Here is a 230,686-nt window from a genome sequence, read left to right on the forward strand (position 1 = left end):
TCCTGGCTATTCCCAGGTCACGTGTCGGCGCCGCTACTCGCGCCGCACAGGGCAACGTGTTTGGATCTGCTCATGAGTGCGACCTTGGAGCCGACCGCCCCCGACATCCTGGGAGAGCCGTGGGTGGCCCGCCGTATCCCGGTGACCGAGTCACCCACGAAGGCGCCCGGCGCCGACCACGCCGTGCTCGTCTTCCAGCGTGAGGCGGCCGGCCGGGCCAGCCGGCCCCGGCACTCGCGCGCGGTCCTCTACCTGCACGGCCGCAGCGACTACTTCTTCCAGACCCACCTGGCCCAGGCCTACCTCGACGCCGGCTTCGAGTTCTACGCGCTGGACCTGCGGGCCTGCGGGCGGGCCGGTGTCGGACACCCCTCCCCGCACGACGTGCGCGACCTGCGCGTCCATGACGAGGAGATCGCCGAGGCCCTGCGCATCATCCGCTCCGAGCACGGGCACGACGTCGTCGTCCTCAACGGGCACTCGACCGGCGGGCTGCAGGCGGTCATCTGGGCGGCCGACCACCCCGGGACCGTGGATGCGCTCGTCCTCAACTCCCCGTGGCTGGACCTGCGCGGGTCGGCGCTGGTGCGCTCCTACGGCTCGGCCTTCGTGGACCTCCTCTCGCGCCGGGACCCCGAGCGCATCATCGGTGAGCCGGGCAGCGGCGATGAGGACAACTACGTGGCGGCCCTGCACCGGCGCTGGCGCGGCGAGTGGGACTGGGACCTGGCGCTCAAGCCGGCGCCGTCCTTCCCGGTGCGGGCCGGGTTCCTGGCGGGGATCCGGCGTCTGCAGCGCGAGGTCCACCACGGGCTAGGGATCCGGGTGCCAATCCTCGTGTGCTGCTCAACGGCCAGTGGCGGCGTCAAGGCGAGCCTGGAGGAGGCGCAGCGCTCCGACGTCGTCCTCGACGTGGAGCAGATCATCGACCGCTCCCAGTACCTGGGCGACGACGTGACCGTCCGCCAGATCCCCGAGGGCGTCCACGACCTGGCCCTGTCCGGGCCGCTGGCGCGCGCCGAGTACCTTCAGGCCGTCATGCGCTGGCTGGACAACCGCCTGCACTGAGCGCCTGCGCTGAGTCGCTGAGCCTCAGTCGCGGCGCCCTAGTCGCGGAGCGCGGTGAGATGCTCGGCGAACTCGTCGCTGACCCGTTCGACGACCTCGAGGGTGTCGAGGAAGTCGGCCATGGTGCCGTACCAGGGGTCGGGCACGTTGAGGACGCTGCGGGAGGACCCGCCTGCGGCGACCGCCTCGACCTGCTGGGTGGAGGCCGGGTCGAGCTCGCGGTACATGCGGATGCGGTCGGGCTCGGCCCCCAGGCTTGCGGCGCGGCGCTGGAGGACGTTCCAGTGGGAGTCGGTCATGGCCAGCAGGAGGTCGGCCTCGGTGATCTCGGCGTCAGTGACGCGGTGGGCGGTGTGGGAGGCGATGGCGATGCCCGTGGCGCGCGAGACGTCGTCGGCGCCGACGCCGTAGCCGGCTTCGGTCAGGACGCGGCGGGCCCGGGAGTCGATGGGGTTGCCGCGCTCCTCGTCGGAGACGCCGGCGGAGGTGACGGTCACGCCGCCCGGCCCGGAGTCGGGGATGCCGGCGGCGGCGAGGCGGTCGCGCAGGACGATCTCGGCCATGGCGGAGCGGCAGATGTTGCCGGTGCACACCATGACGACCCGGTAGGGGCCGGCGCCGCGGCGGCCGGGCAGCGAGGCGGGCGCCGGGGCGGCTGAACCGGCGGACGCAGTGGAGGAGGCTGAGGTGGCGGAGGCACGGGCGGTCGTTTCGGTGCTGGCGTCGGAGGAGCTCACGTCCCGAGCCTTACGCACACCGAGCTCGCCTGTCCACTGACCTGTCCACTGACGCAGCCTCCGGCGTCAGGAACGGGCGCTCGCCGACGGGGACATCTCACGCGTGCGGGGACACTCTCTCCCAGCCGGGGACACCCTGCGCGTGCGGGGACCGGATTCCTGTCCCCGACGGCGTCGAATGCCCCCGTCCGGAAGGACACGCACCCGGCCGCGCAGAATGTCCCCGCAGGCACAAGGTGAAGCGTGCGCGCGGTCGTAGGGTAGGTCGCGAGGTCGTGCCTTCAACCCTCGACAGCGCGGCATAAGGCTCGACCGCGACGGCGAGGCCTGCGCGCCGGTGTTGTACAGGCGGACTGCTCGGCCGGGCAACTGCTCGGGCCCCGGCTAGAGCGCGCGGCCGTCGAGGACGTCGGCGACCCAGGAGCGGGCCACGACGAAGTCCTTGTCGCTGGTGCCGGCCAGGACCGCCGTCGGGCGGGCGTCCAGCCGCGGGTAGGAGCCCAGGAACCGCACCACCGGGCAGGTGCGGTGCAGCCCGATGAGGGCGGCCTGGACCCGCTCCTCGCGCACGTGCCCCTCGACGTCGATGGAGAAGCGGTAGCGCCCCAGGGAGTCGCCCACGGGCCGGGACTCGATGCGCGAGAGGTTGACGCCGCGGGCGCTGAACTGCTCGAGCATATCCAGCAGGGCGCCGGAGCGGTCGTGCGGGAGGTGGACGAGCAGGGTGGTCTTGTCGGCGCCGGTGGGCTCGCCGACGCGGCCGGGCCGGGTCACCTTGACGAAGCGGGTGACGGCGTCGGGGTTGTCCGCCACGCCCCCGGCGATGACCTCCAGCCCGTACTGCTTGGCGGCCAGCGGGTTGCACAGGACGGCCTGGAAGCCGGTGTCCCCCTCGGTGGTGGCCAGCGCGCGGGCGGGCGCCGAGGTGGAGGTCCCGGCCACGTAGACGGCCTCGGGCAGGTTCTGGTGGACCCAGCCGCGGCACTGGGCCCAGGCGTGCGGGTGGGTGGAGATGGCGCGCACGTCCTCCAGGCGGGTACCGGGGCGGCCCGCCAGGACGAAGGTGATCGGCACGGCCATCTCGGCGGCGATGACCAGGGGCGTGGAGGCCACGAGGTTGTCCAACGTGGCGTTGACCCCGCCCTCGACGGAGTTCTCAATGGGCACGACGGCGGCCTCCACCGTGCGCTCGCGCAGGTGGTCCAGGGCGGTGGGCACGTCCGGGCAGGGGTCGAGCTCGACGTCGACGGGGGCGACCTGGCGCAGCGCCATCTCGGTGAAGGTGCCGGCCGGCCCCAGGAAGGACCAGAGCGGAGCGGGAGCAGTCATGGGCACAGGGTAGCCAGTCCGGGCGGTCGGGCCGGGGGCGGCTTGCTCCGTGGAACGCGGGGCCCTCCCGCGACGGCGCCGGTCCCGCCGCTTGGCCTGGTCAGGAGGGAACAGCCCAGGTCCGGCCAGAGCCGGGCTCCCCCAGACTCCCCCGCCGGGATGCCGCCTCCTGACACCCTCCCGCGACGGCGGCGGGCCTGGCAGGCTGGAGCCATGAGTGTCTTCCGCAAGCACGACGACGGCCCGGTCTCCACCGCCCTGGAGGCTCAGGGCCTGACCTGGCTCGCCGAGGCGATGGCCGACGGCGGGGCACACGTGGTGCCGGTGACCAGCGGCCCGGGCTGGCTGGAGGAGCCACGCCTGACGACGACCAGCGTGACGCCGACCGGGGCGGAGGCCTTCGGTCGGGCGCTGGCCGTTACCCACGCGGCGGGCGCTCCGGCCTTCGGGGCGGCGCCTCCCGGCTGGGACGGCCGGGCGCAGATGGGCCGCTCGGACATCCGGTTGCGGCCGCACGCCGTCGAGGAGGGCGAGCCGCGCCGCTGGGGCGAGTTCTACGCCGAGGACCGGATCCTGCCCTACCTGCAGCCCAGTCGGGACAACGGCTCGATCAGCGTGGGCGGGGCCCGTATCGTCGAGCGGCTGTGCGAGCGCCTGCGCGACGGCGACTTCGACACCGACCAGCCGGCCCTCGTGCGCGCCGGCGCCCGCGAGCGCGGCGCCCGGGTCGCGGTGGCCCGCACGCACGGGGACCTGTGGTGCGGCAATGTCCTGTGGACCCCGGCCGATGAGGCCGCCCAGTGGGCGCCGCCGCGGGCCGGGCTCGGACCGCAGGAGCCCGACCCCGGGCAGACACCCGCGGGCGGGGCGGCTGACGGGGCAGCCGGGCCAGCCGGCGGGCCGACGGTGGTCGGCGTGCTCATTGACCCGATGGCGCAGGGCGCGCACGCCGAGACCGACCTGGCGGCCCTGGGCGTGTTCGGGCAGCGCTACCTTGATCGCATCTACGCGGCCTACCACGAGGTCTCGCCGCTGGCGGAGGGCTGGCGCGAGCGGGTGGGCCTGCACTCCTGGCACATCCTCATGATTCACGCCTTCCTCTTCGGCGGGGGCTATGGCGGGGAGGCGGTCGCCGTGGCCCGCCAGTACCTGTGAGCCGCCAGGCACCGTAGGCTGGTCGGGTGAGACCTCGACGACGTCAACAGCGCCTGGTGCGCGGGGTCGTGTACGCCCTCGTGCTGCTGGTGGTCATCGGCATGATCCTGGCGGTGGTGGGGCCGACCCTCGCCGCCGCGGCTCCAACGGCGCCGGAATCCGAGGCAGCGCCGGCGTCTCAGGGGACATCGGCACCTACGACTGATGCCGCCTCGTCTTCGCGGCCGGCGCCGGTCGTCGTCCTGGCGACGAACAATCTCACCTGGGCGGACCTGCAAGCACAGGCCTCCCGCGAGGGCACCGGTGAGAGTTCCGCTTCTTCCGGTGCCGGCTCGGCGGCCGACCACCTGCTGACCTTCGCCTGGCGGGGCGAGCCGATGAACCTGTCCGTGCGCACCCCGGCGGACCGCACCTGCCCGGCCGACGCCTGGCTCACCCTGGGCCGGGGCAAGCGCGCGAGCGCCATCGAACCGGCCGCTTCCTGTGTCGGCTCCACCGCCGCGATCCCTCGCGACACCCCCCTGGTCGGGGCGCTCGGGCAGGACGTCTCGATCCGGGCCGTCGGCCCCGGCACACAGCTGGCCACAGGAGCACCTGGGGGCTCAACGACCAGGCCCGCCCCCGTGGCGCCCTCGGTGGCCCAGGCCCTGACCGCCGACGCGGACCTCACCATCATCGACACCGCGAGCGCTGCCACCACCGACGCCGAGCGGATCGCCTCCCTCGACGCGGCCCTGCGCACGGTCCAGGAGCAGTCGCGCCCCGGCACCCGCATCATCGTCGCCTCCCTGGCCGACGACGATGCCCCCGGCCCCCAGATGGCGGTCCTGCCCGCGGGCACGAGGAGCGCGCGCGGCGCCTCCGACGGTCTTGTCGTCGGCGACTCCACGCATCAGGCGGGCCTGGTCCAGCTGACCGACCTCACCCCGACTCTCGTCTCCGCCCTGGCCGGCCGCCGCGACCCGGCCTTCGACGGCCACGCGCTCACGCTGCCCGAGACCGGCCGCGCGGGCGTATCAACAGCCGGCGCAGGCGCCGCCACCGGGGACGCCCGCATCTCGCGGCTCGCCGACGACGCCCTGCACGCTCGCGCCTCCCAGGCCACGGTCATGCGGGCCGGTGCCCTGCTCATGGGCCTGGCCGTGGCGCTCCTGGTCTGGGCGGCCGTCGCGCTGCGCGACCCGAAGGCGAGCCGGCGCGAGGCTCTCCGCCGCCTGGTCACGTGGGTGGCCGTCTACCTCAGCGCCCTGCCGACGGCCTTGCTGCTGGTCAATGCCGCCCCGTGGTGGCGCGTGGGGGCCCGGGCAGGCTCCCCCTCGGGGTGGGCCTCACTCGTCGCCGTGGCCGCGGCCGCCCTGGTCGCGGCCGGAATCGTGGGACTGGCCGCCGGGATCGTGGCGCTGGTACGGCGGCACCGGCGGCCCCACCCTGCTGCCTCACCGAATCCTTCACCTTCAGCGCTCGGCGCCACGGCTGCCACTGAGCCGGCCGGATCCGCCAGCGCCCTCGGCACCCAGGGGGAGACCGCGGCCGAGCCGCAGCCAGACGAGGCCGACGGCCCCGCACCCGCCTCGTCGTCTCCGTCCCCCAACGGGGCGAGCCTGACGGCGCTGCTGGTCGCGGCGGCGATCCCGCTGGCCTGGCTGGTCGACGCCGCCGCGGGCGCACCCCTGGCCTTCAACAACCCTCTGGGCATGAACGCGGTGGTGGCGGGCCGTTTCTACGGGGTGTCGAACACGGCTTTCGCGCTAGTGGCCGGTGCACTCGTCGTCGTCATCGCCGGCGCCTGGGTGACGCTGGGCGGCGGGCGGCGAAGCGCACTGCTGGTGACGGCCCTGCTGGGCGGGGCGGCGCTGCTCGTTGATGGGGCCCCGCAGCTGGGCGCGGACGTGGGCGGTGCCCTGACGCTGGTGCCGACGCTGGCCTTCCTCGCTGCGGGCCTGGCGGGCCTGCACCTGAGCTGGCGGCGCTGGCTGGCCATCGGTGCCGCAACGGTCCTGGTGGTGGGCGGGTTCGCCGTCGTCGACCTCCTCCGGCCCGGTGGACCCACGCATCTGGGGCGCTTCGCCCGTCAGGTGGCCGACGGCTCGGCCGCCGGCGTGCTGGGACGAAAGGCCTACGCACTGGTCGGTCCCTTCGTCACGAAGCCGGTCATGGCGGCAGCCCTGGCCTGCGCCGTGGTCATCGTGGCCGCGGCCCTGTGGTGGGGGCGCCGGCAGGTGCGGGCCTGGCGCAACAGCACTAGCCCCTACGCCTGGCTCGCCCCCAACGCCCACAGGGACATTCCGCGCGTGGGGGGACCGGATTCCTGTCCCCAACCGCGTGGAATGTCCCCGTCCGGGCGATGGGTGACGACGGCGCTGAAGGCGCTGGGGGTGCTGACGCTCGTGGCCGTCCTGGTCAACGACTCCGGCGTCACGATGGCCGGCTTCATCCTGGCGGCCGCCGCCCCCGCCCTGCTGGCGCTGACGCTGGCCGGGAGCGAGTCGGCGCGCTAGCTCTCGGCCGTCTCCGAGGTGGCCTGTGGGCTGTCGCCGTCGTGCGGCTTCTGGGCGGACCGGGCGACGTCGTCAGCCTTGGGCGGCTGCGGCACGGCGCGGTAGGCGATGAAGTGGTCCTGCTCGGCGGCCGCCCTCTCGAAGGAGGCGCGCGGCACCCGGTGGCGGCGCAGCTTGCGCCGGGTCACGGCCCGCAGGACGTCCTTGTACTGGGAGGCGCGGTGCATCGTTCCGGCCCGGTCGTTACCGGTGACGCGGTGGGTGATGTCGCAGGGGACCTCGATGACGGCGAGCCCGGCCACGAGGACGTCGATGGTCAGGCCGACCTCCACCCCCCAGCCGTCGGCCAGGGGCACCGCCTTCTCATAGGCCTCACGGCTCAGGCATCGCTGACCGGACAGCGGCGCCACGGGCAGCCACCCGGTGGACAGCGAGATGGCCCGCCTGGCGGCGCGCACGACCCGGCCGCGGCCGCCGGCCCCGGACTGCTTGGGGGGAACTGCGATGGACATGTCGGCCACGCCGTCGACGACCGGGGGCACCAGCTCGGCGCAGGAGGCGGCTGAGTCCCCCAGGTCGGCGTCGATGAACAGCAGCAGCCGGGCGGGACCGTCGGAGTAGTCGCGCATGGCGACGACGGAGGCACCGGTCTCCATCGCGGAGGCCTTCCCGCGTGAGACGGAGTGGCGGACCGTCACGGCGCCGGCGGCGCGGGCGTGGTCCTGGGTTCCGTCGGTCGATCCGTCGTCGACGACGATGACGAGGTCCACTCGCGGGATGGAGCGGCAGGCCCGGACGGTGGTGGCGATGCGCTCAGCCTCATCCTTGGCAGGGATGACCACGGCAACGCGCTGGTCGGGCCGCTTGGTGGAACTCACTCCCCCAGGGTATCCAGACTCCCGGCCTCCAGCCGATACCTGAGCACCTCGTTATCGCGCGCCTTTTTTGTGAGGCCCGTCAAGTTCTGCGATCTCGTGCCATGCGGCGCGGAATCCTCGGGCTCCGCGCACAGCACAGGCACGCCGGCCACGCCCCGCGCGCATCGCGCCGGTCACTGCGACACGCCGATGAACCACGAGGTGGGCACCCTTCGCCGCTTTCAGACTTTCCTGAGTGATTTTGTGTCAAACCTTCAGCATGGGACCACGGTCCCCGGAGAAACTGAGAAATCTTGCAGCAATGAATCACGTTTCCTCATTCGGGCGCTAGAGTCACGTGTTTCGGCATGTCACACCCGGTTCTCATGGCACAGTGGAGACAAGGAGCCCGTCAACGGAGCCGGGTTCCGCCGGCGCATCTCGCGTCCTTCCGTGTGTCGGGGCGACTCCCCTGCCGCCCCGGCACACCTTGGTCCTCACCAGCCCTGCACCCTTTGTGCAGGTCAGTGCAAGGCGCTTGCGAGCAGATCGAGCCCCACGCTGCCCAGATCGATGCCCCGGTTGTGGAAGGCACGCAGGTCCAGCTCACCACCCTCGGTGCGGGCCTGCGCCTGGGCACTGCACCGACCGGCCTGCCAGACCCGCTCCCCCACCGCGTAGGCCAGCGGCTGAGCCGGCCACCCCAGGTGCCGGGAGACCTCGAAGCGCAGGCGCCCCTCGGAGATCACGGTGTGGTGGCGCAGCACGGCGGTGACGGTCGCCCGGTTCCACTCGCGGCAGGCCCCCGGGAGGGCGGCGACGTCGTCGGGCACGGGGAGCCGGGAGTGGACGCCCAGGTCCACGAGGACCCGGGCCAGGCGCCAGCGGCGCGCCGCCAGGCGGCCGAAGCGGTCCTCGGGCGTGGGCATGAGCCCGAGCTCGTCGGCGAGGGACTCGGCGTACAGGCCCCAGCCCTCGTCGCAGCCGGGCACGAAGCCCAGGTAGCGCTGCCAGGCGGTCAGGCGCGTGCTGGTGGCGTGGGCGCCGACGTGGACGTGGTGGCCCGGGACCGACTCGTGCAGGACCGTGGTCCGCTCCATCCACGGCCACACCAGCTGCTCGCCGTCGGCCAGGGAGCGCATGACGATGCCGGGCCGACGCTCCCCGCCGGTACCGCGCGGCTCCTCGTAGTGGACGGCGCCGTCGCCGGGCTCCCCGAGGCGCACCCGGGGGCGGCCCAGGCCGTCGGGCGGATCGAGGATCCGGCCGACGACGGCGTCCCAGGCCTCGTCGGCGACCTCCTGCGCCCAGATCGTGTAGTCCTGCGCGCGCACAGCGCGGGTGGGGTCGGCGCGCAGGTGCCGGTTGAGGCTGCCGGCATCGGCGCCGGGGCCCAGGACGTCGGCGGCGATGGCGTCCTGCTCGGCGATGACCCGCTCCAGCTCCTCGGTGGCCCAGGCGTAGGTCTCCTCGGGGTCCACCCGGGTGCCCAGGACGCGCCGCATCCACAGGGCGTGGCGCTGCGGGCCGACCCCCTCGGCCTGGGGCGCCCGCGGTGAGAGCGTCGTGCGCAGGTGGGAGGCGAAGTCCAGTGCGGCGCGGCGAGCGACGATGTCCGCCTCCTGGAGCTGGACGTGCAGGGTGGCCGGCAGGTCCTCGGGCAGTCCCAGGGTCCGGCGTCGGGCGAGGTCGCGCGCCTGCCCGGCGACGACGTCGACCTGACTGAGCGGGGCGATCGCACCAGCCTCGGCGGAGGCGGACAGGGAGGCAGCCAGCCCCTCCAGGGCAGTGGGCAGCGCCTCCAGTCGGGTGCGGTGCAGGTTCCAGGCGTCCTCCCACTTGGCCTCGGCCTCGGCGAGGTCCGCCTCCTCGGAGCCGGCGCGGTCGGGGGCCTCGGGGGGCCGGTGCAGCTGACGAGCGATCTGCTGGAAGGGCGAGGAGAGGAAACCGAGATTGCCGCCCTCCTCCCCGGCGGAGATGAACTGGATGGAGGTCTCCAGACGCTCCAGGAGGTGGCGGCGCAGGAGCTCGTCGGAGCCGGTCGAGTGCTCGACGGCGGCCACGCGGTGACGCAGGGAGCGCTCGGCACTGAGACGCTCGACCAGCCCCGCGGGCGAGTAGTCGGGAAGGATGGTTCCGCCGGGCAGGCCGGTGCGGGCGGCCGCCTCGGGGTCGTGGGCGCACAGGAGCAGGGCGTACTCGTCGGCAAGGTCGCGCAGGACGACGCCGGCCGCCGCAGTCTCGGAAGGCGAGTGGACCGAGGAGCGGGTGGCGGACTGGGCGGAGGTGTGGGCGGCGGGCGCCGCGGAGGCTGCCGCCTCGACCTCGCGCACACTCAAGGGGGCGCCGGCCGTGCGGACGGCCCGCCAGGTTCCTGAGCTCGGGTGCTGTGGATGGACCGGTGGCCGCTCGGGCGGCCCGGTGCTCACTGGGCTGGTGGCGGGGGCGGGCGTGACGTCCGCCGTGCCGGCAGGGGCGTCCTGCGCGTGGGAGCCGCCGGGAGGTGCAGCGGGTCCGGTTGGAGAGTGCTTCGAGGAGTGATCGGTCATAACAAGCAGGCCTTTCGCTTCACTCGCCGCATGGCGGGCGGGCCCGGCGGCGACATTGCCGTCTCACCAGGGTGCCAGGAAGCGGAACAAAGGTCCATAGGCGTCGCAGATCTGACGGCGAAGAAGATTGGATGAATTGGTGGGCGCTCCACCCTGTTCGAGGGCGGCGGGCGCGGCTGGGAACTGGTGCTGGTGCTGGTCCGGTCCCGAGGCGCTTGACTCAACGACGAGCCCGAGCCGGGACCTCGGTAGCGGATGCGGGGAGTCGGGACTCCCCGCCCCCTCCTGCCAGCACGGACACCCAAGGGGCCGGCCGGCGATCGCGGGTGGCTACCGGGTAGCGGTCGCGGGGCATCGATGGCGGCCGGCCGATGAGCAGGAGCGAAGCAGGCTGACGCGCATGGCCGTCGACCGCGGCGCGAAGCCGCAAACGGGACGGGTCATCAGTGCTCCTCTCATCCTGGACGGGCCGGGACGCCCCGGCTCGGGGCGCTCGCCGTGCTGTTGTTGTGCCGTGATGGGCGTGACACGATTCAAGGACGCCGCGGCAGCGGTGTCAAGGATCTGCGGCCGCGGTTCACCCATACCGATATCCGCGCAGGTCAGAGGCCTCTTAGTGATCGTCATGCATCGCTGCGCTGCCGCCGTTGGCAGCGCTCACAGGAGGGTGTTCCCCGCCGTCGAGTCGCATCCACCAGACCCGGACCGACCGCATGGTGGTCACTCGTCATTGACAGCGCGTGCCAGGTGTGCGCAACGCGGCCCCACCCCCATCCTCCCCGTCGCCTCCCGGACCGGCGCCAGTACGGCCGGGGACATTCCGCGCGGCCGGGTGCGTGTCCTTCCGGGCGGGGGCATTCGACGCCGTCGGGGACAGCAATCCCGTCCCCACACGCGCGAGACGTCCCCGGCCGGAAGATAGTGTCCCCGCACGCGCAGGATGCCCCCACATGCCAGCGAGCTCTCGGAGACACGGCGTACGTTGGTCGTACCCAATGCCGCGCGCCTTCCGCTGAGTCGGTGGCACCAGCGCCCGCGGATGGCGCCCGACAGCACCACCGCCGACACCACCTTCATCCGCGCAGCCCTGCGCGCCATCGTCACGATTGGAGACAGCTGATGACAGCCAAGAAGCCCCTCAAGAAGACGGGCGACCGCACCCTCATCGTCTACGCCCACCCCTACGACGGCTCCTTCAACCACGCCGTACTCGAGGCCGCCACCTCCGCCCTGGACAAGGCGGGAAGGCCCTACGACGTCGTCGACCTCTACGCCGACGGCTTCGACCCGCGCTACACCGCCGAGGAGCTGGCCCTGTTCAGCGAGGGCGGCACGCTGGACCCGCTGGTGAGTCACTACCAGAAGCTCATCGAGGGGGCCTCGCGCATCATTGTCATCTGCCCGATCTGGTGGAGTGACGTGCCGGCCATCGTCAAGGGCTTCGTGGACAAGGTCATGAAGCAGAACTGGGCCTACCACCCGACGGCCTCCGGGGTGAAGGGGCACCTCACCCACATCCAGCAGGTGCTGGTGCTCACCACCTCAACCGCCCCGACCTGGTTCCTGCGCCGGTTCTGCGGCAACTACGTCGGCTCGGTGTTCCTGGGAGCCGTCCTCAAGCAGCTGGGCATGGGCGGGCGAAGCTGGGTCAACTTCGGCAAGGTCGGCAAGACCGGCCGACGCCAGCACAAGAAGCACCTCAAGCGCGTGGCCCGGCTCGTGGTGAAGTGACGCATGAGCCCCGGTGTGACCGCGGCGCGCCAAGCCGAGCTGAACTCGGGACGAGACGAGTCCCGAACACTGGCGGAGATCCTGGCCATCACCCATTCCGCACTTCTGACGCAGGTGGTGCCGGAGGCGCCCGAGGGGCTGGTTGAGGCGGCCAAGCGCGCCGACTCGCTCGGCATCCTGGCCCGTATGCAGACCATGGGCGAAGCGCTGTATACGCACCTGGGTCACTCCGCCTGCCTGGATCTCGCTGACCACCCGGTCGACACGGTCCGGGGCTGGGCGGTCTTCGCCCTGGTCTCCCAGGAGAAGGACGCCGACGTCGACACGCTGTTGGCCCTGGTGCGACCGGCCGCGGACGACCCGCATTTCGGAGTGCGCGAGTGGGCATGGATGGCGGTGCGTCCGCACTTGGTGCCCCGGCTCGACGAGGCGATCCTCGCGCTGCGACCATGGACCTCGGATCCCTCGGAGCGCATTCGGCGCTTCGCCAGCGAGTCGCTGCGTCCACGGGGCGTGTGGGCGCGGCACATTCCCGCGCTCAAGAAGGAGCCCGAGCGGGGCCTTCCGCTGCTCGAGCCGCTGCGTGCCGACTCCTCCCGCTATGTGCAGGACTCCGTGGCGAACTGGATCAACGACGCCGCCAAGACCCAGCCCGCCTGGGCCAGGGAGCTCTGCGAGCGCTGGCAGGAGGAGTCGCCCACCCCCGCCACTGAACGGATCATCAAGAGAGCGCTGCGCTCGATCCGGTGATGGTGTCGGCCAGCTGGTGGCCGAACCCGGACGGGCTGTCCTCTCAGTAGTGACGCGCCCCTCGACGGGGACATTCCACGCGGCCGGGTGCGTGTCCTTCCGGACGGGGGCATTCGACGCCGTCGGGGACAGCAAACCCGTCCCCGAACGCGCGAGACGTCCCCGGCCGGAAGAAAGTGTCCCCGCATGCGCAGGATGTCCCCGGCCGAGAGAGAATGTCCCCGTCAGCGGGGCGGCGTTACGGCGCTGGCATACTTCGGTCGTGCCCGATACCGCTCGCCTCCCCCTGAGTCGGTGGCGCCTGCTCCCCCGCCGCCTGGTCCAGTTCGCCCTCCTGGAGCTGGCCTGCTGCGCCTTCGCCATCGCCATCTTCGTCGGACTCGCGGCCAGCGTCCTGATCTGGAAGTACACGAATCCGCCGATCGCCCGCTACGACGCCCTGCTGATCTACGTCGTCGTGGTGCAGATCGCCTTCGTGGCCCTCAAGCAGGAGACCTGGCGCGAGCTCGGCGTCATCTGCGCCTTCCACCTCATCGGGCTGGCGCTGGAGGTGTTCAAGGTCCGCACCGGTTCCTGGGCCTATCCGGACGCGGGAGTGGTACGCGTCGGCGGGGTGCCGGTCTTCTCTGGATTCATGTACGCCTCCGTCGGTTCCTACATCTGTCAGGCCTTCCGGCGCCTCGACCTGCACGTGGGCGGTTTTCGGTGGTGGCCGGTGAGTCTGTTGGCCGTGGCCGCCTACCTCAACTTCTTCACCCATCACGTCATCGTCGACCTGCGCTGGGTGATCGCGGCCGGTTTCCTCATCGCCCTGTGGGGAAGCGCCGTCCACTTCACTGTCGGCGGTGACCGCTACTGGATGCCGACGACGGTGGCCTTCATCCTCATCGGGGGCTTCCTCTGGCTGGCGGAGAACCTGGCCACGGCGCTGAGCGCCTGGCGCTACCCCAACCAGGCCGACGGCTGGCACCTGGTGCATGCCGGCAAGTTCGGCAGCTGGGCGCTGCTCATCTCACTGAGCTTCGTGCTTGTGGCCGCCGTCAAGGCCAAGGAGGGCACCCTCTACGGACGCGGCCTGCCGCGCGTGACGCGCCGGCGCCTGCGCATCGCCGAGACCTGAGCCGCGCGCTGCGGCCCCGGGTTCGTCGTCCGCCCAATCGACCTGCACGTCTTCACGTAAGGCTGAGCACTGCGCACACCGACCCGCCGCCACGTCCTCGTCAGGTCGCCAGCGCGCACCGGCCCGCCACCACCCCCAGCACCAACACCGACGGGGGCATTCCGCGCGGCCGGGTGCGTGTCGTTCCAGGCGGGGGCATTCGACGCCGTCGGGGACAGTAATCCCGTACCCCAACGCGCAGGATGTCCCCGGCCAGAAGAGGGTGTCCCCACAGGCGTGGAATGTCCCCGTCAGCGAGGGGCCGGTCAGGCCAGAAGAAGGACTCGCCCGCCCCAGCCAGCACCGAGCCGGGCATTCTTCGCGGTGCCCCACAGAAACTCCGGGGGCTACGCAAAGAATGCCCGGCTCGACGAGAGAAAGAGTCAGAGGTTGACCTGGCGGGAGATGATGCCGGCCTTGGCACGGCGGACCTCGGGGCTCAGGGGGCTGGTGTCGGCCAGTGCGGCCTCCAGGCGCTTGCCCATGGCCTGCAGCGGCTTGGTGAGCTCCTCGGCCTCCGTGCCGGGGACGAGCTCCCACACCGGGATGGCCAGGCCGTTGGCCCGGAAGGCGCCGACGAAGCGCGCCCCCTCCTCCAGGTCGGACTCTCGTGCGGCGTAGATGCGGGCGAAGGCGTTGAAGAACTCGTCCTCGTCCTCCCCGCGCGCCCAGCGCACGAACTCCTTGGCGCCCAGTCGGCACCAGTAGGCGTGCTCGACGCCGGGAACAGGCCGGGTCGGGGCGATCTCCTCCTTGGCGCGCTCGATGGCCTCCTCGATGACCTGGCGGGCCTGCTCGTTCTCGCCGGCGGCCTGCGGGTCGATCCAGAAGTCGAAGGTCTCGCGCACAGAGACCACCGGCGGCTCAGTGGTATCAAGAATGTCCTGGAGGCGCGGGCCGGGCTCGGGCAGGCCGTCGGTACGCAGGGCCTGACCCTCGGGCAGCTCGAGGGTGGCCAGGACGGCGGCGGCGACGTCGCGGGAGGCGTCCCCGGAGTGCATGGAGGTCTGCATAGCCACGAGGACCTCGCCGTCGGAGCGCTTGAGCCCCTGGACGAACTCGGGAAGGAGCGTGACGAGCTGAACCTGCTTGCCCCCGTACTCCTTGGTCAGGCGCACGGTGGCCGTGGCGGCCGGGATGATCTGAGCCATCGCCACGAGGTCCTCCTCGGCCGGCAGACCGGCGAAGGGACGGGCGACGAACTCGATGCTCTGCTTGCGGGGCTTGGCCGACGCGGCGGCCGGACGGCGCCCGTGGCGCTTCTTCTTCGACATGCCCGTCAGCCTACCGGCCACGTGGCGCCCCACCGGGGTCGACGACGGCCCGTCGCCGCCCCATGACGCGCCTCACGGCAGTTCTCCCCAGTGGTTTCCCCCGACGTCACAGGGAGAACAGTCCCGCCGCCGCATGGAGTGGGGAATGCTAGTCCCATGCGATTCAGTGCGGTGGGCCTTCGGCACCTGGGGATCCGTGTTGCTCGAATGGCCTGGAGCAGCCGCCTGTTCAAGACTGCGCTGGTGTTCGTCGTCATCACCGTGTTCCTCACGCTCGCACAGGCGTGGGCTCAGCAGCGACCGGTCATGGCGTCCTCACTCACTCAGCCGGAGGCGCCGGCGTACTCGACCTGGCAGGCCTCGGCCGAGGCGAATGAGACGACGTCATGCGACACCTCCACCGACACGAGCCCCGCACCGGGAACCCAGTGGAGTGAGGCCTGGCGCTTCGACAGCGGAACCGACCCATCCGCGACTCTGAGCTCCCCCGTGATCCACCGATGCGGGAACTACCTTGTTGTGGAATCCCGCGAAGAGAAGGACGCCCTGCGCGGTTACCTCCTTGACAAGGCAGGCCCAAAGAAACTGTGGGAGCTGACGAACAAGAGTATCAACCTATGGGGATCCCCTTGGTGGGGCGGACACTTGGTTCTGAACCACGAGATTCTCGATCCGGCCACCGGGCGCACAGAAACAGCCCCGTGGTCCTCAGACAACTGGCCGTACATCATCTCCCCTCATCTCATCATCACCTGCGACTCCTACTGGAACACCAACCGGTGCAGCGCCTGGGACTGGAGCGGCGGGCGCCCCACTCGGCGCTGGGAGCGCAGGTACGACACCCAAACCAACCCTCAGCCGTCAGGAATCGCTGGAGATGACGCCACTGGAAGCATCCTGGTGTCGACTGCCTCGGCTGACAACAGCCAAGCGGCAAGGACTGGTCTCATGAACCTCGCTGACGGGAGTGTTCGCAACGACTGGGCGGGCGAGGAACTGGGGAGGGAATCGACATACATCCCCGCGCAGGACGGGTGGATCCACATCCCGCGGGACTCCGAGACCGCTGAGGCCTACTCCCTTCAAGGAGAGCCGAGGGGGACATTCCCCCTCTCCGGGAGCAATGCAGCGCTGCTCCTGTCGGAGTCGGGAACCCCCACCGTGGAGCAGTTCCAGCGAGCCTACGAATCGGGCGACCTCTCCTGGGCCGCGTACACCGTCGAGTGCACGTCCACCAGCGCCTGCACCTTCAACGGCACCCCCGTGACGCTGCCCCTCGAGAAGGCCCTCGACCGGACTCCGGGACGAGGCACGCTGCAGCTCGGCTGGCATCTCACCGATGACCGGCACATCCTGGCGGCCCCGTTCGCATTCGGCCGCCAGTGGAGCCAGTCGACAAACGATGAAACGTCCCTCGTCATCGACACCCGCACGTCGCAGGTCATCGCCCCTCCGGGGAGGTTGGCGCATATTCAGGCCAATCTCACCGACTCGCACCTGATGATCGGCATCCACGGGACCGAGATCGTCGGCTACATGCCCACCGCGTGACGGTCCGCCTACACCCGCACCGCGGTTGCCGTCGACGTCGCGGCAGCGGCATTGGCGACCGCATCACGACGTCGTGCCACCGCCGTTTCCACGGCGGCCACGAGGCGAGAGATCCGATCCAGCTCAGCCAGCGCGGCAGCCGGAGAAATCTCGCCTTGATCCAGGCTGTTGGTCAGCTCTCCCAGCCTCCGATTCTGGTGGCCGACCCAGTTCTGGACAGCCTCGACCTGGAGCCCGGACCGGCGGCGGCTTGCGGATCGCACCATCCGGGTGACTGATCTCAGGCGCTCAAGAACCGGTTCCTGCAGCTTGCCCCAGACCTGCTCCCAGGTCGGGGACATCGTCAGCATGGACACGGTGTCCACGATGACATCGTCGCCGTCATCAAGGGCTGCGGAGCGCCGCTCGAGCTCCAGGGCCTCGTGTTGAACGCTCTTGCTGAACCAGTCGATGCCTCGAGGTTCACCGAATCTGTTCCAGGCGCGTGCGACGTCGTCATACTCGGCCTCGAAGCGCTGGTAGCGCTGTGTGAGCTGACGTGACTCCGGTGAACCGGGCTCCAGCGTTCCCACTCGCAGGGCGGTTGAGTCGTAGTCGTAGGTCACCTGTGCGTAGGAACGGGTGGCTGCTCGTGCTCGACGACGGGCATTGAGCCCTCGCCGACAGTAGATGACGAGCCTGACCACGCCTCCCGCGCACAGCAGCCCTGCACCGATAACGCCGATGCCCGAGACTGTCATGCCGTAGGGACCCAGGTAGGTCTCGGCTTGACGTCCCATCGCCACGACACCGCCGTTCCAGTCCTGAGCGGCGAAACGAGAGGCCGCCGCGTCCTGGATGGCGACCTGCTCGGATCGCTCCGGTGACACGTCTGCGCCGGGGTAGAAGGCCATCTGGTGCGCATGAGGGGCCACCGCGATGACAACCACTCCTTCTTTCCAGCGACCTCCGCCCGAGGATCGGAAGTCCTGCCGGTAGTCGAAGATGTTCTCGGCGTAGTTCGCGGTAGCCGCATCCAGGTTGTTGATACCCCAGCCCGTCAGCGACACGACCTCGAAACGAATGTCTTGCCGGAATCTCAGACTCTGCAGATCACGCTGAAGAGCCTGGGAATCGAAGATGCCGGCTTCGTCGCGAACATTGACGGTGGGGGCATGGCCTTGCCGAAACGGACCGAGAATCGCGATGGGAAGCGCAAAGATCATCAGCGCACATACGGCAATATTCGCAACAAATTTGACGACATCAGAGGTGTTGCGCCGCTGACGCTCCGGAACAGTTCTCCCTAAGACCATCGTATTGCCCACTTCCGCTTCTTGCTGGGTTCACGTTTCCACCAGGGATCCCTGTACAACAAAGCGTACCGGTAGGCGTTATACACATCCATCACTGGTGCACTGACGGATAGTGCGCCCACCCCCTCACTCGTTACCGCGACCTCGTCAACCGCAGGCGACCTCGTGAGCATGCGCACTGTGCTTGACATTCGCGGCACTTCTCCCCACCGCTCAGCGGACTTCAGCCCCTCGCCGCCAGGAGCCTTTTGCCCGCCACGCCCGATTTGAGCACCACCCAGCATCATGGAGATCTTCGAGCGCGAGCTGCTGCTCCACGAATTCATGTACTTCTTGTACCGGCGACGACACCTCCTCCTCTCACCCCTCGACATTCCGGCAAACACCCCATCGACAAAGCATTCCGCGATCTGCCTCAGTTCCGAGGCGACGCGACCCAGAACATCGAGCCCCTCCACAGGCCTCATCTGCCTTTGAGATAGCCTGCCTTCAAGGCCGTCGACCATCGAACGCAGGGAGGCCACCTGCTGCATCGCACTCGTGAACTTTGAGTCATACGCGCGCCCGCCTGATGCGCCGAACCGCTTGACTGCCTGCATATCTGCGAACACCGCATCGCACTCGTTCTGCCACGCGTCCCGCCAGAACTCGGTCAGAGACAACAGTCGGGCACAGTTGATGACCGCCTGCTGAACGGCATCCAATTGCATTGAGTAGGCTTTGACATAGGCTGCTTTATTCCCCACTCTCAGTCCGTACCACTGAAGTCCTACAGGAGTCCCCAACGCACTCCATGATCGCTCAAGTCGACGATAGTGCTTCTGAAGCACCATATACCTGGCAAGAACCTGAACCCCGTACGGCTCGTCAACAGGAATGAGCGACATGAACGCACCCATATCGGCACGCCGGCCAACGAGCCGCTCGTAGGCCTGCCGAGCCTCCTCAATGCCCGAGCGCGCCATTCTTCCTCTCGTCAGATAGTATCGAAACCAGAGGTTGGCAGCAGCCATGAAGATCAAGAACAGTGCGGTGACCCTGAACATCCTGGTAAAACCCAGGTGCCAGCCGATATAGGAGGAGGCAGTTCTCACGGCAGTGACCACGAGCGCATCCTCGTCACGGTCACTCTGGGTCAGATACTTTTGAATCGAGTACCACACCTCACTTTGGCCGTCCGAGTCGATATCAAGCTTCGGCCCGTAAAAGAATTTCATCCCCTGCCCTGCCAGCACATCATCATAGTCAGTATGTGGCGCTTGGGCGACGATCATCACGTTATCGGCCCAGCGCCCCGAGTCCTCCCACGAGATCCATGGGACATCCGTGGGATGAGTGCGAGCATAGTTCCGCACCTCGTCTTGGAGGCTTTCGACTTTGGAATTCGGGAGGTTCACGACCACCACATGGGTCGGCTGCCGGAAGGTGAGCTTCTCAAGCTGCGACTTGACGTGGTCCCAGTGGAGAATTCCGGCCTCGTCATGGATCTCCACTGTCGGATGAAACTGCTTCGTGGGATAGAAGGGTGATTGTCCGCCGTTGATGATGAATGGCGCGACCACAAGTGCGACACCAATGAGGAGATTGCCTAGATACCCGAGGATCGCTCGTAACCCACCGAGCTCAGAGACTGTTGGCGGCTTCTTCACAGAGCAGTACCCCCAGGATTCTGGATCGTGTCCGCCCGAGTCGCGGCGCCGGCGTTCACAGCGGCGTCGAGCTCGACCAAACTGGCCGTCCTCTCGGCGAGACGAGCGGTCTGAGCACGAACACCGCGACCGAACCATTGAGCACCCCGCGGCTCCCCGAAGTCCTTCCACGCCCTACTGACGACGTCATACTCCGCGAGGAATCTCCTGTAGTCCGAACCGACGTCACGACTCTGAGAGGACTGCGCCGGAAGAGTTTCCGCCTTGAGCTCGGTGAGATCATAGTCGTAGACGACCTGCATCATCTTCTTGTGAGCAGCCCTGCCAAGGCGCCGGGCGGTGACGCCCCGCCATATGTAGAAGGCGAGCCATCCGCTTCCCGCCATGAAGGCGAGGGCCGCACCGACCACCCACATCATCGTGCTGTTCCCACTGCCTGAACCGATGTATGTCGCCAGCTGCTGCCCCATCGCCACGGCTCCGCCATCCCAATCGTCCTGAGCGTAGTGGCTTCCCGCCGCGTTCTCGATCGCCTCCCGCTTGTCGGCAGACAGCCGCAAGTCCTTCGCCGCGTAGCAACGCACCCAATGAGACTCAGGCGCCACCACGAAGAGGATCGTTCCATTCACCGGACTACCGACGTCGGAGCTCTTGAACCACGACGAACCTTGTGCGCCGTCGGCTGCGTACTTGACGGTCTCCTCATCAAGGTTGCCGATACCGGCTCCGGGAATCGAGAGCACCACGATACGAACCTCACGATCGTAGTGCTGCTCCTCCAGGCCGCGGCGAAGAGTCTGCTCGTGATAGATGCCGGCCTCATCACGAACGACCACATCGGGGCGATGCCCAGATGTGGAGGGGTACAGGAGCACCGCCGGCAGAAGCAGGATCGCGATCAACGCTCCGGCAATATTCATCACGAACATTGCGACCGCTCGAAGACCTCCAAGGCGGATGATCGCAGATTGCTTCATGTGACATTCCTTGTTAATAACCGAGCCAACCTCGAAGGCTGTACCGTCCCCGTTCTCAGCGGATCGAGGTTAGCAGCATCAATTGTCCAATCTCATCCACATGCATGTAGTTCCTCGTCGAGAACCGGCGAACGAGCACGGCCCGGCTCAGAAGCTCGATGAGGAGCCCGCCCCGGAGAAGCCACCGCCACCCCCGGAGAAGCCACCCCCTCCCGAGGATCCGCCGCCCGGGGTGAAGGTTGACGCCGCGCTGTAGCCCATCACTAGCGACGAGACCGGGACGAAGGAACGGAAGGCCACGTTGTCGAAGCCAGCGAGGCCGGCGATCGCCGGCGACGCCGAGTTGACGCGGATCGTGGCATGGGGGTCGTACTTGCCGTAGCCACCGCCCAGGGACCAGGCGCCGCTGTAGGCGGCGTACCGACCGGAGCCGCGGTAGCTGTTGAAACGGCGACGGCGCTCGTCGGCGTACCGCGAGGTATCGACGTCGATGGCGTAGCGAGCCAGGCCGTCGGCCTCCCTATGGGTGGCGTCGGCGATCCGGTCGAGCTCGTCGAGGGCCTGAGACGGCTGGAGCCTGCCCGCCGAGAGATCCAAAGTCATGTGGTAGAGGCGCTCATGAAACCAGCGAACCTTCTCCCGCGTACCCATCGTATTGACCGGCAGCCTGCCGGAGGAGTCGATCTTGTGGCACAGGGTGAGGAGCGCCTGGAGGTCCTCCAGGGCCGGCCCCTGCTCGTTGTACCAGGCCTGCTCCCAGCCACGGTCCTGGTTGAGGAAGGTTGCGGTGTTGGCGACGACGTCGTCGAGCGTGTCGAGCGCGGCCGAACGTCTTCGCAAGTCGGTCGCCCTGCGGAGCATGGAAAGACCGAACCACTGGGTGCCTCGGGGGCTGCCGAAGTCCTGCCAGGACCGGGCCAGGTTCTCGTACTCGTCGCGGAACCAGCGGTAGCGGGCCATGACCTGCGCCCCGTGGGGCTCCTCAGTGGGGATTCGCTGGGCGTGCCGTTCAGTGGCTCGGTAGTCATGGGCGACCTGCGTGTAGTGGCGCAGCGCCTCACCGGCCCGACGGCGGGCCATGAGTCCTCGCCACAGGTAGACACCGATACCGGTGGCACCGAACCCGGCGACCGGGAAGGACACCTGCAGGAAGAAGGCTCGCAGGGCGCTGCGAGGCTTACCGACGTACTTCGTGGACTTCTTCCCCATGGAGACCAGACCCCCGTCCCAGTCCTTCTCCCGGAACTGGGATTTAGCGGCATCCTGGATGGCGTCCTCCTGGCTGCTCATCACCTTGACGTCCTCACCGAAGTAGCAGCCCACCTTGCGCGAGTCGGGGGCGACCGCCAGGATCACCAGGCCGTCACTCCAGTACTTGGGGTTCGACGTCGAGACCCACGGAACATCAGTGTCGCTCGCATGCGAACGGGCATACTCCAGCACAGCGTCGTTGAGGTTGGAGACGTCCTCACCCGGCACCGTCAGGACAGCCAGGTGGACCTGCTTGCGGAACTCCAGATTCTTGAGCTTGTCGCTCAGCGCTGTGCTGTCAAGCACGCCGGCCTCGTCCTGGACCTCGACCGTGGGCCGGTAGGTGACCACCGCCTCCTGCTTCGATGGCCAGAGCCATACGATCAGCGGCGAGAGGACCAGGGTCAGGCCCAGGACCATGATGGCGGTGAAGGCCACCACTGAACGGGTTCCGCCCGAGCGTGTGGCAGGGTTCTGCCCCAGCTGCTCCATCCGAGCCCCACTTCCCTACTGACTGGACGTTTTCAGTGCCGATCCTAGCGGGGGCCGGGCGGCCCCAGAGGCGGGCAGAGGCAGTATCGACAGGACCCGCCCGCACCGGCTCAGAAGCTCGAGGAGGAGCCGGACCCGGAGAAGCCGCCACCACCGCTGTAGCCGCCGGAGAAGCTGCTTCCCGAGAAGCTGGACCCGGAGCCGGAGCTGCTCGACGGCGTGTAGGAGGAGGCCGAGCTGTATCCCACCACCAGGTCGGAGACCGGGGTGAAGGAGCTGAAGGACCCGCCCGCGCCGACGCCCGAGCTGGACGAACCGGACGAGCCCACGGCAGAGATGGCCGGAGACGAGGGGTTGAGGCGGATCGTCGAGTGCGGGTTGTAGCTGCCGTGTCCCCCGCCCAGGTACCAGTAGCCGGCGTAGGCGGCATCCGTGGACGAGACCGAGTCGTCGTAGCGACGACGGCGCTCGTCGGCGTAGCTGGAGGTGTCGGCGTCAATGGCCTCGCGGGCGAGCCGGGAGGCCTTCGTCTTCGTCTCACTGGCGATCTCGTCGAGCTCGTCCAGCGCAGCCGAGGGCTGGAGCGAACCGTCCTCCAGCCCGGCGGTCATGTCGTCCAAGCGCTGCTTACGGGAGCGGACCCAGTCCCGCTCCTGCTTGGCGCGCTCAGCGATCGAACCGTTCTCGGCGGCGTCGGAGCTGTCGACCTGGTGGCACAGTCTCCGCAACGACTGCAGGTCCTCCAGGACCGGCCCCTGCTCGTTGCTCCAGACGCGGTCCCAGCCGGGCGACAGGCTCAGGAAGGTGGCAGTGTTGGCGATGACGTCGTCGAGGGAGTCCAGGAGCTCGGAACGCTTTTCCAGCTCGGTGGCCCGTCTCAGCACCGACATGCCGAACCACTGGGTGCGGTAGGGGTTGCCGAAGTCCTGCCAGGAGCGGGTGACCTTCTCATACTCCTCACGGAACCACCGGTAACGGGCCATGACCTGGGCGCCATGCGGCTCATCCTCGGGAATCGTCCCGGCCAGGAGCTCGGTGGTCTCGTAGTCGTGAGTGACCTGCGAGTAGTGGCGCAGCGCCTCGCGCGCCCGGCGTCGCGCCGCGAAACCGCGCCACAGGTACCACGAGAGCCAGACGAGGCCCACAAGCGCCGAGATTCCGGGCAGGACGTAGGTCGTGCCCACATCACCGCCTCCGGGCCGACCGATGACGTCGGCGGTCTTGGCCGCCATGGAGACGGTGCCCCCGTACCAGTCGGCCCGGCGGTACTGGTTCTTGGCGGCGTTCTGGATGGCGGCCTGCTGCTCCAGGGGGACCGCGACGTCCTCACCGAAGTAGCAGCCGACCTTGCGCGCCTCCGGGGCGACCGCCAGGATCACCAGGCCGTCGCTCCAGTAGTTGGGATTCGACGTCGAGATCCACGGGACATCAGTGTCGCCCTGGTGCGAGCGGGCGTACTCCAGCACAGCGTCGTTGAGGTTGTCGACGTCCCAGCCCGGGACTGTGAGCACGGCGACGTGGACGTCCTGACGGAAGCCCATCGCCCGAATCTCCTTGGCCAGTGGCTCGCTCTGGAGCACCCCGGCCTCATCGTGGACCTCCACGCTGGGGTGATGGCTCTCCCCGAAGGGCCAGATGACCATGATCGGCAGCACGGCGATGAGGGCCAGGCTCACCACCACATTGGCGACGAAGGCCGTCACCGACCAGATTCCACCGAGCCCGACGATGCCGGACCGTTTCATGTGCCTCATCAGAACTTCCTTCCTCTGACGTGAGCCTGGCGTGTGAGGTGTGCCGACATCAGCATCCCGGGAAGGTCCCGTCCCCGAGATATCCGGTACCGGCATTCAGGAGCCGTCGCGGGCCCGCGTGGCCAACAGGCACGACGGCTCTCCCCCCGGCACCAGGGCCGACCGGGTTCCAGTAGCCGGCGTTCCTTCCGGGGCCGACGACGTCCAGCAGAGCGTGAGGACCCGGGCGGGCGGAGGCTTCGCCGTCGAGAGAACCGAGAGAGCTGCTGAGAGCAGGCTCCGCACCGGCCGCACTGAGCGACAGGCCGTGCCCCGCCCGGCGAGCATCGGCCGCCATCCAGGCAAGCTCGTCAAGCGCCGCCGAGGGCTGCAGCAAGCCGGCCGACAGCTCCGCGGTCATCTCGCTGAGGCGCTGGTGGTGTGCCCGCACCAGCTCGCGCACCTCCACCGTGCCGCGGGGAGTGAACGCGTAGGAGTCGATCCACTGGCACTGGCTCAGGAGCAGGTTGAGCTCATGAAGAACCGGTTGCTGCTCCTCGTGCCAGAGCCTCTCCCAGTTGGAGGACAGGCTCAGGAACGCGGCGTTGCTGGCGATGATGTCGTCGGTCGAGTCCAGTGCGGACGAGCGCCGCTTGATCTCGGAGACCCGCTGGAACACTCCCGGTTCGAACCACTGGGAGCCCCGAGGGCTGCCGAGGTCCTGCAACGTCCGGGTCAGGCTCTCGTACTCGTCGCGGAACCAGCGGTAGTGGGCCATGACACGGGCGCCGCGGGTCTCGCCTTCAGGGATGAGGCGGGCATGGAGCTCAGTGGCCTCGTAGTCGTAGGTGACCCTCCCGTAGTGCCGCAGCGCCTGCTCGAACATGCGCCGTGCGGACAAACCGCGCCACAGGTAGTAGCCGACACCGATGGCGCCCAGCAGGGCCGGCAGGAGCGTGAGGGCGGCGAGCGAGGGCTCCCACACCGCTACGGCCACCGGTGAGAGCGCGGCCGCCAGGCCCGCCGTCATGATGGCGCAGAAGGACAGCAGCGAGCGGATCCCTCCGAGGCGGATGACGAGGGGAAGGCGCGTGGGCGGCATCGTCTTCCTCTCATGAAACCTCGACGTGGGTCCTGGCCGGCTGGTGACTCTGCGGCCGCCGGCCGTGCCTCATCCTTACCCGCGGTTACGCCGTCTGCCATGGGGAGAGCAACACGGGGCGCCCTCGACGAGAGGACACCCCGTGGACGTGGAACCGGGAAAGAGCCTAGTGAACGGGTCGCCCCACCGGCAGGGTCAGACACCCCGTGCCGGTGGGGGCGGCGTCCCAGAGGCAGGGCGGCCGCCCCCAAAAATCTACGGCAATACATAGGCCACCATATTCAAGCACACTAAAATACTTGAAATACAGAATTATTCAAGACTCCACTAAATTCACAACTTATTTCCTTCAGTATGATGCGATACACTCGTTCACGAGCAAAAATCACTTCACCTCAAAGGAGAGGCATATGACCAGAAGCAAGGCAAGTCGCCGCAACCAGGAAGATTCAACCAAGGAAAATAGTAAACCCACCGATACACCAAGCCCCGGTGAGGCCAACCCCAAAATCCGCAGCGACCGAAAATACGACGCCGCCCTTCTTTTCGTTCACGGCATTGGTAACCAGAAAGAAGGGGATGTTCTGAAGAACATGGCGAACCCTGTAGCCAAGCACATAATACACGTGGCAGAAAAGTATGACTGGCAGACAGAAGTAGAACAAGAAACCCCATCATCGCCAATTATTATCACAGCCCGCAAAATGAATCACAGCAAGACAACATATCTTGACGAATGCATATGGGCCAATTCATTCCCAAGAATAACGTTCTGGGAGTTTACGAAGTGGCTTGCAGTAAGAATTTCTTCGCCAATAGTTTTGCTCATTCCAGACAAAGACGACATTCAAGTTATTCGCAGAGAGTTTGAACTTCATAACTATTTTAGCGTGAAGGCATACCTGAAACTGAGTGGCGTCATGCTTCGAGTTCTTTTTCGTCTGTTTTTACTTTTTGGCGTATCATTACTTGTTTCTACAGCCCCATTACTGTTGTTTCAGTTCCTACTAAACTCCTCGACAGGACTGCGTGTGGCTGTGATAATGCTCATTCTTATTGCGATGAGTTGCTTAGTTTCCCTTCACAAGAAAGCGAACTATTTTGCGCACGTCCCCGCAGCTATTATGCCCTCTCATGGAGAGTATATGCTCGACACGGTGAAGGACGCCATAAGAAGGACCTACAGACTGACGAAACGTCCAACACTGATAGCGCACTCACAGGGCGGTTTTCTAGCCTACCATGCACTCAAGGATTTGTCGACAAAAAAGAGGCCAAAATGGCGCCTTTTCGGAGTTGGCTCAGGTTTACGACCGATCACATTTCTTGATCGACTCAACAATAGGTGGACCCTTTCCTTGTGGTGGGCGACTTCATTGTATGCATTCTTAGCAATCGGCTCATTTCTAGCCCTTCTAAATCATGCCGATTTCGGGGAGAATCTTAGGTTTACAGGAATTCACCTATACTTCATATCTCGAGCGATACTGGGGTTACCATTATCCTCTGCCGAGATTAACTACTTGTCCGAACCTTTACGTCAGCAGAGTCACACATTCTTGTCTCAAGTGTTTTATTTGCTGCAAGACACTATACCGCTGCCTTTGGCGACGATCCTTCTTGGCATTTTTTGGATCATCGCAAATCGAAGCTCCAACAGCCCTTTCTTATTTGATAGAATTCCTCCCCTAAAATGCGTCTCAAATTGGACAGAAGTGACAACAAGCCACGACCTAGTCGGTCGTCTGAGCCTCGCTCCACTACCGCTACAAGTAAGACAGCAGGACACATCAGGGGCATCCAATGTGATCTTGGATCACATCAGCTATTTTAAGACGAGCATACTTCCGCTTCAGATCGCTATCGAAGCGCTCGGAGATGCACAGATATTAACAAAAAGTGAACTCGATAGAGAGCGAGATGACATCAATACGCTCAATACTCAGCTTAATGCGCTTTCACAACGCCGATGGCACCTCACGAGCTTCATTATTTCGGCGCTTAGCGCCACCCTGTTCATAATATACACATTTATTAATGGGTATATGTCATGGGCTTTTACAATTATATATCTGTCTTTAGCTGTGACAATAGTCAGCATTCCTTGCAGGTTGATTGAAATTGCGCTTAGCAGGTCAGGCCCCTTGAAGCCCCCATCGGAAACAAATATAATGAAGCAAAGACAGCGCATATCGGCACATTACAACAGAATGATTCTAGTAGGTTACGCAGAAAGATGCCTTGGAGTCATTCTTGCCATCACAGGGATGGGGTCAATTCTTGCAACGCATATCGCTGAAGCTGTAGTCGCACCTCCAAAAACTGGAGTCATCATCGACCCTCAATCTATGTCAAGTTTATGGAAACTGGGGACGCTGGCGCTATTTAGTGGGATAGCCGTCATGTTCAAGTACAGACTGCATCATTTCCTATTACTGGGCTTCGAGCTCTACCTGAGCTTTTGGATAGTGACAGCACATTCTGTCAGTTTCTTCGTTATCAAGCCGGGCCTGCCTGCAGTTATACTTATTGTAATCACAACCAGCCTTATTATTGCCATTCAGCGCAGCCGATCCGTTACGCAGCAAAACTCGACAAGACCGCGAGGCTGAGTGCTCTATATGAAAGCGTTTTTCAATCGGGCCGGCTCAGGACCGGGCGGCGATGGCCTCGATCTCGACGCCGGCCCCCAGCGGCAGGGCGGCCACCCCGAAGGCGGCCCGGGCCGGGAGGGTCTCGCCGGTGAAGTAGCGGGCGTAGACCTCGTTGACGGCGGCGAAGTCGGCGATGTCGGCGAGCAGGACCGTGGTCTTGACGACGTCGTCGTATCCGAGCCCGGCCTCGGCCAGGATGGCGCCCACGTTCTTGAGGACCTGCTCGGCCTGGGCCTGGATGTCTCCCTCGACGAGCACGCCGGTGGCCGGGTCGAGCGGCACCTGCCCGGAGACGAAGACGAGCGAGCCGGCCCCCTGACCGGTGGAGACGCCCTGGGAGTAGGGGCCGACGGCGGCGGGGGCGTTGGTCGTGGCGATACGGCTGACGGTCATGGGTTCCTCGTTCCTGCTGGACGCTGGGGTTCGGCCGCGTTCCCGGCGGGCGGAGTGGCGGCCCGGGTGGCAGCGCAGTGGCGCCGACGCCCGGGCCAGACTACCCATCCCTTTCGCATCGCCCGCTTCCTAGACTCGGGGTGGTCGACCGCATCGGGGTCGGCGCACCCCGCTTCGCTCCTATCGAAGGACTGCCGTGAAGCTGCCCTCCATCCCCTCACGCGACGACCTGGCCGCCCGGGCCCGCGGCCTCGCCGGACAGGCCGCTTCCGGCGCCGCCAAGGCCGCGGACACGGTGTCCCAGGCCGCGGCCGGCGCGGCCGCCCAGACCTCCCAGCACCTCGGCGTCGACCGGCTTCCAGGCCTGCCCGGCCTGTCCCGGCCGGCGAAGGATGACGGAGCCCCGATCGACGTCGACGCCGGGCCACAGATCACGGGCACCGCCTTCGCCCGGACCCTCGCCACCGCCTTCGCCGCCCGTCCTCACACGCGCAGCGCCAGGAGCCTCCTCATGGGCGCCGACTTCCTGCGCACCGGCCTTCGACTGGGAGGCCGCGAGCGCAAGCAGCTCAAGAGCCGCGGATTCGCAGCCGAGACCACTGGCGCCACCGGCGCGCCCGACCTTGATGTCGCCGAGCTCATCCACGTCCACGGCCGCCGCCTCCCCAATCTCATGCGCAACGCCTCCTACCGGGTCATCAAGCGTGACGTGCGCGCCGTCACCGACCACGGATCGGCTACCGGCTCACTGCACTGGATCGGCGTCTCGGAGCAGGAGCATGCCCGGGGCGCCATGGGGTGGACCCGCCTGTGCGTGGACACCGATCAGACGGACCGGCTGCCCGTGCTCTCCGGGGACCATCACCTCGACATCGTCATCGCTCCGGTGGGTCAGGAGCCCGCCGAGTACGCCAGTGACATGGCCGGCCTCCTGCCGCAGGGGATACCGGCTGAGGCGTGGCAGGCGCTGACCACCGACCCGACCCGCCCGGTCATGCGCCTGCACCTGCTGGGCCAGGACCGTATCGGGGTCGACGCCGGCGGAGACACCTACACGTTGTTCAGGAACGTGCCGCACACGGTGCGCGGCTCGCTGCTCATCATGGGCAACCGGATCAGGCGGGCCGAGCTGTGGCTAGCGGATCGTGCGAACATCGACATCCTGGAGTGGCTGCCGGTGTAGGGGCACCGGGTCTCACCCATCGGGCCTCGCGCCCACCGCTGGCCACCTGCCTCCAACCCACCACCTCCAGCCCGCCGGTCGGCGGCACGGGCAGCCGACATGGCCCCGACTGGCCGCGCCCGCCCCGCCGCCCGGGACCTACGGCACTTCCACGGCGGCCCTCGCGGCGAAGCCTCCCACAACGCCGTCGTCGTCGGACATGGAGCCCCGCCGATCACCGCGTCCCGGCCTCGGAACAGCCAGTGTTTCGCACAGCGAAACGGGCTGATCCAGCCAGTGGCACGTGACACACTGTGCCCATGCACGCACGCGCAGGACAGCCAGCACAGCCCGAAGACCTCATCGACGTCGACGAGGTCGTCTCCGCCTACTACGACCTCGTCCCCGACCCCGCCGTCCCGGCTCAGAAGGTCGTCTTCGGTACCTCCGGGCACCGCGGCTCCTCTCTGGACACCGCCTTCAACGAGGCCCACATCGTGGCCACGACCGCCGCCATCGTGGAGTACCGCCGCTCCCAGGGCACCGACGGCACCCTCTACCTGGGCCGCGACACCCACGCCCTGTCCGAGCCCGCCTGGCGCACCGCCGTCGAGGTGCTCGCCGGGGCCGGGGTGACCACCGCCGTCGACGCCCGGGGTGCCTACACGCCCACCCCGGCCGTCTCACACTCCATCCTCCTGGCCAACGGCGCCGGGACCGAGGCGGGGGTGCGCACGAGCGGCCCCGGCCTGGCCGACGGCATCGTGGTGACCCCCTCCCACAACCCGCCACGCGACGGCGGCTTCAAGTACAACCCGCCCACCGGCGGCCCGGCCGGCTCCGAGGCCACGACGTGGATCGCCAACCGCGCCAACGAACTGCTCGCCTCGGGGTGGCAGGACGTCCCGCGGGTCCCGGTCGCTGAGGCCCTCGACGGCCCCCACATCATCAAGCACGACTACCTGGAGACCTACGTCACCGACCTGGAGAGCGTCATCGACCTCGAGGCGATCCGCAAGGCCGGCGTGCGCATCGGGGCCGACCCGCTGGGCGGCGCCTCGGTGGACTACTGGGGTGCGATCGGTGAGCGTTACGGCCTGGAGCTCACGGTGGTCAACCCCGAGGTGGACCCGGCCTGGCACTTCATGACCCTGGACTGGGACGGCAAGATCCGCATGGACTGCTCCTCCCCCAACGCCATGGCCTCGCTGCGCTCGACGATGACGCCCGACGCCGAGGGCAAGACCCCCTACGACGTCGCCACCGGGAACGACGCCGACTCCGACCGCCACGGCATCGTCACCCCCGACGGCGGGCTGATGAATCCCAACCACTTCCTGGCCGTGGCCATCGAGTACCTCTTCACCCACCGGCCCGGCTGGCCCGCCGACGCCGCCGTCGGCAAGACCCTGGTCTCCTCCAGCCTCATCGACCGGGTGGCGGCCGCGATCGGCCGCACCCTCATCGAGGTGCCGGTGGGCTTCAAGCACTTCGTGCCCGGGCTGCTCGACGGCTCCATCGGCTTCGGCGGCGAGGAGAGCGCGGGGGCCTCCTTCCTGCGCAAGGACGGCACCGTGTGGACCACGGACAAGGACGGCATCATCCTGGCCCTCCTGGCCAGCGAGATCATCGCCGTCACCGGCAAGTCCCCCTCCCAGTTGCACGAGGAGCAGGTGGAGCGCTTCGGCGCCAGCGCCTACGCACGCATTGACGCCGCCGCCTCCAAGGAGGAGAAGGCCAAGCTCGCCGCCCTGGCCGCCGAGGACGTGACCGCCACCGAGCTGGCCGGCGAGGAGATCACCGCCCGCCTGGTCGACGCACCCGGCAACGGGGCCCCCATCGGCGGGCTCAAGGTCACCACCGAGGACGCCTGGTTCGCCGCGCGCCCCTCGGGCACGGAGGACGTCTACAAGATCTACGCCGAGTCCTTCAAGGGTGCCGAGCACCTGGCCCAGGTGCAGGAGGAGGCCAAGAAGGTGGTCGCCGCGGCCCTGGGCGACTGACCTCGCGCTGACATTCCCTCCCCACCGAGCCGGGCATTTCTCAAGGCCCCGACAGTATTTCTGTCGGGCTACGCGAGAAGTGCCCGGCTCAGCACCTGCCCGCCTCCTGCCCTGCCTCACACCACCCTGTCTCTCGCCGCCCTGCCCACGGGGACATTCCACGCGGCCGGGTGCGTGTCCTTCCGGCCGGGGGCATTCGACGCCGTCGGGGACAGCAATCCCGTCCCCCAACGCGCAGGATGCCCCCGACCGGAAGAAAGTGTCCCCGCACGCGCAAGACGTCCCCGATCATGACCGCATCATCCGGAACTTCACCGTCGTACCCCACCCGCACCACCCACGGGGACATTCTGCGCGGCCGGGTGCGTGTCGTTGCGGCCGGGGGCATTCGACGCCGTCGGGGACAGCAATCCCGTCCCCCAACGCGCAGGACGTCCCCGGCCGGAAGAAAGTGTCCCCGCACGCGCAAGACGTCCCCGACTGTGACGGCGGGACGCGCGGAGACACTGGTGAATGCTCGACGTCGATCTACCGACTGGTGAAAATATGGCCATGGGTACCTCCGACTCCCCCGTCCTCCACATCCGCACGGCCCGGACAGCCCGGGCGGAGCAGGCGCAGGACGCGGCCATGGCCGCTGCCCTGGAGGCCATCTGCTTCCCACCCGAGCAGGCCGCCAGCCCGACAACGATCGCCGAGCGGATGGCTACCTACGCCGACCACTTCTGGCTCATCGAGGACGAGGGCGGCATGCTGCTGACGCTGGTCAACGGACCGTGCACCCACGCGCGCGATCTGAGCGACGAGATGTACGAGGCGCCCACGATGCACGACCCCGACGGGGCCTGGCAGATGATCCTCGGCGTCGCTACGGCTCCCGCGGCTCAAGGGCAGGGGCTGGCCACCCGACTGCTGCGCACCGTCATTGAGACAACGCGCGTCCACGGCCGCCAGGGCCTGGTGCTCACCTGCCTCGACGACCTCGTGGGCTTCTACGCGCGCCTGGGTTTTGTCGACGAGGGCCTGTCCGCCTCCCACCACGGCGGCGTGCCCTGGCACCAGATGCGGCTCACCCTGGCCTGAGCATCGCGAAGCGCACCACCCACGGGGACATTCCGCGCGGCCGGGTGCGTCTCGCTGCGGCCGGGGGCATTCGACGCCCACCCGACCAGCACCGCAGCACCTGGACGTCTCCACGGCGGCGCCTTCCTGCCTCGCACCGACCTAGCCACGGGGACATTCCACGCAGCCGGGTGCGTCTCGCTGCGGCCGGGGGCATTCGACGCCGTCGGGGACAGCAATCCCGTCCCCCAACGCGCAACACGTCCCCGGCCGGAAGAAAATGTCCCCACACGCGCAGGATATCCCCGCACGCGCCGGATGTCCCCGGCCACCGCCACTACCACCGCCGCCACCTGGCCCTACCGTCCCCACACGCGCGGAAAGTCCCCGCAGATGGCGACTCTCCGGGTGCCACAGGTCGCCGGGTGCAAGCCCCCTCCACAGGGCTGACGCCGTCGGGCTCCTCCTCCCGCGCGTCGCCCCACGATGGGAGGCATGAGTACCACCATCCTCGAACGCACCGACCTCGCACACAGTCCCAGCCCAGCACCATCGCTACCGCTGCTCCTCACCTCCGACCCGGTCATGACCGGGGCATCCCGTCTGTTCGCGGGCCCGGGACTCACCCGCATCGCTCCGGGGACCTACGTGCCCTCCCAGGAGTGGGCGGAGGCCAGGCCGGACCTGAGGCACATGACCCTCATCCGGGCCGCGATGGCCAAGACCCGCGGCGACGTCGTCCTGCTCGGCCCATCGGCCGCCGTGTGGCTCGGGCTGCCCCTGGTGGGCCGCCTCCCCGGGCGAGTGCAGTGCCTCCGCCTCAGTGAGGCCCGGGCGCGCACGGCGCTGCTTCAACGCCATCGCCGCCCCGGCCTGGGCGACCTGCTCAACACATCCGGCGCCCACACCTCGTCCATCGCCGACACGGTCGTTGACCTGGCCCGGTGGGGCGGGCTCACCCAGGGCGTCTGCGCCATGGACGCCGCCCTGGCCTCCCACCTGTGCACCCGCGCCGAGCTGAACGACGCCGTCGACCACCTGGCCACCGGCGCCCGCGGCATTCGCAGTGCCCGCACCGCCATCCACCTGACCGACGCCCGCTCCGAATCTCCCGGCGAGTCCCTCTCCCGTGTGCGCATGTGGCAGGCCACCCTGCCCCGCCCCGACCTCCAGCACGAGGTCCACATCGACAGCCACACCTACCGCCTCGACTTCCTGTGGCCCCGCACCAAGGTGGTCGGCGAGTTCGACGGCCGCATCAAGTACCGCAAGAACAGCGTCGGCAAGGACGCCGAAGACACCGTCCTCAACGAGCGCCGCCGCGAGCTCGCCCTGACCCGCGCCGGTTACGACGTCGCCCGCTGGACCTGGGAGGAGGTCTGGCCAACCGACGCCCCCGCCATGCTGCGCGAACTCGCCCGCCACGGCATCCACCCCACCGGGGTGCGCTGGTAAGGCGCCACCGATCCCGGCGCCGCCCTGCCCGCGGGGACATTCCACGCGGCCGGGTGCGCGCCGCCCCAGACGGGGCCATTCGACGCCGTCGGGGACAGCAATCCCGTCCCCGAACGCGCAGGACGTCCCCGACCGGAAGAAAGTGTCCCCGCACGCGCAAGATGTCCCCGGCTGGAAGAGAACGTCCCCAGCCAGCTCTGGGGGCAAGCGATTAGGGTGAGGGCGTGAGCCAGTCACGCCCGTCGAGGCCGTCCAAGCACCACGTCGAGCACCCCTCCGCGCACACCGATCCCCCGCGCCCGACGCCGGCCGCCGGATCGGCGGACTCCCCCGCGCCTTCCACATCCTCCGCGCCCGCCGGCTCCCCGACGAGCCCGGAGGCCGCGTCGACCGACCAGGCCCTGACTCCGCCGGGAGCCTCCACGGCGCCCTCCGGCACCACGGCGCTGCGCCGAGCCCCCTCTCAGCAGTCCCGCCCCGGCCCGCAGGACGACATCATGCTGGCCACCGGCAAGCCCCGGCAGACCGAGCGCCCCAAGCCCCCCACCCAGGAGCAGATCCGCCGTCAGCCCGGCCGTAAGGCCTGGGTCCCCAACCAGCACGGGGCCTGGTCGATGCTGGTGCTGCCGCCGATCGTCGGCTGGGTCGTGGGCGGCTTCAGCTGGGTGAACCTCCTGTTCCTTCCCGCCTGGTGGGGCGGCTACCTCACCTACTGGTCCTGGTCGCAGTGGCTGCGCACCCGCTCGGCCCGCAAGCGCGCCCTCATCATGCTGCCGCTCCTGGTCTACACCGGCTGGACGGCCTCCCTGGCCCTCATCACTCTGCTGGTGGCGCCCTACCTCATCCAGTGGGCGGTGCCTCTGGCGCCACTGTTCGCCATCGCGTTGCACCAGGTGTGGCGCGGTCACGAGCGCTCACTGCTCTCGGGGCTGTCGACGACGACGGCCGCCTCCCTCATGGCGGCCGTCACCTACAGCCTGGCGGTGCGCGGCGACGGCGGCTTCCTGGGCCTGGGGACACCGAGCTCCCCCCTGCCCGGGGCCTCCCCCAGCGGCGCCCTGACGGGCTGGTCCTGGATGTGGCTGGTCACGGCGCTGACGGCCGCCTACTTCGGCGGGACGGTCCCCTACATCAAGTCGATGATCCGCGAGCGCTTCAACTACACGCTGCTGGCCGGCACGGTGGCGGCGCACGCGGTGGTGGCGGCGGTGACGTGGTGGCTGGCGTCGTCGGGGATGCTGCCGTGGGGGCACGCCGTCCTGTGGGCGGTGCTGACGGTGCGGTCGCTGGTCATGCCGCTGTGGCAGTGGCAGCTGGTGCGCGCGCGCCACCGCCCGCTGCGCCCGGGGACGATGGGCATCGTCGAGGTCTTCATGTGCGTGGCCTTCCTGGTGACGATCTCAGTGTGACCAGGCCTGCGACGACGCCGTCACCCGCCCCGCCCTGTCGGCGGACCCGCTCCGGCGGGCCTCAGTGCTCGGCGCGCCAGGCGGCCGCGGCGGCCAGGACCCTCTCGTTGTCCGACGTCGTCCCCACCGAGACCCGCACGCCCTCACCGGCGAAGGGCCGCACGAGGATGCCGGCGCCGCGGAAGTGCTCGGCCAGCGCCGTCGTCTGCTCACCCACGCCGAGCCAGAAGAAGTTGCCCTGAGCCTCGGGCACCTGCCAGCCCTGGGTGCGCAGGGCCTCCACGACCCGGTCCCGCTCGGCGGCGACGGCGGCCGAGCGCTCGGCGGTGCGGGCCAGCTCTCCCTCCCCCAGGGCCGCGGTCGCGGCGGCCTGCGCAGGCAGGTTGACCCCGAAGGGTGTGGTCACCGAACGGATGGCGGCGGCCAGGCCCGGCTCGCACACGAGGTAGCCCACGCGCATCCCGGCCAGGGCATGGGCCTTGGAGAAGGTCCGTGAGACCACGAGGTTGGGGGCCCCGGCCAGGAGGGTGAGGGCGTCGCCGGCCCGCGGGTCGGTGACGAAGTCGAGGTAGGCCTCGTCGATGAGGACGACGACGTCGCGCGGCACCCCGGCCACGAGCTCGGCCAGCTCCTCGGCGGTCAGGATCGTCCCGGTGGGGTTGTTGGGGGTGCAGGCCATGACCACGCGGGTGCGGGGGGTGATGGCCGCCAGCATGGCAGGCACGTCGTGGCGGGCGTCGGGGGTCAGCGGGACGCGCACGGCCCGGGCCCCGGCGACGGCCACGCAGATCGGGTAGGCCTCGAAGGATCGCCAGGGGATGACGACCTCGTCGCCGGGCTCGCAGACGGCGTCGAGCAGGTGCTGGATGAGGGCGACCGAGCCGTTGCCGACGACGACCTGATCGGCCTCCACGCCCCAGCGGCGGGCGAGGGCCTGCGTGAGGCTCTCCCCAGTCATCTCCGGGTAGCGGTTGACCCCGGTGGCAGCGCGGGTGATGGCCTCGACGACCGCGTCCTGCGGCGGATAGGGCAGCTCATTGGAGGAGAGCTTGGCGATCTGCGCCGCCGTGGCGGCGTCGGGGCGGGCCCCGGGCACGTAGGCGGGCAGGGCGGCGACGTCGGGGCGGATGCGCACCGTCGTCGAGGGGGCGCTCTCCGATCCCCCGGCGGGGGACGCGGGACTGGGACCGCCGGGAACTGGGGTCGCTGCAGGATTCATACCCCCATCTTGGCACCGGCACAGGTTGCCCGGGCACAATGGGCCCATGGAGATCGTGGCACGAACCGTCGGAAACGCGGCCGGCCTGTGGCTGGCCACGCGCCTGCTGTCCGGGCTGAGTGTGCCCGAGGGTGTGGGTGCCTCCCACATGTGGCTGAACCTGCTGGTCCTGGGCCTGGTGCTGGCGCTGGTGAACTCGCTCATCAAACCGGTGGCGAAGTTCCTGACCTTCCCGCTCTACATCATCACCTTCGGGCTGTTCGCCCTGGTGGTCAACGGCGCGATGCTCTCGCTGACGGGCTGGCTCACCGACCACATCGCGGCACTGGGCGCCGGCGGCTCGGTGCCGCTGGGGCTGGAGGTCGCCTCCTTCGGCTCGGCGGTGGCCGGCTCGATCATCGTCTCGGTGATCTCCTCGATCATCGCCGCGATGCTCGTGCGCCGCGAGGACTGAGGTCGACGACGTCGGAGGTGCGCCGGACGGCTCAGCTGATGCAGGCCGGCGTCGCCCAGCGTCACCTGGCGGCTCCCCGTGCTTCGCGGAGCAGGCCGGCACCTGCGTCCCAGCACACGTCACCACCGTCATGACCTCACACCTAGTGCTCGCCCGTCGACTGCGGGCTCGGGGTGGGCCGGGGATAGGAGGGTTGCGCCGAGGGCACCTTGCCCCGGTAGGTGGCGCCGCCCTTGTAGATCCCGTTGGGGTCGGTGTTGCGCTGGACCGCGAAGGTGTACTCGGTGGTGGTCGTCCCCTGCTCGCCGGCGCCCGAAGCCCGCGAGAAGGACTTGTTCCAGTCGGCCAGCTCGGGCGCCTTGTCCTCCAGCCCCTCAGCGGCCTGGGCGTAGGCGGAGGAGGCGTGCGGGTAGCCGTTCGTGCTCGTCTGGTGGGTGTCGAGCATGGCGACCTGCCGGTGGGGGCCTGTGGGTGTGGGGGCGGCGTCGAGCCCGGGGACGGCGTCACCGGTGTTCTCCAGGTGCAGGGCGTGGACGTCGTCGGGGATGTCGGCTCCCGCGGTGGGCGAGCCGGCGGTGAGGACCGTGGTGATGTTGTAACGCCCCTGGATCGCTGGGTCGGCGGCGATGTTGGAGACCGTGATCCCACCCTGGGAGTGGCCGTAGAGGGCGACCTCCTCCCCCGGTTGGATACCGGCCTGGCGCATGGCGGTGACGACGCCGCTCTCCATGGCCGTGGGCGTGCCACCCACGGCCTCGAGGTTGGTGAGCAGGTCCTGCGGCTCGCCGTCGCCGGAGGTCCAGTCCGTGGTGCCGGGGACATAGACGACCCAGGAGACTCGGCCGTCGGCGTGCTCGACCCGTTGGATGGAGATGACCCCGGCCTCCTCGTAGCCCTGCCCCAGGGAGTTCCTGGAGGACTGCACCTCCTGGCAGTGGGTGATGGTCTCGGAGATGCTCTGCGGGGACTTGGCCTCCTTGCCCTTGCCGGTCATACCGGGATTCACGGCGCTGGCGAGCCCGAAGGGGTCTTTGGCGGCGGGCGGCAGCACGGTGGATCCGGTACCGCCGACGGGGGTGACCGTAACGCCGCTCTGGGTGCCGTAGACCCCGGCCCCTATCGCGGCGGCGTTCGCGCCCAGGACCATGGCGACGCGTTGCATGGACGTGAGGCTCGTGGTGTCGACGGTCTGCGTCCCGACGGCAACCTGCCCGGGCAGGCGCTGCTTCGCCCAGGGGTCGAGACGCTGGGAGACCTGCTGGAGGTAGGCCTGGACCGTGGCGGCCTCCCGCCCGGTCTTGGCATTCTTCAGCCAGCGCGTCAGCAGGACGATCCTGACGAGGTCCTCCTTGACCCACTGCTCGGTGGTCGGGTCACTGAGCAGGAGTTGGAGGACCTCGACGGCGGCCTGCCCGTCCTCGTTGTCCTTCACCAGCTCATAGAGCAGCCAGCTCGTCGCCGGTGAGGACGCCAGCAGAGTTGCGATCGTGGGGAACTGAGAGGCGATTGCGACGGACCCCAGCGCCATCTTGAGGAGACCGGAGTCGAAGGCCCGCACGTCCACGGGTCCCACCAGACCATTGACGGGAGTGGCCTTCCCGTCGGCCAGGGTGTGGGCCTGGGAGCAGGCGGTGACGTCGGAGGCAATGCCGCGCAGCGTACCGGCGACGGCCTCGAGCGACCCCGGCCCGGTGGTCAACGCATCCAGGGCCTGAAGAGCGACGGACTTCTCCAGATCGAGGCCCGCCAGGATCGGGTAAGGGATGCTGGGTGGGGATACCGGTGGAGGCGGCGCCTCATTCACTTCAGTGACCACATTGGCTATGAGGGTTCGCGCGTCATCCAAGGAGCCTGCCGCCGAGTTGAGGCTGCTGGCCAGGGAGTCGAGATCACTCGTGTTCACGGAGACGGTTCCGCCCGACACCACCACCGCAGGGCCACCACTCCATATGGTCCAGCTGTGGCCGCTATCCTCCGGGGCGGCCGAGGCGGGAGGAGTCTTGGGTTTCGGGGGCGGCTGGTTGGCATAAGGCGGATCCGTCGCGTGGGGGTTCTGCTTCCAGGCGGGGTACTGACTGTCTCCGTCCATGGCAACTGGACTCATGATCAGCTCGTTCCATCCGGTGAGTTGCGTGACTCGATGACACCGACCTTGGAGGAGGCCGTGTCGTAGCGCGTCGCCAACGCGGTCAGGAGCCCGGAGGCATTCGTGAGCGCCGTCTGGCAGGCGGTGGAGTCCGCCCCCACCCAGCTGGCGGGGACCGAGGTGGGGAACTGAGTGACAGCGGCGTCGTAGTCCGCCCTGGAGCGTGACAGTGAGAAAGACATGACTCGACGGTAGGGCGACCTGAAGGCGGCCGCAGCGCCGGCTTGCAGCCCTGTGGATCAGCCCTGCACTCCGGCACCTGTGGCCCCCGGTGAACCGCACGTCCTCGCGCCGGGAGACGGGGAGGGGCTCGCCGCACTGACCGGTGGCCGGGCCTCGGCCTCGCACCCACTCGATAAAGGACTCGGCCCGCGGTCCGGTTTCCCGGACCGCGGGCCCAAGCCTCGCGAGGTCCTCCTGCTACCCGGCTTCCCATAAGGCCGGGGAGGCAGGACCTCCTTCACCAGAACGTCCGGTCCGGGCTCCCTAAGACCCGTTCCAGACTCGGAGACCTGCCAGTCATCGGGCTCCCCAACCCTCGTGACCGGTTCCGTCCGGCGGCAGTAACTATGTAACCCACCGATCCTGAGCGGACCCCCCGAATTCCCCTATGAACACGCTGAGAAATAGGCGCCATTCCGCCATTTCTACGTAGTGTGCACCACATCCCGGCGATTACCCAGAATATTCCGGCACTTCTTCAGGGCCTTTCCCACGGCTTGTCCATCAAACCGAGGCCGGCGGCCTGCGCAGGCACACGACGGCGTCGGCCCGGTACCCCTCCTGACCGTCGGGCCCCGTGGCCTGCCGGTCCCGCTCCTCGCCGACGACGACCTCCCAGCCGGCCGTCGCCTCGGCCAGGCCCTCGAGGAGCTCGGCGGCCGTGTAGGTGCGGGCGTGGTGGGTGTGCCAGGGCGGGTTGACGGCGTGCACCGCGGTGAGCAGGTGCCCGCCGGGGGCGACGCGGGCGGCGGCGTCGGACAGGAGGGCCATGAGGTCCAGAGAGCCCGGCTCGTGACCGCCGTGGACGTAGAAGCTCGTCACCAGGTCGAAGGGGCCGACCGGCAGGCCGTCTCCGGCGTCGTGCACGCGGCCGGTCACGCGCGAGGCGACCCCGAGTCGCTCGGCCTGCCCGGTCAGGCGCCCGATGGCGGTGGCGGACAGGTCCAGCCCGACCACCTGCCAGCCGCGCTCGGCCAGCCACAGGACGTCGGCGCCCTCGCCGCAGCCGATCTCCAGGGCGGTCCCGGGGCTCCAGTCGGTGGCGAGCTCCGGCAGCCAGTCGTTGGGGCGACCTGACCAGAGCTGCTCGACCGAGGCGTAGCGCTCCTCCCAGCGGGAGGCGGAGTGAGCGGCGTCGGACTGCGGATCGGAATGCTGCTGGCAGGGCTGCGTCATGCCGCGATCCTACCGACGCCGGGTCACCCGGCAGGCGGTTCAGCGACGGCGCCCGGCGGCCCGGCGGGGACGCGAGCGCTCCGCCCGATCTATCCTCTGCCCATGACAATCGACACCTCCTGGGTCGCCCAGCGCAATGCCGCCTTCCTCGCCGACCCCGCCGCCCGCCTGGCCGGCAACGCCGTCGCCACCACGGACGTGGAGCAGGTCTCCCTGGACCGGACCGCGGTGACCGCCATCGACACCTCCGTGTCCGACCTTGTCCCGGACGCCTCGATCACCGACCAGAAGCAGTCGGGACGCTGCTGGGCCTTCGCAGGCCTCAACGTGCTGCGCGCCTCCATGCTCAAGGAGCTCGAGCTCGACTCCCTGGAGCTGAGCCAGGCCTTCCCCTTCTTCTACGACAAGCTGGAGAAGGCCAACGCCTTCCTCACGCGCGTCATCGCCGAGGCGGACCGCCCCCTGGATGACCGCGAGGTCGTCGACTCCCTGTACTCCCCCATTCCCGACGGCGGCTGGTGGCCGGAGTTCGCGCGTCTGGTGGCCAAGTACGGGATCGTCCCGGCCTACGCCATGCCGGACACGGTCTCGGCCGGCAACTCCGAGGCGATGAACGAGCACCTGGCCACGCTGCTGCGGCGCACGGCCCTGCGACTGCGGGCCGCAGTGGCCGACGGCGTCGACCCTGAGCCGCTGCGGCTCACGGCCCTGGAGCAGGTTCACCGGATGCTGTGCATCCATCTGGGGACCCCGCCCGAGGAGTTCGTGTGGCAGTACCGCGATAAGAACAAGGAATTTCACCGGGTCGGGACGCTCACGCCGCGACAGTTCGCGCAGCGCTATGTCACCGGGGTGGAGGAGTTCGTGGTCGTGGCCCACGACCCGCGCCCGGAGATCGCGGTCAACACACGCTACGGCATGGGCCGCAGCGACGTCATGGTGGGCGAACCGGTCCAGGACCACGTCACCGCCGAGCTGGAGGTGCTCAAGGCCGCCGCAATCGCCGCGATCCAGGACGGCGAACCGGTGTGGTTCGCCTGCGACGTCGCCAAGCAGCGGGACAAGAAGGCCGGGATCTGGGACGCCGCCCTGCACGACTACGAGGGCCTGTACGGGGTGGACCTGTCGATGACGAAGGCCGAGCGGCTGGTGGCGCGCGAGTCGGCGCTCACCCACGCCATGTGCCTGACCGGCGTCGACCTGGTGGACGGCGTCCCGCGGCGCTGGCGGGTGGAGAATTCCTGGGGTGACAAGTTCGGGGACAAGGGCTTCCACACAATGAGCGACTCCTGGTTCGACGAGTACGTCTTCGAGGTCGTGGTGCGCGCGAGCCGCCTGCCCGAGGAGGTCCGCGCCACCCTGAAGACCGAGCCCGTCATGCTGCCCAGCTGGGACCCAATGGCCTGAGGCGGGTGGGGCAGGCCCTGGCCGGCGCAGGCAGCTCGACGACGCCCCGCTCCCGGCAGCCCGGGCCACCGCGGCCGCCCGGGCCCGCCGGGCACTACCCCGTCCAGCACCCACCCATCGCCGGAATTCTTTCGGCATTTTCTCCTGTGTTCTCAGCAGCAGGTCCTAAGCAAGCCTTCAACCATTCCGGTTATGGTTCGCCTGAGCGCGAGATCAGACGACCGGGAGGCGGACACGCAGATGGCACGTGGTGGGAGGGGATTCCAAGGCACAGTGCTCAAGGCGCTGCGGGCGCCGGAGCACAAGCTCACGATTACCGCAGTGCGCGAGCTGGCGCCCTACACGGAGTTGACTGTTCACTGCCCGAGCCTGCTGGGCACCAGCGCCGCCATGCTGCCGCCCACCGCCTGGGTGCGCATGTGGATCCCGCAGGGCGGCCGCCAGCACCAGCGCGCCTACACCATCACCCGCATCAACCGCGAGCAGGCCACCGCCATCATCCTGGTCCTGCACCATGAGCCCGCCGGCCCGGCGTCGCGGTGGTCGAAGCGCGTCAAGCCGGGAGCCACCGTGTCCGTCCAGGTCATGGGCGGCACCGGCTACCGCATGCCGTCCCCCGGCGACCGGATGCTGCTGGTGGGCGACCAGGCCTCCGCGCCCGCACTCGCCGACGCCGTCGCCGCCTCCCCGCCGAGCAGCCTGGCCACCGTCGTCATGCTGGCGCCCGAGGCCGGCTTTCTGCCGCTGGCCGCGCGCGACCATCGGCTCATCCGCGTCAATCCCGGGATCTCCGAGGAGAAGCTGCTGGCCGCCGTCGACCGCACCCTGTGGGCGGACACCGGGGACCTAGCCCTGGACTGGGTGTTCATCGCCTTGGCGAGCAGCGCCACCAAGGCGGTACGACGCCACCTGATCGCCTCCGGTCTGAGCCGGCGCAGCATCCAGCACCAGGGCTACTGGACCCGCGACGGCGCCATGGGCGCACCCTCCGAGGCCTGAGGCCCGAGCCCTGAGCCCGGCCGGCGTCGACCCGCCCTTGCCACCGGCCGGCCTCCGACCAAGGCACCGGCTTAGACTGAGGACGCTTGCTACCGCAACCCGTTCGCCGAGGTGCTCGCCATGCGACTCATCAAGCCCGCCATTCTTGTCCTTGCCCTGACCGTCCTGGTCACCTCGATCGGGAGCCTGTTTCTCGGGTGGCAGTTCAGCAGCCTCAACACATCGCTGTGCATGCTCCTGCTCGGCCTGGTTCTGCTGCAGGCCCAGACCTCAGATCCGGGCGAACGCAACCTGTCGCCGTCGGGAATCCGGTTGCTGGGGATCGCCGGACTCGTCCTCTCCGGACTCGTTCTCGCGCGAGGCCTCTACCGGTCCGACGTCGTCGCGCTCCTCATCCTGCCCGAACTGGTTCTACTGGGTTACGTCCTGGTGCGCAGCCTGAGGGACCGGCGGACCCGCGAGGTCACCGCACACACGACCTCGGCCCGATAGGGTCCGTCACCCGCGGGCATGGATCCGGTCCAAGATCTCGGGAACACGCCGAGTGATTGCCATCCAGAAAAGACTGTCATCCATCGATCGATAGCCTGCGTGTGCCGCAATATTGCGTGTGGTTCGAATGGCCCGGCGTTCGTCCTCAGAGATCGCCACCAGGTAAGGCAAGAACTCAGGTCGCTCCAGCAGAGCGGCAAGTCGGATGATCACCATGCAGGCAACGTCATAGGCTTGAGCACCGTCGTAAAACTCTTCTCGTCCGTGCGCGATGACGACGTCGATCCGGTCACGAATCAGCGCAAGCTCGGCGTCCAGATTCTCACGATCATGGAGCCTCACCCCATCCTGCCTGGTACGCGGAGTAAAGCGAGCCCGTTGACGCTCCTCGTTCACAGCGGCACCGCCTCTCGTGCAGCGGCAGTCAACTGAACAGGTAGGGGGGAGTCGGAAACGACGTCGGTCGGGAACCCAGTGAGTCTCTCAACATCATCAACGAACAGGGCCAGGTCGAACAGGTCGGTACTGGTCGACGGCGTGACCAGAAGGTCGATGTCAGAGTCGAAGTCATCCTCCCCCCTGACTGACGATCCGAAAACGCGGAGGTTGCTGAGGCCATGAGACTCGGCGCAGGCGAGGATTTTATCAGCCTGCATAGCAAGTGGGAGTGACGGTCGGTAACCGGCTGCGCGCAGCACCGCCTCGAGCAGCTCGTCGGACACCGCACGCGCCCCGGACTCCACCTGCATCAAGACCGACTCGTTCAAGCCAACACGCTGGGCCAACTGCACCCGTGAGAGCCCTGCATCCAGACGCGCAGCACTAATGAGTGCTGGTGCGTCATCAGTACGGAAGCGACCCATGAGGTCAGCATATGGCACAACCAGCCGCCCGGGACCTTCGACGACGTCGATCGAGGACGTACTTTCGCGCCGAGGGCTGCGCTGTCCCCCAGATGACTGGGGGTGGGACCGCGTCGTTTGGAGGAGAAGCACGTCCTCGGCGCGAAACGCAGTCCTCGGCTCGGGGAGCGGCCCCGAAGCCGAGCGCGAGGCGGCAGTCGACGACGTTCGACGGCGACGACATCGGTGGCGCCGTCGGACCCAGCCGCATCGGGCTTCCTTCCATCGACTCATGGTGTCCAAGCGGGCCCGACCTCCTATGGCATCACAGAGGCATCACATTCTCCCTGGTCGGAACTTACTTCACGGGTCCGGGGTCGGCGTGCCGTATAGGCTGGCGGCGACCGGGGAGTGCTCCCCGCCAACGACGACGGACCACTTGTTGAAAACGACACAAGGATCCGGCAGGATTTTGCCCGGTCATACCATTCCCCACCATGCCCGCCCTAGAAGGTCATCTACCATGCGACTCCTCCCTCCAGTCGTCTTCACACTTGCCACGACCGTCCTGGCCCTGACGGTCGGCGGCGGCCTGTTCGGCTGGGAAACCTCCCTCCTGACGCCGCTGAGCCTGCTCACGGTCAGTCTCATCCTCTTCCAGGCCCAGCACGTTCAGCGCGCCGAGCCGTCCCAGCGGATCCCGGGCCCCTCGATCCTCGCGCTGGCCGTCATCGGCCTGGGGCTGGCGGCCGCCCTGCTCGGCCACGGCCTCTACAGCCATGAGCCCGCCGCCGCCATCAACCTGCCGTCGGCCGGCATCCTGCTGTTCGTCGTCGTGACCGCCTACCGCCGACGCCGCCCCGAGGCCCAGCCCGTCCTCGTCACGACCCAGGAGGCCCCGCTCGCAGAGATCGGTGCCAACCTGCCACAATGAGCGGCATGGTCGATCTCTCCGCAGTCTCCCCCGCCATCGCCCTGGGCCCCCTGGACGGCCGCTACCGCGCCGTCGCCGCCCCGCTGGTCAACCACCTCTCCGAGGCCGCGCTCAACCGGGCCCGCCTGCAGGTCGAGGTCGAGTGGCTCATCCACCTCACCGACGGCGGCGTCCTGCCCGGCGCCCCCCGCCTGAGCGAGACGGAGAAGAGCTACCTGCGCGGCGTCGTCGAGGACTTCGGGGCCGAGGAGATCGCCGAGCTCGGCGCCATCGAGGCCGAGACCCGCCACGACGTCAAGGCCGTCGAGTACCTCCTCAAGCGGCGCCTGGTCGCGGCCGCCCAGGCCCCCGGCGTCGTCGGCGCCGACGGCGGCCCCACCGTGCTGCCCACGGTCGGCGAGATCGTCCACATCTTCTGCACCAGCGAGGACATCAACAACCTCTCCTACGCCCTGACGATCCGGGGTGCCGTCGAGCAGGTGTGGCTGCCGGCCGCCCGCGGGCTGGTCGAGGACCTGGCCGCCATGGCCCACGAGCACGCCGACGCCGCCATGCTGGCCCGCACGCACGGCCAGCCGGCCACCCCCACGACGCTCGGCAAGGAGATGGCGGTCCTGGCCCACCGGCTGCGCCGCCAGGTGCGCCGCGTCGAGGCCACCGAGTACCTGGGCAAGATCAACGGCGCCACCGGCACCTTCGGTGCGCACGTCGTCTCCGTGCCCGGCGCCGACTGGCAGGCGGTGGGTCGCGGCTTCGTGGAGCACCTGGGCCTGACCTGGAACCCGCTGACCACGCAGATCGAGTCCCACGACTGGCAGGCCGAGCTCTACTCCGACGTCGCCCGCTTCAACCGGATCGCCCACAACCTGGCCACGGACGTGTGGACCTACATCTCCCTGGGCTACTTCCACCAGCGCCTGAGCGCGCAGGGCTCCACCGGCTCGTCGACCATGCCGCACAAGGTCAACCCGATCCGCTTCGAGAACGGCGAGGCCAACCTGGAGATCTCCTGCTCGCTGCTGGACACGCTGGCCGCCACTCTCGTCACCTCCCGCCTCCAGCGCGACCTCACCGACTCCACCACGCAGCGCAACGTGGGCGTGGCCCTGGGGCACTCGCTGCTGGCCGTGGACAACATCCGGCGGGGCCTGGCCGGGCTCGACGTCGACCGCGCCCGCCTGGAGGAGGACCTCGAGGCGACCTGGGAGGTGCTCGGCGAGCCCGTCCAGCAGGCGATGCGGGCGGCCGCCGTCGCCGGGGCAACCGGCATGGCCGACCCCTACGAGCGCCTCAAGGAACTGACCCGCGGCAAGAAGGTCACGCCCGAGGGCATGCGCGAGTTCATCTCCGGGCTCGGCATGCCCGACGACGTCGAGGCGCGGCTGCTCGCCCTGACGCCCGCCACCTACACGGGCCTGGCCGCCGAGCTCGTCTCCCACCTGGACGACTGAAGGCACACAAGCAGATCAGACCGGGAACCGCCGGCCGGGCGGCGCCGGCTGGACGACGCTACCCAGGAGTCGCTGGCAGAGAGGCACTGGCTGGGAGACGCCGACCGGGGACCGGCGACTAAGGACTGTTGCGACAGTGGGGTGAAGCGTCCGCGTGTTCGTACCTTAGGGCGCGCGTTCGTACCCTCTACCCCTCGAACGCGAGACCTAAGGTACGACCGCGACGTCGGCCACTAGCGAGAACCGGCCTCCGCCCGGACATACGCAACAGGACCTAGGAGTCACAGGCCGGCCCAGGCGCTGCGCCCGCACTGCACGAGGGTCGGGTCCTACCGGCCAGAGGTTGTGCGTACTCCACGAAGGTCCCGACCTCGTGGAGTACCCCCGAACCTCCCCTAGTAGCGCCCGACCCTCGTGGAGTACCCCAGGCCCAGCCTGACGGCAGCTCCTTCATGGACACATGACGCCCTTCATCGACAATCATGGTCGCTCATCGACACTTTCAGGCCTTCATCGACACTCCACGGCCCTTCATGAACACCTCATCGACACTTCATGCGCACTCTGGCGCCCTTCATCGACAATCAGGGGCCTTCTCATGGACACTTCGCGCGGTTCTGGGTTCCCGGGCGCCGCGGCGCCCGGCTACCCGACGGCGGCTGAGGGCTGGGCCGGGGGCACGGCGCCCCCGGTCAGGAGCTGGCGGGCGCACAGCCCGGCGATGCACTCCTCGGCCGGGTTGAGGCCGAGCCGGTTGACGTCGATGTGCAGCAGGTCCAGGGCCCGGCGCCCGCCGGTGCCCGCCCCCATGACGCCGATGGCGCGCCCGGCGTCGTCGGCCAGCTCACCCACGGCCGCCGCTGCCTGGCTCCAGGACGGGATCTCGTCGAACTGGAACTCGATGACCTCCAGCAGCTGCTGAACGATCGGCCCCAGGGCGCTGCCGTCGCGCAGGTGCGCGGGGAGCCGCGAGCCCCACATCCGCAGGTGGGCGGAAAGCAGCTCGGCTTCGGGCAGCGGCGCACTGCGGGCCGCCAGCGCCAGGAACCGCGCCGCCAGGGCCGCCCGCGGCACCGGCCGCGGAATCTGCCACACCTGATGGTCCAGGCACCATCGGCTCGAGACGTAGAAGTGCCGCTCGGCCTCCTCGACGCCGGCCACACCCCCGTACTTGTCGTACTCGGGGCCGTAGACGCCGAAGGTGATGCCGGGCCGGCTCGCGCCGATCCCCCCGGTCATCGGATCGGAGACGAGGCGCTCAACCGTGCGCGCCTCGGTGCGCTGGGCCACGGCCCCCAGCTCGCGCATGCTCGCGTAGGCCTCATCCAGGACGCCCTCGACGGCCTTGAGCCGCAGCCGGATGTGGTGGCCGCGCAGGTCGACGAAGCGCAGGAAGTGCGCCGAGCGGATGTCCCACTGGCCGCGGGCCCGATCCAGCCACTGGGCGACCTCGGGCAGCAGGGCGTCGGTGTCGTCCCCGCCGGCGCAGTAGATCCGCGCATACAGCCAGCCGACCCCCTCACGCTGACCGGCCATCGCCGCGCCCCGCTGGCGCATCGCGCTGTGCTGGGCGCGCAGGTTGCCGAAGTCGGCGGCCGCCATCTCCAAGGGCTGGATCCCCGGGATCGAGCCGCCCGCCTGCGGCTTCGCGCCCCCCAGGCCGACCATTCCGGCCTGGCCGGCCTGACCGCCCTGACTGGGCTGGCCCACCTGGCCCACCTGGCTCACCTGATCCATCTGGCCCACCTGGCCACCCTGGCTCGCCGGCCCGGTGCGCTCCGCCTGCTCGCTGGCCCGCGAGCGCCCCCCGAGCCAGCGCAGCCTGCGGGAGCGGATGAGCCGGCTGGGCTGGTTGCGCTGCTCGCGCCGGCTGGACTGGACGTCGTCGTGCGTGCTCATGCCATGCCTCCCAGGTTCTTGGGCCACTGGAGTCCCACCAGGTACTCGGCCACCGTCGGCTCACCGTCCTGGGTGAGCCCCAGGGCCTCACCGCGGGCCGGCAGGGCCTCGACGAAGCTGATGTGGGCGGCGCCGGGGTCGATCCAGCCGCGCAGCGCCAGCAGTGACACCGGTGAGGTGAGGTCCACGTAGCGGGGCTTGTGCTGGTCGAAGGTGGCGCCCTGGGAGGGCATGTGCTGGTGGACGAACACCTCCGTGGGTATGCCCCACTGCTTGCGCAGGTCGTCCATGTGCAGCAGGGTCGTGGACAGGTCGCGGTCCATGAGCGGGGCGATCTGGCGGGCCGGGAAGGTCCAGGACTCGCGGCGGGTCACCAGGCGGCCGGCCACGGTCCGCTCGGAGTGCATCACCTCGTCGGGCAGGGGCCCGTTCAGGTCCCGACGGCGGCTGGTCCAGTGGTCCGCGAACGGAGGCAGCCGGGACCAGGGGTCGCTCAGCAGCACCAGCCAGGACAGGTAGCCGCCCAGGAGGTACTGGGGGGTCAGGCCCAGGTAAGCCAGTCCCACGGGCCCGGCGTCGTCGGCCAGGAACAGGGTGCTCGTGGCCGGGTCGTGGACGAGCCGCAGGGAGCTGAGGGGGACCGCCTCCGGCGCCCCCGGCTCACCGGGCAGCCCCAGCGGCGGCAGGAGCCCGCAGGAGACGGCCTGACCGGTGTTGCACTCGGTGCTGGCCTGGATCTCCAGGACCCTCTCGGTGCCCCAGGAGGTGCGGATCCGTGTGGCCAGGCGCTCCCGGAAGCCGGAGCCCAGGAGCCGGTGGAAGCGGGCCTGGAGGGAGCCGTTGGCGTTGGTGAAGGCGTTGACGACGGTCAGGCCCCCGCCGGCGGCGTAGGTCCGGGCGCTGGGGGCCACCGGCTGGAGGAAGGCGCCCAGGTGCCTGGGCGAGCCGGAGAGCCCGCCGGACAGCGCGGCGCGCTCCTCATTGGGACCGGCGGCATAGTCGAGCCCGGCGGCGCGCAGCATCTCCTGGTCGCCATCGGGGGCGTGGGCGATGGTCATGAAGAAGGCCAGCGGGTCCTTGCACACCCCGCCGTTTCCGAACAGGGAGACGAAGCGGGCCACCATGAGGTCGTAGATGTGGGAGCGGGCCACCCAGGGGTCGGCGAGCTCGCCCAGGGTCTTGACGTCCTGCTCGAAGGGGGCGTCCTCGAGAGGGTCGACCCAGCTGCGGGTCGACTCGCGGTCCTCGTAGAGGAAGCCGCTGGGGCGCTCGCCGAGCTCGCCGTCGGGGAAGACCCGCTCGGCCAGGCGCACCGTGCGGTTGAGGAGCTCGGCGCGGCCGGGCCCGTCGGCGGCGCCGACGGCGTCGTCGAGCCGGGCCAGCCAGGCCAGGTCCTTGCCCCACTGGCGCTGCTGCTCCGGAGAGAGCGAGGCGGCCAGCAGCGGGAAGGGGTTCTCCCCGCGGTACCAGGGCACGTGCGGCACGATGGCACCGGAGGCCAGCAGCCGCTCCAGGCGCAGGCGTGGGTCGGCGCCGCCCACGCGCTCGCAGGCGTCGCGCACACTGAGCACGGCGTGCATGCCGCCGCCGGTGAGGGCGTCGTGGGTCTCCTGGAGCCAGCGGGCGGGCTGGATGGTCTCTTGGCGGAAGACCATGCCGTTGCCGTACTCGTGCTCGCCGACGACGGTCAGCGCCTCCGCTTCGACCTCACGGGAGGGGTACTGGCCGTAGGCGCCGGCCGCGTCCGGGCCGGGTGCGGCGCTGTAGGACCGGCGCACGGGGGCGGGCTCGAGGTAGAGGGCGCCGTCGGCGGCCAGGTCCTGGGCGGTGGCGCTCAGGATGCGGTAGGCCAGGTGGGTGGCCACCATGCGGTGGCTGCGCCCGGTGGAGGGCTGGCCCGCCTCGTTGACGGTGGTCAGTCCCGAGAAGGGGCTGGTCTTGAGGGCGGCCCGGGTGGCCAGGGTGTAGAGGGTGCGCAGGACGCGGGGGTCCTCGAGCCGGCGGCCGCGGGCGGCCAGGGTGGAGACCAGGGCCGGGGCGGCAATCGCCAGGGCCTCCTGGTAGCCGGGCTCGTCGAGGCCGGCCGCCAGCAGCTCGCGGCTGCGGTCCAGGTCGACGTCGACCAGGACGGCCAGGCGGGCGCGGGTCTCCTCCTTGCGGGCCACCAGGGCGTCCCAGCGCTCCAGCAGCGCGCGCAGCTCGGCGGGCAGGGCCGCCAGGACCTCCTCGGACAGGTCGGTGGCGCGCCCCTGGAAGACGCAACGCTTGGCGCGCAGGACCGGGCGGCGCTCGGCCTTGTCCAGGGTGGGGACGATCTCGTAGAGCGGGTCGAGCAGCTGGTCGGCGGCGCCGTCGAGCACCTCGTCGAGCCGACGCAGGTAGTCCAGGGTGCCGATGACGGCGGCGCTGGTCTCGGGGACGGCCCGCACCGGCAGCCCGCCCAGGCGCACGAGGGTCGGCAGGGCCACGGCGGGCTGGGCCAGGGCCGGGGGCTCCGGCTCCGGTGCCGGTACCGGCGCTGGTACGGCGGAGGTCGGAGCGGATGGGATGGGCTCCCCGGGGGTCACGGCGGATACGGGCTGCGGCTGTGGCTGTTGGGAGGGGGAGGCACCGGCACGAGAGAGAACCGGCTGCGTCATAGGAGGAAACCTTTCAAGAGGGCGTACAGCCAGTAGCCTATCCATACAATGCTCATCACGAAGGCCACCAGTCCGAGAAGAGAGCACGCCAGCCCGTAAATGAAGTAGCCCCAGCGCACCGCGGGCCGCATGACGGCCAGGCCCGGCGGCAGCGGCTGGCGCGTCAGGATGCAGCGCAGCACGAACATGGAGCGCCCGCGCAGGTTGACCGAGCCGGTGGCCGCCTCGACCGCGGCGACGCCGTCGGACTGGGTGAGGGGGTTGAGGTTGGTGACGAGCATGGTGAGCTGGAAGGCGCACAGGGTCAGGGCCACCTGGCGCACCGTTCCCGTCGAGGCCCAGGCGACGGCCGCCTCCAGTCCGCAGACGACGCCGTCGGAGAAGATGCCGGCCAGGGCGAGCATGGTCAGCCCGCTCCGGGAGCGCACCCGGTAGGAGTCAGTGCGGTCGACGTAGGCGATGGGGATCGCCCAGAACATGAGCGCCACCCCCAGTCCGCGGATGGGGGTGCCCAGGTAGCCGGCGACGATGGCGTGCCAGGACTCGTGCAGCAGGATGCTCACCAGCTGGATCGCCACCGCCGTGACGAAGACCAGGACTCCCGGGCGGGGTCCCCCGGCCAGGGAGCTGAGCGCCATGGCCCCGGCCGCGTACCCGCAGGCGGCCAGGGCCAGGAAGACCCAGCTGAGCGCGGGAGCCGGCAGGCGCTGGAGCAGGGTGACAACGGGAGCGACGATCCGGTGGTACTTGCGGGCGATGATGATGCGGGGCAGCCACCAGCCCCCGCTGCGGCGGGGCCTCTCGACCTTGAGGTGGCGGGCCCGGCAGGGCTGGGCCGTGTGGCGTCCACGGCTGCGCCTGGTGCGCGCCGGGGCCGCCGAAGCGGCGGGGTCGGCGGGGTGGGCGGAGTCGGGCTGGCCACCCGCCAGGAGGCCCTTGTCGCGCAGGTTGTCGACCAGGCCCGTGATGCGCTGGGCGCCCGCCTCATCGATGTCCTGGGGCAGCTCCTCGATGATGGTCGGCAGGGGGCGCACCCCGTCGAACTGGCCCACGATGAAGGCGGCGGCCGCGCCGAGCCGGTGGTACTTGCCCGAGTCGGAGTCGAACAGCATCGGCTGGTTGTCCATCCCGACGATGAGGCTCACCCCGCGGCGCAGGCGCGGGATCGGGCTCGTCGGGCGGCTACCAGGGCTCGTCGGCGCTCTCGTCGCCGTACTCATCACCGTGCTCATCGTGGGCTCGTGGCTCCCTCCGGTCGGTTCGCGGGCATCCGGGGTACCGCCAGTGGCGGGCAGGGGACCCCGGTCCCCTGCCCGCCACCATGGGGTCGTCAGCAGGACGTCGTCGACGCGCTGGCGGCGCAGGCCGGGCACGAGGCCGAGGCCGCGCTGGCCGGGCACGAGGCCGAGGCGGCGCTGGCCGGACAGGACGCGCTGGCGCTGCTGAAGGCACAACCCAGGGCGTTGCCCTCGGGCAGCTCCTCGACGCCGAAGTCACTGTCGGCGAGGGTGAGATCAATCGAGCTGTTCGTCATATGCTGTTCACCTCCTTCTCTCAGGTGTCTGGTGGGCAGGAGCGGGGCCCTTTCGGGCCCCGGGGGTCCGGTCTGCCGGGACCGGGCCCCAACCCCGCGAACGGGGTGGTCCGTGGAACACTGGGGAACTCTGTGACGCGGTATGCAGTTCTGGGTCCGTCTGGCCGGCGGTGGACCAGCAGGTGGGCCGACGGCGCTCGCGGCGGGCGGGCCGGGACTAGCCGGCCGCCTGATAGGGCGGTTCTGTCTGCGGACTGGCGATGGTGACGGCGAACATCTGGTGGCGGCTGACGCCGTCGGAGTCCAGCAGGTGGCGCACCGCCGAGGTGGCGAAGCCAGCGAAGACCGTCCCCACCAGTCCCCGAGCGGCGGCGCGCAGGTGCAACGAGTAGATGAGGGCAGCGCTGCGGCTCATGGTGAAGCGGTAGCCGGCGGCCCCGCCCCAGGCGTCGGCCTCATCAAGGTTGGCGGCCACCGAGACGATGGCCCCGGCGCGGGCGAACTCCTTCTGCACCGCCATGCCCTCGATCTCCTCGGCCGGCGGCAGGGGGCGAACGAGGTCCACGCCGTCGAGCCGCACCCGGTAGATGCCGGGCTCGGCGCCGCCCGGGCGCAGCAGGAGCACGAAGGGCTCCAGGGGGCAGGCCGCCGCGTCCGCCCCCCAAGTGCGCGCGTCGTCGACCAGGGCGTCTCGGACCATGCCCAGGAGGGCCTCGGCCTCGAGCGGCTCGGTGCCGTAGCTGGTCGACGACGAGCGGCGCTCGAAGGTCTCGTGCAGGCTGTGAGGGTAAGGGTCCTGGGGGCCGGGGACGAGCGCGTCCGGCAGCCGGCAGTCCAGCGGCGGGCGCGGGCGGCGCGCGGCCAGGCCGTCGGAGGTCGGCTCGGCGGAGCGCGTGTCCGTTCCGGCGGAGAAGCCGGAGATGAGCTCGCGCAGCGTCTCGAAGTCAGTGCGCACGGCGGCCTCCCAGGTCGACGACGATGCAGGCCGGTTCCCGGGCCGGGTCGGTGCCCAGCGCCCGGGCGATGCGCTGCTCGTCCCAGCGGGCCCGGGCGCGCAGCGGCACCCCCAGGGCCTCGGCGACCAGACGGAGCACCTCGAAGGAGCAGCCGCAGTCCTGGACCGCGATGCGCAGGGCGAAGGAGAAGTACTTGCGGGCCACCTTGTCCACGTTCCCGGTCAGGACGATCCGGGCGCCGACGCCGTCGGGCAGGAGATCCGGCCCGACCTCCGCCGCGGCATCAGTCCCTGCGTCCGTCCCGGTGTCAGCCGCCACGGGGGCGGGGCCGATGAGGGCCAGGGCGTGGTCGCGCTCGATGTAGACGTAGGTGCCAGGGGCGAGCCGCTGCCCGGCCGCTCCCGTGACCTCCTGGCCGGCCTGCCCGTGCTCGGGGACGAGCACGTAGGCGGTCACCGAGCCGATGTTGCCGCCGGCGGCCGTCCAGCGGCGCAGCTTGGCGCTCAGCGGGGCCGGGGCGGCCTCGGCCGGCTCCTGACCGGTGGGCTCGGCGCCGAGCGGCTCGCGCACGCCCACCGACAGCGCCAGGATCGTGGCGAGCTCGCCCAGGGTGGGGCGGGCGAGGACGTCGGGCTCGGCGCCGTCGTCGGTGAGCGGGTGCGCGATCGGCCAGGGCTGGTCGAGGCGCTCGAGGTCGGCCGGCGGCAGGGGCGTGCGCGGGCAGACCGGCCAGTCGCGGAACTCGCGCTGGAGGCGCAGGTTGGAGGGCTTGTAGTGCTGCTGGTGGCCCTTGGAGTCGACGAAGGCGGCCGGCGGGATGGCCACGGACTGCTCGTAGCGGGCCCCCACGGGGGCCGAGGGCGCCACCGGCACCGGCTCCTCGCCGGCCCCGGCCACCGAGCAGATGGGGCAGCCGGGGCGGGAGACGACCGGGCGGTCGGAGTAGGTGAAAGTGGCCAGGTCGGTGCGCCGCGCGTCCCCGGGCAGGTGAGTGACGGTGGCGCGGGCGATGAGGGCGGCCACGGCCCGGGCGGCCAGGCCGACGATGATGTCGTGGCGGACGGGCTCGGGGCGCGGGCCGATCTCGGGCTCGTCGGCGCAGGCGCAGGCCAGGCAGGGCGAGAAGGACTCGTCGACATAGGGGCCCACCGTCACCGCCTCCTGCTCGGCACGCACCCGCAGCAGCGCGATGCCCTCCTCGCGGCAGCGGCGCGCCACCTCCTGGGAGCGGGCCGCGGAGTCGGCGGTCTCGACGAGGACGGTGAGGGTGTCCCCGCGGCGGGGGGCGCTGTCGAGCCGCACCTCGGGCAGGGTGGGCTCCAGGGCGGCGACCATCTCCCCAGCCAGCTCGGCATCCCCCACGACGGCGACCCGGGCGGCGGCCAGGCGGCGGGCGGCGTCCTGCCAGGAGTCGTTGACGCCGGTGGAGTCGCCCAGGCGGGAGAGCAGCCGCGCCAGCTCGGGCGCCGGGTCTCCGGGGGCGGGCTCGGTGTCGCCCTCTTCGACGATGCCGCCGGTCCACAGCAGGGAAACGGCCTCGAAGGCGGCCTGGGGGCCGACGCCGGTGACCTCACCGATATCCTCGAGGGTGCGGGTGCCGTCGCAGGCCTGGAGCAGGGCGCCCATGTGCTCGCGGGCGAAGGCCCCACCCAGGACCTGGCTCTTGCGGGCGCCGTCAATGATCCAGCCGGTCTCCTCGGGCCGGGCGCGCAGCCCCAGGCGGACCACAGGCTTGCGGGGGATACGGAACTGCAGGTCACGGCGGGCGGCGCGGCCGACGTCGCCGGCACGCATGACGGAGCTTGTGGCGTCCCCGGCCATCTCAGGCCACCTCCCCATGCCGCTCGGGCAGGAGGGCCGCGAGCGCGGGCAGGCCGTCGCGGCGGCCCTCGTAGCGTCCCGAGCAGGTCTCGCAGCGGTCCACGGCCACGGTCGGCGAGCAGGTGGTGATCCCGGAGACGAGGTCGATGGTCCACACCCGGCCGCCGATCGGGGCGACGTCATCGGCGCCTTCCGGGGCCGGGTCCTGGGGGCCGGGGGCGTCGAGGGTCTGCAGGGCCAGGGAGATGAGGCCGGCGCCCAGGAGCACGTGGTGGTGGGCGTAGGCCTGCTCCAGCGGGCCGTGCTCGGAGGCAACCTCGGGGGGCAGGGGGCGGTAGCCGTGCTGGCGGCGGCGCCGGTCGTAGCAGCGGTAGCAGGCGCTGCGGCCGGGGACCACGAGTGGCCCGCAGCGCAGCTCGGTGGGGAAGAGCTCCAGGCCCAGGGAGGGCATCCCCCGGGTGAAGGACAGGGTGTCGAGGTCCTCGCGCAGGCCGGTCTGGTCGGGGTCGGCGATGAGGACCGCGCGGTCGGCGTAGGGGATGTAGGCGCTGACCAGCCCCTGATCAACCGGGATGACGACGTCGCTGGGCCCGGCCAGGCGCGTGGCGACGGCGCGCGCGAACCCGCCCTGGGGCAGGTAGGCCGTCACCGGCCCCGTGGGGGCCTGCGGTGCCGGGTGCTGTGCCGGCTGCGCGTCCGGTGCGGGCGGCGTCGTGCTCATGTCGGGTCGGGGCTCCTGGGTGTCGGTCAGTGAGGTGGACGGGTATGCGGACATCGGGCTCAGGCGAAGGGCTGGCGGACGGGGTTGATCCCCGCCTCGTCGTGGACGGTCAGGCCCATGGCCCGGGGCGCCTGATAGAGGCGGGGCGTGGCCAGGTAGCGGGCGTGGTGGCTGAAGGACAGGGGCATGGCCTCGGGGATGAGGGCCTTGATGACGTGCATGCCGACCTGGCGGGCCTCGTCGGTGGTGATGTCGACGACGATGGCCTCGGCGCCGGCCCGCTCCAGGTTGGTGACGACCTGCTCCAGCGGGTCGGGACCGGCACTGCTAACACTGCCGGCACTGCCACCGGCGCCGTCGGGGCTGTCACCGCTGCCAGCGCCGGGACTGGACGCCGTGAGGGCGCCGATGTCATCGAGGGCGTGGACGGGCCGCTCCCCCTCCAGGAGGAAGTCGAAGACGTGGCGCATGGACAGCTCGGCGTCGGCCAGGGCGCCACCGACGACGGTGAGGTCCTGGCCCTTGATCTCCTGGGCGCGCGGGCCGCGGGCGTGGCTGCGCAGGGCGATGCGCAGGGAGGCGAGCTCGCGGTAGATCTTGGCCAGCGCCCGCTGCGGGTCGATGTCGCAGGTGGCGGCCACCACCTGAGCCAGCTCGGGGTCGACCTGGGAGGTCTGGACGGCGTAGAGGGTGGGGACGCCGTAGTCGGTGGTGGCGTCGAACAGGTGGGTCTCCAGCTCGGTGGAGGTGCCGACCCGGTGGTACTCGGCGACCTCCTCCCCCAGGGTGGAGGGGTCGACGGCGACCGCGGGCAGGCGCAGGCGCTGGAGCCAGGTCAGGGCGATGGAGTCGCGCTCGATGACCTCGAGCAGGCCGCCCAGGACCGCCTCGCGCAGGTCGGAGTGGGCAGCGGTGCCGGTGGAGATGGGGTTGACGAACTGCTCGGAGGGGGTGCGCACCGGGAAGTTGAGGTACGTCAGCACCGCTGGGACGAAGACCTCACGGCCTCGGGTCAGGGACCAGCCGCGCACCCAACGCAGGGGGACGCGGGGGTCTGAGGCGATGAGCCCGCAGTCGGGGTCGGCCAGCTCGGTGGCCGAGCACGCCGGCCAGCGCTCCGGTCCGATCGCGGCCTCGCCGAGACCGGCGGGGGTGTCCCACACCAGCTCCTCCTCCGTCCATGAGCAGCTGGAGTAGCGCTCCATCGTCTCCACAATCGCGATGTGTCTGGCGCGATCGGCGTCGATGGCCCCGCCGGCCCCGTCGAAGTTGCCCGCCTCGGCACGGTGATTCCAGGTGCGCTGTGACCTCAGCGCCTCAGAGGGATCACCCAGAAGACCGGTCCAGATCGCGAAGACCGGCTCTCCGGCCGCTTGGGGCAGCTCGGTGGAACGGGAAACCAGGCCGAAGGGAGACTCGAGTAACGCAGCACGAGCCAGTGATGGCGCGACGCCCTCAATGAGCGCAGAGCGATACACGGACCCTCCTTCCTGGGAACGACAGAGGAGGCACACTTGGGGAAGTGCCGTTGGACATGAGCCTGCCGGAATCCGACGGGGCCTCGCATCGCCCTTTGATCTATTGCTTTCCTCGCCGTTTGGATGGCTCCCTCCACCTTTCGTCGGGGCGCGTCTGAGGGTGTTTACACGGCGATCATCTTTTTTCAGGTAGTTTGTTCACTGTTCCCAGCAGACCGCGCCCCCCACTGATCGCGGACTGCACACATCTGCCCAAGGAGACTCATGTCTTCCCAGATTTCTCCCGATTGTGTCGGCCTGGCCCTGGTCGACGACGACGCGATGGCCCTGGCCCATCTGGAGTCCTATTTCTCCGACGTCGAGGACTTCACGATCCTCACCGCAACGCGCTCACCTCGCGCCGTCCTGCGATTTGTGCAGTCCCATCAGGTCGACGTCCTCATCACCGATGTCCACATGGAGCACATGGACGGCGTGGAGATGACCCGGGAGGTGCTCCGCCTCTCGCCGTCGACCCGGGTCATTCTGCTGACCACGGTGGACACCGACGAGGACCTCCTGCAGGGCCTGGGAGCCGGGGCCAGCGGCTTCCTGCTCAAGAGCGCACCGGCTGAGGAGATCATCGCGGCGGTGCGCACGGTCCACTCCGGGGCGAAGGTCGTGGCCCCGACGCCGACGACGCGCCTGATCGACTACGCCCTGGCCTCCGTACGCGGCGCGGACGGCAGCGTCCACCTCTCTCAGCGGGAGCGCGACGTGCTCCGCCTCCTGTGCGAGGGGGCCTCGAACCGCAAGATCGCCTCCCTGCTGGCGATCGCCGAGGCGACGGTCAAGTCCCACATCACCGGCCTGTTCCATAAGACGGGGACGGTCTCACGCCTGGAGATCGTGGTGTGGGCCTTCAAGCACGGCTACGCCTCCAACAGCCCCATCACCATCCCGGCCGCCAGCGCCCCGAGCGGCTCGACCCCGGGCTCCGCCGCGCCCTGAGGCGCGCCCACCCCCTGGGGCCGCGCCCCCGCCCCCTTGACCCCCCTTGCGTCTCAGCCGTTGAGGGCCCGGATGACGATGAACAGCAGTGCGAAGAGGATCCAGCCAATGATCTTGGCCGGGCTCGTGCTGGACGGCGACGACGGGGCCGACCTCCTGGCGCTGCGCGAGGAGGCCGGGGCGTTGTAGCGCCCCATCCCGAAGGAGGCACCGGGGCTCCCCGGTGCACCGGAGGGCGGCGGAGGTGCGGGCGGCAGACCGCCGGCGGGCGCTCCTCCCACGGCCCAGGGGTCGGCCTCCACCCGGCCCGGGGCGGCTCCGACGGGCCCGGCAATCCCGACCGGCCCGGCGAACCCCGGCACCGGGTAGGGCGCTGTGGGCGCGAAACGTCCGGGCGGCATCGGGACCGGGGGCGCAGGCATCGTCACCGCCGGCCGCTGCGGGGGCGGGGCGGGGGCCTGCGTGACCCGGGCCGCGGCTGTGCGCGAGGCGGTGCGGGCCGGAGCGGTACGGGCGGAGGCGGTGTGCGGCCTGGCCGTACGCCGGCTCGACGGCGCCCGCCGCCCGCCCTTGTCGTTGCGAGCGGCCGCACCGGAGGGCTCGGTGGGATCGGCGTCGGTGGATTGGTGGCCCGAGCCGTCGTCGTCGAAGAGCGGTGAGCCCATGAGCGGGTCACCCAGGACGGAGCCGAAGGGCTCATCGCCCAGGCCGATGTCGGAGGGCTCCCAACCCGTGGGCGCCAGCGACACAGCATCATCCGCGTCATCGGCGCCGCCAGAGCCGCCCGTCCGAGCCACCGCGGCCTCAGGACCGCGGCGTCCGGAGCCGGCGGAGGCACCCCCCATACGGCTCACCCAGGCGCGCAGCTCCGGGGAGCAGCCCGGGTTGTCCGCGATGACGCCGCGCAGGTCGGGACGGTTGCCGGCCAGCACCATGAGTCGCCCGGCGCCCGCCCTGGGGTCCCGGGCGAGCTGGAGATCGGGGTCATCTGGCGTCCGGGACACCGCGTCGGGGTCGGCGGGGCCGGGGGCGGCATGGGCAACGGCGGTCATGGCACGAGCATCCCACGTCACCCTCCACCATGTGCCGGATCCGCGCCCATCCGGCCGAGCACCAACAACCACATACCCCTCAGGGGTATTTGACACCCCTACCCCCTAGGGGTATGGTCCATACCGACCGAGACAACGGAGGAGATATGGCCGGCTACACCGGATCCAAGGAGGACTACCTCAAGCGCCTGCGCCGCATCGAGGGGCAGGTGAGGGGTATCTCCCGCATGGTTGAGGAGGACATCTACTGCATCGACGTCCTCACCCAGATCTCCGCCGCCACCAAGGCCCTCCAGGCCGTCAGCCTCGGCCTGCTGGAGGACCACATGAGCCACTGCGTCCTGCACGCCGCCCAGGCCGGCGACGAGGAGGGCACCGCCAAGATCCGCGAGGCCTCCGACGCCATCGCCCGGCTCGTGCGGTCCTGAGCGTCACGGCCCGCTTCGCGGCGAACCACCTGGTTCCCGTTCCGATCCACCCGTTTTCCGCACACACTTCCCAAGGAGTGAGAGATGACTGAGTTCACCGCCGACGGTATCGACCGCACCACCACCCTCAAGGTCTCCGGACTCACCTGCGGCCACTGCGTCGCCCACGTCACCGAGGAGCTCGAGGCACTCGACGGCGTCAAGGACGTCTCCGTCCTGCTCAACAAGGGCGGGCAGTCCACCGTCACCGTGCTCTCCGACATCCACCTCGACGACGCCGCCCTGGCCGAGGCCATCGACGAGGCCGGGGACTACACGCTCGACGCCGTCGAGCGCGACGACCGCGAGCGCTGAGCCCGGACATGCCCCGTCGGCGCCCGAAGCCCGGGTGCCGACGGGCGGCAGCGGACGCCAGCAGACAGCACAGGACGACAACGGACACAGGAGGCTCCCATGAGTACGACCAGCCAGGAATCCGGCGGGCAGCAGCGCACCGTCAACCTCTCCATCGGGGGCATGACCTGCGCCAGCTGCGTGGCCCGGGTGGAGAAGAAGCTGAACAAGCTCGACGGCGTGAGCGCCTCGGTCAACCTCGCCACTGAGTCGGCCCGCATCACCGCCCCGAGCGCGGTGAGCGTCGATGACCTCCTGGCCACGGTCGCCCGCGCCGGCTATACCGGCGCCCTGCTGGACACCGCCTCACCGGAGGAGTCGTCAGCCTCGGAGGCGTCACCGGCCGGGGAGCCCGCGTCGGCGGCGTCGGCGGCACCGGCGTCGGGACCGTCCGGGCCCGGCTCGGACGGGGGTCGTCGCCGAGCAAAGGGTGCAGGCGGCCGCGCGACACTGTCCATGGCGGCCGCGGCGCCGGCCACGCGCCCAGGCGCCCCCGCTGGCACCAACAGCACGAACGGCACCACCGGCACCTCCCCCCGCTCCGCCTCCGGGAGCGGGGCAAAGTCCCTGGGCGCCTCGCATATGGAGCGAGCCGCCGACCTGCGACTGCGGCTCATCTACTGCCTCATCCTGTCGGTGCCGATCATGGCGATCTCCATGGTGCCGGCCCTCCAGCTGCCGGGCTGGCAGTGGGCGGTGGCGCTCATGGCGCTGCCGGTGGCGGCCTGGGGGGCCTGGCCCTTCCACAAGGCGGCCTTCCGGGCGCTGCGCCACGGGGCCTTCACCATGGACACGCTCGTGTCCCTCGGGGTGATCGCCGCGACCGGCTGGAGCCTGTGGGCGCTGGTGCTCGGCGGGGCCGGGCACATCGGCATGCGGATGAGCATGGAGCTGCTGCCCCGCTCCCAGGGGCATGCCGCCCACATGTACTTCGAGTCGGCCGCCTGGGTGACCACCTTCCTCCTGGCGGGCCGCTACGCGGAGGCGCGCGCCAAGTACCGTTCCGGCGACGCCCTGCGCGCCCTGCTGGAGCTGGGCGCCAAGGAGGTGACCCGGGTCGTCCTCACCTCGCCGTCGGGCAGCCGCGACGCCGTCGACGTCCTCGATGAGGACGGCTCGCCGCGCGCGGAGGCCACCCGCACTGAGGAGCGCATCAGTGTTGAGGATCTGGCGGCCGGGGACCTGTTCCTCGTGCGGCCGGGTGAGAAGGTGGCCGCCGACGGCGTCGTCGTCGAGGGCCGCTCGGCCGTGGACGCCTCGCTGCTCACCGGGGAGTCCGTGCCCACCGAGGTCGAGGCGGGACAGGCCGTCACTGGGGCGACTGTCAACACCTCCGGCGTCCTGCTGGTGCGGGCCACGGCCGTGGGCGAGGGGACGACGCTGGCGCGGATCGGCCGGATGGTGACGGCCGCGCAGGCGGGCAAGGCCCCCGTCCAGCGCCTGGCGGACCGGATCTCGGGGGTGTTCGTGCCCATCGTCCTGGTGCTGTCGGCCGCGACCCTGGCGGGGTGGCTGCTCACCGGGCACAGCCCGCAGGCGGCCTTCACCGCGGCGGTGGCCGTGCTCGTCATCGCCTGCCCCTGCGCGCTGGGGCTGGCCACGCCGACGGCGCTGCTGGTCGGTTCGGGCCGAGCCGCCCAGCTGGGCGTGGTCATCAAGGGCCCCGAGGTGCTGGAGTCGACGCGGGCGCTGGACACGATGGTCATGGACAAGACCGGCACGGTCACCCAGGGGCGCATGAGCCTGGAGGTTGAGGCCTGCCAGGAGGTGGGCGCCGGCGCTGGTACCAGCGCAGATGCTGCCGCGGGCCTGAGCCCGCTCGGGGATGAGGCGCTGCGCCTGGCCGGGGCGGTCGAGTCCGCCTCGGAGCACCCGGTGGCCACCGCCATCACGGCGGCCGCCCGCGAGCGATTGGGCGACCTGCCGACGCCGGCCGACTTCTCCAACCACGAGGGCCGGGGCGTCTCCGCCACCGTGGAGGGGCGCCGGGTCGCGGTGGGCCGGCCGGGCTGGCTCACCGGCGAGATGGGCGCCGAGGTCCCCGAGGCGGTGCGCTCAGCGGTGGAGGAGGCCCAGGACTCTGGGGCGACCGCCGTCGTCCTGGCCGTGGGCGGGGCCGGTGAGGCCGCGAGCACCGACGCCGAGGCGCCGGACGAGGCCGCCGCGGACAGCACCGACGACGCCGGCACTGCGGCCCCCGATACGCAGCCGCTGAAGGCCATGGCGGTTCTCGTGGTGCGGGACACGGTGCGGCCCTCCTCGCGGGAGGCGGTGGCGGCACTGCGCGAGCTGGGGATCCGGCCGGTGCTGCTGACCGGGGATAACACCCGGGCCGCTGAGCACGTGGCAGCCCAGGTGGGGATCGACGCCGCCGACGTGCGCGCCGAGGTGCTGCCCGCCGACAAGCGCGACGTCGTCGCCGACCTGCAGTCCCAGGGCGCGGTGGTCGGCATGGTGGGTGACGGGGTCAACGACGCCGCCGCCCTGGCCCAGGCGGGCACACAAGGCCTGGGCTTCGCCATGGGATCGGGGGCGGACGTGGCCATTGAGGCCGCCGACATCACCCTGGTGCGCACGGACCTGGATGCAGCGGTGGCGGCGGTGCGGGTGTCGCGGGCGACCCTGCGGATCATCCGTCAGAACCTGTTCTGGGCCTTCGCCTACAACGTGGCCGCGATCCCGCTGGCGGCCGCCGGGCTGCTCAACCCGATGATCGCGGGGGCCGCCATGGCCGCCTCCAGCGTCATCGTGGTCACCAACTCCCTGCGCCTGCGCCGCGCCGGTTGACCGCGACCGAGAAGCGGATCGAGGCGGCGACCTTCTGCTGCTGCCGCTTCCACGCTCGGCGACGCTCAGGCCCACAGCCCCAAGCAGAGGCCGCAACAACCACGGACACACCGGAGCATGGCGACGAGGCACCTTTTCCAGCCGACCGTCAGATGGCCAACCACCGCCAGCACCGCGCACCGCCACTTCTTACTGCGTGCGCTCATCCCGCACCCAACCGACCGATGCGGGATCACGACTCACGGCAGGACCTGTTGTAGAGAGTGCACAAACGAAACATAGAGAATCCTCACCACAGCATGAAAGTTCCAGATTCAATAAAATTGCTTCCCACACCTCTCGCCCATTTCGCCAAAATGACCGAGCAGGCCTCGAGTAAGAACATGTAGATATCGACAAAGACTGGAGATCTACTGGCCGCACAGACAACGATGTGCTAGATTTAACGACACGGCAGATTTTACTGAGTCGAGACACTACGGCCCTCAATGACGACGTCAGCGGCACCTCAGCATCGCTTCCAGATAGACAATCCGGAGGGCGAAGAAGTATTCATGACACAGTAATCACCGCACCCACACAAGTCAGAGGCTGGCTACCACACTCGACACACCAGCCCGCCCCCAAGGAGACATGTCATGATCATAAAGAAATCGACCGCCCTTCACGCAGTCGGGTCCGCAGCACTGGCACTGGCACTGCTCACTCCGGCAGCAGCAGCGAACAGCGACGGAAGCGACCAACTAACACTGCTGGACGACAACGTTGAAACGCCCAGTATTAACGAGAACCCCCAGCCTTCATCCACTGCAACCCTCCCGGATGAAACACCAGATAAAGAAGTTCCAGCCAAGGCCGTCGAAAAACTATCTCCCGCAAAATGCACCGGAAGGACGCATTACCCCCACAAGAGCGCCGACCAAGTATCGGTTTCTGTTCACGCAGAAATGAACTGCGCCTATTCAGTTGAGCGAGTGGAAACGGTAACGTCTATCTACCGCGATCGCTGGTATGGACAAGAGTATCTTATAAGCGGCTCATCCAGCAAGAACTATTCTTCCACCTCCGGATCGGCGACCCCACATAAGAACTGCGTCGGAGAGGGGACCCACTCCTACCGAGCCTACTCCATGCACGCATCACTCGAGGCTGGGACGATTTACAAAGCAAGGACAGCCAGCTGGGATATTCCCGGGGTGAGCAGGTTCACGTGCTGAACTCAGTCAAGTTGAGGACAAAGCCATCTGCGTTGGCCCTCGCCTCAGTTTTGGCCCTGGCCGCAGGTTGCGGCCAGGGCCAACCCCCTTCCGCCAGCCCAACGTCCACCTTAAGCACATCCACAGCCCCAGCGTTGGAGAAGGTTGAGCAGCCACCAGCCACTCCCCCTAACGCCTCGATCAAGGAAAATCAAATCTCCCCCCTCTCATCGATCTGGTACAATTTCGAAACAAAGTCTTTTAACACCACCTCACCATCCGTACACCCTAGAACCCTAACAACTATCACCTCAGAGAATTCTCTTGAAAACACTCTTTCTGTACATTCTACAGTTACCCCTGCAATGATTATTGCACGAGAATTTGCAGGCTATGACGCAGAAGGGTTACCCACCAAGGAATTACCGCCACGCGAATGCGTTGAGAACCAGCATTCGCCATGCAAGTTCACAATTGGAATGTCGTCAACAGAAATATCTTTGACACAAAGAGAAACTGCAGTATTCGTCACTATTGAGGTATACTATAACATCCCGAAAATCGGACTTGATCAGCCCTATGATATCGTAACCTATGGATTTAACACATGACCACTAAGGTATTTTTCAAATGCAGCCCTTCAACATCGGTTCGCGACATCGTGGGCAATCGACACGAGTCGGCTGCACGCCTCCTTCTTCCAGTTCTCGACAATTCCGGTCAAGTACTGCCGTGGTCAACACTCATCCCGGGCGCACCCCTGACCGTCAACACCTCGTGGGCGAGCATCAGGCACCTCACCGATAGGGACATCGACCCTCCCTACGCACACCTTCGTCCTGAGGCGGCCGAACACCTGACATATGCCCTGGCACAGGGAGGAGACCCCCTGTGCTGGTTCGCTCTATGGAAGGGCTACGCAGAAGTACTGCAAGAGCAGTCTCCCGTTCCAACCCCGCCACCCGACCTGTTCGACCTCATACGTACCGCCATCGAGCCGCTGACCGTGCCGGATGCGAGACCCACGGATGCGCTCATCCTCCAGGAGCCCCTGTCCTGGCTCATCCGGCACGCGGGAGAACTGGGATCCTGCGCTCCCCTGCTCATTCACGCAGCCGACGGCGCCTTCACCGCGGCGTGCCCCATCTACCACGACTCCATCTACCTGGCAGGGTCCAGGAGGCTCATTGAGCAGGTGATCGCGTCAAGGCTCGAGACCTTCGAGATCGAGCTGGACTCCCCCATACCGGGCTCCGGAGAGATCCTCGACTAATCATGCCCTCCGAGACCAGCTGCGCGACTGGTCTCGGACAGCATCAGCCTCGATCCTTCGCCGGCCTGTTGGCGCGAGGTAGCGCCGGCGGCGGCGTTCCCGCTATGCTCGCAGCCATGACGACTCTTTCGCCCCAGGCCCGCGCGATGATGGTGCGCACCCTTGGCGAGGGTCGAATGTGCATGCGCTGACAGCGCCAGCCGTCGCTGTCTGACACGTAACGGTGAGAGTCCGAGCCGCCTGAGACCGGCTCGTCGCACTCCGCGGAGGCCCGCCGCCCCGTGTTCATCCCTCCAGTCACCCGCCACCTCGGCCGGCCCGCGCGCCGGCCACCCCTGAGCCCGACGCCGCAGCAGTGCCTTGCGCTCGCGGGCGTCACCGCCATCAGGGCACCCGAGAGGACCTCCTGTCATGCACACCCGCCTCACCCCCGTCTCCAGCTCCGCCGACTCCACTGACTCCGCCTGTCCGGCCCGCCCCGACCTCACAGCCCCCCACGCGCCGACCGCCTCCTCCCCCGCGGCCACTTTCTTCACCACCCCCGCCGTTGACCCGACCGTCTTCGACGCGGTCCCCGACCGCCGCGGCACGGCCAGCCTCAAGTGGGACTCCGCCGTCAAGCGCGGCCGCCCCGAGGACGTCCTGCCCCTGTGGGTGGCGGACATGGACCATGCCACCGCGCCGGCGGTCACCAGTGCCCTGCTGTGGCGCACCCGCCACGGCATCTTCGGCTACTCCGAGCCCGACGAGGCCTACCGGACGGCCCTGACCGGCTGGTTCTCCCGACGCTACGGCTGGCAGGTGGAGGCCGAGTGGAACACCGTGACCCCGGGCGTCGTGCCGGCTCTGGCCCTGGCAGTACGGGCCCTGACCGCACCGGGTGAGGCGGTCCTCATCGAGGAGCCCGTCTACTACCCCTTCCGCGACGTCGTCGAGGTCAACGAGCGCACCGTGGCCGCCGTCCCCCTCGTGCGTGACGCCGACGGCGTCTATCGCCGCGACCTGGCCGCCCTGGAGGAGACCATCGAGGCGACCGGTGCGCGCCTGCTGCTCCTGTGCAACCCGCACAACCCGGTGGGCCGGGTCTGGAGCCGGGAGGAGCTCGCGGCCCTGGAGGAGGTCACGGCCCGCCATGGCGTCGTCGTCGTGGCCGATGAGATTCACGCGGACCTGGCCCTGCCGGGTTTCGCGACGACGCCCTTCGCCTCCCTGAGCGAGGCGGCCGCCGCCCACACGATCACCTGCACCTCGCCGTCGAAGTCCTTCAACCTCGCCGGTCTGCAGGTCGCCAACATCCTCATCTCCGATGCCCACCTGCGCAGGGCCTTCCGCCGCGAGCTGGCCACCACCGGCTACTCCCAGCCCAATACCCTGGGCCTGACGGCCTGCCGGGCCGCCTACGAGAGCGGGGACGCCTGGCTGGATGCCCTGCGCGAGCACATCGCGGCCGCCCGGGCCCATGTCGAGGCGCGCCTGGAGCGGATCGAGGGAATCGAGGCCGCCCCCTGCGAAGGCACCTACCTGCTGTGGCTGGACTGCTCGGGATTCCTGAAGGCCGCCGGGCTCAAGCCCGAGCAGCTCGACGAGGTCATGCTCAACGAGGCCGGGCTCTGGCTCGACGACGGCCGGATCTTCGGGGCCGGCGGCGAGGGCTTCACCCGCATCAACGTCGCCTGCCCCCGCGCCACTCTCGACGCCGCCCTGGACCGCCTGGAGGCGGCCGTCGTCGCCGTGACCGCCCGCGCCGCCGAACGGGCCGGGCAGAGCCCCGCCGCCCTGTCCGCCTGAGCCGGCTCGCCCGGACCGCACCAAGGGTGCCGTCCCGCAGGCGTCCAGTCACCGGTCACCGGCCGCGCCGCCGTCGACCGTCAGTCATCATGTCTTCCCGCCGCTGCCCCGCCCATGAGGAGAAACCGCTCATGACCAGTCCGTCCGCGCCCCAGCCCACTGCTCAGACCGAGTGTTCCCAGCCGCCGGCCGCCCGCACCTTCCCCGTCCACCACCACCCGACGTCGTCGGCCCCGGACCCGCAGCTCCGCCTGGAGACGCTGCTGGTGCGCTCAGGCACCGGGACCGACCCGGCCACGGGGGCTATCACGACGCCGATCCACCTGTCGACCGCCTACGGCCACCCGGGCCTGGGCGAGTCGACGGGCTACGACTACACGCGCACGGCCAGCCCTACCCGAGACGTCCTCCAGGACGCCCTGGCCCGTCTGGAGGGCGGGACGGCGGCCTTCGCCCTGTCCTCGGGGATGGCGGCCCTGGAGCTGGTGACCCGCACGCTGGCGCCGCACGGCAGCCGGATCGTGGCGCTGCGGGACCTGTACGGCGGCTCCTTCCGCTTCCTGGAGGTCCTGGCCGAGGAGGGGGCGGCGCGCGTCGACTTCGTCCTGGGCCTGGAGGGGCTGCGCGGCGCCCTGGCCGACCCGGCCGACCTGGTCATCATCGAGACCCCCACGAACCCGATGATGGAGGAGATCTCCATCCCTGAGGCGGCCGAGCTGGCCCATGCGGCCGGGGCGAGGCTGGTCGTGGACAACACCTTCTACACCCCGGTGGTGCAGCGGCCCCTGGAGCTGGGGGCCGACGTCGTCGTCCACTCGGGCACGAAGTACCTGGGCGGGCACAACGACGTCATGGCGGGTGTGGCCGTGGTGGCCGACGACGCCCTGGCGGAGCGACTGAACTACCGGCTCAACACAACCGGGGCGACACTGGGTCCCTTCGACTGCTTCCTGCTACTGCGCGGCCTCAAGACCCTGGCGCTGCGCATGGAGCGTCACGAGGCCAACGCCACCGCGATCGCACAGTTCCTGCGCTCGAGCCCCTACGTGACGCGGGTGCTCTACCCGGGACACTCGGGCATGGTGAGCTTCGATCTGGCCGAGTCGGTGGACGTGGCCCGCTTCCTGGCCTCGGTGCGAGTGTTCACCTTCGCCGAGTCCCTGGGCGGCGTGGAATCGCTGGTGACGTGCCCGTCGGTGCAGACGCACGCGGACGTTCCCGTCGAGGTGCGCGCCTCCTACGGGCTGACCGACCGGCTCATGCGCCTGAGCGTCGGCATCGAGCACGTCGACGACCTCATCGCGGACCTGACCCAGGCCTTCGAGGCCGCCACGGTCTGAACGGGCGTGCTGCCCCGTCTGGGGGGTGGGGATGACGCCGTGTCGGGCTACCCCGACACCATCCGTCCAGTCAACCGCATGGTCTATTCTTCCTGGAGACGGGAGAATCGTAGCCATGAGACACCTACGAACATCCTCGCCACCCCAGACCACCTCACGACTGACCCTCCTCACCCTGCTCGGTGCGCTCACCGCCTGCAGCATGCTCGGCACGAGCGCCGCAGCCATCGCCAGCCCGTCCGCGCAAGGAGCCCAGCACGCCGTCGTGCTGGACAACAGCACGAACGCCGGCAGCGCCGCCGGTACCTCCCAGCCCACCAGCAGCAACAGCTCCAGCGGCACATCGAACGGTTCCAGCGGTTCCAACGGTTCCCAAGGATCCAACGGGTCCACGGGGGCGAGCGTCCCCAAGGGGCTGGAGTCCTTCTACCGTCAGAATCTCGTCTGGACCGACTGCCCCGACGGCGCCACCGGCACCGCCTTCCAGTGCGCGACCGTGACCGTGCCCCTGGACTACGACCACCCGCAGGGCAAGACCATCACGGTGGCCCTCAAGAAGCTGCCCTCGACGAGCTCCTCCCCTCGGGGCTCGGTCTTCCTCAACCCCGGAGGCCCCGGGGGAAGCGGCATCTCCCTCATCAATGCCCAGGCCGGGCTCTACAAGACCGGCGGCCTGTCGGGGGTCCTGGCGAACTATGACGTCATCGGCTTCGACCCGCGCGGCATCGGCCAGTCCACCCCCATCACCTGCTGGTCCCCCGAGGACGTTCAGGCGATTGTGGACGGGCGGGCCGAGGCACCTAACCAGCTGACACCGGGCAGCGCCGGCGACATCGTCGCGAAGGGCTCACGCGATGCCGCCACCTGCCAGAAGTACACGGAGGTCCCCGAGATCCTCGACCATATGGACACCCGTTCGGTGGCCCGCGACATGGATGTCATGCGGGCCCTGGTGGGAGACCAGGACCTCAACTTTCTCGGGTACTCCTACGGCACCTACCTGGGAGCCGTCTACACCGAGCTCTTCCCCGACAACGTCGGGCGCGTCGTCCTGGACAGCGCCATGGACCCCGCTTTGTCCCGACAGGAGGCCTTCGAGGGCGATGCGGCAGCCGAGGAGCAGACGCTGCGCACCTACATCGAGTCTCAGCAGGGTCAGGCCGGATTCCCCCTGAACGGCTCGACCGATGAGGCCGTCACCCGGCTCGCCACCTTCCTCGACGGCCTGGACGCCAATCCGCTGACCGTCTCCGACGGCGCAGACTCCCTGAACCGGGCCGAGGCCACCAATGCGATCAAGGAGCTCGTCGTCGCCTCACCCGATAAGTGGCCGCTGCTCAACGAGGGACTGACCCAGGCCATGAACGCGCACGACGGCACCGCTCTGATGAAGAACGCCGGGTTCCTCCCGGGCGAGGGAGGGCCGACGGCGACCGAGGCGCAGATCGTTGAGCATCTTCAGTCCGTGTACGGCTTCGCGGCCAACCGGTGCCTCGACTTCCCCGACACCGGGAACCAGGCGAGCTGGGATGCGGCACTGGCCTCCTACCGCCGCGACTACCCGGTCTTCCACAGCCTGGTGCCCCAGCACAACGCCTACTGCCACGGCTGGGGGCACACTGGTAAGACCGAGCCCGTCGACGTCGACGTCGACGCCACGAACCCGGTGCTCGTCGTCGGGATCCTGCACGACCCGGCCACCCCCTACCCGTGGTCCAAGGCGCTGGTGTCGAGGGTGCGCAACAGTCACCTGCTGAGCGTCGACATGTACGGCCACGGCGCTACCGGCTTCAATTCCTGCGCGACCGCGAAGGTGAATGACTACTTCGTCAAGGGAGCGCTTCCCTCCGACGGCGAGGTCTGCGCGGCGAACCCGGAGCCCCAGGCCGAAGAGCAGGCTCCGGCTGGAGTGGGGACGCCGGCAGGAGTGGCAACACTGGCCGGAGTGGCGCGCCCGGTCGGATTGAGGGCTGGCTGACAGGGTGCGTCAGCAGCGGCTGAGTTGATCCACACCGTCGGGGCCGGGGTGTCCCAGACATGGAAAACACCCCGGCTCCGACTGTTCAGCCGATGACGGGGTGTTGGTGCGCCCGAAGGGATTCGAACCCCCAACCTTCTGATCCGTAGTCAGATGCTCTATCCGTTGAGCTACAGGCGCATGTCGTTGCCGACGGGAAGAACATTACTCAGCGTCCACCCAGGGGACAAATCCAATCCCCGTGAGGATGGGCACAGGGCCGGAGTCCCGCCGACGACGGGGCTCCGGCCCTGTGCGCTGCTGCGGCAGCGGTGCTCACACCACGCGTAGCGGACCGCTCATCCTGCGTTGGAGGAGACCACCGCCAGCACCGCGCTACCCAGCACCGCGTAGAGCACGAGGACCAGAATGGAGGCAATGATCCCCCAGACGAGAGTGGCCCTGGCCCAGTTCTTCTTGCTGGCCGAGCGGCCACTGCCGAAGGCGAGGATGAGGATGTAGACCAACCCGAAAATTGGGAGGCCGGCCAGCAGTATCGTCAGCATCCAGCTGCCCACGGAGTCCGCGGTCTCGACCTCCTCGGACCGCACTGCTGCCAGGGCTCCGCCTCCTGCCGGCCGATCGAAGGGCGAGCCGGCTGCGGTAGGAACCATGTCGGAGAAGGACGGGGCCTGCCCGGCTGCGGCGTCGGAAGAGGGGGCCGAGCCCCACTGGGGTGCCGAGCTCTGCGACGGGAAGGCTGAGGAGGACGACGGCGCGGACTGGGCGACCGCCTGAGTCGCAGCGGGGACGAAGGCCTCTGTGGCCTGCTCGGCTTCGGCGCGTGCGGTCGCCGTGGGGAAGACCGAGGACATGCCGACCTCGCCCTCCTGACGCCCACCGCTGAAGGGGTGCGAGTGCGGGGCGGGCTGCTGGGCGAAGGGCTGCTGGTCCTGCAGGCCCGCCGGCTGGGCCTGCGGCTGCTGCCCCGGCCAGTGCGGGGTCTCCCGACTCGCCTCGGCGCCTGGAGTCGCACCGGCGGCGGGGGCTGAGGATGTGCCCGGAGCCGAGGGGATGCCGGGGGCGGACTGGGCGAAGGGCGACGACGCGGGTGCGGCGCCGTCGGCAGCGGTGGACCCACCCCAGGCGGGCTGCGCCGGCTGGCCGGTCTGGCCCAGTTGGCCGAGCCCGCCCTGCTGGGCGTAGGGGTTGGCCTGGATGTAGGGGTCAGCGGGCGCTGCACCGGGCTGGGCGCCCCCGAATCCGCCGGCGGCGGCCGGGTCGGGTCGGCCGGGCTGACCCGGCTGGCCCGGCTGGCCGAGCCCGCCCTGCTGGGCGTAGGGGTTGGCCTGGATGTAGGGGTCAGCGGGCGCTGCACCGGGCTGGGCGGCCGCCTGCGCGGCACCTGTGGAGAAGGCGCGCGTCTGTTCCTCAGGGGGCGGCCCGGTGGGCAGGTCGGGCTGCGCCGGGCGCCACGATCCGGCCTGGGCGCCGGGAGCCGCACCAGGGACGGCACCGGGCGCCTGCCCCGGAACCTGCTGCTCGGCGCGTGCGGCGTCGAGCATGTCCTGGTTGATGAGGACGGTCCGGGCGTTGAACTCGTCGCCCTGATTGGGGCGGGGCGAGCCGGAGGTCGGCGGCTGGGTTGCGTCGTGGTCAGACATGAGGTCCCTCTCAGTCGAGTACAGCATCACGCTATCCCGGATCCGCACCGGAAGACACACAGGCACCCCGATCGGCCAGAGGCGAACGCCCTGACCGCCGGGCCGACTCGAGAGCCCGGCCGGCCGTTGGGAAGTCGCGGGGCCGCCGCAACGAGTGCTCCGGCGATGACGAAGCCCCGGCACGCTGGTTCGTACCGGGGCTCTCGCTGTGGCGGAGATGGGGAGATTCGAACTCCCGAGGGGCTTCCACCCCAACCTCCTTAGCAGGGAGGCGCACTAGGCCACTATGCGACATCTCCATCGCCTTCCCACGGCTCCGCCGCAGGACGCACGGGCAGCCTACCGGGAGGATGCCGCGTGAGCAAACCGCCGAAGACACGGTGCGGGCGCTTCAAGACGAGGCAACGAGGCCGCCGGCTGCGTAGGTGTCATGGGGCCCTCGTTCACGACCCGGGGTCTGCGGAGTCAAGCCCCGGAGGCGGGCGCCACCCGGGTCCATCATGTTGAAGAATGTCTGTGAAAGTACGTCGTGAGGCGAGGAGGAGCGAGGATGGCGGAGAGCGGGCAGACGGATGCGCGGGTCGCGGAGTTCATCACCGATCTGCGTGAGGCCCTGGCGGAGGCGGGCGACCCTGCCCGCGCCGAGCAGCAGCGGGCGTACCTGAAGTCCGAGATAGCGATGTACGGCGTCGGGGTCCCGGACACGCGGCGCCTTGCGCAACGGATCGCCGCCGCCCACAGCGATGTGTGGGCTGAGGCCGCCACCTGGGAGGTGGCGCTGCGGCGCCTGTGGGATGGGGCGGCTCGCCGCGAGGAGCGCTATGCGGCGCTGGCCGTCATCCGCGCCAAGCTCTCCGCCTCGCATGCTGCGCGCATGGAGTCCCTGACGCTCTACGAGCATTTTCTGCGCACGGGGCAGTGGTGGGATCTGGTCGATGAGACCTCCCACGCCGTCGGGCTGGTAGTGCGCGGGCATCCGGCTGCGGTGGCCCGCATGCGCGTGTGGGCCACCGACCCGGACATGTGGGTGCGGCGCAGCGCCATCCTCTGCCAGCTCCAGCACAAGGCCGACACGGACCTCGACCTGCTCACCAACGTCATCGAGGCCAACCAGGAGGACCCGGAATTCTTCATCCGCAAGGCCATCGGCTGGGCGCTGCGCGACTACGCGCGCACGGACGGTGACTGGGTGCGCGCCTTCGTCCAGGCACATCCGGGCCTGTCCCCACTCAGCCGACGCGAGGCCCTCAAGCGCCTGTGAGGCCGGGGCGACCTCCGGCGGGGCATGCGGCGGGCCGCGCAGTGCTCTGCCGCTCCTCGCCGTCCGGGCACGTGCGAGCGCGCTGCCTCAACCGCACGCCATCAGGTCCCATCGGCACGGTACCGCTCACGCATAAGGTCCACGTAGTCGAGGAGGTCCTGTCGCAGGCGCTTGGGGGTGATGACGCAGGCATCCGGACCGAGCCGAAGCAGAATCGTCATGGCATGCAGGTGGTCCATGAATTCCAGCTGGAGACAGGTCCATCCGTCATCTCCGGGAGGTTCACCCTCGGCATCGGTCGTCGTTGCGCGCAACGTCCACTCCTGCACATCGCTCCAACGCTCGTCCCGCACCCAGACAGTGGCTGTGATCGCCTCGAACCTATCGAGAAACTCCTCACGCTGCTTCTGCCATGCCGCAGTCATGTCGAAGCCGGAGTCGTCAGAACACTCCTCAGAGAGCACATCGGCCTCTTCGATCCGAGAGAGCCTGGTGAAGCGAACCTCGGCGCCGTGTGAAGCGCACAGGTACCAGCTGCGACCGGCGGCAACTATTCCATGAGGATCGACGACGTCCTGCGTCGTCGTCCGCGACTTATAACGGAAGACCATCCGCAGCCGATGACGCGTCAAGACCGCTTCCTGAACGGCGTGGAAGACGGCGTCGGCTCGCTCGCTCTCGGGCAGGGGAAGCCATCCTTGAGGATCGACCACGACGCGCGAGGCAATGCCCATGGACCGGCTTCGATGGCTGTCGGGGACGGCGGCGAGCAGTTTGCGAGACGCGGAGGCGAGGGCATCGCCAAGGCCCAGTGGCGCAGCACCCCAGCTGGTGAGACCGGCGAAGAGAGCCCGGCTCTCCTCACGGTTCAGTCCCGTCACATCAATGCGAAAGTCGGGGTCGATTCTTACTCCCCCATGAGGTCCCCGCTCGCACCATACCGGCACTCCAGCAGTCGACAGCGCCTCAACGTCCCGCAACACAGTACGCCGTGAGACCTCCAGCCGCTGTGCCAGGTCTGAGGCGGACAGACGACCATGGGTGCGCAGCAGCCAGATCATGGACAGTAAGCGGTCAGCACGCACCGACTCATCCTCGCACGTACATGACACAAGGTGTCACCAATGCTCTCTAACCTCGATGCCGTCCGCCCACCTTGTATACCCATGAGAGTCTCAGGAGCATCACCATGACGGCCTTCGTTCCCAACAGCGTCATCCTCTACGTCTCCGACGTCGAGGCGAGTACCACCTTCTACAGCCGGATTCTCGGTCATGAACCGATCAAGACCTATCCAGGATTCAGCGTCTTCGCATTGTCCGACGACGTCACTCTCGGCCTGCAGGCAGCCGACGAGATTGAACCCACTGCCGAGCCATACGTAGGCGGGACCGAACTGAGTCTCAGCAACGTCGAGCGTGCCGACGTCGATCGTCTTCACGTGCAATGGAAGAAGCTGGGCATTCCGATGGTTCTGGAGCCGACCGTCCTCGAATTCGGCTACACCTTTGTGGCAACAGACCCCGATGGGCACCGCCTGCGTGTGTGCGCCACTGATACCTCGAGCTTCGTCTGACTCAAGACCCTCGGCACCCTGCCCGTCACCAGGTGCAGGCCTCGATGCGTCTCGGCAGTACCCCAGCACCCAGTTCACGATGACGTAGGTCGGCAAGAAAATGGGCAGGCGGACGTCTGCCTTCGCCTAACCGATCATCATCTAACCGCGGAACATGACCTCAAGGTAGTCACGCTGGGCCTGATCGGGGACGTGCTTCGCCGACGAGGACTGCGCTTTCCTCCAGATGACTGGGGCACGACCTCAGTCATCTGGAGGAAAGGTACGTTCCGGGCGCCGAACGCAGTCCCCGATTCAGTCAGCCGGCCCCCTCCGCTCCCGCCAAAGCCGACCAGGACCAGCACAGTCCCATGAAGCCATGGGGCCGACGACGCCGCAGACCCCGCACCTCCTCCACGGGCGCAATCGGCCAGGTCCCGGCCGGCTACTCCACGAGCCTCGGGGGCTACTGGCCAGGAGTTGTGCATAATGCAAGAACCCCCGTACCTCGTGGAGTGCACCCACCCCTCGTCCAGTAGGTCCCGACCCTCGTGCATTGCGCCCTGGTGAGGTTGGGACCCCCGTGAGCGGCCTCGCCCGAACACAAGTAAGCCCTCGGCAGCACTCTGACGTGAAACCGCCTCAGTCCATTGCCGACACCAGCGACCTCGGAACGAGCGAATACACAAAGAGACCGATAAAAAAACAGCAGCAATGGAACACTCAGCACCCACGCAACGGTCGACCTTGATAGCCCCAGCGGGTCGAACTCGGTAGGCGCGGCAGCGAGCACCTGTATCAAGAGCCCGACAACAGCTCCCCCTAGCACGGGACCGGCTTGGCGAAGGACGTTGAGAAGGGAGGACGCAGCACCGAACTCGTCACTCCTCAGTGCGGCCATACCTACTGTCGTCAGTGGCGCCATCAAGAAGCCATTTCCGATGCCGAAAACGATAGTCGCACCCAGGAACCACATCCAAGAAACCCCAGTAGCGGCAATCAGTATGCTCAGGGCGGTTCCCATCGCGGACGCCCCGAAGCCGATCTGTAGGACGAGGCGGGCCTTCCCTTCATCAACCCAGCGGCCCGCAATAGGTGCTGTGACCACGGACGCAATCGACGCTGGCGCAAGAGCAACCCCCGCCCAGAACGCCGTTTGCCCCATCACGGACTGAATGTAGTTCGATACGAGAAATGTCAAGGCGAATACACCAAGGGCCACAATTAGACCGAATACGGCAGCAGTGAGGAACCGCGGATTCTTGCGAAGAGACTGCGGAAAAACTGCGTACGCCGGATCCGCGCGGCGTTCATACCGGAAGAAAGCAAACAGGCAGAGCACAGCGAACGGCAGGCAAGCAATGGTCAGCGGGTCCCAGCCCGCATGGGGGCCTTGCAGGCTTCCATAGAGAAGTGCCACAAGGCCGATGCCCGCAAGAAAGGTTCCCACGAAATCAACCCTCACGGACCGGACCACCTCGATCGGAAGACTTCTCATGCCCAGAATCACGACAAGAACAGCAATCGGAAGGTTGACGAGGAAGACCCAGCGCCAGCTGAGCCCATCAATCAATACTCCGCCAGCAAGGGGGCCGACGACGGACGCAGTTCCTGCAATTGACCCCCAGATGCCGACTGCGCGCCCACGGATATTTTCAGGGAAGGTGACGCCGATGAGCGTGAGAGTCTGCGGTACCAGCATGCCGGCACCGAGCCCCTGAAGGAACCGGCTGGCGATCAAGACGAACGGAGAGGTCGCGGCACCGCAGGCGAGGCTGGCAACTGCCAAGACGATCGTTCCCAGGAGGAAGAGGCGTCGGTGCCCGAATCGGTCACCTAAACGACCTGACGGGATGATCGCCAGTGCGAGGACGAGACCGTAGCTGTTGACCGCCCAGAAAACCTGTGCTGTGGACGCGCCCAGGTCCCGTGTCAGCGAGGGAACTGCGAGGTTAATAATTGTCAGATCGAGGAGAGCGATGAAGTACCCACCAGCCAACGCGCACAACCCGATCCACTGCCGAGCGCTGACTGTTATGTCTAGAGAATCTTCCGTCATGTCCCCCCCGTTCGTCAGTTCGGTATCGCGGAAGGTGTCTCTCTTGGTCATCACAGTGTCGTCACCACATTAAGGTCGAGGCCTCTCCCCAGCTCTCCCACTATTGACGTAGATGCCATTGCTGAGATGGCTGACCGCTGCGTCAGACCGATGCGGGACTGGCTCTCGAGCTGGAGAATCATCAGGTTGCACTCGATGGCCGCCGAGCTCACCGGCAACGAAAACGCCGCCACACTCACCCAACTCATAACACCTCGGTGAGTTTTAGTTGGTACTGCGGTACTTGAGCGGAGAGGGAGGGATTCGAACCCCCGGTGCGCCAGGCGCACAGCGGTTTTCAAGACCGCCACATTCGGCCGCTCTGTCACCTCTCCAGGCCGCACCCACCGGGCGCGACAAGCATAGACCCTACCATCCCGGCGGGCCCGCGGTCACTGCGAGCCCACCGGCCCGAGCCCACCGGTCGCCGACGGCGCGGTCGTACCCCTCACCCGCCTAACCAACCTCCCCGATCAGTACACCTAACTCGCGCCGGATCCGCGCGTTCGTACCGTAGGTGCCGGGATCGTACCCATACCCCTCGACAGCGCGACCTACCCTACGAACGCGCGGCCCGGCCGCACCGCTGACCCGCGGCCCAGCCCGGCCCCACCTCAGCACCGGCCCCTAGGCCCGCCCGAAGAACCCGCGCCGGTGCGGCTTGCTGGCGCGCGCCGGGAGCAGGGAGTTCGGCTCGTCGAGCCGCCCCTCGGCCAGGGCCTGCCCGATCGCCGGCCACACCGGCAGGCGCGCCATGAGGGTGGCCTGCAGGGCGTGGTAGATGTCCGGGTGCCCGGCCCAGGTGCGGGTCGAGGGCCGGTTGTCGCGGTCGAGCTCATGGGTCCACACGCCGGGCGCCTCGATGAGGAACTCCTCGGCGTAGTCGATCCAGGCCCGATAGCAGTGCTCGTAGTGCTCGACGTCGATCTCCCCGCGACCGTCGTCGAGCAGGGCCTGGCGGATGGCGGCCGACGCTGAGATGCCCTCGCAGACCACCCAGTGCATGCGCTCGTGCACCACGGGCTTGCCGTCGAAGTCCGTGGTGTAGACGAAGCCGGGGGCGCCGTCCACGCGCCAGCCGTCGGTGCGGGCCTGATCGAAGATGTGCTCGGCGGCCTCCAGCATCCACTCCGGCGCGCTCATGGAGCGGTTGATGAGCGCCCCGCGCAGCTGCACCGTCAGGCGCGCCCACTCCAGCCCGTGGCCCGGCGTGACACCGTAGGGCCGGAAGGGGTGGGCGGGCTCGTCGCGGTTGTAGTCCAGGCGCGGTTCCCAGGAGGCGGAGTAGTGCTCGGGCAGGCGCCAGCCGTGCTCGCGGGCCTGGACGTTGACGGCGAAGTCGGTGATCTTCAGGGCCCGCTCCAGCCAGCGCACCTCACCGGTGACGTCGGCGGTGGCCAGGTAGGCCTCCACCGTGTGCATGGCGGCGTTGATGCCCCGGTAGTCCTCGGGGTCGGTGAAGTCGGCGGCGTAGGACTCCACCGGCATCTGCTGGCCCTCGTCCCACCAGTAGCGGTCCTGGATCTCGATGGCGTCGCGCAGCAGCTCATGGGCGCCAGGCCGGTCGGCGGCTGTCGCGGTGGCCGCGGCCAGGAGCACGAAGGCGTGCTGGTAGCACTCCTTACGGGCGTCGCCATCCACCGGGACGCCCTGTCCCTCGGCGTCGGGCTCGGGGCCGATCGCCGAGTACCAGCCGCCGTTGACCGAGTCGCGCAGGGGTCCGTTGAGGGCGCGCACGCCGTGGTCGGCGTAGCGGCGGCAGCCGGGAATCCCCATGAGTGCTCCCAGGGAGAAGGCGAAGGTCATGCGACCGGTGACCCACAGCTCAACGGGATGGGCGGGGTCCACCTCGCCGTCCCGACCGATCCACCCGAATCCAGTGGGCACCTGCGCGGCGCGCGCATAGTGCAGCAGCGCGTGCGTCTCGTAGGCCAGCCAACGCTTGTGCTCGGGGGCGCCGAACCATCCCAGTCCCATGAGTCCTCCTTGAATCGCTGGGGATCCAAGGCTATCGACCCGCCTGACGCGGATCAATGCTCCGTAGCGCTCGTGAGCGGCTCACTCCCACCCGACGGCGCCCCGCCCGAGACCGGCTGCACGGCCCGGCACCCCGCCCGGGGGGCTATTTCTGCTTGGGCCAGGCCGCCTCGGCCTGCTTGAGCGCCTCCTTGGGGGTCACCGTCCCGGTCGACCACCGGCTCAGCCCGACCCACAGGGCGCTGCTGCCCACACCCACCGGCATCGAGTCCGAGGCATCCATCTCCACGGTCGTCTGGCGTGACTGGAGCAGCCTGGTGGCGCGCCGGCCGACGTCGCTGGGCGCCAGGTCCGGGTCAACACCCTGGTTGGCGGTCGCCACCCCGCCCATCGCCATCCGCGTGCGGGCCCACTCCTGTGAGGTCAGGTACTCCATGACCGCGCTGACCGCGTCCGAGCGGGTGAAGGCCACGAGGTAGTCGGTCCCCACCAGTACCGATTCCGAGCCGCGGTCCGCCGCCGGGGTGACGAAGGCCGAGACCTTCGTTCCAGATGAACCCGCCGTACTCGTCGTGCCCGCTGCGGTAGCCGTGCCCTTGGCCGACGCCGTCGCCCCGGTTGCCCCGGCCGTCCCGTCGCTGCCGGCGGTGGGGCTCGCGGTCGGGCGGGGGGCCTGGACCGTCACCGGGTTGGCGCCGTCGGCGTCGGTGATGACAGTGCCCTCGGGGAAGCGGCTCTCGAAGGAGGAGGAGGCGTGCAGCATGAGGCAGCTGCCCTTGGCCAGGTCGGCCCCGGCCTGCGCGGGGGTGCGGGAGATGACCGAGCCGCGCCCACCGACGACGCGCCCGTTGTCCAGGACCAGGGAGTTGACGGCGCCGAGGGCCTCGACGGCGTTCGAGGAGTCGACGGGAACCCGGTGTGAAGCCCAGGTCTCGTAGACGCCGGGCCCCTGGGTGGCCAGCAGGGCGTCCTCGAGCCAGTCGGTGAGGACCCAGCCGGTGGACTCCCCGTCGGCGGCGCCCACGCACCAGGGCGTCACGGAGCCGTCGGGGTGGTCGGAGCGGATCTTGCTGGTGAGGGCCTCCAACTCGGCCCAGGTGTCGGGCACCTCGTAGCCGGCCTTGGCGAAGGCGTCCGGCGAGTACCACACGAGGGACTTCAGCGAGACCATGAGCGGGGCGCCGTAGGGCACGGAGGCGTGGATGCCGACCTGGATCCAGTGCCGGTCCCAGCCGGCCTCCACGTTGCTGTTGACCTGGTCGGGCAGCGGGTGGACGACGCCGGTGTCGACGAGCTCAGCCACCATGGCGGGCTGGGGCACGATGGCCAGGTCCGGCAGGTTCTCCGGGTTGTCCTGGCTCGACGGCGAGGCCCCCGAGCTGGTGGACAGGTTGGCTCCTGAGCCGTTGAGCAGCTGGGAGCGCAACTCGGTGGTGCCGGTGTGCTCGACGTTGATGCCCGTGCAGCTCTCGAACTCGGCCACGGAGGCCTCGAAGCGCTCGGCCTCGGTGCCGGTCAGGCTGCTGGAGATGGTGACGGTGGCGCCCTTGTGGCCCTGATAGGCCTGGTAGGCGGCGCAGCCGGTGGCCGACGTCGAGCCCGTCCCGCCGGCTGAGCAGGCGGCGGTGGCGGCGGCCGCCAGGGTCAGGGTGCTGGCGGCGGCCAGGAGGCGGCCACCTCGGCGCAGCCGACGGCGCACGCGGCCCCGGCCGGGAGCGCTCGCCCCACCGGACGGGCCGGCGGCGCGAGCGGCGTGCTCCTCGAGGATGGAGTTGTGCTGGGAGACAGGGAGGGGGGACTGTCGCATCAAGGGTGCCTTACTCGTTCGATGAGGGCGTCCAGGACGGCCGCGCAGCCGTCCCGCCACACGGGCTCGGTCAGGATATCGCCGCGGTCGCGCACCCACTGCGGTGCGCTGCCCATGACGACGCCGGCCCCGGCCCACTCGATCATCTCGACGTCGTTGGAGCCGTCCCCGACCGCCAGGACATGGGTGGAGTCGGTGCCCAGGCGGGCGATGAGCGCCTCGAGGGCGGAGGCCTTGGTGACGCCCTCGGGGGCGACGTCGAGCCAGGCCGTCCAACCGATGGCGTACTCCACCGAGTGCAGCCCGGAGTCGGCCACGATCTGGGAGAAGCGATCCACGGGCATACCCGGGGCCCGCAGGACGACGCGGGTGACCGGCCGGGAGACGAGCTCGTCGAAGGTGACGACCCGCTGGTCCTCGATGAGCTCGCCGTCGGGGAAGAGCCGGGAGACCTTGAAGCCGACGCCGGGGTCCTCCACGGCGAGGATCCCGTCGGGCACGGCGGCGTGGAGGGTCTCGATGGCGGCGCGAGGGTCGAAGGTGCGCGAGTCGACCACCTCGTAGCCGCCGGGGGCGTCGGGGTCGAGCCGCAGGGTCATGGCGCCGTTGGCGCACACCATCCAGCCGGTGGACAGCCCCAGGTGGCGCACCACCGGCATGGTGGCGGCGATCCCGCGGCCGGTGGAGATGACCACGGGGACCTCGTGGGCGCGCAGGCGGGCGACGGAGGCCATGACCCGCTCCGAGACGTGCCCGTCCATGTCCAGGATGGTGCCGTCGACGTCAAGGGCGACGACGAGCCCGTGGCCGGGTGCGAGCCGGGCACCGCCGGCGGCCTCCAGGGCGTCGAGGTCCCGCATCCGGTCCTGGACGAGGGCGTGGTACTCCTCGTGGTCCAGGGGCCGACGACGCAGGGCGCGCTCGCCGCCTGCCACGGTGCGGTCGGCGCCGTCCTCGAGGTGCTCGAGGTACTCCGTGGAGCCGCCCAGCTGGGTCAGGGGCTGGCCGGCCGGGGCGATGCCGGTGGCGGGGTTGACGGCCGGACCGTTGCCGGTGGGCTCAGAGCCGGCGGGCTCACCGACGGCGTCGGTCTCACGGGCGGCCCCGGGGCTGGAGGCGGGCGTGGGGTTCACGGGGCCGGTCCTCAGGCGGTGACGCCGACGGGCTCGATGACCTCCAGGCCGCCCAGGTAGGGGCGCAGGCCCGTGGGCACGCGCACCGAGCCGTCGGCCTGCTGGTGGTTCTCCAGGATGGCGACCATCCAGCGGGTGGTGGCCAGAGTCCCGTTGAGGGTGGCCACAGGGCTCGTGCCGCCCTCGCGGCGCTCGCGCACGGCCAGGCGGCGGGCCTGGTAGGTGGTGCAGTTGGAGGTGGAGGTGACCTCCATCCAGCGCTGCTGGGTGGGCAGCCAGGCCTCGCAGTCGAACTTGCGTGCGGCGGAGGAGCCCAGGTCCCCGGCGGCGGTGTCGATGACCCGGTAGGGCAGCTCGACCAGGGCCAGCATCTCCTCCTCCATGGCCAGGAGCCGGGCGTGCTCGGCCTCGGCGTCCTCGGGGCGGCAGTAAGAGAACATCTCCGCCTTGTTGAACTGGTGGACGCGGATGATGCCGCGGGTGTCCTTGCCGGCGGCCCCGGCCTCGCGCCGGTAGCAGGTGGACCAGCCCATGTAGCGCTTGGGCCCGGCGGACAGGTCAAGGATCTCGTCGGCGTGGTAGCCGGCCAGAGCCACCTCGGAGGTGCCGGTGAGGTAGAGGTCGTCGGCGGGCAGGTAGTAGATCTCGTCGCTGTGGGCGCCCAGGAAGCCGGTGCCGCCCATGACCTGCGGGGTGACAAGGGTGGGGGTGGTCATCGGGGTGAAGCCGTGGGCGACGGCGGCGTCCAGGGCCGCCGTCATGAGGGCCAGCTCCAGGCGCATGCCCCAGCCCTTGAGGTAGTAGAAGCGGGCCCCGGAGACCTTGGCACCACGGCGGGTGTCGATGATGTCCAGGCCCTCGCCGATCGCCAGGTGGTCGGCGGGCTCGAAGCCCTCGGCAGCGAAGTCGCGGGGCCGGCCGCCCTCGTGGCGCAGGACGACGTAGTCCTCCTCGCCACCCGAGGGCGCCCCCTCAATGAGGTTGGCGAACTGGCGGGCCAGGTCGTCGAGCTCGGCGGCGGCGACCGAGGAAGCGGCCTCGGCGGCCTTGACCTGCTCGGCCAGCTCCTTGGCGTTGGCCAGGATCGCGGGACGCTCCTCCGGGGAGGCCTTCCCCACGGACCGGGAGACCTGCTTCTGCTCGGCGCGGAGGTTCTCGAAGGCGGCCAGCGCCTGACGGCGGGTCTCGTCGGCGGCGATGACGCGGTCGACGAGATCGACGTCGGCACCACGGGCTCGCTGGCTGGCGCGGAAGGGCTCGGGGTTCTCACGAAGCGCACGCAGGTCGATCATGGTCCCGAGTGTAGTCAGGACCGTGGCCCAGACAGCATTCGATCAGCACCTGAGCCGATCCGGGCCGCGAGCGCGGCGGACGGCGCAGACCGGGAGAGCCGGGGACGACCAAAGTCACGGGCGAGTGGCTGAGCCAACACTCGAGGCCGCAGCGGACCGGAATCGACGTCAACGCCCCAGCGCCCACCCCGCCGTCGGGGCAACCCGAGGGCCTGGAAACCCTGGAATCATCCGGGAGATTGGATGGCCGCGGCGCGAGTCCGGTGAGGCCGCGCCCCATACACGCTCGCCCCCACCCGCACTACCGCCCGATGGCGAACGTGACCCACTTCCCTCTTACCAACGCAATCCACCTGTGAATAGAATCCATTTCAATCGGTGCACCCTATCGTTCCCGACGGTGTTTCCGAGCCGCCACGTCGGAGGCTCGCCCACACCACCCACGCACCACTCTCCCCACCACCTCCCGGCTAGTCGTCTGTCCCCGATTTTCTGTCACTCCGTCATATCAGGCTCGCCGACCGCCATGAATGCGGGCCCCAACCACAGGACCACAACTCATGCCGACCACATCATCTCCGTCCTTCTCCCAGCTGAGGGCCTTCGTAGCGCTGTGCGACCACCAGCACTTCGGCGAGGCCGCCACGGCGCTCGGCGTCAGCCAGCCCAGCCTGTCCCAGGCCATCACCGCACTGGAGAAACGCGTCGGCGGCGAGCTGGTGGAGCGCACTACCCGCCGCGTCCTGGTCACCTCCCTGGGCGAGGCCCTGCTGCCCTACGCCCGGGACGCCGTCCTGGCCGCCGAGGCCTTCAGTGAGGCCGCCTCCAGCCAGGGCGCCGCCCTGAGCGGCACGATGCGCCTGGGCATCATCCCCACCATCGCGCCCTACCTGGCCCCCGTTCTCATCGACGGCTTGCGTGAGGCCCTGCCCCAGATGGACCTGGACCTGCGTGAGATGGTCACCGGGGACAACCTCGACCAGCTCGCCCAGGGGCGCCTCGACGCCGCCATCATCGCCCTGGAGGACGACCTCCAGCGCACCACCGCGATCCCGATGTTCGACGAGCCGCTCGTCGTCCTCACCGCCGCCGGCCACCCCTGGGCCGGCCGCACGGACGTGAGCCCCACCGAGCTCGACGACCAGCCCCTCCTCCTGCTCGACGAGGGCAACTGCCTGCGCGACCAGACCCTGGCCCTGTGCCAACGCTACGGCTCCCAGCCCCCGGTCGCGGTGGCCACCACCCTGTCGACGGTGACCCGCATGGTCGCCCACGGCTCGGGCGTGACGATCATCCCCGAGGGGGCACTCCAGCTGCTGACCCCCTCCTCGGAGTACGGCATCGCCCGTTTCGGCGACGAGTCGCCGATGCGCCGCATGGGCCTGGTGCACCGGGTCTCCTCCTCCCGCGGCGCCGACTTCGCCCAGCTGGCCGAGCTCATCTCGCGCCTGGTCAAACAGGCCAACCTGCCTGTCACCCCCGTCACGGCCCCGGCTGCGGCCTGAGCTGTCCTTGGAGGCTCCCCTTGCCGGCGGCGCACACTCGATTCCTTTCCGCTCGACAGCGCCCCGCAAGCCGTGACCCGGGCCGCCCAGGCGACTAGCCTGCCCCTATGACGGGCGGCACCGACGGCGGCACCCGGGCGACGACGCGCACCGGGCGGCCACTGGCCTGCGTCGTCGTCAACCCCTCCAAGCCGCGCGCCACCGCCGCGGTGCGCTCCCTGCTGGAGGGCGAGCTGCGCGAGGCCGGCTATGCCGGGCCCGTGTGGTTGGAGACGAGCGTCTCCGAGCCCGGCACGATGCAGGCGCGCCTGGCCCTGGCGGCCGGGGCAAGCCTGGTGGTGGCCGCCGGCGGTGACGGAACGGTGCGCTCGGTGGCGGCCGGCCTGGCCGGCACCGGCGCCCAGATGGGCATCGTCCCACTGGGCACGGCGAACCTGGCGGCCCGCAACCTCGGGGTGCCGGTCGGGGACGCTCGGGCCGCGGCCCGAGTGGTCGCCCACGGCATCGACCTTCCCGCCGACCTGGCCTGGGTGCGTACCGAACCCTGGTCCGACCCCGGCGCCCTCCCCGACCCGACACCGCCAGGTGACCCCCGCGGGCGGGCCGACTCCGCACCCTCCACACCCCTGACAGGCCGAGCCGCAGCAGCCCCGCCGGACTCCCCGCCCGCAGCGGCCGACCCGGCCGACTCCCGGCAGCTGTCGGCCGAGGCGGCCCGGGCCGTGCACACCATCCAGAGGGCGACCCGCCGGCCGCATCAGTGGACCCGACCCACACTCGGCGACGAGCACGCCTGCATGGTGGTGGCCGGGATCGGATTCGACGCCGGACTGGTGGCCTCCACGCGCCCGGCCCTCAAGGCGAGGGTCGGTTGGGGCGCCTACGCGCTGGCGGCCATGGAGAACCTGGGCTCGCCGCGCATGGACCTGGTGCTCAGCCTCCTGGACGAGGCCGGCGCGCGGCGCGTGGAGCGCCTGCGGGCCCGCAACCTGCTGGTGGCCAACGGCGGCCGGCTCCCGGCCGGAATCACCCTGCTGCCGCAGGCCCGTACCGATGACGGCCTGCTCGACGTCGCCGCCATCGACACGGTGGCGGGCCTGGCGGGCTGGAGCTCACTGGCGCGCCAGGTGCTGCCGCCCTACGCGGCGCACTACTCCGAGTCCGGCCGCTCACTGGGTCGGGTGATGCTGCGCCGCGGCGGGGAGGTGGCCGTCCAGCTCTCGGCACCGGCCCTGGTAGAGGTCGACGGCGACCTGCTGGCGCCCACGCAGAGCATGCGGGTGCGGATCGACCCCGGGGCGCTGCTCATCCGCCGCCCGGCGGCCTGAGAGCCGGGGCGGCCTGGGAGGCCCGGGGCGCGGCCGCCTCACTCCTCCCAGAAGTCGGCGACGTCGATCGCCCCGCCGGTGGCCTCGAAGTCGGCGCGCACGGCCCGGCGCAGCTCGGCGTCGTGCAGCCAGTCCAGGGCGACGGCGGCCAGCCCGTAGGCGCCGTCGAGCGCGGCCGCGTCCCCGGTGGGGGCGCCGGCGGCCTCGGTCATGGCGGGGGTGTGGAGGGCGACGTCGGGTCGGTCGGTGACCTTGATGAGCGGGTGGATGCCGGGGATGCGCTGGGACACGTTGCCGAAGTCGGTGCCGGCGGCGATGGTCTCGGGCAGGACCCCGGCGGCCAGGGGGTCGCGGCCGCGCTCGCGCTGGGAGCGCACCCAGGAGGTCAGCAGGGGGCCGTTGTCGCGGACGGGGACCTCGTTGCAGTACTCGGAGGTGAGGATCTCAACGCCCGTGCCGGTCATGAGGGCGGCGCCGTGGAGGACCTCCTCGACCCGCTCGGCGATCTCCTTGAGGGTCTCGAGGTACTTCGAGCGCACCATGATGGACAGCTCGGTGCGCTCGGGGATGATGTTGGGGACCTGTCCGCCGTCGGTGATGATGGCGTGGAGGCGGTCCATGGGGAGCATCTGCTGGCGCAGCAGGCCGATGCCGGTCAGGGCCAGGGTGGCGGCGTCCAGAGCGTTGCGGCCCATGAAGGGCTGGGAGGCGGCGTGGGCCGGCACGCCGTGGAAGATGACGCGCAGGCGCCGCACGCCCAGCCAGGTCTGGTGGGTGACGTCGTGGGCGTAGGAGTGGGTCTGGATGGCGGCGTCGACGCCGTCGAGCATGCCGCGCACGGCCAGGATCTCCTTGGCGGTCGAGTTCTCCTCGGCGGGCGTGGTCTGCAGGACGACGCGGCCGGGCAGGGCGCCGGGGCGGGTGCGGGCCAGGGCCGCCAGGGCGAGGAACGCGCCCACGGAGTTGGCACACATGACGTTGTGTCCGCAGCCGTGGCCGATGCCGGGCAGGGCGTCGTACTCGGCGAGGATGGCGATGGTGCCGGCCGACTCGCCGGAGCCTCCGGCCGCCGCGTCCGCGCCGCCGCCTCCGGGGATCTCGGCGCGCAGGGCGGTGTCCATGCCGTAGACGCCGACCTCGGGCTCAATGCCGTGGCGGTGCAGGAGCTCGGCGACCGTGGCCACGGCGTGGTGCTCCTCGTAGCCGGTCTCGGGGTGGTCGTGGATGTCGTGGGAGAGCTCGACGATCTGCGGGGCCAGCTCGGCGACGGCCTGCCCCAGGGCGGCGCGCAGAGCGGTGGGGGCTCCGGCGTCGTCGGGCAGGGCCGGTGCCGGACCGACGACGCCGCGGCGCTCCTCGGTCTCGGCTCGCATGCGCTCCTGGATGGCGCCGGAGGGGACGGTGGGGCGGGTCAGGTCGTTCAGGTCGCGCATGGCTCTATCTTGGCCCAGCCGCCACCACTACGGGAGCCACCGCCCCATCGAGGACTTACTATCGGTACCAGGACTGCGTTGTCCCCCAGATGACTGCGGGGAGATCCCAGTAGCCTGGAGGACAACGCAGTCCTCGATCGGAAAGTACGTCCTCGGCGCGAACCGCAGCCGCCACTCCGGCCCAGCCCGGCCTGCGGCCCGCCCTCGGCTCAGCCGGCTTGCGGCAGGAGGATGGAGGCCCCCAGGGCGAAGGGGTAGCCGGGTTTGAGGATGCACTGGACGACCGGCTGCGCCATCTCCAGGACGCTGTCGGCGTCGAGGCCCTCCTCGCCGTTGGGGCCGGCCTCGGCCACGAGGTCGGAGTAGGGGATGGTGAGGTCGAGCAGGGCCATGCCGTCCCGGTGGGTGGCGGAGTCCCAGGCGCCGCCCTCCATCTCCTGCAGGGTCCCCAGGTGGAAGCTCATGACGCCGTGGTCGTCGACCTGCGCGGGCACGGACAGGATGTGGTGCGGCTCGGGGTCGCGCGGCGCACGCAGGGTGAACACGATGATGCCGCCGTCGCGGGCGGCGCGCAGCATGACGCGGCCAATGTGGATGCCGAAGCCGACGATATCGAAGACCCCCTCCATGGCCTCCGCGTAGCTCAGCGGCTCCTCCAGGGGGATGGGGGCTCCCTCACCGGGGTCGTTGATGGCGCGGCGGCCCGACGGCGTGGCCGCCTTGAGCAGCAGGAGGCGGCCGGCGTCGGTCAGGACGCCGGTCTCGACACGCTCCTGCCACCCAGCCGGGGCCTGGGCGGGGCCGGGCTCGGACTCCACCAGCCCCATGCCCAGGACGGTGGACAGGTCGGTGCCGTCGGCGGGCCGGTGCCAGGTGATGGTGGCGTCGTCGTGCCAGATGGGCAGGACCCCGTTGAAGGGGATGCCGAAGCGCACGTGCTCGCGCTCGCCGTCGACGGGCCGGGAGTTATCGACATGACTGACGTGGCTGGTGTGCCGGCCGGACCGACCCTCCGGCCCTGCGCCGCCGGCACCATTGTCCTGCGGTCCTGCCAGGTACTCGCTCATGAGCCCAGCCTAACTGCCGCTCGGTCGCCCCGTGCACTCGTGCGGCCGGCAAGCCGCTCCTCCTTGCGGGCGTGCTCCCACTGGTGGACCTGCCGGGCCGAGAGCGCCAGCAGGGCCAGGACCTGGAGCGCACTGGTGACGACCAGGCCGAGCGTGGCCTGCCGGACCCCGAGGCTCGAGACTTGAACCATGTCAGTGGCGATACCCAGGACGAGGGTCGCCATGAGGGCGATGCGGCCACGCGGGTGCCCGCGCCAGGCCGCCACCCCCAGGGCGGCGGTGATGAGCGTCAGGCCACCGGACACCGTGGCGATGAGGGCGACGACGGCGGTGACCGCCCCCGGGTCCTCCTCCGGGAACGGGGCGGCCTCCAGCAGCTGGGTGATGTCGATGCGGGCCACCCGCAGGATCTCGACCGCCACCATGAGCCCGATGAGTGCCAGGGCGATGACGAGCTGGCTGGGGCGGCGGCGTCGGGCCTGGAGGTCGGCCAGGCGGGCCTGCTGCAGGGAGAGCCCGGCATCGGATCCGGGGACCACCTCGTTGAGGTCGAGCACGTGGAGGGCGCCGTCGGTGACCACCCGGTCCCCTCCCCCGTTCTTGTCGTGGTAGGAGGTGAAGACGTCCGGCCAGATCTCGAGCTCGGCGGCCTCGTTGGCCCAGCGGACGTCGTCGACGACGTAGTTGCGCTCGATGTCGATGTCGGCGTCGATCTTGTGGGTGACCTGGAGGGTGAGGGCGCTCAGGCCGACGGCGCGGTCGTAGGTGGCGGCGGCCAGCCAGTCCACGTGCCCACCGCCGGGTAGCGACCAGCCGGGCGGGCAGTACCAGAAGCGGATGTGGTGGCGCTGGGCGGGGTTGCCCTCGACCTCCTTCTGGTAGGCGAAGCTCTGCTTGCGCCCGAAGAGCATGAGGTTGGAGACGGGGGCGGCCGGGTAGGAGCGGCGCAGCAGCGAGGAGACGATGATCCTCCAGGAGGTGCGCAGGGTGATGGGGTCGGCGCGCACCCAGCCGGCCGCGATCATCGCCTCGTGAATATCCTCCTCGTCGCCCTTGACGGCGAGGTTGACGGGGTCGCCCAGGAGCCCGTCGGGGGTGCGGGTGCGGCCGATGAAGTAGTCGGGGACGTAGAGCCAGGTGAGGACCTGGTGGAGGCGCGGCAGGGCGAGGTAGGCCAGGACCGCCCAGAACAGCAGGGAGTTGACCACGAGCACCGGATCGAGGTGCCAGCCCGAGCCGATGAGCAGCCAGGCCAGCCAGAGCGTGGCGACGGCGGCGATGGCGAAGAAGACGGCGTCGAGGACGTCGTCGATGCTCCAGGATCGGGCGTCGACCTCCGACATCTTGGACGGGCCGTCCCGGTAGACGGGCGGCGCCGTCGGACGGGGGCGAGTCACCTCGGATGGCGTCATGACAGCACGCTACCGAATACCTCTGACGTTGGAGGCAGGCCGTACCGCCATCAGCCACCCCCTCAAGCACTGCCGCGCCCTTCCGATCTGTGGAACGGAGGACGCGGCAGCCGGGGAACAGCATCGGCGGGATTCTCAGGGCCGCCGAGGAGACAGTGCTATGAGATCACTTGAGCACGAGGTCCTGAGTGTCGGAGTAGGCGGCGTACTTCTTGCCGCTCTGCATGCCCTCTGCCTCTCCACGGTTGTAGACGATGCTGGTGGTGCCCTCGGAGAAGGGCTTCAGCTTGGTCGACTCCGATACGGTGGCCATGGAGATCCAGCCCTCAACCTGTCCGGAGCCGGAGTCCTCGGAGTCGAACACCTCAAGACCGTCATCCTTCAGGTCGTCGGCCAGCAGCGCCCCGTACTCGTCCGCCTTGCGCTTGGATTCCGTTTTGTCCTGGAGCGAGGTGGAGTCTGTGATCTTGTGGCTGAAACCAACATCCCCAGTGAAGTCGAGCTTGCAGTGAAGCAGGTAGACCGTATCTGACTGACGGGTCTTCTTGTACTTCGGTGCGGCGTAGTCCTCGATCACCTTGTCGCAGGTCTGGGTAAGACCAATCTCCTCGTCCTTGAAGGTCACCGGCTTGATCTCCTGAATCTCGGAGCCGGACTTGGTGGTCTCGCCACTCTTGCTCTTGGTGTCCTTGGCATCCTTGCCGTCCTTGTCGTCCTTGGAGTCCTCGGAGGGGGATGCATCCGAGTCGCCTGAGTCCGGCTCGGCGGAGCTGGTCGCGGAGCCGCTACCGGGGGAGGGCTGAGCGATGTCCTGCTCATCGCAGGCGGACAGTCCGACAGCCATGGCAAGGGCGGCGGCGACGGAGAGAACTTTGACGGAGGAGCGCATGGGGATTCCTTTCTCGCGCGCTGGGGATGGCGAAAGTGTGCACCCGGCGCGAGTCCCCCACCATGGGGAGCCCACCCAGGGGAGCGCTCCCCGCCTCCGCCCGCCTGCCTCTCAGAAGTCCCAGTCCTCGTCCTGGGTGGCCTCGGCCGTGCCCATGACGTAGGAGGAGCCCGAGCCGGAGAAGAAGTCGTGGTTCTCGTCGGCGTTGGGGGACAGTGAGGCGAGGATCGCCGGGTTGACGTCGACGGCGTCGGCCGGGAACAGCGCCTCGTAGCCCAGGTTCATGAGGGCCTTGTTGGCGTTGTAGCGCAGGAACTTCTTGACATCCTCGGTCAGGCCGAGCTCGTCGTAGAGGTCCTCGGTGTACTGCTCCTCGTTGTCGTAGAGCTCCATGAGCAGGTCGAAGGTGTAGTCCTTGAGCTCGGCCTGGCGCTCGGGCGAGGACTCGCGCACGGCGAGCTGGTACTTGTAGCCGATGTAGTAGCCGTGGACGGCCTCGTCACGGATGATGAGGCGGATGAGGTCGGCGGTGTTGGTCAGCTTGGCGTGGCTGGACCAGTACATGGGGGCGTAGAAGCCGGAGTAGAAGAGGAAGGACTCCAGCATGGTGGAGGCGACCTTGCGCTTCTCGGGGTCGTCGCCGCGGTAGTAGTCCAGGATGATGCGGGCCTTGCGCTGAAGGTTCGCGTTCTCCTCGCTCCAGCGGAAGGCCTCGTCGATCTCCGCCGTCGAGATAAGCGTGGAGAAGATCGAGGAGTAGGAGCGGGCATGGACCGACTCCATGAAGGCGATGTTGGTGAGCACCGCCTCCTCGTGAGGGGTGCGGGCGTCCGGGATGAGGGAGACCGCGCCGACCGTGCCCTGGATCGTGTCCAGCAGCGTCAGGCCGGTGAAGACGCGGGTGGTCATGTTCTTCTCGGCCTCGTTCAGGGTGGCCCAGGACTGCACGTCGTTGGACAGCGGCACCTTCTCGGGCAGCCAGAAGTTGCCGGTGAGGCGGTCCCAGACCTCGAGGTCCTTGTCGTCGGTCAGGCGGTTCCAGTTGATGGCCTGGACGCGGTCGACCAGCTTGATGGGCTCGTGCATCAGTTCCTCCCGAGGTTTGGGTGATCCGGCTTCATGCTACCGATGAGACCGCCGGGCGGCAGTGACGCCCGCCCGAAGAGGGCTGTGGTGCCCGCCGCGCCGGGGCCATCAAGATTCAAACCACTTGTATGATACGATGGCGACATCAGACTGCACCACAAAAGGAGAGCATTTTGACCGACCAGAGCGTAGTCGTCATTACCTTCACCGAGTCCTCCAAGGCGTACGAAGTTCTCAGTGACCTCCGCCAAGCCTCCGCGGAAGGGAGGATCGACGTCGTCTCAGCACTCATCGCGGAACGCGAGGAGGACGGACACCTGCACCTGGCGGAGGGATCGGACGCGACGATCGGCGAGGGCACGGCAACTGGGGGCCTCATCGGCCTGATTGTCGGTCTGCTCGGCGGCCCACTCGGCATGCTCCTGGGATGGGGTGCAGGTTCCGTTATCGGAAGTCTGAGCGACATCGACCATGCTGACAAGCGTGAGACCGTCCTCGGCGACCTCAGCGCCCGCGTCGCTCCCGGAACAACGGCCATCCTCGCCCAGGTATCTGAGGTGACGCCCGAGGTGCTTGACAACATCTCAACGAAGTTGGGTGGAACTGTGGCCCGCCGCCCCGTCTCCGAGGTGCTGGCCGAACTCGAGGCCGCCGAAGCAGCTGCAGAAGCAGCGGATCGCGAGGCACGCCGTACCATTCGCGACAAACGCCGCGAAGAGCGCAAAGAAGCATGGGACAAGCGAGTCGCTGATCTCAAGGAGCACTTCAAGCGCTGAGCACAACACTTTAAAGCGGGCTGCACGCATCGATGTCTCGATGCGTGCAGCCCGTCGTCATTGGCACTGGTGGGGAGAACGGTCGGCACGCCCCAAGGATGCAAGCCCTCTCGCAGATACCTTACGACGAAGCGTCCGGCTGCTGGGCCGCGGCAAGGATGGGCGCCCCCTTCTCAGGCGGATCTCCCTGGCCGACCACAGTGCCGGACTTCATGTCAAAGCCAACCACCCTGGGCTGGACCTTGCTTTCCACCGAGGTAAGCAGCTCCACCCTCTGGAGCACCTGGTTACCGAGGACTGTGGCAAGAACCGCAGCGTCGGCCTGAACATCCTCATCCTGCCAGTCATTGACCCATTTCTTGAATATGAGACGGGCCTGGTGACTGTTATAATCCTCCGCCTCCAGGCTCAGGACCGCTCCGTACCGCTTGTCGGAGGGAATGGTTTCCAGTGCACGCTTGACCGGCACAGATGTGAGGTCCTTACCCTTGGCGTGGGAGATGAAGCAGTGAGACCGTCCAATCAGAATGCTCTGCTCGACCCTCAGGGAGCCGAGGCGCAGCACCGCAGAGCTGGGCGGCAGGATGAAATGATCCGGGAGGGTCTCAGTAGTCCGGTACTCGAAGGAGATTCTTTCCTCCTCGATCTGGACTCGCTCCATGCCGGGCGATAACGCCTCCACCGTGGCGGAGGCAGCCTTATCGGCATCCTTCATCGGCAGGTAGCAGAAGACGGAGGTCTTCCCCTTGACCCAGGAGACAACCATCCTCACCTCATTGGCTCCGGTCAGGTTCAGCACTTTGGCGTAGGCGTCCCGCACAACTGTCGCAACTGATTCCGCGGACGGATCGTCCTTGAGCCGCACATCCACGGTCCAACGATCCGGCTCTGAGAACTCCGGGTGCACCTCTACCCTCACGGACGCCACAGCGTCGAGCCCGGAGAGGTACTGATGCACCTTCCGCTCCCGCCTCTTGCGCGCCATAGCCATGGGCGAACACCCGGCCACTGCGAAAGCAAGGGACACGAGGCCGAACGCCAGCGCCTCACGACGTCGAGCATTCATCAGACCCCACTCCGTTGCGTCAAGAACTCCTGCCGCACTCTCCTGTCACAGGGAACCATCAGATTCACACTCCCGTCACGACTAAGAAGCGGACTCCCGGGCTGCTGCCCGAACCTTCGCACCCTCTTCAGGAGGGTATCCGGCATCGAAGGCACCCGCATCCATCTGGAAGCGCACGCCTTCCGTCCCACCAGAACTCTGGTCCGACACGGTCGAGACGTAAAGCGACTGAAGCGCCTGATTGCCTGAGACGATATTGAGCACTTTCGCTGCCGCGGCGACATCGAGGCCATCCGACACCGCCCCAAAAGCAGAGACCTCGAGTGTTGGTTTCTCATACACGTGATGATCGTCCGTCAATTCAACTCTGGCCTCCTTCCGATACTTTGAATCGATGGCATCCACTACCTCGCGGAGCGGAACAGAACTGAAGTCAGTAGTGTCGGCATTAACTTTGACAGTCATGCCACCAAGATCAAAACTGTCATCCACACCAACGCCGGATCGTGGCATCATAATCACATCATCCGGAAACTTCTTTACTTCGCCTCGATTCACCGAGATATGACGACCTCCACCATCCATGGACTTCATGCTAGGCTTCGCCAGATCCCGAAGATAATCGAGCGCCGCCTCATTCGGCTCGTTCTCCGAGAGAGACCACGACACAGAGGCGCCATTCTGCTTCCAGGACGCCGACAGTCTGACGTAACTCCTCCCCACAGCCTCTTTGACCAGACGATAGGCGTCTTTGAGGACAGCGAGAGTCTCTTCTCGCCCGGGATCATCGTTGAGAACGATCAGGACCGTCCAGGAGTCACCTATTTCGAAGTTGTATTCCACCTCCGCGTTCACTGATTTGACGACATCGAAGCTCTTCAAGGACTGCTTGATCCGACGGCGAGCCTGGATATTTCCCGGGGTCAGCGACCCACAGCCCGACATCGCCAGCAGCGCCAAAACTCCGGCGCCGACCAGAATCGTGCGCCTCGGGAGGCCCTTTCCTCCCACCAGCCCCATCACAACCGGACCGATTCACCCGGACGCGCCAGGAAGAGCGCGGTGAACAGGAAGCGGAGGATGTTGCGTCGACGATGAGCCATGGTGCCACCTTAGGTCCTCGCTCCGACGCACGGGATGGGGATCGTTCCCCTGCCCAGCCCGCGCGGCTCCGACACAGTCCCGTCACGCGTGGTCTCGTGGCGGCAGCACCCCACCTTTCTCACCGTATGCTTCCCCCGTGAGTCAGTCGCGCATCAAAGTGATCCTGGACGGCCTGTACTTCGACACGCGGACGCAACGCGGCAAGGGAACGGCCTTCGAGCGCCTGGTGCGCCAGTTCCTTCTCACGGACCCGCGCTACGCGGAGCGCTTTGACGAGGTGTGGATGTGGAGCGACTGGCCGGAGCGGGGCGCGCGCCCGGACCGCGGCATCGACCTGGTGGCCCGCGAGCGCGAGACCGGCGAGCTGTGCGCCGTCCAGTGCAAGTTCTATGACCCCGACACGGGCGTCATCACCAAGGGAGACGTCGACTCCTTCCTGGCGGAGTCGGGGACGGGAGAGTTCACCTCCCGGCTGTTCGTGTCCACCACGGAGCACTGGAACTCGGCTGCGGAGGAGACGGTGTCTCGTCAGGCCATCCCGGTCTCCCGGATTGGTCTGGAGGACCTGTTCAACTCGACGATCGACTGGGACTCGTTCAGCCTGGAGACCCCTGAGGTCATGGTGCGCACCGGTGGCAAGAGCCTGCGCGAGCACCAGAAGCGAGCCCTGGACGCGGTGACTGCCGGACTGTCCATGGCGGACCGGGGCAAGCTCATCATGGCGTGCGGCACCGGTAAGACCTTCACGTCCCTTCGCATTGCGGAGGCCATGGCGGGCTCCGGTGGCCGGGTGCTGTTTCTGGTGCCCTCCATCGCCCTGCTGTCGCAGACGCTCATGGAGTGGAGCGCAGAGTCGGAGGTGCCGCTTCGCTCCTTCGCGGTCTGCTCGGATACGAAGGTCGGCAAGGGGCGCAAGCGCACCAGCCTGAGCGAGGACATCTCGGTGGTGGACCTGGCGATCCCAGCCACCACGGACGGCACGGTGCTCGCCGACCGCCTGGCACGCCGTCCAGCCCCGGTCCACGGGACGGCCCCGATGACGGTGGTCTTCTCCACCTACCAGTCGATCGACGCCGTCGCCCAGGCCCAGAAGCTCGGCGCCCCCGGCTTCGACCTGGTGATCTGCGACGAGGCCCATCGCACGACCGGCGCCACCGTTACGGGCACGGACGAGTCCGCCTTCGTCCGTATCCACAACAACGACTACATCCACGCCTCCAAGCGCCTTTACATGACGGCGACTCCCCGCATCTATGACGACTCGACCAAGGCTCGAGCCGGTCAGAAGAACGCGATCCTGGCCTCCATGGACGACGTCGAGACTTACGGCGAGGAGCTTTTCCGCCTGGGCTTCGGTGAGGCTGTCTCCCGCAGTCTGCTGACCGACTACAAGGTCCTGGTCCTCACGGTCTCCGAGGACCAGATCGCCGATCAGATGCAGTCCTCCCTGGCTCAGGACGGCCAGCTCACGCTCGACGACGCCGCCCGGATCGTGGGCTGCTGGAACGCCTTGGCCAAGCGCAGTGTGGACACGGCCGACTACGGCAAGGACATCCAGCCGATGCGCACGGCGGTGGCCTTCGCCCGCGATATCAAGACCTCGAAGCGCTTCGCCTCCTCCTTCAGGAACGTGGCCGAGGACTACCGGCTCACGCTCACCGACGAGCCCGAGGTTCCCGAGCTGTCCGACGACACGGACGGCGTCAACCCCGATACCCCGACTCAGAAGCGGCTGGGCTCCGTGGAGGTTCGCCACGTGGACGGCTCCATGAACATCATGGAGCGCAACGGCCTGCTGTCCTGGCTCTCGGGCGACCTGGGTGCGCCGGCGCCGACCCGGCAGGCATCGGAGTCGGAGGGGACGTCCGTGTCCTGCCGGATCCTGTCTAACGCCCGCTGCTTGTCCGAGGGTGTGGACGTCCCGGCCCTGGATGCGGTCATGTTCCTGTCCCCGCGCAAGTCCCAGGTGGACATCGTTCAGTCCGTGGGGCGGGTGATGCGCCTGGCTTCGGGTAAGCGGTACGGCTACATCATCCTGCCGGTGGCGATCCCGGCTGGGATGTCGCCCGAGGACGTCCTGTCTGACAATGACACGTTTCGCGTGGTGTGGGAGGTGCTGCAGGCGCTGCGCGCTCACGATGAGCGCTTCGACGCCATGGTCAACAAGATCGACCTCAACCAGTCCAAGCCGGACAAGATCGCCATCATCGATCCCTTCGGGGCTCCAGGCGGCGACGACGGCGATTCCTCCGGTACTCCGGCGCCTCAGCAGGCGGCCTTCGACCTGGGGGCGCTGGGCAAGTGGCGGGAGGCGATCTACGCCCGGATGGTCCAGAAGGTCGGCTCGCGGCGTTACTGGGAGCAGTGGGCCAAGGACGTGGCCGATATTGCGGCCCGTCACCGTAAGCGCCTGGCCAAGCGGGTGCAGGACCCCGAGGTGGCGGCAGAGTTCGAGCGCTTCCTGGCGGCTCTGCGCGCCAATCTCAATGACTCGATCACCGCGGAGTCCGCGATCGACATGCTCTCCCAGCACCTGGTGACCAAGCCGGTCTTCGATGCGGTCTTCGACGGCTATGACTTCGCGGCCGAGAACCCGGTGGCGCAGGTGATGGGTCGGATGCTCCGGGTCTTGGACGGATCCAACCTGGAGGCGGAGACCGAGAGGCTGGAGGGCTTCTATGAGTCGGTGCGTGAGCGCTGCGCGGGCATTGACAACGCTGCGGGCAAGCAGCGGATCATCACCGAGCTCTACGAGAAGTTCTTCTCCCTGGCCTTCTCCAAGACGGCCAAGTCGCTGGGGATCGTCTACACGCCGGTGCAGATCGTGGACTTCATTCTGCGCAGCGTGGACTGGCTGACACGCACCCACCTGGGGCGCGGCATCAGCGATGAGGGCGTGCACGTGCTCGACCCCTTCACCGGGACGGGCACCTTCATCGTCCGGCTCCTGCAGTCCGGCCTCATCAGCAAGGCGGACCTGGCGCGCAAGTACGCGAGCGAACTGCATGCCAACGAGATCCTGCTGCTGGCCTACTACATTGCGGCGGCCAATATCGAGGTCACCTACCGCGACCTCATGCGCAGCGACGCCCCGCTGGCCGACGGTGATGTGAACGACCCGGCACAGGCGGGTTACACGCCTTTTGACGGGATCGTCCTGGCTGACACCTTCCAGATGACCGAGGACGGGGACATGCTGGATCAGAGCGTGTTCGTGGCCAACAACGAGCGGGCCGCGGCCCAGCTGGGGCTGACGAGCATTCAGGTGGTCGTCGGCAATCCGCCCTACTCGGTGGGGCAGGAGTCCGCCAATGACAACAATGCCAACCAGCACTACCCGTCGCTGGACGCCAAGATCGAGGCGACCTACGCGGCCCGTTCCACGGGCACCAACAAGAACTCCCTGTACGACTCTTACCTGCGGGCCATCCGCTGGGCCTCGAACCGCGTCGGGGAGGCCGGGGTCATCGGTTTCGTCACCAACGGCGGCTTCATCGACGGCAACACAGCCGACGGCGTGCGCCTCACCCTGGCCGAGGAGTTCTCCCACCTCTACGTCTACAACTTGCGGGGCAACGCACGAACCTCAGGCGAGCTGCGCCGAAAAGAGAAGGGCAACGTCTTCGACTCAGGTGGACGCACTACCATCGCCGTCATTTTCCTCGTCAAGGACCCGACCCATGAGGGGCCGGCTGTTCTGCACTACCGCGACGTCGGCGACTACCTCTCCAGGGAGGACAAGCTGCGGATCGTCGAGGAGTCGCAGATCGACACCCTGAAGTGGGAAACCATCACCCCGAACGTCCAGGGTGACTGGATCAACCAGCGCGACCCGAGCTACGAGTCCTGGCAGTCCATCGGCGAGGGACAGGCACCGATCTTCACCTCATACTCTCGTGGCGCCGAAACTGGGCGAGACGCATGGGTCTACAACTTCTCGCTGCCGGGCCTGCGCGACTCGGCACAGCGGCTCATTGAGACGTACAACGAGGAGCGCGAACGCGTCCACCGCACCCGAGCAGCCGACCTGAAGGCCGGAGCGAAGGTGCGGGACCTTGTCACAAACGACGAGACGCGGATCAAGTGGACTCGGGATCTCTACAAGTCGCTGGAGAAGAACCGTGTCATCACCTATGACGCGGGAGCCACCTACTGCGGCCTGTACCGCCCCTTCTGCAAGCAGTGGCTCAACGCCTCGAACGGCATCATCTACCTCCCTGCTGTTCTGCGCCGCTACTTCCCGACTCCCGGCCACGATAATATTGGTTTCTATCTCACGGGCGTCAGTTCGCATTACGATTTTGGCGCCTTGGTCGTTGATACACTCCCCAATCTTCACGTACTCGATACCGGCCAGTTCTTCCCGCGCTGGACGTGGGAGCCTGTCGGCGGTCGTCATGCGGCCGAGTCAGGCATGCTGGATCTCTCCGGTGGTGAGGACGCGGAGGAGTCCAGCACCGCCGTCGGGCAGGAGGGTGAGGTGCTGGGCGGTTACCGCCGAGTGGACAACATCACCGACGCCACGCTGCGCAGCTACCAGACGGCCTATGGGCCGGAGGTGACCAAGGATGACATCTTCTACTACGTGTACGCCCTCCTGCACTCACCGGAGTATCGGACGCGGTATGGCTCGGACCTGAAGAAGTCCTTACCTCATATCCCGCTGGTAGCGAGCCGGGAAGACTTCGTCTCCTTCACCACGGCTGGGCGCGGGCTTGCCGACCTGCACCTGGATTACGAGTCCGTGGAGCCCGCACCATTGCAACTCATCGTCGATGGCCAGGAGGTGCCTTGGGATCTGCGGGAAACGACCTCAGCGGACCTGCTGCAGGTGGAGAAGATGCGCTATGCCCGGGTGCGCCGGGACGGCAGGCTGCAGGATGACAAGACCTCGATCGTCTACAACGAGCATGTGACGATCTCCGGTATTCCCGCCCAGGCGCAGGACTACCTGCTGGGGTCGCGCAGCGGCCTGGACTGGCTCCTGGACCGCTATCGTGTGAGCACTCACAAGGCTTCCGGGATCGTCAACGACCCTAACGACTGGATGGCGGAGGGTGCGGGCGGCGGCCCCACCGCCTCGGCACAGCCCCGCTACCTCCTGGACCTCATCGCCCGCATCACCACCGTCTCCGTGCGAACCCAGGAGATCGTGAACTCCCTGCCACCACTTGACGTAAAGCCCACAGAAACTCCTATGCAAGTCGAGTTATGACTAGCCAAGACTGGGCCTCCTGGATAGGAGCGATAGGAACCGCCGGTGCAACGCTCATCGCCACAATCACTTTGGCTCTGGAAGCATGGTGGAGGCGCAGCGACAAGAGAAAAGAACAGGCAGTACGCATCACTGCCTGGGTTCTGACGAACCAGAAATCAGATCAGAAGACTGAAGACATTATACGCATTAGCAACCAGTCCTTTTCTCCTGCGTATCGCTGTGTTGCAACCTTCGTCATCAACGAGCAGAACGGGCAACATTATCCAGACGACTATAGAAGAAAACTAACCACACTCCCTCCAGGCGAATGGCAGCTCGCCGCGCCCAAAGGATGGCGAGGAATGAGCGCCAGCCCCGGCGTGGAGATCGCCTTCACTGACGCACACGGAGTACACTGGTTACGAAACGCCGTAGGGCAGCTACACGAGAGCCCAATAGATGCGATCAAGCACTACGAAATAAAACTACCCTATTCTTCCGATCAACTGACCCCAGCAACCACATAAACCCACCTGGACGCATCTCTGCGCCAGGCAAGTCGACACAACGCGAAAGCCACTTCGTCCGCAACAAGCACGATCTACTGGTGGACGTGAGAGCGATCCCAGCGCGGCACCAGGGAATGTGTCACTGGCGTGCCGTACGATGACAGTGACAACTCAGGTGAACATGGAAGGGAGGCCATCTGTGGCAGGTCACGGTGCACACATCACAGCCATGGTGCGCAGTCACGCCTCCGGTGACGAGGACGCCTTCTACTCCGTCGCCCTGCAGGTCGCTGCTCGGGAAGCCCGTCAGGGGCACCACCGACTCGCCTCTGACATCAAGAAGGCTGTCGACTCCTCACGTCAACGAGCACGCTCACCCCTTGCGACGGTAGCCACACTTCCGCGTCCCGAAGGAGACCTCGCCAGCCTGGTTGAGATCGCTCAGCCACAGGTACGCCTGCGCGATCTCGTCATCTCACCTGAGCTCGGCGAGCAGATCACGCAGGTCATCCAGGAGCAGCGGCAACGGTCCGTTCTGATCGAGCATGGCTTCACCCCGATGCATCGTCTGCTTCTCGAAGGCCCGCCTGGTACAGGCAAGACCATGACTGCCTCCGTTATCGCCTCTGAACTCTCACTTCCGATGTACACCGTGCGTCTGGACAGTCTGCTCAGCAAGTTCATGGGTGAGACTGCCTCTAAGCTGCGGACAGTGTTTGATGAGGTCGCCACCCACCGCGCGGTCTACCTCTTCGACGAGTTCGACGCCCTCGGCGGAGACAGAAGCGGCAACGACGTCGGCGAAGCGCGACGCATCCTCAACTCATTCCTGGTGTTCCTGGAGGAAGCGAGCCCGGAGTCGATTGTGGTCGCGGCCACCAACCATCGTTCCATCCTGGATCGCGCACTCTTCCGTCGCTTCGACGCCGTCCTCACCTACTCGCTGCCGAGTGGCAGACAAGCCCAAGCGGTTATCCGCAAGCGTCTGGGGTCACTTGCCAAGGGCGTTTCATTCACCGGGCTATCCTCACGCACAGAGGGACTCAGTCATGCGGATATCGTCAAGGCAGCCGAGTCAGCCGCTAAGGCTGCGCTCATGAGAGGAGATGCTGTGGTGACACGAGCAGATCTTGAGCTGGCGCTCGCCGCGCGCCGCTCCGCCAGCCTGGGGTAAGCCATGTCCGAGTCACCCCGCCTCGATCACCTCAACGTCAATGGCTATGTTGAGTCCAAGCCACGGACAGCGCGCGGCATGGGAAACACAGCTATCAGACCCGTAGATCGCCAGACTCACGGAAAACGTCTCATCGAGGACATTGAAGCCGCATTTGCGCAGGCCCAAAAGATGCAAGATTCCCAGGATCTTGCGCCCGAACTAAAGGCCAACGGGACGTACCTCACACTCGAGGGTGCCGAAGTCAAATTCGGCCTAAAATTGGATTCTCTGACACGAACAGCAAGGACTCGAACTAACGCAAGAAAGACTCAATGGATTCTTTTGTCAACACACCCAGCTACCCGAAATTCACCAGAACGAGCAACAATATGGATAGCCGACGAGTTTAAAAAGCAATTCCTCAAACTTTTTCAAGACTACCTCATTAAAAATACAAGTAAAGGCAACCCTGAGAACAATGAACTAGTCGCCAACACTTCACGAGTTAGATCCACTCTTCTGGGAGACCTGTGGACATCTAAATTTACTCCAACTTATAGAGAGCTGACCTGGTGGGAATTATGGCTTGATCGACACAGAGAACGCCCGGGACTCTTTGAACGCATCACGAAAGAGCTCGACATTGAGGCATCCGACCAGCGAATAGTAATCGACAACTCCGTAGTCGTGCGCGTTCGCGCAATTTGGAACGACTTGTTGCCACTCATTGAAACAGATCTTCCTCTGACGGAGATTCGATGCCCGTTATTTATTGACACCCCTGAAGATCTCACAGATGGCGAACAGCTGGAGTATGTTTCCAATCTCCTTACGAGGATTATTCCCGCCCCACCCGAGGCTCCCACGGTCTGCCACCTCGACTCCGGAGTCTTCCGAGCGCACGTCCTCCTCGAAAAATCCTTGGCAAGCAGCGACCAGCACTCGATCTTCACAGCTTCAACCGGTCATGATCTTCACGGCCATGGCACGTCAATGGCAGGAATTGCGCTCTACGGTGAGCACCTGGATGATCTTCTTCTAGGAACACAAACAATCAGATTAAAGCATCGCCTAGAGTCTGTAAAATTCTTCCCCACTCCTGTAGGAGCTCAGCAGCGTGACTATGCAAGCGCCACCATTCATGCGATTTCCATTCCGGAGGCTGGACCCTCTCGTCGACGCACCTTCTGCATGCCTGTCAGCACAAAGTCTGACACCAACCCCGGCTGGCCGACACTCTGGTCGGCAACGGTAGACACCCTCGCCGTAGGCACAGATATTCAAGTTAACAGTGACGGATTCTCTCTCATCTCGAAACCAGACCCTGATGCAAAACGTCTCATTATCGTCTCTGCAGCGAACGTGGACGCGGACTCATACCGTATCGATCACCTAGATAACTCAGACATGTCCCCAATCCGAGATCCCGGACAGTCGTGGAATGCGCTAACGGTTGGCGCTTTTACTCAACTCGATCAGGTTCCGAGCGACCCGAGCTTTCATAGTTACTTTCTAGTAGCACCCGCCGGAGAACTCTCCCCCCACAGCCGAACTTCTTTACTATTTGGCGACAAACCATGGCCCATCAAGCCAGAGATATGCCTGGAGGGCGGCAATGTTCTTTTGGACAGGCAGGGTTTTGCAGAACCCAAGCACCCTCTTCTTTCTCTCAGGTCCACCGGTATCAGGAACGATGTGGACCTGACATCGGCCAATGCGACGAGCGCCGCTACTGCGCAGGCCGCACGGCTAGCAGCGCTCGCCATGAGCCGTTACCCCTCCTACTGGCCGGAGACCGTACGGGCTCTTCTGGTTCATGAGGCCAGGTGGACTGAGCGGATGCGCGCGCACTTAGATGCATGCGAGACCAAGAGCGGCCGAGCTCGGCTCTTGCGTCGCTACGGGTGGGGAGTACCGACGGAGGAAGCAGTCCTCACATCATCTCACCGTGCAGTCACCATGGTGGTTCAAGACGAGTTCTGCCCTTTCGATGAGACATATGCAATGCGGGAGCTTCGGCTTCACTCCCTGCCCTGGCCTCGCGACGTCCTTCAGTCACTTGGCGAAGCCGACATGCGCCTACGCATCACGCTGTCCTACTTCATCGAGCCTTCCGCCACACGGCGTGGCTGGAAGGGGAAGTACACGTATGCCTCTTACGGTCTCCGCTTCGATCTCAAAGCCCCGACCGACATCAACGTGAAGCGTTTCCTCGCGCGAGTGAATCGACAGGCTCAGGAAGAGGAGGACGAGGACTACTCGTCCACAGATAGCCACTCGAATCACTGGCTACTCGGCACGCGGGCACGACACTACGGTTCACTCCACCAGGACGAGTGGCAGGGCACCGGCGCAGAACTTGCAGCATGCGACCATATCGCCGTCTACCCCGTCGGTGGCTGGTGGAAGAACAACAATCGACGTGACCGCCGTGACTTACCCGTCCGGTACGCACTCCTGGTCTCGCTGAGCACCTCCACACAGGGAGCCGATCTCTACACTCCGATCGCGACACAGCTCAGCGTCCCCATCACCGCTGTGCCCATCGAGGTATGACCGGTTCACGCAGACAAGCCCCGACAATCAACCAAGCCCGACTCACCGCCAACTGGCGACTCATCGTCACCGATGAAGGTGGCACTCCTGTCGTCGCCTGCGTCATCGAGATCGTCGACTACCACTAGACCACCACGCATCTGAAAGGAAGGCAGGCATGACCACGTACGCCGCACACCCCGACTACGTCGTGCCTACCGGGGACTTCATCGAGGAGTGGATGGAAGAGGAGGGCATCAATACCGCTGAGCTTGCCCGCCGACTTGATGTGAGCCGAAAGCACGTCAGCGAGCTGCTCCGGGGTAAGGCCCCCCTCAGCCACGACATGGCGCTCAGGCTGGAGAACACCACCGGTGTCCCTGCCCGCATCTGGAACCTTCATGAGACCGGATACCAGGCAGCTCTAGCCCGCCAGGCTGCGGACGCGAAGCTGATCGCCCAGTACGACCGCGCCAAGGAGTTCCCCCTGGGCTACCTTCGCAAGCACTCCTTCATTACCGCCCCCGCACGAGACAAGGCCGGGACAGTGCGGGGGCTGCTCCAGTTCTTCGGCATCTCCTCGATCGACTCCTTCCAAACCACGTGGAAGCAGGGTGCCGTTGCGTATCGCCGGTCCGCCGTCGGGCGCGACAACACCAATCATCTGGCCACCTGGCTCCGGGCGGCCGAGCGGAGCTACGAGCTAGACGACCTACCCGACTACAACCGCAGCAAGCTGGAAGAGACTCTTCCCGAAATCCGCGCGCTCACTGTCGCCGATCCAGCACAAGCCATTCTGAAGGCCCAGGCTCTTCTTCGGGAATGCGGGGTAGCGCTCGCATTGATCCCGGCAGTGCCGGGACTCGGTATTCACGGCGCCACCCGCTGGATTCAGGAGCACCCCCTTATCCAGCTCTCAGCGCTCTGGAAGGCCGACGACCAGCTCTGGTTCACGCTCTTCCACGAGATCGCGCATGTCCTTCTCCACGACCCGAGAGGCCTCTTTCTTAGCAACGAGCACGGCTCCGCCGAAGAGGAGGCTGACGCCTATGCCTCCCATCTCCTTGTTCCAGAGGCCTACGTGGGTCGCCTCCCCCGTCGTCGAGACCTTGATGAAGTGAGGGCACTTGCAGAGGAGTTAGGCATTGCCCCCAGCATCGTGCTAGGGCAGGCACAGCATCGCACCGGCGACTACGCCTGGGGACACAGCCTCAAGCGAAAGGTGACGATCACGGACCTGGCTGCGTAGGTTCCCGCTCACCTCAGACCGCCAGGTCCTCCATCTCCTCGAGCTCCTTGCCCTTGGTCTCGGGTACCCGCAAGAAGACGAAGATGAGGGACAGCAGCGCAAAGACTGCGTAGAAGCCGTAGGCGAAGGTCAGGCTGATGCTGGAGAAGGTCGGGAACGTGGTGGAGATGAAGAAGTTCGCCACCCACTGGGCCGCAGCCGCCACCGCCAGCGCCCCAGCACGGATCCGGTTGGGGAACATCTCGCCCAGCAGCACCCACACGAGCGGCCCCCAGGTCGCCCCGAAAGCCACGACGAACAGGTTCGCCGCCACCAGCGCGATCGGTGACCACGGCGCCTCCAGGGTCACCTCACCACCACTGACGTTGGCGAAGGAGAAGGCCAGCGCCATGAGCCCCAGCGAGATCGTCATGAAGAACGAGCCGGCCAGCAGCATGGGCCGGCGCCCCACCTTGTCCACCAGGAGGATCGCCAGGATCGTCACCACGATGTTGGTGACCGACGTGATGACCGTGATGGTCAGGGCGTCGGACTCCTGGAAGCCCACAGTGCGCCACAGCGTCGTCGAGTAGTAGAAGATGACGTTGATGCCCACGAACTGCTGGAAGACGGACAGCAGAATACCTACCCACACGATCGGCTTGAGCCCCAGCGCTGAGCCGCGCAGGTCGGACAGGGACTCGCGCTTCTCGGAGTCAATGGTTGAGCGGATCTCCTCGATCTTGAGGTTGACGTTGATGATTCCGGTGAAGTCGTAGAGCACCTGGGAGGCCTTGTCGTAGTCGCCGCGCGCCACCAGGAAGCGTGGGGACTCCGGCAGCCGGAAGGCGAAAAGCCCGTAGACGAGGGCCGGCACCCCCTCGGCAATGAACATCCACCGCCAGGCCTCCATCCCCAGCCACAGCTCCTTGGCGGCCCCGCCGGCCTGACCGGAGAACCAGGCGTCGGCCAGCAGGGAGGAGAAGATGCCGACGACGATCGCCAGCTGCTGGAGAGAGCCCAGACGGCCGCGCACGCTCGCCGGAGAGACCTCGGCAATGTAGGCCGGGGCGATGACGGAGGCTGCCCCCACTCCTAGGCCGCCCACCACACGCCACACGATGAAGTCGATGACGCCGAAGGCCAGTCCCGATCCGAGCGCGGAGCCCAGGAACATGACAGCGGCGATGAGCATGACCGGCACCCGCCCCATCCGGTTAGAAACCGGCCCGGCGAACCAGGCGCCGACCGTGCAGCCAATGAGCGCCGAGGAGACGGAAAAGCCCTTGAGCGCATCGCTGAGAGCGAACTGGTCAGAGAGGGCATCGACGGCGCCATTGATGACGGCCGTGTCAAAGCCGAAGAGGAACCCGCCCAGGGCGGCGGCCACGCAGATGCCGATGATGCGAGCGTTGATGCGGCTGACGGTCGAGCCGGCCTCCTCCGAGGTCGAGGCGGGTGAGGAGGTGGCCGGCGGCAGGGAGGAAGAGGACGGTGACGACTGAGAGGACTCTGCCATGGTGTGTTTCCTGACGTCGGAAGAGTCGCGTACGGCACCCACTTCGTGCCGCGCGGCATGGCGGACTCCCTCAGACTACGATCGTGTCCGCCATCACAATAGTCGTTTCGTCCCAGTCCCGTCCCTGGCCGTGACCGGAGTGCTCGCGGGCTGTCGCAGCCCGACGGCGACACGGGAGCACGCCACCGACCTGACCGCCGCCAACCTACGGTCCCGGGGACTAGCGGCGGGCCAGGCCCTGCCGTCGGAAACGACCATCCGCCGAGTCCTGCAGGACCTGGACCCCGCAGACGCTGATGCCCACCTGAGGTCCCGGCCTTGCCTCAGCTGGCTTCAACTCCCGTCGACTTCCGCCGTCGACATCGGCAGGAGAGGGGTGCTGCTGTCTTTTTCCTGAGAGAGCCCGATCCCATGAAGACGAGGAACGGCAAAGCATCACAATGGATACAGATACCGCCTCCAGGCCTCAGCCACTTAGTTGACTGAGATAATAGTTCCATGAGCCCAACGGTTCGGGTGGGCGAAACCCCCACCCTTGTCAGCAGCCTCGTCGACCAGCTCAGGCAGCGGTTGGCGGCCGACGACGCACCCGAGCGCCTCGTCGTCGGGCTTGTGGGAGCTCCCGGTTCGGGAAAATCAACGATTGCTGCGCAGCTGGAGACCGAGCTGAAAGCGGCGGGCATCTTCGCCGGGCTGGTCGCCATGGACGGCTTCCACCTGTCCAACGCCGTCCTGGACGAGCTGGGGCGCGGCAACCGCAAGGGCGCGCCCGACACCTTCGACGTCGAGGGTTACCTGACGACCCTGGACCGGGTGCGGGCCGACGGCGCCCCACGGGTCCTCGTCCCGGTGTACCGGCGGGACCTCCACGAGTCCGTGGCAGCCGGAAGCATCGTGAGCGGGACCGGCGTCGTCGTCACCGAGGGCAACTATCTCGCGCTCGAGACACGCGGTTGGGGCGCGGCGCGCGAGCGAATCGACCTGCTCATCCACATTGACGTGCCCGAGGAGGTGCTCGTGCTGCGACTCATCAACCGGCACGAGGACTTCGGCAAGAACCCGTTAGCAGCCGGCCACTGGGTACGCACCGTTGACCTGCCCAACGCGCGCCTCATCGCCACGAGCGTCCACCGCTGCGACGAGGTATGGCGTGAGCCCGAGGACGAGCCCGACTCCGACGACGTCGACACTGACGACGAGCTCGAATAACGCCTCAGGCCTCGGAACCTGAAGCGTGTCCGTACGATGGACTGAGACGGCGACGTATCACTCCTCGGACTATTGTCGCCGGGCGTATCCCCGCTGATGCTCCACCAATGATCCGAGGCATCCCATGACAGCCCCCACCGACACCAACACCGCACCGCGCTCCAAGGAGTCCACGGGCGCGGCCCCCGACGTCGAGGCTTCCGCCGACGCGGCCTCCGAGAAGAGACAGGACCGCAGCGCCCGCATCGCGGTGACGGTCTTCCCGCTCATCATGTTCGGCGCCTTCCTCGCCGCCTTCTTCTCACCCTCCACCTTCGTGCCGCTGGCCGGTTACATGACACCGTTGCTGGCCGTCACGATGCTGGGGATGGGGATGACCCTGTCCATCCCGGACTTCACGATGATCGCCCGTCACCCGAAGCCGGTCATTCTGGGCGTGCTCAGCCAGTACGCGATCATGCCGCTGGTGGGCTGGAGCGTAGCGAACCTGCTGCCGCTGCCCCCCGAGCTCAAGGTCGGCATCATCCTCATCGGCTGCGTGCCCGGGGGGACGACGTCGAACGTGGTCAGCTACCTGGCCAAGGGCAACACGGCCCTTTCAGTGTCGATGACCGCCTTCTCCACGATGCTCGCCCCTATCGTCACCCCGCTGCTGACCCTGTGGCTGGCCGGAACCTACATGCAGGTACCGGCCGGGTCGATGGCACTGTCGATCGTGCAGATCGTGCTGCTGCCGGTGGGTGCGGGCCTGGCCTGCAATGTCTTCTTCCACCGGCAGGTGGCGCGGATCCAGCCGGCGATGCCGTGGGTCTCGGTTGTGGCGATCGCCGCGGTGGTGGCGGCCGTGGCCTCCAAGAGTCAGCCGCTCATCGCCACCGCGGGGCCGCTCATGTTCGCCGCAATCGCCTTGGAGAATGCAACCGGCTACGCCCTGGGCTACGCCGTGGCGCGAGCCTTCGGCGTCTCGCGGGCCGACCGCCGCACGATCGGTATCGAGGTGGGCCTGCAGAATGCCGGGCTCGGTTCAACGCTCGCCCTGCAGTACCTGAGCGCGGCAGTGGCCGCACCCTGCGCGGTGGCGACCTTCTGGCACACGATCACCGGTTCCCTGCTGGCCATGTACTGGCGCCTGCGCGGGTTCCCGGCCGGCGAGGATCCGCACGCCACCGTGCGCGAGTTGCGCCGCCGCGCCGAGGAGTCCTCGGCTGCAGCCGGCTAATGGCGCTGCAAGAAGGGGTGGAAACGTGTGACCTATGCCGCTATTGCCAACAACGGCCGCAACTGCTGGCAATACCTACAAGTCTGACGTACAGTTGGTGTGCCGCCGCGTTACGGCGCGGAGAGGAAGTAAGCGCCGGTGCACCCGTGTCGTCATGTGGGCCCGGCGTTCGCGCTACCTACGGGGATCAATACGCTCAACCCACACACGGTCAGCGATCATGCTCCAGTTATCGCCAGCATCTGAGCCGGCCCAATGATCGCCCAGTGCTCCGATCACCTGATCAGGAACCCATAGGTGCTTATCTTCATGACCAAACCTGTGAGTCAAACGAAATCCCGACGTCAACACCTTATTACGCTGAGCTAAGGCAATCGTCCTCTTGTCCTTTTCATCCTGAGTTTGCTGCCTTCTTTCGAGGATAAGTGAATCCACACCAAAATCCCCTTCAAGCATCACACTTAAACAGTGCAACGCCTGCTGCCTAGCACGCTCCTCACCCTTCCCCTCGGGAATAGGGGAGGCTGCAACGACAAGATATTTTGCATTATGCTCACTGATAGTCTCACAGACCGCTCGCTTCGTGCGAGGTGTATGATCTCTCCAATGTAGTTTTCCACCTTGACGCACATACACAGAGAGCGCATCAGCAAGATCGGATTGATCTTCATCTGCAATATATGTGCCTAGAAAATACACCGACTCAGAGACACCAGAGCGGCGAACACTCTCATCCCCGTAGGCAACGCGGCCCACTCAAGATCCTTTCCACTTCCTTAAAGAGGCCCACCAACTCCGGCTCACAGCATGCAGGAGACGCAGCCCTCGACCTCGGTCCCGGTCAGGGCGGCCTGACGCAGGCGGATGTAGTAGAGGGTCTTGATGCCCTTGCGCCAGGCGTAGATCTGGGCTCGGTTGACGTCGCGGGTGGTGGCCGTGTCCGGGAAGAACAGCGTGAGGCTCAGCCCCTGGTCGACGTGCTGGGTGGCCACGGCGTAGGTGTCGATGATCTTCTCCGGGCCGATCTCGTAGGCGTCCTGGTAGTACTCGAGGTTGTCATTCGTCATGAAGGGCGCCGGGTAGTAGACGCGGCCAATCTTGCCCTCCTTGCGGATCTCCACCTTGGCCACGATCGGGTGGATCGAGGAGGTGGAGTTGTTGATGTAGGAGATCGAGCCGGTGGGCGGCACGGCCTGCAGGTTGCGGTTGTACAGGCCGCCCTTCTTGATCTTCTCCGCCAGCTCGGCCCAGTCCTCACGCGTGGGAACGTGCACGCTGGAGGCCGCGAAGATCTCCTTGACGCGCTCGGTGACCGGTACGAAGTCCTGGGTCACGTACTTCTCGAAGAACTCGCCGCTGGCGTAGGTCGAGTCCTCGAAGCCCACGAAGCTCTCCCCGCGCTCCACGGCCATCTCGTTCGACGCCGTCAGGGCGGCGAACAGGACGCTGGCGAAGTAGACGTTGGTGAAGTCCAGGCCCTCCTCGGAGCCGTAGTGGATGCGCTCGCGCGCCAGGAAGCCATGGAGGTTCATCTGCCCTAGGCCAATGGCGTGCGACTCGTGGTTGCCCCGGTCGATGGAGGGCACGCTGGGCAGGTGGGTCTGGTCGCTGACGGCGGTCAGGCCGCGCACAGCGGTGCGGATCGTGCGGGCGAAGTCCGGGGAGTCCATCGTCTTGGCGATGTTGAGGCTGCCCAGGTTGCAGGAGATGTCCTTGCCCACGTGGGCGTAGGTGAGGTCCTCGTTGAGCTCGCTGGGCTCGGAGACCTGAAGGATCTCGGAGCACAGGTTGGACATGACGACCTTGCCCTTGATGGGGTTGGCCTTGTTGACCGTGTCCTCGAACATGACGTACGGGTAGCCGGACTCGAACTGGATTTCGGCCAGAGTCTGGAAGAAGGTGCGGGCGTTGATCTTCTTCTTCTTGATGCGCCCGTCGTCCACCATCTCGCGGTACTTCTCAGTGACGTTGATGTCCGCGAAGGGCATGCCGTAGACGCGCTCGACGTCGTAGGGGCTGAAGAGGTACATGTCCTCGTTGTTGCGGGCCAGCTCGAAGGTGATGTCCGGGATGACGACGCCCAGCGAGAGGGTCTTGATGCGGATCTTCTCGTCGGCGTTCTCACGCTTGGTGTCCAGGAAGCGCATGATGTCGGGGTGGTGGGCGTGCAGGTAGACCGCCCCCGCACCCTGGCGGGCCCCGAGCTGGTTGGCGTAGGAGAAGGAGTCCTCCAGCAGCTTCATGACGGGGATGACGCCGCTGGACTGGTTCTCGATGCGCTTGATGGGGGCGCCCATCTCCCGCAGGTTGCTCAGCAGGAGGGCCACTCCCCCGCCGCGCTTGGACAGCTGGAGGGCGGAGTTGATACCGCGGGCGATCGACTCCATGTTGTCCTCGATACGCACCAGGAAACAGGAGACGGGCTCGCCACGCTGGGCCTTGCCCTCGTTGAGGAAGGTGGGGGTGGCCGGCTGGAAGCGGCCGGACATCATCTCGTCGACGAGGTCGAGGGCCAGCTGCTCGTCGCCGTCGGCCAGTGTGAGGGCCACCATGGTGACACGGTCCTCGAAGCGCTCCAGGTAGCGCTTCCCGTCGAAGGTCTTGAGCGTGTAGGACGTGTAGTACTTGAAGGCTCCCAGGAAGGTCTCGAAGCGGAACTTGTGTGCGTAGGCGGCTTTGAAGGCGGACTTGACGAACTCCGGGGAGTACTTGTCCAGGATGTGGCCCTCGTAGTAGCCCTCCTCGACCAGGTACTCGAGCTTCTCCTCCAGGTCGTGGAAGAAGACCGTGTTCTGGTTGACGTGCTGGAGGAAGTACTGCCGGGCCGCCTCGTGGTCGGCATCGAACTGGATCCTGCCGTTCGCGTCGTAGAGGTTCAGCTTCGCGTTGAGCGCGTGGTAGTCCAGCTCCGGGGAGGACACGGTCTCAGAGCCGGTGTCCGTCAGCGTGTCTGCCAAAAGTTTTCCAATCCTTCTTTGACGCGTGCGACGTCCGTGGGGGTGCCGAGCAGCTCATAGCGGTACAGGAACGGCACCCCCAACTTGCTGGCGATGATGTCACCCGCCAGGCAGTAGGCCTGGCCGAAGTTGGTGTTGCCCGAGGCGATGACGCCCCGGCACAGGGCCCGGTTGTCCGGGTTGTTGAGGAAGGCGATGACCTGCTTGGGCACCGCCCCCTTGACGGAGCCGCCACCGTAGGTGGGCACGACCAGGACGTACTCCTCATCCACGGTCAGCGGCGACTCCGTGCGCCTCAGGGGGATGCGCGCCGTCGGGAAGCCGAGCTTACCCACGAATCGGTGCGTGTTCTCCGAGGTGGAGGAGAAGTAGACCAGCAGAGGCCCGCTACTCACGGCGCGCCCCCGCGGCCTCAGACCGCGACGGACTCGACGGCCAGGGCGAGGGTCTTGATCTTGTCCGGGCGGAAGCCGGACCAGTGGTCCTCTCCGGCGACGACGACGGGAGCCTGGGCGTACCCCAGGGACTTGACCTGCTCGAGGGCCTGGGCGTCCAAGGAGATGTCCACCGTCTCGTAGGACAGGCCGGCCTTGTCCATGGCACGGTAGGTGGCCGTGCACTGGACGCAGTTGGGCTTGCTGTAGATGGTGATCGCCATGTCCGTCTCTTCCTCAGGATCGGGTGGCGGTGACTGCGGCCCATCCCCGAACAGGGACTGCGCCGGCGGCACCACACGCTTGTCATTCACGGGAGGCCAGAACGGCCCCGCAAAGCAAGACACTACCCCTTGGGGTGATCCGGGTCCATCACCCCAAGATGCTGTGTCTAACGTGGCCCTGTGCACACCACCCCTCCCCTCTGTGGAAAACCTTGACCTCTCTGTGGGCGGCTGGTGGAGACAGTCCGTGAGCACCCCGCCAGAGGCCCTCGACCCCATCCCCGCAATCCGCACAACGATGGTCCTACACGGGTACGACATCTATTCGCGAGCCTTAACCACAGGCAGGGCCGGTCGCCGTCGGCGCTCTACCCCCAGCCCTGGGGACGGAGACGCAGAATTCACCCCCTCAGACACGCCTGTTCGGCGTGTCGCCACATCCAGCGAACACCCAGCAAGCAGTCGAGACCGAAAGTAGCTGAAGGCGATTGTTCCGACCAGCACCTCACACCTACAACACGAAGCCGGGAGACGCCGCGGGACGCAAGGAGGCCGTTCAGGGTATGCAGCCTCACACCGAGCACGAGACCGACGCCCTAGCATGATTTATATAGGCGGACATATTGTTATGTTATCGTAACAATACGGTTCCCGGCCCGCCTCTCCCCAAGGACATCCTCATGCAGCAGGTGTTGAACGATCTACCACTGACACTGGCCTACATCGGTGCCGACCTGGTGGCGCTCGCCATCCTGGTCGGGGCCCTCTATATTCCGCGCCACGGGCGCCGAGACCTCGTGGCCGCCTACATCGGCGTCAATGTGGGCGTCCTGGCCGTCACCCTGCTGCTGTCAACGAGCGACAACGTCGGAGCGGGCCTGGGCCTGGGGCTCTTCGGCGTCCTGTCCATCATCCGTCTGCGCTCCTCCTCCCTGGCCCAAGGGGAGGTGGCCTACTTCTTCGCGGCCCTGGCCCTGGGCCTGCTCGGCGGCATCAAGACCCACCTCATCATCGTCGCCATCCTCATGGCCCTCCTCCTCGCCTCGCTGTGGGTGGGGGACCACCCGGCGCTCATGCGCCACAACCGCAACCAGGTCGTCACCCTTGACCGGGCCATCAGCGACGAGAACGAGCTCATCACCGAGCTCGAGGACCTGCTCGGCGCCCAGGTGCGCAGCGTTGACCTCAAGAGCCTGGACCTGGTCAATGACACCACCATCGTCGAGGTCCACTACCGGCTGCGTCCTCGCTCCCGCGCAGCCAGGCCCGCTCAGCCACCGGCCGCCCAGGTGCAGCAGGAGAAGGTGGTGCAGGGTCCCCACCTGGTCCGGGAGGCTCCGCCTCAGGCCCCCGTTCAGGCCGCTACTCAGGCTCAGCCCGCTAGTCAGCAACTCTGGCCCGAGGCCCCCGTGGCCGACAGCGCCGCGAGAGCAGCCACCGCCCCACCCCGGTACGACTGGATCACCGGCCACCGCCGGCAGCACGCCTCCCAGCAGCACGCTCAGGTGGGCAACCCTCCGTCCATGGTGCAGCCCCGCTACAACTGACCCAGCCGGCCCGCCTCACCTGCGGCGCCACCGCGTCAACGCCGCGTCAACGCCGCGCACCCAGCACATCCAGTGCACCCATCGTGCGCCCGTCACGCGGCCACCTCCTCCCCACACCACCGCCACCGCTGCTGCCCGGCAGCACCGGCCCCACCTCGCCACTGCCGACCCCGGAAAGGACTGCACCGTGCTGAACACCAACGGCATCAACACGATCACCCTCACCGAGCTCAACTCCGAGGCAAGTCTCCTGACTCGCATGGACCGCAAGTACCTAGTGCCCCCGGGCGACACCCAGCACGTCATCAGCCACCTGGCCCCGCGGGCCCGGGTCCTCCAGATCGACGGCCTGCGCCACTTCCGCTACGCCTCGACCTACTTCGACACCCCGGGGCTGGAGGCCTTCATGCTCACGGCCCGCAAGCGCCGTCGGCGTTACAAGATCCGCACCCGCACCTACCTGGACTCCGGCCTGTGCTTCCTGGAGGTCAAGACCAACGGGTCGCGCGAGGCCACGGTCAAGGACCGCTTCAAGTACGACCCCGACGACGCCGACCGCATCACGCCCGACGGTCACCTGTTCGTCATCGAGCGCCTCGTGGAGTCCGGCACCTGCACCCCCGACGAGGCGCGCACGATCGCCGATGCCCTCGTCCCGGTCATGGACTCCACCTACAGCCGCACCACCCTGCACCTGCCCCACGACGAGGCCCGCGCCACCTTCGACACCCAGCTCACCTGGGACCTGTTCGGCCCTGACGGCAAGCGCCTCGAACGGGGTGTCTCCGTGGGCCACCTCAACGTCGTCGAGACGAAGAACCCCTCCACGGCCTCCCCCACGGACCGCCTCCTGTGGCACCAGGGGCACCGGCCGGCCCGCATCTCGAAGTACGCCACCGGCATGGCCCTGTTGCACGGGAAACTGCCCACTAACCGGTGGAACCGCACCATCAAGCGGAACCTGGGGCGCTACTGGCGTCAGGTCCAGTCGCGCCAGCTCGCGGCCTGAGCAGCGGCCCTCACGCTTCCGCCCCACCCCCAACCAGCGCCTCCACAGGTTCCGGGCACCGCCCGCCTGTGGGGGCGCTGTTGGCCGCCTCATGCCGCGGCGCGGTAAGTCATGCCTCCCCCATGCCCTGTTCACAGCGCGCTCATGGAATGCGCCCGTTGACTGTTTCTCACCGGACGGAGCCGCACAACGCCGCGGCGCGCTGAGGGCGCTCCCCTGCCGCCCACCCCGTGACCAGGCTCCGTCACCGGTCCGATTGACCCGACAGGAGCCTCCCGATGAGCCTGACCACTCTGACCTACATCGCCGCTGATCTGATCGCCCTCGCCGTCCTGGTCGGGGCCCTCTACGCCCCGCGCCACTCGCGCAAGGACCTCATGGCCGCCTATATCGGCGTCAACGTGGGCGTCCTGGCCGTCACCCTGCTGCTATCGACGGCGAGCGTCGCGGCCGGCCTGGGCCTGGGGCTCTTCGGGGTCCTGTCCATCATCCGCCTGCGCTCCACCGAGCTGGCCCAGCACGAGGTCGCCTACTTCTTCGCGGCCCTGGCCCTGGGCCTGCTCGGCGGCATCCAGACCGCACCCATCGGGATGGTGGCGGCCCTCATGGGCACCGTCGTCGCCGCCCTGTGGGTCGGCGACCACCCGGCACTCATGCGCCGCAACCGTCACCAGGTGATCGTCCTCGACCATGCCATCACCAACGAGACCGCTCTCATCGCCCACCTGGAGCGCACCCTGGGCGGGCAGGTCCGCTCGGTGGAGGTCCAGCGCCTCGACCTGGTCGACGACACCACCACCGTTGACGTCCGCTTCCGGCTGCCGCGCCACACTCCCGCTGAGCTTGAGATCGCTACAGCCTTCGACGACGTCGCCCCTGCCGCGCAGCCTGCCACCGAGCCGACCGGTGCCGTCGCCCGCGAGGCGCAGACCGCCCAGCCCTGGAGCGGCAGGCGCCTGAACGCCGCGCAGGCCGGCTCCCGCCCTGAGCCCGTCGAGACCCAGCCCCTCACCGTGGCGCCGGCCACCCAGTACGTCACACGCCCCAGCGGTCAGGCAGCCCCGGCCACGGCCGTGGCCTTGCGCTGAGCGTTGCCCCGGACGAAGCCGACAGGACAGACCAGAACAGACAAGGAGCCCGATGATGACCAGGACGACGATCTCGACGGTGACCTCAACGGCAACCGTGAGCACCTCCCCGGCAGCTTCCTTCGCAGGGTCTCAGGCTCCGACGTCGGGCTCCCTGAACGCCGATCACCTGGCCACAACCAGTCTCGCCGAGCTCAACGACGCCGCGGGCCTGCTCACCCGGGTGGACCGCAAGTACCTGGTGCCGCTGGAGCGTGCGCAGGAGCTCGTGGGCGGCCTCACCTCCGAGGCCCGGGTCCTGGAGATCGACGGGAGGCGCCGCTTCTCCTACGCCTCGACCTACTTCGACACCCCGGGGCTGGAGGCCTTCATGCTCACGGCCCGCAAGCGGCGTCGGCGCTTCAAGGTGCGCACCCGCACCTACCTGGATTCCGGCCTGTGCTTCCTGGAGGTCAAGACCCGCGGCGCGCGCGGCACCACCGTCAAGCGGCGCCTGGGATACCACCCCGACGACGCCTCCCGCCTGACCGGCTCGGGCCGCGCCTTCGTGGCCGCCTGCCTGGCGAGCACGGGGGTCTCCGGTCCGGCTGCTGCCCGGGATGTCGCCGCCGCGCTGCGGCCGGTGCTGGCCACCACCTATGAGCGCACCACCCTTCACCTGCCGCGCTCCGAGGCCCGGGCCACCATCGACACGTCCCTGACCTGGCGGCGCCTGACACCGGGGGTCCGCACGAGGACCGCCGGAGTCGCCGGGGCCCCGCAGGCCCTGCGCCCGGCCCATCTGACCGCGGCCATCGACGACGGCGAGCCGGTGGCGGTGGCGGGCGTCGCCGTCGTCGAGACGAAGAACCCGGCCACACCCTCACCTGCGGACCGGGCCCTGTGGGACGCCGGACACCGCCCCGCCCGCATCTCGAAGTACGCCACAGGCATGGCGCTGCTCCACCCCGAGCTGCCCGCCAACCGGTGGTACCGGACCCTGACCCACGAGCTCGCCGACCTGTTCGGCACCGACCGCTCCAACCTGGAGAGCATCGGCGCCACCCGCGCCACCGCGAGCGCCGCCTGAGCGCCGCACCTAGACCACCCACGATCCGACACCGGACCAGAGAAGAACCCGAGAAGAAGAGGCCCAGACACCATGAAGACCACCAAGACGACCAAGCCCCTCCACCGACTCCGCCGTCGTGCGACCGGAGCCGTCGCGTTCCTGGCCGCGATCGCCCTGGCGGCCGGTTGCTCGACCTCCTCGGCCTCCGGCAACGCCAGCGCCTCGAGCTCAAGTGAGTCGGACACGACGTGGACGACGATCTCCTCCTCGGTCGCTACGGCGTCGACCGGCGCGAGCGTCTCCGACATCCTGGGCGCGAACGCCTCGGTGGAGAACGCCTCGAGCTCCGCGGACGACGCCGGCACCCCGGACACGTCGTCGGCCACCACGATCACGCTCTCGGGATCGTCGGCCTCGGCCAGCGGGTCGGCGTCGAGCAACGTGAAGGTCGACGGGGGCACCGTCACCATCAGCGGCGGTGGCACCTACGTCATCAGCGGCGAGCTCAGCAACGGGCGGATCGTCGTCAACGCCCCCAAGGCGGACGTGCGCCTGGTCCTCAAGGGCGGGAGCATCACGAGCTCGGACGGGCCGGCCATCGACATCCAGGACGCCGGCAACGCGATCGTGGTCCTGGCCAAGGACTCCAAGAACACGCTGACCGACGGCGCGAGCTACGCCTCGGGGCAGGAGGCCACCGCCGCCCTGTTCTCCTCCGACACCCTCACCGTCACCGGGACCGGCCAGCTGGACGTGACCGGCTCCTACAAGGACGGCATCTCCTCCAAGAACGGCCTCATCATCACCGGGAACACCACCATCAAGGTCAAGGCCGCCGACGACGGCCTGCGCGGCAAGGACTACCTGGTGGTGGAGTCCGGGACGCTGACGGTCGAGGCCGGGGGCGACGCCCTGAAGTCCAGTGAGGGCAACGATGAGACGAAGGGCTTCATCTCCCTGGGCAAGGCGAGCATCACGCTGACCTCCACCGACGACGCGATCTCGGCGACCACGGACGTCACCGTCAAGGACACGACCCTGACGATCACGGCCGGCGGCGGCCAGGCGAACGCCACTGTTGAGGAGCAGGCCCCGCCCGGGCAGGAGTCGACGGCGGACTCCTCGACGCCTTCGCCCAAGGGCATCAACGCCGGGGTGAGCTATACGCAGGATTCCGGGAAGGTCACTGTCAATGCGGCCGATGAGGGGCTGCAGGCGGCGTTCATCAACGTGGCCGGCGGGGAGCTGTCCATCGCGGCGGGCGACGACGGCATCAACGCCTCCAACGGCGACCACGTCATCGAGGGGCACGAAAATGCCGACTCCGAGTCCGACGACGGCTCGGTGCTGACGATCAGCGGCGGCGAGGTGGAGGTCTCCTACGCCTCCTCCGACGGTATCGACTCCAACGGATCGGCCTACGTCAAGGGCGGGATCGTGGTGGTCTCGGGGCAGGCCGGCGCGATGGACGGCTCGGTGGACGCCAACGGCGAGAGCCAGCTCGTGGGGGTGACGGGCTCTCCGTCGGTCAGCGCGGGTGACACGCTGACCGTCACGGATGCTTCCGGGTCGCAGGTGGCCTCGCTCAAGGTGGACTTCACGGCGGAGGCGATTACGGTGCTGGGGCTCACCGAGGGCCAGCAGTACACGGTGGCGACGTCGTCGGGCGGCTCGGCCACGGGGACGGCCTCGGCGCTGTCGGCCGGGATGGGCGGCCCCATGGGTGGTGGCGCCGGTGGTCAGGGAGGCCAGGGCGGTCAGGGCGGCGGGGGCCAGGGCCAGCAGCCCGGTGGCGGGCAGCAGTCCGGCAACCAGAACAGCCAGTCGAGTACCGCCCAGAGCAGCTGACCCGGGCTGGGCACTGAAGGTGGGGGGCCGCAGCGCAGCGCTGCGGCCCCCCACCCTTGATCCTGTCGGTTACCAAGATTCACCCATATTACATAAAGTATGTTATCATTCGGTGATCAATTTCAGAAACTCGTAGAATCGTTAAGGAACCGTCTATCATGTCCGGAAGAATCAGCACCTTTATCGCTATCAAACTCCGAAAAGTATCCAAAAAATTCGCAGAATTCATAACAAAACACCCAAACATTTCGATGCTCATCGCCTCCATTATCGCATCCGCAGCAATATTAATATTCCCTAATATCACACCAAAGTATTGTGATAAAATTGCTATTCGAACAATGCTAACAAACACAGTCGGACTGTTTGCGCTGCTTACGTTTGCAACAAATCAATTATCAAATATCTCCAGAAAAACAAAAGATGACACATATTTAGGTATAAATATTAAGTATTTTTTAGCGCTGCAATCACCCCATAATCACATAATTTCGGGAAACATATTTAGATCTGAGATTATCTTACTGTTCATTTTTCCAGTACTAGCTTTCGAATTCCCTACACTGACACAGTATGTCACGCGACTGTGGTGGGGGGTATTCTCTACAGTTGCATCACTTCTTGCCTGGAATCTTATTAACTCCTTAAGAGTGTTTGACGTGACGGAACTACACCGGGAAAGTGTAGTGTCGCAAATTGAATTGTACCAATGTAGAATGTGGTCTGACCTAGTTGCAGAAATAATCGAACTCCGGCGAGGAGATCCGGGTTATACAACTCGCAAACATAAAGAATACTTGAAAGAATATGCCGAAATAGACAGCAGCGACCGCTGCAGATACAAACTCCTTACTTTAGGCAATCTCCGACCTGTCAGTGATATCATATCAAATGCACCCTCCAAGAAAACACTTAAGTCGACGTGTAGATTTATTTATGGTCGCCAAAAGGCGCTTATCGAAAAACTCCTTGATCCCAGTTCATCGATCATGCAACCGATGTTGTTTGAGTTAATCCATGACACCGACTTAAAATATAAGATGATCGCTGCAAAAGCGGGTGCAGATAGCGCCGCACTCAGTAAAGAGAGTGGAGTCGAACTCACAGAATTCAGTCTAGGAGCGGAGCCGCCACAAACAGAAGGGGCAGAACTAATACCTGCATTCGTTCATCACAAAATTTCAGAAGGAATTTGTAACGGTCGGATTAAGCCGACGGCAAACGAGGTGAGCAGTCTGATTACATCCATCAACAGTATCACTCACCAAGAAACTAAGGAATACGCAGCAAGGCAACTTATTGATGCAATTACTGCTGACCTTAAATTATTCGGCGACATATCAGGCACGATACCTTGCCTCATTCCTGGAGCTTCCCCTGTTGACGATAACGATAAATTATGGCGTAACCTTATGCTATCTGTAAGCCAACAAAAAGTTATCGAAAAAACAGATCTTCCAGTTGAAGCAAAAAAGGCTCTCCTACAGAACACCTCTAAAGAATTTCAAGTTGCATACCTATTTTTGATACTGTTTCAAATACCTACATTCTCGATCTCAGAAAACGAGGAACTTCTAAAGTGCTTGTACAGTGTTATTTCAGAGGATTCTAGTGGAAGTACTGATGAGTGTTTTGAGGGGCTCGATCCAGAAACTCAGGAAATATTCGGCACTCAAAAGATCAACTTCGAACAAACTAAGGAAGTCGTTTCAAGTTTTTCTACAACTTCAGACACTTTTGATAAGGTGCGTTCTGAGGAATCGCTTGTGTGGCTCTTTGAAGTTTTGACTCGACCTGTCACCTATGACTGGCATGAAGAATTTGAAAGCCGGGGTTTCGGGTCGCTATTCGAATTTAGTACGGTTATACTGTGGAAGGAAGTGGTCTCTAAGGATCAATGGGTAGATTCTGACTTTGCGGAAAAGTCTTTAGTTGGCGATTTTTTTAACGATAGTCAAATCAAGCCAAACCGCCAAAAAATGGGCGACGCAAAGATGGAAGTAAATAAGGCAGCAAGTACGCTCGAACGACTCGGGAGAACAGAGGATGCTAAAAGACTGCGCCGGTCTATCGACTTGAAGTGAACCGCACGGAAACTCAGCACTCCACGACGTTGACGGCCAGGCCGCCGCGGGAGGTCTCCTTGTACTTGGCGAGCATGTCCTCGCCGGTCTGGCGCATCGTCTCGATGACGGTGTCGAGGCTGACGGCGTGCCGGCCCTCACCCCACAGGGCCATGCGGGCGGCATTGATGGCCTTGACGGCGGCCACCGCGTTGCGCTCGATGCAGGGGATCTGGACGAGTCCGCCCACGGGGTCGCAGGTGAGCCCCAGGTTGTGCTCCATGGCGATCTCGGCGGCGTTCTCCACCTGGGCGGGCGTCCCGCCCAGGGCCTCGGCCAGGCCGGCGGCCGCCATCGAGGAGGCCGACCCGACCTCCCCCTGGCAGCCCACCTCGGCCCCCGCGATCGAGGCATTGGTCTTGATGAGCCCGCCCACGGCAGTGGCGGCCAGCAGGAAGCGGCGGGCGCCGTCGTCGTCGGCCCCGGGAATGAAGCGCTCGTAGTAGGCCAGGACCGCCGGGACGATGCCCGCCGCACCGTTCGTGGGGGCGGTGACGACGCGGCGCCCGGCGGCGTTCTCCTCGTTGACCGCGAGCGCGAACAGGTCCACCCAGTCCATGCCGCGCAGGGGGTCGGCCATGGTGAAGGCGGCGGCCGGGCCACTCGACTGGGCGCACAGCCGCTCGTGGAGGGCCTTGGCGCGGCGGCGCACCCCGAGCCCGCCGGGCAGGATGCCCTCGGCGTTCATGCCGGCCTCGATGCAGGCCCGCATCGTGGCGCGCAGACGGTCCAGGTAGGCGATGACCTCCTCCCGGCTGCGGGCGGAGAGCTCGTTGGCCAGGACGACGTCGGAGACGCTCAGGCCCTCGCGCTCGCAGATCGACAGCATCGCGGCCGAGGTGGTGAAGGGGAAGGGCGCAGGGGTGGCGTGGGCCTGACTGGCGGAGGCGGTCGCCAAGGCCTGGATCGACGGCGCACCGGGAGTGCCGACGTCCTCCATGACGAAGCCGCCGCCCACGGAGTAGTAGGTGCGGCGCAGAATCTCGGCGCCGCTGGCGCAGTAGGCGGTCAGGGTCATGCCGTTGACGTGGTAGGGCAGGACCCGCCCGGGCAGGAAGTGGATGTCGGCGCTCGGGCTGAAGGGGACGGGGCCGACACCGTCGACCACCAGCTCGCCGGCGGCCTCAACCTCCTCCATGAGGGACTCGCACACGACGGCGGGGACCGTCTCGGGCTCGTAGCCGGCCAGGCCCATGACGGCGGCGCGGTCGGTGGCGTGCCCGCGGCCGGTGGCGCCCAGCGATCCGTAGAGCTCGACGGTGACGCGGCTGGGCTGCGGCAGGCCGGAGCCGGGGGCCGGGGAGGCGCACTCGCCGTCGGACGCCCCCGCGCCGCCTGGGCGGACCGCCTCGGCCAGGGCCCGACTGAAGGCGCGGCCGGCCCGCATGGGGCCCACGGTGTGGGAGGAGGAGGGGCCGATGCCGATGCGCATGAGGTCGAAGACGCTCAGCGGGCGGGGCGCCTGCTCGACGTCGATGGCCCCGGCCAGGAGGGCGGCGGGCGTGGCCGAGTCCAGTGCCGCAGAGACGAGCGCGGTCTCCCGGGCGACATCGGATGGCTCAGTGACCGCCGTGGTCGCAGAAGCGGCTGCGGAATCGGGGGCGTTTGACGAGGTGGGCAGGCTACGGCGGGTCACGCCCATAATGATGCACGCCCACCGCCCGGGGCCCAACTCCGTGCCGGGACCTTCGTCCGTCTCAGTCCGTGGGGCGCACCAGCCACCAGGCGGCGTAGGGCGGCACGGGCACGCGTCCGTCCCCCGCCCCGTCCAGCGTGGTGGAGCCGAAGGGGACCGTGTCGGTCAGGACGTCGGTGGCCCCCATGACCCCGAGCCGGGCGAGCTGGTCGGCGGCCACCGAGCGCCACTGCGGCGTCACGTTGTACACGCCCACGAAGCTGCCGCGAGGGTGGTCGCGGTAGGTCACCAGCACCCCGGGGTCGTCGACGTCCTGGACCTGGGTGCGCACGACGGCGTCGAGCTGGGGCAGGCCGGCGCGCACCTGCGCCATGTGCGCCAGGTCGGTGAAGACGCGCCCCTCGACGGTGGAGCGGTCGCGGCGGTTGGCCAGCCGGCCCTCGTCGAGTCGGGGGCGACCGGCCCAGCGCGAGTCGGCCTCGTGGCCCGGCTCGGTGTCCCAGTTGGGGTCGTTGGGCTGGGCGAGCTCGTCCCCGCTCCACAGGACGGGGATGCCGCCCCAGCCGTAGACGATGGCGTGGGCCATGCGCAGGGCGTGGATCCGCTCCTCGCGCCAGGTCCACAGCGCCTCGGCCTTGTGCTCGGGGGTCTCGTCGGTGACGCCCTCCCAGGCTTCGGTGGCGGCCTCGATCCCGATGAGTGAGGCGGCCGTCCCGGCAATGCGCCGGTCCCCGGTGGCCGGGTTGTGCTGGAAGACCAGGCCCGCGGCGTCGGAGGTGGGGTACTCGCCGCTGTACCAGTCGGAGAGGAAGGACCGGTGGTCGTAGCCGCTCAGGCCGACGGCGGCCGCGTCGTCGTCGTCGATGGCCCAGCCGATGTCGTCGTGGCAGCGCAGGTAGGTGATCCAGGTGGCGGTGGAGGGCTCGACCGGCAGGTTCTGGAGGGCCTCGACGGCGAGCGTCGTGTCGCGCGCGGCGAGCATGGACCAGATCTGGACCATGAGGGAGTTGTGGTAGGCCAGGTCGGAGACCTTGCCGGTGTACTTGCCCTGGCCGAGGTACTGGAGGAGCTCGGTGGGGGCGACGATCGCCTCGGCCTTGAGGTCGACGGCGGGGCAGGCGATGCGGGTCAGGGCGCGCAGGACCTCGGTGATGGCGTGGACCTCGGGCTGGCCCTGGCAGTCGGTGCCCTTGCGCTTGATGGTGAAGGCGATGGCGTCCAGGCGCAGCACCTCGACGCCGCGGTTGGCCAGGTCCAGAACGATGCCGGCGAACTCGGCCATGACGTGGGGGTTGCGCCAGTTGAGGTCCCACTGGAAGGAGTTGAAGGTGGTCCACACCCAGCCGCCCACGCCGTCGTCCCAGGTGAAGTTGCCGGGAGCGAAGTCGGGGAAGACCTCCGGCAGGGTGCGCTCGTAGGCGTCGGGCTCGGTGCGGTCAGGGAAGATGAGGAAGTAGTCGCGGTAGCGCTGCTCGCCGGCGCGGGCCCGCACCGCCCACTCGTGCTCGGCGGCCACGTGGTTGAGAACGAGGTCCACCACCAGGGAGATGCCCTCGGCGCGCAGCTCGCCGGCCAGGTGCTCGAGGTCCTCCATGGTGCCTAGGTCCGGGCGCACGGTGCGGTAGTCGGCGACCGCGTAGCCGCCGTCGGAGTCACCGGGGCGCGGGGTGAGCAGGGGCATGAGGTGGAGGTAGGTGACGCCCAGCTCGCGCAGGTAGCCGATGCGGTCCTCCACGCCGCGCAGAGTGCCGGCGAAGCGCTCGGTGTAGGCGGCGTATCCGACGCGGCCCGGGTGCTGGACCCAGGCGGGGTCGAGGGTGCGGGCCAGGTCCAGGCGGCGCAGCTCGTAGTCGCGCTCCGCGTAGGCCCGGGCGGCCAGGGCCAGCAGGTTGAGTGCCTCCTCCTCGGCGGCGTCGCCGTAGAGGGTGGTGAGCCCGTCGAGGAGGTCCGGGTACCAGGCCTCCGCGCGCGTGAGCAAGATGTCCCGCTCCACGGCCTCAAGCGGGTCCAGGACGTGGAAGACGATGTCGTTGAGGGATGGCGGGAGGGACGTGGCGGCGCTCATAGATCTATGGTCCCCGATTCGGCGGCGGCGCGGTACTCATTTCCTCATCGTCCCGTCGGCCGGGGCGGCCATCGGCGAGGCGACGGCGAGGTCAGTCACACGGTCGGCCGTTCAGTCGGCCCCCCGACGGGCACCAACAGGCGCCGCCGGGCGCGGCCCCACCTCCTGAACCCGCGGCGCCGGCCGCCTGAGCCCACGGTCCCGGCCTCCCGAGCCCACGGCGCCGGCCGCCTGAGCCCGCGAGCCCACCACCGACGGGGACATGGCGCGCGGCCGGGGGCGTGTTGTTCCGGGCGGGGGCGTTCGACGCCGTCGGGGACCGGAATCCTGTCCCCGAACGCGCGGCACGTCCCCGGCCGACCGGGACGGCACCCGGCCGCGCAGAATGTCCCCGGCCGCAGAAACAGCCGCGGAAACAAGCGTGCTCACGTCCCGGGCGCGCCGGGGCGTCAGGATCCGACGGCGTCGTAGGACTCGCGGTGGGCCAGGATCTGGGCTGAGTGGGTGTGGATCCAGGTGCGCAGCGCGTCGATGGGTGCCTGGAGGCTGCGGCCCAGGTCGGTCAGCTCGTAGTCGACCCGTGGCGGCACGCCCGGCAGCTGGGTGCGCGTCACCAGGCCGTCGCGCTCCATGGATCGCAGCGTCTGGGTGAGGACTTTGGGCGTCACTCCGCCGACCCGCGAGCGCAGCTCCCCGAAGCGGCTCGGCCCGTCGGCCAGAACCATCACCACCAGCGGGGTCCAGCGGTCGACGACGTGGCGCAGCACCGTGCGCGACGGGCAGGCGGGCGAGAGGATGTCGAAGTCGAAGACCGGCGCCTGAGTTCCCTCCGCGGCGGGAACCTCGCAGCATGGGGCGCTCTCCCGAGTAGCCGCCTCTCCTGACTCGCCTGAGGACAGCTCCATCGCGCCTTCCACACACGCAGTGTCGATGCCGCGAGCGGCGACGGCGCTCCTCGCACTGCTGACGCCGCCTCGTGCCGCCTCCCGCCGCTCAGCCATCAGCCCCTCCGTCCGTGACACGACACACTCCTTTAGTTACTTTGAGGTACTTTGTACCTTAACCATACCATCAAGTCATCGGGAGGTCGCCGGTACCCGGCGCGCCCACCTCGGACCAGCACCCCATCTACCTGGAGGAAGTCATGAAGCTCGCCATCATCGGAGGAACCGGCATGGTCGGCTCGGCCACTGTCACCGAGGCCGCCGGCCGCGGCCACGAGGTCGTCTCCGCCTCGCGCTCGGGCCGTCACGCCGAGGGAGCCGCGCAGGACGTCACCCTCACCCTGACCGACACGCAGGCCGTCGTCGACCTCGTCAACGGCTCCGACGCCACCGTCATCGCGGTCTCCGCCGGCCGCGGAGAGCCTGCCCAGCCCGTCATTGACGCCCACCGCGCTCTCATCGCGGCTGCCCCCACCGGCCGGATCATCGTCGTCGGCGGCGCCGGCTCCCTGCTCACGCCCGACGGCACCCGTCTGGTGGACACCCCCGGGTTCCCCGAGGAGTACAAGCCCGAGGCCCTGGCCTTCACCGAGGTCCTCGACCTCTATCGCGAGGCCGGCAGCGCCCTGACCTGGACCTTCCTCTCCCCCGCCCCGGAGTTCACCGACAAGCCGCGCACCGGCACCTACACCGAGGGCGGCGACCAGCCCGCGGGCAGTGAGATCTCCGTGGCCGACTTCGCCGTCGCCCTGGTGGACGAGGCCGAGAAAGACGCGCACCGCGGCCACCGCTGGACCATCGCCAACGCCTGAGCTCGTCGCCACTCACAGCGCGCCCGCCGAGCCGGGCCGGTTCCATGCGACCGGCCCGGCTTGGCTCGTGCGCCCCGACCGGTGCAGGCTTGACCCATGACTGCCATCGCCCTGACCATCGCCGGCTCCGAGGCCTCGGGCGGCGCCGGCGCCCAGACCGACCTCAAGACCTTCCACACCCTCGGCGTCTACGGTTGCACGGCCCTGACCTGCATCGTGTCCATGGACCCCAAGGACGGGTGGAACCACCGCTTCGTTCCGGTGGAGCCCGGCGTCATCGCCGACCAGATCGAGACCTGTGCCGCCGTCCACGCGCGTATCGACGCCGTCAAGATCGGCATGCTGGGCACGGCGCCCACCATCGATGTCGTCGAGCAGGCCCTGGAGACCTACGACTTCCCCGCCGTGGTGCTCGACCCGGTCCTCATCTGCAAGGGCCAGGAGTTCGGGGGCGCGCTCGAGGTGGACAACGCCCTGCGCACCAAGATCCTGCCGCGCGCCACGATGACCACCCCGAACCTCTTCGAGGCCGCCACGCTGGCGGGCATGGAGGAGATCACCACCGTCGAACAGCTCAAGGAGGCCGCCAAGCGCATCCACGACCAGGGCGTCCCCAATGTCCTGGCCAAGGCCGGCCCGTCGCTGGGCACCGGCACCGCGCTGGACGTCTTCTATGACGGCACCACCCTGGAGGTCCTCGAGGTTGAGGCCGTGGGCACCGAGCGCGTCCACGGCGCCGGCTGCACCCTGGCCGCCGCGGTGACCGCCGAGCTCGCCAAGGGCGCCTCCCCGCTTGAGGCCGCCGTCACCGCCAAGGAGGTCGTCTCCTCCTCCATCCGGCACGGCCTGCGCGGCAACATGCCCTTTCTCTACGTCTACCAGGGCGAGTACCGACAGGCCTGAGCCGCACCGCTGAGGCACCCCTCGGTTCCCCACCGATCCTCCCGCTTCACCATCCGCCGCCGACGGTTGTCAGTCCGTCGGCGGCGGATGTGCGTCATCTACGCTCAGATCTGTCACGGATGGCGACTTTTCAGGCGGACCGCCGCGGCCACCAACCCATCCGCACCGGCCTGACCTGCGCAGATGCCCCAGGCCCACCGACGCGACGCAGCACCGACGCACCTAAAAGTCGCAATCCGTGACAGATCAGCCTCTGGGAACCGGCACACCAGTCCAGTAGATAGACAACCTAGTAACTAGGTAGTCTATAAACCATGGACTCTTCAGCGTCGCGCCTCCTGCGCGGATTCCTGGAACCCTGTCTACTCTCACTGCTGGCCGAGCACGCCGACTACGGGCTGTCCCTGGCGCAGCGGCTCGCCGCCGCCGGATTGGATGAGGTACCCGGCGGCACGCTCTACCCGGCTCTCATGCGCCTGGAGAAGCGCGGCCTCGTCGCGGTCTCCTGGCGCCCCTCCACCTCCGGGCCCGCCCGCAAGTACTACGAGCTGACGGACGCCGGACACACCGAGCTCGCCGCACGACGGGCCGAGTGGCGCACCTTCTCCACGGCGGTCGGCACTCTCATCGAGGGCCGCAGGGTACGCACGGAGGCCCCCTCATGAGCCGGCCCGAGGAAGCCAGGAACCCAGCACAGAACACAACGGCCGAGTGGTACCGAAACTTCGCGATAGAGCTCGCCTCCCGCGGTCTGCCGGCCTCCGAGGTCGAGCGCACGGCTGCCTCGACCCGGGCGGAGGCCGAGACGGCCGGGGTGCCGCCCGGCAACCTGTACGGACCGGCAGTCCTCTACGCCCGCGAGGTCGCCTCTGCACTACGGGACTACCAGGCCGACGCACCCACCCCAGCCCCGCACAGCTCGTCACTCCACACCACTGCTGACCTCGGCACCACATCTGCCAAGACTCCGCCCGCAACCCCCGTGGTCCTGCGCCTGACGGACGTCTCCGCACGCCGCGGCAGGCGTACGGTCCTGTCCGGAATCAACCTCACCATCCACCGGGGCGAGGTCGTCGCCGTCGTCGGGGCCAACGGCGCCGGCAAGTCGACCCTGCTTCAGCTCTCCGCGGGCCTGTTGCGTGCAAGCGGTGGGAGCATCGAGAGGACGCCGAACTTCGGCTACGCGCCTCAGCTCGACTCCTTGGCGCCGCTGCTGACGGTCGACGAGCACCTCCGGCTCTTCGGGGCGGCGCGCGGGATCCGGCAAGGCCGCTCCATCTCGACCGGCCGCCGTCTCCTCACCCGCCTGGGCTGGACCGCCCGCGGAGACCAGACCGCCGGGACGCTCTCGGGCGGGACCCAGCAGAAGCTCAACGTCGCTCTTGCCCAGCTCAACGCGCCCGACCTGCTCCTGCTGGATGAGCCCTACCAGGGCCTGGACGCCCTGGCCTACGAAGACCTGTGGGCCCTCATCTCGGCCTGGCGCGCCTCGGGAGCAGGCGTCCTGCTGGTCACCCACCTGCTGCGCGACGTCGACTTGGTCGACCGCGTCGTCGAGCTGCCGGCCCCGCAGGAGGAAGCTGGCCGGACAATCCATCGAATGCCCCGACGGACGCTACGAAAGGAGTCGGCATGAGCACCTCGCCTGACCAGTCCAAACCGGAGTCCGAGTGGGGCCGCACCGAGGGCGTCCGGTTCCGGTCGATGGTGGCGACCACGGGCCTGGTCGCGCTCGTCACCCTGCGTGAGCTCGCCCGACGGCGCGGCGCACTCGCGCTGGCAATCCTCCTGCCGCTGACCTTCTACCTGGTGCGCCTGGAGACGCACTGGACCGCGATCCGGCTCCTGTCGATCGGCCTGGGCTGGGCGACGGCGACGCTGGCGCTGTTCACGCAGGTCTCGTCCCGCTCAGTGGACCGCCGCCTCGCTGTCAGCGGGGCTCGACCCGCAAGCCTGCTGCTGGGCCGATACCTCGCGGTGCTCGAGCTCGGGTGGATCCTCGGCCTGCTCTACAGCGGCCTCGTCCTGGCCACGATCGGCGATGAGCTCACCCACCCCGGCGCGGTACCGGTCATGCTGCTGCTGACCGCTACCGTGGCCACTCCCCTGGGTTCCCTGGCCGCCGCCCTGGTTCCACGGGACCTGGAAGGCGCGCTCCTGCTGCTGTCAGTCATGGCGGTGCAGGTACTGGTGGATCCTTCCGAGGGCTGGACCCGAGTGCTGCCGCTGTGGTCGACCCGGGAGCTCGCGAGCGTCGTTGTGGAGAACCTGGGGCCCGAGACCGCCGACTACCTCCGCCGCGGGCTGGCGCACGGCGCCGCCATGACCGTCCTGCTGACCGCGGCGAGCTGGGCCGTGGGCGTCCTGCGCCTGCGCACGGTCCGCCTCCCGGCCCCGTCCCCTGCCGGGCCGGCCTACTCGTAGGCGGGCTCGGGGGTGACGTCGCGCGCCATGTTGGCGAAGCGCGAGACGTGCCCCTGGAAGGCCACGGGGATGGTGCGGGTCTGCCCGTTACGGTGCTTGGCCACGATGATGTCGGCCTCGCCGGGGCGCTCCTCGTTGTTGTAGTACTCCGGGCGGTGCAGCAGGACGATGATGTCCGCGTCCTGCTCCAGTGACCCGGACTCGCGCAGGTCGCTCATCTGGGGCTTGTTGCCGGTGCGCTGCTCGGGACCGCGGTTGAGCTGGGCGACGGCGATCACCGGGATCTCCAGCTCCTTGGCCAGCAGCTTGAGGGAGCGGGAGAACTCGGAGACCTCCTGCTGGCGCGACTCGACGCGCTTGCCCGAGCTCATGAGCTGGAGGTAGTCGATGACCATGAGCCCCAGGTTGTGCTGCTGCTTCATGCGCAGCGCCTTGGAGCGGATCTCCGGCATGGTGAGGTTGGGCGAGTCGTCGATGAACAGCGGCGCGTTGGAAACGGGGTTGTAGGCCACGGCGACGTCGGTCCAGTCGCGGTCCTCCATCTGGCGCGAGCCGCGCAGCTTGTTCATGTCGACGCTGGACTCGGCGGCCAGGATGCGCATCATGAGCTCCATGCGCCCCATCTCCAGGGAGAAGTAGCAGCTGGTGATCCCGTGGTGGATCGACGCCGAGCGGCAGAAGTCCACGGCGAGCGTGGACTTTCCCATGGCGGGGCGCGCAGCCACGATAATCATCTGGCCGGGGTGGAGCCCGCCGGTGAGCTCATCGAGCTCGATGAAGCCGGTCGGCACCCCGGTCAGCGCCCCGTTGTCGCGGTTCTGGGCGGCCTCGATCTCCAGGTTGGCCTCGCCCAGGAGCTCGGAGACGGCAACGTAGTCCTCCTTCTCCCCCTCGTGGTGGGCCACCGAGTAGACCTCGGCCTCGGCCAGCGTGACGAGCTCGGCGATGTCGCCGGCGTCGGTGGAGTATCCGAGCTGGGTGATGCGGGTGCCGGCCTGGACCAGGCCGCGCATGAGCGCCTTGTCCTTGACGATGCGGGCGTAGTAGCCGGCGTTGGCGGCGGTGGGGACGGTGGCCATGAGGGTGGCCAGGTAGGGGGCGCCGCCGATGCGTTCGAGCTCGCCGCGCTTGGAGAGCTCGTCGGCGACGATGAGCGGGTCGGCGGGCTCGGAGCGGTTGTAGACCTCGACGATCGCGTCGAAGATCGACTCGTGGGCCGAGCGGTAGAACTCCGGGCCGCGCAGGACGTCGATGACGTCGGTGATGGCCTCCTTGCTCAGGAGCATGCCACCGAGCGTGGCCATCTCGGCCTCGAGGTCCTGGGGCGGGAGGCGGTCGAAGGCGGAGCTGTCGGTGCGGACGCTTCCGCCGTCGGCGCTGCCCGAGCCGGCCTGAGCGCCCATGCCGTTGTCCATCGGCCACCTCCCGCACTGTCACGCCGGTTGGTCCCGGCTCGTCCTACTGCTCCCGACGGCGGCCCGCCGCGTCAGGAAGACGCTCGCCCGCGTGGAGCGCGCGCGTGACCATAACGCCATCGGGCAGGCCCCGCAAACTCTCAAGTTCACCCGTCTTGGGGATATCGGCACCGCCGCTGTGGGAAGACCCCCAGAGCCTGGGGACAGAGGTGGGCAGGCTGTGGACACGGATGTGCGCACTGGTGGCGACTCCCCCACAGGAAGGCGACTTTTCCTTGGTATACCAGGAATCCTAGAGTTCAGGCTTCCTATAGGTTCTTCCCACGACATCACAATGTGATCTGTGGACAAGTGGGTAAACCTGTGGACAAACATCATCTTCGACTTGAGGTCCGCACCGTTTGTGACTCCCCTACAGGGTGGTCCGTTCCAGTTATCCCCAACCCCCGCCATCTCGGCCGAACATCGGCTTCATCAGGCATATCCTCAGCAAATATTCAGCCTTCTAGTACTTTCCTGGAGCTCGAATAGTTGTGTGATCCCCCAGGACAATCCCGGCGATCCGTAGCCTCGGTCACGCCCAGGCTCCACCGCCGCGACCTCACCTCAACCTCATCCTCAACCTGGCCGTGAGGACCTCCCCGGACAGTCTCCCTCCGTGCTCGGAGCCGGCACCCGGCCCCTACCCTCGAGCGCTCCGCGGTAGCGGCCACACGCCCTTCCCTCTCCGCGCGGTGCCGCCCGGGGACCGCCGAGGCGCTGATGCTCCGGCGCGGACCCCTGGTCCACAATGGGCCCGTGCCCAACACCAGTCGCCCCGCCTCCTCCGGCCTCAACCGTCAGGTCCTGTCCCTGGCCGTCCCCGCTCTGGGAGCTCTCATCGCCGAGCCGCTCTTCGTCCTGGCGGACTCGGCCATGGTCGGCCACCTCGGCGCGGTGAGCCTGGCGGGCCTGTCCCTGGCCTCGACGATCCTGACGACGACGGTGGGCCTGTTCGTCTTCCTGGCCTACGCCACCACGGCGACGACGGCGCGGCTGTTCGGGGCCGGCCGGCGCACCGAGGGCCTGCGGGCCGGCGTCGACGGCATGTGGCTGGCACTCCTGCTGGGGCTGGGCGCGGGCGCCTTCCTGGGACTGACCGCCCCCTGGCTGACCGCTGCGATGGGCGCCGACGGCGCGGTGGCTCAGGCGGCCATCGCCTACCTGCGCGCCTCCTGCCCGGGGTTGCCAGGAATGTTCGTCGTCCTGGCCGCCACTGGCGTGCTGCGCGGTCTGTTGGACACGCGCACGCCCTTCGTCGTGGCCACGGCCGGGGCGGTCTTCAACGTCGTCGTCAACGCGATCCTGCTCTACGGCGTCGGAATGGGGATCGTGGGCTCGGGCGCCGGCACCGCGATCGCGCAGACGGCCATGGCGCTGGCGCTGGCTGGTCCGATCGCCCGGGCGGCCCGGGCGGCCGGCGTGGGTCTGCTCCCCCACCGCCAGGGCCTGCGGGCCTCCCTGGGCAGTGGGACGCCCCTGCTCATCCGTTCACTGAGCCTGCGGGCGGCGATCCTGGTGACCGTGTGGGCGGCAACCGCGCTCGGGGAGGTGTCGCTGGCCGCCCACCAGGTCGTCAACGCCCTGTGGACCTTTGCGGCCTTCGCGCTGGATGCGCTGGCCGTGGCGGCGCAGGCCCTCATCGGCACCGCCCTGGGACAGGCCCAGAGGGCGGACGCGGACTCGGCCGCACCGGAGGCTGAGGCCCTCACCGAGGAGGAGGCCGGGGCTGCTGCGGCGACAGCCGGCTGGTCCATTGACGAGCTCCTGAAGCGGATGCTGGCCTGGGGCGCCGGGACGGGGGTCCTTATCGGCGTACTCATGGCGGCGGGCGCCGCCTGGCTACCCCGCGCTTTCACCTCCGACCCGGGCGTCATCGCGGCCGCCACCCCGACGCTCCTGGTCGCGGCGAGCGCGCAGCCACTCGCCGGGGTCGTCTTCCTGCTCGACGGCGTGCTCATGGGCGCCGGCGACGGCCGCTACCTGGCCCGGGCGGGCCTGGTGACGCTGGTGCCCTATGTGCCGCTCGCGCTGCTCATCGGAGGCGGCGTGCTGCCAGGGGCTGGCGGGGCGACGTCGGGCCTGGTGCTGCTGTGGATCGCCTTCGCCTGGGTCTTCATGGCCGCCCGAGGATCCACTACCTATCTGCGCTCGCGCGGCACCGCCTGGCGCCACTGATCGGCCCCGCACGCCCGGCCCCTCCGGCCCCTCGCCCCGCGCGGTCGTGCCCTATACCTCGAGGTCGAGGGTTAAGGGTACGACTTCGCGACCTACCCTACGATCCGGGCAGCCAGCACGAGGCCGTCACCCCGTGGCCACAGTGCTGTCCGTTCCCTGCTGCATCCACAGGGCTCCGACACTGCAGTAGCCAGCTCATCCGCTCGCCCATCACGCTTGCGACATGGAGCCCTATCCCGAACCGCCTCAACTGCCTCCCGTTGTCGCGTCCGCCGGCCCGCCGGCCGCCATGCGCAACCCCGTCAGGCTCCTTCGTGGTGTCTATGGGGATATCGGCGCTCAGGACCTGCCCCGTTGGGAGGCCGGCGCGCGTCTCAGTCTGGCTCGTTGCGCGGCCGCCTGCCTTCAGGTCACGTCCGCGCGCTGCCTGAGCCACGAGTCGGCCGCACTCGTTCACGGTCTGTGGTTGCGGGAACGTGAGCCGGACGTCAGCGTCGTCGTCCCCTCAAGTCCGCACCATCCCCACCAGGAGCTCCCCCTCCCGCCGGGAGCACAGCGCCTCGCCTACCTGCGACGACGACACCTGACGCTGCCGCAGAAGGACATCACCACCGTCTCGGGCCTGCCTGTGAGCACCTTGGGACGGACCGCGGTTGACTGCGCCTTTGACCTTCCCGCCCACGACTCGGTGTGCGTGGTCGAGTCGGCGCTCCGCGCTATCGCCCGTCCATCGCGATACCAGTACTCCCAGTCGAGCCGCCGAGTCGAGGCTGCCCGGCATCAGCTCCAAGCCACCATTGCGGCGCAGGGCCCGCGTGCCGGGGCGCGGCGCGCACGTGCCGTCGTCGCCATGGCCTCAGCCTTCACCGAATCACCGGGCGAGTCGCTGCTGCACTGGTTGGTGCGCGCCCTGGGCCTGCCGGCTCCGCGCATTCAGATGGCGATCACGGACGTCCACCACTCCCGCCTCTACTTCCCCGATGAGGCCTGGCCGGAGTACCGGGTACTGGCGGAGTTCGACGGGCGGATCAAGTACAAGACCCCCGAGGACCTGTGGCAGGAGAAACAGCGCCAGGACGCCCTGACTCGCATGGGCTGGCGCATCGAGCGCTTCATCTGGGCGGACTTCACACACCTCGACCTGCTGCGCGACCGGCTCCTGACCCTCTTCCCCACCACCGTCGCCCGCAGCGCGCGCCCCGTGGCGGACCTGTGGAGATGACTGCCGGCTCCCGACCGCGCTGTCGTGCCTTATGCCTCGAGATCGAGGGTTAAGGGTACGACCTCGCAACCTACCCTACGATCCGGACAGCCGGCACGACCCTGCACGACCCACGACGACGCCGTCGGGCCGGAGCCCCCACGGGGAGGACCCGGCCCAACGGCGGAAGGATGCCCGGCGCTCAGCGCGCGGGAACGACGTTGACCTCGAGGGGGGCCACGACGTCAGCGTGCAGGCGCACGGAGGCGCTGTGACGGCCGGTCGACTTGATCGGCGGCACGACCTGGATCTTGCGGCGGTCGACGGCGGGGCCGCCGGCGGCCTTAACGGCGTCGGCCAGGGTCGCGGTGGTAATGGCGCCGAAGAGGCGGCCGTTGTCACCGGCGGTGGCGGAGACGGTCACGACGTTCTCCTGCAGCCAGGCGCGAGCGGTCTGGGCGTGCTCGAGGGACTCGATGGAGCGCTTGCGGCGCGCCTCGGCCATCTGGTCGATCTGGCGCTGGGCGCCCTTGGTCCACGGGGTGGCCAGCTTGCGGGGCAGGAGGTAGTTACGGGCGTAGCCGTCCTTGACCTCCACGACCTCGCCGGCGGAGCCGAGGTGGGAGACGTCGTGCGTGAGGATGAGCTTGGTGGTCATTGCGCGTGCCTCCGATCAGCGAGCCGAGCTCGAGTAGGGCAGCAGAGCCATCTCGCGGGCGTTCTTCACGGCCTTGGCGATCTTGCGCTGCTCCTGGACGGAGACGCCGGTGACGCGACGGGCGCGGATCTTGCCGCGGTCGGAGATGAACTTCCGCAGCGTGGCGGTGTCCTTGTAGTCGATGGTGCCGACCTTGATGGCCTTGACGGGGCTGACCTTCTTCTTCGGCTTGCGAAGTTGGGGCTTCGCCATGGTGGTACTCCTTGGTCTGAGCGCCTGAGCGCTCTACGAGATGAAAAGTGTTGTGTGAGAGGGAACGGGACGACGACGTCGCGGCTTTAGAACGGGGGCTCGTCACCGAAGGAGGTGGAGCCGCCCGTGGCCCACGGGTCGTCCGCGGCGCCGCCGGCAGGGGCGTTGTACCCGGACTGGCCCTGGCCGCCGAAGCCGCCACCGCCGTTGTAGCCGCCCTGCTGGGGGCCGCCCTGGTTGTATCCGCCCTGACCGCCCTGGTTGCCGCCGAAGCCTCCGCCCTGAGGGCCGCCCTGACCGCCGCCGAAGCCACCACCCTGGCCGCCGCCGCGCGGCTGGCGGGTGACCTGGGCCTTGGCGTAGCGCAGGGAGGGGCCGATCTCATCGACCTGCATCTCCACCACCGTGCGGTTCTCGCCCTCACGGGTGGTGTAGGAGCGCTGGACCAGCCGTCCCTGGACGATGACGCGCGTGCCCTTGGTCAGCGACTCGGCCACGTTCTCCGCGGCGTCGCGCCAGATCGAGCAGCGCATGAACAGGGTCTCCCCGTCCTTCCACTCGCCGGCCTGGCGGTCGAAGGTGCGCGGCGTGGAGGCGACCGTGAAGGAGGCCACCGCTGCCCCGGAGGGCGTGAAGCGCATCTCGGGGTCCGCGGTGAGGTTCCCGATGATGGTGATGATGGTGTCTCCGGCCATGGCGTTGTCTCCGTTCCCGGTAGAGGCTCAGGCCTCGGGACGCAGCAGCTTGGTGCGCAGAACGGTCTCGTTGAGGCCGAGCTGGCGGTCAAGCTCCTGGGCGATCTCGGGCGTGGTGGTCATGTCCACGACGGCGTAGAAGCCCTCGGACTTCTTCTTGATGTCGTAGGCCAGCCGGCGCTTGCCCCAGATGTCGACCTTGTCCACGGTGCCCCCGTTGCTGGGAACGACCTGCAGCAGCTTCTCGAGCGTCGCGTTGGCGGTGCGCTCGTCCGTCTCGGGGTCGAGGATGATCATGATCTCGTAGTGACGCATGCTTGGTACCCACCTCCTCTGGTCTGTGGCGGTCACGGTCCTTCCGTGACAGGAGGGTGATGCGTGCGGCGCACCATCCGGTGGACAGAGGTCCATCCTCCCGACGGCGCAGCCAGTTCGCCACATTACCGGACAACCGGGTGGGCCTGAAAGCCGAGACGGTGGGCCGACGACGTGCCATGCAACACGTCGTCGGCCCACCGTCAGGCGTCCGCGGGCGGGCGGGGTCAGTCGCCGTGGGATGGTGGGGCGCTAACCGACACCACCCTGAGCTCCTTGACGGCCCGGTTGTTGCTGTTCTCTCGGTTGTTGCGGTTCTTCCGGTTGTTGCGGTTTCTCAGGGTCCTTCGGTTTCTCTGTTTCTCCCGGCTGGACATCATTGCCCTGGTCTTCACCAGGCTTCTTCTGGGAGTCCGATTGCTCGGTCTGCTTCCCATCAGGCTGCGGGGTGCCCTGCGGCGTCGGCTCAGTGGTCGGCTGCGGGGTGGGGGTCGCAGTCGCCTCAGGCGGAGCGGTGGGGGTCGTAGTCGCCTCCTCCTCCGGCTCGCCGGTGGGCTTGGCGGTCTGCGGAACCGTTCCACCACGGGTGGCCAGCAGCTCGGCCGCTGGCGGGAAGTCCTCAACCTCCAACCCCTCGTGTGCGACATTCATGTAGTCGATGAAGATGTCCGCCGGGTAGGTCGAGCCGGTGATCTCGTCATACTCCCCCCAGGGCTCGATCGACTCCTCCGAGCCGTCCGTTCCCGTCTGGTAGAGGGTCACCGCGGTGACCACCTGAGGAGTGAAGCCCACGAACTGGGCGGACTTGTTGTCCGACGACGATCCGGTCTTCGCGGCGACCGGGCGATCCATCTTGGCGGCCACCTTGTCCGCACTGCCGTTCGGTCCGGAAACGACCTGCTGGAGGGCATAGGTCGTGTCGGCCATGACGTCCTCGTCGAACTCGCGATGCCCCTTGGTGTCCGCCGTGTAGCGGTCCGTGCCATCGGGGTTCTTGAGGGAGGCCACGATGTGGGTGTCGTGCCGGATGCCTTGCGAGGCGAAGGTGGAGTAGGCCGTCGCGATGTCGATCGTGTGCGGGGAGGCCGAGCCGAGCACGTTCTGGACAAGAGTCCGCTGCTCCGGGGTCTTCAGCCCCTGGGTGTTCTCCGGGTAGCCGGCACGGTTCGCCACCTTGGCCGTGATCCCCTCCTCCAGATCCTCGGCATTCATGAGCTCCTGATTGAGCTGGAGGTAGGGGGTGTTGAGCGACTGCTCCGTGGCCTGGGTGAGGCTGGCCCACTTCAGGGAGACGTTCTTGAAGTTCTGGAACTGATGCCCCTCGATGGTCATCGGCGAGGTAGCCGGATAACCACTGTTCAAGGACCACCCGTTCTCCAGGGCGGCCACCAACGCGAAGGGCTTGAAGGTGGAGCCGGCCTGGGCGATGGCATCGGTCGAGGTGTTGACCTGACTGGTCAGATAGTCATCACCCCCGTAGAGCGCCAGCAGACCGCCCGTCTTGGGGTCGATGGACACCAGCGCCTTGCGCAGGTTCGGCGAGGCGCCAGGAGGCAGGGAGTTGACCGAATTGACTGCGGCCTCCTGGTCCTTCTGGTTGATCGTGGTGACGATCTTGAAACCGCCGGTGTCGATCTGCTCCGGCGAGATCTTGGCCTTGTTCTCGAGCTCGGAGCGCACCATCTGCAGCAGGTAGCCGTTGGTGCCGGCGTAGACCTGCTTGGTCTGGGACTCCTTGACGTCCGGCATACCCGTCTGCTTGGCCTCGTTGTACTGGGCCTGGGTGATGTAGCCGTCGTCGAGCATGAACTGCAGGACTCGTCCCCACCGTTCCTTGGCCTTGTCCGGGTTCTCGGCCGGGTCCCAGGCGCTGGGCGACGGCAGGATCCCCGCCAGGAGCGCGGCTTCCGAGGGGCTCATGTCCTTGGCGGGATGGTGGAAGAAGGCCTGCGAGGCGGCCTCGATGCCATAGGCGCCACGACCGTAGTAGACCGTGTTGAGGTAGTCGCCCAGGATCTCCTTCTTGGGCTTCTCCCGGTCGATCTTGATGGCCATGATGGCCTGCTTGAACTTGCCGGAGTAAGAGCTGGTGGTGTCGACGTAGTAGTTCTTCACGTACTGCTGCGTCAGGGTCGAGGCGCCCTGGGTGTCGCCTCCGCGCAGGTTGTTGATGAGGGCGCGCGCGATGCCCTTGGGGTCGACGCCCTTGTTGGAGTAGAAGGAGCGGTCCTCGGAGGCCACCACCGCGTTGCCCACATAGTCCGGCAGGGTGGAGGCGTCCACCGACTGCCGGTTGATCTCCGCGAACTTCCCCATCTCCGTGGTTCCGTCGGCGTAGTAGACCGTACTGCTCTGAGCCAGCGCGAACTCGCTGGGCTTGGGCACCTTGATGGTGTTGTAGGCCCACATGAAGGCGCCGACAGTGCTGAGCACCCCCAGCAGGAAGACGCCCAGGACGAACCGCCAGCTGGGAATCCAGCGGTGAATCTTGCCCTTGCCGGCGCGGGGGTAGTTGAAGAAACGGCGCTTGCGCCCCGAGGCGGCGTCCTTGGAGCGCTCGGCCTTCGACTGCTTGCGCCCCTTTCCGGGCTTCTTACCGCCCCCCGAGACCCTGCCCAGGGTGTGCCGACCGGCGCTGGCCACCTGGGTCAGCTTGTTGCCGACGGGGCGGCTGGGTCCGCTCCCACTCGTGCCTTCTGCCACGCGCTCCTCGTTTCGGTTGATGTCATGGAGGTGACTGGGTGCCGCGACGGCGCGGGGGATAACGCTCCGGTTGCGACATGAGGTCTCATCATGACCGATGTTGGCTGCTGGCGCCGACTCGGAGACCGGTCACCGCCCAGCAGGACCGCCGACGGCGATCGGGAGTGATCGCTGCGGACAAGCCGCATCGGGCGCCGACATGCGTCCAGTATGAAGGAACACCGGGCCGTGATGGTAGCGATGCGAACCTGGGAACCAGCCATGACGCCACCGACTCACGTTATCCCGTTGTCACCTAAATCGCCCCGAACAGCACTCTCGTGCGCTTTGAGGGTCGACGACGGCGCACCGGGAGCCAGAATGTGAGTTCGCGCCCAGCCGGCGACGAAGCACATCGAAAACGGCCGGTATCAACCAGGACAATGGTCCCCGGCTGCTGGTGAGACACTGACCTCAATCCTCCCGCTAGGTCAGTTTCGCGTCTCGGCTCCTCGCCTGCTCGAGGAGCGCCGCCCCACCCGTCCTCACCCGTTCCGCCCAACCGGGGAGATCCTCCATGGACGCCAGCACAGCCCTTCAGACCCTCAGCATCATCCTTCAAGTCGCCATCATCCTCACCTGCCTCATCGTCGGGGCGAAGAAGGGCGGGATCGCCCTCGGTCTCATCGCCGGGATCGGCCTGCTGGTCCTCGTCTTCGGCTTCCGCCTGGAGCCGGGAGAGGCCCCGGTCGACGTCATTCTCACCATCCTGGCCGTCATCGGGTGCGCCGCCACCCTCCAGCAGTCCGGCGGCCTGGACGTGATGATGCAGGTGGCCGAACGGGTCCTGCGTCGGCATCCCGAGCAGATCACCATCCTGGGTCCCTGCGTCACCTGGTTCCTCACCGTCCTGTGCGGGACCGGCCACGTCGTCTACACGATGCTGCCCATCATCGCGGACATCGCCATCAAGAAGAACATCCGCCCCGAACGCCCCATGGCCGCCTCGTCGGTCGCCGCCCAGATGGGCATCACCGCCTCACCGGTCTCGGTGGCCACGGTCTCCATCGTCTCCATCATCGCCAAGAACACCGATCGGCACTGGTCAGTCCTCCAGATCCTGGCGATCTCCATCCCGGCGTCACTGTGCGGGGTCCTTCTGGCCGCCCTGTGGTCGATGCGCCGGGGCAAGGACCTGGACGAGGACGAGGAGTACCAGAAGCGCCTGGAGAACCCGGAGTTCCGCGCCACCGTCCACTCCAGCTCCGAGACCCTCATCGGCAAGGTGTTCCCGCCCCAGGCCTACCGCGCCACCTGGATCTTCCTGGGCGCCATCGCCGTCGTCGTCGTCCTGGGCGCCCTGGAGGTACTGCGTCCCCAGTTCCCCACGGGAGACAACGGCGCCATGGAGCGCCTGAGCATGAACCTGGTCATCCAGATGGTCATGCTCGCCGCCGGGGCACTGATCCTGCTGACCTGCAAGGTGCAGGCCGCCAAGATCGCCTCCACCGCCGTGTTCAAGGCGGGGGCCACCGCCATGTTCTCCATCTTCGGGGTCGCCTGGATGACCGAGACGGTCGTCCACGCCCACCTGGAGAGCCTGGAGCACAGCCTCTCGGGCGTCCTGTCCCACCACGTGTGGATGTACGCCATCGTCCTGTTCATCATCGGCAAGCTGGTGAACTCCCAGGCCGCCGGCCTGCTCATCGTGGCCCCCATGGCCCTGTCACTCGGGGTGAGCCCGGTCGTCGTCGTCGGGTTCATCGGCGCCTCCTACGGGTACTTCATCCTGCCCACCTACCCCTCGGACCTGGCGGCGATCGGCTTCGACCCCACCGGCACCACCCACATCGGCAAGTACGTCATCAACCACTCCTTCCTGGTGCCCGGGCTCATCGGAGTGCTCACCTCCTGCGTCGTGGGCACGGCACTGTCCCAGATGCTCCTGACCTGAGCACCCTGTCCTGAGCGCTCGACGTCGCGCCGGTCGGTCGCCGCGAACGGTGACCGACCGGCGGATGCGACGTCGAACACACTGGAGAAGCGGTCCTTCTGGGCAGAACGTAACAGGAGCGTGTCGTTTGGTCCGTCTAGGCTCGTGCCATGACAACTACAGACGCGGCCACCACTTCCGCCATCGCCCTGCGTTTGGAGCTGCTGGGACTCCCCGTTCCGGCACCGGTCAAGCAGAGTGAGGCGGACCGTCTCATGTCCCCGATTCTGGCTCGCCAGCGCGAGCTCTCCCGCCGGCTGGCTCACCGCCCCTGTGCCGCCGACCAGCGCATTCAGACCTTCCTCGACTCCTACCTGGAGGGCGCGGCCGTCACCCCGAGGCTGCCCCGCTCCACCTTCGTCCTGGACCAGCCGGGCCTGGCGCGGGCCCTGTCCCTGCCTGAGGACGCCACCAGCTTCACCTCCGACTACGTCGAGAGCTACCGAGTGCTCGGCGGCGTCCTGCACAACCCCCGCAACGACCGCCGCACCACTGCCGGCGTCTTCCACGTCGCCGAGGGCGGCCTGCCGATTCCCGATGACAAGATCGCCGTCGCGCGCGATGTCTTCGCCCGTCTGCTGGCCCACGCCGTCGATGCCCCCGAGGACCTGCTGACCCTGCCGTGGGCCTCCCGGCAGGAGGACCCGGCCCGCTGCTTCGTGTCCCTGCTGCTGCGCCCCGTCGTCGTGCCCGAGGTCCCCGGCTTCTCCGCCGAGCGCTCCATGGAGATCCGTTTCATCGCCCCCGGTGGCCTGGTCTCCAACCTGGACTTCGTCGAGGGCATCTTCGGCAACGGCGGCGACCCCTACCTGCCGGAGAACGACTCCTCCCTGGCCCCGGAGTCCTGGACCGGCCACACCGGCTGCGTCATCCTCGCCCCGCACCTGACCACCCTGACCAAGAAGGAGCTGGGCCTGCCCTCCTGGGAGGAGGCCACCGAGCGTCAGCGCCGCGACGGCCAGTGCTGGAAGGACGAGGCCGAGCTCTACAACGGCGGCAAGGCCTTCAAGTGCGTGGCCCGCGACGAGCGCGGCGTCATCGTCACCGTCATCGCGGACAACTACTTCGGCTACTGCAAGAAGGAGGTCAAGACCCAGATCGGGTACTCGGCCAACCTCTTCGGCTGCGTGGAGGAGGAGCACGCCGGCGGCGCCGTCGCCTACCCGCGCTACAACCTGGGCCAGGAGTACACCGACATCCACACCCCCGAGGGCCTGACCCTCGAGCACGTCATCGAGCGCAACCCCGGCCGCTTCGAGGCGCGCCAGGACGGGTCCGCCGCCGTCGTGGACGACCCGACCGTGGTGCTGGTGCCCGCCGGCGCCCACTACTCGATGCGCAGCCAGACGATCACCTGGACCGGCTCCGACGGCCAGGAGGCCTCAATCCCGCTGCTCGTGGGCAACACCTACGTAGCCCCCAACGGCTACCGGGTCCACGCCAAGCACCGCGAGGGTGACGCCACCCAGTGGCACCTGGTGGGCACCGCCCCCTGGTCCACGCAGGCCCACAAGCCGGCCACCGTCTCCGGCGGCGGCAAGTCGGAGATCTCCAAGTCCCTCCTGGACGCCTTCGTCTTCGGTGAGGCCTACGTCGGCGACGTCGACGAGGACTTCGACGCCGTCCAGGCGATCCTCGACGGCAACTACGCCGACCGCTTCGTCGACCCGGCCAACAAGAGCAACAACCACCGCTCGATCCTCTCCGAGCGCCGCTCGCTGGGAAGCGTCATCAAGTTGCTGACGCCGTCGTCGATGTACACCGAGGAGTACAACGCCTTCCTGGAGTCGATCCCGGCCCACATCAAGGAGCTCGTCTTCACCGTCAAGCGCTTCTACCAGCCCAGCTGGGGCCAGGACTGGCGCAGCCACTTCTCCGTGGGCATCATCAACGGCCGCAAGGGAAACTCCCTGCGCCTGGACGGTGAGGTCATCAAGGTCAACATGCTGCGCGTGGGCTTCGAGGACGACGGCGCCTGGCGCCTGCTGTCTCTGCGCCCGGACTTCTCGCCTGCAGCCAAGGTCCAGACCGAGGACGACATCACCGCCTCGATCGTGGCCCCCGGCGGCCTGGTCTCCACCCCGGACTCGCAGCTGTCGCGCAAGTTTGTCACCAACTGCGAGTCCCTGCTCTTCCAGCGGCCCGACGACGCGATCGTGCGCGGCTATGACAAGCAGACCGAGTCGGACATGTCCGATCCGCAGGCGGACCTGTTCATCTCCAACTTCCAGCCGCTGACGCCCGCCGACGCCCGGGCGATGGCCGCCGACGCCCCCGGTCTGTCCCGCTTCACCCAGCCCATGCAGGACCTGGTGGCCCGCGCCGCTTCCCTGCCCGAGGCCGAGGACCCCGCCGAGCAGACCTACTGGGTCTCCACGGCCGACCCGCGCCTGGTCAACGGCGCCCCCACCAAGAACCCCCGCTACCTCCAGGTGCGTCCCGACATCGCCAACCCGAAGGACGTGGCGCTGGCGGACCTGACCAACCACCTCTTCCGGGACGTCCCCCTGGACGAGGCGCTGCGCCACAGCGTCGACGTCGTCGCCGCCGGACGCCGCAATAACCCGCCCGAGGACGGGGTTCCGCCCCTGTGCGCCTACAACCCGCTGCACTACATGGAGCTGCCCGAGCTGTTCATGGAGTTCATCTCCTCCATGACCGGCAAGTCCCCCTCGACGACGGGCGCCGGCAGCGAGGGAGCCCTCACCAAGGCCCCGTTCAACGCCCTGCCGGCCATCTACGACCTCAACGCGGCCCTGCTGTCCTACGCCCTCAGCGGCTATGACGGTTGGCTGTCCTCGGCCGGCTACATCGGCCCGAAGGTACAGGTGGCCCACGACATCTCGCTGCTCATCCCGGAGATCTTCTCGCGCATGAGCGCTGAGGAGCGCGACGCCCACCGCCTCGTCGAGGGCGGCTACCTCGAGCGCATCGAGGACTTCGAGTACGAGGGTCGCACCGTTCAGGCCTCGCGCCTGGGCTACCGCATGAACCAGGCCTTCACCTCGACCTTCTTCGGCCGGATCTTCCTGCACCCCGACGTCGTCTTCACCGAGGAGATGCTGCGTCCCGAGCTGCAGGATGAGGCGGTCTTCGCCGACTCGGTGGACATCATCGTCACCACCCACAAGGTGGTGGCCGAGCACTACCGGGCTGACGGCTCCATCGAGTGGGCCGTGCCGCCGCTGCGGGCCCTGCTGGAGATCATGATCGACGGCACCTCCCGCGAGGGCTGGGACCTGACGAGCCCGGAGTTCCGCGCCCTGTTCGAGCGGGAGAACATCCTGAGCTCGTCGTGGTACGCGGAGCGCCTGGACGCCAAGGTCGCCCGCGACACCCGCCTGGCCCACCAGGCCATCGAGGACCTCACCCGCTTCTACACCGCGGAGAACAACGAGGAGGTCGTCGAGCGCCTGGGCATCGAGGGCCGCCTGGCCGAGGCCCGCGCCTGGCTGGACAAGGTCAGCTCTCCGGCCTACCGCGAGCACCTCGTGGGCACACTCGGCCTCCAGCCCTCGCTGGCCTGAGCGGACGTCGCGCCGGGCCTGCACCGCACTCCCGCGGGCCCGGTCGCGCACCCACCCTCTCGCTGACGACGACGGAGCGCGTGTGGGGAACAGGAATCCCGTTCCCCACACGCGCTCCGTTCCTCACACTGCCTCTTCGTTCCGATGGAAGAGGCCTGGCGGGGCGCCGGTGTCCATGGTGCTGACATCAGCCCCGCTCCGGCACCGCGCGCCGAGAAGAAATCGCGGTATTGCAACGATCCTCGAGGAGGTCTTCGCCGTCGGGCTCGTGAGTGTCAGCGCTGTGGACACTGGGCCGCCGGTCAGCCGACGTCGGCGTTGCCGGACAGGTGCCAGGTGGCGTTGGCCCAGGGGAAGACGTACTGCATGAGCACGTAGACGACTCCGGCGATGAGGATGAGCGACTCAATGGCCTTGAGCCATGCGGGCCCCGGCAGGTGCCGCCAGATGAAGCCGTACATCAGTTGACCCCCGGATCGTTGAGCACGGACTCCGGACGGCCCTCGGAGCGATCCATCCAGTAGGCGAACTTCGCGTGGACGATCCAGCGCTGGTCATTGCCGAACTCGCCGGCGGTCGATCCATGGCAGGTGGTCAGCGTGATGTACCGGTCGGTGGGCTGCGCGTCAGGCTGGTTGGGGACCGGGGCGATGACCTCGACCTGCTCGGGCTGGACGAGCTCGTGGCCGGTCACCTTGAACACGTACCAGGTCTTGGCGGTGGAGACGACGATCTCGTCGCCCTCCTGGAGCAGGTCGATGCGGCGGAAGGAGTTGCCGTAGGTGCGCCGGTGCCCGGCGATCGCGAAGTTCCCAAGCTCTCCGAGCTGCTGGGTGTTGGTGTAGTGGCCCGCCGCCGCCTGGTCCAGGACGTCGGATCCGGTGCCTTCCATAATGGGCATGTTGTTGTTGGTGACGCCGTACCACTTGGGGACGACGAGCATCCCGATGGTCTCGCCGTAGCCGACCTGCTCCATGACGGGAGGAGCATCGTAGTGCTTCTCCCCTGCCCGCTTGGGGGACTCGACCTGCTTCTCGTGGAACTGCGTGGCCACCGCCTTCGCACTGGCGTTGGCGTCGATGCCGGTCCACCACAGCTGCCAGCACAGGAAGAGGGCGACGACCAGACCGGCGGTGATGAGCAACTCACCGATTCCGGTCAAGGTGCCGTTGAAGATTCGGACAGCACGACTCTGGCCGGGTGCTCGGTGTCGCACAAGACCTCCTCCAGTCATTGCCCCTCCTCAGAGCTAGGGCATCATCAGGCTAGCGGCCAGTCTAAGGGGGTACACCCCCCACATGACCAGCCAGGAGTGGTGGACTCATCACAGGATGCGCCGCGAGGAAGCTTCGCAGCATGTCCTAGGCTAGGCCCGGATGTGTTGCGGTGGTCTCATGCCACCATCCCCAGACAGTGAGGAGACCCAGGGTGGCCTTGGAGAAGAAGTCCACAGCGGACGACGCCGACAAGAGCTCGGAGAAGGTCTCGAAGAAGAGCTCAGAGAAGAACAGCGCGAAGAGCGCTGAGAAGGGCACGGGCTCGAAGAAGGGCTCTGCCCCCTCTGAGAAGACGGAGACGAAGGACAAGACGACCAAGGGCTCGAAGAAGAGCTCGTCGTCGAAGAAGAAGCACCCTGAGCGCTCCGGCAACCCGGCCAAGGCGGCCAAGGCTCTCGAGGAGGAGTCGCGCGCTGCGGCGAACCGGGTCTCACGCACGCCCAAGAAGATCAAGGACACCGCCTCTCCGCGCTGGTACGCCCCCACCATGGTGACACTCCTGGTCATCGGGCTGCTGTGGGTTGTCGCCACCTACCTCTTCCAGGGCAGGTACCCGCTGCCCTACTTCGCCGAGCACCACGCCGGAGACTGGCTGTACAACGGCAACCTCTACATCGGCTTCCTCATCATGATGTCGGGCTTCCTCGGTCTACTTCGATGGAAGTAGCAGGTTTCAGACACTCACACGATCAGGCATCCGCACAGGCCCCCGAGCATCGGCTCGGGGGCCTTGTCGTCAGCGGTGCGGTCCTACTTTCCAGGCGCCCGGCACAGCGGATTGACACAGCGGGTTGAGCGAGCCGACAGGACTGCTTGTTGATCGCATCACCGAGGGCCGCCCCACGAAGGGGCCCGGGCTGGATCCCCGGAGCCCGGCACACATGGCCTCGGCCCGCTCCTTCTTCCTCCCCAGGCCATCTGTGGATCCGTGGACAACTGACTCCCCACAACCCACGTCGACTTTCCCCATATGTGGACAGGCCTGTGGATAACTACACGCTTGTGTTTCCACACCTGTGTCCACAGATGTGGATGAACCACAGAGCTGTTCTTTCAGGCTTGTCATTCATGGCCGCACGGGCTGCGCGGTGCTTCTCAGGGCCGGTGCGTCTCAGGAGAGGAGGACCCGAAGCAGATCGAGCCCTACCAGGGCCACTGCGACCGCAACGGTTCCAGCGATCCCCACGACCTGCCGCTTCCCCCGTGGCGCCCAGGCGTAGATCGCCGAGACGATCCCTCCGACGACAAGCCCACCGAGGTGCCCCTGCCAGGAGATGTTGGCCCCCAGGAAGGAGATGACGGCATTGATCGCCACCAGCGCCACGATCCCCGAGGTGTCTCGCCCGAAGCGCCGTTGCACGATGAACATGGCCGAGAACAGGCCGAAGACCGCTCCCGAGGCGCCCACCGTCAGCGTGAGCCAGGACTCCGTGTCCGGCCAGGAGAGCCAGTAGATCATCGTCGAGCCGCCCAGGGCACTGAGCAGGTAGACGCAGGTGAAGCGCCACCGCCCGAGCACTGGTTCAAGAGCACCGCCCAGCACCCACAGAGCCCACATGTTGAAGCCGAGGTGCATGTAGTTCGCATGCAGGAAGGCGGTGGTCAGGAACCGCCAGGGCTCGTAGACGGCCAGTGCCGGCACGAAGCCCAGGCGGAGCTCCAGCGACTGCATCGTCACCTCGGGGATGAGGACCTGAAGCGCGTAGACGACGACGCACAGGCCGACGAGGATCTTGGTGACCAGGGCCCCGGAGGTGACGTTCCCACTCAGCAGCGTGCGCGCCTGACGTCGGCCGACCTGAGACTGACGAGCACAGTCCACACAGTGGACCCCCACCGAACTGGGCACCTGGCAGGCGGGACAGGTGGGTCGGTCGCAACGCTGGCAGCGCACGTAGGCCACCGTGTCCGGGTGCCGCGGGCACACCGGCGGTGCCTGCTGCGGAAACGAGTTCGTCGAGGTCATCGGATGCTCCTGTGCGGATGATCGGGGCTTGAGCGGGTTGGGACGGGTGAACCGGATACGACGACGCCGCCGGGACGCGGGTCCCAGCGGCGTCACAGAGGCGAATCACACCTGATTCCGGTGCTTCGGTAGCGGTGCGGTGGGCGACCCCTCGTTGCTGAGAGGCCACCCCTTGTCCTCGTGGAAACTACTCGGTGATGTCCACCGAGGTGATGATGACGTCCTGCACCGGGCGGTCACGCGGGTCGGTCTCCACAGCCGAGATCGCGTCGACGACGGCGCGGGAGGCCTCGTCGGTGACGGCACCGAAGATCGTGTGCTTGCCCTGGAGCCACTCGGTGGGGGCGGTGGTGATGAAGAACTGCGAGCCGTTGGTGCCCTTGCCCAGGCGGCGGCCGGCGTTGGCCATGGCCAGGACGTAGGGGGCGGCGAAGGTCAGGGAGGCGTCGATCTCGTCGTCGAAGACGTAGCCGGGTCCTCCGGTACCGTCACCCAGCGGGTCACCGCCCTGGATCATGAAACCAGGGATGACACGGTGGAAGATGACGTTGTCGTACAGCGGAGCGTGGGACTCCGCGCCGGTGCGTGGATCCGTCCACGCCTTCTGGCCGGTGGCCAGCCCCACGAAGTTGGAGACGGTCTCAGGAGCCTGCTCGGGGTAGAGCTCCAGGCGGATATCGCCGAGGTTGGTGTGAAGAGTCGCTTCCATGAGTGACATGGTGGCACGGTCGCGGGCCCATCGGCATGAACCCCTCAGTGGTGTGCGGTGCTGTTCACCCCAGGCAAAACGGCTGGACATCGTGTGGGCCAGGCCGCGCCGGGGTGCGACCATTGGTGCACGTTGCACAACGACCGTCTGTATCCGTTTCCAACCTGGGAGGCAACCATGTCCTGCCTGACGAAGACATGCTGCGACAAGAAGCTCGACACCACTCATCTGCGCAAGGAGGCAGCATCCCTTGCCGGATCCGTCGTCGGCCAGGCTGAGAAGGCCGCCCTGTGGGCTGCTCCGCACGTCAGCAAGGCCGCCGGGGGCGTGGCCCGCGCCGCCAAGGACGCACAGGAGCGTCTGGAGCCGGTGGTCCACGAGGCCCGCTACCGGGTTGTCGAGGACTACATCCCTCGTGCGCAGCGCGCCGCCGTGGCTGCCCAGGCTGCTGCAGGTACGGACGGTACCCTGACAGAGCGCGCCCAGCGCGTGGCTGTTGCCGCAAAGTCCGCCGCATTGGAGGTTCCCGTGAAGAAGCAGAAGAAGCATCGCGTGCTCAAGACCCTGGGTTGGCTCGCCGTCGCCGGCGCGGCCGCTGCCGGCGCCTACGTCGTGTGGCGTCGTAGCCAGCCCGTTGAGGACCCGTGGGCCGAGGAGTACTGGGCCGACTCCACCGAGGATGAGGCCGGCTACGGCATCAGCCCCGAGGACGCTCAGGCCTGACAGCCCCCTCTTCGTTCACGACGGCGCCGCGCTGGCCATGACCCAGCGCGGCGCCGTCGTTGTTCCAGCTCTCATCCCATGGCACTTTCCATGGCAGTTTCCATGGCACTGCCGCAGCGACCGACGCCTGTCGGCCACCGTGGTGGGGCAGGCGGATCAGGCCCGGTGACGGTGGACGCGGAAACCGGGGCCGATGTCGCCGGCCGGGACCATCTCGGCCAGAGAGGCGGGGTCGCTCAGTGAACTCGCCGCGATGAAACCGGTGATGGTGTCCACGCCGTAGTCGAGGAGCACCGGGTTGAGCGGCGTCGATGGCCCCACCAAGACGGTGTGCGCCTGGCGGGAGAGCTCGATGAGACGCGGCGCGGTCTTGTTGACGAAGCTCGATGAGGAGATGAAGACGAGGTCGCACTCGGGCAGGACGTACTCGCAGGCGCTGTCCGGCCAGTCGCCGGGCTGAAGGTTGCGCTCGAGGCAGATGTACTCGCCGGCGCCGGCCAGGGCGGCCTCGGCGAAGGGGAAGTGCCCGATGACCGCGACCCTCTTGCCGACGATCATCTCCCGGTAGGGGTCGAAGACCTGGCGCCAGGTCAGCCCCTCCCCGGTGGGTTCGAAACCGTTGTCCGCAGCCGTCTGCTCGCGCGAGTACCAGGAGTTGATGGCGGCCTGGCCGATGCTGGCCTCAGCCAGGTTCCAGGACTTCGCCAGGGCGCCGACGTCGCGCAGCGGCCGTCCCTCGAACGGCCCGTTGCTGAGAGCCGGGCGGCTGCGCACATCCATGGTCCAGGCCGTTCCGACACCGCCGGCAGAGTTGAGAACACGGCTCCAGCGGGGCCCCTGGCCCGCCGTGCGCACGACGACGTCGTCGGGCAGTCCGTCAAGAAGCGCGTCGTAGATCTCCCATGGTTGTGACATGACCTCATCCTTCTGCAACCGGGCGGTGACTGAGCCTTACCTATCCTAAGCAGTCCCGTCCGAGGGCGCAGCCCTTCACCCCACTGCCTCAGCGACTCCTCGCGGCATCGCCTCAGCGCAGACAGAACCGAGAACCACTGCCCGAGAACCACTGCCCGCACAATGAGCGCACGTACAATGAGCGCACCGGAAGAATACTAATGCATCACTTTCTGACCAGCGACCCAAATTTATCGGCGACACTCAACCGTGATATTGATTGCTGTTGAGTTGCAGGAATCTCACCGTGATTCTCTGTGGAATTCCTTAATGCTACCGTGTCAAGGCCCATGACCCTAAAACTGAGGTAGCGCTTCATGCTTCGCCGATTCTTTGTCCGCTCACACCGGCGGGAACTGACGTCGTCACGTCAGCCCTCACGCCAGTCTCGTCAGAGACTAAGGAGCGGTGCCGCCATCTCGACGTTTGCCCTGGTTGCCGCCGCATTGGGCACGGCGACGCTCCCGGCTCCCCCAGCTGAGGCCATTCACGGAAATCCTGCCGGAGGATCGGGAAAATACACCCAGGTGATCGACTGGATCGACTGGACCGAGATGACTAACACCTTGCCCGGGAAAGGCACGAGGATCCTTCCCGATGGAAGCACCGGCGTGGTCTGGTCGACTCCCTCGCGGATCTCCGGCGATATGTGGCGCACCAGTCGATGCACCCTGTCCAATGTGCACACCACTGCCGTGGGAAAGAACGAGACGGGGCTGCCCACCGACCGGGGTCTGAGTGTTGGTTACCGACCGGGTAACTGGATGGGCGACGGTCTGTCTCACCTGTACAACGACGGCACCAACTACACCGCCGGGGTCGCCAAGAAGCCCTATGCGACCTCATCAAACCTGCCTCTGGGCATTGCCAACCTGAGGGACTCCTCCACACAGCAGTTCCAGATCGAGTGCAACGCCTACCTGGTGACCTCCGCCTCCCAGCCCGCGAAGAGCCAGCTGGAACACCTCCCCAACAAGGTGGAAGTTCCGATGGAGGGCATGGTCGTCGCCGACGCCGAGGCCTCGAGCTGGCACATCCCGAACGGCCAGAAGGAGTACATCTCCGTTTCCCCGATCCCCTACGTCGCCTCCCAAGACGTCACGTACCGCCTGTTGGAGAGCGCCCGGACACCGGGATGCATCACGAACTCCGTCGTGGGCAAGGTCTCCGTGTCCACCCCTGTTGGTAACCGGCCCGGTATCAAGCTGCGCCCAGACGACGCCGAGTGCAGCGCCAAGGTTCCCAACGGCTACGGCCCCTCCTCGGTCATGCTGCTGAGCAACATGCGCACCGGCTACGTCGAGATCCACGGAGGCGGTCGAGGCGCCGTCGCCTTCGGTGTCGTCTCCTACATGGACTACGGCGACGCGCCTGAGAGCTACGGCGTCGCCGGCAGCGCGTTCCAGCCGGTCTGGAGCGGCGGGGAGCTGTCTGACAGCGGAGAGCGCAACATCGCCCGCGGCAAGGCACCGTATGAGGGCGACGCCGGAGACTGGTACAACCTGAGTGCGGCAACGGACCAGGGGAACGTGGCCACCACGAACTCCGCCGTCGTGCGTCTGGGTGCCCTGACGGACCACGATGACAGCATCACCCACACCGCTGACGCTTCGAGGGACAACACCACGGATATTGATGACGAGGACGCCCTGCCCGCCAACTGGGACCGCGTCATCTGGACCGATATCGGCCAGAAGTGGAGTCAGGAGATCACCTGCTCGGGCAGCAACACCAAGATCGCCGGCTGGGTGGACTGGAACCGGGACGGCGTGTTCTCCGCCGGTGAGCGCTCCGCAGTGACCTCCTGCTCCAGCGCCGGTAAGGCCACTGTGACCTGGACCGTCCCCCAGGACGCCAAGCGGAGCACCATCAATGGCAACGGTGCGGCCACCTTCATGCGTCTGCGCATCACCGGCGCCCCGCCCAACGGGCGGGAAGCCGAGGATCCTCAGCCCACTGGCATCGCGGTCAACGGTGAGGTCGAGGACCACCAGGTGCAGGTCCAGCTGCCCAACCTGTCCCTGGCCAAGCAGGTGGACAACACCGCGGCCGGCTCTCTGGGCCTGTCCGCCAAGGACTGGACGCTCACGGCAACTCCCAAGCGCGGTAAGACCGCCTCAGGCGCCGGCGGCTTCGACTCCGCTTACCTGCCCCAGGGCCAGACGGTGCTGTCGGAATCCTCGTCGTCGCCCAAGTCGGCCGGGTACAAGGCCACGGTCTCCTGCGTGCCACACCCGAACTCGGATATCAGGACTCCGTCGTCGACGGTCAACTCCGCCTCCAAGACCCTGGATCTGGCCACCGGTGAGTGGATGCAGTGCACGATGGTCAACACGGCTCAGCCCGGTCAGGTCGTCTGGAGCAAGGTCGACGACGCCGGCAACCCGCTGGCGGGGACCGTGTTCACGCTGGCCTCCCCGGCGCTCAACGGCGGTCGGAAGGAGGTGACCGACTGCGTCGTCACCGGTGGGAAGGCCACGTGCCCCAACGGCTCGGTGGACCAAGACCCTCGTGCCGGGTTCTTCAGGGTCTCCGGGCTCACCTGGGGCGAGTACTCCATCACCGAGACCCAGGCGCCGGCCGGCTACCACCTGTCCTCCACCACCCTGACCAAGACCCTGGACGGATCGGCGCCGGCCGCGGGCACCGACGACGACACCCCCACCCTCGACCTGGGTCAAGTTACCAACACCCGAATCAAGGGGTCGGCCACCTGGACCAAGACCGATGAGCGCGGCAACCCCATCAAGGGTGCCCAGTGGTCGCTGATTCCCCTTGACTCCAACGGTCGGCCCCAGCCGGACCAGGCCCGCAGCATCACCGACTGCGTGGGCACCTGCGCCCAGGGCGGCCTGGACACCGATGCGAACCCCGGCGCCTTCAAGCTGGCAGAGCTGGGGTACGGCTCCTACCGGCTCGTCGAGACCAAGCCGCCGGTCGGCTACGTCCTGGACGCCACCCCCCGCACCATCACCATCTCCTCCCAGGGGCAGGTCGTGGCGCTGGGCAAGATCTCCAACCGCAAGTCGGCGGTGCCCGCCATCCCCTTCACCGGAGGGAGCGCGGCCGACACCTTCCTCATTGCCGGAGGGGCGGTGCTGGGGATCACGGTGCCGGCCATGATGGTCCAGGCCTACCGACGCCGGCGGGCCCTGGACTCATGACTGGACTCATGACCTGAGCGAACCATCGGGACGCACGTGATGGGCCGCAGACACCACGGTGTCTGCGGCCCATCGGCGTCAACCGCATCAGGCCGGATGCCTCACAGGAGCGGCAGGAGGATGTCGGTGACGGCGTCGACAGGCGGGGTGATCGCCGGGTCGGTGAGGTACTCCTCGATGATCGGATGGTCTCGCGGCTCCTCGCCCGAGTTCGGCAGCCACTGACCGTAGAGCCACCGGTAGGCGGCATGCATCGACGAGTACGGGCCGATGTAACGCAGGACCGCGTACCGTCCGTCCGGCACCATCCTCTCAGCAAGGCCGTGGGGAATCTTCGTACCGGGGTCGACGACGGTTCCAGCCGCCGAGCGCAGATCAGCCGGGGGAACGGCGTCGGGATCGTCCTCATAGATGGCAACCATCAGACTCCCTGAGCCCACACGGTCTCTAACTCGGCTGAAGGCTCGGCCGATATCCATATAGGAACCACGGTGCTCGGATACGGCAAGTCGATAGCCGCGGCAAGTCTCCACACGAACCGCCCACCCCGGGTCCTGACTCACCGACGACGTCGATCCTGAACCACAACTCGTCACTGGTGAGTCGATCGATGCCGGGCGTCCACCGATGCGGAATCGGCTGGGAGTCGTCCTATATGCGCGGAGAAAGGCTCGACTGAACACTTCGGTGCCGGTGAACCCGGCTTTCCAAGCGATCCGTTCCACCGGCCACGAGGTCTCTGTGAGCATGGCGGCAGCCCGCTCCAGACGGAGACGGCGTACGGTCTGAGCGGCCGTCTCCCCGCGCACCGCCCGGTAGATGCGGTGCCAGTGATAGCGGGAGAACCCGGAGACGTGAGCGAGGGTCTCCAGGCTGAGGTCGTCGTCAAGATGCGCGTAGATGTAGTCGGTGACAACGTCGAGTTGGCGTTGGTACTGCTCAGCCCTCATGCGTCCGAAAGGACCCCAATGGAGAGGTGGATCGAGCCGTCCGTAGCGTAGTACTCGTAGTCGGCACGATAATCACGGGTCAGGTCCTTGCGGGCCCAGACATCCACCCACGCGTCATAGACACTCTCCGGCCGAGCATCGGCCAGCGTGACGATGTCGCGAGTGGAGTTCGGGATCGTCACAGTCACCTGGCCAGGGGGAACCGGACCTCCGCCCTCGATACGCCTACCGATGACGAGGGTGTAGACACCGTCGACATCGTCACCGGGAGTCTCGTAGTCGGTGTAGACCGCATAGATGCCGGGGCCGACGCTGGGCTTCTCGGGTGCGAGGAGCCCAGCGTCGGCAGCGGCCCGCCAGTGAGGAGGAATGGTTCGGGCCGCCTCTCGGTTCGACGTCCGAAGAGGCAGGCCAATGACGTCGAAGGAGCCGATCGTTTCTCTCATGCGCTCCATGATGCCCGTATGGCGCCCAGAGCTCACTGACGAATCTTGCGGACCTGGACGGGTCGTCAGTCCTGCGAGTGGGTCAAGACGATCTTGCCGGTGGTGGTTCCCGCGCGCACCGCGGCAACGGCCTGAGCGGCCTCCTGGATCGAGAGGCGGTCGGTGACGTGGACACGGAGCTCTCCGGAGGCCACGAGCTCCACCGCGCGCCTCAGGTGGCCTCCGACGAGTCCTGGGTTCGCCTGGCTGAAGGCCCCGAGGTTAAAGCCGATGACGCCAATGCCCCGCAGCCACAGCAACGTGGTGCTCACCTGCTGGTCCTGCTCCTGGGAGGCGTCCCCCAGCGCGAGGAGCCGTCCTCCCGTACGCAGCAGGTCGAGGCTGCGCAGCCGGGCCGGGCCGGCCACCGGGTCGGCGACGACGTCGAACTGGGCGGGGTCGGCCTCCGCGAGATCCTCGGTCAACCAGGCCTCGTCATAACCCAGGTCCAGGATCTCCTGGCGCTTGGCCTCGCTGCGGGTGACGCCGACGACGCGGCCCGCCCCGAGCAGTCGGGCCACCTGGCCCATCTGCGATCCGAGGCCACCGGCGGCGGCGTGGACCAGCACGCTCTCGCCGCGGCGCAGGTGGGCGATCTCCTCCAGGGCGACGAGCGCCGTCGTCGAGTTGGCCGGAACCGCAGCGGCCAGGACCGGGTCCAGGCCCGCGGGCAGAGGCGTCACGAGCTCGGCGGGAGCCACGGCAACCTGCCCGTAGCCGCCACCCCCGGTGATGGTCAGAGCGACAACGGCGTCCCCGACCCGGTAACCATCAACCCCGTCTCCGAGGGCACGGACTCGGCCACTCACCTCCAGCCCAGGGGTCCAGGGCAGGTCGATGGGCACGAGTCCCTCGGTGAAGAGCGCCTCGACGTAGCCGACGCCGGCATGGTCCACATCCACAGCGATCTGACCCGGTCCGGGCTCAGGGGTGGAAGCCTCCTGGTACCGCAACCCGGACACCGGGCCATCGAAGCCGACGATCTGCATGGCCTTCATGAGCAACACCTTCCTGTATCAGTCGCCAACACAGTATCAGATATCTGATACATGACACGGAGCAGCCCCGTTGCGATTCGCTGAGCCAGTGGGATCGTGGGCCCGAGACAGCAGTGATCGTCGATGTCTCGGCCGCTACTCGGCGATGAGGTCGTCGCGCAGGAGGGAGGTGACGCGCCCGAGCATCTCGGTGAGCTGCTGACGCTCCTTGGCGGTGAAGGACTCGGCCATACGTTGCTCGATGCGGCGTGCGACCTTGTCGGCGCGCAGTAGCAGGGCCTCACCCTCGGTCGTGAGCGAGGCGATGAGGACCTTGGCATGGTCGGAGGAGGGATGGCGGGTGACGAGTCGTTTCTGCTCCAGTTTGGCGATGACGGTGGCCATCGTCTGCGGAGTGACCGCGGCGGCCCTGGCCAGTTGGGCCGAGGACTGCTCGGGCACGTAGTACAGGGAGAGCATGGCCGCGTACTGGGCCACGGTGAGGCCGAAGCGCCTCAGGGCCTCGGTCTTGGCGGCCATCATGGCCTGCTCGGCCGACTTGATGTGCAGGCCGAGCCGCACCCCGGTGTCCTCGACGAGCTCGCGACGTCCTCGCCTCGGGGGCGGAATGTCAACGATGCGGCTCACGGTGCTCATCCTAGGAGGCCTCGTCATCGGGGAAGAAGATCTCCTCGATGGTCAGGCCGAAGACGCGCGCGATGGCGAAGGCCAGGGGCAGGGAGGGGTCGTAGCGACCGGCCTCCAGGGCGTTGACCGTCTGACGGGAGACACCCAGCTCCTCGGCGAGACGGGCCTGAGTCCAGCTGCGCTGGGCACGCAGCACCTTGAGATCGTTCCTCAACGGTACCGCCAGGTGGACCACAGCATCCCGACACCGAAGAAGAAGGCCCATAGAGCGCTGACCCATATGAGGCTGACGCGAGGAGCCCCCACCTCCTCCAAGAAGCTGTATGCCATCGACGTGATGACCGTCCCCGCTGCAGAGATGACGAGCGCTTCCATCACCTTGCGCGCCTGCATCTCATCCGCTTCCCGGGCTAAACGCATCATTGCCCACGCACAGATGGCAACACCAACCATGGGAAGCAGTGCGAAGGCGAATCGGCGCGGGTCGCCTTCCATGGACCGCGCCCATCTCAGGCCGACCAGAACTCCAACGGAGTACAGAACAGCGCCAACACTGAATCGGATGGAGTAGGCAAGACCCGCCTTACGCTCGATAGTCATGGCTGCCTTCCGTCAATGGAGACAATGAAGCGGATCGGTTGCCGGTGATTGACCGGATCAACCCTGACCACAACCAGAATGATAAAGCAACCTTGCCATTGCGTCAAGGTCACTTGACTTTTTGGCGCCGTCCTCCCGACCGCCCGGTCGTCACCAGGTACGCACCGCCCAGTGCCGTGCCGGCGATGACTGGGAAGGCGGGGATCACCCACCGGTGGGGGCGCACCTCAACCCCGTGAGCTCGCAGCGTCCGCTTCGCGAAGATCCAGAAGGGCAGGACGACCGGCAGCGCCGTCGCCACTCCCGGGGTGTAGCGCCGGGCGAGGACCGCTGTGCCCAGGTGGCTGAAGGTGTGCATGCCGTAGCCATAGAGCGCGGCCTGGTAGACGGGCGAGCGTCCACGGGTGCGGTAGCCGTCCATGGAGGCAACAGCCATGACGACACCCATGAGACCGATCCCCAGGTAGACGTGCTCACGCGAGCAGCCGTGACTTCGGATGTCCTCGGGCAGGAAGGGAACCTTGTCGAAAAGCGGGTGCGTCCAGCCGGGCATCGTGGCCAGCTCCTCGAGGTCATGCGCCAGCCATGAGAAGAACAGCCCTCCGGTCGCCAGTGACACCGGATCCATCACGGTCACCTCCGGCACACATTGTACCGACGAGAGAATCCCCGAGGCGGACCACCATCATGGCCCATCTCGGGGAGCGGGGAGTATGAGAAATCAGTGGTGGAGCCAACGGGACTCGAACCCGTAACCCCCTGCTTGCAAAGCAGGTGCGCTACCAATTGCGCCATGGCCCCTTAGGGAGAATGCTCACCAGTTCCGTCAACTGCTAGTCAACGGGGTCGGTGACCTCGGCCCACGCGGCCCGCTCCATACGGGCCGCCTCGAACCTGAGCCACGCGGCATAACCCGCAGCGGCCAGGAACGAAAAGACCGCGGCTGATACGACTGCACGGTTCCTCATGAAACCTCCTCATCGTCTCACCGCGGACGGTGGGCCTAGCTGGACTCGAACCAGCGACCTCATCCTTATCAGGGATGCGCTCTAACCAACTGAGCTATAGGCCCTTGCGACCGGAGAAGATTAACCTGTCCGGCTATCGCAGACCAAATCCGATCACTCGTCCGCAAGCGTGAGATGGATCCCACCGACGAGGGTGGCGGTGATGTTGTAGAGAAAGGCGCCCAGCGTGGTCAGAGCGGTCACCAGCACGATATCCACCACGGCGACAATCGTGGAGACGGCCAGAGCCCGCGGCAGCTCGAGGTAGGCCACGATCGCGGAGAAGGTGTTGGAGCGCTCACCGGCCACCGTCTTGACGAGCTCCTCGATGGTGGAGAACACATGCATGGCGTCGAGCATGAACCACACGACCGCCGTGGCGACGATGAGCATGATGCCCGCGGCGAAGCTGAGCAGGAAGCTCGCCTTCATCACTGACCAGGGGTCGACCCGGGTCAGGGCCAGACGCACGCGGCGCGGCCCGGCGATGGTCTTCTTGCTCTTCTTGCTCTTGCCGCCCGACGCGCTGCCGGAGGCATCCGCGCCACCCACAATGGATGCGGCACCTGCGGACTGCCCACCGTCAGGGGACATGGAAACCGGCTGGCTCATGCTTCGACCTCACTCTCGTTGTCTTCCAACGCTACCGTGTCCGCCGCTGAGTCCGCAGGAGAGTCGTCAGTGTCACCTTCCGGGGCCTGGAGAGCCTGGGCCTGGTCGGTGGAGTCCGCAGAGTCGGCACTCGGGGCGCTATCGGCGGCATCGACCGCCTCCTCCATGTCCCGTTCAGTGCTGCGGGCCACCGCGATGATGCGGTCTCCGGCGTCGGGCTTGGCGAAAGTCACGCCCTGCGTGGTCCGACCGGTCCGCGAGACCTCGACGACGGCGGAGCGGACCACCTTGCCCGAGGCCATGATGCACAGGACCTCGTCCCCGGAGTCGGTCACCAAGGCGCCCACGAGGTTGCCTCGGGCCTCGACGAGGTTGGCGACCTTGACGCCCAGACCGCCACGGCCCTTGACGGGGTAGTCGACGACGTTGGTGCGCTTGGCGTAGCCGCCCTCCGTGACGACGAACAGGTCCGCGTCCTGCCAGGAGGGGTCGACGACGTCCATGGCCAGCAGGTAGTCGTCCTCACGGAAGCGCATGCCGGTGACGCCGCTGGTGGCCCGGCCCGTGGGGCGCAGGGTGTCGTCGTCGGCGTGGAAGCGCAGCGACTGGCCGGCGCGGGAGACCAGCAGGAGGTCCTGCCCGGTGCTCAGGAGGCGGGCGGAGACGAGCTCGTCGTAGTTGCCCTCGTCGTCCTGGCGCAGGTTGATGGCGATGACGCCGCCGGAGCGGTTGGAGTTGTACTCGCTCAGGCGGGTCTTCTTCACCAGGCCGCGGCGGGTGGCCAGGACCAGGTAGTCGGCCTGGTCGTAGTCCTGGAGCTCCATGACCTGGGCGATCTCCTCGCCGGGCTGGAAGGCCAGGAGGTTGGCCACGTGCTGGCCCTTGGAGTCGCGCCCGCCCTCGGGCAGCTCGTAGCCCTTGGCGCGGTAGACGCGTCCGTAGTTGGTGAAGAACAGCAGCCAGCGGTGCGTCGTGGTGACGAAGAAGTGGTCGACGACGTCGTCCTCGCGCAGCGTGGCCCCACGGATGCCCTTGCCGCCGCGGTGCTGGGAGCGGTAGGAGTCGGTGCGGGTGCGCTTGGCGTAGCCGGAGCGGGTGATGGTGACGACCACGTCCTCCTCGGGGATGAGGTCCTCCATGCTCATCTCGCCGTCGAAGGGCACGATCCGGGTGCGGCGCTCGTCGCCGTACTTCTCGACGATCTCGGCCAGCTCGTCGGAGACGATGCCCCGCTGGCGCTCCGGGGAGGCGATGATCTCGCGCAGGTCCTTGACGCGGGCGCGCAGTTCGTCGGACTCCTCCTGGATCTTGAGGCGCTCCAGGGCGGCCAGACGGCGCAGCTGGAGGGAGAGGATGGCCTCGGCCTGGGCCTCGTCGACGTCCAGCAGGCCCATGAGGCCGGTGCGGGCCTCCTCGGTGGTGGGCGAGCGCCGGATGAGGGCGATGACGGCGTCGAGGGCGTCGATGGCCTTGAGCAGGCCCTCGAGGATGTGGAGGCGCTCCTCGGCCTTGCGCAGGCGGAAGCGGGAGCGGCGCACGATGACGTCGATCTGGTGGGCGACCCAGTGGCGCACGAAGCCGTCCAGGCTCAGGGTGCGCGGCACCCCGTCGACCAGGGCGAGCATGTTGGCCGGGAAGTTGTCCTGGAGCTGAGTGCGCTTGTAGAGGTTGTTGAGGACCACCTTGGCGACGGCGTCGCGCTTGAGGACGATGACCAGTCGCTGACCGGTGCGCCCAGAGGTCTCGTCACGGATGTCGGCGATGCCGGTGACCTGGCCGTCGCGCACGAGCTGGGCGATCTTGTCGGCCAGGTTGTCGGGGTTGACCTGGTAGGGCAGCTCAGTGACCACGAGGCACTGGCGGCCCTGGATCTCCTCGACGTTGACCACGGCCCGCTGCGTGATGGATCCGCGGCCGGTGCGGTAGGCGTCCTCGATGCCCCGCCGGCCCAGGATGGTGGCGCCGGTGGGGAAGTCGGGTCCGGGGATCCGCTCGATGAGGGCGTCGAGCAGTTCCTCACGCGAGGCGTCGGGGTGCTCGAGATACCACTGGGCTCCGCGGGCGACCTCGCGCAGGTTGTGCGGCGGGATGCGGGTGGCCATGCCGACGGCGATACCCTCGGAGCCGTTGACCAGGAGGTTGGGGAACCTCGACGGCAGGATGACCGGCTCCTGGTTGCGTCCGTCGTAGTTGTCCTGGAAGTCGACGCTGTCCTCGTCGATGTCCCGGAGCATCTCCATGGCCAGGGGCGCCATCTTGCACTCGGTGTACCGGGGGGCGGCGGGCCCCAGGTTGCCGGGGGTGCCGAAGTTCCCCTGGCCGGCCACCAGCGGGTAGCGCAGCGACCACCACTGGACCAGGCGGGCCAGGGCGTCGTAGATGGCGCTGTCGCCGTGGGGGTGGTAGGTCCCCATGACGTCGCCGACGATGCGCGAGGACTTGGAGAAGGAGGCGGTGGGGCGGTAGCCGCCGTCGTACATGGCGTACAGGACGCGGCGGTGGACCGGCTTGAGCCCGTCGCGTACGTCGGGCAGGGCCCGGCCCACGATGACGCTCATCGCGTAGTCGAGGTAGGAGCGCTGCATCTCCATCTGGAGGTCGACCGGCTGGATGCGCTCGGGGGCGGGTGCGTTCGTCGCTCCCTCGTCACCGATGATCTCTTCAACTTCGTCGCTCACAGGATTCCTTCGTGTTCAGAGGAGGTCGCCAGCCGCGGGCCGGCGCTTCACGTGTGGCTCGGTGCCGCTCAGATGTCCAGGAAGCGGACGTCGGAGGCGTTACGCTGGATGAAGGAGCGCCGCTGCTCGACGTCGTCGCCCATGAGGATCGCGAAGGTCTCGTCGGCGTCGGCCGCCTCATCGAGCGTGACCTGCTTGAGGATCCGGGTGGTGGGGTCCATGGTCGTCTCCCACAGCTCGTGGTCGTTCATCTCGCCCAGACCCTTGTAGCGCTGGATCCCGCCGTCCTTGGGCAGGCGGCGGCCCTGCTCCTGTCCGGCGGCCAGGAGCTTGTCGCGCTCGGCGTCGGAGTAGGCGAACTCGTGCTCGGCGTTGGACCACTTGAGCCGGTAGAGCGGCGGCATGGCGATGTAGGTGTGGCCGTGTTCGATGAGGGGCCGCATGTAGCGGAACAGGAGGGTCAGCAAGAGGGTGGCGATGTGCTGGCCGTCGACGTCGGCATCGGCCATGATGACGATCTTGCCGTAGCGCAGCTTGGCGATGTCGAAGTCCTCGCCGATTCCGGTGCCGAAGGCGGTGATGAGGCTGCGGATCGTGTCGGAGGACAGGGCCCGGTCCAGGCGCGCCTTCTCCACGTTGAGGATCTTGCCGCGGATCGGCATGATCGCCTGGTGCTCGGGGTCGCGGCCGCCGACGGCGGAGCCACCGGCGGAGTCTCCCTCGACGATGAAGATCTCGGAGTCCGCGGCGTTCTTCGAGGAGCAGTCGCGCAGCTTGCCGGGCATGGAGGCCGACTCCAGGACGCCCTTGCGGCGGGTGGCCTCGCGGGCCTTGCGGGCGGCCAGACGCGCGGCGGCGGCCTGGGAGGCCTTGGTGATGATGGCGCGGGCGTCACCGGGGTGGGAGTCCAGCCAGTCGCCGAGCTGGGCGTAGACCGTCTGCTGGACGAAGGTGCGTGCCTCGGTGTTGCCGAGCTTGGTCTTGGTCTGGCCCTCGAACTGCGGCTCGGAGAGCTTGACGGAGATGACGGCGGTCAGCCCCTCACGGATGTCATCACCGGTGAGGTTGTCGTCGCGCTCCTTGAGCAGGCCCTTGTCCCGGGCGTACTTGTTGACCAGGGTGGTCAGGGCCGTGCGGAAGCCCTCCTCGTGGGTGCCGCCCTCGGTGGTGTTGATCGTGTTGGCGTAGGTGTGGACCGACTCCGAGTAGGCGCTGGTCCACTGCATGGCGATCTCCAGGCTGATGGAGTGGTTCTCGCCCAGAGACTGCTCGGCCTCGAAGTCGATGATCTCGGGGTGGATGAGCTCGGCCTTCTTGGACTTGTTGAGGAAGGCGACGTAGTCACGCAGGCCGTGCTCGTAGCAGTAGGAGTCGGTGCGGAAGCCGACCTCGGGGGCGTCGGGGGCGGAGTCGTCCCCGGCGATCTCGTCGCCGGCGTCCTGGACGCCGAGGCGCTCATCGGTCAGGGTGATGCGCAGGCCCTTGTTGAGGAAGGCCATCTGCTGGAAGCGACGGCGCAGCGTCTCATAGTCGAAGTCGACCGTCTCGAAGATGGTCGGGTCCGGGTAGAAGGTTTGAGTGGTACCGGTGGAGTCGGTGGCCTCGCCCTTGACGAGCTCGGTGATGGGGCGGCCGCCGTCGGCGAAGGACATGCGCCACACGAAGCCCTGCCGGCGGACCTCGGTGTCCACCCGGGTGGACAGGGCGTTGACCACGGAGATGCCCACACCGTGCAGACCGCCGGAGACGGCGTAGCCACCGCCTCCGAACTTGCCGCCGGCGTGCAGGATCGTCATGACGACCTCGACGGTGGGCTTGTGCTCGGTGGGGTGCTCGTCGACCGGGATGCCGCGGCCGTTGTCACTGACGCGCACGCCGCCGTCGGCCAGGATGGTGACCTCGATGTGGTCGCAGTAGCCGGCCAGGGCCTCGTCGACGGAGTTGTCGACGACCTCGTAGACGAGGTGGTGCAGGCCCCGCTCACCGGTGGAACCGATGTACATGCCGGGGCGCTTCCGGACCGCTTCGAGCCCTTCGAGGACGGTGATGTCCGAGGCTCCGTAATCGTGATTCACAGTGGCGTCCTGGTCAGACACGTGTCAGTTGCTCCTCAATCTGTGCGCATCGGGACCTCAGTGGTCCGATGTCTCCGTCCGGCCCCTTCACACGACGATCCTGAGGAGGATCGTGCGCACACGTAGGTGGGTACATCAGGACGGTCCTGGGCGCACCTTGGGCGGTTTCACCGCATTCTAGCGTAGATGGGCCCGTGAACCGTTGTGCCGTGAACAGCTGGGGGCGTGCCCGTGGTCACCTCTGTCCCGCGTGGATCGGCGCGCCGCCCGATTCCTGGCGCCCGAACCGTGTCTTTCCCACGACGACGGCCGCGGCCGGTGCGTTGACAATGATACCCGCGCCCCCGCTACCCGTAGGTATCGCGCGGACCACGGGTGCCGCGCAGGCCGACTCCGCGGCGCTTCCAGGTCGGGCCGGCCGGCCCCAGGATCCGCAGCTCCACCGCGTCGCCGGTGCTGATCCCTCCGGCCTGGCGGCCGCCGGGCCCCGAGCGCAGGGCCTCGACGATCCTGGCCTCGATGGTGGGTTGGAGGAGCCGCAGCTGCTGGGCCCAGCTCGAGGACGAGGCGCGCAGGGTGATGCGACCGGCGTCGAAGGACTCGATGGTGCAGTGCTCGGCGACCTGATCGCCCACGATGGCCCGCCACCGGGCGACGACGCCGGCCACCGCGAGCTTTCCGGCCCAGCCGTTGTCGGCCACCATGCGGCGCAGCTCGCGCTGGCCGGTGCGGGGGTCGAAGGGGGTGGGGCCGGGCCGATCGCGTCCCCGCGCCAGTCCGGGGCCGCGGTCGGCCGGATCGTCGGGGTTCTGTCCCAGGGCCCGGGCCAGCTCGCGACGCTGGTCCCAGGGCGCCGCCGGCTGCGCGTCCTTGCCCCCGGAACCGCCGGCCGGCTCGCGCAGCCGGCGGGCCGGCACGCGGCTGTCGCCCTTCTCCCAGGCCTGGGCGCGCTGGCGGGTCAGGGCCCGCTGCGCCAGGACGTCGGGCAGTGGGCCATCGCCGGTGGACGCGGACGGCTCAGCCACGGGTGACCTCACCGTCGGCCACGCGATACCGGGCGCCGGCGAGCTCGGCGGGGACGTCGTCGTCGACGGCGGCGGTCAGCAGGACCTGCTGGGCGCCGGCGACCATCTGGGCCAGGGCGCGACGGCGCTGCTCGTCGAGGGAGGCGAAGACGTCGTCGAGGATGAGGACCGGCTCGCCGTCCCCGCCGTAGGCGTCGATGTCAGTGCGCAGCATGTCGTAAGAGGCCAGGCGCAGTGCCAGGGCCAAGGACCACTGCTCGCCGTGGGAGGCGAATCCGCGGGCGGGCAGACCGGTCAGGAACAGACTCAGGTCGTCGCGGTGCGCCCCGACGAGGTTGGCGCCGCGGTCGATCTCGCGGGCGTGGAGCTCACCCATGGCGCTCTCCAGGCGCGCGGCCAGGGCGGTCTCATCGAGGAGCGTCTCCTCGCCGGCGAGCCAGGCCGTCTCGTCGTGGGGGTCGGGCTCCGGGACTCCCTCATGGGTCAGCAGGCTCGAGCGGTAGGCGATCTGGGCTCGGGAGCGCTGCCCACAGGTCCCGGAGACGGTCTCGTAGGCGGAGGCCACCCAGGGGCGCAGGCGCCGCACGACGTCGACCCGGGCGGCGATGAGCCGGGCGGCCGCCGCGGCGAGCTGGGCGTCCCAGACCTCCAGGGTGGAGAGCATGGAGGAGGTCGAGGAGCGGGCCGCGCGCGCAGACTTCAGGAGGCTGGCGCGCTGGGCGAGGATCTTGTCGTGCTCGGCGCGCACCCCGGCCAGGCCCGGGCGCAGCGTGACGACCAGGTCGTCGAGGAAGCCCCGGCGGACCCCGGGCTCGGCGCGCACCAGGGAGAGATCCTCGGGGGCGAAGACGACCGCGCGCAGCACCCCGAGCAGGTCGCGGGGCCGGCAGCCGCCCCGGTTGAGGCGGGCCCGGTTCGCCTTGCCGGCGATGATCTCGATCTCCAGGACGCTGGGTCTTTCCCCGTGGACGGCCCGGGCGCGCACGACGGCGCCGGCCGGCTGGGCCTGCCCCGGTGCCGCCCGTCGGACGAGGGCGGTGTCCGCGCCGATCCGGTGGGAGGAGAGAGTCGCCAGGTAGACGATGGCCTCGACCAGGTTGGTCTTGCCCTGCCCGTTGGAACCGACGAAGGCGCTGGGGCCTGGCTCCAGGGACAGCACCAGGCTGCGGTAGGAGCGGAAGTCGTCCAGGGAGAGGTCAGAGACGTACATGCCCCGTCGGGTCTCAGGCCCCGAAGCGGATCGGCATGAGCAGGTAGCGGAAGGAGGAGTCCTCGGTGCCCCCGATGGAGTCCATACCGGTGAGCACCGCGGGCTTCGAGGCGTGGGTGAAGTCGAGGCGGACGTAGGGCTGGTTGAGGGCGCCCAGGCCGTCGAGGAGGTAGCCGGGGTTGAAGGCGGTGGAGATGTCGTCGCCTTCGAGGTGGGCGACGAGCTGCTCGGTGGCCTGGGCGTCGTCGCCCTGTCCGGCGTCGAGCTCCAGGTTGCCCTGGGTGAAGGACATGTGGATGGGGGTGGAGCGGTCGGCGACGAGGCTGACGCGGCGCACGGCGGCCATGAGCTCGTCGGTGCCCACGGTGGCGTGGATCGAGGTGGACTCCGGGAAGAGGCGGCGCACCGGCGGGTAGTCGCCGTCGGTGAGCAGGGAGGTGGTGCGCCGGCCGCCGGCCTCGAAGCCGATGAGGCTGGAGGCGGCCGAATCGCTGCTGAGGGCCACGGTCACGTCTCCGGAAGAGGTCAGGGACTTGGCGACGTCGGAGAGGGTGCGGGCCTTGAGCAGGGCCGTGGTGGACAGCTCGGTGTTGGACGGCGACCAGGTCAGCTCCCGCATGGCAAGGCGGTAGCGGTCGGTGGCCATGAGGACCAGCGAGCTGCCCTCGACCTCGATCTGGACGCTGGTGAGCAGCGGCAGGGTGTCGTCGCGGGAGGCGGCGATGGAGACCTGTCCGACGGCGCGGGCCAGGTCGTGGGCGTCGATCGTGCCGGCGACGGCGGGCATGACCGGCAGCGCCGGGTAGTCGTCGGCGGCCATGGCCGCCAGGGAGAAGCGGGCCGATCCGCAGGAGACGGCGACCTTGTTGCCCTCGACCTCCAGGTCGACGGGCTTGTTCGGCAGCGCCTTGGCGATATCGGCCAGGAGGCGTCCAGAGACGAGGACGACGCCGTCCTCCTCGACGTCGGCGGCCACCTCGCAGTGGGCGGAGACCTCGTAGTCGAAGGAGGCCAGGACGAGGCTGGAGCCCTTGGCCTCCAGCCTGACTCCGGCGAGCACGGGTACCGGCGGGCGGGCGGGCACGGATCGTGCAGTCCAGGTGACGGCTTCAGCGAGGATGTCTCGGTCAACCCTGAGCTTCACGGTAGGTGCCTCCGTCAATCGTGGTCGGTCGGCCGGTAGGCGTCGTGGCACTACTGAGCCGAGAAAAAAACGTGGTGCCGGCAGGTCGCCGGCGGACAGTCGTCATGGGAACGGCGTCGCTGGGAACGCAGTCCTGGGTCGAGAGTGTAGACGGTAGTCCGTGGGAGCCACCCTGTCACCAGCGATCACCCATGCTCATCCCATGAGCCTCTCCGAATGACAAGCGCCCGGGGCCTGGTCCGGTCCCGTTGGCCGATCGTGCTTCGCGATTTCTTGTCATCTAGATCTGTAGGGGTAGTAGCACGTGTGGATGCTGGGGATAACAGGATTTTTCGCCGTCATGACGCCAGTGACGCTGGGGAATGACACGTGGGTGGTTCTGGTGAGTCAGGCACCGTCTCGGTGGAGAGAGCGAATGACATTCATGTCATTCCACAGCGGGGGTGCGCTACCTCCACAGCGACACGCTCGCTCCTCCACGTGCCCTCCTCAGCACCGTCCACAGCTGCGGTTGCCGTGGTCCGGTGAAGGCACTCTTGGCAACCATCCGCGCCGCTCGTTCCTCGCGGCGCTCCCGCCAGTCCCGTCCACGCCTTCGAGCACCTTTACCGGACCACATCTGTCAGTCGCGTGAATGATGCGTCCCCTCGTCGGCTCAGGCGGGTGACTGGGCGGCCTGCTTGATGCGGCTGGTCAGCTCGGTGACCTGGTTGAAGGTGGAGCGCCGCTCAGCCATGAGGGTGCGGATCTTCTTGTCCGCGCTCATGACGGTGGTGTGGTCGCGCCCGCCGAACTCCCGCCCGATCTTGGGCAGGGAGAGGTCGGTGAGCTCACGGCACAGGTACATGGCGATGTGGCGGGCCGAGACCATGGTGCGTGAGCGGTTGGCCGAGCACAGGTCATCGATGGTGATGCCGAAGTAGTCGGCGGTCTGCGCCATGATGAGGGAGGTCGTGATCTCCTGGCCCTCGGGGTCGGAGATGATGTCCTTGAGGACCATCTCGGCCAGGGTCTGGTCGACGGGCTGCTTGTTGAGGGAGGCGAAGGCCGTCACCCGGATGAGGGCGCCCTCGAGCTCGCGGATGTTGGTGGTGATGCGTGAGGCGATGTACTCCAGAACGTCGAAGGGTAGGTCGAGGCCCTCGGCGGTGCCCTTGCGGGAGAGGATCGCGATGCGGGTCTCCAGGTCCGGGGGCTGGACGTCGGCCAGCAGGCCCCACTCGAAGCGGGAGCGCAGGCGCTCGTCGAGCCCACCGAGGGCCTTGGGGGGCTGGTCGGAGGTGAGGACCACCTGCTTGCCCGAGGAGTGCAGGGAGTTGAAGGTGTGGAAGAACTCCTCGAGGGTCGACTCCTTGCCCTGGAGGAACTGGATGTCGTCGACCAGGAGGATATCGACCTCGCGGTAGCGGCGCTTGAAGCCCTCCATGCGGCCGTCGTCCTGGTTGCCGTCGCGCACGCAGGCGATGAAGTCGGAGACGAAGACCTCGGAGTTGACGTACTTGACGCGAATCCCCGGGTTGAGGGTCTGGGCGTAGTGGCCGATGGCGTGCAGGAGGTGCGTCTTGCCCAGGCCGGAGCCGCCGTAGATGAACAGGGGGTTGTAGGCACGGGCCGGGGCCTCGGCCACGGCCAGCGCGGTGGCGTGGGCGAAGCGATTGGAGGAGCCGGTGACGTAGGTGTCGAAGGTGTATCTCGGATTGAGCTGGGAGACGTCGTGGGCCGCGGTGGGCGTCAGCAGCCCGGTGGGATTCTGGGGGCCGGTGCCCCCGGGGCTGTAGGTGCCGGGAAGTCCCGACCTGCCGGGAAGGGAACCCGACATGGTCGACGGCGCCGAGGCGGCGGAGGCCTGGGAGTGAGGCATCGGTGAGGGGGCGGTCGCCGAGTAGGGCGAGGGCTCGGCGAGCTGCTCGCCGTAGGCGGGCACCGTCGGTGGAGCGGGTGCAGCAGGCACGGCGGAGGGCCCCGACGGCTGGGGTGGGACGGAGGGGGACGGGGAGGATGCCGGTGCGGGGGCGACGGTCGTCAGGTTGACTGGTTCGGGAGCCATGGGAGCCATCGGTGCGCGCGAGGCCTCCGAGGAGGTGTCGACTGTGACTTCCATAGGCATGGGGCGGCCCCAGACCTGGGTGATGGCAGCGCTGATGGGAGCACGTGCCTGCTCGACGATGTCCTTGGCGAAGGCCGAGCCGACGACGAGGACGAGCGTGCCGTCGACGTCGATGAGGTGGGTCATGCGGATCATGGACATCTTGCCCTGCCCCAGTTCTCCGGAGCTGGAGAGCACCTCAAGGGCTGAGAGCCATTTGGTATTGGCGGCGTCGGGCACGACGGACTCCTGATCGGCATGGTTGGTGAACCCGGTGACTGCAACCCGACCGACGCCGGCCGGGGCCCTGTGTCGATGATGACAGGGTTGTGTGGAACTGGCGAACCGGAAGGTCTTGACCAGGCGTCCCATCATGCTGGTTCTCCACAGCCTTGTCCACACCTGGGGACACACCGAGCGATGCCTCACAGATAACGTTCAGAATAAACTCTGAAAACAGTAGGTATCGATGGTCCGGATGATCTGCTGAGAGCCCGCGGAATGACACATGTGTCGTCATTGACGGGGCTTTCGAGGAGGTGTGAGCAGGTCCAGGAGTTATCCACATATCCGCAAGGGTGTGGACGGAGTCCTTCCCACAGCCGTGGACACGGACGACCCCGCTTGTGGACGGAGTGTGGAGAGGATGTGGATGACGCCACCGGTCACAGTGGTCACAGTCGGCCACATTCGTTTGACCGGCAAGAGGGCCAAACGTAGGCTGTTGCAGACGTTCGCGCGGAGTCAGGTCCCGATCCATGGGGCAGCCGCACGAGCGACAGTGCCGCGAACCTCGCGATGCACTGTTCCGATCACCTCAAGCAGGAGTTAAGCCCGTGAGCAAGCGGACCTACCAGCCGAACAACCGTCGTCGTGCCAAGGTGCACGGCTTCCGTAAGCGCATGTCCACCCGCGCAGGCCGCGCCGTCCTCGCTTCGCGGCGCCGCAAGGGCCGCGTTCGCCTCGCCGCCTGAGGTGCTCGGCGCGGCGCACCGATTAGCGCGGGGTGAGGACTTCACTACCGCGATTCGTCGGGGTACGCGCTGCGGGAACCGCAGGCTGGTCGTGCACTACCACGCCGGCGGGAGAGGGGATGACTCCCCGGCTCTCGTCGGCGTCGTCGTGCCCAAGAAGCAGGTCCCGCTGGCCACTCGCCGCAACCGCGTCAAGCGCCGGGTCAGAGCCCTCATGGCGCAGCGGGTCGGTTCCCTGGAACCGGGAGCTCGCGTCGTCGTGCGCGGACTGGCGGGTGCCGACGGCGCCGACAGCAGCACCCTGGGACGTGACCTGGATCGGCTTCTGAGCCGGTGCCGGGAGCGTCAAGCTGAAGGGCACCGGCGGTGAGCCGGCCGGTTGCGGGCGTAGCGATGAGCGGATGGCTGACGCGAGTCCTCGTGGCTCCGGTGCGTTTCTACCAGCGCTTCATCTCGCCCGCCCTGCCGGCCTCCTGTCGCTACTACCCCACGTGCTCGGCCTACGCCGTCACGGCGCTCAAGGTGCATGGTCCGATCAAGGGCCTGCTGCTGGCCCTGTGGCGTCTGCTGCGATGCAACCCGTTGACCCGCGGTGGAGTCGACCATGTTCCGGACAAGGGGCAGTGGCGATATCACCATCCCCGTGACGTTCCGAGGTTCACGGTCGAGGACCCCTGACCGAAGCCGCTGAACCGGCGGTCACGACGCCGGCTCAAGCTCTGAGCCCACACTGATACCTCTCGCACGAGAACCCTCATACAAGGAGTACGGATGGACACGTTGCTGTGGCCGCTCAAGGTGGCCGTGGCCTGGGTCATGGTCACGATCCACAAGGCCCTGGTCCTCATCGGCTTCCCCGACGGACCGGGTGTTGCCTGGGTGCTGTCCATCATCGGTCTGACAATCGTGGTGCGGCTGCTCATCATGCCGCTGTTCGTCAAGCAGATCCGAGCCTCCCGCGGGATGCAGCTCCTCCAGCCCGAGATGCAGGCCCTTCAGGCCAAGTACAAGGGCAAGAAGGATCCCGAGTCGCGCCAGCGCATGAACGAAGAGATGATGGCGCTTTATCGCAAGCACGGGACCAACCCCATGGCCTCCTGCCTGCCGATCCTGGTGCAGATGCCCATCTTCTTCGCCCTGTTCCGGGTGCTGGCCTCCCTGGGTGCCGTTGCTACCGGCAAGTACGGCCGCCCCTCGATCGGTCCGCTCACGCAGCAGCTGGCCGAGCAGGTCCAGGCCTCCAGCGTCTTCGGCGCCAGCCTGTCCTCCTCCTTCCTGGGAAGCTCCGACACGCAGGTCAAGATCGTCACGGTCGCCATGATCATCATCATGTCGGTGACGCAGTGGTACACCATGGCGCAGCTGTCGATGAAGAACATGTCGACGGACTCCCTCAACTCCGACAACCCCATGATCCGTTCCCAGCGGATGATGCTGTACGTGATGCCGGTGATCTTCGCCGTTTCCGGCGTCAACTTCCAGATCGGTGTGCTCGTCTACTGGGTGGTCTCCAACCTGTGGACCATGGGCCAGCAGTTCTTCACCATCCGCAACATGCCCGCCCCCGGCAGCGAGGCCGAGAAGAAGTACCGCGCCCGCATCAACGCCAAGCGGGCCCGCAAGGGACTGCCCTCCCTGGAGGAGGAGGAGCGAGCCGAGGCGATCGCCAAGGCCGAGGCCGAGGGACGCACCGGAGGTCAGCGGGTGCAGCCGGTGCGCAAGAACCGGCAGAAGAAGTCCGGCGGTCAGGGCGAGTCCCGCAGTGAGGCCTTCGCCGACGACTCCGATGTCGAGCAGCTCGAGGACGCCGACGAGGACAAGGACTCGACCTCGTCCAAGAGTGGTGGCCTCAGCGATGAGGAGATCGCTCGACGTCGTTATGAGCGCCGTGCCCGTCAGCGGCGCGAGGCGGCGGCCCGACGCAAGGCCCAGGCCAAGAAGAAGCGTAACCGCTGACACGTGTTCAGCGGCCAGATAACCCGGTTCCCATCACAGATACGGATGACATGATGAGCGAGCAGCACAGTAACGACTCCTCCCACCAGGCGGCGGATGAGGCAGTGAGCAGCCCCGTGAGCAACACCGTCTCGCGCCTCGAGGAGGAGGGCGAGATCGGTGCCGACTACCTCGAGGAGCTCCTCGACATCGCCGACCTGGGCGGTGACATCGACATCGACATCGATCACGGGCGCGCCTCGATTGCCGTGGTCGCCTCCGAGGAGGGTGACGAGCGCGAGCTCGCCGACCTCGTTGGACGCGACGGGGAGGTTCTCGAGGCCGTTCAGGAGCTGACCCGCCTCGCGGTGCAGGCGCGCACCGGCAACCGCTCCCGGCTCATGCTCGACATCAACGGCTACCGCGCCGATCGACGTACCGAGCTGACCAAGGTCGCCCAGGAGGCGGTCACCAAGGTCCTCACCTCGGGAGAGGCCGTCAGCCTCGAGCCGATGAACCCCTTCGAGCGCAAGGTGTGCCACGACGTCGTCGCTGCCGCCGGACTGGTCTCCGAGTCCGAGGGCGCTGAGCCGCACCGTTACGTCGTGGTCCTGCCCGCCGATGAGGAGGGCGTGGACGACGACGCCGAGGACGCGGCTGACGACTCCGCTTCGGAGCAGGCCTGAGCATGAGTGAGGAGCAGCGGGCCCAGGTGGAGGAGCCGACGGCGGAGATGCGGGAGATCTTCGGGGTCTCCTTCTCCGCGGCGGAGCACTTCGCGCAGATGCTCGCTGAGGAGGGTGAGCTGCGCGGTCTCGTGGGGCCGCGCGAGCTTCCCCGCCTGTGGACCCGGCACATCGTCAACTCAGCGGCCGTGGTCCCCTTCCTGCCGGCCCGGGGAAGCGTGGCCGACGTGGGATCCGGGGCCGGCTTCCCCGGCATCGTCGTCGCGCTGCTGCGCCCCGACCTCGACGTCACGCTCATTGAGACGATGGAGCGGCGCACCCAGTGGCTCTCCGACGTCGTCGAGGAACTGGACCTGGACAATGTGAGCATCCGGCGGGCCCGGGCCGAGGAAATCAAGGACCGTTATGACGTGGTGACGGCTCGCGCAGTGGCGAACCTGTCCAAGCTTGTGCGGCTGACGGCGCCCTTGCTTCGACCGGGGGGTGCCCTGCTCGCCCTCAAGGGGATGCGAGCGCAGGATGAGGTCGACGACGCCAAGTATGTTATTAAGAAGGCTAAGTTATCAGTCGCTGTCGTTCATGAGGTTGTCACCGCCGGTGACGAAACAACGGCTGTGGTTGAGATTCGCCGCCCGAAGAGCCGTTGAGATACGGCGCGCGTTCGGTGTAACGCGTAAGGATCGACCTGCTCGCGTAGACTCGTAACTGCCCGACTGGCTCGGGCTGTTGGGTCGCCGTCCGAGGAGAAGCAGGTTTGTCCGGATCGTCTATCTTCGATCAGCTCCAGGCCGAGCACCTCGCGTTAGACGAGGTAGCGGGTGGAGAGTTCCCACATCCCGAGCGGACTCGTGTCATCGCAGTCGCCAATCAGAAAGGCGGCGTTGGAAAGACGTCGACCGCGGTGAATCTTGCGGCGGCTTTAGCTGAAGGTGGGCTGCAAGTTCTGCTCATCGATGCCGACTCTCAAGGTAATGCCTCCACGGCACTGGGGGTGGAGCATGATGAGGACAGCGCCTCCATCTACGACGTCCTCGTTGACGCCATGCCGATCAAGGATGTCGTCGCCAAGACGCGATTCTGCGAGTCCCTGTGGTGTGTGCCTGCGACTATTGACGTGGCTGCGGTGGAGATAGAGCTCATCTCCACTGCTGAGCGTGAGTCACGTCTGCGGCGTGCGCTGGTGGACTACCTGGTTTCACGTGAAACGGATGGTCTGGAGCCCCTCGACTACGTCATCATCGACTGCCCGCCGAGCCTCGGCATTATGACGATCAACGCCTTCGTCGCTGCTGACGAGGTGCTTATTCCGATGCAGGCCGAGTACTACGCTCTCGAAGGCCTCGCCCTGTTGACGCGCTCCATTGACAGGATCGCGCGTATTCACAATCCGGGACTGGGAGTCTCCATGATTGTGCTCACCATGTTTGACGGACGCACCACCCTGGCCCGTGAGGTGGAGTCCGAAGTTCGTTCCTATTTCCCTGATGCGACGCTGGACACCAAGGTGCCGCGTTCCATCCGTGTTGCCGAGGCCCCCTCCTTCGGTGCTCCTGTGGTGTTCTGGGATCCCCGGTCCACCGGCGCAATTGCGTACAAGAAAATGGCTCGTGAGGTCGCTCTGCGGGGCGCTCCCCGAATTGAAGGCGAGGAAGCCTGATGGCTCAGAAACGGCGCGGACTGGGACGAGGTCTGCAGGCGCTGATTCCCGAGGCGCAGAAGGAGAAAGTACCTGCTGCGTCTCGTCCTTCCGATGTGTTCTTCCCCGACTCCCGGAAGGACGAGTCGCGTGATGAGGATGCGGCTTCCCAGGCCACGCATGACGCTCCGGAGCCTGAGTCGGCCGCCGAGGCGCGCAGTACTCGCGATCTGGCCGCTACTCTCCTGGCTCCGTCTCAGCGGAAGCGTGGATCCAAGAGTCGCTCGACTCGATCCACGACCGCATCCAAGACCGGTGCTCAGAACAAGCAGAAGAAGCCGGTTTCACGTGAAACCACGCCGGATTCGACGACTGATGCGGAGGTGACGGAGAAGAAGACCGCGAAGAAGTCGTCATCCGCCGGCTCAGCGAAGCGGAGTGCGTCGGCCGCGCCGAAGCGAGCAACTAAGAAGGCAACGAAGGCAGTCCCCGCTGTGGTGGAGGAGCCTTTGCATGAGGCCTCGACGGTTGAAGACGTCCAGGAGGAGAGCGCTTCGACGTTGGTTCCTCAACCGGAATCTACGCCCGTGGTCCCCGAGGTTTCACGTGAAACGGAGGAGGAGCAGCCTGAGGCTGCCGATCACGGGAACTCCGATGCCGAGAAGGAGAGGACCGAGGAGGACCTGACGGCGGCCTCGGCCGATGCTGGAACCGAGGCGCCCGACGAGACCGATGCCGAGGAGAAGACGGCGGATACAGGCGCCGATGAGCTTGTTCCCGTTCCGGGTGCCCGCTTCGCTGAGATTCCGGTGGAGCTGATCCACCCGAACCCTCGTCAACCCCGTCAGGTCTTCGATGAAGAGGACATCTCGGAACTGGCAGCCTCGATTGCAGAAGTGGGTCTGCTGCAGCCGATTGTGGTGCGTCAGGTGCCGACTGCTCCGGGAGAGGAGCTTCGGTACGAGCTCATTATGGGTGAGCGGCGTCTTCGCGCTTCCAAAGAAGCCGGGCTGGAGACGATTCCGGCGGTCGTTCGGGATACGGACGACGTCGATCTGCTGCGTGACGCGTTGCTGGAGAACTTGCATCGTGTTCAGCTCAATCCTCTGGAGGAGGCTGCGGCCTACCAGCAGCTGCTGGAGGACTTCCAGTGCACTCATGCGGAGCTTTCCGAGCGGATTGCCCGGTCTCGGTCTCAGATCTCCAACACCTTGCGCCTCATGAAGCTGCCGCCGCTGGTGCAGCGCAGGCTTGCTGCGAATGTCATTTCTGCAGGACACGCTCGTGCGCTTCTGGGTCTTCCCAATGCGGCGGAGATGGAGCGACTGGCTCAGCGCGTGGTGGCGGAGGGGCTGTCGGTGCGTGCTACGGAGGAGCTGGTTGCGCTGCATGAGGAGCCTGAGCCGGGACCGGACCAGCCGAGGGTCTTGCGTGCTCGGAGCACTCCTCTCCCGGCGCTTTCAACCCGGCTGTCCGATGCCTTCGACACTCGTGTGAAGGTGACACGTGGAGCGAAGAAGGGGCGCATCACCATTGAGTTCGCGGGCGATGAGGACCTCGCTCGCCTGGTCGACGCGCTGGCGCCGGGAACGTCTCTTGACGAGGAATAGCCTGCTCTGATCCTTTGAGCGTGGTGGGGCCGAGACACTCAGTGTCTCGGCCCCACCGTCGTCTTTACTGAATAGCCATTGATGGGGGCTTGTGGATGGGTCGACAGTCGTGTTTCACGTGAAACACGGTGGCACTCACCGGTGATCCAATGGTTCGGGGTGAACTCAGGGTGTCACTCACGGTGCCGAACGTGATTGTGTCAGCCCAGGTTTCACGTGAAACATGTGAATACCGACTTGTCCGTCATAGCTGAGGTACGTGGATACCGGCGAACGCTTGATGAGTTGAGGCGGAACGGTTGCGGATGCATGACGCGCCAGAATGTCGGGTGTCGTGACAACCGAGCCGCTGGTTGGGGCGTTGCCTGGAACCATCGTGAAGCACGCACGAGGCCTGACCAATGCCTCTCGCTACTCGCAGAGTGGGTCGACCTGGGGAGGGGGTCGGAACCGGCCTCTACCGTCCGCCTCGCGCCTCTGTGCTGAAGTCTGGGGGCAAGTAGGGGAAGGTGCGGTCGACCCCCAGCTGAGAACGCCGGGCCAGGCCACCATGACTCCGCAGGGTCGATCAAGCTCGCGGCTTAGTGCCCGCAGCGTTGACCATCATGGTTCCGTGGGCAAAGTGAGAAGGGAGCGTCGCTGGAATACGACCTCGGTTTCACGTGAAACCACCGGTCGCTTCGGGTTCGGGGTGTGGAAGCGGGGTTGATGCCAGCTCCTTGAATGCCGATACTTCGCCAGACGCCTTCGTTGGCTTGTCCCCAGATGACAAACAAGCACCCCGCGTTCCTATCCGAGGAGAGCTTCAGAAGTGAGGAGAGCAGCAACAGACAGATCCTGGGACTCCCAAGGTTTCACGTGAAACACGGGAAGTGGCGGTTTCATCCCTACCGATGTGTGGCGCGACCGTATCGAAGCGTAGTGGTACTGGTCGATGTGGTTCTCAGGCGGCGATAGAGAGTGCGTATGCAAAGAGCGCGGAGTCACGACGCCTCCCTCGCGGCGTTGTATGCGCGATGACGCGGATGAGGCTGTACGCGTACGTCCTCTTCAGAGTCGTTGCTAGGTCCGCTCGAAACTGACGTGGGGCTGCTCTCGCATGGATACGCAGACACGGTCAATGTTCGCCGCGTCAGCGTCTCAAGAACGGGGGCGGTGGGTCCTGAAGTGATGAGCACGTCGTTATGAGCCTATGCGTCGTTGATTGCTCCGGGACGTCGGTTCCGACGGTAGCGGGGAGACTGGGGGTCCCCGTGGTTTCACGTGAAACCAAAAGGCGAGCTCTTCCCCCTCCCCGTGGGGTAGGGGGTAGTGCTCTGCTGGGCATCACTGCGTTGTTGTGGCCAAGCAGATTGGCGGCCGAAGAATGCCGCTTCCCGGTGGGACTCCGATCGCGGGGCCATGCTGACCTCAGTGTGTCGGCCACCAACAGCGGAGGAATGTACACGGGGGAACTCATACCGAATACTCGTGATCGCTGGTTTCACGTGAAACCAGAAGAGGGTCGATCGGGGATGGCTTTCGTCGAGGTCTCTAGTCGACGTGGTGCGTGCGCATGTAGCAGATGAGTGGTCGGTGATGCCGTCGCAGTCTCTTCCCCGGGGGAGGCATCGGTTCGCATTCCAACAGTGAAGACTGCTCGTGTTGCGCACGTCCTCTGTAGCGCATCTGTCGGCGCACCAAGCGCGGCGTCAAGGGTGGAGTGATGCATCGTGGCGCAGTGCTGAGGCATGGGTGAGGCTACTACTCGCAGGCGTCATGAGCGTGCCAGGCACGGCCAAGAGGAGCGCCGTGCCTACCTATGCTGGGAGAGCGGACCGCGGAATGACGTCGGCGCTGCCATGACGCCCGCACCGTGTTTGCGAGTCGGTTTCACGTGAAACCAATGGTGAAGCGTCCGACGGCAATGTTCCGTGAGACTCTGCAGACGTCACCGAGCGCAGAAGCTGTGACTTCAAGCTGCTGATGAGACGTGATGCCCTCTCCCTCTTCGGAGGCAGGTAGGGCGTATGCCGTCGCACGTGAGAAGCAACGTGATGCCGCCTCCCAGTGCCCGGTAGCGGCCTCCCGTTGAATACGTCGTGCCCGACGGGATGCGACCTACTGCCGCCGCGGATGAACGTGGCAGATACATCCGCTTTGGGCGGGACAGATCGAGTGACGTCTGTTGGAGAAGCACGGCAGTCTGAGTGAGACAACGTGCGCTGCCTGACTGGCGTGGGCGGCATGGCAGCCGTTTCTCTGGGACTGAGGCTGGTTTCACGTGAAACCAATGGCGAAGCCTCCGCCGGGAGTGTTCCATAAGACTCTGCAGACGGAACTGAGGACTGGGTCCGTGACGTCAAGTTGCCGGATGGCGTTGATGACTGATGGACTCTCCTTCCTGGAGGGAGACCCGTCATGTGCTGTAGCACGTGAGGACGAGCCGGACGCCGCTGCTATGTGGATACTGGAGGTCGGCTGTCGAGTACGTCGCGTCCGAAGGGATGGAAGGAATTGTGCTGAGATGGAAGAGTGTGGAAGATACATTTGCTTTGGCAGGTGCTGATCGAGTGCCGTGCATTGGGGAAGCACAGCGAATCCGAGCGTCACGACGTGTACCGCCGCACTGAAGGGGCAGGCATGGTGTGCACTTCCTGGGGGCTGTGAGCCGGTTTCACCTGAAACCGCCGTAAGTCGCTGAAGAGCGCTCTCGTTCCGGATTGGGCCAGCGGTGTCGCGTCAATGCTCGTAGGGTTCATCCTGGCGTGCGGGAACGGGATGCTCAGGCCTCCCCCGGGGGAGGTACCGCTCGTCCCCGAGCGATGAGTACGATGCGAAGGTCCCGCACACGTTCCGACGCGAAGAACAGAAGTCGGTCATGCTCCTGATCGCATGTGCCTATAGTCAGTGTTGGGCACGGAGCCGTGCAGCAGACTACTCGACTCGTTCACTTGGATTGTGATTGCACCGCCTCCGCATCGGCGTATGAGGATGACAGCGGAGACGGTACAGCGGAGCCCTGACTGTGCTGACGCTACACCAACGCAATGCGGAGCATGTTTCACGTGAAACCGCGAGATCAACAGGGTACGCGGAGCGCTCCGTTTCAGAACGGCAGTCTGGAATACGTGGTGATCGATCAGAGGTCATGAAGGGTGTCGCGGGCCAGCCCATCGACCCGATGTGTGGGAGAGGCGGAGTGGCCGCTCCAGATACCGGAGGCCATCGGTGTTGAGCTCGTTCGTCAGGCTTCATTGACAGAGACAGGAACCTCCGGGGCCTTCGACACCCCTCCCCACCTACCCGGCAGGGAATCCTCGCTGGTTCGGCCACCCACTATCAGGGCAGGAGGGGCAGAAAACGGCGGTCGTCATCGACCACCAGTAACGCGCCACGCGCTACGGTGGCTAGCTCCAGGGTATGGAGCCGGGGCTGTCATACATGAGCGTGTTCCATCCGAAACCGATCTATTGGGACGCCGCTTGCTGGCTTGGAGTACCCCTACCCCGGGGATGGCTGTCCCTTATGGGAACCGTTGGGTGTCAGGCTGAGCCGGGCCGTACCCGCATAGGGGCCACCGTCTCAGTTGGCATCGGCCCCCTCTCCCGCCATGAAGCTGACGCCCGTCTGCGCAGGAATCGAATAAGGCCGCAGCCAACAGCAGGTTTCACGTGAAACAAATGGACGCAGTATCGGTAGTCGGTTGCGGGTGCCAGTGCGAGTCCTACGTGGCTCTGCGTCGACCTCGCCGGTGGCATTGCCCCATGCTGACGATGAGAGCCGATTCGTGTCCTGCTCGTCTGAAGCCGCCTACTCCCGCGTCTCCTTGTAGCAGCCGTGCGGCCCGCCTCATCGCAACGCTGGGTAGACCGGATGCGCTACCGCGCTTCTGGCGCGCCACACGGTCTCTCAACGGCACACGACGACATACTGAATGGGAGAAGGGCCCGTGCGCCGTGGACCTGGCTGAGACTTGCTGATCTGGTCAGTGGCACCGTTGACGTCTGGTTTCACGTGAAACATGATCGCGTTGCGTTGAGCTTGCGTGCTCCATCTCCCGATCGGCTAGCGCTTGGGTATGGGCAATGACGTCCATACCTGTGACCCGGTGGGCAGCATTGTTTGCCGTGCGTTGCACTTGAAGCACATCAACGAGGGCGGCAGCGCCTTGCGTTCAAAGCACGCCGTTCCTCGAACGAAGGAACCGTAAACCCCCTCATCAGCACGAGAAGCGGGAAGCTCATAAGCAGGTTTCACGTGAAACGCTGAGGATTCCGAATGTCCCGATGCTCTGTCCTGCCGTTACGATGCCAGCACTGATCGTTCTGACGGGACATTGAGGCCGGTCCGAGCAACGCCAGCCCCTGCCCTGTTCCGAGAGCGGTGTGCCTCGATGACCGTACGGCAGACGTGTCTCACCAGGGCGATGACACACGCACACCGCATCCGGTTTCACGTGAAAGCGCAGCCCCTCCGGTTACTCGTGATGGAGCGTCGTTGAGAAGAAGGCACTGATGGTGATATCCGCTTGCCGCCCTGTGAAGTGTCCAATGAGTACAGCGGTGGCTCCACTCAATAGGAGTGGAGCCACCGTTTCACGTGAAACAGAGCCGGCGTTACGGATGAACCAGTGGGTTCCTCACCAACGCGTCATACAGGTCGTCCAAGGAGCCCTCGGCCTCTGCGGCAATGGGCAGCAGGGAGGTCTCCGTCATTCCCGGAATGACGTTGACGTCGATGAACCACGGAGTCCCCTTGTCATCGAGAATGAGGTCGGTGCGCGAGAGATTGCCCAGCCCGAGAGTGGTGTGAACCGTGATAGCCGTCTTCTTCACCTTCTCGATGACCGCCTCATCCAGCCGAGCCGGCACGAAGTACTCCGAACGGCCCGGGTTGTACCGTGCATCGAAGTCATACTGCCCGTCGGTGACGACCTCAACAGGGGGAAGTGCGCGTGGCCCCTCTCCTGTGTCGACGACGGAGACCGCCAGCTCCGTCCCGGCGATGTAGCGCTCGATGAGGGCGCGCTCGTCGTAGGCGAAGCACGCCACCATCGCGGAGCGCAGCTCGTCCGCCGTCGATGCGTAGGAGACACCAAGTCCGGAGCCCCCCTGATGCGGCTTCACTACGACAGGAAGTCCCAGATGACCCGCCACGACGGTGAGAACCTCCTGGGCCCCCAGCTGACTGAAATAGGACTGTGGAAGCGTCAATGAATCAGGAGTAATCACTCCGCCGGTGCGAACACTCGCCTTGGCGGTCGGTTTGAATGAGGCCCGCTGGCAGCCGTCGGAGTGCGTGCCGACATACGGCAGTCCGAGGGAGATGAGCACATTCTGAAGCCCCCCGTCCTCCCCGGGGCCGCCGTGAACCAAGGGCCACACGACGTCGGGCCCGAAGGTCTTGAGCGATCCAATGGTGCGTGCGTCGATGTCCAGGACGAGGACGGTGTGCCCGAGGTGCTTGAGTACCTGGGCGACGCGATGCCCCGAGCGCAGGGAGATGTCGCGCTCATGGCTCAATCCGCCGGCGAGGACAGCGATACGGAGTGGAGACTGGTTCATCGTCAACCTCAGATCTGGTCGGGTGCGGGCGCGTGGACGCCCTCGGACGGATGGGGACTGTGGGTGGGCCCGAACAGGCTCAGCAGCTCGAGATCGCGGGTCACGACGCCGGAGAGCCGGCGCACCCCTTCACGGATCTCGGCGGGCTCGGGGTAGCAGAACGACAGTCGCAGGTGGTCCTGCCCTGCCCTGCCGCCGGCGTAGAAGGCCGTCCCGGAGACGTAGGCGACCAGGCTCGTGACCGCGCGCGGCAGCATGTCCTTGGCGTCGAGTCCCTCGGGAAGCCGTACCCACACGTAGAAGCCACCGTCGGGCACGTTCCAGTGGCACATGGGCAGGAACTCCTCTAGCGCCGAGACCATGGCGTCGCGCCGCTCCTGGTACATGGCCCGGAAGTCCACAATCTGCTGCTTCCAGTCGAACTGCTCCAGGTACATGGAGATCGAGAACTGACCCACCGACGACGGGCACAGGATCGCCGCCTCGGAGGCCAGCTTCATCTTCTCCCGCACGGCCGGCGGGGCCACCGCCCAGCCCACGCGGTAACCCGGGGCGAAGATCTTGGAGAAGGAACCCAGGTAGACGACGTCGTCGGGCGCGAGGGTCTTGAGCGCGGTGTAGGTCTGCCCCTCGAAGCCCAGAAGACCGTAGGGATTGTCCTCCACGATGAGGATGTGGTGGCGTCGGCAGATCTCAACGACCTGTCCACGGCGCTCCTCGGCGAGGGTCACTCCGGCGGGGTTATGGAAGTTGGGGAGGCAGTAGAAGAACTTGATACGGCGTCCTTCGCGTTCGAGGCGGACGATCGTCTCCTCCAGCGCCTCCGGGACGACGCCCCCGGCATCAATGGGCACCTGCTGCACATCGGCCTGGTAGGTCGCGAAGATCGACAGTGAGCCGACGTAGGTGGGTGCCTCGGTCAGCACGACGTCGCCGGGGTCGACGAAGAGCTCGGTGATGATGTCGACGGCCTGCTGAGAGCCGGTGGTGACGATGACGTCCTCGGGATCGGCCCTGATCCCCTCCAGGGCCATGACCTCGGTGATCTGCTCTCGTAGCCGCGGCAGTCCCTGCCCGTTCCCGTACTGCAGCGCCCGGCCGCCGTCCTCGCGGATCATCCGTGCAGTGGCCTCGGCCAGACGCTCCAGCGGGAGGTCCTTGAGGTTGGGCATGCCGCCGGCCAGGGAGACGACCTCGGGTCGGGAGGCGACGGCGAACAGGGACCGCGTCTCCGAGGCACGCAGTCCGTGGGCTCGTGCCGCATAGCTGTCCAGCCACGGGTCGAGTCGGTTGCCCTTCACCTGGTTACTGCTCTCACTCACCTGCGGTCCTTCCTTGGTCGCCACTGATGCGTCCGTGGCCCTAAGTCTGCCACGGACCCAGCCGTGCTCAGCAGTCGGCGGGGGCAGGAGTATTCCGCGGTGTTTCACGTGAAACACGCTCCTCACCTCATCGCTGGGACGGCGCGCGCGCCGGACAAGGACGCGCCGCGCATCGTGGGTGCGATGCGCGGCGCGGTGAGGTGTCAGTAGCCCTACGGGCCGACCTCGGTCAGCGGGTCAGGGCCCGCTCCTCGATGAGGGCGCGCAGAGGAGCCTCCTCGTTGTCGATCGTCTCGACCTTCTGGGGCCGGGCAAGCAGATCAGCGACGACGTCGGGGGTCTCCGGCTCGCTCCCGAGCGCCTCGGCCACCGTCTGCGGGAACTTCGCGGCCTTGGCGGTCTCCATGACGAGTGTGGGGAAACCGGGCTCCATGACGCGCAGAGCGACCGTGACGCCGTCGGCCGTGTGCGGGTCGATGAGCCGGCCGGAGCGCTCCTTGACGCTGCGGATGGCCTCCAGCCGGTCAGCGTGCGTGGACGTGCCGGCCACGAAGCCGAACTCCTCGCGCAGGCGCGGGAGCTGATCGCGCAGGTCGAGCGTGCCGGTGGTCTCCAGCTCCGTCCAGCGCTGTACGAAGACCTCGGGGCCCAGCAGCGCCCAGATGAAGCGCTCCAGGTTGGAGGCCTTGGAGATGTCCATGGAGGGGCTGGAGGTGGCCAGGGTGTCCTCCGCGGAACGGGGCCGGTAGATGCCGGTGGTGAAGAACTCCTCGAGCACGTTGTTCTCATTGGTGGCCAGAATGAGGCGGCGGATCGGCACCCCCATGGACCGGGCCAGGAAGCCGGCGTAGATATTGCCGAAGTTGCCCGAGGGCACGCACACGTCGATGCGGTAGCCGGCGCGGCGCCCCTCCTCCACGGCGTCGGTGACCCGCAGCCAGGACCACACGTAGTAGACGGCCTGCGCGGCGATCCGGCCGATGTTGATGGAGTTGACGGCGCCCAGGTGATGAGCGGCCTTGAACTCCGCGTCGTTGCTCAGCGCCTTGACCAGCGCCTGGCAGTCGTCGAAGACACCGCGCACCGCGATGTTGTGGATGTTGGCGTCCTGGAGGGTGTACATCTGGGCGCGCTGCACCGGACTCATACGCCCGGCCGGCGAGAGCATGAAGACGCTGACGCCCTCCTGCCCCCTGAAGGCGTGCTCGGCCGCCGAACCGGTGTCGCCGGAGGTGGCGCCCAGAATGTTGAGCACCTGTCCGTGCTTGGCCAGCACATAGGGAATCGCCTGCCCGAGGAACTGCATGGCCAGGTCCTTGAAGGCCATTGTCGGTCCCTCGGACAGGCCCACGAGGGTCAGGCCGTCGGCGACCTCGTCAAGCCAGGTGACAGGGACGACCGGCTGTGGGAACCGCCGCGGGCCATAGGCGGCCTGGGTCAGCTCGGCCAGGTCCTCCCGGGGAATGTCGGTGGCGAACAGGCCGATGACTTCCGTGGCCAGGTCGGCGTAGCCCAAGGGCCTCCAGGCCTCGATCTGCTCGGGGCTCAGGGCTGGCAGTTGGCTGGGAACCGCAAGGCCACCGTCGGGCGCCAGGCCCGCCACAAGAACGTCCGTGAACCCCGTTGCCGCCATCTGGCCACGGGTGGAGATGTACTGGGTGTGCTGCATGTGCCGCCTTCTTGCCGTGTCGCATGACCTGATGCCGCGTGCGAATCCGGTGCGATTCTACGGGGCCGTGACGGCGGGTGACAGGTGCGGTGTCAGATACGGCCTCGCTGAGGTGACGGCCCGCCCGACGACGGAACCAGACATCAGACAACCGTTGGGACAGGGCATCGGTCCCGCCGAGACGCCCGTGAGGGGCAGCACGGCGGGACCGATGCGTGAGAGTCAGAAGACAGGGCGGAGGGCCCGGGTTCAGGCCAGGACCTTCTCCACCTCGGCCTTGAAGGAGGCCTTGGGGCGCGAGCCGGCGAACTGGTGGAAGACCTCGCCGTCGCGCACCACCGCGAAGGTCGGGATGGAACGCACGCCGTAGGAGCGGGCCGTGGCCGGGTTGGCGTCCACGTCGACCTTGACGAACTTGACCTTGTCACCGAAGTCGGCGGCGACCTCGTCCACGATCGGCGCCATCTGGCGGCAGGGGCCGCACCACTGGGCCCAGAAGTCGATGACGACGGGCACCTCGGACTTGAGGACCTCCTCCTCGAAGGTGGCGTCGGTGACGGCGAGAGCCTCGGACATGATTGTTCTCCTCGAACGTTGTGGGTGGGTGAGTCAGGATGGACGGGGCCGGCGATGCGACGTCGGCAGTGCCGACTCCGCCCTGTGCTGAGTGGAGGCAGCCGGCCCTCAGGCCTGCAGAGTGGTCAGATAGTGCTCGGCGTCCAGGGCCGCTCGGCAGCCGGACCCGGCCGCCGTGATCGCCTGCTGGTAGGTGGGGTCGGCGACGTCACCGCAGGCGAAGACCCCGGGGATGCGGGTGCGCTGAGAAGGCGCTTCGACCTTGATGTAGCCGGCCTCGTCGAGCTCGAGGACGTCGGCGACGAGCTCGCTGCGCGGCACCTGTCCGATGGCGACGAACAGACCCGTGGCCTCGAGCCGGCGGCGGTCCCCGGTGACGGTGTCCTCCAGGGTGACGCCGGTCAGCGAGTCCTCACCGTCGAGCTCGACGACTCGCGAGTTCCAGGCGAAGGAGATCTTCGGGTCCTCCTGGGCGCGCTTGGCCATGACGGCCGAGGCGCGCAACTCGTCGCGGCGGTGGACCACCGTCACGGAGCGGGCGAAGCGGGTCAGGAAGGTGGCCTCCTCCATGGCCGAGTCCCCACCACCGACGACGACGATGTCCTGGTCCTTGAAGAAGAACCCGTCGCAGGTGGCGCAGTAGGACACGCCGTGGCCGGAGAGGCGCTCCTCCCCGTCGATGCCCAGGTGCCGGTACTCCGAGCCGGTGGAGATGATGACGGTGCGGGCCTCGTAGACGCCGTCAGAGGTGGTGATGCGCTTGACGTCGCCCTCCAGCTCGAGGGCGGTGACGTCCTCGTAGCGGATGTCGGCACCGAAACGCTCGGCCTGCTCCTGCATCTGGGTCATGAGCTCAGGGCCCATGATGCCCGTGACGAAGCCGGGGTAGTTCTCCACCTCGGTGGTGTTCATCAGGGCACCGCCGGCAGTCACCGAACCGGCCAGGATGACCGGATTGAGCTGGGCGCGGGCCGCGTAGATGGCAGCTGTGTAGCCGGCGGGACCGGAGCCGACGATGACGACGTCGTGAATCATGACTCTCCTGACGAGCGGATAGGGGGCCGCAGTGCGCGGCTACCTGAGGTAACTGGTTACCAGTACGGCCTGTTCCCAGGGAAGGTCCTATTTGATTGTGACCTCAGTCACTGTTGCCTTGTAGGGGAACTCGGTCGGATCACTGTTCTTGGGCAGCTGGGTCACCCTGATGACGATGGTGTCGACCTCCTGGGGGTTGTCGACCTTGAGGGTGGTGCTTCCCGAGGTGAAGGCGCCCTCGGCGAGGACCGTACCGCCGCCTGCGTTGCTGAGGTCCGTGGCGCGGATCTCAAGATGTCCGCCCTCGTTGGTTCCCTGCAAGTCGATCTCAGAGACCTTGGCGCGGCTCTTGAGCTTGATCTCGATGTCGATCGGCTGGAGCAGCTCTGGACTGCTGCTGTTGTGGGAGAACCAGGCGTGGCTCGTGTCCCCGTCAGCCAGGTACTGCTGGTTGTTGGCCTGTTGCGTGCTCAGGTTGTTGACCACGTTGACACCGGCGATCTCGGGCTTGGCCTCAGCCGGCTGTGGCGCGGGCTGCTGTCCGCCGCCGCCGTTCTCCTGGGCATTGGCCGAGGGGACGGTGTCAGCGGCCGCGCGGTCCTTGTCCGCGAAGGGGATGCCGATCGTCTGGTACACGATGTAGCTGGCCACCACGAGCAAGACGATGACCATGAGGAAGAAGGTGACCAGGACCGAGCTGGTCGTGCGCTGCTCGCGGCGAGCGGCCTCGGGGTCGATCTCCTCGTCCTCATCGTCATCGAAGGCCGGGAAGCTGCCGGTGAAGGGCTCGGCCGGGACCGGCGCCGGCCCGGGAACGGTCTCGGAGGCGGTCGACAGGACGTTCGGGATCGGGTTCGTCGGCCCGGTGACCTGGACGTAGACGTCGTCGGTGGACTGCTCCTGCGCAGCCGCCGACTCCGGCAGCTGCGGATCAGGAGCCTGCGGGGCCGGTGCTGCGGCAGCCGAGGCCGCCTCGATGACGGCAGTCTGCTCGGCCGGTGTGTCGGAGGCGGTGGGCACGACGGACGGTGCCGGCTCCGGCTGAACCGGTGCGGGTGCCGTTTGCCCCGCCGGTGCGCTGACCGTGGTGCTCTTGCCCGCACCGCTGCGCCGCAGCCGGTCCAGGACTCCGCGCGCCGCGTTGGCGACACCGGCTCCCGCGGCACTGACGGCGGCCGAGGCACCTGCGGCACCGCCACCAGTGGCGCCGCCGCTCGGCGAGGGGTGCTGGGACGAGGGGCGCTGCGCCGGCCCGGACTCGTGGTAGCCGGCCACCTGGTCCCAGGTGCCCAGTGAGCGCGCCACCTCAGCGGCGGAGATGGGGGGCTGGCTGCTCCAGGTGCGTTCGCACAGCTCGTCCAGGACCGGGTCGATTCCCGGCACGAGCGTGGAGGGCTTGACCGGGACACCGCCCAGTCGAGGTGCGGAGGGAATACCCGGCCGCTTGCCCGGCCACCGGCCGGTCAGGCCGTAGTACAGGATCTCCACTAGGGAGCGGGCGTCGGCACGGTCCGCGGCCGACGGGTCATGGCCGGCGACCCGGCTCTCCAGATCGAGGGCGGCGGCCTCAATGCCCAGGCCACTGACCTTCACCGTACCGTCGGGAAGAACGCGGATGGACTCCGGCGACAGGTTGAGGTGGTGCAGTCCCCGGCGAGCACCGGCGTCCAGCGCCTGCGCGGTCTCACCGATGATGGCGCGCGCCTGCGCCGGGGGCATGCCCCGGGAGACCAAGGAGGAGAAGGTCCTTCCGGTCAGCGGCTCGGTGACGATGACGGAGGGTTCGGCGCGCTCGACGTCATAGACCTGCTGGAGACGCTGGTCCTCGACCAGGACCGCCCTGCTGGCCGACTCCAGGACGTTGTCACGATGAAGCGTCGCGTCGGTGAGAACCAGGATCGTGACGTCTCGATCCAGGATCGTGTCGACGCCACGGTGCCTGACAATGCGCGGCAGGGTGGTGGACAGCGTTCCCAGGAGCCCGTAGCGACCACTGCCGATCGGCGTCGCCTCCGACATGCGTCTCCTTCCTTGAGATGGTTGTCCATCTGAACCAGTTGACCCCATCGTAACTGTCCGCGGGCTCCAGACCGGGGTGATGTGGCCGGTGTGGGCAGAGCTGTGTGACGAGTGGGTGGCGGAGCGCCCTGTGGCCCCCCGCGACGGGGGAATGCTGGCTGGCAGCGACGGCGGGATACTCCCGGGTGCGTCGGCTGGGACGTGCCCCGGGGTGGGCCAGTGGTGGGAGGAGCCGGCTGCGGCATCGGCGCTCGGTGGCGGCGGTGCGGCCGCAGCCTGCGAGGGTGCCGGTGGTGGCGGTGCGAGACGCTGGACGGGCTGCCCGTGGTGAGGGTGGCCCGCCGCGGCCTGCGAGGGGTGGCCGGCTGCGGGCTGGGACCCCATTTGACCCGGCTGTCCCCAGGAGCGGGTCTGGGCCTGAGCAGGCGGCGGCGGTGCGGGCGGAATCGCTTGAGCACCCCCGGAGGTGTAGCCAACAGCACCATGCGCCGTCGTCCCCGTTGAAAAACCGGAGAGGCCTGAGGCCGCCTGAGCCGGCGGCGGCGGGGGTGCAGGCGTCTGGACGGCCGCCATCTGAGCGGTTGCCTGGGTCTGCGGCTGCGCCGGTGACAACCAGGCCGCAGCCGCCAGGACCGCTCGCCCGGGGGCGCCGGGCAGACGCCGACCGAGCGTGGACAGGATCCGCGAGAAGGGCCGGAAGGCGACTGTGATCTCCTCGATCCGGACAATGCGCCCCATCAGCAGGTAGATGAGTGACATGACGGTGGCGACCACGGCGATGTGTCCGAGTGCCGCGGTCATGTTGGCCAGGGAGGAGTCGGCGTCGATGTCACCGAGCATCGTGTTGAGCAGGATCCCGACGACGACCGCGGGCGCCACCGCCATGATGAGACGCAGGTGGGTGGTGACGATCTTGCGGCCGTCGAGGCTGGGCAGGTGGGAGCGCATCATGGGGATGACCACCACGCAGCCCCCGATCTGGCTGATCGTGTTGGCCGCGCCCGCCCAGGTCATCCAGTGGTTGGCCGGGGCGACGAAGTAGGCCAGGACGCACAGGATCACGGGGATGACGCCGACGACGACGTCGGCCAGCAGCAGCCGCTTGGTATCGGAGTAGGCCAGCATCACCCGCTGGGTCCCGAACCAGATCCCCTGCGGGACGATGCCCAGTGCCAGAGCGATGAGCATGGGGGCGCTGGCCTGGGCCTCGGGCAGGGAGATCGAGGGGGTGAAGAGCTGCAGGGCCGGGACGGCCAGGACGCAGATGCCCGCGGTGGCCAGCACCGTGAAGACGCCCGCCGAGCGCAGCCCCAAGGAGAGGTCCTCGCGCACGCCGGCCGCGTCCCCGGCCGCGGCCTTCTCACTCATCCGGGTGAACAGGGCCGTGATGATGGAGGTGACCACGAGGGACTGGGGCAGCATGTACACCAGGTAGGCGTTGAGCCACATGGTCGTGGAGGGCACGATGACGTTCGCGTACTCGGGCTGCTCGGAGGCCGTGACCGCGTAGGAGCCCAGGTTGGAGGTGATCCAGTTGCTCAGACTGGCCACGCCCACCCCGGCCAGCGCCCACAGGGCCACCTTGACGGTCTTGCCCAGCCCCAGGCCCCGCACCCCGAAGATGATGCGCGGCCGGAACCCGGAGCGCACCAGGGGGATGTAGAGGATCAGCGCCTGGACCGCGATGCCCAGGGTCGTCGTCGCCCCGATGAGGGTGATCCGGCCCCAGTCCCAGACCTCTGCGCTTTCACCGGCGGTGTAGCGGCCGTAGATATGGAGGTAGAACAGGATCGAGGCGATCGAGATGATGTTGTTGAGCACCGGCGACCACATGTAGGGCCCGAAGCTCGAGCGGGCGTTGAGCACCTGCCCCCACAGGGCGTACAGGCCGTAGAAGAAGACCTGCGGCATGAACCAGAACGCGAAGGCGAAGGACAGCGCTCGCCACTGCCCCTGGGCCAAGGAGTTGGCGTTGAGGGTGAAGATGAGGGGCGCGGCCGCGGTCGCGATGCACGTGACCGCCAGCATGAGCGTGGCCGCGGCGGTCAGGAGGCGGTTGACGACCTCCTCGCCGTTGCGCCGTCGCAGCGCCTGAACGATCTGCGGCACCAGGATCGCGTTGAGGATCCCGCCGATCATCATGTTGTACAGGTAGGTGGGCAGGTTGTTGGCCGTGTTGAAGGCGTCGGCGGCCCCCGACCCGGTGGCGCCCAGCGCCATGACGATCAGGGCGTTGCGCACCATGCCCAGAATGCGGGAGACCAGGGTCCCCGAGGCCATGATGGCCGAGGAGCGCGCCAGGGAGGCCTGGCTGCGCCCCTGGGAGGAGGATCGCCCGATCCGTACACGCTTGATGATGCTCATGCCGTCTCCTGTGCAGCCGGGGCCACAGCGGTGCGGCGGCCTCGTCGTACTGTCCTCACCGTACCGGTCACCACGATGGCGACCAGGACCCCGACGATGACTCCGGTACCGCGTCCCTCCCAGTCGGCGCGCACGCGCATGTTGACGGTGGTGGGGGTGCCCACGGTGGTGCCGTCGGCGGCGAGCACCTGCACCGTCAGGGCGACGTCGCCGGAGCCGACGGCCTGGATCGGCACTGTGACCTTGGCCTGCTGGTGGGCCGGGACCCGCACGGTGGTGGTGCGCGGGACCTGGAGTCGCTTGTTGTTCGAGACCAGGTAGACCTGAACCGTCACGTCCTGGTTCAGGGAGGAGGTGATGCGCACCGGCAGCTGGGCCTCGGAGCTGATGACGTTGATGGTCGACGACGGCACCGCGGCCAGCGAGGAGGTGACGCCGGCGCCGGCCGCCTCAGCATAGGGGATCTGGGCATTGCGGCTCTTGGGGTCGGAGCGCCAGGACGCTGAGGAGACCACCGTCTCCAGGCTGGTGTAGTCGCCCAGGAGGGCGGCCGGCTCGGAAAGCACTGAGGAGATCGACTGCAAGGTCGTGGCGGTACGGCCGGCGGCGGCGAGGGTGTCGGCGGACAGCTCGTCGACGTCGATCACCGTCTCCGGCGTCTCGGAGCGATCGATCCGAGAGGTGCCCTCAGCCACGGCCGAGACCTCCTGTTGGGCGCGCTCCTGGAGGGCGGACAGAGACTGGGACTGGGTCCAGGGGACTGAGCGCAGGGCGGCCACCCGCTCGCGCACGACCGATGACTGCACGGCGGAGGCGGCCCGGCGGGGCATCGCCACGACGATGTCCCGCTCCAGCGCCGGGGCCTGGCGGGCCAGGATGGCACTGTCGCTGCGCAGCAGCTGGCGGGTGTCGAGCGCGGTGGCCTGGGCGCTCTGGGTGGTCGGGGTGCCCTGATCGGAGGCAGTGGGTTTGGCGTCCTCACCGGTGAGCGCCCCCGACAGGGACTGCTCCGGGATCAGGACCGCGTGGTCCCCGGAGGCGCCCAAGCCGGAGGGGGTGTAGGTGAGGTCGTCGGACGGGGGCAAGGACTCCGGTGAGGCGATGATGGTCGAATCCGGCTGCGCCAGCGCATTGACCGTGGTGGCGTCCGTGACGCTGGAGGCCAACCAGGACACCGACGTCGGGGCCCCCACCTTGACGATGGCCGACTCCTGGGTGCGCCGTGCGGCGGTCTCGATGAGGCTCGTCTGCTGCAGGTGCGCCAGGGCCGCGGTGTCGGAGTCGCCCCATGGCAGAGCCACGAGGCTGTCGGTGTGGATGGCCCGCGCGAGAGCCGCGGAGAGCTGGATGACCTCGTTGGAGACTTGAGACGTCTTCTTGTCCGACGGCGACGTCGCGGTGCCCCCAGTCTGCGGGGACGGGGCGGCGCTCGCCGAGGGGGCCGGCGTCGACGGCGTGGTCGGGGCCGACGACGCGGAGGAGTCGGCGCTCTGGGGCGCCTGAGGGGAGGCGTCCGGCGTGGAGGGCTGGGAGCTGCTGTTGCGGGCGGCCTGCTCGAGGCTGGCCGTGGTGACACCGAGGGCCTCGATCAGTGCCGGGTCGACGGCGACCACGACGCCGTCGCCGGCCATGCTCACCAGGCCCAGGACCCGGTTGTGGATGCGACTGAGGGCCTCCGTGCGCTCCTGGGTATGCGGGGCGGACAGCACCGCCATCTCCTGAGCGGAGGCGGTCACCGGCAGGAAGACGGTCATGCGCACCGGCGCGACGGAGGTGCCGCTGTCCCACACGAGGATGCTGCGGTCCTGGGCCAGGGAGACGTCCTGGGTCGCCAGGGCGACGGAGACGCCGCGCGGCCCCCACTGGTCAGTGCTGTCCAGCGGCAGCTCGTCGGCGGGAATGGTGATGGAGAACTGGGAGACGCCCCCCGGCTGGAGGTCGTGACCCAGTGGGACCGTGAAGGGGTCGGACAGTCCCGACTCGTCGGTCCCGGTCAGCCACTTGCTCAGGCCCCGACTCGTGGCCTCCGTGGATCGCTGCACCCGCGTCACCAGGTCCGCCCCGGTGATGGTCTGAGCGGTTCCGTTGGTGATGGTGCCGGTCAGGTTGAGGTCCTGGTCGCTGTGGAGCACCTCGGGGGCCATGGCGTCGATGCTCACGGTCACCTGGTTGGTGGTCTTGTCCTTCTCCGCCGGGGCGGATGGGGCGGCCGTCGTCGAGGCCGACGTCGCGGACGGCTTCGCCAAAGCTGCCGGGGCGGCCGGGGCAATCTCAGCGGAGAGCCCGGCGGACTGCGCGAGCGGGAGTGTGCCGGAGCCCTGGTCCGCCTCGGCCACGGGCAGGGCGGCCACCGGCCACAGCACCAGGCCGGCCACCCCCAGTAGGGCGGCAATGGTCACCATCGCCCTGCTCCGCAGCCGGGAGCCCAGCGTGGTGACCACCTTCGCGTACACAGAGGCGGCGGTGCCCGTCATCCATCCCCCACCAGGATGTCCCAGGCCGCGGCCACGATACGGCGCTCGTTGGGGTAGGCCAGGCGATGGGAGACGTCGTCGAGGGCGACCCACTCGACGTCCTCGGCCTCATGGTCCGGGTCGTTCTCCGTGGTCAGCGTGCCGCTGACCGCCTCCAGCAGGAAGTGGTGCACCACCTTGTGGACGCGGTGCTCGTGGCCGGCGAACCAGTAGTCGATGGTCGCCAGGTGGCGAAGAACCCGACCGGTGATCCCGGTCTCCTCCATGATCTCGCGGACTGCGGCCTGCTCGGGGGTCTCGGCGCCCTCCAGGTGCCCCTTGGGCAGGCACCACTCCAGGCGCCCGCCCCGGTTGCGCCGGGCGATGACCGCGGTGAAGGCCTGCCCGTTCTGAACGTCGACGACCAGGCCGCCGGCACTGGTCTCATTGACGATGGGCAGGGCGCGTGCACTCGCCCGGTGGGCCGGGTTTCCGGCGCGGGGCGTGCGAGTGCGTGGAGAGGGCATGGGGACACTCTAGGGCGTCCGGGCCGCCGGGCGCCGCTGGCCGAGTACGTCGTCGCACACAACTGCGCCATCCGCGGACGGACGTGAGGGGGCGACGGCGGTCGGTGGCGGCCGTGGCCGGGGTGCGGGATGGTCCTCACCACAGGGCGGCGGAGGCCGAGGACGACGGCGCACCGGTGAGGGTTCATGGCAGGCTTGGGCCGATGACTGCGCACCCCGCTCCCGCTGACCCCGCCGACTCCCCGGAAGCCGCCGAGAACCGCGGCCTGACGCCTAAGGCCCGTCAGGCGCTCGAGGGCCTGCCCCCCGCCCTGGCGGCCCTGGGCCACGCCTTCGTGCGCGCCGGGCACGAGATCGCCCTGGTCGGCGGGCCGGTGCGGGACGCCTTCCTCGGCGTCGCCCCCCACGACCTGGACCTGACTACCTCGGCCCGCCCCGAGCAGACCGAGAAGATCCTGGCCGCCTGGGGCGAGACCACCTGGGACGTGGGCCGGGCCTTCGGCACTATTGGCGCGCGCAAGGGCTCCACCATCGTGGAGGTCACCACCTACCGCACCGAGGCCTACGAGGTCGGCTCGCGCAAGCCCCAGGTGACCTATGGCGACACCCTCACCGGGGACCTCACCCGCCGCGACTTCACCGTCAACGCCATGGCGCTGCGCCTGCCCGACCTCGAGCTCGTCGACCCCTGCGGCGGCCTGGCCGACCTGAGCGCCGGCGTCCTGCGCACCCCCGTCAGTGCCGAGCAGTCCTTCGACGACGACCCCCTGCGCATCATGCGGGCCGCCCGCTTTGCTGCCCAGCTCGGCTTCGACGTCGAGATGGACGTCATGACCGCCATGGAGGAGATGGCCTCCCGCCTGGAGATCGTCTCCGCCGAGCGCGTGCGCGCCGAGCTCGAGCGCCTGCTCATCAGCCCCTGGCCCCGGCGCGGACTGGAGCTCATGGTCCACACCGGTGTGGCCGACGTCGTCCTGCCCGAGCTGAGCGCCCTGCGCGAGACCGTCGACGAGCACAAGCGCCACAAGGACGTCTACGAGCACACCCTGACCGTCCTGGACCAGGCCATCGACCTGGAGACCGGGCCCGACGGGCCCGTCCCCGGCCCCGACCTGGTGCTGCGCCTGGCCGCCATCCTCCACGACATCGGCAAGCCCGCCACCCGCCGCTTCCTGCCCGACGGCACCGTCACCTTCCACGGCCACGACCACGTCGGCGCCCGGATGACGGCCAAGCGGCTGCGGGCCCTGCGCTTCGACAAGCAGACCATCAAGGACGTCTCCCGGCTGGTCGAGCTCCACCTGCGCTTCCACGGCTACGTCGACGCCGCCTGGTCGGACTCGGCCGTGCGCCGTTACGCCACCGACGCCGGTCCCCTGCTGGAGCGCCTCCACCGGCTCACCCGGGCCGACGTCACCACCCGCAACCGCCGCAAGGCCGCCATGCTGGACCGCGCCTACGACGACCTCGAGGAGCGCATCGAGGCCCTGCGCGCCGCCGAGGAGCTGGCCGCCATCCGCCCCGACCTCGACGGCGGCCAGATCATGGCCGAGCTCGGCGTGGCCCCCGGGCCGGTCGTCGGCGAGGCCTACCGCTTCCTCATGGACCTGCGCATGGAGAAGGGGCCCATCGGCAAGGACCTGGCCCGCCAGGCACTGCGCTCCTGGTGGGCGGCCCGCCAGAAGAGCTGAGGGAGACAGAGTGCTTGAAGCCTCAAGGGAGCTGCGGGTCGGTGTCGTCGGCATCGGGGCCCGCTGCTACCTGGCCGCGCTCGCGGATTCCTCGCCGGTGTCGGCCCGGCTCGTGGTCGCGGCCGACACCGCCCCCGACGCCGTCGAGCGCGCTCGGCGGCTCCTGCCCGAGGGCGTGGCGGTCGTGGCCGACCACCGCGACCTGCTGGGGTTCGGGATCGACGCCGTCGTCCTGACCACCCCCGACGACACGCACGAGGAGCTGGCCTGCTTCTTCCTCGAGGCTGGTATCCCGGTCTACCTGGAGAAGCCCCTGGCCATCACCATCGAGGCCGCCGACCATATCTTGGAGACCGCCCGGCGCACCGGCACCCGCCTCTACGTGGGCCACAACATGCGCCACATGGAGGTGGTGCGGCTGCTGAAGTCGATCATCGACTCCGGGCGGATCGGCGAGGTCAAGGCCATCTGGTGCCGCCACTTCGTGGGTAACGGCGGCGACTACTACTTCCGCGACTGGCACGCCGAGCGCCGCCACGTCACCGGCCTGCTGCTGCAGAAGGCCGCCCACGACATCGACGTCATGAGCTGGCTGGCTCACTCCGCGCCCGCCCGCGTCGTCGGCATGGGTGGACTCATGGTCTACGGGGAGGCCGAGCGGCGCCCGGCGGGGACGAGCGCCGGCACCGTCATGCAGGACTGGTTCAGCCTCGAGCACTGGCCGTCCGACGAGGTGGACGGGCTCAACCCTGTCATCGACGTCGAGGACCACTCCATGCTCATGATGACCATGCGCAACGGGGTCATGACCTCCTACCAGCAGTGCCACTTCACCCCCGACTACTGGCGCAGCTACACGGTCATTGGCACCCGCGGCCGGGCCGAGAACCTCGGTGACGGGGCCGGCGACGTCGTCAAGGTGTGGACCGAGCGCACCGAGCACTACGCCGAGCGCGCCACCCAGGAGTACGTCATCGCCGAGGAGGGCACCGGGCACGACAGCGCCGACCAGCTCGCCATCGACGAGTTCCTGCGCTTCGTGCGCGACGGCGGGGCCACCGAGGTCTCCCCGGTCAGTGCGCGTGACGCCGTCGCGGCGGGGGTGCTGGCCACTCGGTCCCTGCGCTCGGGCTCCGTGCCCTTCGACGTGCCCGAGCTCGACGCGGAGCTGGCGGACTACTTCCACCGTGGGCAGCACAACTCTCACTGATCGACGGAAATCTCATCAACGACGCGGCTCCGCGTCATCTGTGAAGAAAATGTCGGTCTGTACGGTCGGTAGCACGTACAGTGCGAGCCGGGCGGTGCCGGTGCCTCGCGGGGGACCCGAGCCGCGGGCAGGACAGGCCGGAGCCGAGGAGAGCGCATGATTCACCACATCACCCTGACCGGGCGGAGCATCGCCCTGGCCTGCGACGGCACGGTGACCACCCAGCACGGGGCCGGCGGCGCCACCGGCGCGGTCTATGTCGAGGCCTCCCACCTGACCCTCCTGCATGACATGCGCGACGGCGAGTTCTACCGCACCGGCCAGAACTCCTGGTCGCCGTCGGGCTGGCGCCGCCTGAGCGAGGCGCCCATGCGCATCGCCGACGAGCAGCGCCGTCGGACCGCCGACGACGCCCCCTGGGACGACCCGGCCCGCCACCACTCGGCCTGGATGGCGGTCCTGGAGGACTCCGCCGGGGCACTGCTCGTGGGCTGCCTGGACGGGCGCACGCCGCGGCTGCGCGCCGACACCGCGGTCCTGGAGGCCTTCACCGAGTCCGGCGACCCGGCGCGCTGGGTGATCCTGCCCGGCCCGGCCACCGCCGTCATGGCCCGCTACGCGCGCGAGCTCGGTGAGAGCCTGGGAGGTCGGGAGATCGAGCCGCAGAGCGTGTGGTGCTCCTGGTACTCCTACTACGAAGGCATCTCGCAGGAGGCCCTCGAGCGCGAGATCCCGCAGGTCGCCGAGCTGGGCTTCAAGACGCTTCAGATCGACGACGGCTGGGAGGTCGCGGTCGGCGACTGGGAGGCCGGCGAGAGCTTCGGCGACGGCATGGAGGCCGCCGCGACCCGGATCCGGGAGGCCGGCATGCAGCCGGGCCTGTGGGTGGCGCCCTTCATCGCCCTACCTGGCTCACGGGCCGTGCGCGACTACCCGGAGATGTTCGTCCACAACGCCGACGGCGGACTGGCCGTGGCCGGCTCCAACTGGGGCGGCGACTACTACGCGTTGGACACGACCCACCCCACCGCCCAGACATACGTGCGCAAGCTCATCGCCAAGATCGTCCACCGGTGGGGCTTCAGCTACCTCAAGCTCGACTTCATCAACGCCGCCGCCATCCCCGGCTACCGGCACCGCCAGATCGACCGGGAGGAGGCCTACCGCACCGGGCTGCGGCTCGTGCGCGACACGGCCGGGGAGGAGACCTTCCTCCTGGGCTCCGGGGCGCTCATCATGCCCTCCATCGGGCTGCTCGACGCGGTGCGGGTGGGGCCGGATGTGGCCCCCATGTGGGAGAACTACGCCTCCGACGACCTGTCCGATGCCAAGGCCTACAACGCCCTGCACGCCGGCATCAATCGGCTTTGGCTGGGGCGGGTCATCGGGGTCGATCCCGACGTCGTCTTCTTCCGCCACCGCCGCAACCTCCTGGACGACACCCAGATGCAGTGGCTGCGCGACGTGGCCGAGGCCAGCCGCTACCGGTGTCTGTCGGACCAGATGACCTGGCTCGATGAGGAGGAGAAGGAGGCCGTGCGCGCTTTCCTGGCCGCCGAGGACGAGCCCCTGGAGATCCTGGGCCGCTACCGCTTCAGCCTGGGCGAGCGCGAGATCGACCTCACCGAGGCCATCGAGGGGACGCCGTCGGCCTACCCGCTGTGAGGCGGGGCTGGGGCGACGTCCGGGTTTGGTAGGCCGAGCGGGGTTCTACGGTCCCAGCAGGGCGGCGGGCACGACGGCGATCCCGTCCTCGTCCCGGTAGGCCAGACGGCCGGTGGTCACCAGGACTGCGTCCGCGAGCCTTGGCCCGATTTTCTTGCGCAGCCAGCGCAGGTGCTTGGTGTCCTCCGGCTTGGGGGTGGCCCTTGCCTTGATCTCGAAGGCGACAACCCGGCGGTCGGCTCCTTCGAGGATGATGTCGATCTCCTGGAGCCCGCCTTTGGTGCGCAGGTGGAAGACCCGGGCGCTGAGGACCTCTGCGTAGACCTGAAGACTCTGAATCACCAGGGACTCGAATAGTGAACCGAGTACTCGGGGGCGGCGCGGGGTGCCCCGAGGGCTGGTGAGGATCGGGCGGCCGACCCCGAGCACCTCGGAGGGACCGTATCCGAGAAGGCGGGCGGCCAGGGCCGGGTCGCACAGCTGGTGCTTGTCGGTCAGGTTGTTGCGGGAGAACTCGTTCTCGCTGGGGCTCCAGCCCGGAACCGGGTCCAGTAGCCACATCCCGCTGAGATGGTCTCGGTAGGAGCGTGCCGTCGCCAAGCCCATGTCGGTGCTCAGGGGTCTGGTCGCCAGCTCGGCGATGGAGGTGAAGCTCGCTGTTGTGGCCACTGCGCTGGCGTAGGCCGTCAGCCACTCCCTCACGGTTCGTGAACGTCGCCTGCCGCCCGTCGCCTCCGGTAGATCGTGTCGGAGCGTTTGCTCGATGTATCCGTCCAGCTGGGCCTCGCGCCCCAAAGGTGGCTGCTCCCTGATGGCGGGGAAGCCCGAGCGGCAGATCTCATCGACGTACTGGTCGATCGTGACAGTCGTGTGCCCCTCGATCGGGGTCAGGGCGGAGGGATCCTGAGTGCCGAGACCACTGCCTAACAGGCGCCCCACCGAGACCGTTGGAGTCTCGATCGCGCGCTCGGCCAGGCTGAAGGGACGCATCCTGAGAGTGATGATCCGTCCTGCGCCGGTGTGGGTGGGTGCCTGGGACGGTGTGGAGGATCCGGTGAGCAGAAAACGGCCGGGTGACGGATCGTCGTCGACGGCGCGACGTACCCGGTCCCACAGCTCGGGCATGCGTTGCCACTCGTCGATGACGAGAGGGCTGGGAAGTGTGGTGAAGCGCGATCCGATGGCGGCGAGCTGGGCGCGTTCATCGGGATCGTCAACGGCAATGAAGGTAGTGCCGTGGGCCCTGGCGGTGCGGGTCTTCCCGACGGCGCGGGCTCCCTCGACGCTGACCGCCGGGACCGACCGCAGCAGCTCCTCGAGGCGCTGGTCCATGAGACGCGGCTGGTAGGTGGTCATGAACTGATCGTAAGGGCCACTTTGTGCTGCCGTACAGCCAAAAGAGTGGGTCTGTGGATAACTCTGAGGTCCGGGAGCACTGGGTGACGATCAGATCGGTCGTGCCTTCATCGACTATTTGGCCAAGAGTTAATGATCGGTTTGGTCAAGTGCTGTGGTGACCGCGGTGCCCCTCTGGACCCTCGGCGCAGCAGCGGGCAGTGACAGGGGGACTCACCAAGTGTAAGATGAGTCTCACCATCGCCATGCCTCTCAAGGGACGCATCGGCTCCACAGCTGGTGGAGGTAGCGGATTATCAATGGTCCGCACGGAAGTGCTGGCGGTGCTGCCCCAGGGGACTGGGGGTTGAACTTATCTATGGTAAGAACAAGTTCTCAGGAGTGTTGATGTGAGCGGCCTGGACTTCGCAGACCTCTTCCGCGAGATCGCTGGGCATGAGCCCAGGGACTACCAGGTGCGCCTGGCCGAACGACTCGCCCGGGGAGAGCCGCCGTCCCACCTCAGCGTCCCGACCGGGATGGGCAAGACCCTCGCGGTCCTCATCGGATGGCTGTACGCGCTGGCACAGGACGCCGAGCAGGTAAGCCGACGTCGTCGGAGGCGGGTGGTCCCCCTGAGACTGCATCTGGTTGTCGACCGGCGTGCCGTCGTCGATGACTCCTTCGAGGCGGCGCAAAGGATCAGGAAGGCGCTCGCAGAAGGTGCAGGTGACCGGTCGACGGTGAGACGCGTGGCCGAGGTGCTGCGCTCGGCTTTCGCGATCCCCGCTGAGGCGGAGGTGCTCGAGGTGCGTCGCCTGCGCGGCGGGCTCGCTGATGCTGATCGGGACCTCACGGAGCACACGCGCTACCCCTCCCGGCCGGCCATCATCGTGGGAACACTCGACATGACCGTGTCCCGTCTGCTGTTCCGCGGCTACCAGCTCTCGCCCTACCGCCGCAGCATCGATGCGGCGCTGACGGGGATGGATGCGTTCTGGGTCCTCGACGAGGCACACCTCTCCGAGCAGGCCCTGACCACCTTGTTCGTGCTCCGCAGCGAGGAGAGCAGGCTCGAGGATCGTTGTGGTGGCAGCGTCCCGGGCCTGCAGGTCATGCCGATGACGGCGACACCCATGACGCTTCCCGCCCTCCACCGGGGGGCCGACCAGGAGTCGACTCCCGGGCTCAGCCTGGACTGGGAGGAGGAGTGCCGCCTGGATCCGCAACTGGCTGCGCGGCGGGCGCATCGTGACGGTGTCCCGGTGGAGGTTCACTGCGTGGAAGGCAAAGCGGCAGCCGCTCTCACGGAGCAGGCATGTACCCGCGCGAAGGAGCTGAGCCGGGGAGAGTCGCTGGTCGTCTTCTGCAACACTCTGGACACCGTCAAGACGGTCGTGGCCGGGTTGAAGAAGCAGGCCCGACAGCTGAGGGAGCAGGCTCCTCACGTGGATGTCATGGTCGGTGGGATGCCTGCTCGCCGTAGCGAGCACGTCGTGGAGGGACTCTCCCCTTATCGGACGGGGGCCGAGGGCCGTCAGGACGCGCAGGCCACCGTCGTCGTGGCCACATCGACTCTGGAGGTTGGTGCCGACCTCGACTTCACCCACCTCCTGACGGAGAGCTGTCAGGCCGGCTCCCTGGTGCAGCGCCTGGGACGGGTCAACCGGGTCGGCGCCCGCCCCGACGGCAGCGTGACCATCGTTCACTCCACCACGAGTCAGGACCCGATCCACGGCGGAGCCGCAGACGCCGTCGTCGAGCTGATCGACGGAGCCACCACCCTCGGTGAGGTGGTGAAACGGCTCGATGACGCTGATGGGCGGGAGGATCTGGTGAACGCGGATCAGGTCCCGGTCGTCATCCCTCCGAATGTCTTCGCCGCCTATCTGCGCACTCTGGGGTCCCGCAACGACGCCCCGGTTCACCCGTGGATCCGGCCGCTGGCCGATCCGCGGCCGGACACATTCATTGTCTTCCGCAAGAGTGTGGGAGACCTCGCCGGCGTCAGTTCCGAGGCCCTCCGGGAGGACCTGACTCGTTGGCGGCCCGATCTTCGAGCCGAGGCCTGGAGCATCCCGCTGAACGATGCTCAGGAGGTAGCGAAACAGGCGGTGAAAACGCAGCCCCTCGTCATCATCGATCCGACGTCGCAGGAGCCGCGCATCCTTGAGGCCGGGGACTCTCTTCCCGATCTGGTTCCCGGTCAGATCCTCGTCTTGGCGCCGAGTGACGGCAGCAACCCCTATGGGCTGGAGAACGCCGGCCGTGACTACTCCGGGCAGCACGTCATGCCCGGCGCCACGGCTGAGGAGGTGTCCAAGGAGCTGGTGTCCCTCGCGACGGGGACAGACCGCGGAGCGAGCCGGAGGGAGGCGGTTATCCTCACGGACCTATCCGGGGGTGACCTACGAACCGACGACCCGTACGCCGACCTCCTGGAAGAGACGACCCTGCTCGCAGTGCCACCGGGTTGGCAGATCGTCGACGACGTCCTTGGCGCCGACAGTGGTCACCCGTGGCTCCGCCTGCGGCTCGTGGAGGCCGCCACCGAAGGTCCCGCGAGCACCGAGGATGACGCCGACGAGCGCACCCTGTGCGGCCACGGAGACCGGGTGGGTGAGCGTGCAGGACAGTGGGCCCGAGCCGTCGGCCTGCCGGAGAGCCTGGTGGAGGACCTCGTCACGGCCGGGTGTCACCATGATGATGGCAAGGATGATCCCAGGATGCAGGCCGCCCTCGGGGCTGCCGTGGATGAGAGCGGCTTCCTCGTCCTGGAGGAACCGGTTCAGCGGAAGCATCGAAGGCAGCTGAGCAAGTCTCGGCTCCCTCGCAGGTACTGGAACCGCTCCATGCGCATGGCCGGTGTGCCCTCCGGCTGGAGGCATGAAGCGGCCTCAGCGGATCGCTTGGAGGAGCAGCTGGAAAAAGGTGAGCAGACGGCGCACGATCCCGATCTGGTGATGCATCTGGTTCTCAGTCACCACGGACGCTTCCGAGGTCCAGGACCGGTGTGCCTGCCCGAGCACGGACCAGCACCACGACATCAGGACCCGAATGCCCTCTCCTGGGCGGAGGCCATAAGCCGTTTCCACCGTCTCAATGATCGCTACGGTCCCTACACCCTGGCGCTGGTTGAGGCGATCCTTCGCCTGGCTGATTGGGACGTCTCGCAAGAACTGGAGCAGAACCATGAGTAGTGCGCCATGCCCTGATGAGCCTGCCGAGTACCGCCTAACTGCGCTGCCGGGAAATCGTGCAGCCTATGTCCTGGCGACCTGGGGACTGGTGTCGCTACTCCCGGGGGCGACGCTCCGCTTCGAGGGGGAGGCAGTCCCCCTCGTCGGCTATGGCGGGGATACGGATGAGCTGGTGAATGTGGCCGCTCGTGGTCTGGTGGAGCGAACCTGGGGCCTCGGGGAGGGTGGGTTGCGCGGCATCACCACGACGACGCCCAGGCGATCCGCGGTCAACGTCCTGTCACATGCCGGCTGGCAGGCCGCTGACAAGACGAGCGACCTCAGGGCATGTGGGCCGGTAGCCGTCTTCGATGCGTCAGCGACGTCAGCCGAGCGGTTGAAGAGTACTGGCATGCAGGATCTCCAGGTCCGCTCCTCGGCGTTGACCTTGCTCAGCGGCAAGAGCCATACCGCCAAGTCGGTGCAGGACACCTGGGGGCTCATGGGGGCGTCACTGACCACTGCCGACGATGCTGTCGCTGCGGGGGCGGCACACCTTGACCGACTGGTGCACGGCGAGATTGCAGTTGCTCGGGCCAAGCCGGGGTTGCGCTTCTCTGCCAGTCAGGCGACCCCGCGTATCACCAGTGGATCGGAGGAGTGCGACGTGTACCCGCTCGTGGATCTCCTGGCCTTCTGCGGGCACCTGCTCCTCCAGCCACAGCAGCGAGAGATGACGCAAGAAGGTCCGGCCAAGGCCCTCACGTGGGTGCTGCATCCGGTTCCCTTCACGATGGAGGCAATCATCGATCTGCACGAGTCCCCGCCGCCTGACCTGCCGTGGCACCGGTGGACATCCCTCATTCGCGGCACCGGTTCCACGGCCAAAGTGACATCGTTCGGGCCCGCCCACCCCGGGGCATGAGAGAGAAAGAGGTGACAACAACCCATGCCTGATCAGATCGCAGTCCTCCCGCTGGCGAAGGCGCTATCGGACCTGGAGACACCTGATGCGGTCCATCGTCTCGCCATGTCGTACTTGCCCGATCTCAGAGGCGCTTCGCGGTCGATTCGCGCAGACCTCGGTGTCCTGTACCGCCTGGCTCTACCAACCGAGTACGGCGGGCAGAAGGGCTCCCTGGTCATCAGATTCCGGGCCGATCTCGATCTGCCCGGAACACAGGCCATTGAGGCGCCGTCAGGGTTTGCCGTCGGTCAGCGCTTCACTGTTCGAGTGGTGGCAGAGAAACGCCATGCCGATGAATCGGGAAAGAACCGCGTCCGCGCTGTCCTCGACGAGGAAGCTGACGGGTGGGCCACCGATTTGCTGGAGCGCCATGGTCTGGGGGTCAGTGAGCTGGCGGTCTCACCGAGGTGGTTCGTGGGCCGGCGAGGCGGACGCTCCTTTACGCTCCGCGATCTCACCGGCACGGTGAGCAGTATCAGTGAGACTGGAGCATCCGCCTACCACCAGGGCATCGGGAGGGGGAAGGCCTACGGCTACGGAATGCCCCTGGTGCTGTGACGACGTGAATGAGAACTGTGCTCGATCACTATGACGATAGATATGCAGATAAGGATATTGAACGATGATGACGGCTCAAGAATTTCGCTCCACCATCGGTGCCCTCATGGAGGAGGGTGCGGTGGCTGGAATCAGCGTGACCAGCAAATACGACTCATTGTCGGGAATGACCGTGACGCCTCCGGCGGGCACGATCCGTCAGAAGGGTGAAGTTGTCGGCTTCTTTGAAACTGTCGACGATGGGAAGGCGGCCACAATTGACACGTGGGGATCCCAGGCCTCACGGTGCGAGGTGCTTCTTGCTAGTCGCTTCAGAGGAGGAACCAACACCCTCGCTGAGGTGCTGGGTTTCCCCATGGTGGTCCTCGTCGATGAGGACGGAGAGGTGCTGACCACCTCCGTGGAGCTCTCGCACCGGCAGGCCGACGCCACCTGGAGGCTCATACGGAAAGAGCTCACCGACAAGGGGGTCGATTTCGAGGGGATCCAGAATGCCACCCGCTCCCAGCCGGATGCTCTGCTCACTGGATTCCCTACAGCGATCCCCTTCGGATGGTGGCACTCGCAGACGAAGCGCTCCCAGAAGGCTGTTGATGAAGCCAATAAGGGAGGGAAGAAAGGTGGGGGTAAGGATGCTCGTGAGCTGAATGCGACGCGGGATGAATTTCTTGGTTACTACGTCATGAATCCTGCGGAGTCGCGTTCTGCGAGACTGTTCACGTCGGAGATTATTGCGACTGGTGTGTCTGAGCGTCGTCGTATGGCTGGGAAGACGGATCCGCTCTTCGCGGCGACCAGTAATAAAACGACGATTCGGGGAGTAAAGCTTTCCGCTCTGGGAATTGGGTCATTGCCTCCGCTTGATATTTCTGAGGCTCCATCAGATTTAACGTACAACTCTATCGTGGGGAAGGCCTTCTTCTCCCTTGCTGGGTTGAGGACATTCGCCTTCTCTCGCCCGGAGCCTGCGCGAGCGCTGGTGGTCAGCCTGACCCTGCTGCTGTACCGACTGCTGCAGGAACGGCTGGACCTGCGTGTAGGGGCCGAGCTGCGTCTGCGCGAGCCGGGCCTCGAGGTCAAGGTCGAGAGGCACGGAGCACCCTCCGAGCCCCTCGCACTGCCGGAGGTCGACGAGCTGGTGGACCTCGTGCGTGACCTGGGCCAGGAGATCGGTTGGAACGGCGCCACCGTTGTCACGATCACCCACGACTCCCCGCTGGGAAAGATCATCCTGGACGTCGATGGGCGCAAGACTGACGGACGCAGCGATGACTGATCTGACCATCACGGCCTCGTTCCCCCTCGGAGAGTTCAACGCGCACGATGGAGAGGGGCGTGCCGAATGGCCACCGGCTCCAGCGCGCGTACTGGCCGCGATGCTGTCCGCCGCCCATGGCTTCGGAGAAGGCGTTTCCGAGGTCGAGGCTCTCTTTCGATGTCCTTCTCCACGGATCACCGCCCCTCCGGCCGGTGAGCGTCAGATCGGCTACCGGCGGTGGGTCCCCGTCAACAATGAGCTGAAGATGGACAAGAACGGTTCGCCGACCGGGATTGTCGACCGAAACGACCGCCTCCTGGAGAAGCAGGCGAAGGATCCCGAGTGCGGCATGATGGTCGGTACCGGCCCGGACGACGTCGTGCGTTGGACCTTCGCCGTTGATGGCCCGGTCGATCTGGGCGTTCTGCAGAAGGTGGCGCGGTTCGTGGAGTACCTCGGGCGTCCGACCTCACCTGTGCTGCTCGATGTCGCCGACGGTGCTGGTGAGGCGCCACCTGGCCATTCCTGTTGGGAACCGGATCCGACGGGCTGGATTCGGCTGCGGGTGGGAACGGAAGGACTCCTGGCTGCTTTGGACGCCCGCGAGGAGGAGCGGCGCCGCAGCACCGTGACGGGGACGCATCCGTATATGAGCGTGCGACCCACCGCTCTCTATCGGCTCGTGGATGGGAGGTCCGGTGATGGGGCTGCGCCTGATACTCGGGAGCTGCTGCGCACGTGCTCGCTCTACCGAATGCCCCACAGTGGCAGGCAAGGGGTAGTTCTGGTGCATGCCTCCGACGCTGCTCTCGTCACGGAGCAGCTGCGAGACTCCCTTGGGGAGGCGGGCTGGATGCTGCCACTCATCGGTGGGTTGGGTCGCCGTCACCTGCCCGTTCTGCGGGGGGTGCTCGTGGCCGGGGGTTCTCGGCTGCCCTCCGTGGGACTCGCGGTGAGGACGGGGGTGGTTGAGGCCAGACTCGCTGAGACCAGGACATTGGCTTCTCTGCCCCGAGTTTTGCGGGCCGCTACCGCTCCTTCGTCGTTGTGGACCACCGTTGTGCCCACGGCGGAGGATCCTGAACACATTGTGTCCTTGTTGGAGGAATGCGCCTCGGGGCTCGGCTGCGGACTCGTTGGGGCTGAGCGTCACTCCGACTCACGAAGCGACGGAGGTGTCGATGTGCAGGAGGACAACGGGCGCTGGCACGTCTCGGTCACCTTCGACGCGAAAGTGCCCGGGCCGGTGGTCTTTGACGGTGCCCTCATGGTTCCCCTGGGGGCCACCACCTTGGCAGTGAACCCACGGCGACCCCGAACCGACTAACACCGCAGGTCAGCAAGTGTCAGCCCCGCGTATGCGGGGGTAGAGGGCAGCTCCGCCGGCCGACCTCATCACCTACCTGGTCAGCCCCGCGTATGCGGGGGTAGAGGGCCACCGTCGGGGGTCAGGTTTTCGTCGGCCCAGTCAGCCCCGCGTATGCGGGGGTAGAGGGGCGACAACGCTCAGTCCCTCACGGTCGAGGAGGTCAGCCCCGCGTATGCGGGGGTAGAGGGGGCCACCAGGGCCATGGCGTCGTCCGGACCTTGTCAGCCTCGCGTATGCGGGTGTAGAGGGTCCACTCCGGTTGAGGAAGTGACATGGCCCGAGCCAGCCCCGCGTATGCGGGGGTAGAGGGCCGGCGGCCAGTGCCTGCTTCCACGCCTTCCGGTCAGTCTCGCGCGCGCTGGGGTGGAGGCGTCAGGCCGTCCGTGGTCAGCAGGCCGACCGGGTCAGCCCCGCGCTCGCGGGGGTAGAGGGGACTCCAAGGAGGACAACTCCAAGGGCCAGCTGTCAGCCCCGCGCACGCGGGGGTAGAGGCTGGAACCCGAAGGCCGGTTCACACGCGGGCGCGTCAGCCCCGCGCACGCGGGGGTAGAGGGAGGGACGGCATGCAGACCAACGACGTTATCGAGTCAGCCCCGCGCACGCGGGGGTGGAGGGCGGTCCACGCTCTGGTGGTGAGTGAAAGCCTCGTCAGCCCCGCGTATGCGGGGGTAGAGGGAAATGACCTTTGCCCGGAATCTCCAGGAACGCGTCAGCCCCGCGCACGCGGGGGTAAAGGGACCCTGTACCTGCGTGCCCACCTGGGTCACGCGTCAGCCCCGCGTATGCGGGGGTTCACACGGACCTGCGGCTGAGGCTGTCCTGGGGCGGCCCCCGGTGAGGGCGCTCGGCTCCGCCGCTGAGACCACGCAGGACCTCGCGGAGTCGAGCCCGTTGGCAGCTCAGTGTCCACGGTGCTGACATCAGCGGTCCCGTCGTCGGAAGGTCCAGTAGGAATCGTTGGAATTCCGCGGTTCTTTCTTGGATTGTCGCATCGGAGTGGCGTTAATGTCAGCGTTGTGGACACTGACGCCCCGCCAGGCCGCCGTGAACGCCCTGCTCCTCAGCCGGCCGTGACCTTGAAGGCTCCGACCCGCCCAGCGATCCCCGCCGCCAGGTCCTCGATCCCCCGGCCCCGGGTGGGGGCCGGGTCCCCGTCGGGATCCCGTCGGTGGCCCAGCGCCCTACTTGGTGGGGGTGCGGCCCAGGGTGAGGTAGCCGGGAAGCGTCTGGTCCTGGCCGGCGCTGGAGAAGCGCAGCGGCTGGCCCGAGTCCAGCGGGTTGACCACGCGCACCAGGATCGTGTTCTGTCCGGCCGGGTCCGCCGGGAGCTGCCCGGAGAAGGTCTGGGACTTGCCGACCGCGACCTTGCGCAGGTCGCCGCTGAGTGTGGTGCGCCCGACCTCCATGCCGTTGGAGGTGTTGATGGCCACCGCCTCCACGTTCCAGTTGTAGTAGAAGGGCGCCACCCCGTTGTTGGCGATCTGCACCTCGACCTTGCCGTTACGCATCCGCCAACGCGCTACCGCCAGGTCGTAGCCGGTCTCGGCGGAGGCCTGCACGGTCCGCTCGCGCTCGGAGCCGTTGAGGGTCGTGGTGAAGGCCCAGTTGTCCACCAGCCAGCTCGCGTGCGTGGCCTTGATGGAGGCGTTGATGTCCACCGTTCCTCCGTTGGAGCCCGAGGCCATGCAGCTGCCCGGGTTGCGCACGGAGCACTCCTGGATGCCCGGGTAGATCTCGCCGCCGATCGGGTGCTGCTGCCAGGCCTGGTCCGCCTTGGCCTGCTTGAGCTTCGGCAGGAAGTGCCAGTCGGCGGTGTCCATCGTGGCGTAGCCGAAGGAGTCGTCGTGGTAGCCGACCCCGTGCTTGACCGTCTCCGCGGACGGGTAGCGCGCCAGCGTCGGCGTCACCTGGAAGGCGCTGCCCCAGGTGTCGACGAGGGTGTTCTGGTTCGCTGCCGACGGCATCCAGTTCTCGCCGGAGGGGTTCTCCCCGGAGACCTTGCCGTTCATCGGGTAGGTGTGCCCCTCGCCCCAGAAGCCCACCAGGCCGTGGGTGATGAAGGCCAGGCGCGGGTCGCCGTCGTACTGCTGGCCCAGGGCCGAGATGAAGCCGGTGAGCATCGACATCATCTCGGGGTCGTTGTAGTCCGGCGCCAGCGACTGGCCCGGCGCGTTGCCGTGGAACGTGTAGTCGTGGGTCGGCACCGCGTGGGAGCTCAGCAGGTAGGCCGGGATGCCGCTGGGGCGCCCGGGGTAGTCGACGTAGAAGCGCAGCACCGCCTGGTGTCCGCGCGAGGCGATGGCGTTGAGGTGCGCATCGAGCCTGTCCCACGAGTACGAGCCGGGCCCGGCGACGACGTCGCTGACCGGCAGCGTCAGCCACTCCATCGTGTGGGGCGGGGCTTTCTCCTGCAGCGCCGGCGAGTGGGAGGCGTCCGCCGGCGCGAAGGGCATCATCCCCTTGAGCGGGTTGGCCTCCGGCGTGGCCGCCGCGGAGACCTCGATCCAGGCCCGGTTGCAGTTGCAGGCCCGGAACCCGGTGGCCAGGGACACCACGGCGACGAGCGCCATGAGGATGGCGCCCAAGCGCGGCTTGCGCCCCCTGCGGAGCCGGTCGAGCACCTGGTGTCCCAGGGAGGGAGTGCGATTGGAACCTGGGCCGTGCGATTGCTGCGCGGCCGCCGACGTGGAGCCGGAAGCTGCTGCAGAAGTGGTCTCGTCGTGCTGTGAAGCGATCATAAAAACTTGTCAGGTAGGGACTTGGGCGTGGGTAAACCCTACCGGCCAGTTGAGCGGTCCACCTGTGCTATCGCTGACAACGTGCTCGGTTGACGGGGTGAAGGGCCTGTGCCACCCGTGCTTTTGGAGGACATGAGAATTTCGTGTTGTGCCGCGTTCCGGCCGCATTCCGGCAGCGGTTCGGCTGCGTTCCGGCAGCGGTCCGACGTCGGCGGGCGACGCCATGCGGGACGACATTGCCGCCGCGCGCATAAGCGGCCATGATGACTCCGTGCGCGTTTTCAATTTCTCCGCCGGTCCCGCCCAGCTCCCCCTGCCTGTCCTCGAGCAGGCCGCCTCCGAGCTCACCAGCTGGGGCGGATCGGGAATGTCCGTCCTGGAGGTCTCCCACCGCGGAGCGGACTTCGTGGCCTGCGCGGCCGACGCCGAGGCCACCCTGCGCCGCCTCCTGTCCGTCCCCGACAACTACCGCGTGCTCTTCCTCCAGGGCGGGGCCAGCGCCCAGTTCGCCGGCATCCCCCTCAACCTGACCGCCCCCGGCGACACGGTCGCCTACCTCAACACCGGCCAGTGGTCAGCCAAGGCCATCAAGCAGGCCGGCGCTTACGAACTCGACGTCGTCGTGCCCGCCGATGAGGCTGCCTCCTCCTACACGACCACCCCCGAGCCCGGCTCCTTCACGGTGCCCGAGGCCGCCCGCTACCTGCACTACACGCCCAACGAGACCATCGGCGGCGTCGAGTTCGACTACGTGCCCGAGGCCGGCGACGTCCCGCTCGTGGCCGACTTCTCCTCCACGATCCTCTCCCGGCCCATCGACGTCTCCCGCTACGGCCTCATCTACGCCGGGGCTCAGAAGAACATGGGCCCCTCGGGCCTGGCCGTCGTCATCGTGCGCGAGGACCTGCTGGGGCGGGCCCGCCCGGTGACCCCCACCGTCCTGGACTACCAGAAGATGGCCGACGCCGACTCCATGCTCAACACGCCCCCCACCTTCGCCATCTACCTGCTGGGGCTCATCGGCCACTGGATCGAGGACGGCGGCGGCCTGGAGGCGATGGCCGAGCGCAACCGCGCCAAGGCCGAGCTCCTCTACGGCTACATCGACTCCTCCGACTTCTACGCCAACCCCGTTCAGGAGCGCTCGCGGTCCTGGATGAACGTGCCCTTCACCCTGGCCGACCCCGCCCGCGACGCCGACTTCCTGGCCGGGGCCGAGGCCGCCGGGCTCACCAACCTCAAGGGGCACCGCTCCGTGGGCGGCATGCGCGCCTCCATCTACAACGCCATGCCGATCGAGGGCGTGCGCGCCCTCATCGACTACATGACCGACTTCGCCGCCCGGGCCTGAGCGCCCGCCGGCTCGCCATCCCGGCCGTCTAGTCGGGCCCGCGGGCCCGATCACCCGCCCGCGAGCCCAGTCGCCCGTCACAACCTTCCCCACCCGGACCGCTCTGCAGAAAGTACTTCCGTGACCACCAGCAGCGTTGACCACAAGTTCCGTATCCGCACCCTCAACGCCATCTCCGGAGCCGGCCTGTCCCGCCTGCCCGACGAGCTCTACGAGGTCGGCGGCTCCGTGGAGGAGCCCGACGCCCTCCTGGTGCGCTCGGCCAAGCTCCACGACACCCCCATTGAGGAGTCGGTTCTGGCCGTGGCCCGCGCCGGCGCCGGCACGAACAACATTCCGGTCGAGGCGCTCACCGAGCGCGGCGTGCCCGTGTTCAACACCCCTGGCGCCAACGCCAACGCCGTCAAGGAGCTGGTCCTGGCGGGCCTGTTCATCGCCTCGCGCAACCTCATCCCGGCGGCCCGCTTCGCGCACACCCTCGAGGGCGACGACGCCGAGATCGCCAAGGCCGTCGAGGCCGGCAAGAAGCAGTTCGTCGGATTCGAGCTACCCGGCCGCACGCTCGGCGTCATCGGCCTGGGGGCCATCGGCGTGCAGGTGGCCAACGCCGCCCTGGGGCTGGGGCTCAATGTCGTCGGCTTCGACCCGGGAATCTCCGTGGAGCACGCCTGGCACCTGAGCGCCGAGGTCGAGCGGGCCGACTCCATGGAGGAGGTCTTCCGCCGCGCCGACATCCTCACCGTTCACGTGCCCCTCATCCCCGCCACCCGCGGACTGGTGAGCACCCAGCGCCTGGCCCTCATGAAGGAGACCGCGGTGCTGCTCAACTTCGCGCGCGCCGAGATCGTTGACACCGACGCCGTCGTGGCCGCCCTGGACGAGGGCACGCTGCGCGGCTACGTGTGCGACTTCCCCTCCACGCAGGTCCACAAGCACCCCAAGTGCATCTCCCTGCCCCACCTGGGCGCCTCCACCAAGGAGGCCGAGCGCAACTGCGCCATCATGGCCGCCGACTCCCTGCGCGGTTTCCTCGAGGACGGGCAGGTGCACAACTCGGTGAACTTCCCCGAGGCCGTCATGGCCCGGCAGGAGGGCACGCACCGCCTCGTCATCGTCAACCGCAACGTGCCCAACATGGTCGGTCAGGTCTCCACGCTCGTGGCCCAGCACGGACAGAACATCGCCAACCTGCTCAACAAGTCCCGTGGCGAGCTGGCCGTGACCCTGGTCGACGTCGAGGGCGAGATCGAGCCCAAGGTCCTTGAGGAGCTGCGCGCGATCGACGGCGTGCTGTCCGCGCGCGGCATCTGAGCCGGGGTCCCGCGCGGCCGGGGACATCCTGCGCGTGCGGGGACATTCTCTTTCGGCCGGGGACCTCTCGCGCGTGCGGGGACGGGATTGCTGTCCCCGACGGCGTCGAACGCCCCCGGCCGGAAGGACACGCACCCGGCTGCGTGGAATGTCCCCGCCGTGACGACGTCCGTCAGACGTCCGCGGGAGCCTGCCGGCGCCCGAGTCCCTCGGCCACCTCATCCATGAGGTCCAGGACGTCCTGAGCCCTCCAGGCTCGGCGACCCCGGGAGACCTGGTATCCCCGAACGACGCCGGCGTTCTCCAAGCGCTCCAGCGCGCGCCGCGCCGCCTGCTCCGACACTCCCACCGCAGCGGCCGCCCCGCGAACATCCGTCACCGGCTGGGAGACCAGATGACGTATGAGGTCGCGGTCGGGGGTCCCGGCACGGGAGGACACACGAGCTTGCATCTGCCTGTGCACGTCGTCGAGCTCCCGGCCCGCCCAGGCCCCGAGCTCCGCGGCGCGTTGTGCCGCATCGATGAACAGCTCGACCACCGCCAGCGGCGCCCCCGCTCGGTACTTGTCCAGGGCTTGGAAGTAGGTCCCCACATTGGTCAGGAGGATCGCCGACAGCGGCAGTGGTGCGTTGAGGGACAGTCCTTCCCCCGACAGGACGACGTGAATCAGCGCCCGCCCGGTACGGCCGTTGCCATCTGCGAAAGGATGGATCGTCTCCAGCTGGGCGTGCGCCAGCGCCGCCTTGGTCAAGGGCGGCAGGTCCGAGCGCCGCAAGAAGGAGAGCAGATCCTCCAGTGCGCTCGGGACTCGTTCATGGTGAGGAGGGACGAACATGGCGCCTGCCGGGGACAGGTCCGAGCCACCGATCCATACCGGCTCTTGCCGGAGCCGACCCGCGATGGTCGGGGCAGAGTCCCCCAGCAGGGCCTGATGCATGGACAGCAGGGAGCTGAGGCCCAGGGGCCAGGGCGCTGCGGTGGCCGTCTCCATCGCTCGGGTGTTGGCCACGATGAGGGCGGCGTTTCCACTGCTGCGGTCGCCGCCGAAGGTCTCCTCCTCCACGATGCGGCGTGCCGACGACGTCAGGCGCTCAATGCGCGAGGACGCGCTCGACTCGCTGCGCAGAAGCAGGGGTGTGAAGGGAAGCAGGGCGCAGGCCGCCGTCGTATCGAAGCGCGTGATGGCGGACACCGCAGCCGCTTCACGTGCCATGACCTCGGTGGGGAGCTCGATGGCGGCGTCGGCGATATTCGGTACGACGGCCGAGTCGTAGGTGCGTGGCAGACGAGAGCGTTGCCGAGCGCTGAGGGCAGCGCCGTCCCGGGGGCGCCAGGGCAGGGTCTCCCAGGTCACGCGCGGCCATGAGGAAGTGGCGGCTGCATGAACCATTTCTGACACCCCCGGTTAATCCGATGACAGTTCACCACCATAAGTGTCAACAGAATGTGTGTCGAGTCTTGTCGGTACTGCAGCGGGTGACATTCTCTTCCGGCCGGGGGCATCCTGCGCGTTGGGGGACGGGATTGCTGTCCCCGACGGCGTCGAATGCCCCTGGCCGGAAGGACACGCACCCGGCCGCGTGGAATGTCCCCGGCCGGTGGGGTCCGCACGTGCCAGATGCACCTGCGGACCCCGTGGGATGTCAGAGGTTGTTGATCCAGGCCCGGCGGTGCCCGAACAGTGAGAGCGTGGGCTTGTAAAGGAGCACGTACTGCCCTCCGGCCGACACGTCGGCATCGAAGCAGACATCGCCGCTGACCGAGCCACCCGCAATCAGCTTGGAGGCCGACAGGTGGTTGCTCGAACCCATGAAGCCGCTGTTGCTGATCGCCCCAGCCGGGTCCTGCAAGGTGAAGTCCAGGGCATTGACGTCCAGGGTGTTCTTGGAGTCGTTGGTGATCGTGATGGTCGAGCAGGCGGTGGGGCCCAGGGTGGCGTCACCCGCGGTCACAGGCGTGGCGCTGACCTTGATGCCGCCGTCGTCGATCGTGTCACCGGCGTTTCCGACGACGTCGTCGCGCTGCTTCCCGGGGAAGCTCAGTGCGGAGTCCGACTTCTCGGCATCCTTTGCCGGCTCCTGCTGCTGAGGGCTGGGTGCGGCTGCGGAGTCCTGGCCGGCGGTTGCTTGAGCGGGCGCGCTGGCCATCGACTGGATGGAGGGCAGGGTGGCGGCGGTAGTGCTCGAGTTCCCCGAGCCCCCACCACCGTTGAGTGCGGAGGCGATCATGCCGACGGCGATGAAGGCGCCGATACCGGTGAGGATCTTGTGCCGGGCGAACCAGGAGCGCTTCGGCTCGGGAGCGGGCATGCCCATGCCTGCGGCCGGGGCGGGGAAGCCCGGGGCGGGGAAGCCCGCGGCGGGGACACCGGCGGGTGAGGAAGGGACTGGGTTGACGGGGCTGGTCATGATGGGTCCTTCGAGATGCGGGAGGTGAGGCACTGAGCGGGATGCGGCAGTGCCCATCACGGTGTGTCGTCACCGGAGCTGACGGGATCAGCTGACGGGAACAACGATGGCCCCGGCCGTGCGGCGCGCACATCGACCGATGAGTCCGAGGCGGCCGTCCGAAAGGGCACTCATCGCGACTGTCCAAAAGGACGATGCCTCCCTCGCCGTAGCGCCCGAATCGTGTCCTATCGGGCGATCATGCGTGTCAGTGCCCGGTTCTACAGTGAGCACATGTCAGTCCCCACCTACCCGCCCATTCCTGGACCCGGCACCCCACCCGTGTCGGGCTGGAGCGGTAGCCCTGGGGGTGGTCGGACTGAGCCCACTGCGCCCGCCTTCGGGGCGCGGGCCCTGCCATACCCGCCGATCCCACCGGCCTACCCCTACCCCTCCCATCCGGGATATCCGGGGTACCAGGGGTACGCGGGGTACGCGGGACTCTCCCCGCATCCCTCATACCCCGCTCCTTCCGCTGCTCCCGGCACTCCTGCGGCGTCGGACCCGCGCCTCCGCCCCCCGATGACTGCGGTTCCCTCCGCCCCTGTGCCGTACGCGCCTGTAAGACCGGCTCCGTCGTTCACGCAGTCCCTGTCCCCGTCGCAACGCCATGCCCTGCGCGTCACACTGACGATCCTGCGAAACCTGGGCCTGTTCGCCCTGTGCGCCATGGGGTTCCTCATTGCGCTGGGAACACGTTTCAACCATGAGCAGGTTCTCAAGGAGAGCTACCACCCAGTGCTCGAAGCCGCTGGAATCCTCACGGGGCTGGGGCTTCTCGTGGCGTTCTTCCTGCGTCGGCGCTGGCCGGTGCCCATCACGGTCGTCTCGGCGCTCGCGAGTGTTGTCGCCGCCCTGGACACCACGGTGGGACTCATCGCCTTCACCACCGTGGTGCGCCGGTCCCGCTCCCTGCGCGACCCTGTCCCGTGGGCCACGGGTGCGCTGCTCGCCGTCGGCACCCTGACGGCGCTCTTCCGAGACGCGAGCTACGGGGCCACCGGGAGCTCGATGATCGGTGCCTTTAACTCATCCTCCCCTGACCCCCATGCCGTGACCCATGTGTCGGTGCTGCAGGTGCTGTTCCTCGCGGTGGTGGCCATGTCCCTGCCGGTCGGCGTCGGACTGTGGCTGCGCGCGCGTGACGGGGAGAAGAAGGCCCGACGCCGCGCCCAGGAGGCGGCCGATGCCTCAGCCCAGGCCGAGCGCGCCGCCCAGGAGCAGACCCGGACCTCCACCCGGTTGGCGGACACCGTCAGCCTGCAGGCCGAGCGTGAGCGGGTGGCTCGCGAGGTGCATGACGGACTCGGCCACCGCCTGTCGCTGCTCGCCCTCCACGCCGCCGCCCTGGAGCAGGGCGTCCTGGAGACGTCGGAGAGCTCGAATGCCCCAGAGCGCTCGCAGGCCCCGGACTCAGCCGGCGCCGTCGGTGAGGACGATCCGCGGGCCGCCGCCCAGCGCGTGCGACAGGAGGCCCAGGGCGCCATGCGGGACCTGCGTTCCCTGCTCGCCGTGCTGCGTGAGCCGGTGGGGGCGGTCGAGCCCGCCCCGCGCCTGGAGGACCTCAGAGAGGTGGTGGACGGGGTCCTCGCCGCCCGCCAGCCGCTGAGCTCCTCGATCTACCTCGACCGCGCTGCGCAGGCCGATGAGGTGCTCTCGCGCGCCGTCTACCGGATCGTCCAGGAGTCCCTGACCAACGCCCGCAAGCACTCGCCCGGTACGAGCGTCCAGCTGCGCGTCGAGGGTGGTCCGGACACTGGCATCGACATCACCTGCTCCAACCGGATCTCTCGGACCGAGTCGGAGGCTCAGGACCCCGAGCCCTATGAGGTGCCTCAGGCCTCGGGTGCTGGCCGAGGCGCAGCGTCAGGACCCGGAGTCGTCGTCGGTGACCCCCAGGGTGGCTCGGGCCTGCGCGGCATGGCCCAGCGGGCGGCGATCTGCGGCGGCACGTTCCACGCCGGGCCCGACGGCCAGGGCAGGTTCGTCGTGAGCGCGCACCTGCCCTGGCGCTCGGCGGAGTCACCCCGTACCGGCCACTGAGCGGCCTCCAACCAGCATCTGAACAGCCCGGTCGGGAGAAATCGGCCGGCGTGCGGTTCACGGGCCTGCACCACCCGGGGCCTGGGCCGTTGGGATGGTGATTGTGTCGGCGCACGCACCTAGGCTGGGCTCCGTGCCCGATCCCTCCGCCGCCCCGGCCTCCTCGGCCTCCCGGTTCGCGTCCCCCGCACCGGCCCGCCCGGTGCGGGTCATCCTCGTCGACGACGACCCACTGACCCGCGCCGCCATCAAGCCGCTCCTGCGGCCTGGCCAGGACTACGTCGTCGTCGCCGAGGCCGGTGACGGCCGTGAGGCGATCGACGTGGTGGGCCGTATCGAGGCCGATATCGTGCTCATGGACCTGGGCATGCCCGTCATGGACGGGATCGAGGCCACCCGCCATATCTGTGCCGCACCGCGCCACCCCCACGTCGTGGCGCTGACCACCTGGGACGTCGACGACGCCGTCGTGCGCGTCATTGAGGCCGGTGCGGTGGGGTACCTGCTCAAGTACTCCGCCTCCGAGGAGCTCCATGCCGGGCTGCGTCGGGTCATGGCGGGCGAATCAGTGCTCTCGCCGGGGGCGCTTGCCGAGCTGCTGCGATACGTGCGTTCCCAGCCGACGGCACCGACGGCGGCGGCCTATGACCTTCGCTCTCAGGAGCGTCAGCACGCCGTGGCCCAGGCTCAGCAGGCAGCGGCGGGGCTCAGCCGGCGCGAGCTCGAGGTCATCGCGGCGGCCGCCGAGGGACTGACCACTGAGGAGATCGCGAACCGGCTGTACATCTCGGTCTCAACCGTCAAGGCCCACCTGCGCAGTGCGCAGGAGCGGGTCGGTGCCCGTAACCGGGTGCACCTGGCGGTCCTCGCCGAACGCGCCGGGCTGCTGGGATAGGGGTGAGCCACGCCGACCGGTGAGGGTCGGGCACCCTCACCCCACGGCTGGGAGCCTCCACCTCAGGGCTGGGAGCCTCTTCCCCTGGAGCCGGTCGTGCCTTCCCCTGCTTGGCCGCTTCTGGCGCCTGTGTGGGGCCCGGAGGTCGTGGTTGGACGTCGGCGCTGGTGCAGTTGGCGCACCAGTGGCTCGGGATGCCACGGATGCCCCACACTCAGGCGTCGCGGCCGGGGGCATCCTGCGCGTGCGGGGACATTTCTGTGCGGCCGGGGACAGGTGACGCGTTCGGGGACGGGATTGCTGTCCCCGACGGCGTCGAATGCCCCCGCCCGGAAGGACACGCACCCGGCCACGTGGAATGTCCCCGTCGTAGGTGACGGTCTGCTGGATGAGGGCGTCCGGGGCTCGAGGACGCACCTGAAGGCGTGCGGTCTGTACCCGCAGGGGCCGTGCTCGTGGCCTCAGGTGCGTTCTCGACGACGTGCGGGCTCGGTTGTCCGCGCGTAAGGAGTGGCAGGAGGACGGTGGGGTGCGCCGGTGACGGTTCCTAGGGTCAGGTGTCCGAGGGTAAGGCGTGGTGGGACGATGTCGGGATGCGCCGGCGACGGATCCAGGAGGCGACTGTCCGCGCGCAAGGAGCGGGTGGGGATGGGGTGCGTCCGTGACGGGCCCCTGGGGTCAGCTACTCCCAGGCAAGGAGTGACACGACGACAGCCGGTGCATCCCGGCGAGCAGGACTGGCCGCACCTCCGGGGCTGACGGTGATCGTCACAACACGGCCCCATCGAAAGGACGTGACTGGTGTCCCAGGCCAGGAAAGCCTGGAGCACCAGTCACCTGCTGAGCGAAGGGCACACCCCTCGCACGGCGCCATGGACCGTCAAGCGCTCAGCCGACGCCGTTGTTGGCGCCCCCACCGCCGGGATTGGGGTTGCCCGGCTGCTGCTGATTGTTGTTGTTATTGTTGTTGTTGTCACCGTCTTTACCAGAGGAGACCGTGAGGTTAACGGTCGAACCGGCGGGCACTTGGTCTCCGGCCTTCGGGCTCGTGCCGATGACCTTATTGGCGTCCACCTTGTCAGAGGACTTGTAGTCCACGGTGACGTTGAGTCCGAGCTTCTTCAAATCAGCAGTCGCGTCCTCGACAGTCTTCCCGTTGAGGTTCTTGGGAATCGTCACTGGACTGGTCGGCGCCTGTGTGGCCGCGCCGCTGGAGAAGCTCACGGTGATCGTGTCTCCCGCGGAGACGCTGGAGCCCGCGGCCGGGTTGGAGGAGACGGCCTTGCCGCGCTCGACCTCGGCCGAGGCGACGTCGTCGCCCCTCTTGAACTGCAGGCCGGCATCCTCAATGGACTTCTTCGCCGTGGCCTCGTCCTGGCCCGAGACGTCGGGGACGGAGGTGTTCCCGGTGGAGAGCACCAGGTCCACCGTGGTGCCGCGTGCAACGGAGTTCCCCGCCTGCGGGTTGGTGTAGATGACCCGGTCCTTGGCGACCGTGGCGGAGTCCTCCTGGGAGGTGTTTCCGCCCTCGAGCCCGGCCTCCTTGAGGGCCTTGCGGGCGTCCTCCTGGGTCTTGCCGGACAGGTCGGGAACCTTGACCATCGCCGAGCCGGTGGAGAAGTGCACGGTGACGGTGGAGCCCGGCTCGACCTTCGTGCCCTTGCCCGGGTCGGAGGAGACGGCCAGTCCCGCACCGACCTCCTCGTTGGCGACCTCGTCCTTGGCGAACTTCAGGCCGGCGTCCTCAATGGTCTTCTTGGCCGATTCCTCGTCCTGACCGGAGGTGTCGGGGACCTCCACCTTGCTGATGGTCGGGCTCGGCGTCGGGGTGGGTACGTTGTCGAAGGCCCCCGAGGCCCACCGTCCGGCGACGACGGCCAGCGCCACGAACAGCAGGAACACGAGGACCCAGATCCAGGCGTGGCTCTTGGGCTTCTCCTCGGGTTCTTCGGCCTCCTTGGCCGCCTGCATCGGAGAGGCCCCGGAGGGCACCTGGGCGAAGGAAGAGGTGGGCTGAACCGGTTCGGCGGCCGGTGAGGCCATGACTGAGGTGGCTGGGGACCAGGAGTCGGCGGCCGGCGCGGCCACAGACAGGCCCCGGGCGGCCGCCTGCAGGTCGGCGCGCATGTGGGCGGCGTCCTGGTAGCGGTCCTCCCGGCTCTTGGCCAGCGACTTGAGGATCACCCGGTCCAGGGACTCGGGCACATCGGCCGCCAGCGAGGAGGGGCGCTTGGGAATCTCCCGCACGTGCTGGTAGGCGATGGCCACGGCGGAGTCGCCCTGGAAGGGCGGCTGGCCGGTGAGCAGCTCGTAAAGGAGACACCCGGTGGAGTACAGGTCCGAGCGGGCGTCCACGGACTCGCCACGGGCCTGCTCCGGGGAGAGGTACTGGGCGGTGCCTACCACCGTGTGAGTCTGGGTGACCGTCGAAGCGGAGTCCTCAATGGCCCGCGCAATGCCGAAGTCCATGACCTTCACGGAGCCGGTGGAGGTCAGCATGATGTTTCCGGGCTTGATGTCGCGGTGGACGATCCCCACCCGGTGGGAGTACTCCAGAGCGTCCAGGACCCCGGAGACGATCTCCACGGCCTCCGCGATCGGGACGGCCTCGCCCTCGCTGAGGAGCTCACGCACCGTGTGCCCCTCAATGTACTCCATGACGATGTAGGGGACCGTGCGGCTGGCGCCGCCCGGCTGGAGGAGCTCCTCCTCCCCGGAGTCGTAGACGGCGACGACGGCGGGGTGGTTGAGGGCCGCCGCGGACTGGGCCTCCCTGCGGAAGCGGGCCTGGAAGGTGGGGTCGCCGGCGATGTCCGAACGCAGCAGCTTGATGGCCACGACCCGCGACAGGCGAGTGTCGTAGCCGAGGTGCACCTCTGCCATACCACCACGTCCGATGAGGTCGCGGATCTCGTAACGGCCCGCGAGGACCTGGGGGAACTGACTGGTCACAGTACCTCCTTGACAGGGATGCTCAGCATCAAGGCTGGCACGACCTGATGCGCATGGGCAAGCGTACCTGTGCTGTGCAGGGTGATGAGCGAGAGCGCCGGGATGAGGGCCCTGAGCGTCAGCAGGTTGAGGCCGAGGAAGGAGCGTCCCGAGGCGTGCCGGGCGGTGCGCGACGGCGTCGGCTCCTCGGCCGCGTGACGGCCGGGACGTACGGCGGCGGGCCGGGGCAGTTCGCGGGTCTGCGGGCCGCGGCGGCCAGTGGACTCCCAGCTGAGCGCCTCACGGGGATCCCATGCGTCCGTGGGCAGGTTCACCACCGCCCGGTCCAGGGCGCGGGCCACCTCGCGGGCGGAGTGCGGCCGGTCGGAGGGCTTCTTGGCGAGCAGCTTGAGGATGATGGCCTGGACCTGGGGCGGGACGGCGTCGGGGAGGGCGGGCACCTCCTCGTTGACGTGCGCGAAGGCGATATCGACCTGGGTGGCTCCGCTGAAGGGGCGCCGCCCCACCAGGGCCTCGTAAGCGATGATGCCCAGTCCGTAGAGGTCGCCAGCAGGGGTGGCCATGTTCCCCATGGCCTGCTCGGGGGCGAGATACTGGGCAGTGCCCATCACCATGCCGGAGGCCGTCAGCGGGCGCTGGTTGATGCCGGTGGAGATGCCGAAGTCGGTGAGCTTGGCCAGGCCCTCGCGGTTGATGAGGATGTTGGAGGGCTTGACGTCCCGGTGGACGACGCCGGAGTCGTGGACGACCTGCAGGGCGCGGGCCACCTGCGCCAGGACCGGCAGAATCTCGGCGGGCGACAGGGTCCCCTTCTCGGCGATGATGTCGGACAGGGCGCGCCCCTGGACGAGCTCCATGATGAGCCAGCCGGTGCCGTCCTTCTCCCCGGAGTCCAGGACGACGGCGAGGTTCGGGTGGCGCAGCCCCTTGGAGTTCTTGGCCTCCGCACGCAGGCGGGACAGGAAGATCTCATCACCGGTCAGCTCGGGGCGCAGGATCTTAGCGGCCACGGCTCGACCCGAGCGCAGGTCGGTGGCGCGCCACACCTGGCCCATGCCGCCCAGAGCGATCTGCTCGACCAGCTCGTAGCGGCCCTGGAGCTGAAGCCCGGCAACAGGTTTCACTGGTTCACCGCCGCATCGATGACCTGGGCGGCGACGGGGCCGGCGATCTTGCCGCCGGTGGCGCCGTCCTCGGTCTCCGCATTGCCGTCGAGCACGACGGCCAGGGCGATCTCAGGCTTGTCGATGTCGGTGCCGGCGAAGCCCACGAACCAGGTGGTGGGGCCGCTGTCCGTGCCGGTCTCGGCGGTACCGGTCTTGCCGGCCACCTGGACCCCGCTGACCTGGGCGCTGGTGCCCGTGCCCTCGGCGACGGCGGTCTGCATGAGGGAGGACAGGGAGGAGGCGGTGGCCGAGTCGATCGGGGTGCGGGCCACCTTCGTGGAGGTGGAGCTGACCTCGTTGAGGTCGGGGTCCAGGATGCGCGAGACCAGGTAGGGGGTCATCTGCTCACCCTTGTTGGCTACGGTGGCGGCCACCATCGCCATCATGAGCGGGGTCGCCTGCACCGAGGCCTGACCGATGCCGGCCATCGCGGTCTGCGCCTGGGAGTCGTTGTGCGGGTAGGTCGACGGCGTGACCTTCAACGGGATGGACAGGTCGGAGTCGAAGCCCCAGTTCTTCGCCTCCTTGGAGAGCTCCTCCTCGCCGACATTCATGGCCAGCTGCGCGAAAGGAGTGTTGCAGGACTCGGCGAAGGCGTGGGAGAAGGTGGTCCGACTGCCGCCGCAGGACTCCCCTCCGTAGTTCTCCAGGGAGTGGCTGGTACCCGGCAGGGTGATGGTGTCGGGGGCGTCAACCTCCTGATCGGGCTTGATCTTGCCGGTGCGCAGTGCCGCCGCCGTGGTGAGGATCTTGAAGGTCGACCCCGGCGGGTAGCGGTTGCCGGCGATGGCCCGGTTGTCCAGGGGACGGGAGGAGTCCTGGCTGAGGGTCGCGTTGGCCTCATTGGCGGCGTTCCCATTGCGGGTCGCGAAGGCCGAGGGGTCGTAGGAGGGGGTGGAGACCAGTGCCAGGATGGCCCCGGTCTTGGGGTCCAGGGCGACGACGGCGCCCTCGCGCCCGGCCAGGGCGTCGTAGGCGGCCTGCTGGATCTCGGGCTTGATGGTCAACTCCACGGCCCCGCCCCGCTGGGAGTCACCGGTGATGAGGGTCTTGATCCGGGAGGAGAACAGGGAGGGGTCATCCCCGTTGAGCACGGAGTTGCCCTCCTTCTCCATGCCGGTCATGGAGGCGAAGGCGGGAGAGAAGTACCCGGTCACCGGGGCGTAGAGCGGCCCGTTGGCGTAGACGCGCTGATAGTCCTCAGAGCCCTGGCCGTCGTCGGACTTCTGGGTGCTGGCGATCGTGGTGCCGCCGGCCAGGAGGATCGGGCCCCGTTCGGTGTCGAAGTTGCGGCTGACGGTACGGCGGTTGCGCGGGTCGGAGTTGAGGGCCCCGTTGGCCGACCACGACTCCCACACGGAGGGGCGGGCCAGTCCCTGGACGCTGGTGACGGACAGGGCCAGCGTGGCGAACATGACCAGCACCAGGAAGGCGACCTGACGGATCTGTCGGTTCATGGCAACTGCCTCCTGTCAGTGTCGTCGGTGAAGCCCGGGGCCCGCGATGAGCGCAGGGTCTCCCCGTCCGGTGCGGTGTGCGGCGGAGGCGGCGCCTCCGGACTGACGGCGACGGCGGGCCGGGCGTCATCCTCCAGGCTGCCGAAGCCGGGTGCGGCCGACGGGGAGGTGTAGCCCCCGGCGTCGGCCGGTGCGCCTCCAGCCGGTGCGTCATCAGCGGCCTGGGCCATCGAGTCCTCGGCCCCGGCGTCCTGGACCCGACGGCGCAAGGACAGCGGCAGCTCGGCGGTGTCGATGATCCGCGGCGCGTGGGTGGCCGGCCGCCGGGCGGCGTCGGACAGGCGCAGCAGGAGAGCCAGGATGATCCAGTTGGCGATGAGTGAGGAGCCACCATAGGCCAGGAAGGGCAGGGTCAGCCCCGTCAGCGGGATGAGCCGGGTGACACCGCCGATGACCACGAAGATCTGCAGGGCGACGGCGAAGGACAGACCCACGGCCAGGAGCTTGCCGAAGCCGTCGCGCAGCAGCACGGCGGTGCGCAGTCCCCGCTGGATGAGGACGAGGTAGAGCATGAGCAGGACGAGCGTGCCGGTCAGCCCCAGCTCCTCACCCAGTGAGGCGAAGATGAAGTCGGAGTTGGCGAAGGTGACCAGGGTCGGTGAGCCCTTGCCCCAGCCGGCGCCCATGAGCCCGCCGGTGGACATCCCGAACATGCCCGTCAGCAGCTGCCAGGAGCCGCCCGCGGCGTTGTACACGGCATTGTCGGTGGCGTGGAGCCAGCCGTTGATGCGCTGCTGGACGTGGTTGAGATGCGTGGCCGCGAACCAGGCCGCCGGGAGGAACAGAGCGGCACCGATGAGCAGCCAGGAGGGCCGGTCAGTGGCCACGTACAGGACGACGACGAACAGGCCGAACAGCAGCACCGAGGAACCCAGGTCCTTCTGGAGGACCAGGACGCAGATGCTCACGCCCCACACGATGAACAGGGGGCCCAGGTGCCGGGCGCGCGGCAGGCTCATCCACAGGACCTTGCGGCCCGCCAGGGCCAGGTTGTCCCGGTTGGCCACGAGGTAGGAGGCGAAGAAGACCGCCAGCAGCACCTTGGACAGCTCGGCCGGCTGGAAGCTCATCGGGCCGATCCGGATCCAGATGCGGGCGCCGTTGATGCTCTGGCCGATCCCCGGGATGAAGGGAAGGACGAGGAAGACCAGGCCGGACCACATGGCCCACCGGTCCCAGCGCCTCAGGCGCCGGTAGTCGCGCAGTAGGAGGAGCGTGACGGCGAAGAGGATGACGCCCAGCAGCGTCCAGACCAGCTGCTTGGAGCCCACGTAGAACTGCCACTGCTCGTTGGCCTCATAGGCCAGGTCCAGGCGCCGGATCATGGCCAGGCCGATCCCGTTGAGCGCCACCGCCGTCGGCAGGAGGACCGGATCGGCCCACGGGGCGGCGTAGCGCACACACAGGTGCATGAGGACGGTCAGGACGAGGAAGGCGATGGCCACGCCCACGGTCTGCGCCGGGGAGGAGCCGGTGCGGTTGAGGGCGGTGAGTACGAAGCCGCCCAGCCCCAGGACCAGAGCGACGCCGAGCAGCGCGGCCTCCGCCCAGCGTCCCGAGTATCGGGCGACGCCGGCGGGCTGGATGGTCGCGACGCCCGCGGGGGCGCCCAGGGGACCGGGAGCAGCAGTCATCTCACCCCTCCTGCCCGGGCTTGGTGGGCTGGGTCGGTGTGGCGGAGGCCGGCGACGGGGTGGAAGAGGACGAGGAGGAGGGCTTGGCCGTGGGGCTCGCGGTGCCCTGCGGGGCGGGGGTCTGCTTGCGGTAGGAGCGCACCGTCTTGTCCACGTAGGTCTCCGCGGCGCTCATCGACGACTGGGTGACAGTGGCCTCCAGGCGCTCGCGGATGTTGTGATCGAGGGCCTCGACGGGCAGGTCCGCGTAGGTCTTGACCGAGTGGCTCAGCTTGAGCGGGCCGACGGACTGGGGGATCCCCTGGTAGATGGCGACCTCGCCCTTGTAGGTGGAGACGTAGTAGCGGGTCTGGGTCCAGCGGTAGAACAGGGCGCTGGCGCCGACGAGCGTGGCCAGCAGGACGAGGCTGCCCACGAGGACCCGACGGCGGTGGCGGCGTCGGGCCTTCTCCTGGGTGGCGGCCTCGGCGGCGATGGCCTCGTCGACCTCGGAGGATTCCTTGGCGGAGGGGGCCTCGGGCTTGTCCTCCAGGGTGGCCATGAGGGCTGCGGCCTTGGCGGCGGGGCTGGCGGCCTCGGACTCCTTGGCCTCGGCCTGCTCGTCACCGGCACGGTGGGCTGCGGCGGCGCGCTCCTGGGCGAGGCGCTCGGTGGCGGCGCTGCCCACCACCTGCGGGACGGTCTGTGGCTCGGGGTCGTCCTTGACGACGTCGAAGACGACGGCGGTGACGTTGTCCGGTCCGCCGGCGCGCAGGGCCAGGTCGATGAGCTGGTCGGCGGCCTGACCGGGGTCGGCGACGCCGGCCAGGACCTCACCGATGGTCTCGGCGGTCACCGGGCCGCTCAGGCCGTCGGAGCACAGCAGCCAGCGGTCGCCGGGAACGGCCTCGCGGATCGACTCGTCGAGCTGGACCTCGCCCTCGGTGTCCCCCAGGACGCGCAGGAGGACCGAGCGCTGCGGGTGCTGGCGGGCCTGGTCCCGGGTCAGGCGCCCGGTCTCCACGAGGTACTCCACGAAGGTGTGGTCGGTGGTGACCTGGGTCAGGGTGCCGTCGCGCAGCATGTAGGCGCGCGAGTCGCCCACGTGGACCATGGCGAGCTTGTTGCCGCTGCGCATGACGCCGATGCAGGTGGTGCCCAGGCCGGCGAGGTCGGGGTCCTGCGAGGACAGGGTGACGAGCTCGGTGTGGGCGGCCTGGACGGCGTCGCGCATGAGGCCCAACAGCTCGCCGGCCTGGTGGGAGTCGGCGTCCAGGGGCATGAGGTGCTCGACGGCGACCGCCGAGGCGATGTCTCCGCCCGCAGGTCCGCCCATCCCGTCGCACAGAAGGCACAGGTGGGGGCCGGCGTAGCCCGAGTCCTGGTTGGACTGGCGGACCAGGCCGACGTCGGAGCGTGCGGCGAAGCGCAGGGAGATGGTCATGAGCGCAGCTCCAGCGTCGTTTGGCCGATTCGGACAGGAATGTTCATGGGGAGCTCCACGGCGCCGTGCACGGGGCGGCCGTCCATCATGGTTCCGTTGGTGGATCCCAGGTCCTCCAGCCACCAGGCGCCGTCCTTGGGGAAGACGCGGGCGTGGCGCGATGAGGCGTAGGAGTCATCGAGGACCAGGGTGCAGGAGGGTGAGCGGCCGATGATGATCGACGAGGGGCTCAGGGGCACGGTCGAGCCGGCCAGGGGGCCCTCGGTGATGACCAGGCGGGTGGCGCTGCGGCGTCGGCCCCTGGGGGGTGGGCCCGAGGGCTGCTCGGAGCCGCCCGCGGAGCGTCGACGTGACGGGCCGGCGACGGGGGAGTCGGCCATATCGCGGCGCATGACGCGCACGATGAGGTACAGGAAGAACCAGAGCAGGACCAGATAGCCCAGCCGCAGGATCGTGAAGGCGAGTGCGCTCAACCGTTGACTCCGCTGTTCTGGGTGCCATCCCAGAACAGGATCTGGGTGCGGCCGATGGTGAGGGTGTTGCCGTCCACGAGCGTGACGGCGTCGACCCGCTGGCCCTCGACGAAGGTGCCGTTGGTGGAGCCCAGGTCGCTGGCGATGGCGTTGCCGTGCGTCAGGCGGATCTCCAGGTGACGGCGGGAGACGCCGGAGTCGTCGACGATGATGTCCGCCTCCGAGCCGCGCCCGATGACGGTGACCGGTCCGGTGAGCAGGTAGCGCTGGCCGTTGATGTCGACGATCGGGTGCGCCGGGGTGGCGGTGGCGGAGGCGGCCGGGGCGGCGGCGCCGCGTCGCGTGGAGGACTCGATCTCGATGGCCGGGGCGTTGGGGTTGTTGTTGACGAGGAAGGAGACCTCGACCGGGCCGACGAAGGAGTAGCCCTGGTCCGCGGCGTGCGAGGTGGCGACCTCCTCCATCTGACGCACCATCTCGTCCTGGCCCCAGGCGGTGATGCGCTCAATGCTCGGCGGGGTGAGGTGGATGCGGAAGATGTTGGGAACCACGGAGCGGTCGCGGGCGAAGGACGCGGCGCGCTTGTCCATGGTCTCGCGGAGCTTCGAGGCGATCTCGATGGGCTCGATGTCGTCCGAGAAACGGGACATGGCGCGGTTCGTGACGTTCTCGACGCCCTTCTCGAACTTGTCCAGGAATCCCATGGACAGTACCTCCCCCAAATATGGTGTGGCGGCCCCCGGGATGGAGCCGGGAGACGGGACTGTCCCGCCTCGCTATGGGCCTGCACGGACCTGCGTGCAGGCCGATACCGTTCCCATCGTAACGGTAGCGAAGTCATCGCAGGGAAGACGGCCCCCTCTGTGTGAGGTAATTGTGTCGTGAGCGGTCTCACGGCCGGATATGGCGGTGAGGATTGGACGCGGGCGGCGATGGCAGGCTAGTCTCATGCTCGCTTCTCGCGCGAGTGGCGGAATTGGTAGACGCGCACGGTTCAGGTCCGTGTGATCTTACGATCATGGGGGTTCGAGTCCCCCCCCGCGCACAGAATGGAAAGGCCCGGGCCACATGGTCCGGGCCTTTCGCTGTCTCCGGTTCCCGGTTGGCCGCCTTGTTCGGGGCCCGCGGCGGGGCGGCCTACTCCACGAGGGTCGGGATCCACTGGCCGAGGGTTGTGCGTACTGCACGAGGGCCCCACCCACCCGGAGTACCCCCGACCCTCCTTCAGTAGCACCCCACCCTCGTGCAGTGCGTGCACGGCGTCTGAGCGGCCCCGCCCTTGAGACAACCTTGTCTGCGCGGGTCGGTGCGGCGTCGTTCCCGTGTGACGGGGGAGTCAGGCGGAGGCGGGGCGCGCGTGCAGGCGGCGCAGGAGGTACCAGGCGGCCAGGGCCCCGATCCAGGCGCCGACGGCGTTCTGACCGACATTGGCCAGCGAGGGGCGCCGTTCCAGCATCGGCAGGAGGCTCTGGAGCACCTCGGCGCTCAGCCCGACCACGCAGCCGACCAGCGCCCACATCCACCAGGGGATGTCCCGCCAGCCCACGACCGCGCAGAAGGTGGCCGGCGCCAGCATCACCAGGTTGAGGACGATGTCCTTGCCCTCGGAGCTGAGGAAGCCCGGTCCCATGGTGTCCTTGAGCTCGGCGACCTCGCGCCCGGAGGGCCACACCACCGCCACGCAGACGATGGCCAGGAGGATGACCGCCGCGACGCGGGCGATCCGCTCATAGGAGGTCCGGCCCGGGGGATGAGCCTTGGAGGGCTGGAGGTCCGTGGCGCGGCCGGCCAACGGCGAAGCGGCCGACGCCGGTGATGTCCCCCAGGAGGTGTCGGGGGACTGGGCGGACGTCAGTGCGTCGGGCGCGGGCTGCTGGGCGGGCACGCTCACGACGCTACCGCCCGCCCTCCGGGAACCCCGGAAGGCGGGCGGTAACGATCAGAGCACATCGGAGTGCGGGAGCGGCCCCGGCTCAGCAGCAGCTGGCGTTGATCTCCGTCTCGGCCTGCTTGGCCCGGGCGCGCCAGAACTCGCGCTCACTCATGGGACCGTGACCGGCGCCGTGCTCAGAACCGTGGGCGCCCCCGTGCCCGTGGGGGCACTGCGCGTGCTCGCGGGCGTAGCGCTCCAGGTAGCGGTCATAGGCGGACTCGCCGGTCATGTCCCGCCACAGGGTGCGGGCCCGGGTCAGGACCTGGCGGACCCGACGTCGGGCGCTGGGCCGATCCGCCGGCTGCGGCGTCGAAGGAGAAGGTGTCATGACTTCTCCGCGTGGGCCTTGTGCGGGATGAGGGCCGGGTCGCCCACCTGCTCGTACTCCCGGGAGACCTTCTTCATGAGCGAGGAGGCGATCATCGTCTCGGGCGCGTAGAAGTTGGACTCCTGGTACGGGTCCTCCGACGTCGTCGTGTCCAGGTTGCGGAGCGTCTGGACGATGCGGATGAGGGCGCAGACCATGACGAAGGCCACCATGACCAGGAAGATGATCGACAGCGTCCCCTGAATCATCGTGTTGCGCACGATCGCCCGGGTCTCCTCGATCTTGGCCGGGTCGGTGAGTGTGCCCAGCTTGGCCACGGCCTCCTGATGCTGCTGGAAGTAGCCCACGAGCGGGTCGCTGGAGAAGATCTTCTGCCATGAGGCCGTGAAGGTGACGGCCGTGTCGAAGACCAGCGGGATCGCGGGGATCCACACCCACTTCGTGTAGCCCTTGCGCACCACCATGACGGTGACCACCAGAAGCGCCACGGCCGCGATGAGCTGGTTGGCGATACCGAACAGCGGGTAGAGCGTCTGGATGCCGCCGCGCGGGTCGGTGACACCCATGAGGAGCAGCGCCCCCCACGAGGCGACGACGACCGCCGTGGTCCCCCAGGCGCCCACGTGCCAGGACGGGTCCTTGAACTTGGGGAAGGCGTTGCCCAGCG

At 67.9% G+C, this 230,686-nt stretch carries 178 protein-coding genes, 6 tRNA genes and 1 CRISPR repeat array (1 of these 185 only partly in view); of the genes, 81 read left to right on the forward strand and 103 right to left on the reverse strand.

Going from position 1 to position 230,686, the window contains the following annotated elements:
- The first annotated feature begins 72 nt into the window (after positions 1 to 72).
- Positions 73 to 1,068 carry an alpha/beta hydrolase gene (locus FK267_RS00815; RefSeq protein WP_075378024.1) on the forward strand — a complete coding sequence of 332 codons (996 nt, stop codon included), beginning with the start codon at positions 73 to 75 and terminating at the stop codon, positions 1,066 to 1,068.
- A 38-nt stretch (positions 1,069 to 1,106) separates the two neighbouring features.
- Here FK267_RS00815 and FK267_RS00820 read toward each other — a convergent pair whose 3' ends face one another.
- A complete protein-coding gene (locus FK267_RS00820) occupies positions 1,107 to 1,664 on the reverse strand; it encodes a low molecular weight protein-tyrosine-phosphatase (protein ID WP_198498181.1) in 558 nt (185 codons plus the stop codon).
- A gap of 525 nt (positions 1,665 to 2,189) precedes the next feature.
- Positions 2,190 to 3,134, reverse strand: coding sequence for a prephenate dehydratase (gene pheA / locus FK267_RS00825; RefSeq protein WP_075254466.1), 945 nt, complete (start codon positions 3,132 to 3,134; stop codon positions 2,190 to 2,192).
- Positions 3,135 to 3,347: 213 nt separating this feature from the next.
- On the opposite strand from pheA, the gene FK267_RS00830 reads away from it, so the two are divergent.
- Together FK267_RS00830 and FK267_RS00835 are read left to right on the forward strand one after the other, a co-directional pair.
- Positions 3,348 to 4,289, forward strand: a complete 942-nt coding sequence (locus FK267_RS00830) for a fructosamine kinase family protein (RefSeq protein WP_141405843.1) — start codon at positions 3,348 to 3,350, stop codon at positions 4,287 to 4,289.
- A 26-nt stretch (positions 4,290 to 4,315) separates the two neighbouring features.
- Entirely contained in the window at positions 4,316 to 6,787 is a 2,472-nt protein-coding gene (locus FK267_RS00835; RefSeq protein WP_232622460.1) for a hypothetical protein, read from the forward strand.
- Here the strand turns inward: FK267_RS00835 and FK267_RS00840 are convergent.
- On the reverse strand, positions 6,784 to 7,665 hold the full coding sequence (locus FK267_RS00840) for a glycosyltransferase family 2 protein (protein WP_141405844.1): 882 nt from the start codon (positions 7,663 to 7,665) through the stop codon (positions 6,784 to 6,786). The two genes, FK267_RS00835 and FK267_RS00840, sit on opposite strands and share 4 nt — an antisense overlap.
- A 503-nt stretch (positions 7,666 to 8,168) precedes the next feature.
- Positions 8,169 to 10,193: a DUF885 domain-containing protein gene (locus tag FK267_RS00845; RefSeq protein ID WP_232622461.1), complete on the reverse strand. Its 2,025-nt coding sequence runs from the start codon at positions 10,191 to 10,193 to the stop codon at positions 8,169 to 8,171.
- A 1,119-nt stretch (positions 10,194 to 11,312) separates the two neighbouring features.
- Between FK267_RS00845 and FK267_RS00855 the strand changes: the two genes are divergently transcribed.
- The 3 genes from FK267_RS00855 to FK267_RS00865 all read left to right on the forward strand — a co-directional run bounded on the left by FK267_RS00855 (position 11,313) and on the right by FK267_RS00865 (position 13,794).
- Positions 11,313 to 11,924, forward strand: a complete 612-nt coding sequence (locus FK267_RS00855) for an NAD(P)H-dependent oxidoreductase (protein ID WP_141405846.1) — start codon at positions 11,313 to 11,315, stop codon at positions 11,922 to 11,924.
- A gap of 3 nt (positions 11,925 to 11,927) precedes the next feature.
- A complete protein-coding gene (locus tag FK267_RS00860; protein WP_141405847.1) occupies positions 11,928 to 12,674 on the forward strand; it encodes a DNA alkylation repair protein in 747 nt (248 codons plus the stop codon).
- Between the two features lie 262 nt (positions 12,675 to 12,936).
- Positions 12,937 to 13,794: a DUF817 domain-containing protein gene (locus FK267_RS00865; RefSeq protein ID WP_141405848.1), complete on the forward strand. Its 858-nt coding sequence runs from the start codon at positions 12,937 to 12,939 to the stop codon at positions 13,792 to 13,794.
- A 422-nt stretch (positions 13,795 to 14,216) separates the two neighbouring features.
- Here the strand turns inward: FK267_RS00865 and FK267_RS00870 are convergent, their stop codons facing one another.
- Positions 14,217 to 15,107, reverse strand: a complete 891-nt coding sequence (locus FK267_RS00870; RefSeq protein WP_141405849.1) for a DUF5926 family protein — start codon at positions 15,105 to 15,107, stop codon at positions 14,217 to 14,219.
- Between the two features lie 156 nt (positions 15,108 to 15,263).
- Between FK267_RS00870 and FK267_RS00875 the strand changes: the two genes are divergently transcribed.
- Positions 15,264 to 16,658: a serine/arginine repetitive matrix protein 1 gene (locus tag FK267_RS00875; protein WP_141405850.1), complete on the forward strand. Its 1,395-nt coding sequence runs from the start codon at positions 15,264 to 15,266 to the stop codon at positions 16,656 to 16,658.
- An 8-nt stretch (positions 16,659 to 16,666) separates the two neighbouring features.
- Here the strand turns inward: FK267_RS00875 and FK267_RS00880 are convergent, their stop codons facing one another.
- The 6 genes from FK267_RS00880 to FK267_RS00905 form a co-directional block, all read right to left on the reverse strand.
- Positions 16,667 to 17,953: a DUF5129 domain-containing protein gene (locus FK267_RS00880; RefSeq protein WP_249039332.1), complete on the reverse strand. Its 1,287-nt coding sequence runs from the start codon at positions 17,951 to 17,953 to the stop codon at positions 16,667 to 16,669.
- Positions 17,944 to 19,602, reverse strand: coding sequence for a DUF5129 domain-containing protein (locus FK267_RS00885; protein WP_141405852.1), 1,659 nt, complete (start codon positions 19,600 to 19,602; stop codon positions 17,944 to 17,946). The genes FK267_RS00880 and FK267_RS00885 overlap by 10 nt, the downstream gene beginning before the upstream one ends.
- The gene (locus FK267_RS00890; protein ID WP_141405853.1) at positions 19,599 to 20,579 is read right to left on the reverse strand and encodes a DUF5129 domain-containing protein; all 981 of its coding nucleotides are present in this window, start codon (positions 20,577 to 20,579) and stop codon (positions 19,599 to 19,601) included. Before FK267_RS00890 ends, FK267_RS00885 begins: the two co-directional genes overlap by 4 nt.
- Positions 20,580 to 20,726: 147 nt before the next feature.
- Positions 20,727 to 22,322 (reverse strand): DUF5129 domain-containing protein, encoded by a 1,596-nt coding sequence (locus FK267_RS00895; RefSeq protein WP_141405854.1) that lies wholly within the window; start codon positions 22,320 to 22,322, stop codon positions 20,727 to 20,729.
- Between the two features lie 110 nt (positions 22,323 to 22,432).
- A complete protein-coding gene (locus FK267_RS00900; RefSeq protein WP_170198563.1) occupies positions 22,433 to 24,076 on the reverse strand; it encodes a DUF5129 domain-containing protein in 1,644 nt (547 codons plus the stop codon).
- A gap of 49 nt (positions 24,077 to 24,125) precedes the next feature.
- Positions 24,126 to 25,157 carry a DUF5129 domain-containing protein gene (locus FK267_RS00905; RefSeq protein WP_141405855.1) on the reverse strand — a complete coding sequence of 344 codons (1,032 nt, stop codon included), beginning with the start codon at positions 25,155 to 25,157 and terminating at the stop codon, positions 24,126 to 24,128.
- A gap of 410 nt (positions 25,158 to 25,567) precedes the next feature.
- Here FK267_RS00905 and FK267_RS00910 point away from each other — a divergent pair, with 410 nt between their 5' ends.
- Positions 25,568 to 27,769 (forward strand): hypothetical protein, encoded by a 2,202-nt coding sequence (locus tag FK267_RS00910; protein ID WP_141405856.1) that lies wholly within the window; start codon positions 25,568 to 25,570, stop codon positions 27,767 to 27,769.
- 36 nt (positions 27,770 to 27,805) lie between these two features.
- Here the strand turns inward: FK267_RS00910 and FK267_RS00915 are convergent, their stop codons facing one another.
- On the reverse strand, positions 27,806 to 28,204 hold the full coding sequence (locus tag FK267_RS00915; RefSeq protein WP_141405857.1) for a RidA family protein: 399 nt from the start codon (positions 28,202 to 28,204) through the stop codon (positions 27,806 to 27,808).
- 196 nt (positions 28,205 to 28,400) lie between these two features.
- Here FK267_RS00915 and FK267_RS00920 point away from each other — a divergent pair, with 196 nt between their 5' ends.
- The 5 genes from FK267_RS00920 (at position 28,401) to FK267_RS00940 (ending at position 35,295) form a co-directional block, all read left to right on the forward strand.
- Complete coding sequence (locus tag FK267_RS00920) at positions 28,401 to 29,387, forward strand: hypothetical protein (RefSeq protein WP_141405858.1); 987 nt, start codon at positions 28,401 to 28,403, stop codon at positions 29,385 to 29,387.
- Positions 29,388 to 29,686: 299 nt separating this feature from the next.
- Positions 29,687 to 31,369 (forward strand): phosphoglucomutase (alpha-D-glucose-1,6-bisphosphate-dependent), encoded by a 1,683-nt coding sequence (gene pgm, locus FK267_RS00925; protein WP_141405859.1) that lies wholly within the window; start codon positions 29,687 to 29,689, stop codon positions 31,367 to 31,369.
- A 552-nt stretch (positions 31,370 to 31,921) separates the two neighbouring features.
- Positions 31,922 to 32,452, forward strand: coding sequence for a GNAT family N-acetyltransferase (locus FK267_RS00930; RefSeq protein WP_232622462.1), 531 nt, complete (start codon positions 31,922 to 31,924; stop codon positions 32,450 to 32,452).
- 474 nt (positions 32,453 to 32,926) lie between these two features.
- Positions 32,927 to 33,886, forward strand: a complete 960-nt coding sequence (locus tag FK267_RS00935) for an endonuclease domain-containing protein (RefSeq protein WP_232622463.1) — start codon at positions 32,927 to 32,929, stop codon at positions 33,884 to 33,886.
- Positions 33,887 to 34,110: 224 nt separating this feature from the next.
- The gene (locus FK267_RS00940) at positions 34,111 to 35,295 is read left to right on the forward strand and encodes a YwiC-like family protein (protein ID WP_198498114.1); all 1,185 of its coding nucleotides are present in this window, start codon (positions 34,111 to 34,113) and stop codon (positions 35,293 to 35,295) included.
- Positions 35,296 to 35,356: 61 nt separating this feature from the next.
- Here the strand turns inward: FK267_RS00940 and hisC are convergent, their stop codons facing one another.
- Positions 35,357 to 36,514, reverse strand: a complete 1,158-nt coding sequence (hisC, locus tag FK267_RS00945) for a histidinol-phosphate transaminase (RefSeq protein WP_141405862.1) — start codon at positions 36,512 to 36,514, stop codon at positions 35,357 to 35,359.
- A gap of 46 nt (positions 36,515 to 36,560) precedes the next feature.
- Between hisC and FK267_RS00950 the strand changes: the two genes are divergently transcribed.
- Positions 36,561 to 36,968, forward strand: a complete 408-nt coding sequence (locus tag FK267_RS00950) for a phage holin family protein (RefSeq protein ID WP_141405863.1) — start codon at positions 36,561 to 36,563, stop codon at positions 36,966 to 36,968.
- A gap of 142 nt (positions 36,969 to 37,110) precedes the next feature.
- Here FK267_RS00950 and FK267_RS00955 read toward each other — a convergent pair whose 3' ends face one another.
- The 3 genes from FK267_RS00955 to FK267_RS00965 all read right to left on the reverse strand — a co-directional run bounded on the left by FK267_RS00955 (position 37,111) and on the right by FK267_RS00965 (position 40,512).
- A complete protein-coding gene (locus FK267_RS00955) occupies positions 37,111 to 38,898 on the reverse strand; it encodes a hypothetical protein (RefSeq protein WP_373693228.1) in 1,788 nt (595 codons plus the stop codon).
- Positions 38,899 to 39,074: 176 nt separating this feature from the next.
- Positions 39,075 to 39,296: a hypothetical protein gene (locus FK267_RS00960; protein WP_075374848.1), complete on the reverse strand. Its 222-nt coding sequence runs from the start codon at positions 39,294 to 39,296 to the stop codon at positions 39,075 to 39,077.
- A 544-nt stretch (positions 39,297 to 39,840) separates the two neighbouring features.
- On the reverse strand, positions 39,841 to 40,512 hold the full coding sequence (locus FK267_RS00965) for a class I SAM-dependent methyltransferase (protein WP_141405864.1): 672 nt from the start codon (positions 40,510 to 40,512) through the stop codon (positions 39,841 to 39,843).
- Positions 40,513 to 40,614: 102 nt separating this feature from the next.
- Here FK267_RS00965 and FK267_RS00970 point away from each other — a divergent pair, with 102 nt between their 5' ends.
- From FK267_RS00970 to FK267_RS00980, 3 genes are all read left to right on the forward strand, one after another.
- A complete protein-coding gene (locus FK267_RS00970; RefSeq protein WP_141405865.1) occupies positions 40,615 to 41,919 on the forward strand; it encodes a C1 family peptidase in 1,305 nt (434 codons plus the stop codon).
- A gap of 240 nt (positions 41,920 to 42,159) precedes the next feature.
- A complete protein-coding gene (locus FK267_RS00975) occupies positions 42,160 to 42,918 on the forward strand; it encodes a siderophore-interacting protein (RefSeq protein WP_141406251.1) in 759 nt (252 codons plus the stop codon).
- A 120-nt stretch (positions 42,919 to 43,038) separates the two neighbouring features.
- Positions 43,039 to 43,410 (forward strand): hypothetical protein, encoded by a 372-nt coding sequence (locus tag FK267_RS00980; RefSeq protein WP_141405866.1) that lies wholly within the window; start codon positions 43,039 to 43,041, stop codon positions 43,408 to 43,410.
- A gap of 6 nt (positions 43,411 to 43,416) precedes the next feature.
- Here the strand turns inward: FK267_RS00980 and FK267_RS13540 are convergent, their stop codons facing one another.
- Both FK267_RS13540 and FK267_RS00990 read right to left on the reverse strand, forming a co-directional pair.
- Positions 43,417 to 43,806 carry a ribonuclease HepT family protein gene (locus FK267_RS13540; RefSeq protein WP_141405867.1) on the reverse strand — a complete coding sequence of 130 codons (390 nt, stop codon included), beginning with the start codon at positions 43,804 to 43,806 and terminating at the stop codon, positions 43,417 to 43,419.
- Positions 43,803 to 44,273, reverse strand: a complete 471-nt coding sequence (locus FK267_RS00990; RefSeq protein ID WP_141405868.1) for an XRE family transcriptional regulator — start codon at positions 44,271 to 44,273, stop codon at positions 43,803 to 43,805. Before FK267_RS00990 ends, FK267_RS13540 begins: the two co-directional genes overlap by 4 nt.
- A gap of 502 nt (positions 44,274 to 44,775) precedes the next feature.
- Between FK267_RS00990 and FK267_RS00995 the strand changes: the two genes are divergently transcribed.
- A complete protein-coding gene (locus FK267_RS00995) occupies positions 44,776 to 45,186 on the forward strand; it encodes a hypothetical protein (protein WP_075378744.1) in 411 nt (136 codons plus the stop codon).
- Positions 45,187 to 45,191: 5 nt separating this feature from the next.
- Complete coding sequence (gene purB / locus FK267_RS01000) at positions 45,192 to 46,637, forward strand: adenylosuccinate lyase (protein WP_141405869.1); 1,446 nt, start codon at positions 45,192 to 45,194, stop codon at positions 46,635 to 46,637.
- A gap of 645 nt (positions 46,638 to 47,282) precedes the next feature.
- Here purB and FK267_RS01005 read toward each other — a convergent pair.
- From FK267_RS01005 to FK267_RS01045, 8 genes are all read right to left on the reverse strand, one after another.
- The gene (locus FK267_RS01005; RefSeq protein WP_141405870.1) at positions 47,283 to 48,536 is read right to left on the reverse strand and encodes a thiopeptide-type bacteriocin biosynthesis protein; all 1,254 of its coding nucleotides are present in this window, start codon (positions 48,534 to 48,536) and stop codon (positions 47,283 to 47,285) included.
- Complete coding sequence (locus tag FK267_RS01010; protein ID WP_141405871.1) at positions 48,533 to 51,175, reverse strand: lantibiotic dehydratase; 2,643 nt, start codon at positions 51,173 to 51,175, stop codon at positions 48,533 to 48,535. Before FK267_RS01010 ends, FK267_RS01005 begins: the two co-directional genes overlap by 4 nt.
- Complete coding sequence (locus FK267_RS01015) at positions 51,172 to 52,407, reverse strand: PqqD family protein (RefSeq protein WP_141406253.1); 1,236 nt, start codon at positions 52,405 to 52,407, stop codon at positions 51,172 to 51,174. The genes FK267_RS01010 and FK267_RS01015 overlap by 4 nt, the downstream gene beginning before the upstream one ends.
- A 98-nt stretch (positions 52,408 to 52,505) precedes the next feature.
- A complete protein-coding gene (locus FK267_RS01025; RefSeq protein ID WP_020992058.1) occupies positions 52,506 to 52,709 on the reverse strand; it encodes a thiocillin family RiPP in 204 nt (67 codons plus the stop codon).
- A gap of 217 nt (positions 52,710 to 52,926) precedes the next feature.
- On the reverse strand, positions 52,927 to 53,664 hold the full coding sequence (locus tag FK267_RS01030; protein ID WP_141405872.1) for a hypothetical protein: 738 nt from the start codon (positions 53,662 to 53,664) through the stop codon (positions 52,927 to 52,929).
- Positions 53,654 to 55,486, reverse strand: coding sequence for a nitroreductase family protein (locus tag FK267_RS01035; RefSeq protein ID WP_141405873.1), 1,833 nt, complete (start codon positions 55,484 to 55,486; stop codon positions 53,654 to 53,656). The genes FK267_RS01030 and FK267_RS01035 overlap by 11 nt, the downstream gene beginning before the upstream one ends.
- Before the next feature lies 1 nt (position 55,487).
- Positions 55,488 to 56,261, reverse strand: coding sequence for a cyclodehydratase (locus FK267_RS01040; protein ID WP_141405874.1), 774 nt, complete (start codon positions 56,259 to 56,261; stop codon positions 55,488 to 55,490).
- A 5-nt stretch (positions 56,262 to 56,266) separates the two neighbouring features.
- The gene (locus FK267_RS01045) at positions 56,267 to 57,685 is read right to left on the reverse strand and encodes a YcaO-like family protein (protein ID WP_141405875.1); all 1,419 of its coding nucleotides are present in this window, start codon (positions 57,683 to 57,685) and stop codon (positions 56,267 to 56,269) included.
- 264 nt (positions 57,686 to 57,949) lie between these two features.
- Here FK267_RS01045 and FK267_RS01050 point away from each other — a divergent pair, with 264 nt between their 5' ends.
- Positions 57,950 to 58,675 (forward strand): response regulator transcription factor, encoded by a 726-nt coding sequence (locus FK267_RS01050; protein ID WP_075378752.1) that lies wholly within the window; start codon positions 57,950 to 57,952, stop codon positions 58,673 to 58,675.
- Between the two features lie 53 nt (positions 58,676 to 58,728).
- On the opposite strand, the gene FK267_RS01055 is transcribed toward FK267_RS01050, so the two are convergent.
- The gene (locus FK267_RS01055) at positions 58,729 to 59,727 is read right to left on the reverse strand and encodes a variant leucine-rich repeat-containing protein (RefSeq protein ID WP_141405876.1); all 999 of its coding nucleotides are present in this window, start codon (positions 59,725 to 59,727) and stop codon (positions 58,729 to 58,731) included.
- A 146-nt stretch (positions 59,728 to 59,873) separates the two neighbouring features.
- Between FK267_RS01055 and FK267_RS01060 the strand changes: the two genes are divergently transcribed.
- From FK267_RS01060 to FK267_RS01100, 9 genes are all read left to right on the forward strand, one after another.
- Positions 59,874 to 60,155: a metal-sensitive transcriptional regulator gene (locus tag FK267_RS01060; protein ID WP_010612815.1), complete on the forward strand. Its 282-nt coding sequence runs from the start codon at positions 59,874 to 59,876 to the stop codon at positions 60,153 to 60,155.
- Between the two features lie 84 nt (positions 60,156 to 60,239).
- Positions 60,240 to 60,509 carry a heavy-metal-associated domain-containing protein gene (locus FK267_RS01065; RefSeq protein ID WP_003788344.1) on the forward strand — a complete coding sequence of 90 codons (270 nt, stop codon included), beginning with the start codon at positions 60,240 to 60,242 and terminating at the stop codon, positions 60,507 to 60,509.
- A 99-nt stretch (positions 60,510 to 60,608) separates the two neighbouring features.
- On the forward strand, positions 60,609 to 63,335 hold the full coding sequence (locus FK267_RS01070; protein WP_141405877.1) for a heavy metal translocating P-type ATPase: 2,727 nt from the start codon (positions 60,609 to 60,611) through the stop codon (positions 63,333 to 63,335).
- A gap of 638 nt (positions 63,336 to 63,973) precedes the next feature.
- A complete protein-coding gene (locus tag FK267_RS01075) occupies positions 63,974 to 64,552 on the forward strand; it encodes a hypothetical protein (protein ID WP_141405878.1) in 579 nt (192 codons plus the stop codon).
- On the forward strand, positions 64,546 to 65,142 hold the full coding sequence (locus FK267_RS01080; protein WP_141405879.1) for a hypothetical protein: 597 nt from the start codon (positions 64,546 to 64,548) through the stop codon (positions 65,140 to 65,142). Before FK267_RS01075 ends, FK267_RS01080 begins: the two co-directional genes overlap by 7 nt.
- Entirely contained in the window at positions 65,139 to 65,804 is a 666-nt protein-coding gene (locus FK267_RS01085) for a hypothetical protein (RefSeq protein ID WP_141405880.1), read from the forward strand. Before FK267_RS01080 ends, FK267_RS01085 begins: the two co-directional genes overlap by 4 nt.
- Before the next feature lie 411 nt (positions 65,805 to 66,215).
- On the forward strand, positions 66,216 to 67,592 hold the full coding sequence (locus FK267_RS01090) for a MalY/PatB family protein (protein WP_141405881.1): 1,377 nt from the start codon (positions 66,216 to 66,218) through the stop codon (positions 67,590 to 67,592).
- 131 nt (positions 67,593 to 67,723) lie between these two features.
- Complete coding sequence (locus tag FK267_RS01095; protein ID WP_141405882.1) at positions 67,724 to 68,932, forward strand: PLP-dependent transferase; 1,209 nt, start codon at positions 67,724 to 67,726, stop codon at positions 68,930 to 68,932.
- 115 nt (positions 68,933 to 69,047) lie between these two features.
- The gene (locus FK267_RS01100; RefSeq protein WP_141405883.1) at positions 69,048 to 70,910 is read left to right on the forward strand and encodes an alpha/beta hydrolase; all 1,863 of its coding nucleotides are present in this window, start codon (positions 69,048 to 69,050) and stop codon (positions 70,908 to 70,910) included.
- 104 nt (positions 70,911 to 71,014) lie between these two features.
- Here the strand turns inward: FK267_RS01100 and FK267_RS01105 are convergent.
- The 3 genes from FK267_RS01105 to FK267_RS01115 all read right to left on the reverse strand — a co-directional run bounded on the left by FK267_RS01105 (position 71,015) and on the right by FK267_RS01115 (position 72,852).
- A tRNA-Arg gene (locus FK267_RS01105) sits at positions 71,015 to 71,090 on the reverse strand.
- 158 nt (positions 71,091 to 71,248) lie between these two features.
- Positions 71,249 to 72,553, reverse strand: coding sequence for a hypothetical protein (locus tag FK267_RS01110; RefSeq protein WP_232622465.1), 1,305 nt, complete (start codon positions 72,551 to 72,553; stop codon positions 71,249 to 71,251).
- 209 nt (positions 72,554 to 72,762) lie between these two features.
- Positions 72,763 to 72,852 (reverse strand) — tRNA-Ser (locus FK267_RS01115).
- 251 nt (positions 72,853 to 73,103) lie between these two features.
- On the opposite strand from FK267_RS01115, the gene FK267_RS01120 reads away from it, so the two are divergent.
- Positions 73,104 to 73,814 carry a DNA alkylation repair protein gene (locus FK267_RS01120; protein WP_141405885.1) on the forward strand — a complete coding sequence of 237 codons (711 nt, stop codon included), beginning with the start codon at positions 73,104 to 73,106 and terminating at the stop codon, positions 73,812 to 73,814.
- 101 nt (positions 73,815 to 73,915) lie between these two features.
- Here FK267_RS01120 and FK267_RS01125 read toward each other — a convergent pair whose 3' ends face one another.
- Entirely contained in the window at positions 73,916 to 74,899 is a 984-nt protein-coding gene (locus FK267_RS01125) for a helix-turn-helix transcriptional regulator (protein WP_075378762.1), read from the reverse strand.
- Between the two features lie 104 nt (positions 74,900 to 75,003).
- Between FK267_RS01125 and FK267_RS01130 the strand changes: the two genes are divergently transcribed.
- A complete protein-coding gene (locus FK267_RS01130) occupies positions 75,004 to 75,390 on the forward strand; it encodes a VOC family protein (protein WP_141405886.1) in 387 nt (128 codons plus the stop codon).
- 445 nt (positions 75,391 to 75,835) lie between these two features.
- Here FK267_RS01130 and FK267_RS01135 read toward each other — a convergent pair whose 3' ends face one another.
- The 6 genes from FK267_RS01135 to serS form a co-directional block, all read right to left on the reverse strand.
- Positions 75,836 to 77,479 carry a DHA2 family efflux MFS transporter permease subunit gene (locus FK267_RS01135; RefSeq protein ID WP_232622466.1) on the reverse strand — a complete coding sequence of 548 codons (1,644 nt, stop codon included), beginning with the start codon at positions 77,477 to 77,479 and terminating at the stop codon, positions 75,836 to 75,838.
- Positions 77,480 to 77,716: 237 nt separating this feature from the next.
- Positions 77,717 to 77,802 (reverse strand) — tRNA-Ser (locus FK267_RS01140).
- 292 nt (positions 77,803 to 78,094) lie between these two features.
- Positions 78,095 to 79,444, reverse strand: coding sequence for an AGE family epimerase/isomerase (locus FK267_RS01145; protein ID WP_141405887.1), 1,350 nt, complete (start codon positions 79,442 to 79,444; stop codon positions 78,095 to 78,097).
- Between the two features lie 145 nt (positions 79,445 to 79,589).
- Positions 79,590 to 81,251 (reverse strand): ABC transporter substrate-binding protein, encoded by a 1,662-nt coding sequence (locus FK267_RS01150; protein ID WP_141405888.1) that lies wholly within the window; start codon positions 81,249 to 81,251, stop codon positions 79,590 to 79,592.
- Positions 81,251 to 82,384, reverse strand: coding sequence for an HAD family hydrolase (locus FK267_RS01155; RefSeq protein WP_141405889.1), 1,134 nt, complete (start codon positions 82,382 to 82,384; stop codon positions 81,251 to 81,253). The genes FK267_RS01150 and FK267_RS01155 overlap by 1 nt, the downstream gene beginning before the upstream one ends.
- Positions 82,385 to 82,395: 11 nt before the next feature.
- The gene (serS, locus tag FK267_RS01160; RefSeq protein WP_141405890.1) at positions 82,396 to 83,676 is read right to left on the reverse strand and encodes a serine--tRNA ligase; all 1,281 of its coding nucleotides are present in this window, start codon (positions 83,674 to 83,676) and stop codon (positions 82,396 to 82,398) included.
- 560 nt (positions 83,677 to 84,236) lie between these two features.
- Here serS and FK267_RS01165 point away from each other — a divergent pair.
- Both FK267_RS01165 and FK267_RS01170 read left to right on the forward strand, forming a co-directional pair.
- Positions 84,237 to 85,181: a hydrogen peroxide-inducible genes activator gene (locus tag FK267_RS01165; protein ID WP_070511153.1), complete on the forward strand. Its 945-nt coding sequence runs from the start codon at positions 84,237 to 84,239 to the stop codon at positions 85,179 to 85,181.
- A 107-nt stretch (positions 85,182 to 85,288) separates the two neighbouring features.
- Positions 85,289 to 86,509, forward strand: a complete 1,221-nt coding sequence (locus FK267_RS01170) for a diacylglycerol/lipid kinase family protein (RefSeq protein WP_141405891.1) — start codon at positions 85,289 to 85,291, stop codon at positions 86,507 to 86,509.
- 38 nt (positions 86,510 to 86,547) lie between these two features.
- Here the strand turns inward: FK267_RS01170 and FK267_RS01175 are convergent, their stop codons facing one another.
- From FK267_RS01175 to nrdF, 5 genes are all read right to left on the reverse strand, one after another.
- Complete coding sequence (locus FK267_RS01175) at positions 86,548 to 87,942, reverse strand: amidohydrolase (RefSeq protein WP_141405892.1); 1,395 nt, start codon at positions 87,940 to 87,942, stop codon at positions 86,548 to 86,550.
- A gap of 209 nt (positions 87,943 to 88,151) precedes the next feature.
- Positions 88,152 to 89,009, reverse strand: coding sequence for a hypothetical protein (locus FK267_RS01180; protein ID WP_198498115.1), 858 nt, complete (start codon positions 89,007 to 89,009; stop codon positions 88,152 to 88,154).
- Positions 89,006 to 90,421: an LssY C-terminal domain-containing protein gene (locus FK267_RS01185; RefSeq protein WP_232622467.1), complete on the reverse strand. Its 1,416-nt coding sequence runs from the start codon at positions 90,419 to 90,421 to the stop codon at positions 89,006 to 89,008. The genes FK267_RS01180 and FK267_RS01185 overlap by 4 nt, the downstream gene beginning before the upstream one ends.
- A 166-nt stretch (positions 90,422 to 90,587) precedes the next feature.
- Positions 90,588 to 91,310, reverse strand: a complete 723-nt coding sequence (locus tag FK267_RS01190; protein WP_075374183.1) for a hypothetical protein — start codon at positions 91,308 to 91,310, stop codon at positions 90,588 to 90,590.
- A gap of 111 nt (positions 91,311 to 91,421) precedes the next feature.
- Entirely contained in the window at positions 91,422 to 92,396 is a 975-nt protein-coding gene (gene nrdF, locus FK267_RS01195; protein WP_075374182.1) for a class 1b ribonucleoside-diphosphate reductase subunit beta, read from the reverse strand.
- Positions 92,397 to 92,569: 173 nt separating this feature from the next.
- Between nrdF and FK267_RS01200 the strand changes: the two genes are divergently transcribed.
- A complete protein-coding gene (locus tag FK267_RS01200) occupies positions 92,570 to 93,172 on the forward strand; it encodes a DUF1269 domain-containing protein (protein WP_003788384.1) in 603 nt (200 codons plus the stop codon).
- Positions 93,173 to 93,293: 121 nt separating this feature from the next.
- Here FK267_RS01200 and FK267_RS01205 read toward each other — a convergent pair whose 3' ends face one another.
- Positions 93,294 to 94,130 carry a hypothetical protein gene (locus FK267_RS01205; protein ID WP_249039328.1) on the reverse strand — a complete coding sequence of 279 codons (837 nt, stop codon included), beginning with the start codon at positions 94,128 to 94,130 and terminating at the stop codon, positions 93,294 to 93,296.
- Positions 94,131 to 94,319: 189 nt separating this feature from the next.
- Entirely contained in the window at positions 94,320 to 95,258 is a 939-nt protein-coding gene (locus FK267_RS01210) for a hypothetical protein (protein WP_232622612.1), read from the reverse strand.
- Between the two features lie 220 nt (positions 95,259 to 95,478).
- Here FK267_RS01210 and FK267_RS01215 point away from each other — a divergent pair, with 220 nt between their 5' ends.
- The 6 genes from FK267_RS01215 to FK267_RS01240 all read left to right on the forward strand — a co-directional run bounded on the left by FK267_RS01215 (position 95,479) and on the right by FK267_RS01240 (position 105,988).
- On the forward strand, positions 95,479 to 100,557 hold the full coding sequence (locus FK267_RS01215) for a DEAD/DEAH box helicase (RefSeq protein WP_198498116.1): 5,079 nt from the start codon (positions 95,479 to 95,481) through the stop codon (positions 100,555 to 100,557).
- Positions 100,554 to 101,066, forward strand: coding sequence for a hypothetical protein (locus tag FK267_RS01220; RefSeq protein WP_141405893.1), 513 nt, complete (start codon positions 100,554 to 100,556; stop codon positions 101,064 to 101,066). Before FK267_RS01215 ends, FK267_RS01220 begins: the two co-directional genes overlap by 4 nt.
- Positions 101,067 to 101,184: 118 nt before the next feature.
- Positions 101,185 to 102,222, forward strand: a complete 1,038-nt coding sequence (locus FK267_RS01225) for an AAA family ATPase (protein ID WP_232622468.1) — start codon at positions 101,185 to 101,187, stop codon at positions 102,220 to 102,222.
- 3 nt (positions 102,223 to 102,225) lie between these two features.
- Complete coding sequence (locus FK267_RS01230) at positions 102,226 to 104,760, forward strand: S8 family peptidase (RefSeq protein WP_075379534.1); 2,535 nt, start codon at positions 102,226 to 102,228, stop codon at positions 104,758 to 104,760.
- Positions 104,757 to 104,888 (forward strand): hypothetical protein, encoded by a 132-nt coding sequence (locus FK267_RS13735; RefSeq protein WP_256694338.1) that lies wholly within the window; start codon positions 104,757 to 104,759, stop codon positions 104,886 to 104,888. The genes FK267_RS01230 and FK267_RS13735 overlap by 4 nt, the downstream gene beginning before the upstream one ends.
- A gap of 29 nt (positions 104,889 to 104,917) precedes the next feature.
- On the forward strand, positions 104,918 to 105,988 hold the full coding sequence (locus FK267_RS01240) for an ImmA/IrrE family metallo-endopeptidase (protein ID WP_075379533.1): 1,071 nt from the start codon (positions 104,918 to 104,920) through the stop codon (positions 105,986 to 105,988).
- A 13-nt stretch (positions 105,989 to 106,001) separates the two neighbouring features.
- Here the strand turns inward: FK267_RS01240 and FK267_RS01245 are convergent, their stop codons facing one another.
- The gene (locus FK267_RS01245; RefSeq protein WP_075374178.1) at positions 106,002 to 107,486 is read right to left on the reverse strand and encodes a sugar porter family MFS transporter; all 1,485 of its coding nucleotides are present in this window, start codon (positions 107,484 to 107,486) and stop codon (positions 106,002 to 106,004) included.
- A 498-nt stretch (positions 107,487 to 107,984) separates the two neighbouring features.
- Here FK267_RS01245 and FK267_RS01255 point away from each other — a divergent pair, with 498 nt between their 5' ends.
- The gene (locus FK267_RS01255) at positions 107,985 to 108,695 is read left to right on the forward strand and encodes a nucleoside/nucleotide kinase family protein (protein WP_075374177.1); all 711 of its coding nucleotides are present in this window, start codon (positions 107,985 to 107,987) and stop codon (positions 108,693 to 108,695) included.
- Positions 108,696 to 108,819: 124 nt separating this feature from the next.
- The gene (locus tag FK267_RS01260) at positions 108,820 to 109,914 is read left to right on the forward strand and encodes a bile acid:sodium symporter family protein (RefSeq protein ID WP_075374176.1); all 1,095 of its coding nucleotides are present in this window, start codon (positions 108,820 to 108,822) and stop codon (positions 109,912 to 109,914) included.
- A 174-nt stretch (positions 109,915 to 110,088) separates the two neighbouring features.
- Here FK267_RS01260 and FK267_RS01265 read toward each other — a convergent pair whose 3' ends face one another.
- Genes FK267_RS01265 through nrdH form a run of 4 tightly spaced genes read right to left on the reverse strand, consistent with a single transcriptional unit; the run spans position 110,089 to position 113,529 of the window.
- Positions 110,089 to 110,670, reverse strand: a complete 582-nt coding sequence (locus FK267_RS01265; protein WP_141405894.1) for a hypothetical protein — start codon at positions 110,668 to 110,670, stop codon at positions 110,089 to 110,091.
- Positions 110,671 to 110,714: 44 nt separating this feature from the next.
- A complete protein-coding gene (gene nrdE / locus FK267_RS01270) occupies positions 110,715 to 112,871 on the reverse strand; it encodes a class 1b ribonucleoside-diphosphate reductase subunit alpha (protein WP_141405895.1) in 2,157 nt (718 codons plus the stop codon).
- Positions 112,856 to 113,266, reverse strand: a complete 411-nt coding sequence (gene nrdI / locus FK267_RS01275) for a class Ib ribonucleoside-diphosphate reductase assembly flavoprotein NrdI (RefSeq protein ID WP_141405896.1) — start codon at positions 113,264 to 113,266, stop codon at positions 112,856 to 112,858. Before nrdI ends, nrdE begins: the two co-directional genes overlap by 16 nt.
- 17 nt (positions 113,267 to 113,283) lie before the next feature.
- Positions 113,284 to 113,529, reverse strand: coding sequence for a glutaredoxin-like protein NrdH (gene nrdH / locus FK267_RS01280; protein ID WP_003788409.1), 246 nt, complete (start codon positions 113,527 to 113,529; stop codon positions 113,284 to 113,286).
- Positions 113,530 to 114,209: 680 nt separating this feature from the next.
- On the opposite strand from nrdH, the gene FK267_RS01285 reads away from it, so the two are divergent.
- The 6 genes from FK267_RS01285 (at position 114,210) to FK267_RS01310 (ending at position 122,156) form a co-directional block, all read left to right on the forward strand.
- Positions 114,210 to 115,076, forward strand: a complete 867-nt coding sequence (locus FK267_RS01285) for a DUF4956 domain-containing protein (protein WP_075378114.1) — start codon at positions 114,210 to 114,212, stop codon at positions 115,074 to 115,076.
- Positions 115,077 to 115,263: 187 nt separating this feature from the next.
- The gene (locus FK267_RS01290; protein ID WP_141405897.1) at positions 115,264 to 116,085 is read left to right on the forward strand and encodes a polyphosphate polymerase domain-containing protein; all 822 of its coding nucleotides are present in this window, start codon (positions 115,264 to 115,266) and stop codon (positions 116,083 to 116,085) included.
- 278 nt (positions 116,086 to 116,363) lie between these two features.
- The gene (locus FK267_RS01295; protein WP_075374172.1) at positions 116,364 to 117,173 is read left to right on the forward strand and encodes a DUF4956 domain-containing protein; all 810 of its coding nucleotides are present in this window, start codon (positions 116,364 to 116,366) and stop codon (positions 117,171 to 117,173) included.
- A gap of 52 nt (positions 117,174 to 117,225) precedes the next feature.
- Positions 117,226 to 118,242: a polyphosphate polymerase domain-containing protein gene (locus tag FK267_RS01300; RefSeq protein ID WP_141405898.1), complete on the forward strand. Its 1,017-nt coding sequence runs from the start codon at positions 117,226 to 117,228 to the stop codon at positions 118,240 to 118,242.
- A 72-nt stretch (positions 118,243 to 118,314) separates the two neighbouring features.
- Positions 118,315 to 120,072, forward strand: a complete 1,758-nt coding sequence (locus FK267_RS01305) for a carbohydrate-binding domain-containing protein (RefSeq protein ID WP_141405899.1) — start codon at positions 118,315 to 118,317, stop codon at positions 120,070 to 120,072.
- Between the two features lie 158 nt (positions 120,073 to 120,230).
- Positions 120,231 to 122,156, forward strand: coding sequence for a hypothetical protein (locus FK267_RS01310; RefSeq protein WP_141405900.1), 1,926 nt, complete (start codon positions 120,231 to 120,233; stop codon positions 122,154 to 122,156).
- Between the two features lie 13 nt (positions 122,157 to 122,169).
- Here the strand turns inward: FK267_RS01310 and FK267_RS01315 are convergent, their stop codons facing one another.
- The 3 genes from FK267_RS01315 to FK267_RS01325 form a co-directional block, all read right to left on the reverse strand.
- A complete protein-coding gene (locus FK267_RS01315; RefSeq protein ID WP_141405901.1) occupies positions 122,170 to 123,831 on the reverse strand; it encodes an L-serine ammonia-lyase in 1,662 nt (553 codons plus the stop codon).
- Between the two features lie 61 nt (positions 123,832 to 123,892).
- Positions 123,893 to 125,896 (reverse strand): alpha-amylase family protein, encoded by a 2,004-nt coding sequence (locus tag FK267_RS01320; RefSeq protein ID WP_141405902.1) that lies wholly within the window; start codon positions 125,894 to 125,896, stop codon positions 123,893 to 123,895.
- Between the two features lie 449 nt (positions 125,897 to 126,345).
- On the reverse strand, positions 126,346 to 126,918 hold the full coding sequence (locus tag FK267_RS01325) for a winged helix-turn-helix transcriptional regulator (RefSeq protein WP_232622469.1): 573 nt from the start codon (positions 126,916 to 126,918) through the stop codon (positions 126,346 to 126,348).
- Between the two features lie 122 nt (positions 126,919 to 127,040).
- Between FK267_RS01325 and FK267_RS01330 the strand changes: the two genes are divergently transcribed.
- The 5 genes from FK267_RS01330 to FK267_RS01350 all read left to right on the forward strand — a co-directional run bounded on the left by FK267_RS01330 (position 127,041) and on the right by FK267_RS01350 (position 130,979).
- Positions 127,041 to 127,652, forward strand: a complete 612-nt coding sequence (locus tag FK267_RS01330; protein ID WP_141405903.1) for an NAD(P)-dependent oxidoreductase — start codon at positions 127,041 to 127,043, stop codon at positions 127,650 to 127,652.
- 96 nt (positions 127,653 to 127,748) lie between these two features.
- Positions 127,749 to 128,555, forward strand: coding sequence for a bifunctional hydroxymethylpyrimidine kinase/phosphomethylpyrimidine kinase (gene thiD, locus FK267_RS01335; RefSeq protein ID WP_141405904.1), 807 nt, complete (start codon positions 127,749 to 127,751; stop codon positions 128,553 to 128,555).
- A 314-nt stretch (positions 128,556 to 128,869) separates the two neighbouring features.
- Positions 128,870 to 129,220, forward strand: coding sequence for a PadR family transcriptional regulator (locus FK267_RS01340; RefSeq protein WP_141405905.1), 351 nt, complete (start codon positions 128,870 to 128,872; stop codon positions 129,218 to 129,220).
- A complete protein-coding gene (locus tag FK267_RS01345) occupies positions 129,217 to 130,191 on the forward strand; it encodes an ABC transporter ATP-binding protein (RefSeq protein ID WP_141405906.1) in 975 nt (324 codons plus the stop codon). Before FK267_RS01340 ends, FK267_RS01345 begins: the two co-directional genes overlap by 4 nt.
- Positions 130,188 to 130,979: an ABC transporter permease gene (locus FK267_RS01350; RefSeq protein WP_141405908.1), complete on the forward strand. Its 792-nt coding sequence runs from the start codon at positions 130,188 to 130,190 to the stop codon at positions 130,977 to 130,979. Before FK267_RS01345 ends, FK267_RS01350 begins: the two co-directional genes overlap by 4 nt.
- On the opposite strand, the gene dnaB is transcribed toward FK267_RS01350, so the two are convergent.
- A complete protein-coding gene (dnaB, locus tag FK267_RS01355) occupies positions 130,970 to 132,394 on the reverse strand; it encodes a replicative DNA helicase (protein WP_141405910.1) in 1,425 nt (474 codons plus the stop codon). The genes FK267_RS01350 and dnaB overlap by 10 nt on opposite strands.
- 762 nt (positions 132,395 to 133,156) lie before the next feature.
- Between dnaB and FK267_RS01360 the strand changes: the two genes are divergently transcribed.
- Complete coding sequence (locus tag FK267_RS01360) at positions 133,157 to 134,611, forward strand: MATE family efflux transporter (protein WP_141405912.1); 1,455 nt, start codon at positions 133,157 to 133,159, stop codon at positions 134,609 to 134,611.
- A gap of 223 nt (positions 134,612 to 134,834) precedes the next feature.
- Complete coding sequence (locus FK267_RS01365; RefSeq protein WP_232622470.1) at positions 134,835 to 135,833, forward strand: hypothetical protein; 999 nt, start codon at positions 134,835 to 134,837, stop codon at positions 135,831 to 135,833.
- Positions 135,834 to 136,014: 181 nt separating this feature from the next.
- Here the strand turns inward: FK267_RS01365 and rplI are convergent, their stop codons facing one another.
- The 5 genes from rplI to FK267_RS01390 all read right to left on the reverse strand — a co-directional run bounded on the left by rplI (position 136,015) and on the right by FK267_RS01390 (position 140,435).
- Complete coding sequence (rplI, locus tag FK267_RS01370) at positions 136,015 to 136,470, reverse strand: 50S ribosomal protein L9 (protein ID WP_003788450.1); 456 nt, start codon at positions 136,468 to 136,470, stop codon at positions 136,015 to 136,017.
- Between the two features lie 15 nt (positions 136,471 to 136,485).
- On the reverse strand, positions 136,486 to 136,722 hold the full coding sequence (rpsR, locus tag FK267_RS01375) for a 30S ribosomal protein S18 (RefSeq protein ID WP_003783656.1): 237 nt from the start codon (positions 136,720 to 136,722) through the stop codon (positions 136,486 to 136,488).
- Positions 136,723 to 136,808: 86 nt separating this feature from the next.
- Complete coding sequence (locus FK267_RS01380; RefSeq protein ID WP_075378105.1) at positions 136,809 to 137,417, reverse strand: single-stranded DNA-binding protein; 609 nt, start codon at positions 137,415 to 137,417, stop codon at positions 136,809 to 136,811.
- A gap of 27 nt (positions 137,418 to 137,444) precedes the next feature.
- Positions 137,445 to 137,732, reverse strand: a complete 288-nt coding sequence (gene rpsF / locus FK267_RS01385; RefSeq protein WP_003788455.1) for a 30S ribosomal protein S6 — start codon at positions 137,730 to 137,732, stop codon at positions 137,445 to 137,447.
- Positions 137,733 to 137,984: 252 nt separating this feature from the next.
- Positions 137,985 to 140,435, reverse strand: coding sequence for a transglycosylase domain-containing protein (locus tag FK267_RS01390; RefSeq protein WP_141405914.1), 2,451 nt, complete (start codon positions 140,433 to 140,435; stop codon positions 137,985 to 137,987).
- Positions 140,436 to 140,991: 556 nt separating this feature from the next.
- On the opposite strand from FK267_RS01390, the gene FK267_RS01395 reads away from it, so the two are divergent.
- Entirely contained in the window at positions 140,992 to 142,368 is a 1,377-nt protein-coding gene (locus FK267_RS01395) for an anaerobic C4-dicarboxylate transporter (protein ID WP_101588171.1), read from the forward strand.
- A gap of 149 nt (positions 142,369 to 142,517) precedes the next feature.
- Positions 142,518 to 145,934: a PPi-type phosphoenolpyruvate carboxykinase family protein gene (locus tag FK267_RS01400; protein ID WP_075378102.1), complete on the forward strand. Its 3,417-nt coding sequence runs from the start codon at positions 142,518 to 142,520 to the stop codon at positions 145,932 to 145,934.
- Between the two features lie 302 nt (positions 145,935 to 146,236).
- Here the strand turns inward: FK267_RS01400 and FK267_RS13380 are convergent, their stop codons facing one another.
- Both FK267_RS13380 and FK267_RS01410 read right to left on the reverse strand, forming a co-directional pair.
- Complete coding sequence (locus FK267_RS13380) at positions 146,237 to 146,395, reverse strand: hypothetical protein (RefSeq protein WP_009406747.1); 159 nt, start codon at positions 146,393 to 146,395, stop codon at positions 146,237 to 146,239.
- On the reverse strand, positions 146,395 to 147,168 hold the full coding sequence (locus FK267_RS01410) for a class E sortase (RefSeq protein WP_075378101.1): 774 nt from the start codon (positions 147,166 to 147,168) through the stop codon (positions 146,395 to 146,397). The genes FK267_RS13380 and FK267_RS01410 overlap by 1 nt, the downstream gene beginning before the upstream one ends.
- Positions 147,169 to 147,362: 194 nt before the next feature.
- Here FK267_RS01410 and FK267_RS01415 point away from each other — a divergent pair, with 194 nt between their 5' ends.
- The gene (locus tag FK267_RS01415; protein ID WP_070510227.1) at positions 147,363 to 147,878 is read left to right on the forward strand and encodes a cell division protein CrgA; all 516 of its coding nucleotides are present in this window, start codon (positions 147,363 to 147,365) and stop codon (positions 147,876 to 147,878) included.
- Between the two features lie 444 nt (positions 147,879 to 148,322).
- Here the strand turns inward: FK267_RS01415 and FK267_RS01420 are convergent, their stop codons facing one another.
- A complete protein-coding gene (locus FK267_RS01420; protein ID WP_141405917.1) occupies positions 148,323 to 149,177 on the reverse strand; it encodes a rhomboid family intramembrane serine protease in 855 nt (284 codons plus the stop codon).
- A gap of 187 nt (positions 149,178 to 149,364) precedes the next feature.
- Positions 149,365 to 149,886, reverse strand: coding sequence for a peptidylprolyl isomerase (locus FK267_RS01425; protein WP_029316092.1), 522 nt, complete (start codon positions 149,884 to 149,886; stop codon positions 149,365 to 149,367).
- Between the two features lie 177 nt (positions 149,887 to 150,063).
- On the opposite strand from FK267_RS01425, the gene FK267_RS01430 reads away from it, so the two are divergent.
- Positions 150,064 to 150,609 (forward strand): hypothetical protein, encoded by a 546-nt coding sequence (locus FK267_RS01430; protein ID WP_009406927.1) that lies wholly within the window; start codon positions 150,064 to 150,066, stop codon positions 150,607 to 150,609.
- Positions 150,610 to 150,765: 156 nt separating this feature from the next.
- Here FK267_RS01430 and FK267_RS01435 read toward each other — a convergent pair whose 3' ends face one another.
- Both FK267_RS01435 and FK267_RS13545 read right to left on the reverse strand, forming a co-directional pair.
- Positions 150,766 to 151,524, reverse strand: coding sequence for a Rossmann-like domain-containing protein (locus FK267_RS01435; RefSeq protein ID WP_075378098.1), 759 nt, complete (start codon positions 151,522 to 151,524; stop codon positions 150,766 to 150,768).
- A 526-nt stretch (positions 151,525 to 152,050) separates the two neighbouring features.
- The gene (locus tag FK267_RS13545) at positions 152,051 to 152,233 is read right to left on the reverse strand and encodes a hypothetical protein (RefSeq protein ID WP_249039334.1); all 183 of its coding nucleotides are present in this window, start codon (positions 152,231 to 152,233) and stop codon (positions 152,051 to 152,053) included.
- Here FK267_RS13545 and FK267_RS01440 point away from each other — a divergent pair.
- Complete coding sequence (locus FK267_RS01440) at positions 152,151 to 154,727, forward strand: CshA/CshB family fibrillar adhesin-related protein (RefSeq protein ID WP_249039333.1); 2,577 nt, start codon at positions 152,151 to 152,153, stop codon at positions 154,725 to 154,727. The two genes, FK267_RS13545 and FK267_RS01440, sit on opposite strands and share 83 nt — an antisense overlap.
- 101 nt (positions 154,728 to 154,828) lie before the next feature.
- Here the strand turns inward: FK267_RS01440 and FK267_RS01445 are convergent, their stop codons facing one another.
- From FK267_RS01445 to dnaA, 17 genes are all read right to left on the reverse strand, one after another.
- Positions 154,829 to 155,677, reverse strand: coding sequence for an AraC family transcriptional regulator (locus FK267_RS01445; RefSeq protein WP_141405921.1), 849 nt, complete (start codon positions 155,675 to 155,677; stop codon positions 154,829 to 154,831).
- Complete coding sequence (locus FK267_RS01450) at positions 155,674 to 156,123, reverse strand: GyrI-like domain-containing protein (RefSeq protein ID WP_075378095.1); 450 nt, start codon at positions 156,121 to 156,123, stop codon at positions 155,674 to 155,676. The genes FK267_RS01445 and FK267_RS01450 overlap by 4 nt, the downstream gene beginning before the upstream one ends.
- A gap of 65 nt (positions 156,124 to 156,188) precedes the next feature.
- On the reverse strand, positions 156,189 to 157,160 hold the full coding sequence (locus FK267_RS01455; protein WP_141405923.1) for a quinone oxidoreductase family protein: 972 nt from the start codon (positions 157,158 to 157,160) through the stop codon (positions 156,189 to 156,191).
- 135 nt (positions 157,161 to 157,295) lie between these two features.
- Complete coding sequence (locus FK267_RS01460; RefSeq protein WP_141405924.1) at positions 157,296 to 157,796, reverse strand: MarR family winged helix-turn-helix transcriptional regulator; 501 nt, start codon at positions 157,794 to 157,796, stop codon at positions 157,296 to 157,298.
- Between the two features lies 1 nt (position 157,797).
- Positions 157,798 to 158,001 carry a helix-turn-helix transcriptional regulator gene (locus tag FK267_RS01465; RefSeq protein ID WP_075250239.1) on the reverse strand — a complete coding sequence of 68 codons (204 nt, stop codon included), beginning with the start codon at positions 157,999 to 158,001 and terminating at the stop codon, positions 157,798 to 157,800.
- Positions 157,998 to 158,387, reverse strand: coding sequence for a hypothetical protein (locus FK267_RS01470; RefSeq protein ID WP_141405926.1), 390 nt, complete (start codon positions 158,385 to 158,387; stop codon positions 157,998 to 158,000). Before FK267_RS01470 ends, FK267_RS01465 begins: the two co-directional genes overlap by 4 nt.
- A 109-nt stretch (positions 158,388 to 158,496) precedes the next feature.
- Positions 158,497 to 159,015: an HXXEE domain-containing protein gene (locus FK267_RS01475; RefSeq protein ID WP_141405928.1), complete on the reverse strand. Its 519-nt coding sequence runs from the start codon at positions 159,013 to 159,015 to the stop codon at positions 158,497 to 158,499.
- Between the two features lie 97 nt (positions 159,016 to 159,112).
- Positions 159,113 to 159,188, reverse strand: a tRNA-Ala gene (locus FK267_RS01480).
- Between the two features lie 32 nt (positions 159,189 to 159,220).
- Positions 159,221 to 159,355 carry a DLW-39 family protein gene (locus tag FK267_RS13460; RefSeq protein WP_009396342.1) on the reverse strand — a complete coding sequence of 45 codons (135 nt, stop codon included), beginning with the start codon at positions 159,353 to 159,355 and terminating at the stop codon, positions 159,221 to 159,223.
- 30 nt (positions 159,356 to 159,385) lie between these two features.
- Positions 159,386 to 159,459 (reverse strand) — tRNA-Ile (locus FK267_RS01485).
- A 49-nt stretch (positions 159,460 to 159,508) separates the two neighbouring features.
- Positions 159,509 to 160,006: a DUF3566 domain-containing protein gene (locus FK267_RS01490; protein ID WP_029316099.1), complete on the reverse strand. Its 498-nt coding sequence runs from the start codon at positions 160,004 to 160,006 to the stop codon at positions 159,509 to 159,511.
- Positions 160,003 to 162,684, reverse strand: coding sequence for a DNA gyrase subunit A (gene gyrA, locus FK267_RS01495; RefSeq protein WP_141405929.1), 2,682 nt, complete (start codon positions 162,682 to 162,684; stop codon positions 160,003 to 160,005). Before gyrA ends, FK267_RS01490 begins: the two co-directional genes overlap by 4 nt.
- Positions 162,685 to 162,752: 68 nt before the next feature.
- Positions 162,753 to 164,780 (reverse strand): DNA topoisomerase (ATP-hydrolyzing) subunit B, encoded by a 2,028-nt coding sequence (gene gyrB / locus FK267_RS01500; RefSeq protein ID WP_141405931.1) that lies wholly within the window; start codon positions 164,778 to 164,780, stop codon positions 162,753 to 162,755.
- 326 nt (positions 164,781 to 165,106) lie between these two features.
- Positions 165,107 to 165,784 (reverse strand): DciA family protein, encoded by a 678-nt coding sequence (locus FK267_RS01505; RefSeq protein WP_198498117.1) that lies wholly within the window; start codon positions 165,782 to 165,784, stop codon positions 165,107 to 165,109.
- Complete coding sequence (gene recF / locus FK267_RS01510) at positions 165,777 to 166,994, reverse strand: DNA replication/repair protein RecF (protein ID WP_141405933.1); 1,218 nt, start codon at positions 166,992 to 166,994, stop codon at positions 165,777 to 165,779. Before recF ends, FK267_RS01505 begins: the two co-directional genes overlap by 8 nt.
- A 13-nt stretch (positions 166,995 to 167,007) precedes the next feature.
- Complete coding sequence (gene dnaN, locus FK267_RS01515; protein WP_101588199.1) at positions 167,008 to 168,138, reverse strand: DNA polymerase III subunit beta; 1,131 nt, start codon at positions 168,136 to 168,138, stop codon at positions 167,008 to 167,010.
- Positions 168,139 to 168,793: 655 nt separating this feature from the next.
- A complete protein-coding gene (dnaA, locus tag FK267_RS01520; protein ID WP_141405935.1) occupies positions 168,794 to 170,464 on the reverse strand; it encodes a chromosomal replication initiator protein DnaA in 1,671 nt (556 codons plus the stop codon).
- Positions 170,465 to 171,060: 596 nt separating this feature from the next.
- On the opposite strand from dnaA, the gene rpmH reads away from it, so the two are divergent.
- From rpmH to FK267_RS01560, 8 genes are all read left to right on the forward strand, one after another.
- On the forward strand, positions 171,061 to 171,198 hold the full coding sequence (gene rpmH, locus FK267_RS01525; protein ID WP_003788507.1) for a 50S ribosomal protein L34: 138 nt from the start codon (positions 171,061 to 171,063) through the stop codon (positions 171,196 to 171,198).
- A 1-nt stretch (position 171,199) separates the two neighbouring features.
- The gene (rnpA, locus tag FK267_RS01530; RefSeq protein WP_003788509.1) at positions 171,200 to 171,568 is read left to right on the forward strand and encodes a ribonuclease P protein component; all 369 of its coding nucleotides are present in this window, start codon (positions 171,200 to 171,202) and stop codon (positions 171,566 to 171,568) included.
- 23 nt (positions 171,569 to 171,591) lie between these two features.
- Positions 171,592 to 171,876, forward strand: coding sequence for a membrane protein insertion efficiency factor YidD (yidD, locus tag FK267_RS01535; RefSeq protein WP_070510270.1), 285 nt, complete (start codon positions 171,592 to 171,594; stop codon positions 171,874 to 171,876).
- A gap of 93 nt (positions 171,877 to 171,969) precedes the next feature.
- Positions 171,970 to 173,154, forward strand: coding sequence for a membrane protein insertase YidC (gene yidC / locus FK267_RS01540; RefSeq protein ID WP_075378087.1), 1,185 nt, complete (start codon positions 171,970 to 171,972; stop codon positions 173,152 to 173,154).
- Positions 173,155 to 173,204: 50 nt separating this feature from the next.
- Positions 173,205 to 173,819 (forward strand): Jag family protein, encoded by a 615-nt coding sequence (locus FK267_RS01545; protein WP_198498118.1) that lies wholly within the window; start codon positions 173,205 to 173,207, stop codon positions 173,817 to 173,819.
- 2 nt (positions 173,820 to 173,821) lie between these two features.
- On the forward strand, positions 173,822 to 174,466 hold the full coding sequence (gene rsmG / locus FK267_RS01550) for a 16S rRNA (guanine(527)-N(7))-methyltransferase RsmG (RefSeq protein WP_141405937.1): 645 nt from the start codon (positions 173,822 to 173,824) through the stop codon (positions 174,464 to 174,466).
- Positions 174,467 to 174,573: 107 nt separating this feature from the next.
- A complete protein-coding gene (locus tag FK267_RS01555; RefSeq protein WP_141405939.1) occupies positions 174,574 to 175,476 on the forward strand; it encodes a ParA family protein in 903 nt (300 codons plus the stop codon).
- Complete coding sequence (locus FK267_RS01560) at positions 175,476 to 177,065, forward strand: ParB/RepB/Spo0J family partition protein (RefSeq protein ID WP_141405941.1); 1,590 nt, start codon at positions 175,476 to 175,478, stop codon at positions 177,063 to 177,065. Before FK267_RS01555 ends, FK267_RS01560 begins: the two co-directional genes overlap by 1 nt.
- 4,598 nt (positions 177,066 to 181,663) lie before the next feature.
- Here the strand turns inward: FK267_RS01560 and FK267_RS01565 are convergent.
- From FK267_RS01565 to FK267_RS01600, 8 genes are all read right to left on the reverse strand, one after another.
- Positions 181,664 to 182,611 (reverse strand): D-alanine--D-alanine ligase family protein, encoded by a 948-nt coding sequence (locus FK267_RS01565; protein WP_075378083.1) that lies wholly within the window; start codon positions 182,609 to 182,611, stop codon positions 181,664 to 181,666.
- An 8-nt stretch (positions 182,612 to 182,619) separates the two neighbouring features.
- On the reverse strand, positions 182,620 to 183,933 hold the full coding sequence (locus FK267_RS01570; RefSeq protein ID WP_075414300.1) for an aminotransferase-like domain-containing protein: 1,314 nt from the start codon (positions 183,931 to 183,933) through the stop codon (positions 182,620 to 182,622).
- 229 nt (positions 183,934 to 184,162) lie between these two features.
- Positions 184,163 to 185,602, reverse strand: coding sequence for a threonine synthase (thrC, locus tag FK267_RS01575; RefSeq protein WP_141405943.1), 1,440 nt, complete (start codon positions 185,600 to 185,602; stop codon positions 184,163 to 184,165).
- Between the two features lie 249 nt (positions 185,603 to 185,851).
- The gene (gene trxA, locus FK267_RS01580) at positions 185,852 to 186,178 is read right to left on the reverse strand and encodes a thioredoxin (protein ID WP_003788529.1); all 327 of its coding nucleotides are present in this window, start codon (positions 186,176 to 186,178) and stop codon (positions 185,852 to 185,854) included.
- A gap of 108 nt (positions 186,179 to 186,286) precedes the next feature.
- A complete protein-coding gene (gene trxB / locus FK267_RS01585; RefSeq protein ID WP_101559258.1) occupies positions 186,287 to 187,213 on the reverse strand; it encodes a thioredoxin-disulfide reductase in 927 nt (308 codons plus the stop codon).
- A gap of 87 nt (positions 187,214 to 187,300) precedes the next feature.
- Complete coding sequence (locus tag FK267_RS01590) at positions 187,301 to 191,596, reverse strand: murein biosynthesis integral membrane protein MurJ (protein ID WP_141405945.1); 4,296 nt, start codon at positions 191,594 to 191,596, stop codon at positions 187,301 to 187,303.
- Positions 191,593 to 194,070: a DUF6049 family protein gene (locus FK267_RS01595; protein ID WP_141405946.1), complete on the reverse strand. Its 2,478-nt coding sequence runs from the start codon at positions 194,068 to 194,070 to the stop codon at positions 191,593 to 191,595. Before FK267_RS01595 ends, FK267_RS01590 begins: the two co-directional genes overlap by 4 nt.
- Positions 194,067 to 194,576 (reverse strand): NUDIX hydrolase, encoded by a 510-nt coding sequence (locus FK267_RS01600; protein WP_003788538.1) that lies wholly within the window; start codon positions 194,574 to 194,576, stop codon positions 194,067 to 194,069. The genes FK267_RS01595 and FK267_RS01600 overlap by 4 nt, the downstream gene beginning before the upstream one ends.
- A gap of 203 nt (positions 194,577 to 194,779) precedes the next feature.
- On the opposite strand from FK267_RS01600, the gene FK267_RS01605 reads away from it, so the two are divergent.
- The 3 genes from FK267_RS01605 to FK267_RS01615 all read left to right on the forward strand — a co-directional run bounded on the left by FK267_RS01605 (position 194,780) and on the right by FK267_RS01615 (position 199,142).
- Positions 194,780 to 196,267 carry a CCA tRNA nucleotidyltransferase gene (locus tag FK267_RS01605; RefSeq protein ID WP_141405948.1) on the forward strand — a complete coding sequence of 496 codons (1,488 nt, stop codon included), beginning with the start codon at positions 194,780 to 194,782 and terminating at the stop codon, positions 196,265 to 196,267.
- A gap of 10 nt (positions 196,268 to 196,277) precedes the next feature.
- Positions 196,278 to 197,477 carry a Gfo/Idh/MocA family protein gene (locus tag FK267_RS01610; RefSeq protein WP_141405950.1) on the forward strand — a complete coding sequence of 400 codons (1,200 nt, stop codon included), beginning with the start codon at positions 196,278 to 196,280 and terminating at the stop codon, positions 197,475 to 197,477.
- A 156-nt stretch (positions 197,478 to 197,633) separates the two neighbouring features.
- Positions 197,634 to 199,142, forward strand: a complete 1,509-nt coding sequence (locus tag FK267_RS01615; protein WP_141405952.1) for a glycoside hydrolase family 36 protein — start codon at positions 197,634 to 197,636, stop codon at positions 199,140 to 199,142.
- A gap of 45 nt (positions 199,143 to 199,187) precedes the next feature.
- Here FK267_RS01615 and FK267_RS01620 read toward each other — a convergent pair whose 3' ends face one another.
- Complete coding sequence (locus FK267_RS01620) at positions 199,188 to 200,498, reverse strand: ATP-binding protein (protein WP_141405954.1); 1,311 nt, start codon at positions 200,496 to 200,498, stop codon at positions 199,188 to 199,190.
- Positions 200,499 to 200,887: 389 nt separating this feature from the next.
- Here FK267_RS01620 and cas3g point away from each other — a divergent pair, with 389 nt between their 5' ends.
- From cas3g to csb2, 5 genes are all read left to right on the forward strand, one after another.
- The gene (gene cas3g / locus FK267_RS01625; RefSeq protein ID WP_141405956.1) at positions 200,888 to 203,677 is read left to right on the forward strand and encodes a type I-G CRISPR-associated helicase/endonuclease Cas3g; all 2,790 of its coding nucleotides are present in this window, start codon (positions 200,888 to 200,890) and stop codon (positions 203,675 to 203,677) included.
- Positions 203,670 to 204,581 (forward strand): hypothetical protein, encoded by a 912-nt coding sequence (locus tag FK267_RS01630; protein WP_232622471.1) that lies wholly within the window; start codon positions 203,670 to 203,672, stop codon positions 204,579 to 204,581. The genes cas3g and FK267_RS01630 overlap by 8 nt, the downstream gene beginning before the upstream one ends.
- Before the next feature lie 24 nt (positions 204,582 to 204,605).
- Positions 204,606 to 205,181, forward strand: coding sequence for a type I-E CRISPR-associated protein Cas6/Cse3/CasE (locus tag FK267_RS01635; protein WP_075378074.1), 576 nt, complete (start codon positions 204,606 to 204,608; stop codon positions 205,179 to 205,181).
- A 67-nt stretch (positions 205,182 to 205,248) separates the two neighbouring features.
- The gene (cas7g, locus tag FK267_RS01640) at positions 205,249 to 206,457 is read left to right on the forward strand and encodes a type I-G CRISPR-associated RAMP protein Csb1/Cas7g (RefSeq protein ID WP_249039329.1); all 1,209 of its coding nucleotides are present in this window, start codon (positions 205,249 to 205,251) and stop codon (positions 206,455 to 206,457) included.
- Complete coding sequence (csb2, locus tag FK267_RS01645) at positions 206,450 to 207,766, forward strand: type I-G CRISPR-associated protein Csb2 (RefSeq protein WP_141405961.1); 1,317 nt, start codon at positions 206,450 to 206,452, stop codon at positions 207,764 to 207,766. Before cas7g ends, csb2 begins: the two co-directional genes overlap by 8 nt.
- Positions 207,767 to 207,784: 18 nt before the next feature.
- Positions 207,785 to 208,119: a CRISPR direct-repeat array (repeat unit 29 nt; unit sequence GTCAGCCCCGCGTATGCGGGGGTAGAGGG).
- Between the two features lie 870 nt (positions 208,120 to 208,989).
- On the opposite strand, the gene FK267_RS01655 is transcribed toward csb2, so the two are convergent.
- Positions 208,990 to 210,546, reverse strand: a complete 1,557-nt coding sequence (locus FK267_RS01655) for a DUF4832 domain-containing protein (protein WP_141405963.1) — start codon at positions 210,544 to 210,546, stop codon at positions 208,990 to 208,992.
- 271 nt (positions 210,547 to 210,817) lie between these two features.
- On the opposite strand from FK267_RS01655, the gene serC reads away from it, so the two are divergent.
- The gene (gene serC / locus FK267_RS01660; protein WP_141405965.1) at positions 210,818 to 211,897 is read left to right on the forward strand and encodes a 3-phosphoserine/phosphohydroxythreonine transaminase; all 1,080 of its coding nucleotides are present in this window, start codon (positions 210,818 to 210,820) and stop codon (positions 211,895 to 211,897) included.
- Positions 211,898 to 212,017: 120 nt separating this feature from the next.
- A complete protein-coding gene (locus FK267_RS01665) occupies positions 212,018 to 213,208 on the forward strand; it encodes a phosphoglycerate dehydrogenase (RefSeq protein WP_141405966.1) in 1,191 nt (396 codons plus the stop codon).
- A gap of 172 nt (positions 213,209 to 213,380) precedes the next feature.
- Here FK267_RS01665 and FK267_RS01670 read toward each other — a convergent pair whose 3' ends face one another.
- Together FK267_RS01670 and FK267_RS01675 are read right to left on the reverse strand one after the other, a co-directional pair.
- Positions 213,381 to 214,562, reverse strand: a complete 1,182-nt coding sequence (locus FK267_RS01670) for a Fic family protein (protein WP_232622473.1) — start codon at positions 214,560 to 214,562, stop codon at positions 213,381 to 213,383.
- 289 nt (positions 214,563 to 214,851) lie between these two features.
- A complete protein-coding gene (locus tag FK267_RS01675) occupies positions 214,852 to 215,616 on the reverse strand; it encodes a DUF4352 domain-containing protein (RefSeq protein ID WP_141405969.1) in 765 nt (254 codons plus the stop codon).
- Positions 215,617 to 216,201: 585 nt separating this feature from the next.
- On the opposite strand from FK267_RS01675, the gene FK267_RS01680 reads away from it, so the two are divergent.
- Both FK267_RS01680 and FK267_RS01685 read left to right on the forward strand, forming a co-directional pair.
- On the forward strand, positions 216,202 to 217,698 hold the full coding sequence (locus FK267_RS01680) for a sensor histidine kinase (protein WP_232622474.1): 1,497 nt from the start codon (positions 216,202 to 216,204) through the stop codon (positions 217,696 to 217,698).
- A gap of 133 nt (positions 217,699 to 217,831) precedes the next feature.
- Positions 217,832 to 218,593 carry a response regulator gene (locus FK267_RS01685; RefSeq protein ID WP_141405972.1) on the forward strand — a complete coding sequence of 254 codons (762 nt, stop codon included), beginning with the start codon at positions 217,832 to 217,834 and terminating at the stop codon, positions 218,591 to 218,593.
- A gap of 888 nt (positions 218,594 to 219,481) precedes the next feature.
- Here the strand turns inward: FK267_RS01685 and pknB are convergent.
- Genes pknB through FK267_RS01720 form a run of 7 tightly spaced genes read right to left on the reverse strand, consistent with a single transcriptional unit; the run spans position 219,482 to position 228,462 of the window.
- Positions 219,482 to 221,545 (reverse strand): Stk1 family PASTA domain-containing Ser/Thr kinase, encoded by a 2,064-nt coding sequence (gene pknB, locus FK267_RS01690; protein WP_141405974.1) that lies wholly within the window; start codon positions 221,543 to 221,545, stop codon positions 219,482 to 219,484.
- Positions 221,542 to 222,669, reverse strand: coding sequence for a serine/threonine-protein kinase (locus FK267_RS01695; protein ID WP_075253675.1), 1,128 nt, complete (start codon positions 222,667 to 222,669; stop codon positions 221,542 to 221,544). The genes pknB and FK267_RS01695 overlap by 4 nt, the downstream gene beginning before the upstream one ends.
- Positions 222,666 to 224,168: a peptidoglycan D,D-transpeptidase FtsI family protein gene (locus FK267_RS01700; protein ID WP_003788592.1), complete on the reverse strand. Its 1,503-nt coding sequence runs from the start codon at positions 224,166 to 224,168 to the stop codon at positions 222,666 to 222,668. The genes FK267_RS01695 and FK267_RS01700 overlap by 4 nt, the downstream gene beginning before the upstream one ends.
- Positions 224,165 to 225,862 (reverse strand): FtsW/RodA/SpoVE family cell cycle protein, encoded by a 1,698-nt coding sequence (locus tag FK267_RS01705; RefSeq protein WP_141405975.1) that lies wholly within the window; start codon positions 225,860 to 225,862, stop codon positions 224,165 to 224,167. Before FK267_RS01705 ends, FK267_RS01700 begins: the two co-directional genes overlap by 4 nt.
- A gap of 1 nt (position 225,863) precedes the next feature.
- The gene (locus tag FK267_RS01710; protein WP_141405977.1) at positions 225,864 to 227,285 is read right to left on the reverse strand and encodes a PP2C family protein-serine/threonine phosphatase; all 1,422 of its coding nucleotides are present in this window, start codon (positions 227,283 to 227,285) and stop codon (positions 225,864 to 225,866) included.
- Positions 227,282 to 227,758, reverse strand: a complete 477-nt coding sequence (locus FK267_RS01715) for an FHA domain-containing protein FhaB/FipA (RefSeq protein WP_003788599.1) — start codon at positions 227,756 to 227,758, stop codon at positions 227,282 to 227,284. Before FK267_RS01715 ends, FK267_RS01710 begins: the two co-directional genes overlap by 4 nt.
- Positions 227,755 to 228,462, reverse strand: coding sequence for an FHA domain-containing protein (locus tag FK267_RS01720; protein WP_003788601.1), 708 nt, complete (start codon positions 228,460 to 228,462; stop codon positions 227,755 to 227,757). Before FK267_RS01720 ends, FK267_RS01715 begins: the two co-directional genes overlap by 4 nt.
- Positions 228,463 to 228,719: 257 nt before the next feature.
- On the opposite strand from FK267_RS01720, the gene FK267_RS01725 reads away from it, so the two are divergent.
- Positions 228,720 to 228,803 (forward strand) — tRNA-Leu (locus FK267_RS01725).
- A 291-nt stretch (positions 228,804 to 229,094) separates the two neighbouring features.
- On the opposite strand, the gene FK267_RS01730 is transcribed toward FK267_RS01725, so the two are convergent.
- From FK267_RS01730 to FK267_RS01740, 3 genes are all read right to left on the reverse strand, one after another.
- Positions 229,095 to 229,643 (reverse strand): VanZ family protein, encoded by a 549-nt coding sequence (locus FK267_RS01730; RefSeq protein WP_232622475.1) that lies wholly within the window; start codon positions 229,641 to 229,643, stop codon positions 229,095 to 229,097.
- Positions 229,644 to 229,731: 88 nt separating this feature from the next.
- On the reverse strand, positions 229,732 to 230,019 hold the full coding sequence (locus FK267_RS01735; protein WP_141405981.1) for a CstA-like transporter-associated (seleno)protein: 288 nt from the start codon (positions 230,017 to 230,019) through the stop codon (positions 229,732 to 229,734).
- A protein-coding gene (locus FK267_RS01740; protein WP_141405983.1) for a carbon starvation CstA family protein crosses the window boundary here: on the reverse strand, positions 230,016 to 230,686 show its end. It continues 1,720 nt past the right edge of the window; the window shows 671 of its 2,391 coding nt (coding positions 1,721–2,391); its start codon lies beyond the right edge, outside the window — the gene reads right to left on this strand; its stop codon occupies positions 230,016 to 230,018. The genes FK267_RS01735 and FK267_RS01740 overlap by 4 nt, the downstream gene beginning before the upstream one ends.

The organism is Actinomyces oris, from assembly GCF_006546825.1.
GTDB classification, from domain to species: domain Bacteria; phylum Actinomycetota; class Actinomycetes; order Actinomycetales; family Actinomycetaceae; genus Actinomyces; species Actinomyces oris.

Coding starts and splice junctions, on each gene's coding strand:
- FK267_RS00815 (WP_075378024.1), top strand. CDS start 73: ATGAGTGCGACCTTGGAGCCGACCGCCCCCGACATCCTGGGAGAGCCG.
- FK267_RS00820 (WP_198498181.1), bottom strand. CDS start 1,664: ATGGTGTGCACCGGCAACATCTGCCGCTCCGCCATGGCCGAGATCGTC.
- pheA (WP_075254466.1), bottom strand. CDS start 3,134: ATGACTGCTCCCGCTCCGCTCTGGTCCTTCCTGGGGCCGGCCGGCACC.
- FK267_RS00830 (WP_141405843.1), top strand. CDS start 3,348: ATGAGTGTCTTCCGCAAGCACGACGACGGCCCGGTCTCCACCGCCCTG.
- FK267_RS00845 (WP_232622461.1), bottom strand. CDS start 10,193: ATGACCGATCACTCCTCGAAGCACTCTCCAACCGGACCCGCTGCACCT.
- FK267_RS00855 (WP_141405846.1), top strand. CDS start 11,313: ATGACAGCCAAGAAGCCCCTCAAGAAGACGGGCGACCGCACCCTCATC.
- FK267_RS00860 (WP_141405847.1), top strand. CDS start 11,928: ATGAGCCCCGGTGTGACCGCGGCGCGCCAAGCCGAGCTGAACTCGGGA.
- FK267_RS00870 (WP_141405849.1), bottom strand. CDS start 15,107: ATGTCGAAGAAGAAGCGCCACGGGCGCCGTCCGGCCGCCGCGTCGGCC.
- FK267_RS00875 (WP_141405850.1), top strand. CDS start 15,264: ATGCGATTCAGTGCGGTGGGCCTTCGGCACCTGGGGATCCGTGTTGCT.
- FK267_RS00880 (WP_249039332.1), bottom strand. CDS start 17,953: ATGGTCTTAGGGAGAACTGTTCCGGAGCGTCAGCGGCGCAACACCTCT.
- FK267_RS00890 (WP_141405853.1), bottom strand. CDS start 20,579: ATGAAGCAATCTGCGATCATCCGCCTTGGAGGTCTTCGAGCGGTCGCA.
- FK267_RS00895 (WP_141405854.1), bottom strand. CDS start 22,322: ATGGAGCAGCTGGGGCAGAACCCTGCCACACGCTCGGGCGGAACCCGT.
- FK267_RS00900 (WP_170198563.1), bottom strand. CDS start 24,076: ATGAGGCACATGAAACGGTCCGGCATCGTCGGGCTCGGTGGAATCTGG.
- FK267_RS00905 (WP_141405855.1), bottom strand. CDS start 25,157: ATGCCGCCCACGCGCCTTCCCCTCGTCATCCGCCTCGGAGGGATCCGC.
- FK267_RS00910 (WP_141405856.1), top strand. CDS start 25,568: ATGACCAGAAGCAAGGCAAGTCGCCGCAACCAGGAAGATTCAACCAAG.
- FK267_RS00915 (WP_141405857.1), bottom strand. CDS start 28,204: ATGACCGTCAGCCGTATCGCCACGACCAACGCCCCCGCCGCCGTCGGC.
- pgm (WP_141405859.1), top strand. CDS start 29,687: ATGCACGCACGCGCAGGACAGCCAGCACAGCCCGAAGACCTCATCGAC.
- FK267_RS00930 (WP_232622462.1), top strand. CDS start 31,922: ATGGGTACCTCCGACTCCCCCGTCCTCCACATCCGCACGGCCCGGACA.
- FK267_RS00935 (WP_232622463.1), top strand. CDS start 32,927: ATGAGTACCACCATCCTCGAACGCACCGACCTCGCACACAGTCCCAGC.
- hisC (WP_141405862.1), bottom strand. CDS start 36,514: ATGAATCCTGCAGCGACCCCAGTTCCCGGCGGTCCCAGTCCCGCGTCC.
- FK267_RS00950 (WP_141405863.1), top strand. CDS start 36,561: ATGGAGATCGTGGCACGAACCGTCGGAAACGCGGCCGGCCTGTGGCTG.
- FK267_RS00960 (WP_075374848.1), bottom strand. CDS start 39,296: ATGTCTTTCTCACTGTCACGCTCCAGGGCGGACTACGACGCCGCTGTC.
- FK267_RS00965 (WP_141405864.1), bottom strand. CDS start 40,512: ATGACGCAGCCCTGCCAGCAGCATTCCGATCCGCAGTCCGACGCCGCT.
- FK267_RS00970 (WP_141405865.1), top strand. CDS start 40,615: ATGACAATCGACACCTCCTGGGTCGCCCAGCGCAATGCCGCCTTCCTC.
- FK267_RS00975 (WP_141406251.1), top strand. CDS start 42,160: ATGGCACGTGGTGGGAGGGGATTCCAAGGCACAGTGCTCAAGGCGCTG.
- FK267_RS00980 (WP_141405866.1), top strand. CDS start 43,039: ATGCGACTCATCAAGCCCGCCATTCTTGTCCTTGCCCTGACCGTCCTG.
- FK267_RS00990 (WP_141405868.1), bottom strand. CDS start 44,273: ATGGGTCGCTTCCGTACTGATGACGCACCAGCACTCATTAGTGCTGCG.
- FK267_RS00995 (WP_075378744.1), top strand. CDS start 44,776: ATGCGACTCCTCCCTCCAGTCGTCTTCACACTTGCCACGACCGTCCTG.
- purB (WP_141405869.1), top strand. CDS start 45,192: ATGGTCGATCTCTCCGCAGTCTCCCCCGCCATCGCCCTGGGCCCCCTG.
- FK267_RS01005 (WP_141405870.1), bottom strand. CDS start 48,536: ATGAGCACGCACGACGACGTCCAGTCCAGCCGGCGCGAGCAGCGCAAC.
- FK267_RS01010 (WP_141405871.1), bottom strand. CDS start 51,175: ATGACGCAGCCGGTTCTCTCTCGTGCCGGTGCCTCCCCCTCCCAACAG.
- FK267_RS01015 (WP_141406253.1), bottom strand. CDS start 52,407: ATGAGCACGGTGATGAGTACGGCGACGAGAGCGCCGACGAGCCCTGGT.
- FK267_RS01025 (WP_020992058.1), bottom strand. CDS start 52,709: ATGACGAACAGCTCGATTGATCTCACCCTCGCCGACAGTGACTTCGGC.
- FK267_RS01035 (WP_141405873.1), bottom strand. CDS start 55,486: ATGGCCGGGGACGCCACAAGCTCCGTCATGCGTGCCGGCGACGTCGGC.
- FK267_RS01040 (WP_141405874.1), bottom strand. CDS start 56,261: ATGTCCGCATACCCGTCCACCTCACTGACCGACACCCAGGAGCCCCGA.
- FK267_RS01050 (WP_075378752.1), top strand. CDS start 57,950: ATGTCTTCCCAGATTTCTCCCGATTGTGTCGGCCTGGCCCTGGTCGAC.
- FK267_RS01055 (WP_141405876.1), bottom strand. CDS start 59,727: ATGACCGCCGTTGCCCATGCCGCCCCCGGCCCCGCCGACCCCGACGCG.
- FK267_RS01060 (WP_010612815.1), top strand. CDS start 59,874: ATGGCCGGCTACACCGGATCCAAGGAGGACTACCTCAAGCGCCTGCGC.
- FK267_RS01065 (WP_003788344.1), top strand. CDS start 60,240: ATGACTGAGTTCACCGCCGACGGTATCGACCGCACCACCACCCTCAAG.
- FK267_RS01070 (WP_141405877.1), top strand. CDS start 60,609: ATGAGTACGACCAGCCAGGAATCCGGCGGGCAGCAGCGCACCGTCAAC.
- FK267_RS01075 (WP_141405878.1), top strand. CDS start 63,974: ATGATCATAAAGAAATCGACCGCCCTTCACGCAGTCGGGTCCGCAGCA.
- FK267_RS01085 (WP_141405880.1), top strand. CDS start 65,139: ATGACCACTAAGGTATTTTTCAAATGCAGCCCTTCAACATCGGTTCGC.
- FK267_RS01090 (WP_141405881.1), top strand. CDS start 66,216: ATGCACACCCGCCTCACCCCCGTCTCCAGCTCCGCCGACTCCACTGAC.
- FK267_RS01095 (WP_141405882.1), top strand. CDS start 67,724: ATGACCAGTCCGTCCGCGCCCCAGCCCACTGCTCAGACCGAGTGTTCC.
- FK267_RS01100 (WP_141405883.1), top strand. CDS start 69,048: ATGAGACACCTACGAACATCCTCGCCACCCCAGACCACCTCACGACTG.
- FK267_RS01110 (WP_232622465.1), bottom strand. CDS start 72,553: ATGTCTGACCACGACGCAACCCAGCCGCCGACCTCCGGCTCGCCCCGC.
- FK267_RS01120 (WP_141405885.1), top strand. CDS start 73,104: ATGGCGGAGAGCGGGCAGACGGATGCGCGGGTCGCGGAGTTCATCACC.
- FK267_RS01130 (WP_141405886.1), top strand. CDS start 75,004: ATGACGGCCTTCGTTCCCAACAGCGTCATCCTCTACGTCTCCGACGTC.
- FK267_RS01135 (WP_232622466.1), bottom strand. CDS start 77,479: ATGACCAAGAGAGACACCTTCCGCGATACCGAACTGACGAACGGGGGG.
- FK267_RS01145 (WP_141405887.1), bottom strand. CDS start 79,444: ATGGGACTGGGATGGTTCGGCGCCCCCGAGCACAAGCGTTGGCTGGCC.
- FK267_RS01150 (WP_141405888.1), bottom strand. CDS start 81,251: ATGCGACAGTCCCCCCTCCCTGTCTCCCAGCACAACTCCATCCTCGAG.
- serS (WP_141405890.1), bottom strand. CDS start 83,676: ATGATCGACCTGCGTGCGCTTCGTGAGAACCCCGAGCCCTTCCGCGCC.
- FK267_RS01165 (WP_070511153.1), top strand. CDS start 84,237: ATGCCGACCACATCATCTCCGTCCTTCTCCCAGCTGAGGGCCTTCGTA.
- FK267_RS01170 (WP_141405891.1), top strand. CDS start 85,289: ATGACGGGCGGCACCGACGGCGGCACCCGGGCGACGACGCGCACCGGG.
- FK267_RS01175 (WP_141405892.1), bottom strand. CDS start 87,942: ATGCGCGACCTGAACGACCTGACCCGCCCCACCGTCCCCTCCGGCGCC.
- FK267_RS01180 (WP_198498115.1), bottom strand. CDS start 89,009: ATGAGCGAGTACCTGGCAGGACCGCAGGACAATGGTGCCGGCGGCGCA.
- FK267_RS01185 (WP_232622467.1), bottom strand. CDS start 90,421: ATGACGCCATCCGAGGTGACTCGCCCCCGTCCGACGGCGCCGCCCGTC.
- FK267_RS01190 (WP_075374183.1), bottom strand. CDS start 91,310: ATGCGCTCCTCCGTCAAAGTTCTCTCCGTCGCCGCCGCCCTTGCCATG.
- nrdF (WP_075374182.1), bottom strand. CDS start 92,396: ATGCACGAGCCCATCAAGCTGGTCGACCGCGTCCAGGCCATCAACTGG.
- FK267_RS01210 (WP_232622612.1), bottom strand. CDS start 95,258: ATGGGGCTGGTGGGAGGAAAGGGCCTCCCGAGGCGCACGATTCTGGTC.
- FK267_RS01220 (WP_141405893.1), top strand. CDS start 100,554: ATGACTAGCCAAGACTGGGCCTCCTGGATAGGAGCGATAGGAACCGCC.
- FK267_RS01230 (WP_075379534.1), top strand. CDS start 102,226: ATGTCCGAGTCACCCCGCCTCGATCACCTCAACGTCAATGGCTATGTT.
- FK267_RS13735 (WP_256694338.1), top strand. CDS start 104,757: ATGACCGGTTCACGCAGACAAGCCCCGACAATCAACCAAGCCCGACTC.
- FK267_RS01240 (WP_075379533.1), top strand. CDS start 104,918: ATGACCACGTACGCCGCACACCCCGACTACGTCGTGCCTACCGGGGAC.
- FK267_RS01245 (WP_075374178.1), bottom strand. CDS start 107,486: ATGGCAGAGTCCTCTCAGTCGTCACCGTCCTCTTCCTCCCTGCCGCCG.
- FK267_RS01255 (WP_075374177.1), top strand. CDS start 107,985: ATGAGCCCAACGGTTCGGGTGGGCGAAACCCCCACCCTTGTCAGCAGC.
- FK267_RS01260 (WP_075374176.1), top strand. CDS start 108,820: ATGACAGCCCCCACCGACACCAACACCGCACCGCGCTCCAAGGAGTCC.
- nrdH (WP_003788409.1), bottom strand. CDS start 113,529: ATGGCGATCACCATCTACAGCAAGCCCAACTGCGTCCAGTGCACGGCC.
- FK267_RS01285 (WP_075378114.1), top strand. CDS start 114,210: ATGCAGCAGGTGTTGAACGATCTACCACTGACACTGGCCTACATCGGT.
- FK267_RS01295 (WP_075374172.1), top strand. CDS start 116,364: ATGAGCCTGACCACTCTGACCTACATCGCCGCTGATCTGATCGCCCTC.
- FK267_RS01300 (WP_141405898.1), top strand. CDS start 117,226: ATGATGACCAGGACGACGATCTCGACGGTGACCTCAACGGCAACCGTG.
- FK267_RS01305 (WP_141405899.1), top strand. CDS start 118,315: ATGAAGACCACCAAGACGACCAAGCCCCTCCACCGACTCCGCCGTCGT.
- FK267_RS01310 (WP_141405900.1), top strand. CDS start 120,231: ATGTCCGGAAGAATCAGCACCTTTATCGCTATCAAACTCCGAAAAGTA.
- FK267_RS01320 (WP_141405902.1), bottom strand. CDS start 125,896: ATGAGCGCCGCCACGTCCCTCCCGCCATCCCTCAACGACATCGTCTTC.
- FK267_RS01330 (WP_141405903.1), top strand. CDS start 127,041: ATGAAGCTCGCCATCATCGGAGGAACCGGCATGGTCGGCTCGGCCACT.
- thiD (WP_141405904.1), top strand. CDS start 127,749: ATGACTGCCATCGCCCTGACCATCGCCGGCTCCGAGGCCTCGGGCGGC.
- FK267_RS01340 (WP_141405905.1), top strand. CDS start 128,870: ATGGACTCTTCAGCGTCGCGCCTCCTGCGCGGATTCCTGGAACCCTGT.
- FK267_RS01345 (WP_141405906.1), top strand. CDS start 129,217: ATGAGCCGGCCCGAGGAAGCCAGGAACCCAGCACAGAACACAACGGCC.
- FK267_RS01350 (WP_141405908.1), top strand. CDS start 130,188: ATGAGCACCTCGCCTGACCAGTCCAAACCGGAGTCCGAGTGGGGCCGC.
- dnaB (WP_141405910.1), bottom strand. CDS start 132,394: ATGGACAACGGCATGGGCGCTCAGGCCGGCTCGGGCAGCGCCGACGGC.
- FK267_RS01360 (WP_141405912.1), top strand. CDS start 133,157: ATGCTCCGGCGCGGACCCCTGGTCCACAATGGGCCCGTGCCCAACACC.
- FK267_RS01365 (WP_232622470.1), top strand. CDS start 134,835: ATGGAGCCCTATCCCGAACCGCCTCAACTGCCTCCCGTTGTCGCGTCC.
- rplI (WP_003788450.1), bottom strand. CDS start 136,470: ATGACCACCAAGCTCATCCTCACGCACGACGTCTCCCACCTCGGCTCC.
- rpsR (WP_003783656.1), bottom strand. CDS start 136,722: ATGGCGAAGCCCCAACTTCGCAAGCCGAAGAAGAAGGTCAGCCCCGTC.
- FK267_RS01380 (WP_075378105.1), bottom strand. CDS start 137,417: ATGGCCGGAGACACCATCATCACCATCATCGGGAACCTCACCGCGGAC.
- rpsF (WP_003788455.1), bottom strand. CDS start 137,732: ATGCGTCACTACGAGATCATGATCATCCTCGACCCCGAGACGGACGAG.
- FK267_RS01395 (WP_101588171.1), top strand. CDS start 140,992: ATGGACGCCAGCACAGCCCTTCAGACCCTCAGCATCATCCTTCAAGTC.
- FK267_RS01400 (WP_075378102.1), top strand. CDS start 142,518: ATGACAACTACAGACGCGGCCACCACTTCCGCCATCGCCCTGCGTTTG.
- FK267_RS13380 (WP_009406747.1), bottom strand. CDS start 146,395: ATGTACGGCTTCATCTGGCGGCACCTGCCGGGGCCCGCATGGCTCAAG.
- FK267_RS01410 (WP_075378101.1), bottom strand. CDS start 147,168: ATGACTGGAGGAGGTCTTGTGCGACACCGAGCACCCGGCCAGAGTCGT.
- FK267_RS01420 (WP_141405917.1), bottom strand. CDS start 149,177: ATGACCTCGACGAACTCGTTTCCGCAGCAGGCACCGCCGGTGTGCCCG.
- FK267_RS01425 (WP_029316092.1), bottom strand. CDS start 149,886: ATGGAAGCGACTCTTCACACCAACCTCGGCGATATCCGCCTGGAGCTC.
- FK267_RS01430 (WP_009406927.1), top strand. CDS start 150,064: ATGTCCTGCCTGACGAAGACATGCTGCGACAAGAAGCTCGACACCACT.
- FK267_RS01435 (WP_075378098.1), bottom strand. CDS start 151,524: ATGTCACAACCATGGGAGATCTACGACGCGCTTCTTGACGGACTGCCC.
- FK267_RS01445 (WP_141405921.1), bottom strand. CDS start 155,677: ATGAGGGCTGAGCAGTACCAACGCCAACTCGACGTTGTCACCGACTAC.
- FK267_RS01450 (WP_075378095.1), bottom strand. CDS start 156,123: ATGAGAGAAACGATCGGCTCCTTCGACGTCATTGGCCTGCCTCTTCGG.
- FK267_RS01455 (WP_141405923.1), bottom strand. CDS start 157,160: ATGAAGGCCATGCAGATCGTCGGCTTCGATGGCCCGGTGTCCGGGTTG.
- FK267_RS01460 (WP_141405924.1), bottom strand. CDS start 157,796: ATGAGCACCGTGAGCCGCATCGTTGACATTCCGCCCCCGAGGCGAGGA.
- FK267_RS01470 (WP_141405926.1), bottom strand. CDS start 158,387: ATGACTATCGAGCGTAAGGCGGGTCTTGCCTACTCCATCCGATTCAGT.
- FK267_RS01475 (WP_141405928.1), bottom strand. CDS start 159,015: ATGGATCCGGTGTCACTGGCGACCGGAGGGCTGTTCTTCTCATGGCTG.
- FK267_RS13460 (WP_009396342.1), bottom strand. CDS start 159,355: ATGAGGAACCGTGCAGTCGTATCAGCCGCGGTCTTTTCGTTCCTGGCC.
- FK267_RS01490 (WP_029316099.1), bottom strand. CDS start 160,006: ATGAGCCAGCCGGTTTCCATGTCCCCTGACGGTGGGCAGTCCGCAGGT.
- recF (WP_141405933.1), bottom strand. CDS start 166,994: ATGTACGTCTCTGACCTCTCCCTGGACGACTTCCGCTCCTACCGCAGC.
- yidD (WP_070510270.1), top strand. CDS start 171,592: ATGAGCGGATGGCTGACGCGAGTCCTCGTGGCTCCGGTGCGTTTCTAC.
- yidC (WP_075378087.1), top strand. CDS start 171,970: ATGGACACGTTGCTGTGGCCGCTCAAGGTGGCCGTGGCCTGGGTCATG.
- FK267_RS01545 (WP_198498118.1), top strand. CDS start 173,205: ATGATGAGCGAGCAGCACAGTAACGACTCCTCCCACCAGGCGGCGGAT.
- rsmG (WP_141405937.1), top strand. CDS start 173,822: ATGAGTGAGGAGCAGCGGGCCCAGGTGGAGGAGCCGACGGCGGAGATG.
- FK267_RS01560 (WP_141405941.1), top strand. CDS start 175,476: ATGGCTCAGAAACGGCGCGGACTGGGACGAGGTCTGCAGGCGCTGATT.
- FK267_RS01565 (WP_075378083.1), bottom strand. CDS start 182,611: ATGAACCAGTCTCCACTCCGTATCGCTGTCCTCGCCGGCGGATTGAGC.
- thrC (WP_141405943.1), bottom strand. CDS start 185,602: ATGCAGCACACCCAGTACATCTCCACCCGTGGCCAGATGGCGGCAACG.
- trxA (WP_003788529.1), bottom strand. CDS start 186,178: ATGTCCGAGGCTCTCGCCGTCACCGACGCCACCTTCGAGGAGGAGGTC.
- trxB (WP_101559258.1), bottom strand. CDS start 187,213: ATGATTCACGACGTCGTCATCGTCGGCTCCGGTCCCGCCGGCTACACA.
- FK267_RS01590 (WP_141405945.1), bottom strand. CDS start 191,596: ATGAGCATCATCAAGCGTGTACGGATCGGGCGATCCTCCTCCCAGGGG.
- FK267_RS01595 (WP_141405946.1), bottom strand. CDS start 194,070: ATGACGGGCACCGCCGCCTCTGTGTACGCGAAGGTGGTCACCACGCTG.
- FK267_RS01600 (WP_003788538.1), bottom strand. CDS start 194,576: ATGCCCTCTCCACGCACTCGCACGCCCCGCGCCGGAAACCCGGCCCAC.
- FK267_RS01605 (WP_141405948.1), top strand. CDS start 194,780: ATGACTGCGCACCCCGCTCCCGCTGACCCCGCCGACTCCCCGGAAGCC.
- FK267_RS01615 (WP_141405952.1), top strand. CDS start 197,634: ATGATTCACCACATCACCCTGACCGGGCGGAGCATCGCCCTGGCCTGC.
- FK267_RS01620 (WP_141405954.1), bottom strand. CDS start 200,498: ATGACCACCTACCAGCCGCGTCTCATGGACCAGCGCCTCGAGGAGCTG.
- FK267_RS01630 (WP_232622471.1), top strand. CDS start 203,670: ATGAGTAGTGCGCCATGCCCTGATGAGCCTGCCGAGTACCGCCTAACT.
- FK267_RS01635 (WP_075378074.1), top strand. CDS start 204,606: ATGCCTGATCAGATCGCAGTCCTCCCGCTGGCGAAGGCGCTATCGGAC.
- cas7g (WP_249039329.1), top strand. CDS start 205,249: ATGACGGCTCAAGAATTTCGCTCCACCATCGGTGCCCTCATGGAGGAG.
- csb2 (WP_141405961.1), top strand. CDS start 206,450: ATGACTGATCTGACCATCACGGCCTCGTTCCCCCTCGGAGAGTTCAAC.
- FK267_RS01655 (WP_141405963.1), bottom strand. CDS start 210,546: ATGATCGCTTCACAGCACGACGAGACCACTTCTGCAGCAGCTTCCGGC.
- FK267_RS01675 (WP_141405969.1), bottom strand. CDS start 215,616: ATGACCAGCCCCGTCAACCCAGTCCCTTCCTCACCCGCCGGTGTCCCC.
- FK267_RS01700 (WP_003788592.1), bottom strand. CDS start 224,168: ATGAACCGACAGATCCGTCAGGTCGCCTTCCTGGTGCTGGTCATGTTC.
- FK267_RS01705 (WP_141405975.1), bottom strand. CDS start 225,862: ATGACTGCTGCTCCCGGTCCCCTGGGCGCCCCCGCGGGCGTCGCGACC.
- FK267_RS01710 (WP_141405977.1), bottom strand. CDS start 227,285: ATGACCATCTCCCTGCGCTTCGCCGCACGCTCCGACGTCGGCCTGGTC.
- FK267_RS01720 (WP_003788601.1), bottom strand. CDS start 228,462: ATGGGATTCCTGGACAAGTTCGAGAAGGGCGTCGAGAACGTCACGAAC.
- FK267_RS01735 (WP_141405981.1), bottom strand. CDS start 230,019: ATGACACCTTCTCCTTCGACGCCGCAGCCGGCGGATCGGCCCAGCGCC.